Source organism: Nonomuraea sp. GTA35, from assembly GCF_041950525.1.
Classification (GTDB): Bacteria; Actinomycetota; Actinomycetes; order Streptosporangiales; family Streptosporangiaceae; genus Nonomuraea.
In genome coordinates this window covers 1-222680 of record NZ_JBGNUV010000009.1, presented here as the reverse complement: position 1 = coordinate 222680, position 222680 = coordinate 1, and the positions used below count along the sequence as shown (strand labels likewise).

The window sequence follows — 222680 nt, the reverse complement described above, 5'->3', positions numbered from 1 at the left end:
CCGGTCCAGTTCCGGTCGTGGATCTTGTGGTGCGCCATGCCCGCGAACGGCTTGCCGTCCGGCACCTGCATGCTCAGCAGGAACTCCTGCTCCCAGCGGGCCTCGTCCAGGATGTCCGGCCGGCCGTTGCCGCTCTCCGGGATGTCGAGCTGCCCGTCCTCGAACGCGGCCTTGTCCCGCTCGTAGGTGGCCATGAGCTGGTGGACGGAGATGCCGCCGTTGACGACGTACTTGCCGTGGTCGCCGGCGTCGTACCAGCCGCCCTTGACGTTCAGGGTGTAGTCGCAGACACCCGGCTGGCAGGGCACCTCCACGTCGCCCTGGTTCGGCTCGACGCCGACGTGGCCCGCGGGGCGGCCGTAACCCGGCCTGAGGTCGTCGCGGATCTCGATGCCGCTGCGCTGGGTGTAGTAGAACTTCAGCGCGTCCGCCGGGAGCTGGTCGTAGAGGTCGGCCGCGATGTCGAACGGCCTGCTCGTCTCACCGTCGGCCGTCAGCGTGTAGCCCTCGCCCGGCTTGCGGTAGGAGCCGAAGTCGAGCGTGTGGACGTTCTGCCCGGAGCTGGCGTCCACACCCCTGGGGACGGTCTCGCCGTCGGCCACCGTCTCCTTGTCGGCGTTCTTCAGCTCCCAGGCCAGCGGCTCGGTGGCCTCGGTGACCAGCGTGGCCTTCTTGGGGCCCTCGGGGAGGTATCCGACCATGTTCACGCGGACGCGGGGGCCGGTGTCCGGCTCGTACTCCTCTGGCTCGGCGCCGCCCTTGAGCGACACGTCGTCCATGCAGAACCTCCAAGGCTCGGCGCTGCCGCCCAACTGGAAGACGACCTGCGCGTTCGGCAGCGACACCGGGGCGGTGAACGTGAAGGAGTAGCTGTTGCCCGAGACGCTCATCTCCGGCGCGGCCGACAGGTACTGGGTCCAGGGGTCGACGGGGAGCTGGATCAGCGCCCTGCCGACCTTGGCCGGGGTCGCGGAGGCGAAGAAGCGGTAGGCGTACGACTCGCCCTCCACCAGCGGGAGGTTGTCCTGGCCGATGATGACGTCCCACGGGTTGGCGGTGCCGCCGGGGATGTCGGCGCAGGCCCGGCCGTCCTGCACGGTGAGGGTGGTGTTGCCGGTGCTCCACCAGGGGGCGGTGCCGGCGTCGAAGGTACCGTTCACGATCTGCTCGGGCCCCTCGTCCTCGGCCTGCGCGGCCGTGGCGGGGGACAGGGCGACCATGGTGAGGAGGGCCAGTAAGGCGGCCCGGCATCGGGTCATGGAGGTCCTTGATGGGGCGGGGGGATTGGGAGCGCTCCCAAAAACAGCGCGGAATCCGATCCTCCTTTGCGGGTGCCGCCACGTCAACGGGTGCGCACGGACCGGGGTCGAAGAGCGTGAAACTTTCAAACGGCGAAGCAGTTGCCTGACCGCTGTTGGCGCCGGCGAGCCGTCATCGGCGCCAGAAAGCGTCGTGGGCGCGCTGGTCGGCCACGTATTCCCAGCGTTCCACGACCAGCCCTCGCGCGAAGCCGTAGACGTTGAAGTTGTCCATCTCGACGTGCTCCCCACGGCGCTGCGCCGTCCAGCGGTGCAGGGTGACCGAGTAGGAGTCGTTGGCCTGTACGGAGAGCAGCCCGGTCTGGAAGGTGCCGCCCGTCTCTTCGGAGACGAGCATGCCGAGCCTGATGATGGCGTCCTTGCCGCGATGCTCGCCTGCCACGATGCTGTCGCCGCCGATGTGGAAGACGGCGTCGTCGGCGATCAGGTCGAGATAGCCGGTGAGATCGCCATGGCCGATCAGCTCGTACAGGCGCCGGGTGAGCACGGCGTTCGGGTGAGTGTCAGGTCCCATGGGGTCACCATGCCGCAGAGACGTGGCGAGATGGCATGAAGCCTTGGTCACTCGGGTGGGGTCAGCGGGTGAGCCGCTGGATGATCTCCTCGGCTCTGCGCTGGTCGTAGGGTGCGGCCAGGCGGGTCGCGGTGGCCAGCGCCTGCTCGGCCGCCTTGCGTGCCGCGCCGTGCCTGCCCGCGGCGGCCAGGACGAGGGCGCGGGCCCAGCCGAGCCTGGCCGCGGCGCCCGGGTTCCTGGTGGTGTACCTCGCCAGGTGGGTGTGGAGGAGGCGGGTGGTTGCCCGGTCCGGCCAGGGGTCGAGGGACCAGAGCACCTCGGCGAGCCCCGACCAGCACTCCAGCATGCCGCGGTGCGCGGACGGCAGGCGCCCGGCCAGGGCGAGCACCTCGGCGAGCACCTGCCACGCGTCGCCGCCGGTCGCGGCGTGTGCCGGCTCCGTGGGCAGGTGCCGGGCTTCGTCGCCGGTTGTCCGGCGGTGCGGCTCGGTGGGTGCGGTCCGCCCGGCTCCGCGTTGCAGGGTCCGGAGCCGGGCGGTGGCGGTGAGCAGGCGCATGTCCTGGATGGCGCGCATGACCGGGCCGTCCCGAAGGCCGAGCTGCTTCTCCTGGGAGCGGCGGTGCTCGATCGAGGCGCCGGCCGCGGCCAGCACCTGCCCGACGCGTTCCGGGAGTGCCGTGTCCAGCCGCAGCATGGCTTCGACCTGGCCGAGCAGGCACCAGTGGCGGGCGATGTCGTTCCCGCCGAGGCGGCCGGCCGCCTGCTCCGCCGTGGCGGCGAACAGCCCCGCCGCCGTCTCGAACCGGCCCTGCCACAGTGCCGTCTCGGCGAGCAGGCCCGAGCAGTTCTCGGCCACGCGCGGGGCCAGCGTCCTGGCGCGGCACTCGGCGAACGAGCGGCGGGCCGCCTCGAACGCGCCCGTGTAGAGCTGGTCGAGGCCGCGGGCCAGGCGGGCGCGGTGCGCGGCCTCCGCGGCGTGCTCGACGTCCGCGAGAGCGCGGTCGGCCAGCCTGCCGTAGCGGGTGGCCAGGCGGTGGCGGCCGGCGACGCGGGTGATCGTGGCGGCGTTCGCGTACGCCTCCGCCCGCAGCGCGGCGTCATCGCTGCGCTCGGCGGCGTTGAGCTGGCGGAGCGAGGCGGCCAGCATCGTCGGCATGTCCTGCTGGTGGTAGGCGAGCCGGGCCAGCATGGTCAGGGCCTGCGCGGCCTCCCGCCCCTCGGGTGTCGGGCGGGGCGGGAGTAATCGGTGCGCGAGCTGACGGGTGGCGGCGGCCAGGGTCGCGGCGGCGAGGCCGTGGCGCGACTCCGGGAGCGGCTCGCCCAGCGCCTCCAGCGCGGCCCTGGCCAGGCGGGTGGCCTCGTGCTCCCTGGCGAGCTGGTGTTCGCTGGTCCCGGCCATCCACAGGTGGCGGGCCCGCAGCCGAGGTTCCTCCGCGGTACGGGCGAGGTGGCGGCGCAGGACGGCCGCCGACTCCTCGTACAGGCGCAGCCGCAGGCACAACGTCCAGTAGAGCTCCAGGAAGCGGGGCCGGCCCGACGCCGCCCAGGCGGGTCTGATGTTGTCCAGCTCGGTGCCGAGCACGCGGGTGACCTCGGCGTCCGACGCGTCCTGGAGGGCGGCGGCGTGGCGTTCGAGCAGGCGGCCGAAGTGGTCGGCGTGCCGCTCGCGCACGGTCCGGCGTTCCTCGGGGGTCAGGTGGGTGGCGGCGTACTGCTGGATGAGGGGGTGGATGGCGTACCGGCCTGAGGGGGTGAGCTGGATCATGCTGTGGTCCACCAGGCGGACGAGCACGTCCGGGCTGGTACGGGCGACCTCGAGGGCGGCGTCCAGCGTGCAGCCGCCGCCGAACACCGACAGCGCCGCCAGAGTGCGCCGCCCCGGCTCGTCCAGCAGGCGCCAGGAGGTCTCGAAGACGGTGCGCATGCAGGCGTGCCGCGGGCGGGCGGCGGGGCCGGGCACCGCCAGCAGGCCGAGGTCCGCGTTCAGGTGCCTGGCCAGCGCGGCGCACGGGACGGCGCGCAGCAGGCCGGCCGCCAGCTCGATGGCCAGGGGCAGGCCGCCGGTGACGGCGCAGATCGCGGCGACCAGGGAGGACTCGCGGTCCGGGTCGAATCCCGGGCACGCCGTGGCCGCCCTGGCCGTGAACAGCGCCTCGGCGGCGGGTGCGGGCAGCCCTTCGACGGTGATCGCCACCTGGCCGGGCAGGTCAGGGCGCCGCCTGCTCGTCGCCAGGACGCGCAGAGCCGGAGCGGCGCGGAGCAGCTCGCCGATGACCGGGTCGAAGGCGGGGAGGTGTTCGAGGTTGTCCAGGACGAGCAGGAGCGGGCGCGGGCGTGCGGACAGGGCCGACAGGAGGAGGTCGAGGGCGGGGCGCGGCGGTGAGAGGTCCACGTCCAGGCGGCGGGCCAGCGTGGTGACGGCCGCCTCGGGCCGCACCCCGGCGAACGACACGAACGCCGTCTCGAGGCCGGGACCGGGGTGGGGGCCGGGGACGGCTGTGGCTGCCGGGTTCGGGGTGGCCGCGGCGGTCGGCGTCCCGGCGTCGGGGATCGGGGACGGGGAGGCGGCGGCGATGGCGAGGCGGGTCTTGCCGATGCCGCCCGGCCCCACCAGGATGACCAGGCGCTCGCGGGCCAGCAGCGCGCGCAACCGTCCGACGTCGGCGTCCCTGCCGATCAGATCCGTGCCGGGGACGGGCACGGGGGCGCGGCGGGCCGGGGCGGCGCAGGGGGCGAGCCGCTGCCTGACCGCGCGGGTCTCGGGCGCGGGCTCGACGCCCAGCTCGGCGGTCAGCCGCCGCCGCAGCTCGTCGTAGCAGGCCAGCGCCCCGGCCCGGTTGCCCGCCTGGGCGAGCGCCGTCATGAGCAGCCGGTGTGCCTCCTCGTCGTACGGGTCGAGCCCGGCCACGATGTGGGCCAGCCGCACCACCTGCTCGGCCGGCTCGTTCCTGGCCCGCAGCAGCACCTCGCGCAGCAGCAGCCGCACCCCCCGGCGCTCGCACTCCAGCCACTCGGCGAACGCGGGAGCGTCGCAGAAGGAGACCCCGGCCATGAAGTCCCCGCGCCACAGCCGCAATGCCTCGGCCACGGTGGGCGCCTGGGCGAGGCGGCGGCGGTCCACGAAGCACCCGTCGGCCGCGCGCAGGCGTACGTGCTCCCGGGTGACGTCCAGCCAGCCGCCGACCTCCTTGCGCAGCTCGGAGAGCGCCAGGCGCAGGCTGCCCCTGGCGTTGGCGTCCGGCCGCTCGCCCCACAGCAGCGTGGCCAGCTCGGCGCGCGGGCGGGGCGCGGCCGTGGTGGCGAGGTAGCAGAGCAGGGCGCGGGCCTTGGCGGAGCGCACGCCCATGGGCATGCCTGCGACGGAGAGCTCCGGAGAGCCGAGCAGGAGCACGGTCAGCGACTCACTCATGCGCGAAGGGTAGGCGCGCACCCGCCGCCCGTACTGTGTGAAAAGTTACATCCGGCCTGTGCTCTACGTGACTCACCTGGGCGTTAACGGTGCGCTCACGGTGTCGTGCCCATCCTGACGCTGCGTTTCGCGACAGCCGCGGGGCGTTCGACACCAAGGAGAAACCGAGCATGCGCACTCCTCAACTGATCGCCGCACTCGCCCTCGCGGCGGGCGCGGTCGTGCCGGTGGTGGCCGCCGCCCCGGCGCACGCCATGGCGGGCTCGTGCGTCGTGACCCTCTACGACATCGAGCTCAGCAACCCCAGGGAGAACGACGGCAGGGACGAGCTCCGCTTCAAGGTCGACGGGAACTGGTATCCCAACAACGGTCACGTCGAGATGAGCAGCACGACCTGGGACCGCAATCCGGAGCACTTCGGCCACCCGTCCATGATCATCCTGCGTACCGAGAACAAGTCCTTCGACCTGCGTGAGGTGGACCCGCCGATCATCACGGGCGGCGACAGCCTCGGCGAGGCGTGGGCCCACGGCTACGTCTGCGACGACCTCAGCGTGGGCGAGACCACCGAGGAGATGAGCGTGCTGTCGTCCAGCAAGCACGATTACACGGTCTGGCTCAGGCTGACCGGCCAGTAGAGCTGACCGGCCAGTAAGGTGATCGGCCAGTGGAGCTGAAGGCCCTGCCGGGTTCCCGGCGGGGCCTTCACCGATTCGCGGGGATCTGACAGGGTTCGAGCGTGGTTCTCACCCTGGCCGGGTGCCCGATGCACGAGCTGCTCGACCGCCAGACCGCCAAGCTGGCCAGGCGGCTCGTACGGGGCTTCGCCGAGCAGCTCCCCGTCTACCGGCGGCTGCCGAAGGAGGAGCTCGACGGCGACATCACGGCCATCACCGAGCACAACCTCCGCCTGATCTCCCGCGCCTTCCGCGAGCGCCGACCGCCCACCAGGGCCGACCTGGTGCCGCTGCGGGAGTCGGCGGCCCGCCGCGCCCAGGAGGGGGTGCCGCTCGAAGCGCTGCTCGCGGCCTATCACCTGGGGGCGCGCATGGTGTGCGAGCGGCTGTTCGCGGGCGCCGAGCCGGACGACCTGGCCGACGTGCTGGAGGCCGGCCGGATCGTCCTGCTCTACATGGAGGCCGCCACGGCCGCCGTCTGCTCGGCGTACCTGGAGGAGCGCGAGAGCCTGCTCAGCCAGGAGCAGCACGCCATGCACGCCACCGTCGCCGCGCTGCTCGGCGGCGACCGGGCGGCCCTGGCGGGCGTGCGGCTGCCGCCGCGTTACCTGGTGCTGGCCGTCGCGGCGGGGCGGCATCCCGACGAGGACGGGCCTGGCGCGCCGGTCGCCGGGCGGCGCAAGCTGCACCGGCTCAGGACGGCGCTCCAGCGGTACGCGGCCGAGCCGGTGCTGCCCGCGCTCGACACGGCGGGCGGGCTCGTGCTGGTGCCGCTCCAGGGGGAGGAGCCCGAGCTCGGCGAGCTGGCGGGGGCGGCGGGGAAGGCGGCGGGCGTGCCCGTGTGGCTGGCCGCCGAGTGCGCGCCGCCGCAGGGCGTGCCGGCGGCGGCGCGGCTGGTGGAGGAGGTGCTGGAGGTGGTACGGGTCTTCGAGCAGCCGCCGGGCGGCTACCGGCTGGCCGACGTGCTGCTCGAATACCAGCTCACCCGGTCGAGCCAGGCCACGGCGCTGCTGGCGGGGCTGCTCGACCCGCTGCTCGACAACCCCGACCTGCTCAGGACGCTGACGGCGTACCTGGACACGGGCCTGGACCGGCGGCGCACCGCCGAGCTGCTGCACGTGCACCCGAACACGGTCGACTACCGCCTGCGCAGGGTCGTCGTCCTGACCGGGCTGGACCCGATGGACCCGGCCCACCTCCAGCGGATCGGGGCGGCCCTGGCGGCCCGCCGCCTCACTCCACCCCGGTGACCACCCCGGTGACCGCACCGGTGACGGCGGCCGTCACGGCGGCCGCGAAGCCGCGCATGCCCGCCGCGTTCGGGTGGAACGGCGCGGCCGGAGAGGCGGGCACGTACGGCTCGATCCACCGGGTGCCGGCCGAGGCGCAGGGGTCGTGGCCGACGCTCGGCGCCTGCAGGTCGATGAAGCCCACCCCGGCCGCGGCGGCCTGCTCGGCCAGCATCTGGTTGAAGTACAGCAGCGTGGCCCTGATGTAGTTCGCGTCCGCCCTGATGATCGGGACGCGCGGGTAGCAGCCGTCGGGCCGCGCGTACGTGCCGTACCCGACCACGAAGATCCTGGCCTGCGGGGCGCGGGCGCGGATGTCGGAGACCAGGGTGGCCAGGCGGGGGCGCAGCGCGTCGGTGTCGACCCGCCACTTGTCCTGGCCGCCCACGTTGTAGTCGTCGTTGCAGGCGTCGCCGATCGGCGGGGGCAGCAGGTTCAGGCAGTCCTCGATGAAGTCGGTCAGCCCGACGTCGTTGGCGCCGATCTGCACCGTGACCAGCGTGGTGTCCTGGCTGAGCGCGTCGAGCTGGGGTGGCACGTCGCCGAGCTCCGTGCTCTGCGGTTGGTACATGTCCTCGGTCTCGGCGCCCGAGCAGGTCACGTCGCGGAACCTGGCCGCGCCGATCGCCTGGGCCGTCAGGCGCGGGTAGTTGCGGTCGGAGCGCAGGCAGCCGAGGTGGATCTGGTTGGGCACCAGCGGTCCGGCGGCGGCCGAGTCGCCCAGGGCCACGTACACCTCGGCCTGCGCCGCGTGCGCGGGCGGGGCGAGGGAGAGCGCGAGCCAGACGGCGGTGAGGAGGAGGATCGTGCGTCGGACCATGATGGACTCCTTCCGGCAGGGGGTGGGGGGTGCGGAATCCGTGGTCGGCCGGCGCGGGGAGAACCGGGCCGGCGCGGCGAGTGCCGGGTCGGCGCCGCAGGGGCCAGGGCCAGCGCCGCGGGGGCCGGGTCAGCGCCGCGAGGGCCGGGTCAGCGCCGGAGCCGGTCAGCGGCGGAAGGGGCCGGTCACCTCGTAGGTGATGCCTCCGGTGCCCGCGGTCTCGCCGCTGGTGCCGCGCTGCGAGGAGAAGTAGAGCCGGGTCCCGTCGGGCGAGAACGCGGGCCCGGTGATCTCCGACCGCGCATGCCCGTCGAGGCGCATGATCGGGGCCACGACGCCGTCGGGCGTGATGATGTTGATCTCCATGTTGCCGCCGTCCTCGGCCACGTAGAGATCGCCTCTCAGCCCGGTGACGTTGTCCACGCCGTCGAGCGTGCCGGTGCCGTCGTAGACGGCGGTGACGGTCTGGCGGGCGGTGTCGTACGCCCACACCTTGCGGTCGCCCTTGGCGGTGAAGTAGCAGACCCCGGCGGCGTAGTGGCAGCCCTCGCCGCCGTCGAAGTGCCTGGCCTCCGGCACCTGGTGCCTGGTCTGGCGCTCCAGCACGCCGGGCGAGGGGTCGGGGACCTCGCGCCACACCGTGCCGTCGCCGCACAGCACCTCCAGCCGCCCGCTGGACAGGTCACCCCAGGTGGTGGGGGTGAACCGGTAGAAGCAGCCGTCGCTCTCGTCCTCGGTGAGGTAGACGACCCTCCGGTCGGGGTCGCAGGCGGCGGCCTCGTGCTTGAAGCGGCCCATGGCCGGGCGGGGCTGGGCCGCGCGCACGCCGTACGGGTCGGTCTCGTAGACCCGGCCGCGGAAGATCTCCTCGCACGACAGCCAGGTGTTCCAGGGGGTGGCGCCGCCCGCGCAGTTGAGGTTCGTGCCGCTCAGGATCCGGTACGCGCGCTCGATCGAGCCGTCCGCCCTGAACTTGATCGCCGAGGCGCCCCCGATCAGCGGCACCTCGGAGTTGGACACGTAGATCCAGCCGGCGCCGTCGGCGAAGCAGGCGCCGCCGTCAGGTGCGGGGTGCCAGAGCGTGCCGCCGACGCTCCGGCCGGTCCTGGCCACGACGCGGCCGGTGAAGCCCGCGGGTAACGCCATGCCGTTGGCGTCGGGCGCGCCGAGCGGCCCGTACGGGCTCTCCCCGGCTGACACCGACGCCACGGCCTCGTGCCACACCGCGCCGGAGAACGCCACCGATACGGGCACGGCTGTCAGGAAGGTACGGCGGCGCATGAGGGCTCTCCCGTGGTCGCGGTTGGATTCGCAGACACACGATGAGCCATGCTCGTCATTCTGTGAACTGGACAGGGGAGTAAATGTCGGCGGTCAAATCTGTGACGCCTCACAAAGCGAGCACGTCAGCGAGCACGTCAGCGAGCACATCAGCGAGCGGATCAGCGAGCGGATCAGGGTGAGCCCGGCCGCCACATCGGCCAGAACAGCGCGCCGTCCGGCAGCGCGAACGGTTCCCGCGCCTGGTAGCCGTGCCGCGCGTAGAGGTCGCGGTTGCGCGGGTCGCTGGCCTCCAGGTACGCGGGCAGCCCGGCCAGCCGGGCGTGCTGGTGGCGCAGCAGGGCCGTCCCGAGCCCCTCGTTCTGCCGGTCGGGGTGCACCGCCAGGAACGCCAGGTGGTGGTGCGGCGCCGCCGGATGGTTCTGCTCGAACAGCTCGTCCAGCGTGCGGAACCGCTCCTCCCACGCGCCCGTGGCCGCGGCGAGCCTGCGGTCGTAGTCGTGCGGGGCGGGCAGCGGCGAGGTGTACGGGAACCACACCGCCACCGCGGGGCCGTCGTCGATGAGGTGGACCTCGCCGTGCTCGACGGCGTGCTCGACGAAGATGCGGAAGTTGGCGGCGATGATCCGGTGCCGCTCCCTGCGATCGGGCACCAGGTAGGCCATGGGCCGCAGCCCGGCGAACGCGGTGGCGATCAGCTCGGCGACCTGCTGCGCGTCGTCGGCCGTGGCCAGGCGGACGGCGGGCCGTAACGCGAACGCCGCCCCGTTCTCGCGGTGGATCACCGGCCAGGGCCCGAACGCCTCTGCCTGTCCTGTTCGGAACGTCTCTGCCATCGGCCCAGGTCTCCTCTCGTGGATCATGCGCCGTCGGGGACGGTGGCCGCCTTGGCGCCCGTCCCCACCGCAGCGTAAACGGCGGGTCGCCCGGCACGCAGCACGAACGCCCACACCACCCCGAGCGCCGCGGCGAGCCCGTAGACGGCCGGCAGCACCCAGGCCAGGGCGTCGCCCTCCGGCACGCCCAGCAGCGCCCAGAAGTTGTCGAGCGCGAACCACACCATCACGGCCAGCGCGATTGCGGCGGGCACGGGCGCGATCACCCGCCGGCCGAGCGTCTCGCCGCTCGGCTGCCGGGCGAAGAAGACGATGACCGCGATGGACGTCACGAAGATCAGCAGCAGCACGCCGAGCCCGCCGAAGGCGCCGCCGTAGAAGAAGAGCTGCACGAGCGGGTCGAGGCCGAGGAGCGCGTACAGCAGGATCGTGGCCAGGCCGAGCACGCTCTGCGCGATCGAGCCCGCCTGGGGCGCCCCGCTGCGGGCCCGCGTCCGGCCGAAGACGGCAGGCAGCACCCGCTCGCGGCCGAGCGCGAAGAAGTAGCGGGAGGTGGTGTTGTGGAAGGAGATCATCGCGGCCAGGACGCTGGTGGCGAAGAGCACCCTGGCGATGGACACCACGACGGGGCCCAGGTGCGCCTCGGCCAGCACGAAGATCGTGTCCGCCTGGTCCCGTCGCGCGGTGGCCACGATCTCGCCGGCCCCGATGGCGACCGTCATGGCCCACGACGACAGCGCGTACACCAGGGCGATGATCGACACGGACGCGTACGTGGCGATCGGCACCGTACGCCGCGGCTCCCGGCTCTCCTCGGAGAACACCACGGACGACTCGAACCCGACGAACCCGAGCGTGGCCAGCACCAGCAGCGCCCCCACCCCCGGCACGAACAGCGCGGCCGGCGACAGCGTCTCGGCGGAGTATCCGGCGGCGGCCGGATTCATCAGGTCGGCCAGGTCGAACAGCAGGATGACCGCCACCTCGGCGGTCAGCAGCACGGCCAGCAGCCGGCCGTTGACGTCCACGCGCAGCACGCCGAGCACCGCGACCAGCGCCCAGGCGGCCAGCGAGACCACCCACCAGGCGGGCGTGACGCCCAGCCACGCTTCGAGCAGCGGCGCGCTCGCCACGCCGAAGGCGCCGTAGAGCGCCACCTGCAGCGTGTTGTACGCGATGAGCGCCACCCAGGCCGCCGCGATGCCCGCGGGCCGGCCGAGCCCCCGGGTGACGTAGGTGTAGAAGGCGCCGGCGTTGGCCAGGTGCCGGGCCATCGCCACGTACCCGACGGCGAAGACGGCCAGCACGGCGCCCACGACCAGGAAGGCGATCGGCAGCCCGGTGATCCCGGTGACGGCGTAGCCGGTGGTCACCACGCCGGCGACGACGGTGAGCGGCGCGGCGGCCGACAGGACGAAGTAGACGACCGTGGGCGCGCCGAGCCGGTCGGCGGCGAGTGTTCCGGCCGGGTCGTGCCCGGCGTCGATCGGGGTGGTACGCGACATGCTTCCTTCCAAGGGGGTGCGGAGGGCCAGGTGCGTGAGCACGTACGCACGTCCGTATGGTGCGGCGAATCGTCGATCTCGGCCAGCGTCTTGCGGGCCACGCGGGGTTTACGGGCGTCCGAATCACGGCGACGTCATGTCCGGTCGAGGGTCGCGTCCGCGGCTCCCGGCCCGCTGGCCAGCGGGCGAGGACAACCTCTGCTGACGTGTCCCTTACGCGGTTGGGAGATCCACTTGTTCCTCGCTGGGGTATCGGTGCCCGTGATTCCGATCAGGAGGCACTGCAGATGGCGGACTTTCCCATCGTTGTCGGTATAAATCGCACCCAGGACGGCTCCATCGCCGTCGCGGTGGGCGAGTCGGGCATGTACAGCCTGCAAAAGGAGCGCGTCAGCCGCCGCAAGCACCACTGGGGCCGCCTCGGTGACCTGCCCGACCGCTACCTGCCGGCCATGCCGCTGCTGAAGGAGCCGGTGGACCTGGTCGTGGAGGGCTACGCGTCGGACACCGAGATCGAGCACGCGCCCGCGTACCACGAGGAGGTGCGCAAGACGCTCGGCCTCAAGGACGGGGCGTCGATCGTGCTGGTCTCGCACCACCTCTCCCACCTCTACAGCGCGTTCTACCCCTCGCCGTTCGAGGAGGCGGCCGGGCTGGTGATCGACGTGCAGGGGAGCCACGTCCGGGACTTCACCGAGGAGGTCCCGCTGCCGCCGGGCACCGGCGGCGACCTGCTGGAGGTGGCCTCGTTCTACCGGTGCAGGCGCGGGCGCCTGGAGTGCCTGGCCAAGCAGCTCTGGGACGGCGACTGGGCCAGGCCCGCCGGGCTCGGCTGCTTCTCCGCGCTGCTGACGAAGGCGATCTGGCCCGAGGGAGAGGGCAACGAGGGCAAGGTGGCGGGGCTGGCCCCGTACGGCGACCCGGACGCGCTCGGCCTGCCCGGCCTCGACGTGCGCGGCCACGAGGTGCACATCCCGCCCGCCTGGCTGGAGGCGTTCGGCCGCCGCGACGCCTTCGTCTACGAGCCGGGCGGCGAGGACTTCCGCCGCGCCGCGAACCTGGCCGCCGCCGGCCAGCGCGCCTTCGAGCGGGCGCTGGGCCAGGTGGTCGCCTGGCTGCACGCCGAGACCGGCCTGGACGCGCTGGCCTTCGCCGGCGGCACCGCGCTCAACTGCTCGGCCAACGGCCGGCTCATCCGCGAGTCGCCGTTCCGAGAGGTGTTCGTCCCGCCCAGCCCGCACGCCGGCGGCACGGCCGTGGGCTGCGCCCTGTACGGGCTCGTCGCCTGCCTCGGCGTGGACAGCCGCTTCCGCTGGACGGACGACTTCCTCGGCCCCGACCCCGACGGGAGCGCGATCGAGGCGGCCGTGCGCGCCCTGCCCGCCGGCCTGTACGCCGAGCAGCCGGCGGACCTGGCGGGCACGCTGGTCACGCTGCTGGAGAGCGGCCGCGTGGTCGGGCTGCACCAGGGCCGCAGCGAGTCGGGCCCGCGCGCGCTGGGCAACCGCAGCATCCTCGGCGACCCGCGCGGCCCCGACATGCAGGACTACGTCAACTTCGAGGTGAAGGGCCGCGAGTGGTTCCGCCCGCCGGCGGCGCTGGTGGCGGCCGAGCACGCCGCGCGGCTCTTCGAGCTGGACCGGCCGGCCCCGTTCAGGCAGTACGCCGCCGCCGTCCGCCCCGAGCACCGCGACGGGCTGCCCGCGATCACGCACGTGGACGGCACGGCCAGGCCGCAGACGGTCACCCGGGAGAGCGCCCCGTTCCTGCACGCCCTGCTCACCAGGTGGCACGAGCGCACGGGCACGCCCGTCCTGGCCCACACCTCGCTGAACGGCCCGGGCGAGCCGCTGGCGGAGACGCCGGAGCACTCGATCGACACCCTGCTCGGGACCGGCATGCACGCGCTGGCGATGCCGCCGTACCTGATCCGCAAGCGGGTGGAGCCGCCCCTGCCGGGAGAGCTCGCCTGACCTCGGCGACAAACCCTGCCCGCGACACGAAATCGCAGGTCAGTGCGGGTCTTGGGTTTCCGGGCCGGTGCCCGGTACGGTCGGTGGCATGCGCGCCTACCGAGCCGGACCCGTGGCACTGGCCATGTTCGCGGCGCTGTCCGCCGGGTGCGGCGGCGGCTCCGTGCCCGCGGCCCGGGAGGCGGCGCTGCCCGCCTCCCCACCGGCGAGCCCGACCGTGAGCGCGCGCCCGCTGGCGGGCAAGATCGTCGTGCTCGACCCGGGGCACAACGGCGGCAACGCCGCGCACCCCGAGGAGATCAACCGCCAGGTCGACATCATCACCGGCCGCAAGGCGTGCAACACCACCGGCACCGAGACCGACGACGGCTTCCCGGAGCACGCCTTCACCTGGGACGTCGCCGGACAGCTGAAGCCGATCCTGGAGGGCATGGGCGCCAAGGTCGTGCTCACCCGGCCGGACGACAAGGGCGTGGGCCCGTGCGTCACCGAGCGGGCCGCGATCGGCAACGAGGCCAGGGCGGACGCGGTGCTGTCCATCCACGGCGACGGGGCCGCGCCGAGCGGGCACGGGTTCCACGTGATCATGCCCGGGCTGCTCCCCGGTCACAACGACGACGTGGTCAAGCCGTCGGCCAGGCTCGGCCGGGCCGTCCGCGACGCCTACCGCGAGGGCACCGGCATGCCGTACGCGAACTACACCGCGAAGAACGGCCTGCAGACCCGCACCGACCTGGGCGGGCTCAACCTGTCGAAGCGGCCGGCGGTGTTCATCGAGTGCGGCAACATGCGCAACGAGGGCGACGCCGCCAAGATGTCCGACGCCGCCTTCCGCAAGCGCATGGCCGCCGCGCTGGCCGACGGGATCAGGCGGTTCCTGGGCTAGCGTAGGCCCGCAGGAACGCGGCCACCCCGGCCTCCGCCAGGCGTTCGAGCTCGGCGTCGGTGTAGTGGGCGCCGCTGCCGGAGAACATCACCTTGTTCACCGGGATCCACAGCAGCAGGCCGACGAAGTGCTCGGCGGCCAGGGCCGGGTCGTCCGCACGCAGCAGGCCGCGCTCGGTGAGCCGCTCGAAGGCCGTGGTCATGGTCTTGAGCGAGCGCTCGAAGCCCTGGGCGTACCAGGTGCGGCCGAGGTCGGGGAAGCGGTCGGCCTCGGCGATCACCAGCCGGCGCAGCCGCAGGACGTCGGGGCGCATGATGCGGGCGAGGAACTGGCGGGCCAGCTCGCCGAGGTCCTTCTCCAGGTCGTCGCTTTCCTCCAGCGCCGTGGTGATCATCCTGGCTAGCCCCTCCACCTGGCCGGTGGTGTCCATGATGATGCTGGTGAAGAGCTGTTCCTTGTCGGTGAAGTGCTTGTAGACGGTCTGCTTCGACACGGAGGCCAGTGAGGCCACCTCGTCCATGCTGGTGCCCACGTAGCCGTTGCGCAGGAACACCGGGAGCGCCGCCTCCAGGATCTGCTTGCGCTTGCGTGCCGTCCGGCCGTCTTCTTCCGCTGCCATGACCGCCCTCTCGTTCGCTTGCCAGAACAGTACTAGACAGTTCCGTACTGATGTGAGTACTGTACCGTCTAGTTCCAGCGACGGACAAGGACGGACACGCCATGAGTGATCTTCAGAAGCAGGTGCAGGAAGCCGCCGACAGGCTTGTCGAGTCGGGCGAGGAGCGCGGGCTCCAGGTGGCCGTCTACCAGGACGGCGTCCAGATCGTGGACGTGGTGGCGGGCGTCGCCGACCCGGAGACCGGGCGGCCCGTCACGTCCGGCACGCCCTTCTACAACTTCTCCATCGGCAAGGGCGCCACCGCGGCCGTGGCCCACGTGCTCGCCGAGCGGGGGCTGTTCGGCTACGACACCCCGGTCGCCGAGCTGTGGCCGGAGTTCGCCCGGCACGGCAAGGAGCGCGTCACCGTGCGGCACGTGCTCTCGCACACGGCGGGCGTGCCCGGCGTGCCGCTCGACACCACGCCCGAGGACGTCTGCGACTGGGGCAAGATGGTCGCCGCGCTGGAGGACGCGGAGCTGTGGTGGGAGCCGGGCACCAAGATGGGCTACCACGCCTACACGTTCGGGTTCCTCGTCGGCGAGATCGTCCGGCGGGCGACCGGCAAGCCCATCTCGCAGGTGCTGCGGGAGGACGTGGCGGGGCCGCTGGGGGTGGCCGGCGAGCTGTACTTCGGGATGCCGGAGCAGGAGCACGCGCGGCTGGCCCGGCTGGAGGACGCGCCCATGGACATGTCCGCGTGGGGCGAGATGCCGGCGGACCTGCCGATGCTCAAGGCCGGGCCGATGACGCTGATGCCCAACGCCGAGCTGGGCAACCGGCCCGACTACCTGTCGGCCGACATCCCCGCCGGCGGCAAGACCTCGGCCAGGGCCATCGCGCGGGTGTACGCGGCACTGCTCGGCGAGGTGGACGGCGTGCGGCTGATCACGCCCGAACGGCTGCGCGAGGTGACGGCCGTGGCGGCGAGCGGCGCCGACGAGGTCTTCGGCATGCCGTCCGCGTGGGGGCTCGGCTTCAACATCGGCCGTCCCGGCTCGACGCCGGAGCAGACCCCGACGGTGTTCGGCGTGGGGGGTGCGGGCGGCAGCACGGCCTGGGCCGACACGGCGACCGGCACCACGTTCGCGCTGACCAAGAACCGGCTCACCAACGACTTCGCGGCGGCCGAGCTGATCGGCGGGATCGTCACCTCCCACTGAGCGTGAACAGGCCGGTGCGGGCCGGCCGCCGCGGTGGGCAGGCCGGGGTCAGCCGTCGCGGCAGAGCGGCTCGCCGCCGACGACGCAGGCGATGTCGTCGAGCTCGCAGCTCAGCAGGGTGCCGTCCATGCCGAGCACGAGCACCAGGTCGCGCCGGTACGGATGGGCCAGCATGATCCGGCCGACGACGCCGTTATCCAAAATCACGGTAGGGCGGCCTGACGCATTGTCCATGCCCTCGTGACTCCTCTCAAGGTCCACGACGAGCCACGCGCCGGACCCGTCCCCACCAGGATGCACACGCCTTCCCCTCGTGCGCATCGGTCATGCGGCGGTATTTCCGTACGCCATGGGGAGGAGCCACCGGCTCATCGGCCGGTGAAGGGCTCACGCGCGCCGGTGTGACTGACGAGTAATATGACGCACCAGGTGCACGATCACCCCGGCGGCAGGCGAAGGAGACGGCCTCGTGACCGAGCTAGAACGTGTTCCGCCCGGAGTGGACCCGACGGTCCCCAGCTCGGCCCGGGTGTACGACTACCTGCTCGGCGGCAAGGACAACCTGGCCGTGGACCGGGCGGTGGCCGACAGGCTGCTCGTCGTCGCCCCCGACACCCGCCTCGTGGCGCGGGCCAACCGTCACTTCCAGGTCGAGGCGGTCCGCCACCTGGCCGAGCAGGGAATCAGGCAGTTCATCGACCTGGGCACCGGCATCCCCACCACACCCAGCATCCACGAGACCGCCCGCAGGGTGCACCCCGCCTGCCGGGTGGTCTACGTGGACTACGACCCGGTGGTGCGGCTGCACGCCCAGGTGCTGCTGGCCGACGCCCCCGGCGTCGCCGGCATCCAGGCCGACCTGCGCCGCCCCGCCGACATCCTGGCCGACCCGCACATCACCGGGCTGATCGACTTCGACCAGCCGGTGTGCGTGCTGATGGTCGGCGTCCTGCACTTCGTGATGGACGAGGAGGACCCCGCCGGCATCGTGGCCGCCTTCAGGAAGCGCATGACCGCCGGCAGCCATCTGGTCATCTCCCATGCCATGGCCGAGAGCGACCCCGAGGCCCTCGCCCAGCTCAGGATGGCCACGGCCGGCTCGCCGGCGCAGGCCACGTTCCGCACGCGGGAGCAGGTGCTGCGGCTGTTCGACGGGTTCGAGCTGATCGGGCCCGGCCTCGCTCCGGTCCAGGACTGGCACCTCGGCCCGGAGGAGGCTCACATCCCCCTGCTGGACGGCGTGCCGCGACTGCGCGTGGACGGCGGGGTCGGCAGGCTCACAGCTTGATGCCCCTGACGATGTCGGCGAGCTCCGGCACCAGGGGCCGGCCGGCCATCACGGTCACGACGACGCCCTTCCGCTCCACCCAGCCGACGTAACGGCCGTGGCCCAGCGCGCCGTCACCCTCCTGCCTGAGCACCTGGCGGCCGCCCAGCTTCACGGTTCGCGGGTCGCCCGTGAACCTGCCCAGCTCGACGGGCAGCTTCCTGAGCTGCGCGAGCCTGCTCGCCTGGGGCCAGCACACCACCCGCACCCACAGGGACCGGTGCGCGAGGTCGGTGGTGTCGCGGTTGTCGGACCAGACATACCCGTACTCGGTGACGCCCCCGCGCTTCGACGCCGTCAGCGTGCCGTAGGTGAAGCCCTCGGGGACGTGACGGACGCGCACGCCCCTGAGCGCCTTCGCGCCCTTGGCCGGCTCGTCGGCGTCCGTCCCCTCCAGCTCGGCCCTGGTCGGCGCCGGGCAGGCGGCGGAGGCGGTGGCGGCCTGGGCGGGGACGGCGATCAGGGCCACGGCGACGGGCGCCGCGGTGAGGGCCGCGAGGGCGGCGATTGCTCTCATGCCGGGGTTGGATGCGGCCCGCGAGGCAGAAGTTCAGTACGACTTGAGCGCGAGGTCCGTGGCGAACTTGTCGCCCAGCTTCGTCATCAGACCCATCAGGAAGCTCGACTTGAGCATCCGGTTGCGCATGCGCAGGCGTGACGGGGTGGCGGGCGCGAGGAAGGGGCCGGCGTTGCCGTTCTTGGCGATCTTGGCGTACGACTTGAACTGCCGCTCGTACTCGGCGAAGGCCGCGCGATGATCGCCGCCGGCCGCGGCCAGCTCGCCCGCCAGCACGTACGCGCCCACCACCGCCAGGCCCGAGCCGAACCCGCCCAGCGTGTTGCCGTACCCCGCGTCGCCCAGCAGCGCCACCCGCCCCTGGGCGTAGCGGTCGATCCTGACCTGGCTGATCGAGTCGAGATAGACGTTCTCCGACCGGCGCACCGCCTCCATGATCCGCGAAGTCTGCCAGCCCATGCCCTGGTACGCCCGCGCCAGGATCTCCTTCTGCTGCCCGCTGTCGTAGCGGTCGTAGGTCAGCGGGCCCGAGGCGAAGACGAAGAACGCCGGCGCCTTCGGCCCGCCCGTCGCCACCAGCCTGCCCGGCTCGTTGTACATCTGCGGCGTCCTCCCGAAGTCCTCCTCGATGTCCACCAGGGCGTAGTGGTAGCCGAGGTGCCGGACATGATCGGACTCGGGGCCGAAGGCGAGGCGGCGCACGTTCGAGTGGATCCCGTCCGCGCCGACGACCAGGTCGTACGTGCGGGGCTCGGTGCGTTCGAAGGTGACCTGGACGCCGCCGGGGGTCTCGGTGAGCGAGGTGATCGAGTCGCCGAAGACGTACTCGCAGTCCGGGGCGGTGCGCTCGTACAGGATCCTGGACAGGTCGCCGCGCTTGATCTCCAGGGCGCCGCCGGTGAACTCGCCGGACAGGACCGCCAGCCTGCGGCCGTTCGCGTCCACGACCTCCTGGTCGGTGCCGCCGGTCTGCAGGCGGCGCACGTCGTCCAGGATGCCCATGCGGCGCAGCACGGTGAGGTGGGTCTCGCCCTTGAAGTCCACCGCCTGGCCGCCGGGGCGAAGGGCCGGGGCCTTCTCGACGACCGTGACCTGGCAGCCGTAGCGGGTGAGCCAGTGGGCGAGGGCCGGGCCGCCGATGCCGGCACCGGAGATGAGAACGTTTCGCATGCTTGGCAGCTTCGCGAGCGCCGCTGACAGCCGGGCGACCGTCCGCTGACAGTGCGGGGCGCGAGTGTCAGCGGCGCTCCGGGCTCCCGGTCGCGACGCGACGCGCACGGCGGCTACCGGCCGGCGGCCTCGCGCAGGGCTGTCAGCGCCTCCTCGCGGCTCATCGCCGCGCCCTTCGCGTACGCCGCCGCGAACGCCTCGGGCCCCAGCACGCGGGTGGCGCCGGCGGCGGTCGCGGCCACGTCATGATCCCCGGCCACGGCCGTGCCCCGGGCCGCCGCCCCGATCCCGAGCAACGACGCCGCCCGCCAGGCCGCCGCGTGCCGATGCTCCCCGGCCCGGCCCTCGTCCTGCTGCCCGTGCGTCGCCTCGAAGAGGGACTGGCCCGCCAGCCCCTCCGCGACCTCGGCCACGTCGTTGGCCAGCGGCGAGCCCAGCGCGGCGGCCAGCGCCTCGGCGTGCATGCGTGCGGCCCGCTCCCCGTCACCCTGGGCCGCCGCCAGCCGGCCCAGCGCCGTGTGGACGCGTGACCTCGTCCCTCCGGCCGTGAACGCGCCGGTCTCCGAGCCGGACATCGCCGCGTCGAGCCGCCTGGCCGCCTCGGGGAGATCACCCTGGAGCCGGGCGATGTCCCCGAGCTGGAGCTGCACCCAGGCCATCAGCTCCGGCCGGCCCAGCCGCCGCTCCAGCTCGCCCGCCCGCTCGTTGTCGGCGCGCGCGGCCTCGGCGTCGCCCGCCCGCCAGTGCGCGTGGGCCCGCCTGCTCAGGACGTCCGCCAGCTCGTCGAGCGCGCCGAGCTCCGCGAACAGGGCGAGCGCCCGCTCCCACAGGCCCATCGCCCGCCGCCGGTCGCCGCGCCAGCTCGCGAGGAGGGCCAGCCAGTCGAGCGCCTGCCCCATGCCCCAGCGCTCGCCCAACTCCCCGAATCCCGCCAGCACCCGCTCCAGCCCGGACTCGGCCTCGGCGAGCAGCCCGCCGTGCAGCGTCATCAGCGTGGTGCCGAGGAGGTTGAGCGCCCGGCTCCACGAGTCGGTGCCGAGCACCAGCCGCTCCCGCTCCGCCGTCATCCCGCCTTCGGGCGGTCCCGCGATCATGCCCCACAGCGCCACGCCGAACCGGTAGCGCATCGGCCGGTCGAGCGACGCGACGATCTCCTTCGCCCGCGCCCAGTGCGGCGAACCGGCGTCGGGCACGGCGTGCAGCACGGCCAGCACGTACTCCTCCGCCAGCCCGGCGGGCGGTTCGCCGCCGGTGGTGTCGAGGAGGCGTTCGGCGTGCCGGACGGCCTGGCCGCGCCGCCCGGTCAGCCACCAGTACATGCCGAGCGTGCCCACCAGCCGCCACGCGGTCGGCCTGTCGTGCTCCACGCTCCAGCGCAGGGCCGCCTGAAGGTTGGCGTTGTCGGCCGACAACGAGGCCAGCCATTCGAGCTGCTCGGCCCGGTAGAGGCGCTCGTGCGCGCGCTCCGCGAACTCCAGGAACCAGGCGGCATGGGCCCGCCGCAGCCGCTCCTCCTCACCCGCCTCCGCCAGCCGCTCCAGGCAGAACAGGCGGATGGTGTCGAGCATCTGGTAACGCTCGCCGTCGGTTTCCACCAGCGACTTGTCCACCAGATCGGCCAGCGCGTCCGCCAGGTCCGTCCGGGCGCGGGTCGCGCCGCAGACGCGTTCGACCGCCTCCAGCGTGGCGCCGCCGGTGAACACCGACAGGCGCCTGGCCAGCGCCTGCTCCTCGGGCCCGAGCAGGCTCCAGCTCCACTCCACCACCGCGTGCAGGGTCTGGTGGCGGGCGGCGGCCGTGCGGTCGCCGCGCGAGAGCAGCCGGAAGCGGCCGTGCTCGGCCAGCCGGTCGGCGATCTCCGCCACCCCGAAGGTGCGCACCCGTGCCGCCGCCAGCTCGATGGCCAGCGGCAGCCCGTCGAGCGCGGCGCAGATCCGCAGCACCGCGTCCAGGTCGCGGGGCCCGGGCGAGAACCCCTGCCGTACGGCCGCCGCCCGGTCGGCGAACAGCCGGACCGCCGGGTAGCCGAGCGGGTCCGGCGCGCCCGGGGGCGGGGTGGGCAGGGGCGCGAGCGGGACGAGGTGCTCGCCGGTGATGCCCAGCGGCTCCCTGCTGGTGGCCCAGATGGTCAGGCCGGGGCACGCGGCGAGCAGGCGGCGCGCGAGCGTGGCGGCCTCGGTGACGACGTGCTCGCAGTTGTCCAGCACGAGCAGCGACTCCTGCCCGGCCAGCGCGGCGACGATCCGCTCGACGGGATCGGGCCCGCCGGCGGCGGCCGGCCTGAGCGCGGGCTCCCGCAACCCGAGCGCCCCGAGCACGACCTGCGCCACCTGCCCACCGGCCGCACCACCGGCCGCCCCGCCGGGTGGCCCGCCGGCCGCACCGGTGTCTGCCCCGCCGCGCGCACCGGCGGCCGGCCCGCCCGCCGGCCGACCCGCGGGGCCGCCCGACGGGGCGTCCACGAGCGACAGGTCTGCGAACGCGACCGCATCGGCGGCCCGCGGCCCGCCGGGTGGGCGGCGGGTGGCCGCCTCGATGGCCAGGCGGGTCTTGCCCGTTCCGCCGGGCCCGACGATCGTGACCAGGCGGGCCCCGCCCAGGGCGGCCAGCCGCGCGAGCTCGTCCTCGCGGCCCACGAAGCTGGTGAGCTGCGCGGGCGGCGCCGTACGCGTCGTGCGTGCCCGCGAGCCGCGCAGGATCTCCAGGTGCAGGGCCGCCAGCTCGGGTGACGGGTCCGCGCCGAGCCCGTCGGCGAGCAGCCGCCGCCCTTCCTCGTACGCGGCCAGCGCCTCCGCCTGCCGCCCCGCCGCGTGCAGGGCCCGCATCAGCAGCCCGCGTGCCCGTTCGCGCAGCGGATGGGCGGCCACCAGCTCGCGCAGCCCGGCGGCGGGCCCGGCGTCGGGCAACGACAGCTCGGCCTCGTACAGGTCCTCGGTGGCGGCCAGCCGCAGCTCCTCCAGCCGCACCGCCTGCGGCCCCGCGAACGGCGCGTCGGCCACGTCCGCGAACGCCGGGCCGCGCCACAGCCCCAGCCCTTCCCGCAACACCGCGGCGGCCCTGGCGTGCGACCCCGCCGCGAGCAGGCCGCGCCCCTCCCGCGCCAGCCGCTCGAAGCGGTGCGCGTCCACGCGGCCACGCTCGACCGCCAGCCGGTAGCCCGTCCCGTGGAACTCGATCAGCTCGGCGGGCAGCTGCCGCCTGAGCCGGGAGACCTGTGCCTGCACGGCGTTGGCCGCGCCGGACGGGGGCCGGTCGCCGTACTGGCCGTCGATGAGCCGCTCGACGCTGACCAGCCGCCCCGCGTCGAGCAGCAGCATCGCCAGCAGCGCGCGCGGCCGGGGCCCGCCGACGGCGACCGGGTCCCCGTCGGCGCGCCACACCGCGAGCGGACCCAGGACACCGAACTGCACGCCCCCGATTGTCCCCCACCTCACCTGGCGAAACGGAATTATCGGTATGCCTACCGATGCACCTACGTATTTTCCCGCCGTCACGGAGGGCTTAGCGTCGGGCGGCAACAAGGCGAAACGGTCCGCTCGCTTTCCCATCACCCCCCATCACCCCCCATTTCCCTGACACCACCGCGAACCCAGGCGATCCCGGGTTACGCGCGGGCCGCCGCGCGCCCACCAGCGCCGGCGGCTCAGGGAACCGCCGAAAGGAGCACGACAGCCGTGAAACGCAAAGCCTTACTCGCCGCGGTCGCGGGCGTCGCCACGGCCGCGACCGTGGTGTCACCCGCGAACGCCGCCCCTCCAGGGGCCGCCAGGTCGCAGGAGAGCACGCTCGCGGCGGCGGCCGATCCCGCCTCGCTCGCGGCGGCGGTCGCCGACAAGGCCGTCTCCAGCCAGCTCGACGAGCTCACCAGGGGTCCGGACGAGGCGTACAGCAGGGTCTCGGTGACGCCGGGCGCGAGTGACATGTTCTACGTGGCGTACGAGCGCACGTACAAGGGGCTGCCCATGGTGGGCGGCGACGCCGTCGTGGTCACCGACGCGGCGGGGCACGTCAGGGACACGGTGGCGGCCTCGGGGCCGAGCCCGCGGGGCGTGCCGACCCGGGCCACGATCAGCGCCGAACGGGCCACGGAGGTCGCGAGGACCCGGCTGGAGCGGGTGGACGACACGGCCGAGCCGCGCCTGGTCGTGCTGGCCTGGGGCGAGCGGCCCAAGCTGACGTGGGAGTCCGTGGTCAGCGGCATCGCGGGAGGGCAGCCGAGCATCCAGCACGTGTTCGTGGACGCCCGCACCGGGAAGATCGCCGACTCCTACGACCTCGTCCGCGCCGGCACAGGCAACGGCTACTACAACGGCCAGGTGACGATCGGCACGAGCGGCTCCGGCAGCTCGTACTCGATGACCGACACCACCAGGCCCGGCATCCAGTGCGGCGGGCAGAACGGCAGCGCCTACACCGGCACGGACGACGCGTGGGGCAACGGCTCGGGCACCAACCTGGAGACCGCGTGCGTGGACGCGCTCTACGGCGTCCAGCGCGAGTGGGAGATGCTGCGTGACTGGCTGGGCCGCAACGGCATCAACGGCAGCGGCCGTGGCTTCCCCGCGCGGGTCGGGCTGAACCAGGTCAACGCCTACTGGAACGGCAGCTACACCAACTTCGGCCACAACCAGGCCAACACCGCGCAGGCCACCCCCATCGACGTCGTGGCCCACGAGTACGGGCACGCCATCTTCCAGACCACCCCGGGCGGCGCCGGCTCCGGCAACGAGAACGGCGGCATCAACGAGGGCACCGGCGACATCTTCGGCGCGCTCACCGAGCACTACGCGAACAACCCCAACGACCCGCCGGACTACCTGGTCGGCGAGGAGGTCAACCTGGTCGGGCAGGGCCCGATCCGCAACATGTACAACCCGGGCGCGCTCGGCGACCCGAACTGCTGGTCCTCCTCGATCCCGAGCACCGAGGTGCACGCGGCGGCCGGCCCGCTGAACCACTGGTTCTACCTGCTGGCCGAGGGCAGCAACCCGGGCGGTGGCAAGCCGTCCAGCCCGATCTGCTCGGGCGGCCCCGCGTCGGTCACCGGCATCGGCATCCAGAAGGCCGGCAAGATCTTCATGGGTGCGCTCTCCCGCAAGACCTCGACCTGGCGTTACTCGAACGTCCGCGCCGCCTCCGTCGCGGCCGTCATCGAGCTGTACGGCGCGAGCAGCGTGGAGTGCAACACCACCAAGGCCGCCTGGAGCGCGGTCAGCGTGGCGGCGGCGTCGGGTGAGCCCGCGTGCGGCACGCCGGGCAACGACTTCTCGCTCACGCTCAACCCGTCCTCCGGCAGCGCGTCGCCGGGCCAGCAGCTCACGGTCACGGTCAACACGCAGACCACCTCGGGCGGCGCCCAGACCGTGAACCTGTCGGCGTCCGGCCTGCCGTCCGGCACCACCGCGAGCTTCAGCCCCGCGTCGGTGACCTCGGGCAACACCTCGACGCTGACGGTGCGGGTGGGCTCGGCCACGCCGCAGGGCACGTACCCGATCACGGTGACGGGCGCCGGCTCGACCTCGCACACCGCCACGTACACGCTCACGGTCGGCCAGGGGCCGAACCCCGGTGACCCGCCGGACATCAGCCTGGCCAACGTCAAGGCGCACCTGGCGCAGTTCCAGTCGATCGCGAGCGGCAACGGCGGGAACCGCAGGTCCACGGGCGGCGGATACCTGCAGTCGGTGTCGTACATCGAGGACAGGCTGCGCGCGGCCGGCTACACCGTGGTCAGGCAGAGCTGCACCACCTCCTACTGCAGCAGCGGCGCGGGCCCGAACCTGATCGCCGACTGGCCGGGCGGTGACGCCAACCAGGTCATCATGTCCGGCGCGCACCTCGACAGCGTGGCGGCGGGGCCCGGCATCAACGACAACGCCTCGGGCTCGGCGAACCTCCTGGAGGTCGCGCTGACCTTCGCGCAGCGCAACCCGACGCCGGCCAAGCACGTCAGGTTCGGCTGGTGGACCGACGAGGAGCAGGGGCTCAACGGGTCGGAGTACTACGTGGCCTCGCTCAGCGCCGCCGAGCGGCAGCGGATCCAGGTCTACTACAACTACGACATGACGGGCTCCACCAACGGCGGCTACTTCATCAACAACATCAACACCGCCGGGGCGGCGTACCTCAAGGAGTTCTACGACCGGCTGAACCTGCAGCCCGAGGAGAACGTCGAGGGCGCCAACCGCTCCGACGACGCCTCCTTCCGCAACGCGGGCATCGCCAGCTCGGGCGTCGCGGCCGGCGCCAGCGCCACCAAGACCTCGGCGCAGGCGGCCAAGTGGGGCGGCACGGCCGGGCGCGCGTACGACCCGTGCTACCACGCCTCCTGCGACACCACCAGCAACATCAACGACACCGTGCTCGACCGGGCGGCGGACGCGGCCATGTACGCGGTCTGGAAGCAGGCGGTCGGCGGCACCCCGCCCACCCGGGACTTCTCGATCTCGGCGAACCCGGCGAGCGGCACCGTGCAGGCGGGCTCGGCGGCCACGTCCACCATCGGCACCAGCACCACGGCCGGCACCGCCCAGACCGTGAACCTGGCGGCCTCCGGCCTCCCGACCGGCGCCACGGCCACGTTCGACCCGGCCTCGGTGACCTCCGGCGGGTCGGCCACGCTGACGATCTCGACCGCGCCCACCACCCCCGCCGGCAGCTACACCGTCACGGTGACCGGCACGGGCGAGACGGCCACGCGGACGGCGACGTACGCGCTGACCGTCCAGGGCACGTCGGGCGGCAGGACGTTCACCAACGACACCGATTACCCGATCGCCGACTTCGGCAACACCCAGAGCTCGATCTCCTCCACCGCGACGGGCGCCGCGACCTCGCCGGTCCGGGTGTCCATCACGATCAGCCACACGTGCGCGGAGGACCTCGACATCTGGCTGCGCGGGCCCAACGGCACCTGGTACGCGGTCGACCGGTACGGCGGCACGACCTGCACCCCGTACGGGACCAGGACGTTCTCCGTACCGGTGAGCCAGCAGGCGGCCGGCACGTGGGTGCTCGACATCGAGGACGTCTACTCGGGTGACACCGGGTACCTCGACTCGTGGAGCGTCACCGTCTAGCCGCCCTCACGACTCGGGGGTGACGGGCCCCGGCCGGTCCTCCGGCCGGGGCTCTCTCACCTCCGCCCGCGTGCGCACGCCCAGCTTCTGCAGCACGCGGGCGACGTGCGTGTCCACCGTGCGCTGGGACAGGAACAGCACCTCGGCGATCTCCCTGTTCGTCCGGCCCAGCGCCACCAGCCTGGCCACCTCGCTCTCGCGCGGCGACAACACCCCGGCGCGGGCCTTCCTGCCGCGGCGGGCCGGCGGGCGGTCGGGCCCGAGCTCGCGCAGGAGGCGGCGGCAGCGGGCGGCGTCGTGCGTGGCGCCGAGCGACGCGTACCGGTCGGCGGCCTCAGCGACCAGCGCGGCGGCCCGCTCCCGGTGCGAGGTCCGCTCCGGATCGTCGGCCTGCTCTCGTCCCGCGAGTGCGCGGCGCGCGGCGGCGTCCGGTCCGGTCGCGCCGCCCTGGCTCGCCGCGGCCAGCCAGGCGTCCGCCTCCAGCTCGGCCGCGCGGGCCGCCGCGTACGGGCGCGGCATCGCCAGGTACGCCGCCCGCGCCCGCGCGTAACACCGCGCCGCCTCGTCGGGTCTGCCCGCGTCGGCGGCCAGCACGCCTCTGGCCAGGTCGTGCCCGGCGTGCGCGGAGGGCGCGTCCCGGCCCTCGATGCCCGCCGCGAACTCGCCGACCAGCCTGGCCGCCTCCGCCGACCGGCCCGCCTTCACCAGGGCGGCGACGGCCGCGGGGACGAGCTGGTCGCCCCACACCCACACGCCCTTGCGCCGCAGCCGGGTGACCGCCAGGTCGGCCGCCGCCAGCGCCGGCTCCAGCGCGCCCCTGGTCAGGTGGAGCTCGACCAGCCCGCTCGACCCCGCCACGGCGACCGGCAGGAACCCCGAGTCCAGGTCCCGCACGCCGGCCGCCTCCAGGTGCTCGCCTGCCTCGTCCCACTCGCCCCTGGCCAGGGCCAGCACGCCGAGCGCGAGCCGGGCCTCCACCGCGAGCAGCGGCGCCTCGTACGTCATCTCGACGGCGGCCAGCGCCCGCTCGCGCAGGCCGTCCCAGCGGCCGGTCAGCAGGTCGAGCCGGATCGACGACATCTCCACCAGGAACGCCGGGTACAGCGCGCCGGTCTCCTCGGCGACGCGCCTGCTCCGCTCGGCGAACCGCCCGGCGGCGGCGTAGTGGCCGAGTGCGAGCGCGGCGTCGTACAGGTTGGAGTAGCCGCGCGCCACCTGCCTGCGCACGGCGGTGGACGGGTCGTTGACCGGCAGCGTGCCGGCCAGCTCGAACGCGTCGGGCAAGCCGACGAGCATGGCCATGCTCACCTTGTTGGCCTGGACGGCGGCCGCCAGCTCGGGATCCTGGCCCTCCACCAGCAGCTTCTCCGCCTGCGCCATCCACTCCTCGTGCATGGCCAGCGGCTCGCCGCCCCACACGGGCATGGCCAGCAGAGCCAGGCCGCGGGCGGCCAGGCAGGGGCTGTCGGCCAGGTCGGGGAGCGCGGCGAGGATCTCCTGCCGGCCCGCGGTGATCGCGCCGGCCTGGTTGGACAGCAGCACGCCGAGGTTGAGCCGGGCCTCGCCGCGTACCCGGCGTGACAGGAAGTCGTCGGACAGGAGGTGGCGCAGGATGCGGACGACGCGGCGGTGCGACAGGCCGATGGCGGCGACGCGGCTGAGCCTGAGCGCCAGCGGCCCGCGCGCCTGCCTGGGCAGTTTCGGGTCGGCGAGCAGCCCTTCCAGCAGCTCCACGGCCAGCGGGATGTCGCCGATCGCGGCGGAGTGATCGGCGGCGGCGCTGCCGTGCCGCTGCCACGCGGCGAAGTCGCCGGCGTGGCGGGCGTGGTGGGCGAGCTGGACGAGGGGCGGCGGGTCGAGCGCGGCCAGCGCGGCCATGGCGCGGCGGTGCGTGAGCCTGCGGTCGGGGCCGGGGATGGCGTCGTAGACGGCCTGCTGGGCGAGGGCGTGGCGGAAGCCGTACAGGCCGTCGGGCTGCTCGCGCAGCACCCCGGCCCGCAACGCCTCGCTCAGCCCTGACTCGCCGTGCGGTGCCTGCCCCGGCTCCTCGGGGCGGGGCCGGTGCGGTCCCGGGGCGCCGGAGACGGCGTTGATCAGCGGTTCTTCCGCGGGGAGCCGGAGGACGGCGGCGGCGCGGACGGCGCGGAGTGCGGCGGGTGACAGCCCGGTGAGGCGTTCCGCCATGGCCTCGCGCAGCAGCACCGGCACGCCCATCCGGTCGAGCGCCTCGGGCTCGGGCAGGCGGTTTTCGCCGTCCAGCAGCGTCCGGACCACCTCCTCGATCACGAACGGCACCCCGGCCGTGCGCTCGTGCAGCTTGGCGGCGAACGCCATGCCGGGGTTCGACGCGAGCAGCGCCCCCGCCAGCCTGCGCACGCCCTCGACGTCGAGCGGCGTCAGCGAGATCACCTCGCTGCGCACCCCGGGCGCCCGCCGGTACGCGTGCCCGAACGGCAGCCCAGGCACCGGCAGCTCCTCCCGGCGGAACGTCACCACCAGCGCCAGCCCCTCGGGCGGCTGGTCGGTGAGGAAGCGCAGCAGGTCCCGGGTGCCGTCGTCGGCCCAGTGCAGGTCCTCGACGACCAGCACCACCATCCCGGCAGCGCCCAGCAGCGCGTGCACGGCACGGAAGAGGTGGTGCCGCTCGGCGCGCGGGTCGCCCATGGGCGGCGGGGACGGTGCGGGCGGCAGGTGTCCCGCCAGCTCGGGCAGGTAGCCGCGGAGCGCTCCGGTGACCGGGCTGAGCCGGTCGCGGCCGGGCAGGGCCGCCGCGACGTGGCGCAGCGCGTCGAACACCGGCCCGTACGGGAACGGCTCGCGGATCTGGTGACAGTGGCCGATCAGCACGGTCCTGCCGGGCGAGGTGAGCGGCTCGATCGCGGCTCGGACGAGGCTGGTCTTGCCGATCCCCGCCTCGCCCTGCACCTGGATGACGGCGGGCGGGCAGGTGATGGCGCCGATGAGTAATCGCAGCGGGGTGTCCCGCCCGACCAGCGCAGGAGAAGCCAGGCTTGCCATCGGGGTCTCCGTAACAGTGGCAGGTTCTCTCCATTCACCTCGCGAGTGTGCTGGCTTGTCACTGTTTCGTCCATCCACCCCGTGCGAGGTCCCACAAGTGATCTTGATGCGCGATAATGATCTTGTGCGAGCCCTGACCGCAGCCGGGGCTCGCACGCCCGCCACGGGTAGGCTGACGTCCATCATGGAGACCACGGTGGGGCTGCGGGAACGCAAGAAGGCCGAGACCCGTCAGGCCGTGCACGAGGCGGCCCTGCGGCTCGTGGTCGAGCACGGTCTCGACGCCGTCACCGTCGAGGCGATCGCCGACGCCGCCAACATCTCGCGGCGGACGTTTTCCAACTACTTCTCCGGCAAGGAGGACGCGCTCCTCTACGGGGAGGAGCAGCGCATCCTCGCCCTGGTCGAGCAGGTGCGCGCCCAGCCCGCCGGGCTCACCGCCTGGCAGGCGCTGCGGGCCTCCGTCGAGGATCTGTACCGGGAGCTGGGGGAGCCGGAGCGCGAGTGGGCCCTGCGCGCCCGCCTCGCCAAGCGCCACCCCTCGCTGCTGGCCCGCCAGCTCGCCAACCACGCGGCCCTGGAACGCGACCTCGTGGAGGCGGTCGGGGACCGGCCCGCCACGGTGCCGCCCAGGGTGCTGGCCGCGGCCTTCCTGGTGGGGCTGCGGGTGGCCACGCACCTGTGGACCGAGGAGCGCGAGGCGCGCACGTTGCGCGAGGTCATGAACGAGACGCTCGACCAGATGGCCCAGCCGTTCGCCTGACCGGGCAAGGGCGGAGGGCGCGGTGACCTGCTCGCCACAGGGGCGTGGCGACCTGCTCGCCACGCCCCCGGGGTTTCCCCGTCAGGCGGGGATGGTCCACTGCTGCGGGAACAGGCCGTTGCAGTCGTAGATCTGCAGCTTCGTGCCGTTGGCGGTGGCGCCCTGCGGGGCGTCCAGGCAGCGGCCCGACTGCGGGTTGAACAGGGAGCCGTCCGAGCGGTGCGTCCACTTCTGGGCGCCGCTGCCGTTGCACTCCCAGAGCTGCACCTTGGTGTGGTTGGCGGTGCCCTGCGCGTCGACGTCCAGGCACTTGCCGAAGGCGCGCAGGCTGCCCTCGGGGTGCTTGGACCAGCGCTGGCCGGTGGCGGCGCCGCAGTCCCAGAGCTGGGCGGCGTTGCCGTTGGCGTTGGTGTTGGTGTCGACGTCCAGGCACTTGCCGCCGGGGCCGGTGACCCGGACGGCCTTGCCGGGCAGCGTGCCGAGGCCGTACCTGACCTGGCACTGGTTGCCCGTCAGGTGGGTCGCGGTCAGGTAGAGGAAGCCGGTGCCGTTCGCGGACGGCACGATGGGCGAGCTGTAGCCGGGGCAGGACGGCTCGCCGGGGTTGTAGCCCCCGGTGGGCGAGGTGATCGCCGGCGCCTCGATCTCGGTCCACTCGCCGGCGCCCAGGTTGGTGTTGGCGAACAGCACCTGGCCGGACTCGCCCAGCACCGTCTTGTTGCCGGTCGGCCCCGCCACGACGCGCTGGCCCGACATCAGCAGCGTGCCGTTGGCGCCGCCGCCCGGCAGCCAGGCGACGTACGGGGTGTGCAGCAGCTCCCGCTGGTCCGCGGTGCGCACGAGGGTCCCGGCTCCCGAGCCCCAGTTGAGGCCGTCGGAGCTGGTCTTGACGTACACCTCGCACGCGTGGTCGGCGTCCGTGGCGTCCCTGCACAGCTCGTACGCCATCAGGAACGTGCCGTTCGGCAGCCCCGTCACGATCGACATGCCGGGCCTGGCCAGGTTGTCGGCGGGGAAGGCCACGTCCAGGGTCATCGTGGCGCTCCACGTCTGGCCGCCGTTGGTGGAGGTGTAGTGGCCGATGACCTGGTTGTTCGTGGCGCTGCCCGCGGGCCGCTCGTCGGAGATGAAGCAGGCCAGGGTGTTGTTCGGGGCGAGCAGGAACCACGGCTCCCAGATGCCGTGCCCGATCGTGTCGGGCAGGCCGCTGGTCTGCGTGCAGTTGGACAGGTACGTCCACGTCACGCCGTGGTCGGTGCTCTTGAACACCTCGACCTTCTGCGCCGTGTAGTCGCCGTCCACCCAGGCGGTCCCGGCGGCCAGGACGTCGCCCTGGTTGAGGCCGTTGGCCGTGCGCGGCACCTCGTACAGGACCGGCGCCCCGATTCCCCAGCCCGGGGTGTGGGAGGTGATGGTGGAGATCGGGTTCGCCGACCAGGTCCGGCCGCCGTCGGTGCTGCGGTGGACGGGGAACGAGGCGGGCGCGTTGTGGCCGCGCTTGGCGAACGTGGCGAGCATCGTCTCGTTCGCCGAGCCGTCGTGGTCGAGCCTGATCGCCCTCGGGTAGCTGGCGTCACCCTGGGGGAACGTGGTCAGGTTCGGGGAGTAGAGCACCTGGCCGGCGGGGGCCGCCGAGGCGGGGCCGGCCAGCGCTCCGAGGCAGGTGGCGATGAGGGCTAACGCGGTCACGAGCCGCGCGGGGGGTGTAAGCCGCACTACTGGTCTCCTTTAGCGGTTGTCTCCGATGACGAAGCCGGTGTAGGTGTCGACGTCCACGGCGGAGCGGGCCACGACCGCGCCGTCGCTGATCAGGGCGATGTGCAGGCGCCCGCTGGTCCAGCCGTCCGGCAGCTCGGCGCGCACCTCGGCGGCGGCGCTGAGCAGGAACGGCTTGGCCTCGATCCACGGGCCTTCCGCCCCGGGGGCAGAAGGCGCGGGGCCGAAGACGGGGGTCCAGGCGGTGTGCAGGTGGCCGTTGACCGGCTCGCCTCCGTGGTGCGAGACGCGTACGGGCACGCTCACCTCGCGCGACTCGCTGAGCAGGTCGCGGCCGGGCGCGACGGGCACCACGTCGAGCACGAGCGTGGTCGTGGCGTTCACGTCGGCCGGGTCCACCCCGGCCAGGTCCTTGGCGCGGCGCTCGAAGTCGAGCAGGCCGGCCGACTCGTGCTCGATGTCGTACAGCTCGGTGTAGACGTAGCCGGCCACGCGGTCGTGGCGGCGCAGCTCCTGGGTCTGCCAGCGCAGCTGCCAGCCGCGCTCGACGGAGGTGAAGCCGGTGCCGTACTCGCTGTTGAGGTTGGGCAGGCCGCGCAGCGGCTGGCCGGGGGCGCCGGCGAGCTTCTTGCGCACCACGAAGTCGGGGCCGAGCTTGACGGGGAAGTCGTCCTGCTCGCCGTTCAGCAGGGCGGCGACCGTCTTCCCCCAGGAGGCGGCGGACTCGTCGTAGTAGTGCCAGTCGAGCAGGTCCGTCTTGACGTGCGTCCAGCCGGAGTTGTCGACGGCGGGCCTGCTCGCGTCGAGCGCCTTGAGCAGGTCGTACGCCTGCGCGGTCGCCGCCTGCTTGGCCGGGTCGCCGGGGATGTCCCAGTCGAGGCCCCACTCCTCGTTGTACAGGCCCCAGATGATGACCGCGGGGGAGTTGCCGTCGCGCTCGACCATGGGCGCGATCTGCTCCTCGAACGCCGCCACCGAGTCGGCGGAGAAGCGACCGGTCGCGGCCGGCTCGGCCCACACCAGCATGCCGAGCACGTCGGCGTGGTGGACGAAGCGCGGGTCCTCCAGCTTGAGATGCTTGCGCACCAGGTTGTAGCCGGCCGCCGCGGCCAGTTCGAGGTCGCGGCGCAGCGCGGCGTCGTCGGGCGGGGTGATGCCGGTCAGCGGCCAGTACCCCTGGTCGAGCACGCCGCGCACGAACAGGCGGCCGCCGTTGAGGTACAGGTCCTCGCCGATCACCTCGATGCGGCGCAGCCCGGTGTAGGCGGCGACGGTGTCGGTGCCGTCGGCCGAGGTCAGCGTGGCGTCCACGTGGTACAGGTGCGGGTCCTCGGGCGACCACAGGCGCGGCTCGGCGACCGGGATCACGGTCTCCGCCAGGCCGTTCACGACCGGGACCTCGACGCTCACGTCGGTGCCGCGCAGGCTCAGCACCAGCGTGGCCTCGGCGGCGCCGGACACGCGGGCCTCGACCTCGATGGCGTCCAGCCCGTCAGCCGGGCGCAGCTTCAGCCCCGCCAGGTACGTCGCCGGCCTGGCCTCCAGCCAGACGCTCTGCCAGATGCCCGAGGAGGGCGTGAAGCAGACGCCGTCGAAGTCGTCGCGCGGGATGCTGCGCTGCTTGCCGTGCGCGATCTCGCGCTTGTCCAGCGGCGCCGAGACCCGTACGACCACCGTCTGGTCGCCGTCCCGCAGGGCGTCGGTGATGTCGGCCTCGAACGGCGTGTACCCGCCGCGGTGGCGGGCCACCTCGACGTCGTTCACCCACACGGTGGCCTCGTGGTGCACGGCGCCGAACTGGATCACGACCCGCTGCCCCGCCCAACCGGCGGGAACGGTGAACGTGCGGCGGTACCAGGCCACGGGCAGCCAGTGGGCCTCGATGCCCGACGCGGGGGTCTCCCAGGCGAAGGGCACGGTGATGGTCCGGTCGTAGTCCTGCTCGGTGTCGGCCCGGAAGTCCCAGTCGCCGTTCAGGCTCGACCAGGAGTGTGACCGGTCGAAGTGGGGGCGGGGGTACTCCATGATGCTCTCTTTCATGATCCGGGTCAGCCCTTGACGCTGCCCGCGAGGATGCCGTTGATGAAGTGGCGCTGAAGCAGTACGAAGATCACCAGCAGGGGCAGCATGGCGATGCTCCCGGCGGCCAGCAGCTCGCCCCACACGGTGGCGAAGTCGGCGCCGATGCGGTTGCCGGTGACGTTCTGGGCCAGCGTGGACAGCACCACCTGGAGGGTCTGGTGCGCGGTGTCGTTGACGGCGACGACCGGCCAGACGAAGTCGTTGTAGATGTTCATGGTGGTCAGCACGGCCAGCGCGGCCAGGCCCGGCCGGATGACCGGCAGCACGACCTTGTAGAAGATGCCGAACTCGCCGGCCCCGTCCACCCGCCCGGCGTCGATCAGCTCGTTCGGGATGGCGGCGATCGTCTGCCGCATCCAGAAGATGCTGAACGCGTCGACGCTGCCCGGCAGGATCAGCGCCTGGTACGTGTTCACCCAGCCCAGCGCGCTCATCTCCAGCAGCAGGGGGATGATCAGCACCAGTGTCGGCAGCATCAGCGTCAGCAGCACGACGCCGAAGAGCAGGTTCTTGAACGGGAAGTCGTACTTGGCGAAGGCGTAGCCGGCCAGCGGGCAGAAGACCATCGTCATCCCGCCCTTGACCAGCAGCACGATCGCCGTGTTCAGGAACCCGGTGCCGATCGGCACGTCGGCGAACATCGCCCGGTAGTTGTCCAGCGTCAGCTCGCCGATCGACAGCGGGCTGGCGATGATCTCGGCCGCCGGTTTGAGCGAGGAGCTGACCGCCCACCAGATCGGGTACAGGAACACGATCGCGAGCAGCGTCAGCAGCACGTACTGCCCGGCTCCGGGCCTGTTCTGGCTCATGACACCTCGTCCTTCGGGCGCAGCATCCTGACCGAGACCAGCGACAGGCCGAAGACCAGCAGGACCAGCAGGAACGAGTTCGCGGCGCCGGTGCCCAGGTCGGAGGCGGTGATGTGGTCGTACAGGTAGAGCCCCGCGGTGGTGGTGGAGCCGTACGGGCCGCCCTCGGTGACCACGAACGGCTCGGCGAACATCTGGAAGACGGCCAGCGTCTGGATGACCACGAGGAACGCCATGCTCCTGCGCACCAGCGGCACGGTGATCGACCAGAACTGGCGCCAGCGGGAGGCGCCGTCGAGCGAGGCGGCCTCGTACACGCCGCCGGGGACGGCCTGCAGGCCCGCGAGCAGGATGATGATCGCGAACCCGGTGGTCTTCCACAGGAACAGCAGCGCCAGCGTGGGCTTGGACCACGCCGTGGAGGTCAGCCAGCCCACGTCGGGCAGGCCCACCAGGTTGAGCAGGTAGTTGATCAGGCCGTAGTCCTGGTCGAACACCACGATCCACACCTGCGCCATGGCCACCAGCGGGGTCACGAACGGCGCGATGAACGCCACCCGGAAGAACCCGCGCAGCCGCAGCTTGGCGTTGGCCAGCAGCACCGCGCCGCCCAGCCCCGCCACGATCTGGATCGGCACGATGAGCAGCCACATGACGGCGCTGTTGCCCAGCGAGGCCCAGAACTCCGTGCTGGTCAGCAGGTAGAGGTAGTTGTCGAGGCCGACCCAGCGGGCCCCGCTCCCGCCCCGCCAGCGCATGAAGCTGAGCTGCAGCGCGTAGATCAGCGGGTAGAGCCCGAACGCGCCGAAGACCGCGAAGAACGGGGCGATGAACAGGTACGGCGTCAGCCGTACGGAGCGCAACCTCATGAGCGGTCGATCAGGTTCTTCTGGATCTTCTCGGCCGACTCGCTGATCACTTGGTCCGGAGACATCTTGCCTTCCATCAGGCGTTGCATGTTGTTGCCGAGGTAGTCCACCGACTGCGCCCACCACCACGGGATCGGCGCGGCGGCCGGGATGCTCGCGCCCGCCTCGACGGCGACCTTCCACAGGTCCTGGCCGCCGAGCGCCTCGATCGGCTTGAACAACGGCTTGGCCGGGTCAGCGGCGGGGGTGTAGCTGGGGATGGAGGTGGACAGGCCGCCGGGGTAGACGTCGTTGGGGCCGTACACGGCGGTGTAGCCGGGCTCCTTGAAGCACAGGAACTCGTACAGCAGCCAGGCCAGCTCCGGGTTCCTGGCCTTGGCGGGGATGATGAAGCTGCTGCCGCCCATCGCGCCGCTGCGCGCGCCGCCCGGCGTCCAGGCGGGCAGCGGCGCGGCCCGCCACTTGCCCTTGGTGTTCTTGAGGAGCTGCTGCGGCGCGAACGACCACCAGATCGCCCACGGCACGAACACCTGCTGGCCGTTGTCGAGCGTGTTGACGTCGGCCTGCTCCAGGTAGGGGGCGTGGGTGACGAGGCCGTCCTTGACCGCGGTCTGGATCCAGGTGAAGATCCGCCGGTACTCCTCGGAGTCGAGCCGCAGCTTGCCCTGCGCGTCGGTGAGGCCCGTGCCCTGCTGGTTGGCCAGCATCTCCAGCCAGAGCTGGCTGAGGAACGGGGTCTTCTCCAGGTGGATGGGCCTGGTCCTGGGGTCCTTCTCCTTGATCGTCCTGGAGGCGGCGAGCAGGTCGTCGTACGTGGCCAGGCTCGCCGGGTCGACGCCGGCGCTCTCCAGGACGTCCTCGCGGTACCAGAGCAGGCCGGGGTCCAGGTCCCACGGGACGCCGTAGATCTTGCCGTCCACGGTGTTCACCGACAGCTTGTACGCCGAGGTCTGGTCCTTGTACGGCGCGATCAGGTCCGTCAGGTCGAACAGGTGCTCCGCCTGCCCGCCGATCTTGGCGTCGTCCCAGAAGCTGCCGTCGGGCACGTCGGTGCCGCTGATCAGCGTGTTGGCCAGCTTGGCGTCGATGTCCACGGCCTGGTGGTTCACCTTGACGTTCGGGTACGCCTGGCGGAACTTGGCGATCGCGGCGTCGAACACCTTGAACAGGTCCCCCGACCGGTTCCAGATCGTGATCTCGCCCTTGGCGGCGGAGCCGGACGCGGCCGGCGCGGCCAGCTTGCTCGGCTGCGCGCTCGTGCCGCCCGGGGCCGCGCACGCGGCGGCCAGCGAGCCGGTGGCGGCGAGCGCGCCGATGCCGACGGCTCCCTTGAGAAAGCCGCGGCGGCCAATGGGGGATGTAGTCATCTTCGACTCCTCGCCGGACGGGGAAGGGCGTGGTGAGCGCTCTGCAACGATGCAGACATAATGCATACTCGTCTGCAACGATGCAAGGCCAGGTTTAGGATCTTCCCAAGAACGGCACCCGGAGGTATAGGAGACGCATGGCCGGTCCAACCCTGCGCGACGTCGCGAAACTGGCGAACGTGTCCATCCGTACGGTGTCCAACGTCGTCAACGGTTACGCGCCGGTCTCCGACGAGCTGCGGGCCCGGGTGCAGGTGGCGCTCGACGAGCTCGACTACCGCCCCAACCTCATCGCCCGCAACCTCAAACAGGGCCGCACGGGCATGATCGCCCTCGTGGTGCCCGAGCTGGACGTGCCGTACTTCGCCGAGCTGGCCCGCGAGGTGATCAAGGCCGCCCGCGCGCACGGCTACGTGGTGATGATCGACCAGACCGACGGCGACGGCGACAGGGAGCGCGAGCTGCTCGGGCGCGACTCGCGGGCCACGATGTTCGACGGCCTGCTGCTCAGCCCGCTGTCGGTCTCCGCCGAGGAGCTGCGCGCCCGGGGCAACCGCGTGCCGATCGTGCTGCTCGGCGAGCACATCTTCAACGGCAGCTTCCCCCACGTCGCCATCGACAACGTGGCCGCCGCCCGCGACGCCACCGCGCACCTGCTGGAGCTGGGCCGCCGCCGGGTGGCCGCCATCGGCGACCAGCCGTACGCGACGGGGGAGACGGCCCAGCTCCGCACCGCCGGCTACCGGCAGGCGCACGCCCGCGCCGGGCTGGACGTGGACGACGAGCTGATCGTGCCCACCGCGCACTTCCACCGGCGGCTGGGCGCCGCGGCCATGGAGCGGCTGCTGGCCCTGCCCGAGCCGCCCGACGCGGTGTTCTGCTACAACGACCTGCTCGCCCTGGGCGCGATCAGGGCGCTGACCAGGGCGGGCCGCCGCGTCCCCGACGACGTGGCCGTGGTCGGGCTGGACGACATCGAGGAGGGCCAGTACAGCACGCCCAGCCTGACGACGGTCGCCCCCGACAAGGGGGAGATCGCGCGGCGGGCGGTGGACACGCTGCTGGAGTCCATCCGGGGAGAGCTCGGCACGCCCCCCGAGATCGTGGTGCCCCACCGGCTCATCGTCCGGGAGAGCACCGCCGGGGAGGTCAGTCCACGGTGACGGACATCAGGTCCCGGCCCACGCTGACCCGGCCGCCGTAGCCGCCGGAGCGCACGTCGGCGACGAACTCCGCCTCTCCCGCCTCGTCGTCCGGCGCCGGGATCAGGTGGGTGAGCACGAGATGCCCGACCCCGGCGCGCCCGGCCAGGCCGCCGAGCGCCACCGTGTCGGCGTGGTAGGAGAAGATCTTCTCGAACGGCGTGCCCGCGATCGCCCCGCTCAGCGCCGTCGTCCTGCACGCCTCGTGCACCAGCACGTCCGCGCCCCGGCTCAGCTCCTCGACCTCCTCGCACACCCGCGTGTCACCCGAGATCACGACCGTGGCGTCCGGGGTCCTGACCCGGTACGCCACCGCGTCCGGCACCGGCTCGTGGTGCACCGCCACGGCCTCCACCGTGACGTCGCCGCCCCGCCACACCTCCTGCGGCGTGGCCTTCGCGGCGAACGTCCGCAGCCGCGCCTCGGGCGGCACCGCCTGCACGTGCTCCATGCGCAGCGCGATGTCGGCCGCGTACGGGTCCAGCATGCGATCCACGAAGCCGGCCGCCTCGCCCTCCGGCACGTGCACCTCCAGCGGGCCCGTCCGCCACACGTGGTCCTGGATCCACCGGCCCATCACCACGTCCGGCAGGCCGATCACGTGGTCGCTGTGCACGTGCGTGACGAACAGCGCGCTCAGCTCGTGCAGGCCCGTGCCCGCCTCGGTCAGGCGCAGCACCGTCGCACGGCCCGCGTCGAACTGCAGGGCCGTCTCGCCGTACCTGACCAGCACGCCCGCCCCGGCGCGGCCGGGCGAAGGGATCGGCACGCCGGTGCCGGTCAGGGTCACGGTGGTCGTCATGAACGTACTCCTCGGGTCAGTCGGCGGTAGCCGGCCCACATCAGGGCCACCATCAACACGTGCAGGGGGATCTCGACCAGCAGCTTGAACGCGCCCATGGCCACGGCCCTGTCGGCCAGGTACAGGCGCGCCTGGTTGGCCACGAGCGCGCCCTCGCCGAGCATCCAGCCGAGGTTCACGATCGTGTACGCCCGCAGCCGCACCGGGTCGCGGCGCCAGCCGTGGCCGCGCCCGGTCAGCACCCCGGCCGCCACGGCGACCGGCGGCAGGCGGAGCAGCAGCAGGATCGGGGTCACGGCCACGACCGTGCCCCGGATGACCAAGACGGGCAGGAAGAAGTCGGTCGCCTCGCCGGACAGCGCGGCGATCGCCGCCGCGCCCGCCGCCAGCCCGAAACCGCCGATCGCGGGCAGGAGGCTGTGGGCGTGCGTGAACCGGTAGACCGCCACCCCCGCCGCCAGGCACAGGGCCACGGTCAGGGCCAGGGGGAGGCGCTGGGTGGTGGCGTAGACGAGGGTGAAGCCGAGCACGGGGGCCGCCGTCTCGACGACGTGCAGGCCCGCGCGGCGAAGCAGGGCGAGGTCACTCATGGGTCTCCAGGAGGTCGAGGGGAACGGCGCCCGGGGTGCCGGCGCGGTCGGCGGCGCGGAGGGTATTCGGGGTGTCGGTGGCGCGGGCGGTGCGCGTCGGCGGCAGGAGGGGCAACCACGCGGCGGCGTCGCGGGCGATCGCCGCTCCGACCGGCCCCGGCCGGCTCGGGAAGGGCGCGGCGGCCAGGACGACGCGGTCCGGCCGCACCAGCACGGCCGCCGCCCGCGCGTCCCGCAACCACCGTTCGAGCGTCCCGTCGGCGACCACGACCGCCGTGTCACCCGCGCACACGCCACCAGCACCGCCGGCGCCACCCGCGCCCCCAGCCTGGCGCGTGCCACCCGCGCCATCAGCGCGGCCGGCGCCACCCGCGAGGGGCGGCCGGCGCACGTGGACGACGACCGCTCGCAGGCGGCGTGCCAGGGCGGCCAGGTCCTCGTGGAGCGGGCCGAGGGTGAGGACGGCGAAGGAGTCGCCGAGCAGGTCGTCGAGCCGGACCAGCCGCTCGCCCGCATCCCCGCGCGCCTCCACCCACGGCTGCGGCGCCAGCGTCCCGGGAAGCCCGGCCACGCCCCGGACGAGCGGCCCGGCGCGCAGGCGGGGCGACGTGCCGCGGACCGCCAGGGCGTGGGCGGCGGGTAGGCGCCCGGCCCGGGTGAGCAGCAGCCGCCGCACGGACGCGCCCCGCTCCCGCCCGCCCGTCATCGCCCGCCCGATCGTGACGGCTAGCCGGACGGTCCGGGTGACGTGCGGCGCCCGCTCGGCCTCGTACGTGTCCAGCAGCCGCTCGGAGCCACCCTCCGACAGCACGAGCGCCAGCTTCCAGGCGAGGTTGGCCGCGTCCCGCAGCCCGGCGCCCATGCCCTGCCCGATGAACGGCGGCGTCAGATGCGCGGCGTCACCGAGCAGGAACACCCGCCCGCGCCGCCACCGATCCGCCACCTGCGCCCGGAAGGTGTAGGCGGCCTGCCGCAACACCGTCAGCCTCTCCAGGGGCACGCCCGCCACCCACGGCCCGAGCAGCCCAGCCAGCCGCTCGGGCCGGGTCAGCTCGGCCTCCGTCTCCCCCTCCCGCATCCGGAACTCCCACCGGTACCGCTCCGGCCCGATCCGCATGAACGTGGCCGCCCGCTCCGGATCGCACACCTGGTACGTGCCGTCCCAGACGTCCAGCGGCTCCGCGCACCGCACGTCCACCACCAGCCACCGGTCGGCGAACCCCAGGTCACGCATGCGTGCCCCGATGCCCCGCCGGATCAGGCTGTTGGCCCCGTCGCAGCCGAGCACGGCGTGCGCCCACACCTCCCGCGCCCGCCCGCCGCCGGCGTCACGCAGCAGGACACGCACCGGAGCGGGCCCCCGCACCTCCTGCTCGACCCGTACGACCTCGGTCGACGGCAGCAGCTCCACCTCCGGGCGGCGGGAGAGGTTCGCCCGCAGCAGGGACTCCAGGTCCGGCTGGTCGAACATGTTCGCCTGCGGCCACCCGTGCCGCCCGGCCCCGCGATCCCGCCGGAACTCGGCGATCGTGCGCAGCCCGGCGTCCACCAGCCGCATGCCCGCCCCGGGCGTGCTGACCGCCGTGAACTCCTCGGCCACGTCCATCCGCTGCAGGATGCGGTGCACCTCGTCGTCGAGATGCACCGCCCGCGGCAGCGGGTACACGCCGGGATGCGGATCGACGACGAGGCTGCGCACCCCGTACCCGGCCAGCAGCGTGGCGGCCGCCACCCCGGTCGGCCCGGCCCCGGCGACGAGAACAGGAACGGTCTCGACGCCCGCCTCCCCCACGGTCTCGCCGCGCGCCTCCGGCACGGTTCCGATGCGCGCCTCCGGCACGGTTCCGATGCGCGCCTCCGGCACGACGTTCACGCGTACTCCACGAGTGTGCGCTGGCAGCCGAGGTCGATGGCGCCGTCGCCGGTGGAGATGCGCGCGCTGACCACGTCGCCCGCCCGGAGGTAGGCGGGCACCCGGGCCTGCCGGTCGAAGAAGATCTTCCACTTCAGCTCGGGCGGCAGCAGCGCCCCGATGCGCTCGACCACCGCGGGCGGAGCCTTGAGCGCCGTGCCGCCGGGCGTGCCGGTCAGCAGCACGTCGCCGGGGCTGAGCGCCTGGAACCTGGCCAGCTCGGTCAGCGCCGCCGCCGGCCGGGCGATCATGTCCGCCACGGTACGGTCCTGCCGCGGCACCTGGTTGACCGACAGCCGCAGCCGCAGGTCCACCAGCCGGCCGAACTCCTCCCGGTCCAGCAGCACCAGCCGCGGCCCCAGCGGCGTGAACGTCGGGTACGACTTGCTCTCGTAGAACTGCCCCTTGGCGAGCTGCACGTCCCTGGCCGACACGTCGTTGGCGACCACCAGCCCGGCCACGTAGCCGGGCAGCGAGGCCTCCGTCACGCTCGTCCCCACCGGCAGCTCGGCCCCCATGACCAGGCCCAGCTCGATCTCGTAGTCGAGCAGCCGCACGTGCCGCGGCTTGACGATCGGGTCGTACGGGCCCGCCACCGACCCGGACGCCTTGCGGAAGAACGTGATCGGCACCCGCCCCGGATCGAACCCGGAGTCCTGGGCGTGCGAGCGGTAGTTCACCATCTGGGCCACCACCCGGCAGGGCGTCGTGACCGGGGAGCGCAGCTCCAGCTCCTCGACCGGCACGCCCTCCTCGGCGGGGGCCAGGACGGCGGCCCGGTCGGCGAGCAGCTCGGCCGTGGTCCGCGCGGCCGTGTCCACCGCGTGGGCCAGCCCGTCGCGCTCGACCCACCAGCCCTGCTCGGTACGCAGTACGTTGACGCTCACGCTCTCATCGCTTTCATCAGGCCCAGCAGGCGGGCGGCGTCGATCTCGTTGTCCTCGCGCAGCGCCGTGAAGACCGTGCGCAGCAGCTCGGGAGAGGGGTTCGTGCCGAGGAAGTCGCGGGTGACCGGCGGCCCCCACTGGGCCAGGCCGCCGGCGGACATCGGCGCCCACCCCGGCTCCACCGTGCAGTCGAACAGGTCCCCGTCGGCGAAGTGCTCCACCATCAGCCGGTCGGGGTCGCGCCAGTAGTCGAAGATCTGGCTCCCCTGGATGTGCCGCCCGATGCCCCACACCCGCCGGTAGCCGCGCCCGGCCAGGTACTCGCCGCCCGCGGCCACCGCGTCCAGGTCCGCCACCTGGTACGCCGAGTGCACGTACCCGACGCCGGGCCCGAGGTGCATGGCGAGGGTGTGGTGGTCGGCCGGCACGCCGCCCCGGTCGCAGCGCACGAACGCCATGGTGGGGCCCCGGTCGCGCTGCCCGTCCAGGAAGAGGAAGTCGCTGACGATCATGCCGAGCGTGTCCAGGTACCAGCCGAGCGCCCGCTCGAACCACCTGGTCTCCAGCACGACGTGACCCAGCCGCTGCACCCGCGCCGGCTCGCGTGCCGGGCGCTGCGTGGCGTTGATCCGGGGCCGGGCGTCGCCGACGTTCATCGGCACCGGCCGCTGGCCGGACATCGGCGGCAGCTCGGCCACGCCGTGCACGACGCGTACCGGGAAGCCGCTGGGATCGCGCAGCTCCACCACCCGCCCGCCGCCGGGATCGCCCAGCTCCCGCACGTCGGAGCCGGTGGCGCGGGCGAGCCTGGACAGGTCACCGGGCGTCGCGGCCAGGAACGCGGGGCCCACGAAGCGCGATCCCGGCCCCTTCCTGATCACCAGGCAGTGGGTGCCCGGCAGGGTGCCGCGCAGGTACAGCGCGTCCCGCGTCCGGCGGGCCACCGCGAAGCCGAAGTCGAGGGCGAACGTCTCGGCCCGGTCGAGGTCGGTCTTCTCGAACTCCAGCCAGGCCAGGTCCACCACCTTGATCACCGGATCCCGTGACCGGCCGGGATGCTCGCCCCGCAGCGGCCCGCGCTCGCTGTGCAGGTTCTCGTGTGCGCTTCCCATCACCACCCCCATGTTGATTGGACGCTCATTAGTGATGAAATCATCAGAAATGAGGGAAGCCTCTGTCAAGTCGGTATGCTGAAGAACGTGAAACCGGATCAGCGGCCCGCGTCACGGCTGGAGCGGCGCAAGACGCGCACCAGGCAGGCGCTCATCGACGCGGCCAGGGAGTTCCTCGCGCGGCAGGGTGTGGCGGAGGTGAGCATCCAGGAGCTCACCGAGGCGGCCGACGTCGGGTTCGGCTCCTTCTACAACCATTTCGGCAGCAAGGACGAGCTGTTCCAGGCCGCCATCACCGACGTGCTGGAGGAGCACGGGCAGTTCCTCGACCGGCTCACCGCCGGCCTCGACGACCCGGCCGAGGTCTTCGCCGCCTCCGTACGGCTGACCGGCCGCATGGTCGACACCCACCCGCAGATGGCCCGCATCCTGAGCCGTACCGGGCTGCAGTACCTCGACTCCGACGTGGGCCTGGCCCCGCGCGCGCTGCGCGACATCCGCAAGGGCATCGAGGCGGGCCGCTTCCACGTCGCCAACCCGATCGTCGCCCTGGCCGGCGCCGGCGGCTCGCTGCTCGGCTTCCTGCAGCTCCGGCTGTCGCAGCCCGGCCTGGTGGACGAGGACGCCTGCGACGAGCTGGCCGAGCAGGTGCTGCGCATGTTCGGCATGGACCGCGAGGCCGCACGCGACGTGGCGCACCGGCCGCTGCCCGGGGGTGGTGCGGGCACTACCTGAGGCTCTCGCCGTAGCGCCCGTGTGCGGGCGTCCGGCCGTCGCTTGGATGATCGGTATGAACCAGGAGATGCCAGGACGCTGGGTCGAGGGCGCCGGTGCGGTGCTGGGCCCCCTGCTGCTCGCCGCCGGGGTGCTCGCCCGCGTGGGCGACGACGACTTCTTCCCCGGCCAGCTCGCCGCGTTCGCCGCCGACCCGGGACGGCTGGCCTGGTCCTACGGCCTGTACGCGGCCGGGATCGTGCTGCTGTGGCCCGCCGTGACCGCGCTGGGCCGGCGCATCGGGCCGTCCGCGTGGGCGCGGTGGGGCGTCACGCTGGTCGTGATCGGGCTGTTCGGGCGGGTGTTCCACGCCGGGGTCAGCCACCTGGCGTTCCAGCTCGTGGACGTGCTCGGGCTGGAGGCCGCGCAGCGGGCGGTCGAGGGGACGTACGGCGCCTTCCACGTGTTCAAGGCGACCAACGTCTGCATCATGGGCGGCTGGATCGTGCTGGCCGTCGGCGCCTACCGGGCCAAGGCGCTGGGCCTGGTCAGGAGCGTGGCACTGGCGCTGGCGGCGGCGCTGCCGCTGGGCGTGCTCAAGGGCAGCACGGACCCGGTCGCGCTGGTGGCGCTGGCCGGGCTGGTCGTCGCGCTGGTGCCGCTCGGCGTCACGGTGCTCGGGGACGGGCCCGCGCCGCGGTGGTGGGCGGCGGGGCTGGCGGTCGCGTTCGTGCCGGTCGCGTTCCTCCTGGGTCTGGCGGGTTAGGCGAACGTGGGAGAGCAGCGCCGGCACTTCCGCGACGAGGTACGGCCAGTCGAACAGCTCCAGGGCGCCGGAGCAGCCGCAGAGGAATCACGGCGCAATCCCTCAGTCGGTGAGGAGCTTCACCATCGCCACCACGCCGATGCACACGATCACGCCGCGCAGGATCGGGGCAGGCAGCCTGCGGCCCAGCCGCGCGCCGAGGAACCCGCCCGCCATCGAGCCCGTCGCCACCAGCAGCACCGCCGTCCAGTCCACGTCGGCGACGAGCGCGTACAGGATGGCGGCCGTGCCGTTGACCAGCACGACGAGCACGTTCTTGGCAGCGTTGACGCGCTGCAGCTCCTCGTCGATGAGGATGCCCATCAGGCCGATGAGCAGGATGCCCTGCCCGGCGCCGAAGTAGCCGCCGTACGCGCCGGCCGCCAGCGCGCCCAGCCAGAGCCAGGGGCCGCCGTGCGCGCGCCGGGGCCGGTCGGCCAGCGCGCGGCTGAGCCGGGGCTGGATCACGACCAGCGCGCTGGAGATCGCGATGAGCACGACCACGACCGCGGTGAACGTGCTCTCCGGCAGGTTGAGCAGCAGCAACCCGCCCGTCAGCGCGCCGGCCACGGACGCGGGCGCCAGCCGGAGCAGCCGGTCGCGCTGGCCCTTCAGCTCCTCGCGGTAACCCGCGACACCGGTCAGCCCGCCGGGGACCAGCCCGATGTTGTTGGAGACGTTGGCCGTGATCGGCGGCAGGCCCACCGCGAGCAGCGTGGGGAACGTGATCAGCGATCCGGACCCGACGACGGTGTTGATGGCCCCGCCCGCGACGCCGGCCGCGAGCACCGCGACCATCTCCCAAGGTGTCATGCTGTGCGACTCTAGGGCATGTCTTACCTCGTAAGACGAATCGTACCGCTATGTGAGAACAGGGCCGCCGCTCTCCCCGGCCGCGAGCCGGGCCGTCGCGTCCTGGCACGAGGCGGAGGACGGCTTCCTTTCTTAACCGTTACATAAGGGCAGGAGGGGATGTTGACCTCCTGTGTGGCCCAGCCTTACAGTCTGGCTGGCTTACCCGGTTTAGTTGGGAGTATCACGTGTACTGTGCGTTGCACGACGGCTGGACCCTGCGAGCAGACGGTGAGACCCCGCACGGGCCCGCCGCGATCCCGGCCGCCGTGCCGGGCAGCGTGCACACCGACCTGCTCGCCGCGGGGCTGATCGAGGACCCCTACCGCGACGACAACGAGACCCGGCTCGGCTGGATCGGCCGCACGGACTGGATCTACGAGACCGCCTTCGACTGGCACGACGACGGCCACGAGCGCACCGACCTCGTCTGCGAGGGCCTCGACACCGTCGCGACCGTCCGGCTGAACGGGCACGAGCTGGGCGGCACCGCCAACATGCACCGCACCTACCGGTTCCCGGTGCGCGAGCTGCTGCGCGCGGGCGGCAACCGGCTGGAGGTGCGCTTCCGCGCGCCCTACGGCTACGCCGAGGAGCAGCAGGCCCTGCACGGGGAGCGGCCGGGGCCGTACGACGAGCCGTACGCGTTCATCCGCAAGATGGCCTGCAACTTCGGCTGGGACTGGGGGCCGACGCTGGTGACCAGCGGCATCTGGCGGCCCATCGGCCTGAGCTCCTGGTCCGGCGCCCGCCTGGCCGAGGTGCGCCCGCTGGTACGCGGCGACGGCGTGGACGTGCACGTACGCGTCGAGCGCACCGGGGACGCGCCGGTCACCGTCACCGCCGACGTGGCGGGCGTCAGCGTCGAGACCAAGCTGGAGCAGGGCCGGAGCGAGGCCGTGCTGCGCCTGGACGTGCCGCACGCCGAGCGGTGGTGGCCGCGCGGGCACGGCGCGCAGCCGCTCTACGCCCTCACCGTGCGCGCCGGCTCGGACGAGTGGCGGCGCGAGATCGGCTTCCGCACGGTCGAGCTGGACATCGACGCCTTCCGCCTGGTCGTCAACGGCAAGCCGGTGTTCGTGCGCGGCTTCAACTGGATCCCCGACGACTGCTTTCCCGCCAGGGTCACCCCCGCCCGCCTGGCCGAGCGCTTCGAGCAGGCCGTCGGCACCGGCGCCAACGCGCTGCGCGTGTGGGGCGGCGGCGTGTACGAGTCGGAGGAGTTCTACGGCCTGGCCGACCGCCTTGGCCTGATGGTCTGGCAGGACTTCCCGTTCGCCTGCTCGGCCTACCCCGAGGAGGAGCCGTTCCGCTCGGAGGTGGCGGCCGAGGCACGCGACAACGTGGCCCGCCTGTCCGCCCACCCCAGCCTGGTGCTGTGGTGCGGCAACAACGAGAGCATCGAGGGGCACCAGCACTGGGACTGGCGCGAGCCGCTGGGCGGCAGGAGCTGGGGCGCCGGGTTCTACTACGACCTGCTGCCGTCGGTCGTCGCCGAGCTGGACCCCACGCGGCCGTACTGGCCCGGCAGCCCGTACTCCGGCGCGCCCGACCGCGACGTGCGCGACCCCTCGACCGGGACCGTGCACATCTGGACCGTGTGGGGCGGCGACCTCGGCTACCAGCACTACGCCGACTACACGCCGCGCTTCGTGGCCGAGTTCGGCTACCAGGGGCCGCCGGCGTACGCCACGCTGCGCGCCGCCTCCTCCGACGAGCCGCTCACGCCGGACTCCTCGCACCAGAAGGCCCCCGGGGGGCAGGCCAAGCTGCTGAAGGGGCTGCGCGGGCACCTGCCGGAGCCGGGGACGTTCGACGACTGGCACTACTGGACGCAGCTCAACCAGGCCCGCGCGATGGCGTTCGGGGTGCAGCGGTTCAGGGCGCTGATGCCGTACTGCATGGGCACGGTCGTCTGGCAGCTCAACGACTGCTGGCCGGTCACGTCCTGGGCCGCCGTGGACGGCGCGGGCCGCAGGAAGCCCCTCTGGTACGCGCTGCGCCGCTCGTTCGCCGACCGGCTGATCACCCGGCTCGGCACCGAGGTCGTGCTGGTCAACGACACGGACGAGGAGTGGGCCGGCACGCTGGAGCTGGCCGCGCTCGACCTGTCGGGCCAGGCCCTGGCCGGGCGCGAGGAGCCGGTCACCGTGCCCGCCCGCGCGACCGTGCGCGTCAGCCCGCCCGAGGACCCGGGCGCCCGGCTGCTGACGGCCGGGCTGGGAGGCGAGCGGGTGGTGTTCGCGCTGGCCGAGGACCCGGACATGGGGTATCCGCGGGCCCGGGCCGCCGCCTTCACGGAACGGGAGCCGGGCGGGTACGCCGTCACCGTCACCGCCGGGACCGTCCTGCGCGACCTGGCGATCTTCCCCGACCGGCTCGACCCGGACGCCGGCGTGGACGACCAGCTCGTCACGCTGCTGCCGGGGGAGAGCGTGACCTTCCACGTCACGACGGACAAGGAGCTGGACCCGGCGGCGCTCACCTCGTACCCGGTGCTGCGCTGCGTCAACGACCGCCTGTTCCTGTAGCGGTCTCGGCGGCCTCGGCCAGGGCGTCCCTGGCCGAGGCCTGGCCGACCAGCACCGCCTGCACCACCGGCGTGGTCCTGCCTGTGGACGGCGGGCTGCCGATCGCCTCCCCGGCCGCCTGGCTCCGCCCCGACCTGCGCGCCCGCTTCCTGACCTGAGGAAAACCGCAGCCCGATCCGGGCACGCTCATCATTCCGGCGGCCGGGCCGGGAAACCTAGCGTTCCCTGTCATGAAGGGAAAGTTGTTCGACGTCCCCCGCCGCACGCTGGCAGGGGTTTCGGCCTTGCTGGCGCTGGCCGCCGTGATCGTGCTGACCGCCATGTCCAACAGCACCATGCAGCCGCTGCCCGCCTCGGCTCCGGCCACGCAGTTCAGCGCCGAGCGGGCCTTGAGACACCTGGAGGCGTTCGCCACCCGGCCCCGCCCCATCGGCAGCCAGGCCGGCGCGCAGGCCAGGGACTACCTGGCCGGGCAGTTGCGCGCGGCGGGGCTGGACGTGCGGGTGCAGCGGGCCGTGGGGGCGAACTCCTCGACGGGGCTGGCGGCGTTCGGGCAGGTGCACAACGTCGTGGCCACCCGCCGCGGCACCGATCCGACCGGGACGGTGGTGATCGCCGCGCACTACGACTCCGCCGCGATGGGCCCCGGCGCGTCGGACGACGCCGCGGCCGTGGCGGCGATGCTGGAGAGCGTACGGGCGCTGGGTGACACGAAGCTCCGCAACGATCTGGTGTTCCTGATGACGGACGGCGAGGAGGACGGCGTGCTCGGCGCCGAGGCGTTCGTCAGGGAGCATCCGCTCGGCGGCAAGGGCGGCGTGCTGCTGAACTGGGAGGCGCGCGGGGTCAGCGGGCCGTCGCTGATGTTCGAGACGTCGCGGGACAACGCCGGGCTGGTCGGGACGTTCGCAAGCGCCGTGCCGTACCCGCGGGGCGACTCCATGATGGTCGAGCTCTACCGGCTGCTGCCGAACAACACCGACTTCACGCCGATGACCGCGGCCGGGTTCACCGGCATGAACTTCGCCTACATCCAGGAGTCCTCGCGCTACCACACGGCCGACGACTCGCTCGCCCACCTGAACAGGGGCAGCCTCCAGCACCACGGGACGAACATGCTGGCCCTGGCCCGCACGCTCGGCGGCGCCGACCTGCCCGCGCTGGCCGCCGACCACGACGTCACCTACTTCCGGCTCTTCGGAATCATGATCACCTATCCGAACGCTCTGGTGTGGCCGCTGGCCGGGCTCGCCGTGGCCGCGGTGGCCGGGCTGGGGCTGGTGGCGTGGCGGCGGCGGGTGGCCGGGCCGGTGCGGATGGTGGCCGGCGCGCTCTCGGCGGCCGTGCCGGTCGCGCTGGCGGTGGTGCTGGCGCAGGGGTTGTGGGAGGTGCTGGTGGCCATGCGGCCCGACTACTACGGGATGGGCGGGCTGCTGCACCGGCCCGACGCCTTCCGCGCGGCCGTCGCGGTGCTGGCCGGGCTGGCGGTGCTGGGCTGGTACTTGGTGCTGCGGCGCTGGGCCGGGCCTGCCGCGGCGGCCGTCGGGGCGCTGGCCTGGCCGGCGCTGCTGGGCGTGGTGTGCGCGCAGGTCGCGCCGGGCGCCTCGTTCATGTTCGCGCTGCCCGCGCTGTGCGCCGCGCTCGGCGGCCTGGCCGCGCTGCTGCTTCGTCGTACGGTCTGGCGCGTGGTGGCGCTGACGGCCGGGCTCTTGGCGGGGGCGGCGTTGCTGCCCGGGCTGGCGCTGGCGGCGTTCGACGGGATGGGGCTGGCGCTCGGCGGGGTGAGCGCGGCGGTGCTGGCGCTGTTCGCGCTGACCGCGCTGCCGGCCGTCGAGCTGTGGCTGCCGGAGCCGCAGCGGCCGGTCGGGCGGCCGGTGGCGTTCGGCGTGCCGCTGGCCGCCGCCGCCCTCGCGGTGGCGCTGGTGCCCGCCGGGCTGGCGCTGGACGGCTTCGACGCGGCCAACCCGAGGCGCACGCACCTGGCGTACGTGATGGACGCCGACACCGGGACGGCCGGTTGGGTCAGCGCCGACCTCGACCCGTCCGACTGGACGAAGAGGTACGTCTCGGGCCGCGACACCGCGTTCCTGCCGCCCGGCTACGCCCGCGGCGACCTGTGGACCGGCCGCGCGCCGGCGGTGGACGTGGACGGGCCGCGGGTCCGCGTGCTGCGCAAGGACGGCGACACCTACCGGCTGCGGGTCACCGCGGGCCGGGGCGCGCGCTCGCTCACGCTCCGCGTCGAGCGGCCGATCGTCGAGGCGACCGCGAAGGCCGAGGGCATGCGGGCCGTGACCGTGCCCGTCACCGGTACCCGCGCGAACACCTGGCCGGGCGAAGTGCGCTTCCGCGGGATCCCGGCGGGCGGCGCGGAGATCACCATACGGGTGGCGGGCGAGGCAAGGACGGCGGGCGAAGCAAGGACGGCGGGCGAGGCCGGTGCCACGGGTACGGGCGAGGCCGGCGCGACGGGCGCGGGCGAGCTCAGGGTGACGGCGATCGGCGAGCGGGACGGGTTCGCGGCCGTGCCGGGGTTCACGCCGATGCCGCCGGGGCTGGTGGCCGCCACCCGCGAGGACGGCGGCCTGGTCGCGATCACCCGTACGTACCGGCTCTGAGCCGGGGCAGGGCCCGCTTGAGGATCTTGCCGGTGGGGCTCATCGGCAGCTCGTCCACGAACGACAGGTGACGGGGATACTTGTACGCCGCCACCCGCTCCCGTACGAAGTCGCGCAGCTCCTCGCCGGTCACCGGCGCGCGCAGGGCCACCACGGCCTCGATCTCCTCGCCCAGCCCGGGGTGCGGCACGCCGAACACGGCCGCCTGCCGCACCGCCGGGTGCTCGTAGAGCACCTCCTCGACCTCGCGCGGGTAGACGGTGTAGCCGCCGCGGATGATCACGTCGCGGCGGCGGTCCACCAGGAAGAAGTAGCCGTCGCCGTCCACCCGCCCGAGGTCGCCGGTGTGGAACCAGCCGTCGCGGATCACCTCGGCCGTGGCCGCAGGGTCGTTCCAGTACCCTTTCATCACGTTGGGGCCGCGCACCACGATCTCGCCGATCTCGCCGGCGGGCAGCTCGCGCCCGTCGTCGTCGACGACCTTCATCTCGACGCCCCTGATGGGCCAGCCGATCGAGCCCGGCCTGCGGTGCGAGCCGCCCCGGTTGGTCGCGGCGACGGGGGAGGTCTCGCTGAGCCCGTACCCCTCGACGATCTCGCAGCCGAACCTGGCCTCGTACGCCCGCAGCACGTCCAGCGGCAGCGCGGCCCCGCCGGAGGCGCAGACCCGCAGCATCGACATGTCGGAGGCGCCGGGATGGTCGAGCAGCGCGATGAACATGGTCGGCACGCCCTGGAAGACCGTCACCCCGTCCCGCCGGATGACCTCCAGGGCCCGTCCCGCGTCGAAGCGGCCCAGCAGGGTCAGCCGGGCGCCCGCGTGCACGGTCGCGTTGAGCGAGCAGGTCTGGCCGAAGGTGTGGTAGAGCGGCAGCGCGCCGAGCACCACGTCGTCCACGCCGAGCGCGTGCATGCGGGCCACGGTGGCGGCGTTGCCGCCCAGGTTGGCGTGGGTGAGCTCGATGCCCTTGGGACGGCCGGTGGTGCCGGAGGTGTAGTGGACGACCGCGGTGTCGTCGGCCTCCATGTCGGCGATCTCGCGCTCGGCCGCGACACCCCTCAGCAGCCGCCTGAACTCCCCCGGCACGACGAAGAAGCAGTCGGTGCCCGCCGAACCCGCCTCCGCCGTCTCGGCGAAGGCGTGCCAGGCGATCAGCAGCCGCGCCCCGCAGTCCCCCAGGTAGGCGGCGATCTCGCGCCGCTTCAGCAGCGGGTCCAGCGGGACCACCACGGCCCCGACCCGCAGCACCCCGTAGTAGACGACGCCGAACTCCGGCACGTTCGGCAACATGATCGCGACCCGGTCGCCCGGGCCGATCCCGCGGCACCGCAGCAGGCCCGCCAGGCGGGCGCTCAGCTCGTCGAGGGTGCCGTAGGTGAGCTGCGCCTCGTCCAGCGTGAGAACCGCTCTGCCGCCGAGCCGGGCAGCGGCGGTGTGGAGCCGGTCAGCGAGGTTCATGGAATGACCGTACGTCCGAGATCCCACGGCTCTCATTGGTCGCGGCGGCCAGTCTTTCCCGCCCGGCATTGGTGGGCAGGGCATCATGCAGCGCGATGGCGACGAGCAACTCCACCAGATCGTTGATGGAGCGCAGGCTGCGTCCGGTGCGCTCCTGGATCCGGCGCATGCGGTACTGCGCGGTGTTCGGGTGGATCTGGAGGCGCTCCGCGGCGGTCCGCAGGTTCAGGTCCGCCGCGGCGAACGCCCTGATCGTGGCCGTCAGCACGCCGCCGCGTGCACGGTCCTCCGACAGCAGGGACGTGATGCGCGGATCGACCAGGTTGCGGGCGGTCTCGTCGGCCTTGAGCGCCAGGTACTGGAAGGGCGTGATCCTGGGCAGCGCCGCCACGCCGCCCTCCTCGGGCACGAAGTCCAGCACGGCCCTGGCCTCCTGGTAGGCCTGCGGGATCTGCGCGGCTCCCGCCGCGACGGTGCTGACGCCCATGGCCAGCCTGACCCCCTCGACGGCCAGGCTCTCCACCACGCCCTGCAGCCGGTCGCACAGCTCCTCGGGCCCCGTGCCGGGGCCGAGCACGGGGATGGCGACGATCTCCGACCGGCGCACGACCGACAGCGTACGGGTGCCGTTCCCGGCGATCCTGGCGATGGCCGCGCACGCCGAATGCCTGGCGTCCTCGGGATCGGCCGCCGGCCCGGCCAGCACCGCGGTCACCACGAGCACCGGCGTGCGCACGTCCGGGCCCAGGCCGTGCGCCTGCGCCGCGGCCACCTCCCTGCCCCGCGTCGGCGCGCACCCGGCCAGCAGCGTCTCCAGCAGGTCGCGGGTCTCGCGCACCGCCTCCGCCGCCGCGTACTGCTGGAACTCCATGTACGCGTTCGCCGCGTGCGTGCTGGCGAAGTCGCAGTACCGCATCAGCGGGGTCGCCAGCGACAGCGCCGCCTCGCGCCCGGCGTAGGTGTGCCCGGCCCGCTCGACCACGGCCTCCCAGAACACCTGCTGCCCGACCCGGAAGGCGTTGATGTAGTCGGCCAGCGCCACGCCCGCCCTGGCCCGGCGCATGGCGGCGCGCCGGGTGAACGAGATGTCCTCGAACGTCACGGTCCGGTCCTCCAGGAGCACGCCCAGCTTGGCCCGGTAGTGCTTGACCACCTGGTCCCGCACGTCGGCGTGGAAGGCCGGGCCCTGGGCGTCGTAGGCGGGGATCTCCTCCCGCATCGTCGTGACCGCGACGTCGGCCAGCTCCTGGAGGTCGCCGAGCAACCCGGACAGGATGCGTGTGCGTTCCGCGCGTACGGCGGCTTCCACGGTGCTCGAACCAGTGGACATGCCGGGATGATCCATGGCCATTGCCGCACGGTCAACGGGTTGTAACCGGTATGAGACCCAGCCTGTGCTCAGAGGACAACTCGCCAGAAACATCTTGGGTCACCGTGCCCAATGCGGCCCTTGACGAGCGGCTCCTACGCTGAGCCCAACTTCAGAACATTGTTCTCCAGGAGGCCGGATGCTGGAGGTACACGATCTTACCGTTCGCTTCGGCGGCATCACCGCGCTGGACGGCGTGGGGTTCGGGGTGGCGGGCGGCGAGATGGTGGGGCTCATCGGGCCGAACGGCGCCGGCAAGACCACCCTGTTCAACTGCCTGACCCGCCGCTACACCCCGCAGTCCGGGACGATCACGTACGAGGGCGAGGACCTGATCGCCGTGGCGCCGCACGCCATCGTCGGGCTCGGCATCGCCAGGACCTTCCAGAACCTGGGCCTGTTCCCCCGCCTGTCCGTACGTGACAACGTGCTGGTCGGCGCGCACCACAGGGGCCGCGCCGGCTTCTTCTCCGCCGGGCTGCGGCTGCCGGGGGTCAGCCGCGAGGAACGCGCGCTGCGCGCCGAGGCCGACGCCGTCCTGGAACGGCTGGGGCTGACCCAGGTGGCCGCGCACCCGGCGACCGGGCTGCCGTTCGGCACCCTCAAACGGGTCGAGCTCGCCCGCGCCCTCATCGCCCGCCCCCGGCTGCTGCTCCTCGACGAGCCGGTGAACGGGCTGAACGCGGCGGAGGTGGAGGAGTTCGCGGGCACGCTGGAGTCGATCCGCGCCGAGTACGGCCTGACGATCATCGTGGTCGAGCACCACATGGGGTTCGTCATGGGCATCTGCGAGCGCATCGTCTGCCTCGACTTCGGCCGCAAGATCGCCGAAGGCCCGCCCGAAGAGGTCCAGCGCGACCCGGCCGTGATCGAGGCCTACCTGGGGACGGCGGCATGAGCGCTGACCTGGTGGTGGAGAACCTGGTGGCCGGCTACGGCGACGCGCAGGTGCTGCACGGGGTGGGCTTCACCGTCCGCGAGGGCGAGGTCTGCGCGATCCTCGGCCCCAACGGCGCCGGCAAGACCACGCTGCTGCGCGCCCTGTCCGGCATGGTCAGGACGCGCGGCACGGTCACGCTCGGCGGCGTCGCCCTGACCGGCCGCTCGCCCGACGCCGTCACCCGGCTCGGCGTCGCCCACGTGCCCGAGGGGCGCGGCACGTTCATGCCGCTGACCGTCGAGGAGAACCTCCGGCTCGGCGCGTACGTGCGGCGCGGCCCGGCCGTGAACGAGGACCTCGAACGCGTCTACCAGTACTTCCCGGTCCTGAAGAAGCGGCTCAAGCAGGCCGCGGGCAGCCTCAGCGGCGGCGAGCAGCAGATGCTGGCCCTCGGCCGGGCCCTCATGCTGCGCCCCCGGGTGCTGCTGCTCGACGAGCCGTCGCTGGGCCTGGCCCCGCTCGTCACCCGGGAGCTGTTCCGCATCGTCCAGACCATCAACGAAGAGGAGCAGACCACCGTGGTCGTCGTCGAGCAGAACGCCCATCTCGCCCTGGGCGTCGCCCAGCAGGCGCACGTCCTGGAGACCGGGCGGATCGTGCTGTCGGGCACGGCCGAGGAGATCCGGGCCGACGAGCAGGTCGCCCAGTCCTACCTCGGGTACCGGGTGTAGCGCGATGGCCGGATTCCTGCAGCAGGTCGTCGAGGGGCTCGGCGCGGGCGCCATCTACGCCAGCCTGGCGCTGGCCCTGGTGCTGATCTACCAGTTCACCGGGATCGTCAACTTCGCCCAGGGCGAGCTGGCCATGTTCTCCACCTACATCGCCTGGCAGTGCGTGGCCGCCGGCATGCCGTTCTGGCTGGCGCTGGTGGTGACGCTGGTGGTGTCGTTCGCCGGCGGGATGCTCATCGAACGGGTCATCATCAGGCCGGTCGAGGGCGCGCCCGAGCTGACCATCGTGATCGTCACCGTCGGGCTGTTCATCTTCGTCAACGCCGCCGCCGGATGGATCTGGACGTTCCTCATCAAGGACTTCCCGAACCCGGTCCCCGGCGGCGCGCTGGAGGCGGTGGGGATCAGCGTGAGCTTCTCCACGCTGGGCGTGCTCGGCGTGGTGGCGCTGGTCATGGGGCTGCTGTACCTGCTCTTCCAGTACACCAAGATCGGCCTCGGCATGCGCGCCGTGGCCACGAACCCCGCCTCCGCCCGGCTGGTCGGCATCCGCGTGGGCCGCACGCTCGCGCTCGGCTGGGGCCTGGCCGCCACCGTGGGCGCCGTGTCCGGGGTGCTCGTGGCGCCGCTGCTGTTCCTGGAGCCCAACATGATGGGCGGCGTCCTCATCTACGCCTTCGCCGCCGCCACGCTCGGCGGCTTCGACAGCCCGCTCGGCGCGGTCACGGGCGGGCTGATCGTGGGCGTCGCCGAGACGCTCGCCGGGGCCTACGTCGGCTTCATCGGGTCCGACCTCAAGGTGGGGGTGCCGCTGGTGATCATCCTCGGCGTGCTGCTGCTGCGGCCCCAGGGGCTCTTCGGACGGGCGGCGGTGGAGCGGGCATGAGCACGACGAAAGTGCAGGCCAAGCCGGTGCCCGTACGGGAGCGGCGCAAGCTCGACCGGCGGTGGGCGGGGCTCGGCCTGCTCCTGGCCGCCGCGATCTACGCGCCCTTCCAGCTCGTCCCCTTCCACGTCTTCCAGCTCACGATGGTGCTGGTGTACGCGGTGGCGCTGCTCGGGCTCAACCTCCTCGTCGGCCACGCGGGGCAGATCTCCCTCGGTCACGGCGCCTTCTTCGCCGTGGGCGCGTACGCCGCCGCCATCCTCATGGACCGGTGGGCGCTGCCGTACCCGCTGACCCTGCCCCTCGCGGCGGCGGTGGCGTTCGTGCTCGGCCTCGCGCTCGGCGTGCCGGCCATGCGGCTGCGCGGCCTGTACCTGGCGCTCGTGACGCTCGCCATCGCGATCTTCCTCGTCCCGCTGCTGAAGCGGTTCGAGGAGCTGACCGGCGGCTCCATGGGCCTGACGCTGGTCAAGCCCGCGCCGCCCGCGTGGAGCGGGCTGGCCGAGGACCAGTGGCTGTACTTCCTCACGCTGGCCGTCACCGTCGTGGCGTTCCTGCTGGCCGCCTCGCTGCTGCGCTCGCGGGTGGGCCGGGCGCTGCACGCCGTCAGGGACAACGAGACCGCGGCCGAGGTCATGGGGGTGCGGCTGTCGTTCTACAAGACGCTCGCGTTCGCCTGGAGCGCCATGTTCGCCGGCGCGGCGGGGTGTGTCTACACGTGGGTGATCGGGTTCGTCTCACCGGACTCCTTCACCGTGAACCTGTCGATCACCCTGCTGGCCGGCCTGGTCGTCGGCGGGCTCGGCTCGCTGTCCGGACCCGTGCTCGGCGGGTTGTTCGTCATGTTCGTGCCGAGCATCTCTCAGGACGTCAACGACGCGGCGCCCGGCGTCATCTTCGGCCTGCTGATCATCGCGGTGATGTACGTGGCCCCCACGGGGCTGGCCGGCCTGGCCGGGCGCTTGATCAAGAAGATTCCCCGGAAGGAGTAAGAGGGATGCGAGTTTCTGCGATCGGCTGCACGGCGCTGTTACTGCTCGCCGTCGCCGCCTGCGGAGGGCGCGACGCGGCCACCGGCGGCAACACGGGAGGCACGGCGGCAGCGGGCGGCCAGTGCGCGGGGCAACAGACCACCGGCATCACCGACACCAGCATCAAGCTGGGCGGCATCTACCCGCTGTCCGGCCCCGCCTCCGCCTACGGGGACATCCCCAAGGGCATCAAGGCCTACTTCGACTACGTCAACGCCGAGAAGGGCGGCATCGGCGGGCGCAAGGTCGAGTTCGTCGTCCGCGACGACGGCTACCAGCCGCCCAAGGCCGTCGAGGAGGCCCGCAGGCTGGTGGAGCAGGAGCAGGTCTTCGCCCTGTTCCAGACGCTCGGCACCCCCTCCACCGCCGCCACCTGGGACTACACCAACCAGCGCAAGGTCCCGCAGGTCTTCGTGGCCACCGGCGCCTCCATCTGGGGCACCGACACCGCCCACCCGTGGACGATCGGCTGGCAGCCCAACTACATCTCCGAGGCCCGTGTCTACGCGGCCTACCTGAAGAGGGAGAAGCCCGAGGCCAAGGTCGCCGTCCTCTACCAGAACGACGACTTCGGCAAGGACCTGCTCGGCGGGTTCAAGCGGGCCCTGGAAGGCACCCAGGTGCAGGTGGTGGCCGAGCAGAGCTACGAGGTCTCCGACCCCAGCGTGGACCCGCAGATGCGCAACCTCGCCGAGTCGAAGGCCGACGTCTTCCTCAACATCACCACTCCGAAGTTCGGCTCGCAGGCGCTGGCCGCCGACGCCAAGAACACGAAGTGGAACCCGCTGCACATCGTCAACAACGTCGCCGCCTCGATCACGGTGCTCAAGCCGGTCGGGTTCGAGAACGTGCAGGGCGTCGTGTCGGCCACGTACTACAAGGACCCGAACGACCCGACGTGGGCGAACGACGCCGAGATGCAGCTCTACAAGCAGAAGATGCAGCAGTACGCGCCGGGGGCCGACGTCAACGTGCCGTACCACACCTTCGGGTGGGCGGCGGCCAGCAGCTTCCACAAGGCCATGGAGGCGGCCACGTGCCCGACCCGCGAGGGCCTGCGGGACTCCGTGCGCAACCTCAAGGGCGTGAAGGTGGACATGCTGCTGCCCGGGGTGACGCTGGACACCGGGCAGGGTGACGGGTTCCCGATCGAGTCGATGCAGCTCATGACGTTCAAGGGGGAGCGGTGGGAGCTGTTCGGCGACGTGATCGACACCCGCAAGGAGTTCGGCCCGCTGGGCGGCTGAGGTGCGGGAACGGGGACCTCGGGCTCAGGGCTTGATGGTCCCCGCCCGCACCAGCCAGTCGACCGCCTCGGAGACGGCCTCCAGCGAGGTGTACCGGGGCCGGTGCCCCAGCAGCCGCCCGGCCTTCTCCATGCTGCAGTGCGGGCTGTGCAGGATGTGGTCGTAGGTGACCTGCGCGTCGAACTCCGGCACCGTGCCCTTCCACTCCTCCCACGGCAGGAACGCCAGCCGGGCCTGCCTGCCGAACCATCCCGCCACCGCCTCGGCGAACCCGCGCAACGTCAGGGCGGTGGTGGCGACGGAGTGGAAGCTCTCCCCGACGGCCGCGGACGGGCTGGCCATGGCGTCCATGAACAGCCGCGCGACGTCGTCGGCATGCACGTGCTGCACGGTCTCCATGCCCAGGTTGGGCAGCGCGACCTCGCTGCCCTCGGCGAGCTTCTGGAACACCTCGGGGTTGACGTTCCCCGCCGGGTTCACCGGCACCCACCCCGGCCCGGTGATGTGCCCCGGATGGATGATCGTGGCGGGGAACCCTTCGCGGTGGGCCCGATCGAGCAGGTGGGCCTCGATGGCCGCCTTCTGGATGCCGTACTCGCCGAACGGCGCCCGCTCGGCCGCCTCGGTCGTCGGCACCTGCGCGCTCGGCCCGTGCACCCAGATCGTCCCGCAGTGCAGGAAGTGCCGCACCCGCCCGGCCAGCGCGTCGGCGATCGCCCGGGCGCTGGTCTCGGTGAAGCAGATGAGGTCGATGACCACGTCGCCGCCGAGCTCGGCGATCCGCCGCCCGAAGGTGCCGTCCGCCTCCTCCGCCTCCCGGTCGGCGACCACGGTGGTGACGCGCTGCCAGGCACCGTGAGGTGTGTACGGCTCCCGCTTGCCCCGGCTCACGTTGACGACCTCATGCCCGGCCGCGACGAGGCGGGGGATGAGGTACGTCCCGATGTGCCCGCTACCGCCAATCACCACAATCCGCATGCGCCCAGCGTAGCTTCATCACCCGCGCCCGCCCTCGGACCTCACGGGGGGTAACCCCTGACCCCGGCTCTCAGGCCGGCCCGCACCGCCCGCGCAGGATCGGGACACCGTCCCCTTCCAGCTCGTCGCAGTGAGCCTCGCGTCCGGTCATCGCCATGACCAGCGCGATGGTGCGCCCGGAGACGACCGCTCCCGAGCCGGCCTCGAACGGCCCGTCGGTGGCGACGAGCCGCAGCCCGCCGATCCGCCCCTTGGCCTGGACGACCAGGTCCGACCCCCGGTAGTACTCGGCCAGCCGCGTGACGGTCCCGATCGGGTAGTCCCGGTGGATGCCCAGGGGGCGGCGGATGTCCTCCCCGTGCACGATCGTCTCCCCGAGCATCGCCACCGCGGGGAGAGGCGGTGAGGTCGTACTGGTGACGACGCGCTCGAAGCGTTCCAGGGTCTCGGCGCCGTCGGCGCCCAGGTGCTCGGCCAGCCGCATGGCCACCTGCTTGTCGAAGTCGAACCGGCAGCGGATCACGCCCGCCAGCCACCGCAGCGGGGTGAGGCTGGCGCCGGCGGTCAGGTGGGCGAGCACCTCGCGGACCGTCAGTCCGGCGCACAACGACGGCGCCGCCCACCGCTCCTCCGCCAGGCCCGCCAGGTCGGCGGCGAGGGCGGCGCGCTCGGCGTGGATCGGTGCCCAGTCCTTCTTGGTGCGGCCTGCTCGGGGTGCTGCTTCTGTCATGACCGGATGTCTCCCCCTGATGTGGTGGAACGAGAAGGGTACAGCGCTCATCAGGGAAGACTTCCGGCGCGGCGGAAACTCATCGCGCGGGCAGGCGGTCGAGCGCACCACGGTGGCGGACGCCGTGATGCACGTGTTCGGACGGCAAGCCGGCCCCTACCGGCCGTGGGCGAGCGCCGTCCGCAGCGCACCGGAAGGGTCGCCGCCGCGCCAGGCGACATGCTGGTCGGGCCGGACCAGCGAGAGCGGCTCACCGGGCAGGTCGACGACCCGCAGCGGCACCCCCAGCTCCGCCGCCTCCGCGACCAGCACGGCGGCCCCGGGCGAGCGCTGGTCCCCGACGAGGCTGAACGCGGGCCCCAGCCGGTCGTACAGGGACTCCCCGGGAGCCAGCCACCGGTGCGGCAGCCGCTCCCCGGCCCCGGAGGAGACGATGGCGGAACCGGCATAGGTGTAGCCGAGCACCAGGTCCAGGCTGTGGAACTCGCTGTCCTTGGTCCGCAGCACCGCCTCCGCGACAGCCGGGCGCACCTTCTCGAACTCGGCCTCGTCCCCCAGCAGCGCCGGATCCGCGAGCTCGGGGGCGAGGGTGGCCATGTTCCTGGCGGCGGCCTCGATGGTGTCGGCGGCGATGGGACGGCGCTCGCTCTCGTACGTGGCCAGCAGGCCCGGGGGCGCCCACCCCAGCAGCACGGCTGCCAGCTTCCAGCCGATGTTGACCGCGTCGCCGATGCCGGTGTTGAACCCGTGACCCCCGTAGGGCGGGTTCTGGTGCGCCGCGTCGCCCGCCAGGAAGACCCGGTCGCTGGCGTACCGGTCCGCCAGCAGCATCCGCGCCGTCCACGGGTCGGTGGACAGGATCTCCACCTCGATGTCGTCACCGGCGAGGTTGCGCACCAGTTGTACGGGGTCGGCGTCCTCCGCCCGCACCCCCTGGGCGATGCACCACCAGGTGTCCTTCAGGTCGAGGCGGCCGAGCATGCCGGGCTGGGCCGGGTTCAGCACCCAGTAGTGCACGGCGGGTCCGTGCGGCATGCGCTCGGCCAGCCCCGGGGCGCGGAAGACGATGTTGAAGTTGGGGCGGGCGTCCTGGCGGCCCTCGTACCGGGAGCCGATGGCGGCCCTGGTCACGCTGCGCGGGCCGTCGCAGCCGACGACGTACTGGGCGCGCACCTCGCGCTCCTGGTCGCCTGACGTGATCCGTACGGTGACGCCGTCGGCGTCCTCCCGCAGGCCGGCCACCTGCCAGCCGGTCAGCAGCGCGTCGCCGACCGCCTCCCGCAGGACCTCCTCCACCAGCGGCTGCGGCACCTGCTGGCCCGGCTCGGCCGCCAGGTCGGAGCCGACCAGGTCGAGGCCGAAGCAGCCGCTGATGCGGGTGATCTCGCGCCCGAGCAGGCCGGTGACGAACACCGCCTCGTCCGACCAGGACACCGCCAGCGGAGCCCGCGACCGTAACGTCTCCGCCAGCCCCCACCTGCGCAGCAGCTCCATCGAGCGGGCCGAGGTGGTCTTCGCGCGCGGGCGCAGCCACGACACGGTCTCCCGCGGCTCGACCACCAGGCAGCGCACGCCGTGATGGGCCAGCTCCACGGCGGTCGCCAGGCCGACGGGCCCGCCTCCGGCGATCAGCACGGGCACGGAGTCGGGAACTTGCCTTACCAGATCCATGGAAGTCCTCTTCGTCAGGTAAACGCAGGTATAGTCCTGGCGCCGTTCAGCCAGCGTCAAGAAGGACCTGTGGCCGCCGTGGTCGAGGTCATGGTACGAGCTCGCAACAATTGATGATCGCAACTAGTGGACGGCCGCCCGGCTCAGTACGGTGCTACCAAAAAGTGACGATCACCCAGGGGTTGCATATGAGCGAGACCTCGACGATGCCGTTGCACATGCGGCGGGTGGAGTTCCATCCGGCACCGGAACTGGCGGCCGCGCGGGACGAGGATCGGGTCAAGCGGATCACGACGGCGTTCGGCACCGAAGCCTGGCTCGTGACGCGCTACGCCGACGTGCGGGAGGTGCTGGGCGACGCCGAGCGCTTCAGGATCGCCCCCACGAACATCGCGCGGCTGCCCGGCGCGCCGCCCATGACGGAGGAGCAGCTCGCCAAGGTACGCGCGGGCAACCTGCTGGGCGTGGACCCGCCCGAGCACACGCGGCTGCGCAAGATGCTCACGCCGGAGTTCACCATCCGCCGGATCGACAGGCTGGAGCCCAGGATCCGGCGCATCGTCGAGGAGCACCTGGACGCGCTCGAGGCCGCGGGCGCGCCCGCCGACCTGGTGCCGTCGTTCGCGCTGCCGATCCCGTCGCTGGTGATCTGCGAGCTGCTCGGGGTGCCGTACGAGGACCGCGAGGGTTTCCAGCAGCGCACCGCCAGGATGCTCGACATGAGCCTGCCGGGCGAGCAGCGCATGATGCTCCAGTTCGAGCAGCGCGCGTACATGGAGGGCCTGATCGCCCGCATCCAGGCCGATCCCGGAGAGGAGCTGCTCGGCATGCTCGTGCGCGAGCACGGCGACGACCTGTCCACCGACGAGCTGGTCGGGATCGGCGGGCTGCTGCTGTTCGCCGGGCACGAGACCACCTCCAACATGCTCTCCCTCGGCACGCTCGCCCTGCTGCGCCACCCCGAGCAGCTCGACCTGCTCAGGAAGGAGCCGGAGCGGATCGACGCCACGGTGGAGGAGCTGCTGCGCTGGCTCAGCATCGTCAACTCGGGCACCACCAAGGTCGCGACCCGCGACACCGAGATCGGCGGCCAGTGGATCCAGGAGGGCGAACAGGTGCTCGTCACCCTGCCCGCCGCGAACCGCGACCCGTCGTTCCTCCCGGACGCGGACAGCTTCGACCTCAGCCGCGGCGCGCCCGGCCACCTCGCCTTCGGCCACGGCGTGCACCACTGCCTGGGCGCCCCGCTGGCCCGCATGGAGCTGCGGATCGCCTTCCCCGCCCTGCTCGAGCGCTTCCCGAACCTGCGCGTGGCGGACGCGGAGCCGCGGTTCCGCGCGTCCTCCGTGGTGTACGGGCTCAGCTCCCTGGAGGTGACCTGGTAGGGCCGGTCCGCGAAGTACCCGGCCGTCTCCCGCCGGTCGGGGGCACACTGGAGCAAGGAGCGGTCAGCAGTGGGGACGGCGATGGCGGGCGAGGACGTTCAGCGGAACGAGCAGCCGGACAAGCGGGAGAGCGACCAGCCGGAACCGCAGGAGGCCACCGCACGCGAGCGCGCCGCGGAGCGGAGAGACGCCGCGGGCAGGGCGCGGGACCGGGCCGCCGAGGAGCGTGACCGGAACGCGCAGCGTCGCGACGACCTGGCCGACGCTCGCGACCAGGCGGCGCTCCTGCGCCGGCGGCACCTGGAGCAGGTGCGGGAGGCCGAGGACGCCCGCGATCGCCGCCTGCACGACCTGCTGTGGGCGGCGGAGTGCAGGGACAGGGCCGCCGAGGATCGCGACGAGGCCGCCGCCCGCCGCCAGGCCGCGCTGGGAGACCGATCGCCCGCCGTACGCGCGGAATGGCGGCTGCTGGCCGAGGCCAGGGCGCTGGCGGCCGCCGACAGGGAGCGCAACCGCATGGACCGTGCCGCCCTCCGCGCGGAGCTGGCCGCGCTGCGCTCCGACCGGTTGACGGCGGAGCACGAACAGGGGCAGGACCGGCGCGTCGCCGCCGCCGATCGGCAGGCCAGCGGGCAGGACCGGGAGGCCGCCGCCCGCGACAGGGAGGCCAGCGCGGGCGACCGGCGGAACGCCGCCCAGGGCCGGCTGGAGGCCAGGGTGGACCGGCAGTACGCCGCCGAGCAGGTCACGAAGTGGAGGCTGCGCCGCAGGCAGCGCTGATCGCGCTGGGAAAATGTCGGGCAGGGCGGATAACGTGCAAGCGTCATGCCTATCGACGTCGCGGCGCACGAGCTGATCGGCAGGGAGCACCCCGCCGCGCTGCTGCGCGCCGAGATCGCCAGGCTCATCGGCAGCCACGGCGGCCTGGTGCTGGTCACCGGCGAGGCGGGCATCGGCAAGACCACGCTCGTCACCGATGCGGCCGGCGAGGCCAGGCGGCGCGGCGCGCTGGTGGTGGGCGGCGCGTGCTGGGATGCCGGCGGCGCCCCGGGCTACTGGCCATGGGTGCAGGTCATCAGGGCGCTGCGGCGCGCCGCCGCGCCGGAGGAGTGGGCGGCGGCCGAGGAGGCGGCAGGCGGCAGCCTGACGACCCTGCTGGGCGAGCCGCGGGCGGCCGGCGAGCACCCCGCGGACGGCTTCCAGCGCTCCGACACGGCGGGTGAGCGGCCTGCTGACGCCCTCCACCGCTTCAACGCGGCAGGTGAGCGGCCTTCCGACGCCTTCCAGCTCCACGATGCGGTCACCTCCGCCCTGGTCGCGATCTCCCAGCGGCGCCCGCTCCTCGTCGTCATCGACGACCTGCACGCAGCCGACCCGGCCTCGCTGCGGCTGCTGGAGTTCGCGGCGCGGCAGACGTGGTTCGAGCGGCTGCTGCTGATCGGCACCTACCGCGACGCCGAGGTGGAGCCGGTCGACCACCCGCTGCGCGACCTGCTGTCGCCGCTCGTGGCCAAGGCGACCACGATCACGCTCACCGGGCTCGACCGGGCGGGCGTCGCCGCGCTCATGGCCCGCACCGCCGGCCACGACCCGCCGCCCGAGCTGGTGGCGGAGGTCCACCTGCGCACGGGCGGCAACCCGTTCTTCGTCGAGCAGACCTCCCGGCTGTGGCGCAGCGGCGGCTCGGCCAGCGCCGTCGCGCCCGGCGTGCGCGACGCGCTGCTGCGGCGGCTGTCCCTGCTGCCGCGCCAGGTGGCCGAGCTGCTGCCCGCCGCTGCGGTGCTGGGGCGGGAGTTCCACCGCCAGGTGCTCGCCGCCGCCATCGCGGCCCCGGTCGCGCACGTCGATCGGCTGCTGGAGCTGGCCGTGGTGGCCAAGCTGGTGGTGACCAGGGGCGGCGGCGTGTTCGCGTTCGCCCACGACCTGGTGCGCGAGACGCTGTACGACTCGCTCGACGACCCGCGCGACCGCCACGCCGCCGTGGTCTCCGCCGTGGAGAGCTCGCCCGCCCTGGCCGGCCGGCTGCCGCCCAGCGACCTGGCCAGGCACGCCTACCTCGCGGGAGACAGGCTCGACCCCGAGCACGCCATCGGCCTGCTGCTCGACGGCGCCCGCGAGGCCAGGGGGCGGTTCGCCGGGGAGGAGCAGATCGCGCACCTGCGCAGGGCGTACGAGCTGAGCGCCGCCGCGAGCCCGCACCGGCGCGGCGTGATCGCGCTCGACCTGGGCAGGGAGCTGCACCACGACGGCGCCCGCGAGGAGGCCAGGCGACTGTTCGAGGAGGCCGCGGCCATCGCCCGCGACACCGACGACCCCGAGCTGCCCGCCCGCGTCGCGCTGGTCCACCACAGCCACTACGGCCGCGACGCCTCGCTCGACCTGCTCACAGACGCGTACCGCAGGCTGGTCGGCGGCCCTCCGGTGCCCGCCGACGGGCTCGCCGTCGCCCTGGTGCTGCACCTGGCCTCGCGGGCCAGGCAGGGCGGCGACGACGACGCGCTCGCGTTCAGCCTGTGGGCGCACCACGACATCATCTGGGGGCCGGGCACGGCGGCGGAGCGGGTGGCGCTGACGGGCGAGCTGGTCGACGTGGCCCGCCGCACCTCCGACCGCGACCTCGAACACTTCGCCAGCGCCCTGCGCTGGGTGGCCATGATCGAGCAGGGCGACCCCCGCTACCTCGACGAGTTCCACGCCTACGCCGCCAGGGGCCGGCGCAGCGAGCGCCCCCACCTCCAGATGTCCGTCGACGTCGACGCGAGCATCATCGCCGGCCTCGAAGGCCGCTTCGCCGAGGCCGAGTCGCTGCTGGAGTCCGTCCACCCGGACGCCAGGCATGATCACTTCGCCTTCATGCTCAAGCACCACCAGTGGGCGCTGATGGCGTTGCGGGGCAGGATCGACGGGCAGGAGCGGCTGCTGCGCGAGCTCAGAGGCTCCGGCCACCCCTGCGTGCCGCTGCTGGAGGCCCTGACCGCGCTGCAGACGGGCGACCTCGACACCGCGCTGCGCCGGCTCGACGACGAGGAGCCCGGCGACCGCATGATCCAGCCGATCTGGCTGCGCGTCCAGGCCGAGCTGGCCGTGGTCACGCAGGACCCGGAGCTGTGTGCCCGGGCGCGGGCCCGGCTGGAGCCGCACCGCGGGCAGTGGGCGGTGTCGCTGTTCGGGTGGGAGATCAGCGGGCCGTACGATCTGTGGCTCGGCCGCGTGGACGCCGCGCTGGAGCGCTGGGCGGAGGCCGTCGAGGAGCTCACCGCCGCCTACCGCGCGGCCGACGCGATGCGGGCGCGGCCGTGGTCCGTGCTCGCCCGCGCCCACCTGGCCGAGACGCTGCTCGCCCGCGCCGCGCCCGGCGACGCCGAGGCGGCGCGTGCCCTGGTCGAGGGGGTGCGCCGGGAGGCGGAGGAGCTGGGGATGCGGCAGGTGCCGGAGTACGTACGCCCGGCGCCGCCGTCCGGGCCCGCCGTACGACCCGGCGGGCGGGAGGCGACCCGCGGCGGCACCTCCGCCCGGGAGGTCCCGGGCAAGGGCCCGTCGGGCGGCCCCGACGGCGAGTTCAGGCGGGACGGCGAGTTCAGGCGGGACGGGGAGTTCAGGCGGGACGGCGCGGTCTGGTCGCTGGCCTTCGCCGGCCGCCTCGTGCACATGCCCGATACCAAAGGTCTACGTGACCTCCACATCCTGCTGAGCCGCCCTGGCGCCGACGTCCCGTCCGTGGTCCTGCTTGACCCCGAGGGCGGCGAGGCCGTGGTCGCGGCCCGGAGCATGGGCGGCGACGAGGTGCTCGACGACGAGGCCAGGGCCCGGTACCGCCGCCGCCTGGGGCAGCTCGACGAGGAGATCGACCGCGCCGCCGAGCTGGGCGACGACCACCGGGCGGCGGAGCTCGACGGGGAGCGGGCCGCGCTGCTGGCCGAGCTGCGCGCCGCCGCGGGCCTGGGCGGGCGCACGCGGCGGCTGGGCGACGAGGCGGAGCGCGCCCGCAAGACCGTCACGGCCCGCATCCGCGACACGCTCCGCAAGCTCGACCACGCCCACCCCGAGCTGGCCGCCCACCTGCGCGCGTCCGTCTCGACCGGCTCCACCTGCCGCTACCAGCCCCAAGAGGAGCTCACCTGGCGCCTCTGAGCACCCTTGACATGGGGTGCGATCCCGCCCCGCGATGAACCTTTCACCGCCTTCCCCGCGTCCGCGCTGGTCGCCAGGGCCTCGACAAGGTCGATCTTGCTGTGGGGTTGACCCCCGTCGTCCAATGCACGGTGATCGCGTCCCAACGCCGTCCGGCCCTTCATGAGGGGAGAACTGGTGCGTCACAGAATCACCGCTCTAGCCCTGCTCGCGGTCACCGCCCTGGCACCCGTCCTGGCCACGAGCACCCCGGCGCACGCCGCGCCCACGCTCCAGATGGTCTACAGCAACCTGCCCTATGACGTCTGCATCTCCTTCGGCCAGTCGGGCGTGCAGAACGGACGCTGGCAGACCTGGTGGTGCAGCACCCACTACCCGCAGACCTACCCGGGGTACTACACCTACGACCTGTGGGCGTACGTGAACTGACGCCCGCCGTCGGGGCGGGTGCCGCGGTGGGCGGCACCCGCGCCGCCGCTGCTGGGGGCGGGGGGATGGTGGGGGGTGTCCGGCGGTAGCAGCCATGCGGGGGTGCGCCACTGCTGGACGTTCGAGCGGACGCAGGAGCCCATGGACAACGTGCGCAGGTCGGGCTCCAGTTGCAGGCACAGGTCGCTGGCGACGTGCCTGACCTCCCAGTGGAGCCAGTCGTTGTGCGGCGAGCGGAAGGCGAAGCGCCAGAGCTGGCCGGGGCCGCCGGAGCAGGCCTGGCGTACGGGCCGGCGCCGCTCCCGCGAGGCGGACACGCCCAGGCACGTGCCCGAGATCCTCATCTCGTAGTCGCCCCGGGCGTTGCGCCGGTAGGTGAAGGCCTGGTTGTCCCGGCCGTGGCACTCCCAGGTGACCAGGTCCGACATGCCGGCCGCCGCGTCCAGGCAGATGCCGTTCTGCGAGCTGGCCACCGAGCTGCCGAGACCCGAGGGCATGCGGCCGGTGACCAGCCAGCGCTGCGCGAGCTTGCCGGCGACGCAGGTGCGCAGGACCAGCGGGGCGCCCGCGTCGGTCGAGCCCTGGTTGGGCTCGACGCACATCCCGCCCTGCGAGATGCCGCCGTCGCCGGTCAGCCGCCAGAGCTGCTCCGCGGACCCGTCGCAGGCGGCCTCGGTGATGTAGCCGCCCTCGGTGAGCTCGCGCGCCTCGGGGGTCAGGCAGAGCCGGGTCTTGCGGTTGCGGATCCGGTAGTGGTACGAGCCGTCGTGCTTGTCCGGCGAGAAGTCCCACCGGTAGAGCGCCGCGGGGCTCCTGCTGATGATGGAGGGGCCGAGCCTGGCACGCGGGGGAGCGGTTTCTGAGCCGGTCACGGCCAGGTACCGGCCGGGCGAGTACCGGGAGAGCACGGCCACGTCCGGACGGTACAGCCGATCCCGGGTGCGGCTCTCGGCGTACGCCACGTAGCCCAGGGACGCCACGGTCGCGCACACGACCGGCACCGCCACCAGGACGGCCGGCTTGACGCGGCGCGTGCGCTCCGGCTGCGGCGGGGGAGCGACCAGCTTGCGGTAGGCGTTCAGCCAGGTTCCGGCGGCGGTGTCCGGCACGTGGTGCACGGCGAGGAAGGCGCGGATGATCGGCTCGGCGCGCTCGGCGTCGTCGAGCCAGCGCAACGCCTGCTTGGTCACCTTCTCCAGGTCGGCCCGCCCGACGTCGAGCCCGCGCTCGGCGGCGCGCCTGTCCAGCTCGGCGAACGGCGGCGTGCCCTTCTCCTGGCGCAGTCTTTTCAGCAGCCGCTTGTAGCCGGCCAGGTCCCTGGCCGTGTACGGGTCGGTCGTGGTCTCCGAGCGGGCGGCCCAGCGCGCCCGCACCATGGGCACCGCGCAGGCCAGGCAGGAGAAGAGCACGGCGGGCGGGACGTGAGCCGGGTTGAGCTCGGGCTCGCCGTCGGTGGAGAAGTTGACGAAGACGCCGGCCGCCACGGAGAAGAGGGCACTGAGCCCGCCGGTGACGCCGATCTCCGCGGCGAGCCGGCGTACGTGACCGCGCATTCACCCTCCGCCCGCCACTGTTGGTCAATGGATGGTAACGGAGGGTGTGCGGTCAGTGCCAGGCTCCGGGCGACGGGGTGCCGCTCACTTCCGGTTGTAGAGCCGCATCGTCAGCGTCCCGAAGACCACCACGAGCACCGCCGACGACACCAGCACCCAGGTGATCTCCCCCATGTCCGGCGTGCCGCCCATCAGCGAGCGCACCGAGGTGACCAGGTGGGAGATCGGGCTGGCGTTGACGAAGACCTGGAGCCAGCCCGGCATGGTGGCGGGGTCCACGTAGACGTTGCTGAGGAAGGTCAGCGGCATCATCACCAGCATGCTGACCCCCATCACCGACTTCTCGTTCCGCATCAGCAGCCCGAACATCGTCCACAGCCACGAGAACGCGAACGAGAACACCAGCAGCAGCGCGATCCCGCCCAGCACCCCGGTGATCCCGCCCGAGGGGCGGAAGCCCAGCAGCAGCCCGATCAGCAGGATGACGGTCGAGGCCATGAAGTAGCGCAGGACGTCGCCGAGCAGGTAGCCGACCATGGTGGACGGCCGCCAGATGGGCAGGGTGCGGAACCGGTCGAAGACGCCCTTCTCGATGTCCTTGTTGACCTCCACGCCGGTGTACATGGTGATCATCACGACGCTCGTCACCATGATGCCCGGCAGCAGGAACTGCAGGTATTCGGTGGGGGAGCCGGCCAGCGCGCCGCCGAACAGGTACGTGAACATCAGCGTCATCATGATCGGGAACGCCGTCACGTCGAAGAGCTGCTCGGGCACGTGCTTGATCTTCAACATGGACCGCCACCCGAACGTCATCGACGCCGACCAGGCGCTGGGACGCGGGGGCCTGGCCGTGGGGGCGAGGACCGAGGCCAGGGTCTCGGCGGCGGGCGCGTACGGGGTCGCGGTCTCGGTGGTCGTGGTGCTCATGCTGCTACCTCCTCGGTGGTGGCGGGCTCGGCGGTGGTGGCGCTCATGCCGCTGCCTCATCCGCGGCGGTGGTGGCGGGGTGGTCGGTGAGGGCGAGGAAGACCTCGTCCAGGCTGGGCTGGCCGAGGGAGAAGTCGTCGACGACGATGCCGGCCGAGGCCAGGCGGCCCAGCGCGCGGGCGGCCTGGGCGGCCTCGTCGCCGGGGCCGTTGATGCGGGCGGTGAGCGCCACCGGGTCCGCCTCCAGGTAGACGGGCGTGTCGAGGGCTTCGGTGAGCAGCCGCTCGGCCTCGGGGCGCTCGGCGGCGTCGCGCAACCGGACGTGGATCGAGCCGGAGCCGACCGACGACTTCAGCTCGCCCGGGGTGCCCTCGGCGATGACCCTGCCGTGGTCGATGACCGCGATGCGTTGCGCCAGCCGGTCGGCCTCCTCCAGGTACTGCGTGGTCAGCAGCACCGTGGTGCCGTGGGCGACGACGATGCGCACGATGTCCCAGACCTGGTTGCGGCTGCGCGGGTCGAGGCCGGTCGTGGGCTCGTCGAGGAAGAGCAGGTCGGGCGTGTTGAGGATGCTGGCCGCGATGTCGATGCGCCGCCGCATGCCCCCGGAGTACGTCTTGACCTGCCGCCCCGCCGCCTCCGTCAGGCCGAACGCCTCCAGCAGCTCCGCCGCCCGCTCCCGCGCGGCAGGCTTGCGGTGGCCGAGGAGGCGGGCCAGCAGGATCAGGTTCTCCGAGCCGGTCATCTCCTCGTCCACGGAGGCGTACTGGCCGGTCAGGCTGACCCGGGAGCGGACGGCGTCGGCCTCGCGCACCACGTCGTGCCCGAACACGGTCGCCTCGCCGCCGTCGGGCCGCAGCAGCGTGGCCAGCATCCGCACGGCGGTCGTCTTGCCGGCGCCGTTGGGCCCGAGCACGCCGTACACGGCGCCGGCCGGCACGGACAGGTCGAGGCCGTCCACGGCGCGCGTGTCGCCGAAGACCTTGACCAGGCCGGAGGTCTGGATGGCCGGTTCTGGCATGAGTGATCCCTTCACGAGACGTAAGGCTGGTCGCGACGTCCCGCGCGCAGCGCGCGGCCCCACCAGGTGAGCTGGTCGAGCATGGCCGCGATGGCGCGCAGGCGGTCGTCGGTGTCGAGGGGGCGGCAGCTCTCGTCGATGCTCGCGGCGAGCAGGTCGAGCCCCACCCAGTCGCGCATGGTGACGGCGTGCAGGGCGGTGAAGACCGTACGGAGCTGCTCGACGGCGTAGTGGCCGCGGGAGCCCGAGCCGTAGGCGACGATGCCGACCGGCTTGGCCTGCCACTCGTCATAGGCGTAGTCGATCGCCTGCTTGAGCGAGGCGGGGAAGCTGCGGTTGTACTCGGGGGTCACCACGACGAAGGCGTCCGCGCCGGAGACGGTGCCGGTGAAGCGCCGCATGGACGGCGTGGCCTCCTCCGGGTAGCAGGCCGGGAAGGCGTACGCGGCCAGGTCGAGCACCTCGACGGCGAGGTCGTCGCGCAGGCGTGCCCGCTCGGCGAACCACGCGCCGACCGTGTCGCAGACGCGGCCCGCCCGGGTGCTGCCGATGATCACTGTGACGTTCAACGGCTGGTCCGTCATGGTGCCCACCCCCTTCATCCAGGAGGCGCTAGACGGGCCGCTAGATCCGATCTAGCGAAAGCCCGCCAGGGCCTGGCGGCAGGCGCGGGAGGTGAGGGCGAGCGTCTCCTCGTCGGGCCTGCCCTCGTTCATCGAGACGGCCGCCGTTCCGCTGACGGCGCCGATCGCGGCCCCCACCATCGCGTACGCGGTCATCCGCGGGATCCCGCAGGCGCTGACGAGTGCGGCGGCCAGCCGCTCCATCCGGGTGTTCGAGCGGTCGATCGAGGCCCGGGGCGAGAAGACGGGCAGCTCGACCGTCTGCCCGACCAGCCCCGCCGTGAGCCCCATCGTCCAGCTCTCGGCCAGCATCTCGTCGAAGGCCCTGGCCAGCAGCTCGGCCGGGCTCTCGCCTGGCCGGGCGGAGTGGATCACCGCGACCCCGGCGTCCAGGCGCTCGTCGCTGTTGGTGTGGAGCACGTCCGCCTTGTGCCGGAAGTAGGTGAAGAACGTGCGCGTGGACACTCCCGCCGCCGCCGCGATCTGGTCGACGGTGGTCGCCTCGTAGCCCTGCTCGTCGAACAGCCGCCCGGCGGCGTCCAGGAGCGCCTGCCGGGTCTGCTGCTTCTTCCGCTCGCGCAACGACATGAGGCCGATAATATTGCATCAACTGCATATTTACAGGGCTGCAAGTTTTCCGTAGCGTGCGAGCCATGGATGCTGTCATCTCGGTGTCCGGCCTCGTGAAGTCGTACGGCCGGACCCGGGCACTGGACGGGCTCGACCTGCGGGTGAAAGCCGGGGAGATCCACGGTTTCCTCGGCCCCAACGGCGCGGGGAAGACGACCACGCTGCGCGTCCTGCTGGGCCTGCTGCGGGCCGACGCCGGCGAGGTGCGGCTGCTGGGCGGCCATCCCTGGCACGACGCCGTACGCCTGCACCGCCGCCTGGCCTACGTCCCCGGCGACGTCACGCTGTGGGACGAGCTGACCGGCGGCGAGACCATCGACCTGCTCGGGCGGCTGCACGGCCGGGTGGACGCGCGGCGCCGCGAGGAACTGGTCGAACGCTTCGCGCTGGACCCGGGCAAGAAGGCGCGCACCTACTCCAAGGGGAACCGGCAGAAGGTGGCGCTGATCGCCGCGCTCGCGGCGCAGGCCGAGCTGCTCCTGCTGGACGAGCCCACCTCCGGCCTCGACCCGCTGATGGAGGACGAGTTCCGCCGCTGCGTGGCCGAGCGGCGCGCCGAGGGGGCCGCGATCCTGCTGTCCAGCCACGTGCTGGCCGAGGTGGAGGCCCTGTGCGACCGGGTGAGCATCGTACGGCAGGGGCGCGTCGTCGAGTCGGGCACCCTGGCCGAGCTGCGGCATCTCTCCTGGACCTCGATCACCGCCCGCCTGGAACGGCCCCTGGACCACCTGGACGGCGTGCACGGGCTGGAGGCGCACGGCACCGAGGTGAGCTTCCGCGTGGACAGCGGGCGGGCCGGCGAGGCGCTCACCCGGCTGACCGCGTACGGGCTGCTGGACATCACGGCGCGGCCGGCCACGCTGGAGGAGCTGTTCCTGCGGCACTACCGCGAAGCGGTGACCCCGTGAACACCGGCACGATCGCGCGGCTCGTCCTGCGCCGCGACCGGCTGCTGATCGCGGCCTGGGTCGCGGTGGCCGTCGGGGTGCCGGCGTTCAACGCCTTCTCCCTCGCCGCCCTGCTGCCCACCGAAGCTCAGCGGCTGGCCTTCATCGAGGCCGCGAACGCCAACCCCATCACGATCGCGCTGCTCGGCGACGTCCACGGCACCTCCATCGAGGCCGTGGTCGCCTGGCGGTCGAGCGTGCAGAGCCTGCTCATCGGCGGGCTCGCCGGGCTGCTGTTCGCGATCAGGCACACCCGCGCCGAGGAGGACGCGGGCCGCAGGGAGCTCGTCGCCGCGGGCGCGGTCGGCAGGCACGCCGCCGTCACCGCCGTCGCCATCGTGATCGCCGCCGTGAACCTGACCGTCGCCGCGCTGCAGGCTGTCGTGCTGGGTGCCGGGTTCGGGTACCCGGCGGGCGGGTCCCTGCTGTTCGGGCTGGTGACAGGGGCGGGCGCGACCGCCTTCGCCGCCTGCGGGCTGCTCGCCGCGCAGCTCTGCCAGAGCGCGCCGCTCGCCCGGGCCGGCGGGGTGGGGGTGCTGGTGGCGGGGCTGGTTCCGGGCGTGATGCTGCCCGAGGACGTGGTGGCCTACCTGCCCGCGGGGTGGCCGCGGGTCGCGCGGTCCTACGGGGACGAGCGGTGGTGGGTGCTCCTGATCCCCCTCGCGGCCGCGGCCGTGCTCACCCTCGTCGCGTTCGCCGTCTCCGCCCGCCGCGACCTGGGCGCGGGCCTGCTGCCCGAGCGGCCGGCGCCCGTGCGGCCCGCGCCGCGCGGCACGATCGGGCTGGCGTGGCGGCTGTACGGGAGCCAGACGGTCTCCTGGACGGCGGCGCTGGCCGTGGTCTCGGTGGGGGTGGGGTGGGTGTCGGCCTCGTTCGAGGTCGGCACGCTGACGGGCGAGACCCTGCTGGAGATCTTCACGTACGTGTTCTGCCTGGTCATCGCGTGCCTGGCCGTGGCCGGGGCGCTGCGCCCGCTCGGCGAGGAGACCCGCGGCCGGGCGTCGGCCCTGCTGGCGACCGCCACCGGCAGGACGCGCTGGTTGTCCGGCCACCTGCTGCTCGGCCTGGCCACGCCCGCCGCCATGCTGCTGGTCGTCGGCACCGGCACGGGCGCGGCCCATGCACTCGGCGGCGGCACGGGTTCGGGCCATGCGCTCGGCGGCGGCGCGGGCGTGGGTGACGCGCTCGGTACCGGCCTGCCCGGCGTGGTGCTCGCCCAGATCGGCACCGCCCTGCTCTTCGCGCCGGCGGCCTGGGCCGTCGCGGGCGTCGCGATCGCCGCGTACGGCCTGCGCCCCCGCGCCGCCGCCCCCGTGGCCTGGGCCGTGGTGGTGGCCTCGGCGCTCTGCGTCGCCCTGTGGGAGGCCGGGACGATCGGCTCGGCGGCGTTCCTGCTCACCCCCTTCGGGTACGGCCACCCCTCGCTCTCACCCGGTCTCGTGGCCCCCGCCGCGTTCGCCCTGGTGGCCGCCGGGCTCGTGGTCGCCGGCGGCGCCGGATTCGCCAGGCGCGACCTGCTCGCGTGAGGCGGGCGGGTGCGGCGTGAACACCGTGGTCCCCGGCACGCCGGTCACCTCGACCCGCCCGCCGCCGCCGACACGATGGCCGGCGTTGAGGAACAGCGTCGTCACGGTGGCGATGACGGCCGAGACGACGGCCAGCGGCGCTATCGAGGAGACCACCGGCTTGGTCTCGAGCGACCTCGTCATCCGGCCGGCCGGACCGTGAATCCCACCCCGCGCACGGTGTGGATCATCGGCTTGCGCTGGGTGTCGATCTTGCGCCGCAGGTAGGAGATGTACAGCTCGACCACGTTGCTCTGGCCGCCGAAGTCGTAGGCCCACACCCGGTCGAGGATCCGCGCCTTGCTGAGCACCCGTCCCGGATGGTGCATGAGGAAGCGCAGCAGCTCGAACTCGGTCGGCGTGAGCCGGATCTCCTTGCCCGCCCGCCGTACCTCGTGGGTCTCCTGATCCAGCGTGAGGTCGCCGACCACCAGCCCGGCGTCGGGCCGCGTCCCCGCCGCGCCCGTGCGGCGCAGCAGGCCGCGCAGCCTGATGACGACCTCCTCCAGGCTGAACGGCTTGGTGACGTAGTCGTCGGCGCCCGCGCGCAGGCCGATCAGCCGGTCCCGCACCGAGTCCTTCGCGGTCAGGAAGAGGACCGGCACGCCCGGCAGCACGGCACGCAGCCGGGGCAGGAGCGCGATCCCGTCCATGTCGGGCAGCATGACGTCCAGGACGATCGCGTCGGGCCGGAACCCGCGGGCCGCTCTGATGGCCTGGCCGCCGTTGTGCGCGCAGCGGACGTCCCAGGACTCCTGGCGCATGACCATGGACAGCAGCTCGGTCAGCGACGGCTCGTCATCCACGACGAGGATGTTGATCGAGCTGCCGTCGGGTCGGCGCGCGGGCTCGGACCTGAAGTTCGCGCTGGTCGTGTGCATGGTCGTGACGATGGCCTGCCTGCATGAGTGTTTGATGAAGGGCGGCCTGTGAAATGTCTGTGAGCTGCCGGTGGAGGTGGGCTTGTCGCCCCCAGGACGTCCGAGAAGAGGAGCGCGACGACCGCCGCCACGACGGCCGCGAGTAGCCTGCGGGGAGGGTGGGCCGGCGGCGCCGCCCCGGCCCACCTCCTACGCTTGCTCCTCGTGGACATCCGCACCAGAACCCCGGACGACCTGGCCGCCTGCGTCGAAGCCCTGGCCGAGGTCCAGGCCGCCGACCGCTACCCCGTGCACTGGCCGGACGACCCGGGCGCCTGGCTGACCCCCGGCGGCATGACCACGGCCTGGATCGCGGTGGAGGCGGGCGCGGTGCTCGGCCACGTGGCACTCACCCGTGACCTGGAGCTCAGCCGCCTGTTCGTCACCCCCGCCGCCCGGGGACGCGGCGTGGCCCCCCGGCTGCTCGACACGGCCCGCGCCGCCACCCCGCTGCCGCTCAAGCTGGAGGTCTCGTCGGAGGGGCGGGCCGCCATCAGGTTCTACGAGCGCTCGGGCTGGCGCAGGGTCGGCAGCACCCGCGCCACCTGGCTGAACGCGGACGGCGAGCCGGCCCTGCTGTACCACTACGTGAGCCCGCCCGGGCGCTGAGGGCACACGGCGAACGGGACCGGTTCAGGGCTTGCGGCCGACGCCCGCGTAGTAGACGGCCTCCCTGTCGGTGTAGAGGGTCTCGGGCACGGGCCGCCAGCGCGGCAGCGGCACCACGCCCGGCTCCAGCAGCTCCAGCCCGTCGAAGAAGGAGGTGACCTCCTCCAGCGTGCGCAGCGTCATCGGGCTGCCGCCGCTCTCGTTCCAGTGCCGCACCCCCTCTTCGAGCTGCTTGCCCGCGAGCCCGTGGGAGAGGACGAGATGGCTGCCGGGGGCCATGGGGGACATCAGGTCCCGGATGATCGTGCGGGCGGCGCCGGTGCCGGGGACGAAGTCGACGACGCCGAGGAGGGTCAGGCCGATCGGGCGGTCGAAGTCGAGCAGCTCGGCGGCGGAGGCGAGGATCTTGCCAGGGTCGCGGAGGTCGCCCTCCACGAAGACGGTCGTGCCCGCCGGCGCCGCGCGCAGCAGCTCGCGGGCGTGGGCCAGGACCGTCGGGTCGTTGTCGACGTACACCACGCGGCTGTCCGGGGCCACCGACTGGGCCACCTGGTGGGTGTTGTCCGCGGTCGGGATGCCGGTGCCGACATCGAGGAACTGGCGGACACCCGCCTCTCCGGCCAGGTGGCGCACGGCGCGGCCGAGGAACTCCCTGTTGGCCCGCGCCAGCACCGGCAGGTCGGGGACGGCGGCGAGGATCTGCTCGCTGACGACGCGGTCGATCTCGTAGTGGTCGTGGCCGCCGAGCCACAGGTCGTAGATGCGGGCGGGGCTGGGGACGCTGGTGTCGAGGTCGAGCGGGCGGTCGGTCATCGGTTCGCGCCTTCCCGGGGAGCGGAGGGGGATGCGAGCAGCGTACGCCGGAAGATCGTCCCGGGCGGGGTGTCCGGGCGGCGCACCCGGTGCCCAGTGCTCAGTGCCCAGTGCCCGGTGCTCAGTGCCCGATGTTCATTCGCAGACGCGGAGAACCCGTGGTGCGGCGCGAAACTCTCATCGCGGCGCGGTGCTGGAGCGCACCACGAGCGTGGTGGGCAGCTCGACCCGCTGCGGCGCCGCGCCGGACAGCAGCGCGTCCAGGGCGGCGGAGCCCAGGTCGGGCCAGGGCTGGCGGACCGTCGTGAGCGCCGGCGTGACGTGCGCGGCGGCCCACGAGTCGTCGAAGCCCACCACGCTCACGTCGTCGGGCACCCGCAGGCCGTGCTCGCCCAGCGCCTGGTAGACCCCGACCGCCATCGCGTCCGAGCAGGTGAAGATGGCCGTGGGAAGCTCGGCGGAGAGCAGCTCGCGGGTGGCGGCCAGGCCGCCCTCGCGCTGGAAGCAGCCGCACACCTCCCAGCGCGGGTCGATCCTCAGCCCGGCCGCGGCCATGGCCTCCCGGTAGCCGGCCAGCCGATCGATCGCGCACGGCACGCCGGGGCGGCCCGTCACGATCGCGATGCGCTCGTGGCCGAGGCCGATCAGGTGCTCGGTGGCCTCGCGGGCGCCGTCGCGGTTGGCCGCGGCCACGACCGAGAGCCCGGCCGGCGGCTTGCGCCGCGGGTCGACGATCACCGCGGGGATGCCGTGGTCGGCCAGCCAGGCCCGCTGCGTGGCGGTCGGCGACGTGCGCACCAGCAGCACGCCCGCGCTGTCCCGCGCGCCGATCCGGTCCAGCCAGGCCGGTGGCGGCTGGCCGTTCTTGGTCCGGCCGACCACGGCGGAGACGATCAGGTCCACGCCGAGCCGCCAGGCCGCGTCCTCCACGCCGCCGAGGATGGCCAGCGCGTACGGCGAGTCGAGCCCCTGCAGCATGACGTCCACCATGCTGCCCCGCGTGGGCCGGACCCGCTGGCGCGGGTAGCCGCGCCGCTCCAGCACCTCCGCGACCAGGCGTCTGGTGTGCTGCGAGACGCCGGATCGGCCGTTCAACGCCTTGGAAACGGTTGCAACCGAAACCCCGGCCTCGCGCGCGATCACCGCCAGTTTCGGCAGCGGGGCGGGAGTGTCCGGAGCTGTCATGCCTCCCACTCTGCTCCGAAGGGCGGGCATAAGGCCAGGCCAAGCCACCGAAAATTTCGAAATTTCGACGTTTGCCCTGATAGTGGCTCCTGTGGGGTTCACGCGCCATTGACGTCGCGTTCGTGCTCACGCAACGTTTCCTGCAACCGATTGCAGGCCCGCGCTGGCCACGGTCGGCTCGTTCGCCTTCATCCCGAGCTGGAACAACTGCCTTTTCGCCCTCATGTTCATCAACGACCAGGAGAGATTCACCGTGCCCGTGGGCCTGTCCTACAACATCGGCGCCCTCGCCGCCGCACTGCGCGTCGTCGTCTTCGCCTTCATCCAGCGTTACCTCGTCCAGGGGATGTCCGCCGGGGCGGTGAAGGGATGACCTCTCAGACCTACCGCAACCCGGTGCTCGACGCCGACTGGTCCGACCCCGACGTCATCCGCGTCGGCGACGACTTCTACCTGACCGTCTCCACCTTCACCAAGGTGCCGGGGCTGCCGATCCTGCACTCGCGCGACCTGGTCAACTGGACGATCATCGGCCACGCCTACACCCGCGGCTACGACGACGTGCGGCCCGGCTGCGGCGTGTGGGCGCCCTCGCTGCGCCACCACGACGGCCGGTTCTGGATCTTCTTCGGCGACCCCGACATGGGCATCTGCTGGGTGAGCGCGGAGGACCCGCGCGGCCCGTGGACCGCGCCGCACGTGGCCAAGCCGGGGCTCGGGCTGATCGACCCGTGCCCGCTGTGGGACGAGGACGGGCAGGCGTACCTGGTGCACGCCTGGGCCAGGAGCCGCGCGGGCGTCAACAACCGGCTCACCCTGCACCGCATGGCGCCCGACGGCAGCGCGGTGCTGGACGAGGGCACGCTGGTCATCGACGGTGACCTGCTGCCCGGATACCGGACGCTGGAAGGGCCCAAGCTCTACCGGCACGACGGCGCGTACTGGATCTTCGCTCCCGCCGGGGGCGTCGAGCAGGGCTGGCAGTCGGTGTTCCGCGCGGAGTCGATCTTCGGTCCGTACGAGGACCGCATCGTGCTGGAGCAGGGCCGCACCGACGTCAACGGCCCGCACCAGGGCGGCTGGGTGGACACCCCGTCCGGCGAGCACTGGTTCATGCACTTCCAGGACCGCGGTCCCTACGGCCGGGTCGTGCACCTGCAGCCCATGACGTGGGGCGAGGACGGCTGGCCGGCCATGGGCGACGGCGGCGAGCCCGTGGCCGGGTTCCGGGTGCCGGTGCCCGGCGGCGAGCCGGCCGCGCCCGCGACGTCCGACGACTTCGCCGGACCGGAGCTGGGGCTGCAGTGGAGCTGGCAGGCCAACCCCGACCCCTCCTGGTGGGAGCTGCGGGACGGCACGCTCCGGCTGGCCTGCGTGCCGGGGCCCGACGACCTGCGCGAGCGGCCGTCGGTGCTGGGGCAGCGGCTGCCCGGCGTGCCCTGCACGGTCACCGTCACGCTCACGCTGGCGGGCCAGGGCCGGGCGGGGCTGGCCGTGGTGGGGGACACCGCCGCGTCCGTCGGCCTGGAGCGCACCGCGGACGGCAAGCTGGTCCTGGTCTGCGGCGACGCGGAGCCGGTCCCGGTCGAGGAGGACGGCGCCGTCACGATCGGCGCCCGGATCGGCGCGGGCGCGCTGGTCACGTTCCTGGCCGACGGCAGGGAGATCGGCGCGCCCTTCCAGGCCACGCAGGGCCGATGGGTGGGGGCCGTGCTCGGCCTCTTCGCCGCGGGGGACGGCACCGGCGAAGCGATCTTCGAGGCGTTCACCGTGGACATCGAAAGGTAGCGGGCACAGCGGCCGCGAGGCTCCTCCTGGTCCCGGTCCATGAGGTGGCGGCCCGGGCTGGGGGAGCCCGGGCCGAGGGTGGTCTTTACCCGGAGCAATACAGCCGTAGAGTAGTCGTATCAGTACGCCTGGTTACGATGGCGAAGTTCGCGCATCCATCACGCCAGGGGGCTGAAAATGACCGATGAGACGCAGGCCGCGAGGATAAGGGTCAACGGGGCGGAAGAGAACGTACTCGATACCGAGGCCGCGCTGCTGCACGCCCAGGACGACCCGGTGGCCTCGGCCGCCGTTGACGTGGCCGTCGAGACCGAGCTGCTGGAGGACTCCGGGGCGCTGGACGCCCGCAGGGAGAGCGAGCGCCAGATCGCCGAGCTTTCCTCCAAGGAGCAGGAACGCGTCCGCGGCATCCAGCGGGAGCTGCGCACCATGGGTGCCGACGTCTGGCCGGTCGCCAGGTGGTGGGGTTACGAGATCCACCTCAACGAGTCGGCCGCGCTGCTGGCGGCCGAGATCCCGCAGCTCGTCGGGGAGATCGCGGGCGCGGTGCTGGGCTCCTGGCTGGTCCCGGTCATCGAGCGCTCGGTGCGCGCCAAGGCCGAGTGGATCGCCTCGATCGCCCGGCCGTACGGGGTCAGGCTGGCCTCGCCGTGGACCGCCCCCGGCATGCTCGTCCCGGCCCGCCAGAGCGGCGGCGACACGAGCCTGTACTGGGCGGTCCACGAGCCGGGCGACGGCTGGAGCCCGGACCAGCGGTTCGTCGACCACTTCAGCGTGTCGGGCCCGGCCCTGGCCGAGTTCCAGGACCGGCTCTTCCTCGCCCACCGCGGCGCCGGCGGCGACTCCAGCCTGTGGTGGACGTGCTACGACGCCGAGGAGGGCTGGAGCGACGACCAGATGCTCCCCCGGCACTTCAGCGAGTCGGCCCCGGCGCTGGCCGCCTACGACGGCCGGCTCTACTGCGTACACCGGGGCAGCCGCGGCGACACGGCGCTGTGGTGGGCGCGCTGGGACGGCTCGTACTGGAGCTCCGACCAGCGCTTCCCGCAGCACTTCAGCGAGACGGCCCCGGCGCTGGCCGCCTACGACGGGCAGCTCTTCTGCGTGCACCGCGGCGCGGGCAGCGACCAGGCGCTGTGGTGGACCCGCTGGGACGGCTCCACCTGGAGCCCCGACGAGCGGCTGCCGCAGCACTTCAGCGCTGCCGACCCGGCGCTGGCCGTCTACCGCGGCCACCTCTACTGCGTGCACCGCGGCGCGGGCGGCGACTCGGCGCTGTGGTGGACCCGCTGGGACGGCTCCACCTGGAGCCCGGACCAGAAGCTGCCCGCCCACCACACCACCGAAGGCCCGGCCCTGACCGTCTACAAGGACCGGCTGTACTGCGTGCACCGCGGCTCCGCCGACCAGAGCCTGTGGTGGAGCAGCTTCAACGGCTCCGGCTGGACCGCCGACCAGCGGCTGCCCCACCACTACAGCGCCGAGGCCCCGGCGATCATCGCCTACCGCGACAAGAACGCCACCCACGACCAGCTCCTGTGCGTGCACCGGGGCATCCGCTAGAAGCGGCGAATGCCGGCTCGCGATCCGCGAGCCGGCATTCTCATGCGTGGATCACCAACCGGCGAGCTGCTCCAGGAACCACTCGATCAGCGGGCGCGACACCGAGGCGTGCTCGGTGTTGGTCGCGTCGCAGCAGAACGCGTCCAGGAACGTCTCGTCCTTCGGCAGGTCACCGAGGTCCAGGTACAGATCCGACTGCCACTGGAACGGGTCCCTGGCCAGCGCGATCGCGCTGACCGCCGGAACGAACGCGCTGGCCCTGAAGCGGTCCTGGATCGGCAGCCCGGCCGCGTCGGCGAGCCGGCCCCACGAGTCCAGCGTGCCGCCGGGCGCCCCGTCGAACGCGCGCACGTGCGAGGTGGCGCTCGTCCACACCGGGGCGCCGAAGCGTACGGTGCCGATGTTCTGCAGCTCCCCGCCGTCCGGCTGGATCCGGGCCGTGAGCTGCAGCGCCTCGTGCTGCAGGTCGAAGACCGGCGTGCCGGGCGGCAGGTCGGGCCCCGTGCCGTTGCCGGTGCCGTTGGCCAGGCCCAGCTTGTACGGGCGCATCGGGAACCAGCCCACCCTGCGCAGGTCCTCCAGGAACTCCTGGCGCAGCGCGCTGGAGGTGGTCACCGGGCCGGAGTAGTCGGCGCTGTCCACCCAGCCCCACAGGAGCTGCTGCGCGGCCGGGCTGCGGATCAGCTCGGCCTGCCCCGGCCCGCCCGAGCGCGGCGCCAGCGACTCGTGCAGGTACGCGAGCTGCTGGAGCACCAGCGGGATCCAGGCGCCGAGGTGCGGCGAGTCGAAGGAGAAGTACTTGTCGGTCTGGTGGTCGACGCGATCGCTCTCCATGCGCGCCAGCGCGTACCGGGTGACGATGCCGCCCATGCTGGCCCCGCCCACGACCAGCGGGTCGTCGCCCCGCCGCTCCTCGATGGCGCGCAGCACGGCGGTGACCGCCACGGCGGCGTTGGCCTGGATCGCGATGTGCCGCTGGTCGAAGCCCAGCAGCACGACGTCGATGCCCATCGACCTGAGCTGGTCGAGGAAGCCGGGCGTCCCCTTCTGGTACGGCTTGTTGAAGTGGCGCCACAGCGCGTCCAGGTCGCTCGGCCCGTAGTTGAAGCCGTCGGCCAGGATCAGCGGCCTGGTCAGGTCGTCGTGCCCCTCGGCCAGGTGCACGGCCGCCCGGCCGGTGGCCGTCTGGCCCTGGTGCGGGCGGTCGCCGACCAGGTCCCAGATCTGGTCGGCGGGGCGGGTCTCGCCCTCGCGCTCCGGCGGGGCGGCGAACCAGACCCCTTGCTGCCCGAGCGCGTCGGCGATCCGCTCGATCTGCTCGGAGGTCAGGCTGCTCTCGACGCCCGAGGCCCTGGTCTCGACGTCGATTCTCGGTTCCTGCGCCATGCTCGATCCTCTCGCTTGCTGAGGGGCCACTGGGGCCACTGAGCACACCATACGATTACTCTCCGTAATAATCCGCGAACTGGACGTGGTGGCGTGGGCCGGTGTTTTCGCAGGTCAGAGCGGAAGACGTGACACCCTGCGGCCACGGGGCAGAAGGGCAGCGGACGACGGCATTCGAGCGAGGTTCGGGGGAAGGCCATGCCCGGCACCGGGACGCAGGCGTTCTGGATCGACGCCACGCGCGTCGGCACGCAGGAGCACTACGGCGAGCACTTGCGCACCTGGCGGCACGCGTTCGCCGCCGGGGCGGGCGAGCCGGCCGCGGAGGGTGTCACGCTGGATCCCCTGCACTTCGCGCTGGGCGCCTGGGAGGTGGCCAACCGGCCGGTGGCCGACCCTCCGTACGTGCGCCGCCACCCCCGCGTGCTGGACGCCACCTGCCACCGGCCGGAGGAGGCGCCGGGCATGCTGGCCGTGGTGGAGCTGGCCGCTCCCGCGCCGGTCCGGCTGCCTGACGGGTGGGCTCAGTGGCAGCGGCAGGGCGGGGACGAGGGCACGTACGCGGCGCCGCCGTACGAGCGGCCGACCGCGCTGACCACGCTGGAGCTGCGCGTGCCGCTGCCGGTCGACCGGCTGCCCACCCCCACCAGGGCGCGCACGTCCGGGCTGCCCAACCTCGACGACGCCCAGGCCGCGCTCGAAGCGCTGGTGGACGAGCTGAACGCCGTGGTCACCCCGTTCCTGAGAGAGCTGGAGGCGAGCAGATGAAACACCGTGACGACGACGAGTTCTTCGCCCCCGTGCTGCGGGAGCCGCCTCCCGCCGACGGCGAGGTGAGCGACACCGGCGTGCCGGGCGTGCACGGCGCCGGCCACGGGCAGTGGGCGCAGGAGCCGCCGCCACCGAACCGGCTGGGCCTGCGCCTGCTGGGGGCCGGTCTGGCGCTGCTCGCCGGGGTGGTGCTGGCCGTGCTGGCGCTGCTCTCCGGCCGGCCGGCGCTGGCCGTCCCGGCTGCCGTGGTGGCGCTGGCCGCCGCCGTCTACCTGGTCGCGTTCGGCGTGCGGCGGTCCCGCTCGAACGGCGGCCCGCCGACCTTCGGCTGAGGTTTCACCCCTTCCACGAGGGTAAACGGCCTGCTGGGGAAGCATGAGAGCGAGGAGCTCCGATGTCCGCGATGTCGTTGATAGACAGGGAATGTGTCCGCCAGTTGCTGGGCTCCCAGCACCCGGACGCCACGCTGGTCTTCGTCCGGGGAGACTGCGTCGTCCTGCCCGCCGCCGAGGTGGACGACGCACACAAGGGCCTGGTGATCGCCCGGCGTGACGAGGTGATGGCCCAGCTCCCGGACGACGCGCCGACGGACCAGATGCTCGACGACCTGGCCGTCCGGCTGGACAACATCGTCCGCGACCTGGGCGCGTGACGGGTCAGGCGCGTTCGAGGTAGCGCAGCACGGCCGCGACCCGCCGGTCGGTACCGTCGGCGGGTTGCAGGTCGAGCTTGGCGAAGATGCTCCTGATGTGCTTGTGCACGGCCCCGCCGGTGACGAAGAGCCGCTCGGCGATGGCCGAGTTGCCCAGGCCCTCGGCCATCAGGGCCAGCACGTCGCGCTCGCGCGGGCTGAGCCGGTCGAGGCGGTCGTCGGGGCGGCTCCTGGTCAGGAGCTGCGCGACCACCTCCGGGTCGATGGCCGTGCCGCCGCCGGCCACGCGGTGCAGCGCGGCCAGGAACTCCTGGACCCGCCCGACCCGCTCCTTGAGCAGGTAACCCAGGCGGGCGCTGCCGTGGGCGAGCAGGTCGGTGGCGAACGCCTGCTCGACGTACGCCGACAGCACCAGCACGGCCAGCTCCGGCAGCCGCCGCCTGGCCTCGACGGCCGCCCGGATGCCCTCGTCGGTGTGGCCGGGCGGCATGCGGACGTCCACGATGGCGACGTCCGGCCCGTACGCGTCCACGGCGTCGAGGAAACCGGCGGCGTCGGAGGCGGTGGCCACCACGTCCAGCCCCTCCGCGCGCAGCAGCAGCGCGAGGCCCTCGCGCAGCAGCGGGTCGTCCTCGGCGATCACAATCCGCATGGCAGGCTCACCATCAGGGTCGTCGGCCCGCCCGGCGGGCTGACCAGCTCGAACGTGCCGTCGTGCGCTTCGGCCCTGCGCCGGATGCCGCCCAGCCCGGTGCCGCCGTCCTCGGCCGCGCCGCCGCGGCCGTCGTCGGTGACCTGGATGCGCAGCCGGTCGCCGGCCCCCCGGACGGTCACGACGGCCCGGCTCGCCCGGCTGTGCCTGGCGACGTTGGTGAGCGCCTCGGCCACCACGTGGTAGGCGGTGGCCTCGACGGACGCCGGGAACCTGCCCGGCACCTCGGCGTCGATCCGGCAGGGTACCGGGCAGGCGGCGGCCAGCCCGCTCAGCGCGCCCGCCAGGCTGCGCTCGGCCAGCACCGGGGGCAGGATGCCGCGCACCACCGCGCGCAGCTCGGCCAGCGCCTGCTCGGCGGCGTTCTGGGCGCGTTCGAGCAGCTCGTCGGCGGTGGCCGGGTCGCGGGTGACCGCGCGGCGGGCCGCGCCCAGCAGGACGCTGACGGCCACGAGCCGGTTCTGGGCGCCGTCGTGCAGCGAGCGCTCGATCCTGCGCAGCTCGATGGCGTGCGCGTCCAGGGCCGCCGCCCGGGTGGCGGTGAGCTGGGCGACACGCAGGGCCAGATCGGTGCCGGGGCCGGCGGACAGGAACCGGCGCCCCGGCCAGGCCTGCATCTGGGCCAGGCCCGGGATGAAGAGCAGGGCGAGGGCGAGCCAGGCCAGGCTCAGCGGGCTGACGGCGATCGCGCCCGGCCAGGTGTCGGTGCGCCACCCCAGGCCCATGTCGGCCGTTTCGACGGCAGGCAGCAGCCACCAGTACAGCGGGTAGAGCAGGTCGCGCACGGCGGCGAACGGCAGCGTCAGGCCGAGCAGCCCGTACAGCAGGCCGAGCGTGGCGTGCAGCGACATCCAGGCCAGCTCGCGTCGGGCGGCGGGTTGCCCGATGGCGGCCCGCCACTCGCCGGGCACCGGATCGGGCTCGACGAGCTGCGGGCCCCAGCGGGACAGCCGCGCCCGCTCCCTGCCGGCGACCACCCGCAGGCAGCGCAGGGCGAAGGGCAGCAGGCGCAGGCCCACTCCGGACAGGCAGGCGACCGCGACGCCGAGCATCCCGGCCAGGACGATCAGTGCCAGCGCGGCGGTGCCCATGCCGCCGACGAGGTGTTCGAGGCCGTCGAGGGTGGCGCGGGCACGGGCGGCCAGCCGCCGCGTGCGCGCGGCCGTCGCGTCGTGCGTGGGCATCCGCGCCACCTCCTCGGTCTCAGACCCTAGGACAGGAGCGGATTTGTCGTGTGATCGGCGGCGAAAGAGTACAGCCTGCTGTACCCCGGCAGGCGCGTCACGGTCGGTGCGGCGCCTCCGAGGTCACCCACCACAGGGTGCCGAACGGGTCGACCCAGCCGCCCATCTCCGTCCCCTCCTCCTGCTCGGACACCTCCATGACCGGGGTGGCGCCCTTGGCGATGGCGGCGGCGAACGCCCTGGCCGGGTCGGGCAGCGTGACGTACATCTGCGTGCGGGAGGGATCTTCCCCCTCGCGGTACGGCGGCAGGCACTGCGCGCCGTCGGTCCTTGCGTCGGCGAAGTAGATCGTGCTGCTGCCGATGCGCATCTCGCCGTGCACGACCCGCTCCGGGTCGCCGTCGAGCGGGATGAGGGTCTTCGCCTGCGCGCCGAAGACGTGCGCGGCGTAGTCGGTGAACTGCTTGGCGCTGTGCACCATGAGGTACGGCGTCACGGTCGTCATCGTTCTCCCTGCTCTTCAAATTTGACTAGTCCACGGTCACGGTAGCCCTGCCCGCCCGCTCTAGTCAAACTTGATCAGACTGGCAGCGAAGGGGCTTGCGCATTTGTCGATCTTGGTGTCGGATGCCGAGCATGCGGGAGAGCGTCGAGGTCGTCATCATCGGATCGGGGCCTGCCGGCCTGACCCTGGCCAACCTGCTCCAGCGGGCCGGGGTCGGCTGCGTGGTGCTGGAGCGGCAGAGCCGCTCGTACGTGGAGCAGCGCCAGCGCGCCGGCGTGCTGGAGCACCATGGCGCCCGCGTCTTCGAGCAGTGGGGGCTGGCCGACAGCGTGCTGGCCGGCACGTCGAGCGACAGCACGCTGGAGATCCGCCTCGACGGCCGGCCCCGCCTCCTCGACGTCGCCGCCCTGGCCGGCGGCAGGGCCGGGCGGATCGTGCCGCAGCAGGTCCTGGTCGCCCGCCTGATCAGCGCCTTCCTGGAGGGCGGGGGAGACCTGCGCTTCGACGCCGCCGAGGTGACCCCGCACGGCATCGACGGCGCCACGCCGTCCGTCACGTACCGGGACGCGGACGGCGCCGTGCACGAGATCGCGTGCGCGTACGTCGCGGGCTGCGACGGCTTCCACGGCGTCAGCCGCGCCGGCGTGCCGGAGGGCGCGCTGACCACCTACACCTACGACCACGGCGTCGGCTGGCTCACCGTGCTGGCCGACGCGCTCCCGCCGCGCCACCCGCTCTTCGGCATCCATCCGGCGGGCTTCGCGGCCCAGTTCGCGAGGGGGCCCAAGGCCAGCCGCTTCTACCTGGAGTGCGCGCCGGGCGACACCCTCGACGCGTGGGGCGACGAGCGGATCTGGGAGCAGTTACGGCTGCGCCTCGGCGACGCCGCCCTGCCCACGGGGCCGATCACGGAGAAGCTGTTCGTCGAGATGCGCTGCTTCGTCGCCGACCCCATGCGCTACGGCAGGCTCTTCCTCGTCGGCGACGCCGCGCACATCATCACCCCGATGGGCGGCAAGGGCATGAACCTGGCGATCGCCGATGCGGACGTGCTGGCCCGCGGCCTGCGCGCGGCGCTGCGCGAGGGCGACGAGGGGCCGCTCGCCGCCTACTCCGAGACGTGCCTGAAGCGGGTGTGGGACCACCAGGAGTTCTCCCGGTGGATGCACGAGATGATGCACGAGGCCGGGAACGCCGCACAGGCCGGGCCGTTCCGGCGGCAGCTCGCCAGGGCGCGGCTGGAGCGGCTGTTCGCCTCCGACGCCGCCGCCCGCGCGTTCGCCGATCTCATGGCGTGAAACCAGCAGGCGCCGAATGTCCATTTTCTGCTAATATTTCCCCTTCTAGGGCGATGTTGAGCCGAAGGGGCGTATTTTTTTATGGAAAAAACCTCTGAAGATCAGCCTGATGTGGAAATGTTTGTCCGTAACGAGCTGCAGCGGCTCCGGGACAGCATCGACAATCTTGACGCCGCCCTCGTCCACCTGCTCGCCGAGCGTTTCAAATGCACCCAGGAAGTCGGCCGGTTGAAGGCCGAATACCGGCTCCCGCCGGCGGATCCCGCGCGCGAGGCGGCCCAAATTCGCCGCCTGCGCGCGCTGGCCGAGGAGTCGAAACTCGACCCCGTCTTCGCCGAACGATTCCTGAATTTCATCATCGCCGAGGTCGTCCGGCACCACGAGCTGATCGCCAGCAGCCATGCGGCCGCCCGGCGCGGCTGAGGGCCGTTCCCGGACCTAGACGAGCGCGACCCGCACGCCTGCCGGGTCGTCCCCGGCGAGCGGGACGGCGAAGACCGCCGTGCGACCCCGCGCCCCGTACACCACGAAGCGGGTGCCGTCCTCGTCCCACGACTCCAGCACGTCCGAGGTGAGCTGGGCCGAGGCCGAGCAGTACGCGAGGCTGCGGCGGAGCAGGTGCAGGGAGGCCTCCAGCGGGACGTCCGCCGGCGGCGGGATCGCCAGCGGGCGGCGCACGCGCACCAGCAGGCGGCGCAGCGGGGCGAGCCAGTAGCGGTCCAGCTCGGCCGAGAGCGCCAGCAGGACCGCGGCCTCCAGCACGATCACGGCGGGGAGGGCAGGGCCTCCCGGCGCCGTCGCCGCGAGGGAGGAGGCGGCCAGCAGCAGGCCCGCGCGGGCGAAGGCACGCGGGTCCACGGGGCGGGAATGCGTGCCCAGGCAGCCGCACGACGAGGTGGGCGCGGCCACGCGGGCATAGGTCAGGTAGGCCAGGAAACCGGCGGACAGCGACGCGGCGGCCACCCCGTCCGCGGGGTGGAGCGGGGGCACCAGCAGCGCGGCGGCCACGGCCAGCTCGGCCAGGCCGACGAGCCGCAGCGCGGGGACCGCGCGCGCCGGGCCGGTCAGGCGGGCCAGGGCGGTCCGCCCGGCCTGTGCCCTCATCCGCCTGCCGAACAGCTTCGCCAGGCCGGCCCAGAGCAGGAAGGCGGCTATCACGTACGGCTGCGACGCGGCGATCCCCTGCATGGCACTGCCTCCTTCTAGTGCGGGGAGAAGACCGTGGCGATGTCGATTTCGTTGGTGTCCGGCCGCCAGGCGCCCAGGATCTGCACGTGCTGGCTGACCTTCAGCATCGACAGGTCCGCCGTGGGCGGCGACTCGGAGTGGATGGCCACCGACTTGCCGGCGACGACGTGACACAGCACGTCGTGGCCGTTGTGGTCGAGGCGGATGGTCTGGCCGGTGATGTTCTTGATGTGGCCCTTGATGTTGACGATGTTCAGCCACACCGCCTCGGCGGCCAGCATGCCGTCGGGCATGCGCACGCCTCTGGCGTACAGGCCGTCACCGGGCTTGGCCTGGTCGAACGGGACCGGCCCGAGCTTCCACAGGCTCGTGCCGTCCACGACCCTGATGGTGTGGAAGACCAGGTTCGAGCCCAGGACGAGCAGGGTGTTGTCCTTGATCGAGCGGATCCGGCCCTCGGCGAAGTCCGGGTCGGGGGCGCCCGGCTCCACCTTCTGGGCGGCGAAGGCCGCCTCGGGGCCGAGCGAGCCCAGCGCGGTCGCGGCGACGACGCCGGCGCCCCCGCCGAGCACGGCGGACTTGAGCACGTCCCTTCTGCTGCGCATCGTTCGCCCTCCTAGGCCGTCGAGATCTCCACCGGCCGCAGGCCGGACGAGAGGCTGGCGAGCCGGCTGTAAGCGGCGGGGGTCAGGTCGATCAGGCGGTTGCTCGCGCAGGTCGCGCCGCAGCAGCTCCGCTCGCCGCAGAACAGGTCGGTCTGCGGGCCGCAGTCGGCGATGGCGGTGACGACGCTGGTGCCGGTGCACAGCGCCGTGATGCGGTGGCGGTACCCGCAGGTCCTGCGGGACAGGCTGACGCCGCAGCTGTCGGGGCGGGTGATCGCCCAGCAGGCGTCGGAGGTGTTGGGCCAGGCGTGCTGGAGGTTGCCGGAGTTGCAGGTGCCGCAGGCTCCCTTTCCGGTGCTGCTGCAGGGGCCCCATGCGGTGCCGCAGCAGAACCAGGAGACCTCTCCCTGGACGGGGCCGAGTAAGTCGGCGGGCGGGTCGGTGGCCGTGCTTCGCGCCATGCGCGTCCTCCTTGGGTGGACTCTGGACGATCTCGGCGAGGGGGTTGAAGCTTTCCGACTTGATCTATGAGTACCATGTAAGGATTTTTCGTCAATGGGCGATTTTTCGGGACCTGTACCTCGCTACGGCGCGAGCTGGAAGTGCCAGACGACGATCGCGGGCACGCCTTCGACGGCCGCCCTGGCAGCCTCGGGCGCCAGCTCCACCAGGACCCACGGCCACAGCTCCCACGGCCCCAAGGCGGCCGGCCCGGCCGGCGCGGCGGGCGGGGCCGGCGCCTGCATCGCGGGCTCCTCGCAGCGGCGCACCCGCAGGCCCGCCCTCAGCGCGGCCCGGACGTAGTCGCCGATCGGGTGGTGGTACGTGGCCACGCGCCCGGGCCGGCCGTCCGGCAGGCGCAGGTTCGGGACGATGCCCCGGGCCACCCCCTCCGGATGGATGTCCGCGATCACCACGTGGCCGCCGGGCCGGAGCACCCGGGCGAACTGCGCGAACACCGGGTCCAGCGCGGGCGCGTGGGTCAGCGCCAGCGAGCAGACGACCAGGTCGGCGGTGTCGTCGGGTACCGGGAGGCGGCACAGGTCGCCGAGGCGGAAGTCGCCCTGCGGCACCCGCTCGCGGGCCCGGGCCAGCATCTCGGGCGAGCTGTCCACGCCGAGCACGTGGTGACCGCGCTCGGCCAGCGCCGCGGCGAAGCGGCCCGTGCCGCAGGCCGCGTCCAGGGCGACGCCCTCCGGCAGCCCGTCGATGATCGCGTGCACGAGGGGCTCGTCGTAGTCGAACGCCGAGTTCGGCCCGTCGTACGTCTGCGACCAGATGCGATAGCCCTCCACCGGGTCCACGCGGGCGACCTCGACGCCCGCCTCCGCCAGCGACTCGTCGGCGAGCAGCCGGCGGATCTCGGCGATGCGCTCCTCGACGAACTCGCGGTCGTGCTCTCCGGTGAACGCCCTCATCAGGGCCATGCCTTCGAGGCCCAGCACGTAGGCCAGCGGGTGCTCGTACGTCACCGGCGCACGCTAGCCAAGCACGCCCCGCCGAGGCGAGCGAATTAGCCGCAGAACGCGGCCACCGTGGCGGCCAGCACGTCGGTCACCTTGTGCACCGAGGCGATGTCGGCCCACTCGGTGTCGGCGTGGGCGCCGCCGCCGTCGGCGCCGAAGAGCAGGCACGGGATGCCGGCGCGGGCCAGCAGGGCGCAGTCCGTCCAGAAGGGCTCGGCGCGGATGACCGGCGGACGGCCGAGCGCCCGCTCCGCCTCGCGCAGCAGGACGCGCGTGATCGCCGCGTCGGGGTCGGCCTCGAAGGGCTCGCGGTGCAGGCCGGGGCGCAGGCGGTAGCCGAAGCCGGGGACGGTGGCGGCGAGGTGATCGAGGACCCCGATCAGCTCGTCCCTGACGCTCTGCTCGGTCTCGCCGGGGACCGTGCGCCGCTCGATCGTGATCCGGCAGCGGGCCGGATAGGTGGAAGGGCCCTCGCCGCCCTCGATGAGCGAGGCGTGCACGGTGCCGGGCCCCAGCAGCCGGTGCCCGCCGGAGCCGGCCAGCCGCCGGCCGAGCGCCTCCAGCGCCACCAGGAAGTGACCGGCCTTGGCGATCGCGTCCACGCCCAGGTCGGGACGGGAGCCGTGGGCGGCGCGGCCCAGCACCTCCACCTCGAACCAGGCGAAACCCTTGTGCGCGAGCGTCACCTCCAGCAGGCTCGGCTCGGTCACGACGGCGCCGTCGGCGGTGAAGCGCTCCAGCACCTCCTCGGTGCCGAAGCTGGCGTGCTCCTCGTCGGCCACGCAGGCCACGATGACGTCGCCGCGCAGCGGGCCGCCCGCGGTGGCGCGGGCGGCGGCGGCCATCATCGCGGCCACGCCGCTCTTCATGTCGAAGGCGCCCCGGCCGTAGATCTTCCCGTCCTCGACGCGCGGGACGAGCGGGTCGCCGTCGTACGTGCCGCAGGCGACGGTGTCGAGGTGACCGTTGAGCATGATCGAGCGCCCGCCGCCGGTGCCGCGGGCCACGGCCACCACGGAGGGGCGGCCGGGCCGCCGCTCCAGCCGGTGGACCTCGAACCCCCGCTCGCCCAGCCACTGCGCGCAGAACGCGGCGGCGGCCGACTCGCCCGCGCCGCCGGGGGAGAGGCCGGGGTTGACGGAGTCGACGGCGATGAGGCGTTCGAGCAGCGGCAGCGGGTCCGGCATGGCGAGCCTCCCGGGGTGAGGGGTCATCCGCCATCATGCCCCCGCAGCCCGCCTCAGAGTGCGTCCGTGTTCTGCGCCGCCTGGTAGACGGCCATGGCCTCGTCGCCGAAGAAGGGGCCGAACATGAAGTTCGGGGCGAAGTTGTAGGTGAAGCTGTTGACGGAGTTCAGCCAGCCGAGGCCGGTGGACTCGTCGAAGCCCTGGAACCAGGGCCCGCCGCTCGACCCGCCGGTCATGTTGCAGCGCAGCCCCTGATCGCGGGTCATGACCGTGTCGTTGAACGCGCGCCCGCTGCAGTAGATCAGTTCGGACCCGTCGAACGGGTCGGCCGCCGGATACCCGAAGGCGAACATCTGCCGCTGCCTGGCCTGGTTGAACGCGACCCCCTGCCCGCCCACGACGTCGGTCAGCGTCCGCCCGTTCAGCGGCGCCACCACGACGGCGGCCACGTCGAAGTTGATGTCCTCCCTGGCGTTCCACTGCTGGGTGGTGAGCATCGCGCTGGCCACCCAGGTGCCGAACGGGCGCCGCCCGTCGTCGAAGGCCGGGACGAACACCCAGTTCCTGTGCGCGGCCCCGTTCAGCTTCACGCAGTGCCCAGCGGTGATCACGACGCTCTCGTTCGCGCTGGTCACGGCCGAGCCGGAGCACGAGGAGTTGCGGCCGTCGGCGGTGGTGAAGAAGACCCGGCCGGTGGTGCGCACGACCGCGCCGGCGTCCGTCCACTGCAATCCAGGGCTGTTGGGCACCAGGGACCGCCGCGCGGCGGTGACGGGCGTGGTGCCGCCGACCGACCAGGCGGCGCCGCGGGTGGTCCACGGGCTGCGGCGGGTGGTGGTGGCGCCGCGGGTTGCCCACGGGTCGCCCTGGGACGGCCCGCGCGACTGGGTACGCCGCGGCGCGGGCGCGTCGAGGGGTTGTGCCGCGAGCATGCGCCGCGTGGTCCAGTACTGCGAGACGGTCCTGCGCTCCGCCTGCGAATCCGTCGCGGTCCAGCCCGCGGGCCTGGGGTCGAGCCCGTTCGCGGCCCCGGCCTGCGCGGCGCCCGCCGGCACCAGGGCGCCTGCCAGGGCGAGGGCGACGGCGGAGAGCAGGCTGACTCTGCGGTGCATTGCATACCTCCCGAAACCCGGAATCTGCCGTAGGGAGGTACGTAGGGACGGCGCCATCTTCCTCAACGCCTACGCAAACGGATATATCGCCATCACGGGGAGAAGTCGCCGCATTGCGCAGCGTCACATGGGGTGGAATGGCATTGCTTTACGCAATTGCGGTCCGATATTGACGCTCTTTCACCGGCTCTTTCCCAGTACGGGAAATTCGGATTCGGCGTGGCGTTGTCATCTCGCTCGCGGCAACTGTAAGCATCGTACCGGTCTGGCGACTATGGGTCGCATTCCGAAAGGAACGGTAAATGTTCACCCCAATGAGAAAAATGGCGAAGCCCGCCGCACGCGGCATTCTCGCGGCCGTGCTGGCCGTCACCATGGCGCCGGCGGCGAGCGCGGGCGACAAGGACGACGGCCCCGACCACCACAAGTTCGACCGCGGCTTCGTCGACCACCATCACGATGACGACGGCGGCAGGAACTGCAGGCCGCGTACCTTCTTCCGGATCCACCAGATGTCGCCGCGGAATTTCTTCGTGCCCCGCACCCGCTACATCGACGGCCCCGGCGGTTCGATGACGGTGTCGGTCACGCGCGAGCACGAGGTCACCGCCTTCCTGGAAACGGAGAACGAGGCCGAAAAGGTCATCGACAAGGGCGAAGTGATCTTCAACCTGCGCCGGCTCGGCCTGCCGCACCTCGAGGAGCGGCACATGGTCTACAGCGGTCACGAATACACGCAGGAGATCAGCGACGGCATGTACGGCAACATGTGGTACCGAGTCTTCGGTTACCGCGTGGGCTGGTCGGCCTGGAACGTCCTCGGCACCTGCGAGCGTTTCAAGGTCAGCACGGGCATCGCCAACGTGCCCTCCCGGGTTGAGGGCTGGCGCTACTGGGAGACCAAGCACCCGATGTTCAAGCGCCGCAAGCTGTCACACAAGTAGGAAGAAACCCCAGGTCAGAGGGTTTCGTGGCCGCCTCGCGGGTAGGGTTGCGGGTCAGTCCGGCTACGCCGGGCGCGCGGCCGTCCGGCGCGCGACCCGAGTCCGTTAAAAGGGGGACATCATGGCCGCGATGCAGCGATATCTGGGTTTCTTCTCGTTCTTCCGGATTCCGGGACCGGAGCCGACTCCGGGCAACGGCGGAGCCGGCGGTGGTCGCGCCCGCAGGCGTCGGCGTCGGCGCCGCTGAGCGAGCGCCGTCCGAGATGTGAGGGTGTTCGCCGACCCTCACATCTCCCGGTCGGCGGTCAGGAGAAGGAGGCCACCACGATGCCGAGCGTGCGCCCGTTCTGGCCGGAGGCCTTGGCGTCGGTGGAGTTGACCGAGTAGACCAGGGTCCTCGACAGGTCCCGGGTCGCACCGACCCCGGTGGCGTAGCCGTAGCGGGACCCCGTCTTGCCGTACCCCACGATCCCGCCGGGCAGCACCATCCTGCTCATGCCGGAGGTGTAGGTCGCGGGCTGGTTGCCGCACTCGTCGAACATCGTCACGTCCGGGACGGTGAACATGGGCTCGAGCTGGGCCGGCGGCACGACCTCGCCGGCGAACAGCGCCTTGACGAACTTCTCCAGGTCCGCGGCCGTCGAGATCAGGTCGCCCGACGCCCAGGTCGAGGTGACGCTCGTCCTGGTCATGTCGACCACGTGCCCGTCGCCGTAGCGGATGGCGTTCTCGAAGCCCGCGGGCACGCTCTGGTAACCCTGGTGGTGCGGGCCCCTGATGGTGGTCGAGGTGCCGGGCAGGTAGCTGTTCCGCATGCCGACCGGGCGCAGGATCCGGTTCGTCACCTCGTGCTCGTACGTCCGCCCCGTGACCTTCTCGATCAGCAGGCCCGCCACGAACGTGTTGATGTTCAGGTAGTGCTGCCTGGTGCCCGGGGTGAACTCGATCGGGTTGCGCACGGCCTGGGAGACGTACTCCCGCGGGGTCCACTTCTGGAACCTGGTCTCGTAGACGTACTGGAAGCCGCCGGGCAGCTCGGGGGCGGGCAGGCCGCTGGTGTGGTTCAGCAGCTGGCCCACCTGGATCCGCGGGTAGGAGGCGGGCAGCAGGTCAGGCAGGTGGTCCTGGACGGCGTCGCCGAGCGTGATCCTGCCCTCGGCGACGAGTTGCAGCACGACCGCGGTGGTGAACATCTTGGTCACGCTGCCGGCGCGGAAGCGTACGTGCTCCGCGGCCTCGCGCCGCGTCCTCAGGTCGGCCACGCCGCTCGCGCCCCTCCACGAGCCCTTCGTGCCGCCCACCCGGACCACGGCCGCGGTGGCGTCGGCCGCGGGCAGGTCACCGATGGCCTTGCCCAGGGCCGCCTGGTCGATCGGCGGGATCACGGCATCGGGGTCCGGCTCGACGACGGTGGGCGCCGGGCAGGGCCGAGGGGTGGGCGTGGCCGCCTGGGCGGGCGCCGCCACGAGGACGGTGGCCAGGGCGAGGCAGGCGGCTGCGGTCTTCAACAAGGTGATCTCCTCGGTGCTGTGGGAACGACGGCAATCCTGCTGGGCGGCACCCCCGCCGCGGATCGCCGACGCGACCCATCTCTCCTCCCTCCCGCGAGGGAGCGCCCGAATCCCTCGCACCGGCGATGTCCGGCACCCCTCCACGGGACGAGGATTTCCGCCATGAACTCCCGCTTCGCCTTCATCGCCGCTCCCCTGCTCACCTTCGCCTACGGGGTGATCCGCATCATCGACGGGTTCGACGGCAGCCGCGGCCCCGGCCTCGCCTGGACCGCCGGCCACCTCGCGTTCATGGCGGCCCTCGTCCTGTTCGCCCAGATCTTCTGGCGCCTGCGCGCCATGGCGGGACGCGACACCCTGTCCACCGTGAGCGCGGTGGCCGGGACCGCCGGCATCGTGACGCTGCTCGCGCAGTTCGGGATCGACATCGTGGTCGGGTTCATGGCCGCCGACCGCGACGGGATGGGCGTGCTCTTCGACCAGGTGCAGAGCGTGCCGGGGGTGTCGCCGGTGGTCTACGACGGCGGCCCGTTCCTGTTCTACCTGGCCCAGCTCGCCCTGGTCCTGCAGCTCGCGGTCATGCGCCGGGTCAAGGCGTGGATGCCCGCGCTGGTGCTGCTCGACCTGGCCCTGCCGTTCATGGACAAGGACCTCATCCCGCTCGGCGCCCTGTGCCTGCTGATCTCGTTCGTGCCGCTCGCGCGCCGGGAACCCGCCCGCCACGCGGTCGCCGTCGCGTGAGACGGAGGGCACAATTGGGGCTTATGTCCGAGTCACGGTTGGTCGCGCGGTTCCGCCGCTGGTACGGCGGTCTGCCCACGACCCTGGTGGACGGCGCGCTCGCGGCGCTGGTGCTGGCCGTGCAGCTGTGGCCGTTCCTGTCCCGTGAGAACCCGCACGGCGGGCCCTGGCACTGGTGGGGTTACACCGTGGTGGTGGTCTCCGCCGTGCCGCTGATCTGGCGGCGCCGCGCGCCGGTGATCGTGCTGCTGGCCGTCTGCATCCCCACAGGCTTCTACGACCTGGAGGAGGAGGTGGCCTCCCAGCCCATCTGGTACACGGGCCTGGTGGCCCTCTACACCCTGGCCGCCTACTCCAGCAGGTGGAAGCGGTGGATCGCGTTCGGCGTCACGCTCGGCGGCGGCCTGCTCATCGTCGGCTCGGCCGAGTCCGGGGTGCGCGGGACCGTGCAGTTCGTCGCCGCGTACGCCATCGGCCGCGCGGCCGCCGCCTCCCGCGCCCACGCCGCCGCGCTGGAGGAGCGCGCCGTGCGGCTCGCCCGCGAGCGCGAGATCGAGGCCGAGCGCGCCGCCGAGCGGGAGCGGGCCAGGATCGCCCGCGACATGCACGACATCCTCGCCCACGCGGTCAGCGTCATGGTCGTCCAGGCCGAGGCCGGCCCGGTGGCGGTCACCTCGAACCCGGCCAGGGCCGTGGCCGCCTTCGACGCCATCGCCGGCGCCGGGCGCGACGCCATGGACCAGCTCCGCCGCCTGCTGAAGGTGCTCAAGGAGGAGGAGGGCCCGCGCGGCCCGCAGCCCACCATCGACGGGCTGCCCGCCCTCGCCGACCAGGTCCGGGCCACCGGGCTGCACGTGACATACTCCACCACGGGCTCGCCCCGGCCGCTGTCGCCCGACACCGAGGTGGCCGCGTACCGCATCACCCAGGAAGCCCTCACCAACATCGTCAAGCACGCGGGCGCCACCCGTGCCGGCATCGCTCTCACCTGGCAGGACCACGCACTCATGATCGACATCACCGACGACGGCCGTGGCCGGGACCCCGGGCTCCCGTCGGGCGGCAACGGCCTGATCGGCATCCGGGAGCGCGCCGCCGCGTGCGGCGGCACCGCCGAGCTCGGCCCGCGCGCCGGCGGGCCCGGCTTCCAGGTGCTCGTCCGGCTTCCGCTGGCGGCGTCGTGAGCATCCGCGTCGTGGTGGCGGACGACCAGGAGCTCGTCCGCGCCGGGTTCAGCATGATCCTCGACGCCCAGCCGGACATCGAGGTCGTCGCCGAGGCGGGAGACGGGCTCCAGGCGATCGCCGCCGTCCGCGAGCACCGGCCCGACCTGCTCCTGCTCGACATCCGCATGCCCGTCATGGACGGCATCGAGGCCGCCCGCGCCGTCTGCGCGGACGGGGACTGCCGGGTCCTCATGCTCACCACGTTCGACCTGGACGACTACGTCTACGACGCGCTGCGGGCGGGGGCCAGCGGGTTCCTGCTCAAGGACGTCAGGCGCGACGACCTGGTGCACGCCGTACGGGTGGTCGCGGCCGGCGAGTCGCTGCTCGCCCCCTCGGTCACCACCCGGCTCATCGCCGACTTCACCGCCCGCGCCGCCCCGCGCTCCGTCGCGCCGCCGTCGGAGCGGCTGGCGGTGCTGACCGGGCGGGAGCAGGAGACGCTGCGCATGATGGCCAGGGGGCTGTCCAACGCGGAGATCGCGCGCGAGATGGTGGTCAGCGAGCACACGGTGAAGACGCACGTCAGCAACGTGCTGACCAAGCTGGGGCTGCGCGATCGGGTGCAGGCGGTGATCGCGGCGTACGAGACGGGGCTGATCGTCCCCGGCGACGCCCACTGATTTCTCGGAATTTTCCCGGCGCGCTGATCACCGCTGCCAGCACCGATAAGGCGGAGATCAGCGGGTGCGGATAACCGGGCAATCCGGCTTAGTCGGTGTTTACGCACCATGGCTCACTCTTGTGTCATCGGGACTCTAGGAGATGACATGGACGCGAACGAGCCTCACACCGGCGGTTGGAGCCAGTTCGGTGACACCCCGCCTGCCGCCGGAGGGTTCACCCGGCCGAACCCGGTGATGCCGCCGCCTCCGCCGCCGAGGCGCGCCGGGTTCATGCTGACCCGCAAGGCGATCGCCGGCCTGGCGCTGGCCGCCGTGGCCGGTCTGTCGGCGGCTGCGCTGGGTGGCGGGGCCGTGGGCGCGTACCTGGCGGGGGCGAACCCGCAGCCCGTGGCGACCACCACCGCGAGCAACCCGAGCCCGGTGTTCCGCACCGCAGCCGACCAGTACACGGTGGCGCAGGTGGCGGAGAAGGTGCAGCCGTCCGTGGTGATGATCCAGGGCCAGACGAGCGAGGGCTCGGGCGTGGTGCTGTCGCAGGACGGATACATCCTGACCAACAACCACGTCGTCTCGGGGCAGAACGGCGGGCTGACGGTCAAGTTCAACGACGGCAAGACGGCCAAGGCGACCGTGGTCGGCACCGACCCGGCCACCGACCTGGCCGTGATCAAGGCCGAGGGCGTGTCGGGGCTGGCCAAGGTGGCGCTCGGCGACAGCGACCAGCTCAAGGTGGGCGACGACGTGCTGGCCATCGGCAGCCCGCTGGGCCTGGACGGCACGGTGACCTCGGGCATCATCAGCGCGCTGGACCGTACCGTGACCTCCGGGAGCGGTCAGCCGGAGCAGCAGCTCCCGCCGGGCTGGGGCGGGCAGGGGCAGCGGCAGGAGGAGACGACCACGCTCGGCGGCATGATCCAGACCGACGCGGCGATCAACCCTGGTAACTCCGGCGGCGCCCTGGTGAACGCGGCGGGAGAGCTGGTCGGCATCAACAGCGCGGTCGCCGCCGACGGCGTCAACCTCGGCTTCGCGATCCCCGTGAACACCGCCAAGCACGTCTCCGAGCAGCTCATCAGCAAGGGCACGGTGAGCCACGCGTTCCTGGGCGTGAGCGTCACCGACGCCAGCGGGGACGTGTCCGGCGCGCTCATCCGGCAGGTGACCAAGGGCAGCCCCGCCGAGAAGGCCGGGCTGCGGCAGGGGGACCTGATCACCAGGATCGGCGAGACGCCGGTCCAGGGCGGGGACACGGTCGTCGGCCAGGTGCGCGGCTACAAGGTCGGCCAGCAGGTCGCCATCACCTACCAGCGTGACGGCGAGGAGAACACCGTCACCGTCACCATGGAGCAGCAGAAGCAGCAGTAGCCCGCGCGCTGCCCATCACCCGAGATCGCCTCCGCCCGTACGGGTGGGGGCGATCTTTGTCTGTGCACTTAGTCCGATCCGAAGCGGAAGATGTGCGGATCGGTGGCGAAGAGACCCTCCTCGATCGGCGTAACTCGGGTTACATTCACGTTAATTTGCCCTCTCTTATCCCCCCGAGTAGACGGAAGGAGAGAGGCATGAGCGCGAGAACCGTGATGACAGCCTTGACCGCTGCGGCGATCCTCATGCCGGCAGCCGCCGCGCAGGCGGGCGTGGCGGCGCCGCCGCCCGACTCCCAGTTCCAGAAGGTCACGCTCAACGACAACCCGGGCGAGCCCATGGACTTGGCGGTGTTACCCGATTCCAGGGTGCTGCACACGACCAGGAAGGGCGAGGTCTGGCTGCACGACCCGAAGACCGGGCTCAACACGCTGGCCGCCGACCTCGACGTCTACGAGCACGACGAGGAGGGGCTGCAGAGCGTCGCACTCAGCCCCGGCTTCGGCAAGGGCTCCAAGAAGGACGACTGGGTCTACCTCTACTACTCGCCCCCGCTGAACACCCCGGTCGACGACCCCGCGACCCCGGACGTCAACGAGGGCGACGCCCCGTTCGCCGGCACGCCGGCGGACTTCGCGCCCTTCAAGGGCCTGATCAGGCTGTCCCGCTTCCGCTGGAGCGGCACGACCATCGACCTGCGCAGCGAGCAGCGCATCCTCGACGTCCCGGTGGACCGGGGCATCTGCTGCCACGTCGGCGGCGACATCGTCTTCGACGCCGCCGGCAACCTCTACCTGTCCACCGGCGACGACACGAACCCGTTCCAGTCCGACGGCTTCACCCCGATCGACGAGCGGGCCGACAGGAACCCGGCCTTCGACGCCCAGCGCAGCGCCGGCAACACCGACGACCTGCGCGGCAAGGTCCTGCGCATCAGCGTGCGCGAGAACGGCTCGTACACGATCCCCAGGGGCAACCTCTTCAGGCCGGGCACGGCGGGCACCCGGCCGGAGATCTACGCGATGGGCCTGCGCAACCCGTTCAGGATCGAGCTGAACCGGCGCACCGGCGAGCTGTACGTCGCCGACTACTCGCCCGACCAGCAGGAGGCCGACCCGGCGCGCGGCCCGGCGGGGCACGGCAAGTGGACGGTGGTCCGCAGGGCGGGCAACTACGGCTGGCCGTACTGCGCGACGGCGCGGCTGCCGTACGTGGACTACGACTTCGCCACCGGCGCCTCGGGCGCCCCCTTCGACTGCGCGGCGCCGGTCAACGAGTCGCCGCGCAACACCGGCCTGCGCCGGCTGCCGCCGGTCGTGCAGCCGGACGTGTGGTACTCGTACGGGCCGTCGCAGGAGTTCCCCGAGCTGGGCACCGGCGGCATCGGCCCGATGGCGGGACCGGCCTACGACTTCGACCCGTCCGACACGCGCGGCCGCACGGCCGTGGGCTGGCCGCGGTACTACGACGGCGTCCCGCTCTTCTACGAGTGGACCCGCGACTACGTCAAGGCGTTCCACGGCAACGGGAGGCGGATCGAGCCCGTGCTGCCCTCGTTCGTCTTCGACAACCCGATGGACCTGGAGTTCGGTCCCGACGGCGCGCTCTACGTCCTCGAGTACGGCGACGGCTTCTTCAGCGAGAACCCGGACGCCCAGCTCGCCCGCATCGACCACATCGGCAACACCGGCAACCACACGCCGATCCCGGTCGCGCAGGCCTCGGCGACGAGCGGTCTGGCCCCGCTCACCGTCAGCTTCACCAGCACCGGCACCAGCGACGCCGACGGCGACCGGATCCGCTACGCGTGGGACTTCGACGCCGACGGCCGGGTGGACTCCCGCAGCCCGAGCGGCACGCACACCTACACGGAGAACGGCATCTACCAGGCCACCCTGCGGGTCACCGACCCCAGCGGCAGGTCGGCGGCCACGTCGGTGCGGATCGTGGTCGGCAACGCCGCGCCGGTCGTCGAGCTGGTGCGGCCGGTGGCCGGCCAGCCGTTCGCCTTCGGCGACCTCGTCGAGTTCGAGGTACGCGTCACCGACGACCAGGCGGTGGACTGCGCGAACGTGACCGTGGACTACATCCTCGGGCACGACGACCACGGCCACCCGCAGACCACGGCCCGCGGCTGCACGGGCTCCATCCAGACCACCGTGCCGAGCGGCCACGACCCGGAGACCGACGAGCTCACCGGAGTCTTCGTGGCCACCTACACCGACCCCGGCACCGGGGGCCTGCCCCCGCTGACGTCCAGCACGCAGGTCGTGCTCGAGCCCACCAGTTAGGAGACACCCTCATGTGTTACGGCTACGGCCCCAGCAGGCGCTCCCTGCTCGCCGCGGGCCTCGGGCTGGGCGCCGCCGCCCTGGCCGCCGCGTCCCCCGCCGCCGCGGCGACACCGCCGCACCACCACGGCGGCAGGGAGCGCGTCCCTCCCGGCCAGATCAGCATCCAGCTCTGGACGGTACGCGACGACCTGGCCCAGAACTACGACACCACCCTCACCTACCTGGCCGAGCTCGGATATCCGAAGGTCGAGCTGGCGCTGGGCTACTTCGGCCGCACGGCGCGGCAGTTACGCGACTTCCTCGACGGGCTCGGCATCGAGGCCAGCTCCAGCCATGACGGCATCAGCCCCGACGACGCCGCCCTGGAGACGAAGATCGAGAACGCGCTGACGCTCGGCCAGACCTACATGGTCGTGCCGTACCTGGCCTCGGACAGCCTGGACGAGTGGAAGGGCTGGGCCGAGCGGATGAACGTCGAGGCGCAGGCCGCCCGCAAGGCCGGGTTGCGCTACGGCTACCACAACCACGCCCACGAGTTCACCACCGACCTCGGCGGCGGGGTGACCCCCTGGGACGTGCTCACCTCCGAGCTCGATCCGCGCCTGGTCCACCTGGAGATCGACATCTACTGGGCGGTCACCGGCGGCGTCGGGCGCGGGTCCAGGGACCCGGTGAAGTTCGCGATCGACGTCATCAGGCGGGCGCCGCAGCGGGTGCTGCAGTACCACGTCAAGGACCGGCACCTGGACGGTGACATGGCCGACCTGGGCACCGGCACGATCGACTTCCGCCGGGTGTTCGACGCCCACCGGGTCAGGGAGTACATCGTGGAGAACGACACCCCCGACGTGACGCCGAGGCAGACGTCGGAGGTCGGCTACCGCTACCTGCGCAAGATCCGGTTCTAGGGGGTCGCCGAACCGTTAAAGAGTTCGTGCTGACGTCACCGACACGCGGTAGAAAGCGGTCGTCTGGGAACTTTCCTCCACACTGAGACATATGGGGCCTGGGGGGAAGTATGTACCACTCGCTCGGTGTCGTCGTCACCGCGTTCATCACCGCCGTGCCGCCGCAGGTGGACAACATCGCCCACCGCGGCGGCTCGGCCAACGCGCCGGAGAACACCATCGCGGCGTGCGCCGTGGCCAGGTCCCACCGGGCCGACGTGTGCGAGTTCGACGTCCAGCAGACCAAGGACCACCGGCTCGTGCTGATGCACGACGAGACCCTGAGCCGGACCACGAACGTGGAGAAGATCTTCCCCAGGCGGAAGCCGTGGCGGGTCTCCGACTTCACGCTCGCGGAGATCCAGCGGCTGGACGCGGGATCGTGGTTCTCCCCGCGTTTCCGCGGCGAGGGCGTGCCCACGCTCAGGCGGGCCCTGGAGGCCACGCGCGGCACCGGCACCGGGCTGCTGCTGGAGATCAAGCACTCCCCGCGCAGCCCGGACATCGACCGCCGCGTGGCCGCCGAACTGCAGGAGGAGCGCGAGTCGTGGAGCCCGGAGCGGCTGACCGTGCAGGCGTTCGGCTGGCCGTCGATGCGGGTCCTGCGCGACATGGTGCCCGGCCTGCCCATCGCGCTGCTCGGCAAGCCCGCCGCCGGCAGGCTCGCCGAGGTGGCCAGGTACGCCGACGGCCTCACCGTTCCGCACGCCGGGCTCACCGCCCGGTACGTCAAGAAGGTGCACGAGCGGGGCATGCGCGTCTACACCTGGTCGGCCGACCGGCCCGCCCTCATCCGGCGGCTCGTCTCGTACGGCGTGGACGGCATCATGACCAACCGGCCCGACCGCCTCCAGGCCGTCGTCCGGCGCGGGTGACGCCCGCGGCCTAGGCTGGGAGGTCCACCCGTGAAAGGCGTTCTTGCATGTTGTGGCCTTGTATCGCCGGCGGTCACGGTAACGTGCCTCAACGTGCGCGACAGCCGTGCGGAACAAATGCCGTCCCATGGGTGAAGCGTGGAACGTGCCAGGCCAGATCTCCAAGCGTGACCGGTGCGATCCAGCCAAGACGCAGACGCTCCCGCCGTCCGGCGGTGGCGCGTCCTTCCATGCACGCCAGCCGCGCAGTGTCCTGCGCGTCGCCTTGGGAACAGGGATAGAGGTGGCCGAAAGCACCGAAAGCGCGCAACCGGGCCATGTTCCCGGCCTGGCGGAGAGGCGGGACCTCCGGCTCCTGTGGACCGGCTCCACCGCCTCGCAACTGGGGAACATGGCCTCCACGGTGACCGCACCACTGCTCGCGCTCACGCTGACCAGCTCACCCGTCTTCGCCGGATGGGTGGCCGCCGCCGGCACGCTGCCGCGCATCCTGCTGCACCTGCCCGCCGGGGTGCTGGCCGACTACTCCAACCGGCGCCGGGTGATGGTCGGCAGCATGCTCGTCCGCGCGGCGCTGGCCGTGCTGATGGTCGGCTGCCTGCTCGTCGGCCAGGGCGGCGACGAGGGCATCGTGTACCTCCTGCCGCTCGTCAGCGTCGCGCAGGGCATCTGCGTGGTGCTCTACAGCACGGCGGAGACGACGGCCGTGCCCTGGCTGGTGCGGCGCGAGCGGCTGGCCAAGGCCATGGCGGGCAACGAGGCCCGCACCCACGTGGCCGGGCTGCTGGGCAGGCCGCTCGGCGGGTGGCTGTTCGAGCTGGGCCGCTGCTGGCCGTTCCTGCTGGACGTCGCGACCTCCGTCGTGTCGGCGCTCACCCTGCTGAGGATGCGGAACAAGCGGTTCGCGCGGGCCGCGGCCGGGCGGCCGCTGCGGGCGGCGTGGCAGATCCGCGCGTTCCGGCGCGGCCTGACCTTCCTGCGGCACGAGGAGTTCCTTGCCCGCGTCATGATCGTCTGCGCGCTGGCGAACTTCGCCTTCCAGACCCTGGGCCTGACCCTGGTCCTGCTCGCCCACGAGCGGCACCTGTCGCCGCTGGTGATCGGCCTGCTGATCGCGGCCTCGGGGCTGGGCGGGGTGCTGGGCTCGCTGATGGCCCCGCGCATGCTGCGCAGGATGAAGCCGGCCCGGCTGATCGTCGCGGGTGTCTGGGCGTGGTTGCTGCTGAGCGCGTGCCTCACCGTGGCCGACCACGGCTCGCTCCTGTACGTCGCCGCCGTGCTGCCCGCCGCGTGGGGCGGGATCGGGTTCATCGGGGCGCACATCAACGTCGCGCTGGTCCTCTACCAGGCCTCGGGCGTGCCGAAGAGGCTGTTCGGCCGGGTCACCAGCGTGATCCGGTTCTTCTCCGGCAGCACCGTGCCGCTCGGAGCCCTGGCGGGCGGCTACCTCCTCGCCCTGCTCGGCACGGAGGGCGCCGTCGTCCTCGTGGCCGCCGTGGTCGGCGTGCTGGCCCTGGCGATCTCCGCCCCGCGGCGCCCGTCATCCGTCCGGCGCCGGCTCCGCCGGGAGCGGCCGGGCGACGGGGCCGGGCACGGGAGCGGGGAGCTCCCTGGCCACCTCGTGGAAGAGGTCGTCGCTCAACGCATGGAGGCTGCCCTGCAGGCTGGTCTGTATCGCCGCAGGAGCCTCCGCGGGCACCGAGGTGGACCACGCCTGAAGGTAGGCCTCGTCGACTGCCCGGCTCAGCGACTCGATCCTGTGGTGGACCCGCGGCGGGCACAGCGGCCGCAGCCACGCGACCGCGACGCTGGCCGCCAGGTACTCCACGCGTACCTGGCGGAGCTGCTCGGGCCGGTCCTCGCCGCCGAGGCGGGCAAGGCTGTTGCCGCGCATGTCCAGGGAGATGCGTACGGCGAGGCCGAGCTTCAGCACCGCCGCCTGCGCGTCCGCGAACGCCGCGAGCAGCTCCTTGACCTGTGCGTCCTGCCGGAGCGCTTCCCGCTCCTCCGCCGCCGCCGCACGGTCCTGCCTGATCTTGTTCCGCTCACTGATCATGTAGAAGCCGGCGCCGGACAGCGCGGCCAGCACGGCGCTGCCGCCGGTGATCAGGGTGAGCAGTGCGGTTTCACTGATCAGCGATGCCTCCTGTGAGCGCCTGGCCGAGGCCGGTCCGTACGACCGGGTCGTTCGGGATCCTGCTGACGGCCGCCATCAGGTGCTCGATGGCCGTGCTCCGCCTGCCCTGGGCGAGCGAGATACGGCCGACCGCGGCGAGCATCCAGCCCACGGAGGCGCCGTCGTTGAGCGCCTCGTACAGGGTCGCGGCGGCGAGGTAGCGGGCGACGGCCTCGTCCGGCGAGCGCTGCTCGTAGCAGAGGTTGCCGAGCAGCGACTCGATGTCGGCGCGCACCCGCATCTCCTTCGGCGGGCAGACGCGGGCGGCCTCGCGGGCCAGCCGCCCGGCCCGGTCCGGCTCGCCCGCGGCGCGGGCGCGCACGGCGGCGCACAGCAGCGCGGCCGGGTCCGGCGGGGGCGAGGGCCACTGCCCGGGGTCGAGCCCGCGCAGCGGGGCGAGCAGGCGCCGGCGGCGCAGGTCGGGGCCCGCGCTGTGCCGGGCGTCCGTGATGAGGTGGCGGTCCTCCAGCGAGTGCAGGAACGCGTCGGTGATCTCGGCGGCCGGGGCCGTGCCGGTCCCGCCCCGGTGCAGGACGGTGCGCCGCAGCCAGGACTCCAGCTCGCGCGGCGACAGCTCGTGCTCGGCCGCGGCGGCGGCGAGCGTCCTGCCGCACCAGTCGGCCAGGGCACGCTCGACCTCCGCCCGCAGGCTCGCCGGGACGAGATGGTCGTGGCCGGGGGGATCGCGCCACAGGTGCGCCCCCGCCACCTGCAGGAGCAGGGGGTCGATCGCCCGGGTCAGCCGGCTCACGCGGCCGCTCTCGTCCCTGACCGCGCGCAGCTCCTCCAGCAGCTCCTCGACCTCGGCGGGCGGCAGGTGCAGCCGCATGGCCTGGGCGGAGCGGCTCACGACGTCGGTGGCGGCCTCGGGAGTCAGGGGCCTGAGGTGGTACTCGGCGCATTCCGGCCGGCCGGCGTCCTTCACCTCGTGGCGCAGGTCGTCGAGGTAGTCGGAGCGTACGGCCAGGAGCAGGCGCAGGTTCGGCCGGCGGGCCAGCGCCTCGAAGAGCTCGTCCAGCAGCCGGCGGCGGTGCCCCTGGTGCGGCTCCTGCCGGCGCAGGAACGCCTCCGCCTGGTCGACGGCGGCGAAGATCGGGGCCGGCTCCCCGTCGCTGTCGAGGGTCTGCCTGCCGCGGACGAACTCGCCGACCGACAGCTCCGCCAGCCGCCCCGGCGACTCCTCCGGGTCCCAGGACGACAGCAGGGTGAGCACGTACGGGTTGTGGCCCGGCAGGGCGGCGGCCGGCCAGACCTGGCACGAGGTGGCCCGGCCGAGCGGCAGCACGTTGGCGTTGTCGGCGCGCAGCTTGGGGATGAGACCCGCGCGCAGCAGCGAGGTCTTGCCCGCGGCGGCGTCGGAGTGGAGGATCGTCAGCCGGTTGCGCCGCCACAGCCCCCGCAGCAGCCGGATCTCGTCGGACCGTCCGAAGAAGAGGCTCTCGTCATGAGCGGTGAACGGCCGCGGGCCGATGAAGGGGCTGCGTTGCCGCCGCAGTGCCGCGGGTATTCCTGCCATGGGGAGACCTCGCTAACCGAGGAGCCGACATATCGCGTCGCCGGGCCGGGGAACGACCCGGTACGCCACGGTGCGAAATCAAATATCGCCCGGGCCGAAACGCAATGATGTCTCATTCCGCACCACATTCCCAAGGTACCGCACGTTGATGCGGAGCACTTGTCGGGCGCGGCCGTTTCGGGCCCCCGAAATGAAAGTCGGAGGTCAGTTCCCCGCGCGCGCGGGAGGCGTGCTGTTGTCGAATGCCGCGTACACGTCCTCCTGCTCCCGGCCGTGCTCGAACAACTCGCGCAAGGCCGTGCCCAGGGCGGAGTCGCCGAGTTCGCGCAGGTGGACGGGGGAGAGTGCGGAGACGTCGACCAGGTCGCCCTGTCGTACGGAAAGCTGCGGTCGCATGAGCGCTCCCTCGTGGCCATGAGTCGCCGGCGGCGGCCCCGCCCCGTTGAAATTGATCAGGACTTTCGTGGAGCCATTAATCCGGTGCTCTCAGTCTTCGTCTGACTCTACCGCTGCGGGGCCGGTCCGGACGGTTAGGATGGTGCTCGTCATCATTACTTCCCCATGCCTTTGCGGTCGCAATCCATCGAACGAAAACGTCATCGGGTCGAGTGGACGGGAGGCGGAACGCGTGATGGTTTCAGAGCCGTCCACCACGGAGCGGTCACCACGTGATTTTCCGACGGTGTGGAAAGTGCCCCCGCGGAACAAGAACTTCACCGGGCGGGAGACCCTGCTCAACAGGCTGCACACGGGCATCGGCGACAACGTCACAGCGGTGGTGCCGCACACCCTGCACGGCCTGGGCGGCGTCGGCAAGACGCAGATGGCCATCGAGTACGCCTACCGCTTCCGCGACAGCTATGACGTCGTCTGGTGGATCCCCGCCGACCAGCCCGGCCTGGTCCGTGCGACCCTGGCGCAGCTCGCGCCGAAGCTGGGCGTGCCCGACGCCACGACGGCGGGCATCGAGGACGCCGCCAACGCCGTGCTCGACGCCCTGCGCAGGGGCGAGCCGTACGCCCGCTGGCTGCTCATCTTCGACAACGCCGACCAGCCCGAGGACTTCGGCGAGCTCATCCCGCCGGGCCCCGGCGACGTCCTGGTCACCTCGCGAAACCACCGCTGGGCCGGCGTCTACGAGACGATCGCCGTGGACGTCTTCCCGCGCAAGGAGAGCATGGAGTTCCTCGCCAAGCGCGTGCCGTCGGTCACGGTCGAGGAGGCCGACAGGCTGGCGGAGGCGCTCGGCGACCTGCCGCTGGCGCTGGAGCAGGCGGCCGCCCTCCAGGTCGAGACCGGCATGTCCGCGCAGGAGTACCTGCGCCTGTTCGAGCAGCACGCCTCCAGCCTCCTGGAGGAGGGCAAGCCCCGGGAGTACCCCTGGTCGATGACGACGGCCTGGCGGCTGTCGGTCACCAAGCTGCGCGAGCACCTGCCGGAAGCCATGGAGCTGCTGCGCACCTGCGCGTTCTTCGGCCCCGAGCCCATCCCGCGCGACGCCTTCCGCCCGGTCAAGGGCCCGGTGCGGCCCGAGCTGGCCCAGCTGCTCGCCACGCCCATCCGGCTGAGCAAGGCCATCGCGACGCTGGCGCGCTACGCGCTGGTGCGCATCGACCCCGACGAGCGCACGCTCCAGGTCCACCGGCTGATCCAGGCGCTGCTGAGGGAGGAGCTGCCGGCGCCGCTGCAGGACGAGATCCGCTCCGAGGTGCACTCCCTCATCGTCGAGGCGGCCCCCGCGGGCGCCGACATCCCCGCGAACTGGCCGCGCTACCAGGCGCTGCTCGCCCACGTGGACCCGGCGGAGATGGCGCAGAGCACCCGGGCGGACGTCCGGTCGTTCGCGCACGACATGCTGGGCGCCCTGGCCTCGTCGGGCGACTACCGCACCGCCAGCAGGTACGCCGACGCGTTCGTGCGGCAGTGGTCCCGCGACTCCGGGGCCACGGACCCCGACGTGCTGCGGGCGCAACGCGTCAAGGGCGACATGCTGCGCGAGTTCGGCCGCTACGCCGACGCGTACGAGCTCAACACGGCGACGCTGGCCACGATGCGCGAGGTGCTGGGGCCCGACCACCGCGAGGTCCTGATCCTGCTCAACGGCATCGGCGCCGACCTGCGCGGGCGCGGCCGGTTCATCGACGCCAGAGAGCACGACAAGGAGTCGGTGGAGCGGCACCGGGCCGTGCTCGGCTCCGACGACGTGCAGACGCTGCGGGCGATCAACAACCTGGCGCTCGACTACGGCCTCACCAGCGACTACCGGACCTCGCAGGCGCTGCTGGAGGAGGCGTACCGCGCGGCCCAGGCCAACGAGAGCAGGGTGAGCAGGGGCACCTTCCTCAACCTGTGGGCCAGCCTGGCCCGGTCGGTCAGGCAGTGCGGCGACTACAACGAGGCGTGCGACGTGGGCAGGGACGCGCTCGGCTACGGGCGGCAGCATCTCGACGCCGACCACCCGCGCGTGCTCCTCGTGCAGAAGGACCTGGCCATCGCCCTGCAGCGGGCGGGCGAGCGGGAGGAGGGCCTGGAGCTGGCGCGGGACGTGCACGGGCGATACGTGCGCATCTACGACCTCAACCACCCGGGCACGCTGGCCGCGGCCACCTGCCTGGCCAACTCCCTGCGCAGCAACGACCTGGTGGAGGACGCCTACAGGCTCGCCAAGGACACCATGGACCGCTACGCCAGGGTCTACAGCTCCGAGCACCCGTACCACCACGGCTGCATCAGCAACGTGGCGCTGCTGGAGCGGCTGCGGGGCGAGCCCGCGCTGGCGTACGAGCTGAACGAGCAGGCGCTGGCCGGGCTGGAGGCCAGGTTCGGGCGCGACCACCACTACGTGCTCACCGTCGCGGTCAACCTGGCCGGCGATCTGGCCGAGCTGGGCGAGTTCGACCGGGCCTGCCGCCTTGGTGAGGAGTCGCTGCGGCGGCTGCGCGGTCTGCTGGGCGAGCACCATCCGGCCTCGCTGGCCGCCGCCGCCAACCTGGCCACCGACCTGTCCGCCGCCGGCCGGGGCGACGAGGCCAAGCGATTGTTCGACGAGACGATGCGGCGCTACGAGGAGACGCTCGGGCGCGAGCATCCCGACGCGCTGGCGGCGGCCGAAGGGCGCCATCTCGACCTCGACTTCGACCCGCCGCCGATCTAGTCGCTCAGCCGGGAGCGCCGGTCAGGAGCGCCACGTCATCGGCCACGAGCCGCCGGATGTGCGTGATCAGCCGGTACAGGTCGCGGCAGTAGACGGAGGGGTTGCGGAAGCCCGCGCCGGAGCGGTACCGGTGCGGGTAGAGGCCGCCGCCGCAGACGCGGGCGATCGCGCACGAGGAGCAGCGGGCCGACAGCGCCTGCTCGCCGATCTGCCGCGCCGCCACCGAAGGCAGGAAGAGCGCCGTGTCGAACGAGTCGCGCAGCACGTGCAGCATGGTCACCGTGGCCCCGTCGTAGGCCGACTTCAGCGTGTCCACCTGCTCGATGCTGCCGTCCGTCTCCACCACCACGACCGCCACCGGTGACAGGCCGATCGCCTCGCTGCGCGACGGCCGGCCGAGGAGCAGGCGGATGATCTCGCTGAACAGCCGGACCTGCGTCTCCTGCTCCGGGGCCTGGTACCAGCGGTCGAAGACGGCTACGAGCCAGTCGCCGTACGGCGTGCCGTCCCGCGACCAGCCGGGCGGCGGGGTGTCCCAGTTGCCGTGCGGCAGCAGGAAGTCCACCACCGGCGGGCCGAACCGCAGCAGCGCCTCGTACGTGACGACCGGGTCGCTCGCCAGGTCCAGCGTGCACAGCAGGCCGCTGAACAGGTGCCGGTACGCGGGCGCGGTCAGGCGTTCCAGCCCGGCCCGCACCTCGGCGTAGGTGCCGGTGCCCTGCGCGCGGCGGCGATGGCGGTCGTGCCCCTCCTCGTCGCCGTCCAGGCTGACACCCACCCGCACGTCGAGCTCGGCGAACAGCCGCAGGAACGCCTCGTTGAGCAGCACCCCGTTGGTCTGCACCCGGACGGTCGCCGTGACGCCGTCGCCGAGCTCGGCACGCAGCCGGTTCACCGCGTAGCGGGTGTGCTCGACGCCCGCGAGCAGCGGCTCGCCGCCGTGCAGGACGATCTCGACGTTCCGCATGCCGTGCGCCTCGGCGTGCTCGGCGACGCGCGCGGCCACCCGGTCGATCGTCGCCTTGGACATGCGGCGCGGCTGGCCGCGCCAGCCCTGGTCGGCCATCTCGTAGACGTAGCAGTAGTCGCAGGCCAGGTTGCAGCGGCTGTGCAGCTTCAGGATGAACTGCCGGAACGGCGTCGGCCGCCACCCCGACTCCAGCAGGTTGCCGACGTCGAGGCCGGCCGGCCATTCGAGCTCGCGCCGGGCGTTGTTTCCCACGCTGATCAGCTCCTGATGGCGAGATGCGAGCGCAGCGGCGGCTGAGGGCTCGGCGGCAACGGGGATGCCCCGGATCCGAGATCGGCAAACGCCGGGCTGGTAGCCGCCACATGGACAACGACCGGGCAGGAAACGGTCATGACTCTGGCCAGCCCGCCGTGCCACGCTCCGATGCACGTGGGGAGCGCGGGCCCGCCTCGGCAGCGCCGCGCCCGCCCGGGCCGAGACAAGGAACGGATGTGCGTTTGGACTACCGCTGGCACCTGCGGAAGGTGATGGCCGTCCGCGGCATGTACGCCACCACGGACCTGCGGCCCCTGCTCGCGGAGCGGGGGTTCCGGCTGTCGCAGAGCCAGGTCTACCGGCTGGTCGCCGAGCGGCCGGTGCGGCTCAACCTGCACGTGCTGATGGCCCTGCTGGACATCCTCGACTGCACGATGGAGGAGCTCATCGAGCCGGTCACGGCCGGCCGGCGCCCGGCAGCCGAGCCGGGGCCGGCTGCCGGGCACGCGTCCGAGAGGGAGGCCGGGCCCGCCGAACCGCCGCCCGGGCACGCGTCCGAGGACGCCGGGCCCGCCCCGCAGCGGCCCGGGCGGGCGCAGGTCCTTCCCGGATGAGGAGCCGGGGGCGGCCGGCCGCGGCGAGGCGGCTCGGGCGCGGCACGCCGGCCCCTCAGGGGATCAGCAGCGTCTTGCCGAGCGTGGCCCGCCTGCCGATGGCCGCGTGCGCGTCGGCGGCCCGCTCCAGCGGGAACGTCTGGCCGATCACCGGCCGCAGCCGCCCGGCGGCGCCCTCGGCCAGCGCCCGCACCGACAGCTCGTACGTGGCCGCCGGCGACGGGAAGGCCGCGCCCATCGGCACCAGGGTGACGCCCCGCCCGGCCGCCTCCTCCTCGGGGATCGACGTCATCGTCCCGCTGCCCGCCCCGAACGCCACGAACCGCCCGCCCCGCCGGACCAGCTCGAACGCCGCCCGCCCGATGGCGCCGCCCGCGGGGTCGGCGGCCACGTCCACGCCCGCGCCGCCGGTCGCCTCGCGTACCCGCTCGGCCCAGTGCGGCTCGGTGTAGTCCACGCCCACCTCGGCGCCCCGGCTCAGGGCCAGGTCCAGCTTGGTCTTCGAGCTGGCGGCGGCGATCACCCGCGCGCCCGCCTGCCTGGCGAGCTGGATCAGCAGGCTGCTGACGCCGCTGGCGGCGGCCCCGATCAGCACCCACTCCCCGGCCACGGGCGCGAGGGCCCGCGCGACGCCCAGGGCGGTGCGCCCGTCGTTCAGCAGGCCGACCGCGTCGCGCAGCCCGAGCCCGTCCGGGATCGGGATGAGCAGGCCGGCGTCGACCGCCACCTTCTCCGCATAGCCGCCCGAGCCGCCGGTGGTGCTGGCCACCCGCTGCCCGACCAGCGCGGCGTCCACGCCGGGCCCCGCCGCCACGACGGTGCCCGCCACACCGTTGCCGGGGATGACCGGCAGCGCGGGCAGCGGCATGGGCGCCGAGCCCGACCGCACCTGCGTCTCCACGTACGTGATCCCGATCGCCGCGGTCTCGATCAGCACCTGTCCCGGACCCGGCACGGGATCCGGCGTCTGCTCGACCCGCAGCACCTCGGGCCCGCCGAACTCCCTCAACCAGACAGCGCGCATTCTTGGACTCCTTAGACTCTCGGGCAGAAAATGGGCAGTGAATGGCCTGGGAAGCGATCAGCCGGACAACCCAGAATCACCGGGTTGGTTCCCGGTGAGGAAGGCTGATCGACCATGAGTGAACGCCTGCGCGTCGCCGTGCTGGCGGGAGGGCCGTCTCCCGAGCACGAGGTCTCGCTGCAGTCGGCGCAGGCGGTGCTCGACACGTTACCGAAGGACCGGTACGACGCGATCCCCGTCATCATCGACCGGCACGGCAGATGGCCGCTGGACCTGCGCCGCGACGTCGCGGACGTGGTCTTCCCCGTGCTGCACGGCCCGTACGGCGAGGACGGAGTCATCCAGGGCCACCTGGAGACGCTGGGCCTGCCGTACGTGGGCTGCGGTGTCCTGGCCTCGGCCGTGGCGATGGACAAGAGCGCGATGCGGCGGGCGTTCCTCGCGGAGGACATCCCCGTCACGCCGCACGTCTGGTTCACCGAGCACGACTGGCGCACCACGATCGACCCGTGGAGCCTGGTGAAGCCGCTCGACTGGCCGATGTACGTCAAACCGGCGAACATGGGCTCATCCATCGGCATCTCCCGCGTCACCTCCGTCGAGGAGCTGCGGGCGGGGGTGGAGCTGGCCCTCACCTACGACCGGGTGGTCGTCGTGGAGCAGGGGGTCGAGGCACGCGAGCTGATCTGCGGCGTGCTCGGCGACCATGACACCCCCGAGGCCTCGGTGACCGGTGAGCTCCACGTCCACGGCGACTGGCTCGACTACGAGGCCAAATATCTCAGCCACTCGGAGATCGCCACTATTCCCGCCGCGCTGCCCGGCCACGTGGCCGAGGAGGTGCGCGAGCTGTCCCTGCGCGCCTTCCGCGCGGTCGGCGGGTACGGGCTGTCCAGGGTGGACTTCCTCTACGAGGAGGAGACCTGCCGCCTGTACGTGCTGGAGATCAACACCATGCCCGGCTTCACCCCTCGATCCGTCTTCGCCAGGGCGTGGGAGGCCAGCGGGGTCCCGTACCCGGACCTGCTGGGCCGCCTCATCGACCTGGCGCTCGCCAGGAGCGGCTCATGATCCCGATGACGCTGGCCGAGATCGCCCAGGTGCTGGGCGCCGGCCTGCACGACGTGCCGGACCCGCACGCGCCGGTGACGGAGCCGTCGGCGGTCGACTCGCGCGAGGTGCGGCCCGGCGGCCTGTTCGCCGCCACCGCCGGCGCCCGCGTGGACGGCCACGACTACGCGGCCAGGGCCGTGGCCGCCGGCGCGGTGGCCGTGCTGGCCGCCCGCCCCGTCGGGGTGCCCGCGATCGTGGTGGAGGACGTGCAGTCGGCGCTCGGCGTGCTCGCCCGGCACGTGCTCGGCCGGCTCGGCCCGACCGTGATCGCGCTGACCGGCTCCGTGGGCAAGACCACGACCAAGGACCTGCTCGCCCAGGTGCTCGAACCGCACGCGCCGACGATCTCCACCGACCGCTCGTTCAACAACGAGCTCGGGCTGCCGCTCACCGTGCTGCGTGCCGACGCCGGCACCCGGTACCTGGTGCTGGAGATGGGCGCGGGCAGGAAGGGTGACCTGACGTACCTGACCGGGATCGCGCCGCCGCGCCTGGCCCTGGTGCTCAACGTCGGCGCCGCGCACGTGTCACGCATGGGCGGCGGGCTGGCGGACGTGGCCGCCGCCAAGGGGGAGCTGGTCGAGGCCCTCCCGCCGGACGGGTACGCGCTGCTCAACGCCGACGATCCGTACGTCGTCGGCATGGTGTCGCGCACCAGAGCCCGGATCGTGCTGTACGGGCAGTCGCCTGGCGCCGCCGTGCGGGCCGAGAAGGTGACGCTGGACGAGGCGGGCAGGGCCGCGTTCGACCTGGTCACCCCCGCGGGCCGGGCCAGGGTCGAGCTCGGCCTGGTCGGCGAGCACCAGGTGGCCAACGCGCTGGGCGCCGCCGCGGCGGCCGTCACGCTCGGGCTGCCCGCCGACGGGATCGCCGCCGCGCTGAGCGCTGCCACGCGCCGCTCGCCGGGCCGGTTCGAGATCACCGAGCGGCCCGACGGCGTCACGGTCATCGACGACGCCTACAACGCCAACCCGGAGTCGATGCGGGCCGGGCTGCACGCGTTCAAGGCGCTGGCCGGACGCCGCCGCACGGTCGCGATCCTCGGCGGGATGGGGCAGCAGGCCGACGCCTCGCCCGCCCGGCACGCCCAGGTGGGGCGGCTGGTGGCCGAGCTGGGCATCGACGTGCTGATCGCCGTGGGCGACGGGGACGTGCCGGCCATGGCGCGCGAGGCGCGGCTCTCCGGCCCGGGCGTCACCGTCCACCCGAGCGAGGACGTGACGGGAGCGATCGCGCTGGCCAAGGAGCTGATCGAGCCGGGGGACGTGGTGTTCGTCAAGGCGTCCAGCGAGTACGGGCTGGGCGCCTGCGCCCGCGCGCTGCGCTGACTCAGCGCTCTCCCAGGGCGAACCCGGCTGCCGCCTCCGCGTGCAGCCGGGCGCTCGGCAGCACCGGGATCGCGGTGTCCTTGTCGCTGATCAGCAGCTCGATCTCGGTGCAGCCGAGTATCACGCCCTCGGCCCCCGCGTCCGCCAGCTCGGCGACGATCTCCACGTAGGCCTCCTTCGAGGACGGCCGGAGCACCCCGCGCACCAGCTCCTCGAAGATCACCCGATGTACCAGCTCACGCCGCTCGCGCCCGGGCACGACCACCTCGAAGCCGTACGCGGCCAGCCGGTCGCGCAGGAACGGCTCCTCCATGGTGAACCGGGTGCCCAGCAGCCCGACCTTGCGCCACCCCCTGGAGACGACCTCCGCGCCCACGGCGTCGGCGATGTGCAGCACGGGCACGCCGGTGCCGCGTGTCACCTCCTCGCACACCCGGTTGAAGGTGTTGCTGCAGATGAGCAGCAGCTCGGCGCCCATGCGCTCCAGCTTGCCGCCCGCGTCGGCCAGCATCGTGCCCACCTCGTCCCAGCGGCCGGCGAAGATGAGGTCCTCGACGGTCGTGTAGTCGACGGACCAGATCAGGCTGTTGGCGGAGTGGCTGCCGCCGAGCCGTTCGCGTACCCGCTGGTTGATGATCTGGTAGTAGATGATCGTCGATTCCCAGCTCAGCCCGCCGATGAGCCCAATTGTGCGCATGGCGGCAGGTTAGAGGCGGCGCCTGCCCATTTCGCAGGCCGAAAAGTGTCCAGTTTCCGCAGATCAGCGTGGGCGGCGGGTGGCGGCCAGGTAGAGCAGGCATGCGACGGCCAGCGCCGCGCTCACGCCGAGCGCGACCGGCGCCCCCACGGGCAGCAGCAGCCCGCCGAGCGCCGTCCCCAGGGCGATGCCGAGGTAGAGCACGGAGCCGTTCAGCCCCACGACCACGGCCGTCTCCTGGGGCGCGGCGGAGATCAGCCGCAGTTGCTGCGCCGGTGTCTGGAACCAGGTGCTCGCGCCCCAGGCCGCCATGAGCAGCGCGGCCACCGGGAGCACGTGCGGCCCCGTGCCGGTGGCCCAGGCGAAGGCGCCCAGAGTGAGGGCGAGCGCCGCGTACCCCACGGCCAGCACCCGGACGGGGCCGTACCGGTCGGCGGCGCTGCCCGCGACCAGGTTGCTGGCGAAGGCGCCCGCCCCGTACAGGAACAGCAGCCACATCTCCGACTCCGGCGTGGCGCCCAGCGTGTGCAGGAGCGGGACGGCGTAGGCGTACAGGCCGTAACTGGCCATCATGCCGAGCATGGTCAGCGGCAGCACCGCGACGACCCCCGGACGGCGCAGCGCGTCGAGCCGGGCGCGCAGGGGGACGCTCGGGCTGCCGGGCAGGGCGGGCAGGACGGCGATCACGCCGGCGGCGCAGAGCGCGCAGAGCGCGGCGACCAGCCCGAGCGCGACCCGCCAGTTCAGCGCCCTGTCGGCCAGGTTGCCCAGCGGGACGCCGAGCGCGGTGGCCACGGTCAGCCCGCCGACCACCACGGCCAGCGCGCGGGCCCGCTGCCCGGGCGCGGCCATGGAGGCGGCGACGGCACCGGCGTTCGGGGTGAACGCGGCGGCCCCGGCGGCGGCCAGCACCCGGGTGACCATCAGCACCGGGTAGCTGGGGGCCAGCGCGGACCCGAGGTTGGCCAGCGCCAGCACGACGAGCGCGGTGGCCAGCAGGGCCCGGCGCGGCACCCGCGCCGTGAACGTGGCCAGCACGGGGGAGAGCACCGCGTACGCGACGGCGAACACGGTGGCCGACTGCCCGGCGGTGCTCTCGGAGACCTGTAACGACCGGGCCATCGCCGGCAGGAACCCGGCCACCACGTACGCGTCGGTGCCGACGGCGAACGTGCCGAGCCCCAGCACCAGGGTCCTAACCGGGATACGAGACATCCTCATTCCTGTCCTGAGAAGACCGCCAGGCGGCGGGGGAGGGGTGATCAGCCGCGCATGCGCGCGTAGTTGCGCCGGGTGCGCTCACCCGAGGGGGCCGCGTCGGCCATGAGGTCGGCGATCGTCTGCCGGGCCAGCTCCCGGCGCCAGGCCAGCTCGGCCCGCCGCATCGCCATGGAGATCCCGCAGGGGCGGCGGAACTGCCCGCCCTCCGCGCCTGCGCCGCGCTGCCGGATCTCGACGCAGCGGAACGCCTCCGTGGCCCCCTCCAGCGCGGTCACCACGTCCATCATGGTGATCTGCTCGGGCGGCCTGGCCAGCGAGAAGCCACCCCTGGCGCCGGGGGCGGAGGCGAGGATCCCGGCCTTGGTCAGGGCCTGGAGCCGCTTCTTCAGATACTCCTGCGGGAGGTCGAACCAGGCGGCGAGCTTGCGGATCGACACCGGCCCCTCGTCCCTGAGCCAGCCCAGGGTCACGCAGCAGTGCAACCCCCACTCGACTCCTTCACCCATCTGCACAACCGGGATAATACACATCCCGAATAGCCAGCGCGCGTCGTTCCCGATGCTCGCCCACTCTCGGGTTATGGTGCATAACGGTAAGTAGTCGAGAGGTGGGGGCAAAGATGGCTCAGAACGATGGCGTCCAGAATGTCGTGAGCTCGATCAACGACTTTCTCCAGCAGGCCGTCGACCGTCAGGACGTGCCGCAGGACATCCGCGACCGGGCCGAGCGCCTGAGGGCGAACCTGTCGCAGCTGTCGGGCGGCTCGTCGGCCATGTCGATCTAGCCGATCGCAGTCCGGAAGGCGGCGGTCCTCGCCCACGTGCGGGCGGGCCGCCGTCTCGCATGTCAGCCGGCCCCCAGCGTGGACACCGCGGCGGCCACCGGGGTGACCGTGCCGCCCGGGCCGAGCTCGAAGGTCTGCCCGTCCTCGGGGAAGACGATGTTCGGCCGATCGGAGCCCGTGACCTCCTCGCCCAGGTGTGTGGGGAAGAGCGTGAGGCCGGGGTGGTCGTCGGCGATCCGCTCCACATCGTCCAGGCCCATGTGGCCGGCCTTGGAGGTGCGGAAGGACGTGTCCAGCGCGAGGGCGGAGCTCGTGCCGGCGAGCTGCTCGACCGAGGGGCACAGGACGGTGTCGCCGGTGTAGCCGAAGACGGTGCCCGCGGTGTCGGTGATGGAGTAGCCGAGCGCGATCGGGGTGGTGTGCTCGACGGGCAGGGCCCGGATGCGGTAACCCTCGCCGGACCACTCCCCGCCCTCCTGGCCGAACTCGACGAAGCGCGGGTGGAGGTTGGGCCGCACCTTCTCCCAGGTGCCCGGATAGCTGATCTGGAACAGGTGTGCCACGCGCTCGGCGAACCCGGACGGCCCGATGAGGACCAGCTCGCGCTCCCGCTTGCGCAGCAGGCCCTGCTCCATGAGCAGGAAGATGATGTCGAAGAAGTGGTCGGCGTGGAAATGGGTGATGAGGCAGAGGTCGACCACGGCCGGGTCGATCCGCGAGCGGCGCATCGCCTTGACGGAGCCGTTCGGCGTGTCGATGAGGATCTTGTTGTCCAGCAGCGCGGAGGCGCTCAGGCGGTCGTGGAAGATGGATCCGGTGCCGACGAAGTGAAGCTGCATTCCAGCCCCTATAGCTGAATGTGACAGATATATTACTCACAGTAGTCGCTGCAGGGGTGGGAAAATCATGACCATCGCGGTGAGATCCGCATCACTGGTGGTGGCCATGGTGCTGCTCGGCCAGGCCGCCGCCCACGCCGACCGTACCGGCGGCGGCGATGAGGTCGCGGCCACGGGTGTCACCGTGCCGGTTCCCGGCGATCGGGCCGGGCTGGTGGTGCTGGTGGAGCTGACCGTGCGGCGGTTGCTGCTGGCCGATGAGGTGGCGGCGGCCAAGCTCGCCGGCGGCCGCCCGATCACCGATCCCGTACGCGAGCGGCGCCTGCTCGACGCGGTCGCCGTCCTGGCGGCCCGGGCCGGGCCGGCGCCGGAGGCCGCGGTGCGGTTCTTCCGGGCGCAGATCGAGGCGGGCAAGATGGTGCAGCGCGGGCTGCACGCACGCTGGCGGGCGCACCCGGAGCTGCGTCCCCGGCGGCACCCCGACCTGGCCGCCGAGGTGCGCCCACGGCTCGACCGGCTCACGCCCCCGCTGCTGCGCCTGCTCAGGCAGACCTCACAGGTACGCGCACCCGCCGGCCGCTGCTGGGCCGGGCTGGCCGCGGCGCGGCTCGCCGTCGAAGCGCGTACCGGCCTGGACCGGCTGCATCGCGACGCCCTCGACGCCGCCCTCGCCCCGCTCTGCGATCCCGCTCAGGCCGAGCGCGTCACCTGATGGCGGGTCCGTGGCGCGGAACACCACGTGCTCGTCCCACCCGGGGGAACGCGCGTACAGCTCGGCGGCCTGCGGGTGGCCGGGCGCCCGCGACCGGAAGCGTAGGGGCGCGTGGGCACGGGCAGGCGGAGGACCACGGCCGCGGATGCCGCGACGGGCGCCGGCCCCTCGGCGGGCGCGGGCTCAGCGGACGCCGGTTCTGTGGGTGCCTGTTCAACGGGTGCCGGTTCGGTGGCTTCGGGTTTTCGGGCGCCGGAGGGAGGAGGCAGTAGCACGTCCTCCAGCAGTTGCATGAGCATCAGACCGATCAGAGCCGCCACCGGGATGGCCAATGCCGCGAGGATGATCGTCACCTCCTGCTGTGGCGCCGGGCGGCCGTTCGGATGTGACCGCCTCGTTCACGTTCCGCCAACGAGCGGCCCCTACCGCACCAGAACCGGACTAAACGGGCCTGGTGGACTCGGCGTGCGGTCAGGACAGGTTGCAGGTGGCCGTCATCATCCACGGGTTCTCCGGCGGCACGCCCACGGCCTGGTCGTAGGCGGGGTACTTCCACGCGCACAGGTCCGACACCGTGACCTCCGCGCCGCCGTCCGAGCACTTCATGCCGGACCAGCCGGCGCCGAACGTCATCGTCTGCCCCCGCGCCTTGCAGTACGCGCCGAAGTCGTTCCACGTGACCGTGCCCGTGGTGGGCTGGAGTGACGGCTTGGGTGAGGGCTGCCGGCTGCTGGTGGCCTTGCCGGCGGGCGACCTGCTGGCCGTGGGCTTGGGGGTGGTCGTCCTGGGTTTCCTGGTGGAGGTGGTGGGGCTGCTGCCCGGCGTCGCGTTCTGGTCGCGGGCCGGGGTCGCCGACCTGCGGGGCGTCTTCACCGGGGACGCCGGAGCGGGGCCGGTCGTCGCCTTGCCGGGCGTCGTCGTGGCGAGCAGCTCGTACGCGGTGGGCGCGGGCGAGGGGGTGGACACCGGAGCCGAAGGCGCGACGGAGGTCGGCGGCACCAGCGCCTCCTGCCGCTGGGCCGTGGCGGGCGCCAGGGCGTACACGCCGATGCCGACGCCGGCGGTGACGATCAGTGCCGCGCTGACCGAGGCGACGGCTAGCATGCGGCGGCGAGCGGTGTCGCCCGCGAGGGTCTGCCGGGCGGGGAAGGGCCCGCTCGTGGCGCTCAGGGCGGGGAAGGACCCGCTCGTGGGGTTTCCGGCAGGGAAGGGCCCGCTCGTGGCGCTCACGGCGGGGAAGGGCCCGCTCGTGGCGTTCTCGGCGGGAACGTGTCCCGCGGGGCCATCCGTCGTGACGCCCTGCCAGGTCGGGACGGGCAGGGCGCGCAGGCGCTCGACCACCTGGGCGGCGGTGGGCCGCCGTACCTGGTCCTTGGCCAGGCACTCCTCCAGCAGCCGCCGCAGCCGCCCTTCCACCCCGCCCAGATCCGGCTCGCTGTGCAGCACCGAATGCAGGGCCGCGGGGATGGAGTCGCCGGGGAAGGCCCGCCGCCCCGTGGCCGCGTAGTACATGGTCGCGGCCCAGGCGAACAGGTCGGCGGCCGGCCCCACGTCCTCGTCCGCGATCTGCTCGGGCGCCATGTACGCGGGGCTCCCGATGGGCTGGCTGCTGGCGACCGACTGGCTCAGGTCCAGGGCCTTGGCGATGCCGAAGTCGATCACCACCGGCCCGTCGGGACCCAGCAGCACGTTGCCCGGCTTGAAGTCCCTGTGCACCACCCCGGCCGAGTGGATCGCGGCCAGCGCCGTCGCGGTGTTGATCGCCAGCCGCTGCAGCGCCGCGGCGCCGCGTGGCCCGCTCTCCCTGACCGAGTCCTGCAGCGAGGGCCCGTCCACGTACTCGCTGACGATGTACGGCCTGGCCCCCACGAACCCGGAGTCGAGCAGCTGCGCCGTGCAGAACGGCGCCACCCGCTTGGCCGTCCGCACCTCCCGCAGGAACCGGGTCCTGGCGGCGTCGTCGGTGATGAGATGCGAGTGCAGCAGCTTGACCGCGACGAGCGCGCCACCCGGGCCGCGACCCGTGTACACCACGCCCTGCCCGCCCGCCCCGAGCCGGCCCTCCAGGCGGTACGGCCCGACCTCGGCGGGGTCTTCCGGGAGCAGGCTCATCGGCTCGGGCACCGGTTCTCCTCGACGTCGTGCTCGGCGGGGTTCAGGACGGTGTCCCGGCGACCAGGAGCGGCCGGCCGGGCGGGAGCTGGGCGACCAGCCCCTCGGCGGCCGCGGAGATGGTGAACACGAAGAAGTCCTCCGGGGTGTGCGCGGGGATGCCGGCGGTGGCCTGCCGCATGAGCTCGGAGCCGGCCATCACCGTCAGCGCCTCGTCGATGGCCGGGGTGCCGAGCAGGCTCGCCCGCCACTGCTCGGCCACGGTGGCGCCGATGGCCACGGTGGCCATCGCGGAGGAGAGCGCGACGGCGGCGGCCGGCTCGTAGCCGCGCCGGCCCAGGGCGGTGACCTGGTGCTCCAGGAGCCGCAGGCCGGACGGCCCGCGCGGGAACAGCCGCTGCATGTACTCGGCAGTCCCCGGATGGCTGAGCGTGAAGCGCCGCAACTGCATGGCGAAGCCGGCCAGGTGCGCGGCGGCCGGCTCGGTGGGGTCGTCGACCAGCGTCAGCTTGTCGAGGATCGCCTCGCCGACCAGCCGCTCCAGCGCCGACCGGCCGGCCACGTGGCGGTAGAGCGCCGCGGTCGTGACGCCGAGCGCGTCGGCGACGCTCTGCATGCTGAGCCGGTCGAGGCCGATGCGGGTGCCGGCCTCGATCACGTCACGAAGCGTGAAGCTGGCCGTGCGCCCGCCGGTCTTCATGGGTGAGCCCCCTAAGTTACGGTGCCTAACTTAGAAGAATGATCAGCCCGGGCGCAAGAAGCCGGCCGGCTTCCCGGAGGCCCCGGGCACCCCGCGCTCGCCGCCCAGCTCAACGTGAGCACCCAGCACCTGCGCAGGCTGCTGCGCGCGGAGCACACGTCGATCGGGCAGATCAAGGAGGACCTGCTGCGGGACGCCGCCATCGCGAGCCTGCGCCGGGGCGACGAATCCGTCGAGGAGCTGGCCGGACGCCTCGGCTTCTCCGAGGCGAGCGCGTTCAGGCGGGCCTTCCGCTCGTGAGCGATCGGCCGCGCCACCCACCACGACGGGCATGATGCCCTCGCCCCGCTCGATGAAAGTTTCACGTGAAGCTGTGGCATGAGAGACATGCCCGTTATGCTCGCGGCACGCATCGATGCCGATCACTGGCCACGGCGGAAGGTGACCATGAGCGAGGCGTCCCCCGAGCGGATCTGGACCCATCAGGACCCGGACTACCTGCCTCCGGAGATCGACACCAGCAAACCCAGCATCGCCCGCGTCTACGACGCGTTCCTGGGCGGCAAGGACAACCTCGCGGTCGACAGGGCCATCGCGATCGAGGGCATGAAGCGCTTCCCCGACGGCGGCGGTGGCGCGCGGAACAACCGCGCGATGTTGTTCAGGGGCGTGAAGTTCATGACGGAGCACGGCATCGACCAGTTCCTCGATGTCGGCTCCGGCCTGCCCACGATGGACAACACCCACTCCGTCGCCCAGCGCATCAACCCGGACGCCCGCGTCGTCTACGTCGACAACGATCCCATCGTGCTCGCCCACGCCCGGGCGCTGCTGCAGACCAACGACAACACCCGGGTCATCACCGCGGACATGCGCGAGCCCGACGCGATCTTCGATCACCCGAAGGTGCGGGGTTTCCTGGACTTCTCCCGCCCGATCGGCCTGCTGCTGGTGGCCGTGGTGCACCACCTCGGCGACGACGAGGGCCCGGCGGAGCTGGTGGACACCTACAAGTCCCGCCTGGCCCCGGGCAGCTACCTGCAGCTCACGCACTTCTGCTCGTGCGCGCCCGAGGTGCGGGCGCTGGAAGGGGTCCTGCTGTCGATGCTGGGCACCGGCAGGGCCCGCGACCTGAAGGAGATCACCCGCTTCTTCGACGGGCTGGAGCTGGTCGAGCCGGGCGTGGTGCACCTGCCGGAGTGGCGGCCGGACGGGCCGGTCAAGCAGCCTCTCGACCTGGCCGGCAACTGCATCGCGGGCGGCGTGGGTCGCAAGCCCTGATCCGCGGGGTTCACCATTCGAGCCGGAGCGCGAGCAGGCCCCGGTGGTCGAGCGTGCCGCGGTACTCGATCCGCTGATCCGGTACGAGCCTGAGGCCGGGCAGGCGCTCGGCGAGCAGGCGCAGCGAGATCTCGACCTGGCGGCGCGCCAGGCCCGCCCCGGGGCAGTAGTGGGGGCCCTGGCCGAAGACCACGTTGGCGTGCGGGGTCCGGGTGATGTCGAACGTCTCGGCCCGTTCGAAGGCGTCCTCGTCCCGGTTGGCGGAGGCCAGGCAGAGGGCGAACTCGGTGCCGGCGGGGAAGTCCCGCCCCCCGACCTCGGCGTCGGTGGTCGACGCCCGCAGGAAGATGTGCGTCGGGGTGTCGTAGCGGGCGATCTCCTCGGCGGCGTTCGGCGCGAGGTCGGGCCGCTCGCACAGCAGCCGCCACTGGTCCGGCTGCGAGAGCAGGTGGAGCATGCCGTTGCCGAGCAGCGCCGAGGTGGTGATGTGGCCGGGCAGGGCGACGCTCAGGACCAGGCCCACGAGCTCGGCCTTCTCCTCGAAGGACAGCGGCCCGTCATCCGGGGCGAACGCGGCGACGTAGGAGCTGATCACATCGTCGCGGGGCGCGGCGCGGCGCTCGGTCACGTACCGCTCGATGAGCCGCTGGAAGCGCACCCACGCCTGGGCGCAGGCGATCTGCTCCTCCTCGGACCTGAACCGGTGCCCCATCGAGACGGCCGCCGCGGCCCGGCTGTCGTCCCCGAACGCCGTGCTGTCCTCCTCCGCGAACCCGACCAGCCTGGCGATCACGTCCACGGGCAGCCGGTTGGCGTACCCGGCCATGAACTCGACGCCGCCGTCCTTGGCGAAGCCGTCGATGAGCCGGGAGGCGCGTTCGGTGATGTAGGGCTCGATCGCGGCGACCCGTTCCGGGGTGAGCGCCGCCGCCGCGGGCGCCCGCCGCCGCCGGTGCTCCTCGCCGTCCATCGTGATGTACGAGCCCCGGTTCGGAAGGCCCTTCTCCAGCTCCGCGAGGAGCGCCGGAGGGAGCGGCGTGTACGGCCGCAGGGTGTTGGCCGAGGAGAAGCGGCTCCCGTCACGCAGGATCCGGCGCACGTCGGCCATCTTCGTCACCACCCAGGCTCCGATCGCCGGGGAGTAGAACAGCGGCTCCTCGCGGCGGGCCCGCGCGTAGAAGGGGTAGGGATCGGCGTGGTGCTCGTGGAGCGGTTCGTACAGGTCACCCAGCGACATGCCCGTCACCTTCACCTGGAAGCCCGGAGCCCGGAATCCGGAAGCCGGAAAGCCTGAAAGTCCGGAAGATGGCAATTGCCCTGACTATAACCCGGCGCCGGTTACCGTGGCGTATGACCAGCGAGACCCCTGAGGCGCGCCGGCACCGCCGCGAGCAGCTCCGCGACTTCCTGCGTGCCTGCCGGGCGCGGCTCACCCCCGGCGACGTCGGCATGGTGGCCGCGGGCCGGCGCAGGACGCCGGGGCTGCGGCGCGAGGAGGTCGCCGTGCTGGCCGGGGTCGGCGTGTCCTGGTACACCTGGCTGGAGCAGGGCCGCGACATCAACGTCTCGGCCGAGGTGCTCGACGCGATCGGCCGGGCCCTGCGCCTGACCGAGCCCGAGCGCGCCCACCTGTACCTGCTGGCCGGCCTCAACCCGCCGCGCCCCGGCGGCGGGCCCGGCGCCGAGGTCACCCCGGAGCTGCGGCGCCTGCTCGACGCGTGGACGCCGCGACCGGCGATCCTGCGCGACAGCCGCTGGAACCTGCTGGCGATCAACGAGGCGACGCGGGCGGTGTTCGGCTACGACGACCTCGATCACAACTGCCTGGTCTCGTTCTTCACCAACGCCCGCTACCGCGGCATGCACGTGCAGTGGGACTCGGTCGCGCCGGCCGTGGTCGCCGCCTTCCGCGCCGACGCGGGGCACGCCCCCGGCGACCCCGAGTTCGGCCGGCTGGTGGCCGACCTCAGCTCGGTGAGCCCCGACTTCGCCGCGCTCTGGGCCCGCCACGAGGTGGGCGCCCCCGTACAGGCGGTGAAGGCGGTGCGCCACCCCGCGGCCGGTGACCTGTTCTTCGAGATGACGACCCTGACCGTGGCCGACCGGCCGGACTGGCACCTGGAGCTGTACAACCCGCTGCCCGGCACCGAGGAGCGCCTGTCCAGGGTGGTGGTGGCAGACCCAGGCTGAGCACGCACTGTCTCGCCCGCGAGCCGTTCGGCAGGCTGGGCCCCATGACGAAGACACGTTTCGACGGCAAGGTCGCGCTCATCACCGGCGGCACGAGCGGCATGGGCCTGGCCGCCGCCCGCAGGCTGCTCGCCGAGGGTGCGCGGGTGGTCATCACCGGCAGGGACAAGGCCCGCCTGGACGCCGCGCTGGACGGCCTGGGCGGCGGTGACCGCGTCCTGGCCGTACGCGGCGACGTGGCGGACCTGGCCGACCTGGACACGCTGACCGCCGCGATCCGCGACCGGTACGGACGGCTGGACGTGGTGTTCGCCAACGCGGGCGTCGCCTCGTTCGGGGAGGTCACCGAGGCCGAGTTCGACCGCATCGTGACCATCAACTTCAAGGGGGTGTTCTTCACCATCCACAAGACGCTGCCGCTGCTCGCCGACGGCGCCGCGATCGTGATCAACGCGTCGTGGACGCTGCACCGCGGCCTGCCCGGCGCCTCGATCTACGCGGCGACCAAGGCGGCGGTGCACAACCTGGCGCACACGCTCGCGGCCGACCTGGCGCCGAGGGGCATCCGGGTGAACTCGGTCAGCCCCGGCTACATCGAGACCCCGATGTTCCACGACAACATCTCCGCCGAGGCCGAGGCCGCCGTGCTCGCCGCGGTGCCCGCCGGTCGCCTGGGCACGGCCGAGGACGTGGCGGGCGCGGTGGCCTTCCTCGCCTCGGACGAGGCCTCCTACGTCAACGGGCAGGACCTGGTCATCGACGGCGGCCTGGTCGCCACCGCCTCCGGGCTCACGGGCTGACCCTCGTCCGTGCGCGGATCAGGCGGCGGCCGAGCTCCTGAGCCGGCAGCTCGACGAACCGGTAGGTCAGGGTGGCGACGGCGACGACGACGGTCGCCAGCCCCAGCGACCAGGCGATCCGCCCGGGCAGCCAGACCTCGCCCGGGTACGGCACCAGCCGCCGCAGCACCTGCACGACCAGGGGATGCAGCAGGTAGACGGAGTAGCTGATCAGCCCGAGGCGCACGAGCAGAGCCGACGGCCGCCGCAGCAGGCGGAAGGCCACGAAGGTCAGCCAGGCCGCCGCCACGGCCGCCGACCAGCTCCACCTGAACGCCACCGCCTGCTCGTCGGACATCCCCCAGCCGGGGCCGAACCAGAGCGCGGCGCCGACGCACACGACGGGGACCAGCCCGACCACCCACCTCGCGCCGCGGTGGAGCTGCCCGTGGTCCAGCCGGTGCAGCGCGGTTCCGGCGAACATGGTGGCCACGATGGCCAGGCTCTGCCAGGCTCCGATCCGGCTGTTGGCGCTGAGCAGCACGACGGCCGGCACGGCCAGGGCGGCCGCGCCGCACAGCCGTACGCGATGGCCGCCGCCGAGGACCGCGGCGAGCCCGGCCACCAGCACGGCGGTCACGATCAGCACGACGGCGTCACCGCCGAGGGCGCGGGACAGGGCGCCGGCCGGGAGCAGCCCGCCCACGAGCACGGCCGCCATCACCACGACGAGGGTGCCGGTGGTGCGCGGCCGGTGCGGCGCGACGACGAAGATCGCTGTCACCAGGAGGTAGAACACCATCTCGTAGGAGAGCGTCCAGAACACGTTGACGACGCTGACCACCTGCATGAAGTCCTGCAGCATCGTCAGGTGGGCCAGGGTGGCCGCGGCCGGTCGCTCGCCGAGCTGGGCGGGCAGCTCCGAGTACACCCGCAGGAGGCCGAACCCGGTCCCGGCGACCGCCGCGACGAGCCACAGGGGGTAGAGGCGGAACAACCGGCCGATCCAGAACCCGGTGACGCTGCCGCGCCGCTCCAGCGAGGCCGGTACCACATAGCCGCTGACCAGGAAGAACACCATGACCCCGTACTGGCCGAAGTCGAACCACGGGCTGACGGCCGTGCGGACCTCGGGAAAGAGGGGATCGAGCAGGTGCTCGAAGAGCACGGCGAGCACGGCCAGGCCGCGCAGGGCATCCAGCCAGGTCTGCCTGCGCGGCGGCGGGGGCGGCCGCGTCCGGACGCCGGCCCGCGGCCCGCCGTCGCCCTTCAGTGCGGCCAGGTTGATGGACACCCGGTCACGTTAGGGGGCCAACCTGAGCGAATGCTTAGAGTAAGACCAGGTCAGATGGCATCTTGTCTTGCACGAAACCTATGGTGAATATTCCTTTCCGCGGGATGTCCATGGCCTGTCGCGCTGCCTAACCTCCTAGTGACGAGGGAGGTGCCGTCATGAAGATCGTGGTAATCGGTGGGACCGGACTGATCGGCTCGAAGCTGGTGGCCTGGCTGAAGGAGCAGGGGCACGAGGCGGTGGCGGCCTCGCCGAAGACGGGGGTGAACACCCTCACGGGGGAAGGGCTGGCCGAGGCGCTGGCGGGCGCCCACGTGGTGATCGACGTGTCGAACTCGCCGTCCTTCGAGGCCGCCGAGGTGAGGAGGTTCTTCGAGACCTCCACCGGCAACCTGCTCACGGCCGAGGCCACGGAAGGCGTCGGCCATCACGTCGCGCTGTCGGTGGTGGGCACCGGGCGCACGCCCACCAACGACTACTTCACCGCGAAGCGCGTCCAGGAGCAGCTCATCGAGAATTCGGGCATCCCGTTCTCGATCGTGCACGCCACGCAGTTCTTCGAGTTCGTCCGCGGCATCGCCGACGAGTCCACCCAGGACGGCCAGGTACGCATCGCGCCCGTCCTCTTCCAGCCCATCGCGGGTGACGACGTGGCCGAGGCGGTCGGCCGGGTCGCGGTGGGGACGCCGTTGAACGGCGGCGTCGAGGTGGCCGGGCCCGAGCAGTACCGGATGGACGAGTTCTTCCGCGAGGCGCTGGCCTCCTACGGCGACCCGCGCGAGGTGGTCACCGACCCGCACGCGCGCTACTTCGGGACCGAGGTGACCGAGCGGGCGCTGGTGCCGGGCGAGGGCGCGGCCCTCGGCCGGATCCGCTACCAGGACTGGCCCGGCAACAAGCCCTGACGGCCCCGGATCGCCGGGCGGCCCGGGGCCGGCGGCATGGGCGCGGTGCACGCCGCGGAGGTCGTGCACCGGGACGTGATGATGTCCGGGCGAGCGAGAAGATCACCAAGCCCGCCGATCAGGCCTCGGCGGCGGCCTTCAGGTCGCGCAGCCACGCTTCGAGGCCGGCGCCGAGCGCCGCGGCCGCGGTGGGAATGTCCGCTTCGACCTGCGCGCCCGTCCAGGTCTCCTCGGTGTGCACGCGGACCCCGCCCTTCACCTTGGTGAACGTCCACAGGTGGACCCCCTTGTCGATGCGCAGCCCCTGGCCGATCGCGGGCCCGGTCCACAGGATGCAGGAGCCGCGCTGGAGCTGCCGGACGGTGGAGGTGATCTCCAGGGTGGTGGCGGGGGTGGTGGGCGTGGCGGGCGCGGGGGTGGTCCAGCGGAACCGCGAGCCCCTGCGCAGAGCACCGTGGTCGAGCCGCTTCGCGGTCAGGACGGGGGACTGCCAGGCCGGCCAGCGTTCGACGTCGGTCTGCAGCTTGAAGACCCTGCTCAGCGGCGCCTTGATCACGATGTCGGACTGGTAGCGGATGCGGGCGCCGGGGTCGACGCCCTGCCCGCGGCACTGCTGGGGAGCGGCGGCGGCCTGTGCGGGCGTGACCGTGCTCGCGAGCAGGCCGGTGGCGGCGACGGCGAGGGAGACCGTGACCGCGGCGGTGCGCACACGGGAACCGAACATGATGTTCTCCTTGATTCGTTAGATGGCCTTGCGTTGGTTAGAAGCTATAACGCAAGGCGCCGGACGGTCAAGGGCGATCGTGATAGGTTCTAACCAACGCTTGAAGCCATAGCGGTGTGGAGAGGTGAGGTCGTGGCGAAGACGGACGCGAAGGCCCCGCGCGAGCGTTACCGCACCCAGGTGCGCGGCGAGATCAAGCAGCACGCCTGGGAGCAGATCGCCTCGGCCGGCGCGTCGGCGCTCTCGCTCAACGCGATCGCCAAGCGGATGGGCATGAGCGGGCCCGCGCTCTACCGGTACTTCGCGGGCCGCGACGACCTGCTCACCGAGCTCATCACGGACGCCTACCGCAGCCTCGCCGACACCTTCCGCGCGGCCGCCGCCTCCGGCCCGGACCTGGCCGCGCTGGCGCACGCCCTGCGCGGCTGGGCACTGGAGGACCCGCAGCGCTACTTCCTGATCTTCGGCACGCCGGTGCCCGGCTACCGCGCGCCCGACGACGTCACCCTCATCTCCGACGAGATCATGGCGACCCTGCTCGACGCCTGCGCTCCGCTGCCCGCGGACGGCCCGGCGACGCCGTTCGACGGGCACCTGGAAGAGCACCGGCGGTGGGCGGGGGAGCACCCCGCCCCTTCCGCGGCCCTGCGCCGCGCCCTGACCTTCTGGACCCGCATGCACGGCGTGCTGTCGCTGGAGCTCGCCGGCCACTTCGCCGGGATGGGCTTCGACGCCGCCCTGTTCTTCGAGTCCGAACTCCAGGAGCTGCTGGCTTCCGGAACATGATTCCGGAAGATCCTAACGCTGGCGCAGCCCGTCGATGAGCAGCCCGACCAGGCGCCGGGCGTCGTAGCGGGGATCGTTGTCCGCGCCGATGCACAGGTTCCCGACGCCGCGCATGAGCTCGTACGCCTCCAGGTCCGGGCGGATCTCGCCGGCGTCGGCCGCGGCCGCCACGAGCCGGGCGCACACGGGCAGCAGCCGGTCGAGGAAGTAGGCGTGCAACTGCTGGAAGCCGGCCTCGTCCGACTGCAGCACGGCGGCGAGCCCGTGCTTGGTGACCAGGAAGTCGACGAACAGGTTGATCCACCGCCCCAGCGCCGCGTGCGGGGTCGGGCTGCTCTCCAGCAGGACGGGCCCGGCCTCGGCGCAGGCCTCGATCTGGTGCCGGTAGACGGCGATGATGAGGTCGGCCCGCGTCGGGAAGTGGCGGTAGATCGTGGCCACGCCGACTCCCGCCCTGGCCGCGATGTCGCGGATCGGCGCCTCGACGCCCGAGGTCACGAAGACGGCCGCGGCGGCGTCGAGCAGCGTCCGCTCGTTGCGCCGGGCGTCCGCCCGCTTGCGCGGTGCCGCCTGCCCCGTGCCTGCTGTGCCTGCTTCGTTGTCGTGCACGCGCCGCATCCTCCACTCCGCACTTGCTAAACGGAACACGGTTCCCTATCGTGGCAGTTAACGGAATCGCGTTCCGCTTATCCATGATGCCAGATCAGGGAGAACACAGCCATGCAGTACCGCACGCTGGGCCGTACCGGTGTCCAGGTCAGCTCCCTCGCGCTCGGCGCGATGAACTTCGGCGCCATCGGGCGCACCACCCAGGACGAGGCCACCGCCATCGTCGACGCCGCCCTCGAGGCCGGCGTCAACCTCATCGACACCGCCGACATGTACGGCGCCGGCGAGTCGGAGGAGATGGTCGGCAAGGCCATCGCCGGCCGCCGCGACGACATCGTCCTGGCCACCAAGGCCGGCATGCCGATGGGACAGGAGCGCAACCACCAGGGCGGCTCGCGCCGCTGGCTGGTCACCGAGCTGGACCACAGCCTGCGCCGCCTCGGCGTCGACCACGTCGACCTCTACCAGCTCCACCGCTGGGACCCGGCGACCGGCGACGAGGAGACGCTGTCGGCCCTGACCGACCTGCAGCGCGCGGGCAAGATCCGCTACTTCGGCTCCTCGACCTTCCCCGCCTACCGCATCGTGCAGGCCCAGTGGGCCGCCAAGGAGCACCACCTCGGGCGATACGTCACCGAGCAGCCCAGCTACTCGATCCTGCAGCGCGGCATCGAGGCGCACGTCCTGCCCGTCACCGAGCAGTACGGCCTCGGGGTGCTGGCGTGGAGCCCGCTGGCCTCGGGCTGGCTGACGGGCGCGGTCCGCGAGGGCCGGGAGATCGCCACCCACCGCTCGGCGTTCATGCCCGAGCGCTTCGACCTGTCCATCCCGCTCAACCGCGTCAGGCTCGACGCGGTCGAGCGGCTGGCGAAGGTCGCCGACGCGGCCGGTCTGACGATGATCCAGCTCGCGCTCGGCTTCGTCACCGCCCACCCCGCCGTGACCAGCGCGCTCATCGGCCCCCGCACCCTGGACCACCTGCGCTCCCAGCTCGCCGCCGCGGACACGGTGCTGCCCGCCGACGTCCTCGACGCCATCGACGAGATCGTCGCACCCGGCGTCGACCTGGCGCCGCACGAGAACTTCGACACCCCGCCCGCCCTGCTCGACCCCGCGCTGCGACGCCGCTGAGCGTCCCGCGGCAGCGAAAGGACCAGCGCCATGCCGCACGACCCCCGCCCCAGCTTCGGCATCATGACCGCCCCCTCGCAGGTCGACTACCAGGACGTCCTGCGGGTCTGGCGCGAGGCCGACACGATCCCCGACATCGAGCACACGTGGCTGTTCGATCACCTCATGCCGATCCACGGCGACCCGGACGGGCCCACCCACGAAGGCTGGACGCTGCTCTCGGCCCTGGCCGCGCAGACCCGGCGGCTGCGCGTCGGCGTGCTCGTGACAAGCAACCGGTTCCGGCCGCCCGCGATGCTCGCCAAGATCGCCGCGACCGTCGACATCGTCTCCGGCGGACGGCTCGACTTCGGCATCGGCGCCGGCTCCCGGCCCGGCCACCCGCTGGCCCGCCGCGAGTACGACGCGCACGGCCTGCCGTACCACGACGCCGCGCACGCCGTGGGCAGCCTCGCCGAGGCCTGCACGGTGATCAGGCGGCTGTGGACCGAGACCGAGCCGTTCGACTTCCAGGGCGGCTACGTGCGCGTCACCCAGGCGTACTGCAACCCCAAGCCCGTCCAGCGCCCGCATCCGCCGATCGTCATCGGCGGGCGCGCCGCCTCGACCCTGCGCGTGGCCGCCGAGCACGCCGACGTCTGGAACGTGCCCGGCGGCGACCTCGACGACGTCGTGCGCCGCAGCGCGATGCTGGACCGCTACTGCGCCGAGATCGGCCGGGACCCCGCCTCGATCGTCCGCTCGATCCACGTGCCGGTCTCCTACGAGCAGCCCGCCCGCACCCGGGAGGCCATCGGGCAGTCGCTCGACGCCGGCTTCCGCCACATCGTCCTCGGGCTGCCGTCGCCGTTCCCCGAGGGCGTCGCACGGTGGGTCGCCGACGAGCTCATCGCCACGTCATGACGCCCCGGCCGGCGCGGCGCCGTCGGCAGCGCCGCCCGCCTCGGTCCAGGTGGCGGCCTGCGGCGGGTGGGCCGGGTGCCGCCCAGGAGCAGCACCCGCATGCCGCCCGCCCGCCTACTCGTCGTGGCAGCAGGAGACGCGAGCCCTGCCCAGCTCGCCAGGGTCGTTCCACCAGTAGGCCGCGGTGCTCGCGTGCGCGGGGACAGGGTCCTTGACCTTTCCGGACGGCGCCGAGGCGGCGGGGGCGGCCTGGTCGGTGGTGGTGGCGGACGGGTACGGCGCGAGGAGCTGCTCGACGGTGTGGTGCCTGCCGCCGACGAGGACGGCGGTGACGTTGGCGGCGTCCTCGATGCGGGTGAGCGGGTCGCCGTCGACGATGGCCAGGTCGGCGTACATGCCCTTGCCGATCCTGCCCAGCGGCTGGCCGAGGTGCTCGCCGGGCACGCTGGTCGCGGCGGTGAGCGTCTCCAGCGGGGTGAGGCCGTACTTGACCATGGCGCGCAGGTTCATGTGCAGGCTCACCGCGACGTGGTCGATGGGGGCGTCGGTGCCGACGGTGACCACGCCGCCCCCGCGGATCATCGCCACGAGCTGGGCGACCTGGTTGGCCAGGTTCCGCAGGGTGACCTGGATCGCCGCCGGGTCGGCGTTCTGGGCCGTGGCGACCGTGGCCCTCAGCTGTGCCATCCGCCAGTTCGGGTAGAGGCGGCGGACGCGTTCGTCGGCGGCCAGCGAGCTGTCCTCCCGGTAGAGGGCGGTGGAGTTGAACAGGGTGGGGGTTCTGGCCATCTTCGAGGCGTTGAACATGGCGATGACGTCCGAGTAGGCGGAGCCGACGTTCGTGACCGTGCGCGAGTAGCCGAACCGGCTGGTGGCGCCGATGTGCTCGGTCTGGTCGCCGCCCATGGCGATCGCCGGGTAGTGGTAGTGCGAGGTGACCGGCCTGCCATGGCGGTGCGCCCAGTCGATGACCTCCCTGTGCCAGGCGACCGGCAGCCGCACGTAGCACTTCATCAGGTCGTAGTCGAGGTCGGCCGCCCGCTCCAGCTCCAGCCGCAACTGGTCGTGGGTGAACGTCGGGCGCATGAAGTTGTAGTAGACGCGCGGCCCGTCGACGGCCTCGCCGGTGCCCAGGTAACGCGGCGCGAGCCGGGCGCCGGACTGCACCGACTCCCGCTCCTCCACCATGTGGTACGCGGGCGAGCCCGGTGAGCGGGTCGTGGTGATGCCGAAGGCCAGCCAGAGCGGGCCTTGCCGCGAGCCGTACGCGTAGCCCTGCATCTCGCGGTGGTGGTGGATGTCGATCAGGCCCGGCATGACGAACCTGTCGCTCGCGTCGACCAGGGTGCCGGGGCGCCCGTCCCGGTGCGGCTCCACGGCGGTGATGCGCTGGCCCCGCACGATGATGTCCACGTCGCGGGCGACGGTCGCGGAGACACCGTCCCACATGCGGCCGGCGTGCACCACGACCTGCTCGGGGCCGGGGTCGTTGCGCCAGTTCAGGCGGTGCGGGACGGTGCGGGCGGAGCCGCCGTCGACGCGCACGCTCCTCAGCCGCCCGCCGTTCAGGTAGAGGAGGGTGGCGGAGTCGCCGGCCCAGACGGGGGCGTCGGACACCTCGCGGGTGACCTGGCGGGCGCGGCCGGTCGGGCGGCCGGTGCCGTCCACCGGCAGCACCCAGATCAGCGACTCCATGGCGAAGGCGAGCATGGTGCCGTCCGGCGACCAGACGGGGCCGTCGTCGCCGCGGGTCTGCAAGGAGCGGTGCGGCGCGGGATCGACGTACGTGCCGGCGCCCGTGGCCCGGTCGACGAGCAGGATCTTGGACAGTCCCTCGCGGTAGCGCCGCGAGTACGGCACGACGGCGGCCAGCGCGATCGTCCTGCCGTCGGGGGACCAGGTCGGCCGGCCCGGCTCGAAGGTGGCGTTGAAGATCTTCTGGATGTCGCCGGTGGCGACGTCCAGGATCCACAGGGCGCCGTCCTGGTCCAGGTAGGCGATCTCCCTGCCGTCAGGCGACCATCTGACGGACAGGGCGGCGGAGTCGGTCAGCCGGGTCAGCTGCCGGTCGTCGCCCGTGGCCAGGTCGCGGACCCAGATGTTCAGCGTTCCCGTACGGTCGGTGACGAACGCCAGGCTTCGCCCGTCCGGGGAGAAGTCCGGGTCGGCCTTCCACCAGCGGTCGCGGAAGAGCGGGCGAGGCACGCCACCGATCCGCATCAGGTAGATGTCGTTGAGCGCGCGGAACGCCACCGTGGACCCGTCCGGTGACACGGCCGGGCTGCCGATCCCGACGACGGGGAACGAGCCGGGCGCGTCGAACACGCGGGCCTTCTTCTGGTACTTCGGGGTCGTGGTGGTCAGCGCGGCGGTGAAGCCGACCGTGCCGGCGGCGGCGGAGCCGAGGCGGCGGGTCCTGATGGCGCCGGCCGAGGTGTAGAAGTAGCGCCCGTCCGGGGCGAACCGGGCCCGGAACGGGAAGACCTCCTCGCCCGTGACCAGGGTGCCGGCGGTGCTCGCCAGCTCGTTCACGCCCGCGCGGAACAGGTGGTAGGCGAGGTCGGTCCCGTTCGGCAGCCAGGACGGCTGGTGGATGACCTGGCCCGCGGGGACGGTCACCGCGGTGCTGCGCGCGCCGGTGGCGACCTCGACGACGTCGATCCTGGTGTCGGCGACGACGAAGGCGAGCCTGGTGCCGTCGGGTGACCAGGCCGGCTCGTACTCCTCGCTCGGGGTGTCGGTCAGGGCACGCGACTTGCCGGTGGCGAGGTCGAGCAGGTGGATCCCGTAGCTGCCGCCGGCGTCGGAGGAGTAGGCGACGGTGCGGCCGTCCGGGCTGTAGCGGGGCTCGCGGTGGTCGAACGGGCCCCTGGTCAGCTGCCTGATCGCGGAGCCGTCGGGCCGGATCGTCCACAGGTTGAAGACACCGTCGCGGTAGGACTGGAAGACGATGCCGGAGCCGTCCGGGGACCAGTCGGGCTGGGCGATGTCGTACAGGTCGCTGGTGAGACGGCGGGCGGTGCCACCCGAGGCGGAGCAGACCCACAGGACGCCGAGCAGGTCGAAGGCCAGCCGTCGGCCGTCGGGCGAGGGCGCGACGGCGAAGTCGGTGCCGGTCGCGACGGAGGTCCTGCCTGCCACGCCGGCCCTGGCCGGAGCGGTCGCGACGGGGGTGATCGCGGCGGTGAGGGCCGCGGCGGCACCGCCCGCCAGGACGGCGCGGCGGCTCGGGCGGGACATCGAGCCGGCCGAGCCAGGAGCGTCAGGTGACATCGGGACTTCCCTCCACGCGCTTGACCCGGATCTTCGTCTACGGCGTGCATACGTTGGTCAGGAGGATCGGTCAAGGGGGCGCTCCCGGCACCGTGATGGGCTACGCGCGCGGCGGCCCCGCCAACCTCCCGCACGAGCATGCCGTTCGCCTCGCCTCGCGGCGCTGGAGCGACCGCTCGCCCCGATGACCGGCTCTTGCAGCCTTACACTCGTAAGGAGTAGCTTCCTTACGATCGTAAGGCCGGCCGGAACGCATGAGGATTCGCCATGAAGACAGACAGGCTCGCGGGCGCGCTGGTGATCGTCGGCATGGTCGCCGGCGTGCTGAGTGTCGTCCCCGTTCTCGAGGAGCCGGACTATCTGGCTCTCGTTCCCGCCCACGAGAGCCAGATCATCGTCGGCGCGATATCGCAGTTCATCATGATCCCCGCCTATGTCGGATTCGCGCTGTGCCTGTATCCGGCCTTGCGGTCGGAAAGCGCAGCGCTCGCTCCAGGCTTTCTCGGACTCAGGCTGGTCGCGGCGACGTTCCAGTTGTCAGGCGTGATCGTCCTGCCCTTGTTCCTCGTGCTGGGCCAGGAACACGCGTCGGCCGCACCCGGCGCCGAGGCGCTGGGCCAGTTGCTGCGGACGGCCCGCGACCTGGTGAATCACGTCGCGCTGATCCTCGCGCTCGGCCTCGGGGACCTCCTGCTGTTCCGCATCCTGCATCGGTCGCGACTCGTCCCGCGCTGGTTGTCCGTGTGGGGTTTTCTCGGCACCGGAGCGGCCATTCTGGCGAGCCTTCTGGTGCTTTCTCAGGTGACCGGCGTCGTCACGCCGCTTTATCTGACCATGAACGCACCACTGGCCCTGCAGAGCGTCGTCCTGGCCATCTGGTTGATGACCCGAGGCCTGACCGCCGCGGCTCGCGATGACTACGCTGATCGCCATGGGAGACGGTGAGGCGAATCTGCGCCTGGACGACGTGACCTCGGCGCTGGAGACCACTCTCACCGCCCTGAGCGCTTCGGGGAGAACCCCGAAATACCGCGTGGGCGGCACGGGCGCGGCTCTCCTGCAGGGCGTCCCCCTTCCTGTCGGCGACGTCGACCTCCTGGCGGCCCGGCGCGAGGACGTGCACCTGATCGCCGCCGCCCTCTCCTCCTTCCCCTGCCTGCACGCGGCCTCCTGGCTCCCCGGGAGCGCGCAGTACTTCGCCAGGTACGACGTGAACGGCGTACACCTGGAGATCAGCACCGTCGAGCGGGAGACGGACTCCGACGGGATGGAGTGCGTCGGCAGCGGCCCGTGGCGGCACTACGTGCTGATCACGTGCGGCTCGTACCGGGTTCCCGTGGTCCGGCTGGAACTGCGGCTGGCCACGGAACTCCTGCGCGACCGCCCCGACCGGTACGAGCCTCTCCTCGACCACATGGCGGCGCAGGGCTTCGACCCCGACCTCCTGGCCAGGGCCATGGCCGCGCACGATCTACCGGCGGAACGGCGCCGCATGGTGGCAGACCGGCTCGCCTCCGGCCCCCGGTAGGGCCCGATGGCTCAGTCCTGGAGGGCGGGACGGTAGCCCAGCCGGCCGCGGGTCGCGACGAGCACCAGGAAGGCCGCCGTGGTGCCCGCCAGCAGGGTGACCTGGCTCGCATGATCAGGGCCGGCGATCGACGGGAACATGTCCGAGTAGGCGATCGACATGAAGTTGTTGACGCTGACGTGCAGCAACATGATCAGCGGCAGGCTCTGCCCGGTCCGGTTGAACACCCAGGTGACGACCACGCTGAACATGCAGGTGAAGGCGAGGAACATGCCGACCCTCTCCCAGGTGACGTCCGGCCACCCGCCCCACTCGCTCAGGAACAGCGGCAGGTGCCACAGGCCCCACAGCGGACCGAGGACGGCGGTGGCGCCCAGCGGGCCGAGCCTGCGCTGCATGCGCGCCAGGGCGAAGTCCCGCCAGCCGGGCTCCTCGGCCAGTCCGGTGGTGACCATCTGGAGCAGCAGGCCGGGCACGTACGCCGCCAGCACGGCGACGGGCGGCATGCGGACGTCCCCCTCGCTGACCGCCATGCCGGTGACGACGATGGCGGCGGGGACACCGAGGGCGGTCACGAGGTACCAGATCCAGCCGACCCGCCACTTGGTCATCCGCCCGATCCACCGGCGGATGCCTTCCTTGCCCTCGGTGACCCTGGTCACGACGTAGGCGGCGAAGATCGGGCCGAGGTAGGCGCCGGGGAGGACGCCGAGCAACTGCGTGGTGCCGAGCAGGGCGGGAAAGCCGAAGCCCAGGATCCCGAGGCCGTTGGCCGACAGGATGTAGGGCAGCCAGGCGACCCAGCTCAGCAGGTTGGCCATGAGGAAGAAGCTGACCAGGGGGCGACGGCGGATGAGACCACGCAGCCCGGTCCGCCCTGGAGGGTGCTCGGTGACCGGCCGGCTGTGCACTGCCATATCAGTTCCTTGGGGGAGCGCTTGTCTGACAGCGCTCAGCACATCAGCGGCGGGCCGTCACCGTCGCTCCCGCCTGCGCCCCAAGGGTGGTAGAGCCAGGGGTACCAGCGCGCGGCCGGAGACCACGGCCGGGCGCGTCAGAAGCGGGTGGCGCGTACCTCCGTCACGGTGAAGTCGTCGACGGCGCCCCGGCTCTGGAGGAGGAAACCGACCAGGCCCGCCACCGCCTCCACGCCCTGAGCCGCGTGTGCCTGCCCGGTGAGGAGGAAGACCAGGGGCGTCGAGGGCTGGTCGAGGGAGAAGTGGCGGCCGTGGCGGTGCACATCGTGCAGGACTTTGATGGGGATGGGCCGGGGGGAGGTGAACCACACCACGGCCGCCCACAGCGGCAGGGCCGCGTCGGGGGCCATCGCGGCGCGGTAGCACGGCACGCAGCCCTGTCCGACATGTTGCCCGTGGGGACACGTCCATCGGGCTGTCTCAGGGTGGTGGGACTGGTCGCCCAAGCCGAAGATCGCGGTTTCGACCACGCGACGGTGCGTGCTGCGTACGCTGGGCTCGCTGATGATGATGAATCCTCCCGAACTGTCGCAGGGCCGACCGGCGACGAGAGCACCGGGGAGGCGCGGTGCTCGTCACAGCTTCACGAGTTTGGCGTACGGTGAGGCGATTCGATACGTGGCCGCGCCGAAATCGATGAGAACAGCGTCATCCTGATCGACCGCGAGAACCCGGCCGAGGCCGTATTTGTCATGGCTCACCCGGTCACCGGCCGCAAACTGCTCGATAGGCGCGGGAGGTATTTCCGGAGTGTTGAAAGGGCTGCCCGGAGGGCGTCGCCGGGCAGCCGGCGAAGTACGTCTCATTGGGCAAGTATGCGCCTCGCCGGCGAATAAATCGACCCCGAGGCGAAATGTGGCGCATCCCGTCCGGGCTCGATCCGGGCGTCCGGGGCACGGGCGCCGAGGTCCGCGCGACGCGGACGGTCGCGGCCGGGCCGCGGGCGCCGGGGCCCGCGCGAGGGGCGGGGCATGGTGGCGACCGGAAACCGGGCCCGCGCCTGAGCGCGGACCCGGCCTCGTGATGTGCCAGGTCAGGCGGCGACGATGTTCTCCGCCTGCGGGCCCTTCTGGCCCTGGACGACATCGAAGGACACCTTCTGCCCCTCGGTCAGCTCACGGTAGCCACCGTTGGCGACGATGTTGGAGTAGTGGGCGAAGACGTCGGCGCCGCCGCCGTCCTGCGCGATGAAGCCGAAGCCCTTTTCCGAGTTGAACCACTTGACGGTGCCGGTGGCCATGTCGATCTCCTTCAGACAGTGCCGGGAAAACTAGAGAATTCACACCTCGTGAATCTCGTGCCGCCGCGATGAGCCCATCCGGAAAAGCCGGAAAACAGAAACGCGCCCATAGATCCAATCTATCAGGCGCGCATAAAGTCTTTATGGGTACCATAACTGCAACGCACCTCAGGCTAGCACACTTTCCGATGATCCTCGCTCAGGAGAGCCCGTGTCGCCGCCATCGCGTGAGCCGGGGGTGCGCAGGAGACCGCCGGGGGCGGCCCCTACCTTAAGGATCATGACCGCCGAACACGCGGGCCTCATGCTCGCCGACCCCGTCGCCTACACCGACGAGACCCGGCTGCACCAGGCGCTCGCCCTGCTCCGCCGCGAGGACCCGGTCCACCTCGTACGAAGCCCCGGCTACCGGCCGTTCTACGCCGTCACCCGGCACGCCGACATCATGCGGATCGAACGTGACAACGCCCTGTGGCTCAGCGCGCCGCGCCCGCATCTCCTCAGGAGCGACCACGAGGACCTCGCCAGGGAACACGCGGCGGACGGCGTCGCGCTGAAAACCCTCGTGCACCTGGACGACCCGCAACACCGGGTGGTCCGGGCCATCGCCGCGGACTGGTTCCGGCCCAAGGCCATGCGCGCCATGGAGACGCGGATCCAGGAGCTCGCGCGCCGCTACGTGGACCGGATGGCCGCCTACGGCGGGGAGTGCGACTTCGCCACCCAGGTCGCGGTGCACTACCCGCTGTACGTGATCCTCTCGCTGCTCGGCCTGCCCGAGTCCGACTTTCCCCGGATGCTCAAGCTCACCCAGGAGCTGTTCGGCGGCGACGACCAGGAGAACAGGCGGGGCGGCAGCTCCGAGGAGCAGTTCTCGGTCCTGCTGGACTTCTTCGCCTACTTCCAGGAGCTCACCGCGGCCCGCCGCGCCCACCCCACCGACGACCTGGCCTCCGCCATCGCCAACGCCACGGTGGACGGCAAGCCGCTCGACGACCTGGAGACGGCCTCCTACTACGTCATCATCGCCACCGCCGGCCACGACACCACCAGCTCCACCGTCGCCGGCGGGCTGCACGCCCTCATCGAACACCCCGGCCAGCGGGCCCGGCTGCTCGAGAACCCCGGCCTGCTGCCGCTGGTGGTGGACGAGATGATCCGCTGGGTCACCCCCGTCAAGCAGTTCATGCGCACGGCGTCGGCCGACACCAGCCTGCGCGGCGTGCCGATCCGGGCGGGAGAGTCCGTCCTGCTGTCGTACCCGTCGGCCAACCGCGACGAGGAGGTGTTCGCCGACCCGTTCACCTTCGACGTCGGCCGTGACCCCAACCGGCACCTCGCCTTCGGGTTCGGCGTGCACTACTGCCTGGGCGCGGCGCTGGCCCGGATGGAGCTGCGGGCCCTGTTCGCCGAGCTGCTGCCCCGCCTGGACGACATCGAGCTCGCGGGCCGCCCGGAATGGACGGCCACCACCTTCGTCGGCGGCATCAAGCGCCTGCCCATCCGCTACAAGCTGCGCACCTGACACGCCCTCCCGCGACCCCCAGCGCCCGCTCGCCGGCCGGCCCCACCCTGGCCCCGCCCTGGCCCCACCCTGGGCCAGCCCTGGGCCAGCCCGACCAGCCTGACCAGCCGCAGGACGCGGACGCATAGCACGGCTGACCTCCATCGAGAGGTAGACTGTAAGTACCGAGGACTTTTGAGCGTTGGCAATCAGGTCTGCGTCGCCCCCGGCGAACCACCACCGGTCCCACGGAGGGACCCGGACAGGCCAGGCGATCATGATGCCGACACTTCTCTCCCGGCCCGCACCGCTCAGCTCTGCCTCGTCCGCGATCCCCCGGGTGGATTCCACGCTGAGGCTCCGCCTCTACCCGGCCCTGGATCGCCGCGCCGTGGTCGACGGAGCCTGGTGGCCCTACTCCCGTGACGCGGCCGCCGAGCTGCCCGGTCTCATCACCGCCGTCGACCGGCTGCTCGGCCGTGTCACGCTCCGCATCAGCCTGCACGGCGACGCGTGGCGCAGCGTCCCACGCCGCATCCCGGCACGCGGGCGCCAGGTCCACATCAACGGGCTCCGTCCCATCGACAACGGGCTCCGTCCCATCGACCCGCGCCTGATCACTCTGTTCTTCGCGGCCGGCGAGCCCGTCGTCCTGCTGGTCATCCCGCCGGGCGCCGCCATCGGCGCCGCGACGGCCGAGCTCCGGGCGACCGTTCGCGACACGGCCGGCCTGACCGTTGACGAGAGCCGCCTCCTCGCCCGCCAGCCGCCCGACCTCGATGCGCGGGCGTCGGCCGCCGGCTCTGCCCGGCAGCCGAACGGGGGCGGATCGATCACCGACAGCAGACATGACCCCTGACCAGCCGAAGGAGACATTCCATAAAAAGGAGACATCCCATGACCGTCATCGACACCGCCCCGCTCGGCGTGGCCGGCCCGTCCAAGCCGACCATCGTCCATCTTTCCGGCGAGATCGACCTCTTCACCAGCGCAGCGCTTCGCAGGCAACTGATGAGCACGCTGCACTACAGCACGAGCGTGCTCATCCTTGACCTGTCGCAGGTGTCGTTCTGCGACGCCGGCGGCCTGGCCGTCGTGGTCGGCATCCAGCGCCGCGCCCGGTCGATGGGCATCACCGTCGTCCTGAGGGCGCCCCGCCCGTTCATGTCCCGGCTGCTGCACATCACCGGCCTGGACCGCGGCCTGCCGATGGTGGTGTGAGGTGCCTCGGCGGCCCGGCAGGGCGAACACGTACAGGTGCCGCAGCACCACGAAACAGGCGCGTCACGCCTCGACCGGCGGCTGATCCCGCCCGGACCCGGTTCGGGCGGGATCAGCCCGGCAGACGGAAGGACACCCGCAACACGGTGCCTTCCGCCCCGCTGGTGATGGCGATCTCGTCGGACAGCCGGCGGATCAGCCACAGACCGCGCCACTCGGTGCCGTCCAGCGAGGGCAGATGGGCGCCGTTCGGCATGCCCGCCTCGGCGCCAGGCCCGTCGTCGCTGATCTGGCAGCACAACATCGTCCCGTTGCGCCAAAGCCGCAGCTCGCCCCTGCCACCGCCATGGCCGACCGCGTTCACCGCCGCCTCGTGCACCGCCAGGACGAAATCGTCCCAGCGCACACCGCTCAGCCCGGCCCGGGCCGCCTGGATGGACACCGCGTGCCGCAGCAGGGGCAGCCAGGCGTGGCCGAACCGGCACGCCAGCAGCAGGCGCCGATCACCGTCCGGCAAGCGCGCCATCCGCCCGGCCTCCGCTCACGCCAGGCCGGTCGCCGGCGACCAGCAGCGGGCGCCGCTGCCCGCTGACCGCCGTGACGCGATCACCGCCGCCACGGGAGTGCCTCTTCAGGATTGTCTCGGCCGCCAAGCCAAGGGACGGTCCGCCGGCCACCGCCATCACGGTCCTTTGCCATGGAACGGGACCGCCAGGGTCTGGGGCAGCCAGTGCTTTCCTCCATCATGCCCCTCGCCCGCCCGCCCGCCCGCCCGGCCAGCCACCGTCAGCGCCCGATCCCCCGAGCCGGCGGTTCTGATCGTCCCGCGCTCGGTCGTCGCCGCGACCGTCCCAACGCGGTCTGCCCTCGGCCCGGTACGGCGCGACGCCGAATGGCTGCTGACCCGCATTGAACGATCTGGAACGGCTTGGCCTGGATCTTTAATCCGTAGGTTCCGGGTTCGAGCCCCGGGCGCCCTACCATCAACGACCTGGGCGGACCACGCCTTGCTCTCTGAGGAGAGTCGCAGCGGCGTGTCGGGCGTCGTGGACGCGGGCGTCCTTCTCGGCTCAGGCCAGGCAGCCCTCTGGACGGGGAGGGGTTCGCGGTCCGTCACGGACGGCTCTGAACGGCTTGGTATTGCAACACGAACTGCAACCCTCGCGGCTCGCTGATCGCTTCCTTATCAGGACCATCCATGCCGCGATGAGACGCTTGCCACTCCATCCCGAGCAGTGCCGAAAGCGTGGATCTGTGAGCGGTTGTGCGCCTCCGTTGCAGTACGGATATCCCCCATCATCCAGGACGGCCCGTAAAGCAGATGAGCAACAGCATACGAACTGGCATGATCCGGAATCATGGCTAAAGGGAGGGCTCTCAAGGACCTGAAGAGAGCAAGAAGTTCTGGTGAACCCGTGAGAGTCAGCCGTGAGATCGACGATGCGGATCGACTCGACGCTTACGCGGTCGGCATCGGTCGCAAGTGGGTGCTGCTTCACACCATCTCCGACGCACTCCGTCTCGACGGCTACTCGGCCATACGCCTCCGCGACATCGAGCACGCGACGCGCTCGGGATGGAAGGGCGCGATGACGGCCCATCGTGCCATCGCCTTGCGCGGGGAGCACTTCCAACCTCTGCCAGACATCGACCTTGACTCCACCAAATGCTTGATTGAGACGCTGACCACAGCGTTTCCCCTTATGGGGGTCTACATGGAGAAGATCGACCCCCATGTCTGCTACATCGGCCGCGCCCGCGGGATCACCCGAAAGAAGCGATTGCGCCTGCAGGAGATCGGCCCTGCGGCGGACTGGGCGCTCACGTGCTTCACGAACAGGACAACGGACATCACGCGGTTCGACGTCGGCGGCGGGTACATCGATGCGCTCCACGCAGTCGGCGGAGATCCACCAGATTGTTGATCATCGGTAGAACGGCGTCTACACCTTGGGAATGCGCACCACCAGATTGGAAGATTTCGGCTCATGATCCCCTGACGTGCTCCGGCTCTGGTCAGATGCCGGGCGGCCCTGCCCGCGACTCCCCGTGATTCCCCCTTGATCACCACCCCACCGGGGCACGCAACGGGCACGCCCGCCAACTGGCGACGGTTTTACAGCGGGCTGACGTCTCCGGCTACATCAGTTTTCTGACCTCGGGGTGCGGCTCAAGTCCTTCCCCTGCCAGTGAAGATCATCCCGGATATATCCCGCAAGGCAACGCCAGCCACGATCGCCCCGGGAGCCGCGGATCTCTTGGGAGAGAGGGCCTTCCCTCGTGATCAAGAGCCGATGACGCCGACAAGCAGGGGTCTGTCAAGGATTCTCGGAGTGAACACCACGCCGGTGATCTTGGCCGCCAGTAAAAATGCCCGCGAGATCCTGTTGGTGTACATGTCATCCCACGTCGCCTCCCATGCCTCTTCATCCAACTCCTCCGGAGGCAAGCCGGTTTCACGCATAAGCTCGTTGATCCGGTCCGGGTCGCTGCCCCACCGAGTGCCTGGCAGGTGCGGCGTGAAGCTAGTGACGACCTTGCCATCTACCACGTACCTGAAGCCGTCCTCCGCATAATCGTGCCGTCCGACGGCCACCACCTCACATCCCCGAGACAGCCCGGTCAACGGCTCGGCCAGCTGCGCCTGGAAACCCCGCAGTTCAACGGCCACGCTCCACTCGCCGACCTGGACGACTCCGACATAGTCGTCGTCGGTCATCCCTGCCGACTCCCAGACCTTGACACAGAGTTCATGGAAGGTCATCTCCCGCCCTGGGCGTCCGCCCCCGAAGCGGTGCAGCACCTCGGCAGGCTCGAGCCCGCGAAAAAGGACACACAGAAGATCTCACCAAGCAGATCGTCGCGGTCTCCTGGCGAGGCTTCCAACCAACGGAACGGGACGAGAGGATCGGCCACCGCAACCTCCTTTGAGGGTTTTGCAGCTCATGACCGTTCTCGGCGGTTCACGGCCGTTGACCTGGGAGCATAGAGTGCTCCATGCCGAGAAAGACCTTGATCATTGCACGCATATTGCACGCCTCCTGAGGTGCCCACTCCGTAGCCAGGTCACGACGAACGCCTCTGGCCGGGAGCACTCCGTCCTTGGTCGATCGCCTCCGCGGCAGAGAGCCACCCGGTGACCAGGGCGCCACTGTGGACCTCGTGCCGCCCACTATCGAAACGTGTCCTCTTGTGTCGCGATGTCATGCGTTGCCCGTGCTCAAAATGTCCGAGGATGCCGCCCGGTGGTATGCCGTATCAGGTGCCGATGAGCATCCACCGAGCAACCGTGCAACGGTTGGCATCCCTTGACCATGCGCACTTCTCGGCTGGCCGGGCGGTGTGGCCACGCGAATCCCGCTGGTGGGGATCGCTGGCCGCCAGGCATGGAAGGGCTGGTTTACTCGGCTGTAAGGCCGGCGTCGTTGGGCCGCTTGATGAGGCCGGGCTTGCCCTGGTGTCGTTCCTGGAGGTGGGTGAGGCGCTGGGTGAAGGCGCCGGCGGCTGAGGAGAAGTGCAAGAAGGAGTTGGCTGCCGCCAGCCCGGGGAGGTCCTTGATGGGCATGGCCACCCTTGACGGTAAGGCGGAGCCGGAGGCCATGCCTGGCCGGCGGCGCCGTGCCGTGGCAGGGACAGGATGGTGGCCGGGCTCCTGGTCACGGTGACGGTGGCGGGCGGCGGGTTCGTGGCGCTCAATAGCGCGGGCGTGCGCGAAGGTGCCGGTCCCACGCGGTGGCCAGCGCCTTGCCCCCGGCCACCGCCACGGTGGCCAGGCAGACGCTGAATGACACCAGGGACGCGGACGGTGAGCTCGGCTACGGCCCGGTGACCAGATACTCAACCGGCCCACTCGACCCCTAGCCAGCATCAGAGCCATGACTGGGCCTCCGGACCTCCCGCCAACCGTAACCCGGGGCGGCCAGACCGCCCCCCCATGCCCGGCCTCGACCGGGCCATGCCACCGACCCCGCCGTGGTTACCGGCTGAGGATCAGGCGCCAACTTCTCCGGTACCCGAGCCACCGGCAGCCACGTCAGTCTCGCCCAAGTGGCGTTCCTCGTCACCCGCCGCAGGCAACGCTCGAGTCTCAGCGCGGATGATGCCGACGTTGGCGGGGGGCATGCGCAGCACAGCCACACGTGTGCTAGATTGGGCCTAGTTGCAGTTGTGGTACCCATAAAGACTTGTGTGCACCTGACGGTATGTGGCCTCAGGTGCATTTTTGTTTTTCCGGTCATCTCCGGGTGTGGTCCTATCGCGGCGACGCGGGATCCGTTGGATGCGGATTTCGGCTTTGCACCCATCAAAGGAGATCAACATGGCTTCTGGCACCGTGAAGTGGTTCAACGCGGAAAAGGGCTTCGGCTTCATCGAGCAGGACGGCGGCGGCGCCGACGTCTTCGCGCACTACTCCAACATCGTCGCCAACGGCGGCTACCGTGAGCTGCGCGAGGGCCAGAAGGTGGCCTTCGACGTCACGCAGGGCCAGAAGGGCCCGCAGGCCGAGAACATCGTTCCCGCCTGACACTGACGCACCACGTAGCCGGGGCCTGCGCCGCAGGGCGCGGCCCCGGCACGTTGCTTTTTTGTGGCATCCATCGTGCCGTGATGGCTCACAACCCGAGAAGCACAGCGTGGCTGTTCTTCCGCCGCGCACCGGATGCACCACCGATGGCTCCGGTTCGGGCACAGGCCCGCTCCAGTCCTACGGCGCGGCAGCACAGCCGCGTTCTTTCGGCGAAAGCCGACCATTTCGACGTACGAGTCCAGGCCGTTCCCGCCGGTTCGACTCGTCTTTTCTTCGGCTCGTGCTCGCTGTTCTTGTGCCGCTCATCGCACCGAGAACCACCTGACACGTGCCGCATCGAGGAAGGTTCTGCATGAACCACGCAACTCGCGCGCACGATCGCAACTCTTCGCCCCGGACGGGCGGCTCCGCCCGAAGCAGGGGCGGCCGATTCGGCTCTCGGGCTCAGGGCCGTTCAGGCGCCTCCAGTTGGGGCGGCAACGGGCGGCGTCCCGCCGCGGTCCAGGGAGAGTTCGCGCTGCCGGTCACCGTCACCCCGGCCCTGCCCGCAGCCGCGACGTTCGCTGAGCTGAGCATGCCGCCCGCGCTGCTTAAGGTGCTCACCGGCCTGGGCATGAACGAACCGTTCCCGATCCAGGCGGCCACGCTGCCGAATTCCCTGGCCGGCCGGGACGTCCTGGGGCGGGGGCGCACCGGGTCGGGCAAGACGCTCGCCTTCGGCCTGGCCCTGCTCGTCCGCACCTCCGGACAGCGGGCACAATCGCGGCGACCGCTTGCCCTGATCCTCGTCCCCACCAGGGAACTGGCCCAGCAGGTCACCGATGCGCTCACGCCGTACGCCCAAGCACTGAAGCTGCGGCTGGCCACGGTCGTCGGCGGCATGTCGATCGGCCGCCAGGCCCAGGCGCTGCGCAACGGCGCGGAGGTCGTCGTCGCGACCCCGGGACGGCTCAGGGATCTCATCGAGCGTGGCGAGTGCCGCCTGGACCAGGTCGGCATCACCGTGCTGGATGAGGCCGACCAGATGGCCGACATGGGCTTCATGCCGCAGATCACCCACCTGCTCGACCAGGTGCGCCCAGGTGGCCAGCGGATGTTGTTCTCCGCCACTTTGGACCGCAACGTCGATCTGCTGGTCCGCCGCTATCTGAACGACCCGGTGGTCCATTCGGTCGACCCCTCGGCGGGCGCGGTCACCACGATGGAGCACCACGTGCTGCACGTCCAGGGCGCCGACAAGCAGGCCACCACTGTGGAGATCGCTGCTCGCGACGGCCGGGTGATCATGTTCCTGGACACCAAGCACGCTGTGGACCGGCTCACCGAACAGCTGCTGAACAGCGGAGTGCGCGCCGCCGCGCTGCACGGAGGCAAGTCCCAGCCCCAGCGCACCCGCACCCTCGCCCAGTTCAAGAGCGGCCACGTCACGGCGCTGGTGGCGACCAACGTCGCGGCCCGCGGCATCCACGTCGACAACCTGGACCTCGTCGTCAACGTCGACCCGCCGAACGACCACAAGGACTACCTGCACCGCGGCGGCCGCACCGCCCGCGCCGGCGAGTCCGGCAGCGTCGTCACCCTGGTGCTGCCCAACCAGCGCCGTGACATGACCCGCTTGATGGCCGACGCCGGTATCGTCCCGCAGACCAGCGAGGTCCGTTCGGGCGAGGCCGAGCTGAGGCGCATCACGGGCGCCCAAGCTCCCTCAGGCATCCCCGTGACCATCACCGCACCGGTTGCCGGTCGTCGGTCGGGACGGAACGGCAGACGATTCCGGTAGCAGCTGATGGCCGCTCGCTCAAGGCTAGGTAGTTAAGGCTTTTGAGCTGTTGGCAAGAGCGCTGAAGAGATTGGCCGGGCGGTGTAGAAACCCGGCCCGACCTTGCGGATGGAGTTGGCTGCTGGCCCAGCGAGACAGTTGCCGGTACATGAGTGTTGAGGGTGACCTCGCGGAGGTGGCGGGCGATGTCCCGGGCTGGTCAGAACCTGTTGTTGTCTGCGGCGCTCGGCCGGGGCGATGGACGACCGGCTCAAGGTCGAGAAAGATCGAGGATAGGAGATCTACCTGATCTTCGCTGGACGTAGATGCTGTTGTTGCCGTCGTCTCACGTGACCCAAGCGTGAGGTGAGGGCGATGGCATGCGCTCAAGATCCCGTGGTGTATCGGCGTTGTGGCTGCGCCGACGCGGTGACAGGCAAGCGGCTGGGAAACCGCTGCGCCCGGCTGACGGATCCCGTCCATGGCAGCTGGTACTTCGCCGTTCAGGTGACGGATGTGTCCGGTCGGCGGCAGCGGCTGCGCCGTGGCGGCTTCCCCACGGCCGAGGCGGCGCGGCAGGCCGTCCGCGATCTCGCCCAGTCGCTGGAGGCGGCGCCTGTGACCGGGTACTGCACCGTCGCCCAGTGGCTGCGCTACTGGTTGTCGGTGGTTGAGCAGCGGATCCGGCCCACCACCTACAAGGCTTACTGTGACCACGTCCGGCTGTTCCCTTATCCCGTGCCTCGGCCTGATCCCGCTCCGCAGCTTGTCGAGGCGGCACGTCGTGAGAATGTTCTCCGCTGTGGCCCAGCGCCGCACCCGCTACGGCAAGCCGATCAGCGCGGCCACCCTGGAAAGGATTCGCGCGACGCTGCGGGCCGCCTTGAACGAAGCCGTCCGGGAAGACGTGATTCATGACAACCCGGCTCGGGGGCTACGGCTACCGTCGCCACGCCGCGTCCACCCCCTGGTGTGGACCCCACGGCGGGTGGCCGCGTGGAGGCGCACCGGTGAGCGCCCCGCCGTGGCGGTGTGGACGGTCGAGCAACTCACCGAGTTCCTCGCCTTCGTCCGTGACGACCGACTATTGGCGCTGTGGTGGCTGATCGCTCTGCGCGGTCTGCGGCGCGCCGAGGTAGCCGGCCTGCGCTGGATCGACCTCGACACCGACCGGCGCGAACTCACCATCACCTGCCAGCTCGTACACACCGACCACGGCCTGTTCCCATGCCCGCCGAAGAGCGCCTCCAGCCAGCGTGGGATCGCTCTGGACATCGACACTCTCCGGCTGCTGTACCGCTACGAACAAGCCCAGCGCGGTGAAATGGGCACCGCTTGGTCGCCGTCAACTCCGATGTTCACGCGTGAGAACGGCAGGGCAATCGATCCCGACTACCTCAGCTACCGCTTCCACAAACTCGTCCTGGCCAGCGGACTTCCCCCGGTGCGGCTGCACGACCTGAGACATGGAGCCGCGACGCTGGCCCTGGCAGCAGGAGCGGATCTGCGCGTGGTGCAGGGCATGCTCGAACATGCCAGCATCGTGCTCACCGCCGACACGTACACGTCGGTGCTGCCGCAGCTGTATCACGACAGCGCCCGGGCCACCGCCCGGCTGGTCCTCAAAGCGGCTCGCGACCGCGCGCAAGGTGAACAACGCCCGCCCTGGCACGTGACTCACATGTGTCTCACCGTGACTCACGATCGGACGACTCGACTACACAATCGCGGGAAACCCCAGGTCGGAGTGGTAGGGCGCCCGGGGCTCGAACCCGGAACCTACGGATTAAAAGTCCGCAGCTCTGCCAATTGAGCTAACGCCCCTCGCACCAGCAAGGGTACAGAGATTACCGCCCTGTCCGCGACGCCTCCATCACCGGTAAGCCGCCATCCCCGTGAGCGCCTCCCCCAGCACCAGCGTGTGGATCTCCTGCGTCCCCTCGTACGTCAGGACGCTCTCCAGGTTGTTCATGTGCCTGATCACAGGGTACTCCAGCGTGATCCCGTTCCCGCCCAAGATGGTGCGAGCCTGGCGGGCGATGTCCAGGGCGGCCCGCACGTTGGCCAGCTTGCCGAAGCTGATCTGCCGGGGCTCCAGCCGCCCCGCGTCCTTCAGCTCACCGAGGTGCAGGGCCGTGAGGCCGGCCTGGGCCGTGCCGACGTACATCCAGGCGAGCTTCTCCTGGGTGAGCTGGTACGCGCCGATCGGCTTGTCGAACTGGACGCGGGTCTTGGCGTACTCGACGGCCGCCTCCAGGCAGGCGCGGGCGGCGCCGACGACGCCCCAGACGATGCCGAAGCGGGCCTCGGAGAGGCAGGAGAGGGGGCCGCGCAGGCCGGTGACGCCGGGGAGGGCGGCGGAGGCGGGCAGGCGGACGTCGTCGAAGTACAGGGAGGAGGTGACCGAGGCCCTCAGGGAGAGCTTCTTGTGGATCTCAGGGGCGGAGAAGCCGGGGGTGGAGGTGGGGACGACGAAGCCGCGGATGCCGTCGTCGGTCTGCGCCCAGACGACGGCGACGTCGGCGATCGAGCCGTTGGTGATCCACATCTTGGAGCCGTTCAGGATCCAGTCGGAGCCGTCCTTCTTGGCGTACGTCCGCATGCCCGCGGGGTCCGAGCCGTGGTCGGGCTCGGTGAGGCCGAAGCAGCCGATGGCCTCGCCGGCGGCCATCCGGGGCAGCCATTCCGCCTTCTGCTCGTCGGAGCCGTACTTCCAGATGGGGAACATGGCCAGCGAGCCCTGCACGGACACGAAGGAGCGCAGGCCCGAGTCGCCGGCCTCCAGCTCGCGGCAGGCCACCCCGTACGACACCGCGTCCGTGCCGGCGCAGCCGTACCCCTGGAGGTGCATCCCCAGCAGGCCGAGGGAGCCGAGCTCGGGCGCGAGCTCGCGGGCGGGGAAGACGGCCTGTTCGAACCAGTCCCCTACGTGGGGGAGGACGCGGTCGGCGACGAAGGACCTGACCGTGTCGCGGATGAGCCGCTGGTCAGGGTTGAGCTTGTCGTCCAGGCGCAGCAGGTCGTCCATGGCGGGTCCTCTCGTGCAAGGGGGACTACCAGGGTTCTACCAGGGGCAATCCTGATGTGCGAACACCGGGCCGCCGGGCAGTCTTGAGGCATGAGCGAATACAACGTCAAGAAGCTGCGTCGGACGCACAAGGGCCGGATCATCGCGGGTGTCTGCTCGGGCGTCGGCGCGTACGTGGGGATCGACGCCAACCTGGTCCGGATCGCGCTGGCGATCGCGACGCTGTTCGGCGGGGCCGGTGTCGCGCTGTACGCGATCGGCTGGCTCCTCATGCCGGACGAGGAGCACGAGACCTCGATCGTCCAGGACCTCATCAACAAGCAGCAGAACAAGGCCACCTCGACCGACTGGAGCGGCGAGCACAAGCCGCAGCAGTGATCAGGCGGTGGCCTCGGCACGCACCCGGGCGGTCTTGTCGCGGGACTCGGTCCAGACCAGGGCCAGCACGGCCGCGCTGATCACCCCGGCGATCCCCGCCAGCGCGACCACCGGCTCGGGGCCGAGTCTCTCCGCCGCGAACCCGCCCACCAGGATGCCGATGCCCTGCACGGCCATCAGCCCCGACTGCACGAGGCCGAACGCCTGCGCGCGACGTTCGGCCGGTACGTACTGGACGAAGGCGGCGTTGGCCGCGAGCTGGTACGCCCCGCCGATCCCCGACAGCACCCACGCCGCCAGCACCACGGCCAGCGGCGGGCGCACCGCGGTGACGATCAGGGGCGCGCAGCTCAGCATGGCCATCCACCCCATGAGCCGCAGCCGCCGCGGCGGCGAGACGAACCTGCTGAACAGGAACGCCCCCACGACCGTCCCGGCGGGCATGGCCGCCATCAGCAGCCCGGTGATCACGGGTACGGGCAGCGTGCCGTCGGCGAGCCTGGCCGCGTACGGGGCCGCGATGCCCTCGGGCAGGATGTAGAACCCGCACAGCCAGGCGAACAGCACGAGCGTGCGCAGCTTCGGCGAGCCGAACACGAGCCGGGCGCCGCTCGCCGTCATCGACCACATGGACGGCTTCGACGCGCCCGCGCCGGCGGGCCGGCGGCGTACGCCCGAGGCCAGGATCAGCGCCGACCCCAGGAACGTGGCGGCGTCGAGGGCGAGCGCGCGGTACGGGCCCATGGTCGCGATGAGCGCTCCGCCGGTGGCGAACCCGAGCATCTGCACGGCCTGGTTGGTCATGTTCTGCAGCGCCGAGCCGATGACGTACGCGTCGCCTTCGAGCACCTCGGGCAGCAGCGCCGCCCGAGCGGCCGAGAACGGCGCGCTGAGCAGCACGACGAAGAAGACGAGCGCGCACAGCGCCCAGAACGGCACGCCCGGCACCGCCATCACGCCCACCAGCGCGGCCCGGAGCAGGTCGCAGGCCAGCATGACGCCCCTGCGCGCGAACCGGTCGGCCAGCCCGGCCAGCAGCGGCCCGCCGACGATGGAGGGCAGGTACGTCAGCGCGTACACCGCGGCCGTGGCCAGCGGCGAGCCCGTGCGGTCGTAGACGAGCACGGCGAGCGCCACCTGGGCGAGCTGGTCGCCGAGGAGCGACAGGCCCTGGCCGTACCAGAGTGCCCGGAACTCCTTGACGGCGATGACTTCCCGATATGTGACTTGTCGTGCTTCTCCGGCACGGCGATGCCGTCCCGGCGGCCGTCGCGCCCGCATGGCCCCCACTGGACTCCGCTGTGCCTGACTCAGGGTGCTCGCTATGTGACCTAAGGTGCCCGACCGGTGGGGTTGACCGCAACCGAAAGCAGCCAACCAAAAGCAAAGGGTTACCAGCCCAATTCGTGAAGTCGGGCGTCGTCGATGCCGAAGTGATGCCCGACCTCATGCACGACCGTGATGCGGACCTCGTCGATCACGTCTTCCTCGGTATCGCAAATTTCGCATATGGGATTGCGGTAGATCTCGATCCGGTCGGGCAGAACTGCTGAGTACCAGTCGCCACGTTCGGTGAGGGGGACACCGGTGTACAGGCCGAGCAGGTGGGGCTCCGGCGGGTCATCGACGACTGTGACGACGACATTACTCATGGCACGCGTGAGGTCCGGCGGAATCGTGTCCAAAGCCTCGGCCACGAGCTCCTCGAACTTCTCCCGCGAAACCTCGATCACACCTGCCATTCTGCCTCGCCCGACAGGTAAGCAAGAAACCGTATGAAGTTCGCGCACAGGTCAAAGGCAGTTCTCCGATCACGCGGCGCGAGGATCGCGGCTGTGCTCCTCGTGGCCGCCGTGGGTGCCTGGCTCGGCATCTTCCTCAGCGGCACCGTACGCGCCCAGGTGGGCCCGGTGGAGACAGGAATGTCACTCCGCCCGGCCTGGGACGGCGAGACGGTCGTGGACGCCAGCCCGCTCGGCACCCTCACCTTCCAGACCCACAGCGCCCCGCTCAGGCTGCGCATCACGCTCGAGAACATCGACCAGGAACGCGCCAAGTCCCTCCTGGAGGACCCGCGCATCGCCGACCGCCTGCCGGGCGTGATCGAGCAGGATCTCCTGGACGGCGTGCGCGCCCTCGTCATCCGCTCACTGCTCTGTGCGGGCGCCGGAGCCCTCATCGCGGTCCTCATGGTCTTCCGCCGCCCGAGAACGGCTCTCGTGGGCCTTCTGGCGGCCTCCGTGGCCCTCGCCGCCACCGGGGCCCTGGCGGCCCTCACGTTCCGTCCCAGCTCGCTCGTGGAGCCGCGCTACTCGGGCCTGGTCGCCGCCGCGCCGTCGCTCGTGGGCAGCGCGGAGTCGATCGTGACGCGGTTCGAGTCGTACCGCTCCCAGCTCACCAAGCTCGTGACGAACGTCTCGAAGCTGTACGACACGGTCTCGACCCTGCCGCTCTACGAGGCCAACCCCAAGACCATCCGCGTCCTGCACATCTCCGACATCCACCTCAACCCCATCGCCTGGAACGTCATCCGCTCTCTCAAGGACCAGTTCGCCGTGGACCTGATCGTCGACACGGGTGACATCTCCGACCACGGCACGAAGGCGGAGAACAAGTTCGTCGACGAGATCCGCACCCTCCAGGTCCCGTACGTGTTCGTGCGCGGCAACCACGACTCGATGACCACCCAGAAGGCCGTCGAGAAGCAGAAGAACGCCGTAGTCCTGGACGACACCTCGCAGCAGGTGGCGGGCCTGACCATCTACGGCCTCGGCGACCCCCGCTTCACCCCGGACAAGTCCGTGACCGTCGACTCCGACCCGGCGGCGCTGGCCGAGTTCGGCCGCGCCCACCGGGCCAAGGTCGGCAAGGCGGACCTGATCGCGGTGCACGACGGGGAGGTCGGGAACGGCTTCTCCGGCGCGGCCCCCATGATCCTGGCCGGCCACACCCACGAGCGCCGCACGACCGTGTTCCCGACGGGCACCCGCATGCTCATCCAGGGCTCGACGGGCGGCGCGGGGCTGCGCGCCCTCGAACACGCCCAGCCCACGCCGGTGCAGGCCTCGGTCCTGTACTTCGACAGGGAGACCAGGCGCCTGCAGGCGTGGGACGACATCACGCTGGGCGGCCTGGGGGAGCAGTCGGTCTACATCCAGCGTCACGTGGAGCCCGACCCACAACGTATGATTTCCCCGGAGCCAACGACCGCCCCGTCGCCAACGGGAACGGCCACTGGCACCCCCGCCTCGCCGGCCGCCGGTCCGCCACTTTGGCATCAAGGGCAATCGTCCCCTATGCTTCAGAGGTCCCCGACGGAAGGCGACAGGGAAACCTAAGCCCCCATCGTCTAGCGGCCTAGGACACCGCCCTTTCAAGGCGGCGGCACGGGTTCGAATCCCGTTGGGGGCACCGCGAGCGCCTAGCGCACCCGCAAAACGGATGGTCGAAGGCCACCGAAGAGCTGGTAAGCTAAGCGAGCGCAAACAGAACGAAACGCAAGACACAAGGTCCTGTAGAGCAGTTTGGAGTGCTCGCCACCCTGTCAAGGTGGAGGTCGCGGGTTCAAGTCCCGTCAGGACCGCTCTGGGTCAGGTAGCTCAGTTGGTACGAGCGTCCGCCTGAAAAGCGGAAGGTCGGCAGTTCGACCCTGCCCCTGACCACCAGCATTGACTTGCAAGAACGCCCCGGACGGATCATCGTTCGGGGCTTTTTGATTTCCACTGACAGCAACGTCGTGATGAGGGGTTCCGGAAGGTGACGCTCCGGCGCGCTTCGACATCATCCGGACGATTCTCGAAGAACATCATGTGACTGTCGTGTTGAGGTGAGTGCCGGCCTGGTGCTCCAACGGATCGGCCCTTCCTCCTGCCCGCGAGGTGACGGACGCTGAGAGGCTGCAACGCCCCAGCTGCTGATGATCGCTCCTGGTCACATATTCGCTGTGTCCGGGCGACGTACGTCCGTAGGATCCGTGCATGACGGACGAGAACGAGCGTGCCGTGCAAGCAGCCATCGATGGTGAGTTGCGGCTGCTCGATCCTGAGGTGCGTGCTTCCCCGGCCGTTCGGTGAAGGCGGGGTCTCGGCGGCGACATGACGATGTGGCCGGCCGCGTCGCCGTACGGGGGCGAGGGATCCTGAAAGAGGTGGAGCGGCGCCGGAGCGGGTAGGGGTGGCGGGCGTAGGGGATGCCTGCCTCGAGGAGGCCCGCATGGCCGGTACGGTCGCCGTCGTCACCGGAGCGGCGCGCGGGATCGGGCGTGGGATCGCCCTCGTGCTCGGCGAGGCCGGGGCGACCGTCTACGTCACCGACCGCGAGAGCCGCGAGCAGCGCCACTCCGAGCTGCCCGGCACGGTGGAGGACACCGCCGAGCAGGTGGGCGAGCGCGGCGGCACGGGCGTGCCCGTCCGGGTCGACCACGCCGACGACCGGGCGGTGGAGGCGCTGTTCGCCCGGGTGCGCGCCGAGCACGGCGGGCTGGACCTGCTGGTCGCGAACGCCTGCGCCGGCAACGCCCTGCCCTTTCGCGGCGGCCCGTTCTGGACGCTCCCGCTCGACCACTGGCACAACATGATCGACATCGGGGTGCGCAGCCATCTCGTGTCAGCGTGGTACGCCGCGCCGCTGCTGATCGAGCGGGGCGGCCTGATCGTGCTCACCGGTTACGCCGACCCGGACGCCGAGGTGATCGCCGGGCACCTCTTCTACGACCTCGCCATGACGGGCGTCAGCCGCCTGGCCCGCTTGCTGGCCCACGACCTGCGCCCGCACGGGGTCACGGCGCTGGCCGTCTCGCCGGGGTTCACGCGTACGGAGGCGATCCTGGCGGAGCTCGGCGGGGACGTCACGGAGGGCGACAGCGTGGAGTTCCCCGGGCGGGCGGTGCGTGCCCTGCTGGAGGATCCCGAGGTGGGGCGGCACGCGGGGCGTACGCTGCCTGTCGCCGCGCTGGCCGAGGAGTACGGCTTCCCGAGGTGAGTGTCCATCCACCGTTCGGTGGATTCGCGGGTCAGCATCATCCCCCGCCGGTTGTGGCTGACAGGTCGATTCGGCGAGAGGGGCCTGAACAGCATGCTTGAGCCATGGCAATCATCGAGGTCACGGACCTGCGCAAGGCGTACGCGGGCCAGACGGTTCTGGACGGGGTGTCGTTCTCCGTGGAGGAGGGCGAGATCTTCGGCATCCTCGGCCCGAACGGCACCGGCAAGACCACCACCGTGGAGTGCGTGGAGGGCCTGCGCCGCCCCGACAGCGGGACGATCGGGGTGCTCGGTCTCGACCCGATCAGGGACGCGCGCGAGGTGCACGAGCTGATCGGGGTGCAGCTCCAGCAGACCCAGTTGCCGGAGAACCTGAAGGTGTGGGAGGCGCTCGACCTGTACGCCTCCTTCTACGCCCGGCCCCGTGACTGGCGGGAGCTGCTGGAGGAGTGGGGGCTGGCGGACAAGCGGAACGCCAGGTTCGGCAAGCTGTCCGGCGGTCAGAAGCAGCGGCTGTTCATCGCGCTGGCGCTCGTGGGCAACCCGAGGGTGGCGTTCCTGGACGAGCTGACCACGGGGCTGGATCCGCAGGCCCGCCGGACGACCTGGGAGCTGATCAAGCGGATCAGGGCCAACGGGGTGACGGTGGTGCTGGTCAGCCACTTCATGGACGAGGTGGAGGAGCTGTGCGACCGCGTCGCGGTGCTCGACCGCGGCAGGGTCGTGGCGATGGACACGCCGTCGGGGCTGGTCGGCGGCGAGCACCAGATGCGGTTCACGGCGCAGGCGCAGGACCTGGGCGACCTGGCGGGGCTGCCAGGGGTGACGGGGGTGTCCAGGACGGGCAACCGCGTGGTCGTCACGGGCAGGGGGGACTTCGCCACGGCAGTCACGGCGCACCTGGCCCGCCACCACGTGCTGGTCAGCGACCTGCGCATCGACAAACGCACGCTGGAAGACGCGTTCACCGCCCTGACCGGCCAGTCCTTCTGAGGAGATCGATCATGCTGAAGCTCGCCCTGGTGGAGACCAAGCTGCTCACCCGCGAACCGGGGGCGCTGTTCTCGCTGCTCATCCCGCTGTTCATCCTGGTGGTGTTCGGCAGCTCGATCCAGCCGGGAGACACCGTGCTGCTGCCGATGGCGCTGGCCATCGCCGTGGGGCTGGTGGGCCTGTACCTGCTTCCCACCACCCTGGCCACCTACCGCGAACGGGGCATCCTGCGCAGGCTGTCCATCACGCCGGTGCATCCGGGAAGCCTGCTGGTGGTGCAGTTGCTGCTCCAGCTCGTGCTGGTGGTGGCCGCATGCGGGCTGCTGATGGCCGTCGCGGGCACGGTTCTGGGCGCGCACCTGCCCGGCCTGGTGTTCTCCGGCGTGCTGGCCTTCCTGCTCGGTACGGCGAGCATGTTCGCGATCGGCTCGCTGGTGGCGGCCCTGGCGCCGAACGGCAGGGCCGCCAACGGGTTCGGCGTCCTGCTGTACTTCCCGATGGCCTACCTCGCCGGGCTCATGCAGCCCGTGGATCAGATGCCGGATATGGTGGCGCTCGTAGGGACATTCACCCCTCTGGGTGCTTTCGTGGAGAGCCTCCGGGACGTCTGGGCGGGTAGTGCTCCCAGCCCCGTGACGCTGGGCGTGATGGCCGCCTACACCCTGGTCATCGGCCTCGCGGCAACCAAGTTCTTCCGCTGGGAGTGAAGGATGGTCGGTCGCCTCGACCGATGGGAGCGGCTGCTGGAGCGGCAGCTCGCGGCTGCGCCGTACGTGCTGCTGGCGATCTCCACGATCCTCTGCCTGCTCACCGGCGGCCGGCCGTGGCTCACGGCCGGCCTGGCCGTGCTCGCCGCCGCGTGGCTGTGGCTGGTGCCGCGGGGCGCGGTCTACGTGGCGGGGCTGGTCGTACTGATTGGCGCGCTCTGTACGCAGAGCGTGTGGTTCGCCAGCTTCTTCGGCTTCACCGGATACCTCCACTCCTGGCAGTACCTGAAGGGCAAGTGGCGGTTCGCCGGAGTGACCGGAACGGCGGCGATCAGCAGCGCGGCCTACAGCGGCGGCCTGCCGGAGCCCACGCCGTTCTCGATCCTCACCTTCCTGTTCTTCACCGGCGCCATCGTGGCGGGGGTCGGGCTGTTCAGCTTCGTCGGCGAGATCACGGCCGAGCGCAGCGCCGAGCGCAAGCGCATGGTGACCCAGCTGGAGCAGACCATGCGGGAGAACGCGGGCCTGCACGCCCAGCTCCTGGTCCAGGCCCGCGAGGCAGGCGTGCTCGACGAACGGCAGCGCATGGCGGCCGAGATCCACGACACCCTCGCCCAGGGACTGACGGGCATCATCACCCAGCTGCAGGCGGCGAAGCAGGGCCAGGACTGGCGTCACGTGGACCTCGCCGTACGGCTGGCACGCGAGAGCCTGGCCGAGGCCCGGCGCTCCGTGAACGCGGTGGGCCCCGGCCAGCTGGAGGCGGCACCACTGCCCGAGGCTCTCAAGGAGGTCGTCGACCGGTGGCACGAGCTCCACGGGACACCGGCCGAGTTCACCGTCACTGGTACGGTCCGACCCATGCATCCGGAGGTCGAGGAGACGCTGCTGCGCACCGCGCAGGAGGCGCTGGTCAACGTCGCCAAGCACGCGAACGCCTCCAGGGTCGGGCTGACCCTGTCGTACATGGAGGACCTGGTCACTCTCGACGTACGCGACGACGGCATCGGCTTCGACCCCAAGCTGACGGCGTTCGGCCTGACCGCGATGTGCAAGCGAGTGGACCGGCTGGCGGGCACGCTGGAGATCGAGTCCGAGGCCGGCGCGGGCACCGCGATCTCGGCGAGCCTCCCGGCGGTGGCCCGTGGCTGAGCCCCGGATCCGGCTGCTCATCGCCGACGACCATCCCATCGTCCGCGACGGCCTGCGCGGCATGTTCGCCGGTGACCCGGGCTTCGAGGTGCTCGGCGAGGCCGCCGACGGCACGCAGGCCGTCGCGCTCGCGCAGGCGCTGCACCCCGACGTGATTCTCATGGACCTGCGCATGCCGGGCATGGACGGCGTCGCGGCCATCAAGGAGCTCGCCAGGCTGGGCAGCGCGGCCCGCGTGCTCGTCCTGACCACCTACGACACCGACCGCGACGTCATGCCCGCCATCGAGGCCGGCGCCACCGGCTACCTCCTCAAGGACACCGGCAGGGACGAGCTCGTCCGCGCCGTCCGCACGGCCGCGCGCGGCGAGGCGGTGCTCTCCCCGTCCGTCGCCACCCGCCTGCTCGGCCAGGTCCGTACCCCCGCCGACCCGCTGAGCGCCCGGGAGCTGGAGATCCTCCGGCTCATCGCCGACGGCGCGACCAACCGCGAGGCCGCCGCGCGGCTGTTCATCAGCGAGGCCACGGTCAAGAGCCACGTGCTGCACATCTACACCAAGCTAGGGGTCAACGACCGCGCGGCCGCCGTCGCCACGGCCTTCCGGCGCGGGCTGCTCACCGTGGAGAACGACTGACGGTGCGCCGTCATGGCGGGTGGAGCGAGGCGGCGGCCGGTCCGGAGCACGCGGCGAAGCTTGTCCGCGTGCTCCGGAAGGTGCAAGGTCACCGAGTGGTGCAAACCGTGCCGTTCAGGGTGAAGACCGACGGCAGCACGTTGGGGCCGCTGTAGTTCCCCACGAACCCGACAGTGGTCGTGGCCCCCGTGGCGAGCGACGGGTTGGCGGCCTCGTTGACGGCCTTGACGTCCGAGCCGGACTGCGTCCAGACGGCGCTCCACCCGCTCCCGAAGCTCTGCCACGACCGCGGCCAGCTGAACGACAGGGTCCAGCCGTTGAGCGGCGCCCCGTGGTTGGTGATGTCGATGGAGCCGACGTAGCCGCTGGCCCAGTCCGTCTGGACGGTCAGCTTGACGGAGCAGGAGCTGGCGGCGGGGGTGCCGGTGGTGAAGGTGAGCGGGGGAGAGGGGTCGGAGGCGGCGCCGCCGGTGTCCCTGGCGATCACGTTGATGGTGTGGCGGGTGCCGGGCTTGAGGTTGCGGACCGTGAACGTGGTGCCGGTGGTCTCGCCGAGCTGCTCGGTGATGGCGCCGTTCTGGCGGTGGAGCTCGTACTTGGCGATCGGGCGGGCGCCGGGCTCGGCGGCGGGCCAGGTGATCGTGGCGGTCCGGTCCGTGACGCCGGTGACGGCCGGCTGGCCGGGGGCGCCGGGGCGGCCCGAATGCACGGCGGACGGCTTGAGCACGACGGTGGTCAGGGAGAGGGGCGGCAACGTCTGGGTGGTGGCGGTGCCGGACGACGACGTGGTGATGCCGGTGGCGCCGTTCGTGTGGGACAGGACGGTGGGCGCGCCGGCGGCGGGGGTGAAGCCGGAGTAGCCGAGCTCGACCGGGTACGCCGTGTCGGACGAGGTGTTGATCATCAGGACGGCCAGGTCGCCGTTCGGGCGGCGGGCTGCGTGCGCGGTGACCTTCGGCTGGTCCGTCGCGGCGCGGATGAAGCGGTCACCGGGGCGGGCGAACCTGCTCATCATCTGCAGCGCGTAGTACGGCGCGAAGGGGGCGTTCAGCGCCGGTTCGCAGACGCTGCCGTCGGAGGTGCACGCGCCGCTCGACAGCAGGCCGAAGTCGCCGTAGTCGGTGTGCCCCTCGACCTCGGTGACGGTGCCGATGCCGTTGTGCACGTTCCACCAGTCCACCGTGAACACGCCGTTGGCCAGCAGCGTCGCGTACGCGTCGGCGGCGGCCAGCGCGCCCGGCTGGGTGTTGGTGCCGTTGCTGCTGGAGCCGGTGTTGAACTCGGTCATCGCGATGCCGATCCGCTCCGAGCCCGGCCCGGCGTACCTGGCGATCTGCTCGCGGGTGAGCTGGATCATGTCGGGGATGTGGCCGGTCCTGTCGAGGGCGCCGGGGTACCAGTGCAGGATGACGAAGTCGATCTTCGATCCGGTGGCGGAGAGCACGACCTGGTTCCAGGAGCCGCTGTCGCCCTCGGCCACGATGGCGTCGGGCCAGTTCGCGGGCGTGGTCAGCACGGCACCGATCTTGATGGTGGGATCGACGGCCTTCATCGCGTCGGCGTAGGCGACCACGTGGCGGGCGTACTCGTTCGGGCTCTTGTCGGCGTGGTCGTCCGCCTCCCAGGCCGTGCCGTAGTGGCCGTTGCCGTAGTTCTCGTTGCCGATCTCCCAGTACTTGACGCCGTACCCCTTGGTGATGTTGGCGTGGCGCACCCAGGCGGCGGCCTCCTCGGCGGTGCCGGTGCCGTAGTTGGCGGTGACCATCGGCTGCGCCCCGGTACGGCGTACGCCGCGCATGAACGTGTCGAAGTCGGTGTTCGGGGCCACGTAACCGCCGGGGGCGGTGTGGTCGGCCCAGTGGTAGATGTCGGAGTAGGAGCCGCCGGGGTAGCGCAGCAGCTTCATGCCCGCGTCCTTGAGCAGGTCGGCGGTCTCGTTCGTGCCCAGGTTGGTGTCCCAGATCGCGTGGTTGGTGCCGAGGCCCGTCTCGGGGACGGTGGCGAGCGCGGCGCGGGCGTTCACCGTCACCTCGACGGTGTCGGGTTCGTCCGCGTACGCGGCGGGAGCGTTCAGGGCGGTCAGCGTCAGCAGGGCCGCCAACGCGGCTCGCAGGGGGACTTTCGGCATCGGCGCACCTCGTGCTGGATTGCGGGTATTCAGCTCGACGCCTCCTCCTGACCAGGAAGCACCATGATCATGGGCGGTGGCCGCACGGGCGTCAATCGACGCTGAAACTTTCACGCCGGGCGGCGGGAGGACGTCGCGCCCCCGGCACTCTTGATCGCTATTGTCCGTGGGGGAGGTCATGAATGACGTTCGACCACAACGACCACTACCACCCCCGGCTCCTGCGCCTGGTGCCGGACGGCGCCAGATCGGCGCTGGACGTGGGCTGCGGCACCGGCAGGTTCGCGCGGCGGCTGGCTGGGCTGGGCCTCCAGGTGGACGCCGTGGACCCGGCCGCCGAGGCGATCGAGGCCGCGCCGCCCGCGCCCGGCGTGCGCTACCACCACGCCGACATCACCGGGATGGACCTGCCCGAGGGCCGCTACGACTACATCTCCTGCCTGGCGAGCATCCACCACGTGCCGTTCGGCACCGTCGCCAGGCTGCGGGACGCGCTGGCCCCCGGCGGCGTCCTGGCCATCCTCGGCTGCTACCCCGAGGTGAGCCGCACCGACTACGCCTGGAGCCTGGCCGCCGTCCCGGTCAACGCCGTCGCCAGGCTCGCGATGGCCGGCCGCGGCACGCCGAGCCCCGCCCCGGTCAAGCGTCCGGAGATGTCGCTGGCGGAGATCCGGCGGGAGGCGGCCGCCCTGCTGCCCGGGGCCACGATCCGCCGCCTGCTCTTCTGGCGCTACCTGCTCGCCTACCGGCGGAGGTGACGATGGAGCTGCTGCTGGCGCGGCTGCGCGCGGCGGGGTTCGAGGCGGAGTCCGTACGGGTGGTGCCCGGCGGCGTGGTGGCCTCGGCGGGCCTGGCGCGGCTGCGCGACGGGTCCCAGGTGTTCGCCAAGACGCTGCGTACCGCCGCCTCCGACCTGTTCGAGATCGAGGCGGCGGGGCTGCGCGCGCTGCGCGAGCTGGGCGGCGTCACGACCCCCGAGGTGCTGGCCGTGACGCCCGACCTGCTCGTGCTGGAGCCGCTGCCGCCGCGCCGCGACGACGACGAGCGGTTCTGGGAGGAGCTGGCGCTCGCGGTCGCCGGCCTGCACGCCGCCACGGCGGGCGAGCGGTTCGGCTGGCACCGGGACGGCTGGCTGGGCCGCCTGCGCCAGGACAACACCTGGGACGGCGACGGGCACGCCTGGTTCGCCCAGCGCCGGATCCTGCGCTGGCTGCCGGAGCCGCTGGTGGACTCGGCGCTGGACCGCGAGGAGCGCCTGGCGCTCGAACGCCTCTGCGCGGCCCTGCCCGACCTGCTGCCGCCCGCGCCACCGGTGCTCACGCACGGCGACCTGTGGCGCGAGAACGTCCTCTCCGGCCCCGCCGGCGGCCCGGCGCTGATCGACCCGGCCGTCTCCTACAGCTGGGCGGAGGCGGACCTCAGCATGTTGTGGTGCTCGCCGCGCCCGCCGGCCGCCCGGCGTTTCTTCGAGGTGTACGCGGCCACCGCCTCCCTGCCGGCCGGCTGGCAGGAGCGCATGCGCTTCTACCACCTGCGGGAGCTGCTGAGCAGCATCGCCCACGACGACAACGCCAGGGAGTGCGCCGAGGAGGTGCGGGAGATCGTCGCTCCCTTCTAGTTGTACCGATACAGCCTCGTGGCCTTGCGCCGGCCGTGGTCGAACACCGAGGCCCGGTACATGCTGATGGACAGGTCGCCGTGCTCGGCCTTGCCGCAGGTGCCGACGCCGGCGAGCTGGTGGATCTCGTAGCGGGTGGTCGGGTCCCCGGCCACGAAGTACTCGGCGCGGGCCTGGTACTCGTCGGCGGCGGTGTCGCAGGCGTAGACGAACGTGCTTCGTTCGGCGAAGCAGATGGTCGCGGCGGCCTTCGTCGAGGTGCACGTCCTGGACTTGGCGCGGGCGCCGGCGGGGGTGGTGCGGGTGTCCCGCTTGACCGGATATTTCGCGATATTTTGGACGGTCTTCCAGCGGCCGTACTTGACCCGCCGGCCGCCCGCGTACACGGCGGCGCGGAACGTCACGACCTTGCCGATCTCGCGGCTGCCGCGCACCTCGCCCTTGCGGCCCAGGTTGTGGATGACGTACTTGGTGCCGAGGTAGCCGTTCAGGTAGTACTCGACCGCGGGATGGCGGTGGTCGTCGGCCGTGTCCTCGATCGTGATGCCGGGGCGGTCGCTCCCGTCGGGGCCGACGCACGCCTCCGCGCCCTTGAGCCGTACGCACACCGGCTCGGCGGCGGCCGTGGACGTGGCGGCCGGTCCGGACGCCGTCCGGGCCGGCTCCGCGGTGGCCACCGCCTGGGGTTTCTGGATCGCCGGGCGGGGCGGCGAGACCGTGGCCGCCGCCCCGTCGGTGCTGAACGCGGTGGCCACCATCACGGCCGCCGCGATGACTGTGCGACGTAATGCCACAACCTCACCAGCCTCACCTGTCACAGTGCTTTTGCCTGGGTGAGACGCGAGGAAGGCGATGAAGGTTCCGGATCGTTCAGCGGACGTTCAGAAAGGGCCCGGTGCCGGCGCGCCCCCGAGCGAGGACACCGGCACCGGGAAGCGCAGGGGTCAGGCCTGCCGCCTCTTCGGCGTGAGGCTGGCCAGCAGCAGGAGCAGCGCGCTCTGGGCGAGCATGCCGGGGGCGAGCGGCGGCGCCATCCCGACCGACTTCGTCAGGGCGTTCCACCACTGGGTGAGCGGCGAGTACGAGTCCCACTGCGGATCCATCGCCCCCATGCCGTGGTTGACCGACACGTGCATGAAGACGCCGTACACCGAGGCGAGCAGGACGATCGCCGCGAGCACGCGCACGACGGTGACCACCGGCCCCGCGTCGCGCAGGAGGAGCAGCACCAGCGCGACCACCTGCAAGGCCAGGGCCACCCAGGGGATGAGCTGCGCGGGGCTTCCCCAGTGGCGTTCGAAGGCGAGCTCCAGCGCGGCGCCCACGATGCCGATCGCGACCAGCGCCAGCAGGCCGAGCCTGAGCAGCGGGGTGCCCGGGGCGGCGAGCCGGCGCGAATGCCGCGCGCTCGTCTGAGGGGGAGTTGAGGTCATGTGCGGGACCACCGTCCGATGCGAGGGTCTCTTCCGAAGTCGCCTCAAACGTCTCCAGGCATCCTCAGAGGAATCTGGGCGAATTCTGAAGATCTGGTGAGAAGTCATCAGGCGCAGCGGTGTCGCGAGGGGACGGCTGCACGACATCTGCACGACATCCGCACACGGGCCTGGTGGAGTGCGGGGGCCGCGCGCGGTGTGCTCGGAGGCAGACGTGCCACGAGGAGGGTGCCGGTGGAGAACTGGATCGACCAGCCGATCACCGACCCGGCCGTTCCCCAGCGGGACGCGCGGCGTCTGACCGTCGCGCTGGCGCTCCTGCTCGGGCGGACCGATCCCGAGCCGCCGCGCTGGGTGCGGCGCATGTTCGGCTTCGGCGGCCTCTGCGCCGCCGTGTCGGGGGCCGTGCTCGGCCTGGCGGCGGTCGAGGCCGGGCGCGGGAGCACGGGCCTGATCGCCATGATGGCCTTCCTCACCGGGGTCCTGTTCGTCGGCGTCTCCCTGCCGAACCCGGCAGAGCGCCTGGCCCGCCAGTACGCCGGCCGCTACGTCGTCCCCGCCGAGCTGGACGAACCCGCCCTCGACCTGCTGGCCAGGGCCAGGAGAGCGGTCCTGGACGTGACCGGCTCCCGCGTGCACCGCCGGGGCCTGCTCGACGCCATCGCCAACGACGTCGTGCTGCCCGAGCGCCTGTGGGAGATCGCCCGCCTGGTCCGCATCCACGCCGACCTGCGCGCCGAGCAGGCCCTGGCGCTGACCGAGGTGATCACCCCCGAGCTGACCGCCGTGCTCGGGCCCCAGCAGGAGGCGCTGCGCCGCTCGGTCGCGGCGGTCACGGAGCGGGTGTGGGAGCTGGAGGCGTACGCCTCCCGCGTCCGCTCGGCCGACTCCGCGTTACGGGCGAGCGAGCTGCAGCAGAGCAACGGCACGTACCTGGACCTGCTGGCGCAGACGGGCGACACGGAGGGCATGCGCGCCCTGAACGCCCAGGCGGACGCCCTGACCGGCATCCTGCGCGAGGCCATCGCCGCCGGCCGGACCCTGTGATCGGTACGACCAGGCGTACGGCCACGGGGCCGTACCGATCAACGTCGAAACCCTTTCACATGTTGATCATGTGACCCGCGAGCCCGTGGACGGCCTCCTTGACGGCCTCCCCGAGCGTCGGGTGCGCGTGCACGTTGCGGGCCACCTCGTGCACCGTCAGGTCCCACTGCTGGGCCAGCGTCAGCTCGGGCAGCAGTTCGGTCACCTCGGGACCGATCAGGTGCGCGCCGAGCAGCTCGCCGTGCGTGTTGTCGCTGATGATCTTCACGAACCCGGCGGAGTCGCCGAGGCCGTGGGCCTTGCCGTTGGCCGTGAACGGGAACTTCGCCACCTTCACGTCGTAGCCCAGGTCACGGGCCTGCGCCTCGGTGTAGCCGAAGCTGGCGACCTGCGGCTGGCAGTACGTGGCCCGCGGGATCATCACGAAGTCGAGCTCCATGGTCTCCGCGCCCGCGATCGTCTCGGCGGCGATGATGCCCATGGACTCGGCGGCGTGCGCCAGCATGAGCTTGGCTGTGACGTCGCCGATGGCGTAGATGTGCGGCACGTTCGTGCGCCCGCGCCCGTCGACCGCGATCGCGCCCCGCTCGGTCAGCGCCACGCCGGTCTTCTCCAGCCCGTAGCCGTCCACGCGCGGCTGGAACCCGATGGCCTGCAGCACCTTGTCGGCCTCCAGCACCTGCGTCTGGTCGCCGCGCGTGACGGTGACCTTGACGGCGGAGCCGGTGTCCTCGATGGAGTCGACGCGGGTGGAGGTCAGCACCTCGATGCCGAGCCGCTTGTACCGCTTGGCCAGCTCGGCCGACACCTCCTCGTCCTCCAGCGGCACGACCCGGTCGAGGAACTCGACGATGGTCACCTTGACGCCGTAGTTGTGCAGCACGTACGCGAACTCCACGCCGATCGCGCCGGCGCCCGCGATGATGATGCTGCCCGGCAGCTCCTCGGTGAGGATCTGCTCCTCGTACGTCACCACGCGCTCCGACAGCTGCGTGCCGGGGATCAGCCTGGTGGTCGCGCCGGCCGCGATGATGCAGTGGGAGAACGTGATCGTCTCGCCGTTCACCTGGAGCGTGTTGGCGTCGAGGAACGTGCCGCGCCCGTCGTACTCCGTGATGGCGTTCTTCTTCATCAGGTAATGAACGCCCTTGACCCGCCCGTCGGCCACCTTGCGGCTGCGCTGGAAGGCCGCGCCGTAGTCGAAGGTGACCTCGCCGCTGATGCCGAAGGTCTTGGCCTCGTTGTGGAAGATGTGGGCCAGCTCCGCGTTGCGCAGCAGCGCCTTGGACGGGATGCAGCCCACGTTCAGGCAGACGCCACCCCAGTACTTCTCCTCGACGACCGCGGTGCGCAGTCCGAGCTGGGCGGCGCGGACCGCGGCCGTGTAACCTCCAGGACCCGCGCCGAGAACGACGACGTCATAGTGAGTGCTCATGAGTCGGACCATACCGCTCGCCTGACTCTGCCCCTGACCTCAGACCTCCACCTTGTACGACAGAGTGAGCTCATCTGCGGGAACACCGCGGATTCCCCAGTTCGTCCTGGGCATCTCGATGATCGTGATCTCCACGTCTTCGGGGTCGAATCCCGACTTCTCGTAGATCTCCCGGATCAGTGCCCGCTTGGCGTCGTCGGTACGGCCCGTGAAGCACACCACCTCGATGATGAGATAACGCTCACTCCGCTGCGGGCAGATGAAGTCGTCCGCGTCGAGCAGCAGGAACCGGTGGAACCGCTTCTCCTCGGGCAATCCCCACGCGCTCACGAGGCACGACTGGAGGAGGTCGGAGACCTCCCGCTGCCGCCCCGCCCACGCGTCCCTGCGCCCGTAGACCTTCACCTGTGCCATGCAGGCCACTATAGAGGGCGTGATCCGCATACTCCTGGCCGACGACGAGGCCATGATCAGGGCAGGGGTCCGGGCGATCCTGCAGTCCGATCCCGAGCTGGAGGTCGTGGCCGAGGCCGGCGACGGCAGGCAGGCAGTCGACCTGGCCATCAGCCACCACCCCGACGTCGCGCTCCTCGACATCCGCATGCCACGGCTCGACGGGCTCGCCGCCGCGGCGGAGATGCGCAGGGCCGCGCCCGGCACGGCCGTGGTGATGCTGACCACGTTCGGCGAGGACGACTACATCGCCAAGGCCCTCGACGTCGGAGCCAGCGGCTTCCTGCTCAAGTCCGGCGACCCGCGCGAGCTCATCGCCGGGATCCACGCCGTCGCCGGCGGGGCCGCCTACCTGTCTCCCAAGGTCGCCCAGCGCGTCATCGCGCAGCTCGCCGGCGGCAGGATGGCCAGGGGCGCGCTGGCCCGCGACCGCATCGGGGCGCTCACCGACCGCGAGCGCGAGGTGCTCGCCCTGCTGGGGGCGGGCCTGTCCAACGCCGAGATCGCCCGCGAGCTGCACATCGTGGAGGGCACGGTGAAGGCGTACGTGAGCGCCATCCTCACCCGGCTCGACGTGCGCAACCGCGTACAGGCCGCGATCATCGCCCACGAGGCCGGCTTGGTAGCCTGACCCGTGATGTATCGCCTCGTGTTCTCGCAGGTCTTGCGGCGTCTCGACGCCGAGGCCGTGCACCGTTTCACCGTGAGCGCCCTCGCGCTCCTCGCCCGGCTGCCGCTGGTCAAGCGGCTGCTGCACCGGGTGCTCGCGCCGCACGACCCGGCCCTGCGCGTGACCGCCTTCGGCGTGCACTTCCCCGGGCCGCTCGGGCTGGCCGCCGGCTTCGACAAGGACGCCGCCTGCGCCGAGGCCGTCGCCGCGCTCGGCTTCGGCCACGTCGAGGTCGGCACCATCACCGCCCACGGCCAGCCCGGCAACCCGCGCCCCCGCCTGTTCCGGCTGGTGCGGCAGCACGCGGTGATCAACCGGATGGGCTTCAACAACGCCGGCGCCGTGGCCGCCGCCCGGAGGCTGCGCCGCACGCGCGGCGTGCCGGTCGTGATCGGGGTGAACATCGGCAAGACCAAGGTCGTCCCGGAGGCCGAGGCCACGGCCGACTACGTGGCCAGCGCCAGGCAGCTCGCCCCGCTGGCCGACTACCTGGTGGTCAACGTCAGCTCGCCCAACACGCCGGGGCTGCGCAACCTCCAGGCCGTCTCGCTCCTGCGGCCCCTGCTCACCGCCGTCAAGCAGGTGGCCGACGCCACGCCGCGCCGTACGCCGCTGCTCGTCAAGATCGCCCCCGACCTGGCGGACGAGGACGTCGACGCGGTCGCCGAGCTGGCCCTGGAGCTGGGGCTCGACGGCATCATCGCGACCAACACCACGATCAGGCACGGCGGCGAGACCGGCGGCCTGTCGGGCCGCCCGCTCAAGGCCCGCTCCCTGGAGGTGCTGCGCCGCCTGCGCGCCAAGGTCGGCGACCGCATCACCCTGGTGTCGGCGGGCGGCGTGGAGGACGTGGACGACGTCTGGGAGCGCATCCTGGCCGGCGCCACCCTGGTCCAGGGCTACACGGGCTGGATCTACGGCGGCCCCCTGTGGGCCGCGCACATCCACCGGCAGCTCCTGCGCCGCGTACGCCGCCACGGCCTCAAGTCGGTCACGGAGGCCATCGGCCGCACCGCATGAAGCCCCTATCGTAGGGACGGTGATCGAACCAGTTTCCCTCGCCGACGACGTCGTGCTCCGCCTCGCGACCGAGCGGGACGCCGAGGCTCTGAAGTCCGCCTACGTCCGCAACCGCGACCATCTGGCGCCCTGGGAGCCGCGCAGGCCGGACGAGTTCTTCACCGTGGAGGGCCAGGCCACGCGCCTGAAGGCCCTGCTGGAGCAGCAGGCCAGAGGCCAGGCGGTGGCGTGGGTGCTGGCCGACGGCGATCGCGTCGTGGGCCGCATGACGCTGAACGACATCGTCCGCGGCCCGTTCCTCAACGCCCACCTCGGCTACTGGATCGACTCCGAGTACCTGGGCCGCGGGCTGACCACGAAGGCCGTGCGCGAGGTGTGCCGGATGGCCGACCAGGAGGTCGGCCTGCACAGGGTCGCGGCGGCCACGCTGCTGCACAACGAGGCGTCGCAGAGCGTGCTGCGCAAGTGCGGGTTCGAGCTGGTCGGCACCGCCCCGCGCTACCTGGAGATCGACGGCCGGTGGCAGGACCACCGGCTGTTCCAGCTCATACTCAACGACCGCCCGGCCTTCTAGATGCTCGGCCGCGTCGACTCCGCGTGGTGGGTCATGGCGTCGATGCGGGCCATCACCTCGGTGACGCGTACGCCGCTGGGCCGGTGCGGGCGGCGCCGCTGCCACGGGTGCGGCCCGTCCAGCGGGCGGTACTCGACCCCGAGCGCGTCCAGCCGCCCCAGGTGCTCGGCCAGGCGCCCGTCGAAGTCCGCCGAGGCCTCGCCCGACCAGGCCACCTCCGCCAGCGCGCAGGCGCGCGGCCACAGCCGGTAGTCCACCGTGCGGGCATCGGGCACCCGCTCGGTCCACAGCTGTGCCTGCACCCCCAGGACGCGGTCCCGCTCCTGCTGCGACCACGCGGCGGGCGCCGGCGAGAACGCCGCCACGTCCGCCACCGTGATCGCGTCGCCGATGGCCATCGGCTCGTCGGGGGAGGAGGCCTCGGCGTAGTCGAAGTACAGCGGGAACACCGGCGTCGCCACCACGTCGTGCCCGGCGGCGGCCGCCCGGCGGCCCACGTTCATGCCGCGCCACGGCATGACGATCGTGTCCTGCCGCAGGCCGCCGCTGACGAACGCCTCGTCCCACACCACGGCTCGCGCGCCCCGCTCGGCCAGCGCGTCGGCCAGCCGCCGCAGGAACCACGCCTGCAGGTCGTTGGCGGTCCCCAGCCCCAGCGACTCGCGGTAGGCGACGATCTCCGCCGACTGCGTCCAGTGGTCGAGCACGACCTCGTCGCCGCCGATGTGCACGTACGGGGTCTCGCCCAGCGCCCCCAGCAGCTCGTCGAAGATCGTGGTCAGGAACTCCACGGTCGGCGGCAGCGGCGACAGGATCGCGGGGGAGATGCCCCAGCGGTCGAGCACGTCGTACCGCTCCCCGGTGGCCCCGAACTCCGGGTAGGCCGCCAGGATCGCCGACGCGTGCCCGGGCACGTCGATCTCGGGCACGATCGTGACGCAGCGCGAGCGGGCGTAGGCGGCCATCTCGGCCAGGTCGTCGAGCGTGTAGTAGCCGCCGTGCGGCAGGCCGTCGTAGGTCTCCGGCTCCCGGTAGTAGTTGGTCGCCGTGCGCGGCCGGTGCGAGGCGACCTCGTGCAGCAGCGGGTAGGCCCGGCTCTCCACCCGCCAGCCCTGGTCGTCCACCAGGTGCAGGTGCAGCCGGTTCAGCTTGTGCGCCGCCATCAGGTCGATCAGGCGCAGGACCTCCCGCTTGGGGAAGAAGTGCCGCGCCACGTCGAGGTGCAGCCCCCGCCAGGCGAAATGCGGCGCGTCCTCGATCCGCACGCCCGGGACGGGCCACGAGCCGCCGCCGGAGAACCGGTAGGAGGCGTCGGGCAGCAGCTGGTGCAGCGACTGCGCCGCGTAGAACGCGCCCGCCCGGCCGCCCGCCGCGATCTCCACGCCCCGGGAGCCGACCGTCAGCCGGTAGGCCTCCTCGCCCAGCTCCGGATCCCGCCGCACGTCGATCTCACCGGAGTCGCCGGGCAGCGGGTCGAGCCGGGCCAGCGCCGTGCGTACGGCGTCCACCAGGTCGCCGGACACCGTGGCGCCCGAGGTCAGCGTATAGGAGGCGGAAAGATCACGAAGCAGCCGAGGACGAGGAATCATGCTTCCAGATAGTGCTGCAACCCGTTCGCGAGCGCCAGGGCGATCTTCTGCCGGAACTTCGGATCCTCGAACTTCGCCGCCTCGCCCGGATTGCGCATGTTGCCGCTCTCGAACAGGACCTTCGGCACCGTGGAGAGGTTGAGCCCGCCGATGTCGTTGCGGTAGTCGAGCGCGTTCTTGCCGATGTAGTTGGAGTAGGGGATGCCCGTGCCCTTCCTGTACGCGTCGCGCACGGCGATCCCCAGCTTGCTGGAGGCGCCCACGACCTTGTCCACCGGCCCGTTGATCTTCTCGGGCATGATGACGTGGAAGCCACGGTGACGCTTGTCGTCGGAGCCGTCGGCGTGCACGGAGATCGCGGCGTCCGCCCTGGCCCTGTTGCCGATGGCGGCCCGCTCGGTGATGCAGGGCCCGACGCCGTTGTTGCTGGTCCTGGTCAGCTTCACGGTGGCGCCGCGGCGTTCGAGGATCTTCGTCATCCGCTGCGAGACGTCCCAGGTGAAGGCCGCCTCGCTGTAACCGCTGTTCGTGGCGGTGCCGGTGGTGTCGCATTCCTTCCACTTGGTCAGCACGTTGACCTTGCGGTTGATCTCGGCGGGATGGCGGTAGTTGGCGCCGTTGTGGCCGGGGTCGATGACGATGACCTTGCCTTCGAGCGGCTTGGCGTCCGGCGGCGCCTGCTTCGCGGGAGCGGAGGAGGGAGAGGACTGCGCCGCCGTGGTCGCGGGGGCGGCCTGACCTGCCGCGGCGCCACCGGATCCGGTGCCGCCACACGCGGAGGCGATCAGGCCGCAAACGGCGAGGACGGTGGCTGGTAGAGCACGCATGCCGTCCAACTTACGGCAGAGCGGGAGCTGCAGCCCGCCTTATGCCAAGCGTGGCGAGTCCCTACGAAGTCACCAGAGGCGCTGTCACCAGAGGCGCTGTCACCAGAAGCGCTGTCACCAGACGCGCTCGCCGACCTCCTGCCGTTCGAGCAGGGCGGCCAGCTCCCGCGCGTCCTCGGCGTCGAGCCCGAGGACGACGCGGGGGCGGCCCCACGGATGGTCCAGTGAGTGGGCGACGTAGCTGGCGACGGACTCCGCGCCGCCGTCGGCGCCCCGCCCCCTGCCCGCCCGCCACTGTCCCCAGGCGCGCTCGAGCTCGGCCGCCGCGCGCTGGGCACAGGACACCAGTTCCGGATCACGCATGACTGTTCCCCCGGATCAGACCGTGGCCGGACCGAATCCGGCCACACTTAGCATGACCCTGACGAGTAAACCGCCGTGTGGCCGCGCCGCCACACGGCTTGACCCAGCCTTGGGTCATCCTTAGGCAGGTCCCGTGCTCCGTCGCACGATCAGCTCGGGGCGGACCTCGCGCAGGCGCGCGACCTTGGCGGGATCCCCGATCCGGTCGCTCAGCAGCGCCGCCGCCGACCTGCCCATGCTGCGGCGGGCCTGGTCGATCGAGGTCAGCGAGATGTGGTGGGAGGCCGACAGGTGCGTGTTGTCGTAGCCGACCACCGAGAGGTCCTGGGGCACGCGCAGGCCCAGCTCGCTCGCGGCGGAGAGCACGCCGAGCGCGACCACGTCGTTGGCGGCGAAGATCGCCGTGGGCCTGGGGTCGCGGGTCAGCAGCGCCGTCGCCGCCTGCCTGCCGCCCTCTTCGGTCGAGTCGGCGGCCTCGACCATGATGTACGGCGCCAGCGAGTGCCTGCGCATCGCCACGAGGTAGCCCTCGCAGCGCGACGATCGCCGGCCCTCGATGTGCGCGATTCTCTTGTGGCCGAGCTCGACCAGATGGTCGATGGCCAGGCGGGCGCCGAGCTGATCGTCGTCGACCACGATGTCGACGCCGTCGAGCTCGATGTCACGTTCCCCCACGACGACCGTGGGCGTGTACGCGGTGGCCTCGATCAGCGTCTCGCTGGTCGGCGGGATGCCGAGCAGGACCAGCCCGTCGACCCGCAGCTCGAGGAAGGCCTCCACGGCCTCGTCCTCGAACGCCGGGTCCCACTGGCTGTTCCCGATCAGCATGCGCAGCCCGTCGCCGTGCAGGCTCTCCTGCAGGCCGTCGAGGAACTCCGCGTAGAACGGGTTGTGCAGGTCGGCGACGAGCGCGCCCACCAGATGGGTGCGGCCTTCGACCAGGCTCCGCGCCACCGCGTTCGGCCGGTAGCCGAGCTCGCGGGCGGCCTGCAGCACGGCCTGGCGCCGGTGCTCGCTCACGTGCGGGGATCCGCGCAGCACGAGTGAGACCAGCGATTTCGACACGCCGGCTCGTTCGGCGACGTTACGGATGGTAGGTCTGGGCCGAGGCAGTGCGTCTACCTCTCTTAGCTCAGGGATGGTTGAAGTGTTGACGGGCGGTCCTGACATGTGTCTCCCCCGCGATGCGGATATGGGCACCTGTCTGACCAAACGATCGAGTTAGCCGCAGGGTACGGCCTTCGTTACGGATTGGCTCAACCTCAGTGGCGAAAGCCGGATATTGACCGAAAGCTTCCACGTCAGCTATTGGGTACGGCGTCGGATACCGTACAGATGTGACACCCGGGAAGTCAGCCGAGACGGCACGGCCGGCGCGGCGCAGGCTCAGCGTGGACCGGCGTCGGGAAGAGCTCATGGCGGCGGCGCTGGAGTTGTTCAGCACCCGCGACGCGGAGGACGTCTCGATCGACGACGTGGCATCGGCGGCGGGGGCTTCGCGGGCCCTGGTCTACCACTACTTCGGCGGCAAGCAGGAGCTCTACGTGGCCGCGCTGAGGAGCGCGGCGGAGCAGCTGGAGTCCCGGCTGCGGCCCCAGGGGGGCGGCAGGCCGCTCGACGAGCTGGCCTCCGGCCTGGAACGGTACTTCGACTTCGTCGAGGAGCACGCTGCGGGCTTCGCCGCGCTGCTGCGGGGCGGCCCCGCGAACAGGACCGGCGAGGTCGGCGAGATCGTCGACGGGGTGCGCAGGCGGCTCTTCCGCCTGATCCAGAAGCAGATGGGCGTCGAGGAGCCGAGCCCGGTGCTGCGCACGACGCTGCGGTCGTGGATCGCCTCCGTCGAGACGGCCGGCCTCGACTGGCTGGAGCATCGCGACCTCGAACGGCCGATGCTGGAGAAAATGCTGGTGGAGCACATGGTCGCGCTGCTCGGGGTCGCCGCCGTCCATGACGGCGACGTCGCCAGGCTGCTGGAGCGGCTGGCGTAAGGAGAAGCGAGGGCAGGGCGGCCGGGAAGAGTGGCGCCGGCGCGGGCGGCGCCAACCTCCCATCGTCACAGCGGTGGACCGGGCCAAGTGGTGACCTGGTCCACCCCCTTCAAACCCCCCTGAGGTCGTTACCGACCTCCCGCTACTCGGAGCGCTGCTGCGGAATCCCCGCGAGCAGCGCGCGAACCTCGGTCTCCCGGTAACGCCGATGACCGCCGAGGGTACGAATCGACGTCAACTTGCCCGCCTTGGCCCACCGCGTAACGGTCTTGGGGTCGACCCTGAACATGGTCGCGACCTCAGCGGGCGTGAGCAGTGGCTCGGCCTCGGGTGTACGAGCTGACATTTGTGCGGCCTCTCCTCCGTGTGGACCGGCGTAGCGATCCTGTGACTGCCTTTGCGCGTGTCACGGATGTCCCCCTATGGCGCAGAGCGTGCGGCTTTTCTGAGCCATATGCGGCATCACCCGATGTGACCATACCGCCACGCAGAGCGATTGGCGAGCCCTTCTTTGACCCAACTGCCCGCCCCCGTGGCCATGTCACGCTCGGTGATTCTAGCGACACGGTTCGTGGTATCGCAGTGAAAACGGCAAACTACTCAGTTCGCAGAAGAGAGCAGCCGCGAGACGTGACCTACTCATGCAGGTCAGACGGCCGTATTGGGGCTCAGTTGGCAGATTCCAGCAGTTGCATTGACTTCCACCGCAGGATGACCCTCTGGTACATGGCGTAGGCAAGTTCTTCTTGACCCGTGTCCAGGCCCGTCAGTGCCGCGGAAAGCTCCGCGACGGACTGGTCCGCCTGCAGCGCGTCGTCGTCCATGAGGTGGACGAGCCCGCCGTAGTCGAGCTCCACCAGCGAATGGGGGTGGAACTCCTCCAGCCACCGCGCGACGTCCTCCACGTCGAAGTTGGCCGCGACGTCGCCCAGGTGCCTGCGCAGCACGCTGAGCGCCCGTGCCGTGCGCCTCCTGGCCTGGGCCATGGAGGTGACGTAGATCAGGTTACGCCCGGTAGTGGTGGTCACGTCCTGTCCCGGGTTGGCGGAGCCGAGCACCAGCCAGCGCTCGTTCCCATCAAACGGCACGAACCACGATGGCGGCACGTGCCACGCCGTGGTGCGGATGTGCGTGCGCAACGCGTCGGAGCCGGCCTGCCGCTTGTAGCGGTCGAAGTCGTCGGCCGTCTGCTCGGCGATCGCCTTGGGCACGAGATGGTCCATCAGTTTCACGGGAGTGGTGCCACGAAGCCGTGAGAACGCCAGCCACGAGCGCAAACGGGTTTGCCAGGGACAGACATAGAGCCGGTCCTCAACGCGCCGGAGATAGGCGTTGGGGCTCTCCTGGGCGGGAACGGGTTGAGGGGGCATGCCGAGCAGGCGCATGACGGACTCGCCGTGCTCCGCATTGAGCGCGTTCGCGCGTCGCGGGCGGTCACGTGAGTCGGCATAGTCGGCCCACACCTTGCGCTCGGACTCGGCGAACGCGGTCAGTGGCTCATAGACACGGAGGTAGGCGGCATAGGGCAGCACGGAGGCATCGTGTCACGAAGCGAACCTGCGTGCACCGTCGAGGCTTACTACTCTGTGAAGCGATCTCCGCCGCGACGGTGCGGCGGACCGGACAGGGAGTCACTACCGTGACCGACGTCTTCGGAGCGTCTCACAAAGACGTTCACGAGCAGGTCGTCTTCTGCGCCGACGAGCAGAGCGGCCTGCGTGCCATCATCGCCATCCACAACACGGCGCTGGGCCCGGCCCTGGGTGGCACGAGGTTCTATCCCTACGAGAGCGAGTCCGCGGCCCTGGCCGACGTACTCAACCTGGCCAAGGGCATGGCGTACAAGAACGCGCTGGCCGGCCTCGACCTGGGCGGGGGCAAGGCCGTGATCATCGGCGACCCGGCCCGCGACAAGAGCGAGGCGCTGCTTCGCGCGTACGGCAGGTTCGTCCAGTCGCTCGGCGGCCGCTACATCACCGCCTGCGACGTGGGCACCTACAGCGAGGACATGGACATCGTGGCCCGCGAGTCGCGCTTCGTGACCGGCCGCACGCCGGCCCACGGCGGGGCGGGCGACTCCTCGATCCTCACGGCGTTCGGCGTGTTCCAGGGCATGCGGGCCTCGGCCGAGCGGGTCTACGGCACGCCGTCCCTGCACGGCAGGCGGGTGGGCGTCGAGGGGGTCGGCAAGGTGGGCCACCGCCTGGTCGAGCTCCTGCGCGAGGACGGCGCCGAGGTCGTGGTCTGCGACGTCGACCCCAAGGCGGTCGAGCGGGTGCGGGTGCGTCACCCGGAGGTGGACGTGGTGGCCGACGCGCGCACGCTGATGACCGCCGACATCGACGTCTTCGCCCCGTGCGCGCTGGGCGGGGCGCTCGACGACGACACGGTGGCTACGCTGCGCGCGAAAATCGTCTGCGGCGCGGCCAACAACCAGCTCGCCCACCCCGGCGTGGAGAAGCAACTCGCCGAGCGCGGCATCCTGTACGCGCCCGACTACGTGGTCAATTCCGGCGGGGTGATCCAGGTCGCCGACGAGATCGAGGGCTTCGACATGGAACGGGCCAGGTCGAAGGCTGCCCAGATCTACGACACGACTCTGAAGATCTTCGGAATCGCGGCCGATGAGGGCGTTCCACCCGCGGTCGCAGCAGATAGGCTGGCCGAGCGCAGAATGTCGGAAGTCGGGCGTATTCGGGCCATTTGGCTAGGCCACTGACGCCCCGCGCCCATACGGCGTACCGAGCTGGGCACAAAACAGGTACGGTAATAGGCGAACGATAGGCTGACGCCCGTAGTCAGGCGGCGTCAGTGTGTGGTGCGTTAGCGACGAGGGGTCGGGGACGACCCCACACGAGGGGGTCGAGCCAATGGGGCGCGGCCGAGCAAAGGCCAAGCAGGTCAAGGTTGCTCGCCAGCTGAAGTACAACAGCGGTGGCACGGATCTTGACCGTCTTCGCGACGAACTCGGGGTCGGAGACCCCAGCCGCAATGACGACGCCGACGACCTCAACGATGAGCTGGCGGATCGCTATGCCGATTACGCCGATGACTATGGCGCCGGAGACGACGACGATGGCCGTACGTCCGGCCGTCGGTAGCCGTTCTCCTGAGTGATGTGGCCGAGGCCCGGCGGCGCAGGTGCCGGGATCCTCGCTCACGTTCGTCGGGCCCCACGGGCAACCGTGGGGCTTCGTCACGTGTGTCGGAAAAAGCAGCAACAGGACGCATCACGATCGCCTCTGTGATGCGTCCTGTTCCGCGTGTGCCGGGCCAGGCGTTTCCTGAGCCCTCCGCGGGCTCGGGCGTCCTCGGGTTGCCCGCGTGCGCCGGGCCGGCGCTCGTGCGCCCGGCCCGGCGTCCGCCGTCGCGTCAGCGGTAGCGGGCCTGCCCGCTACCCGGCACGACCTCGCCCATCACCCAGGCGTCCAGGCCGCGACCGGCCAGCAGGCGGATGGCCGCGTCCGCCGCGTCCGCGGGCAGCACGGCCGCCATGCCGACGCCGAGGTTGAACGTGCGGTCCATGGCGCGCTGCTCGATCTTCCCGTAGGACGCGAGCACGCCGAAGATCGCCGGCGGCGTCCACGACGAGCGGTCCAGCAGCGCGTCGAGCTGCGCCGGCAGCGAACGCGAGAGGTTGCTCTCGATCCCCCCGCCGGTGATGTGCGCGTAGGCGTGCACCTCGACCGTCCTGGCCAGCTCCAGGCAGTGCAGCGAGTAGATGCGGGTGGGCTCCAGCAGCTCCTCGCCCAGCGGCCGGCCCAGCTCGGGCAGCACGGTGTCGAGCGACAGGGAGTTCTCCCGCAGCACGTGGCGGACCAGCGAGTAGCCGTTGGAGTGCACCCCCGAGGAGGCGATCCCCAGCACCACGTCACCGGCCACCACCCGCTCGGGCCCGAGCATGGCGGACGCCTCCACCACGCCGGTGCCCGCCCCGGCCAGGTCGTACTCGTCGGGGCCCATCGCGCCGGGGTGCTCGGCCGTCTCGCCGCCCACCAGCGCGGCCCCGGCCAGGCGGCAACCCTCGGCCACGCCGCCGACGATCTCGGCGATGCGCTCCGGCACCACCTTCCCGCAGGCGACGTAGTCGGTCATGAACAGCGGCTCGGCCCCGCAGACCACCAGGTCGTCGAGGACCATGCCGACCAGGTCGATGCCGATCGTGTCGTGCTTGCCGTACTGCTGGGCGATCATGACCTTGGTGCCCACGCCGTCGGTGGAGGTCGCCAGCAGCGGGCGCCGGTACTTCAGCAGGGCCGAGGCGTCGAACAGGCCGGCGAAGCCGCTGGCGTCGTCGACGACCTCGGGCCGGCGCGAGCGCGCCACCTTGTCCTTCATCAGCTCGACGGCACGCTCGCCCGCCTCGATGTCCACACCGGCGGCCTCATACGTACTCACACGGCCTCCTTCGTCGGCAGTGCGAGCACCGTACTGCTGCGTCTGATGGTTCGTTCGCCGCGCTCTGTCACGCCTTGCTCTCCAACACGAACTTGCCCACGTTGTCCTGGTCGATCGGGATCGGGTACTCGCCCGTGAAGCACGCCCGGCAGAGCCGGTCGGCCGGGATGGTGGTGGCCTCGGTCAGGCCCTCCAGGGAGATGTAACCGAGCGTGTCGGCGCCGAGTGAGGCGCGGATCTCCTCGACCGACAGCGAGCCCGCGATCAGCTCCGCCCTCGTGGCGAAGTCGATGCCGTAGAAGCACGGCCACTTCACGGGCGGGGACGAGATGCGGACGTGCACCTCGCGCGCCCCCGCCTCGCGCAACATCTTGACGATGGCCCGCTGGGTGTTGCCGCGCACGATCGAGTCGTCCACGACCACCAGGCGCTTGCCCTCCACGACCTCGCGCAGCGGGTTGAGCTTGAGCCGGATGCCGAGCTGGCGGATGGTCTGCGAGGGCTGGATGAACGTGCGGCCCACGTAGGAGTTCTTCACCAGCCCCTGGCCGTACGGGATCCCGCTCTCCTGGGCGTAACCCACGGCGGCGGGCGTGCCCGACTCCGGCGTGGGGATGACCAGGTCGGCCTCCACCGGGTGCTCGCGGGCCAGCACGCGGCCGACCTCGACCCGGGTGACCTGGACGCCGCGCCCGGCGATGGTGGTGTCGGGGCGGGCGAGGTAGACGTACTCGAACAGGCAGCCCTTCGGCTCCGGCAGCGCGAAGCGGCGGGACCTGACGCCCTGCTCGTCGATGGTGAGCAGCTCGCCCGGCTCGACCTCGCGGACGAACGTGGCGCCCACGATGTCGAGCGCCGCCGTCTCCGAGGCCACCACCCAGCCGCGCTCCAGCCGGCCCAGGACCAGCGGGCGGATGCCCTGCGGGTCGCGGGCCGCATACAGCGTCTTCTCGTCCATGAAGACCAGCGTGTAGGCGCCCTTGACCTGCGGCAGCAGCTCGGCGGCCGCGTCCTCGACCGAGCGGCTGCGGTCCTGCGCGAGCAGCGTGGTCAGGACCTCGGTGTCGGTGGTCGCGCGGATGGAGCCGGGCGCCAGCCGCTGGGCCAGCTCCGGGGTGTTGATGAGGTTGCCGTTGTGGGCCAGCGCCAGGCCGCCCACCTCGGTGGAGCTCAGCGTGGGCTGCGCGTTCTCCCACACGCTGGACCCGGTCGTGGAGTAGCGGCAGTGGCCGATGGCCAGGTGGCCGCGCAGGGTGCTGAGCACCGACTCGTCGAAGACCTGGGCGACCAGCCCCATGTCCTTGTAGACGAGAATGCGGCTGCCTTCGCTGACCGCGATGCCCGCGGACTCCTGGCCGCGGTGCTGCAACGCGTACAGCCCGTAGTAGGTGAGTTTGGAAACTTCCTCGCCCGGAGCCCAGACGCCGAAGACACCGCAGGCGTCTTTAGGTGCGCGGTCGTGGGGGTCCAGGTCATGGCCGAGCCGGCCGTCGCCCTTCAGCACATGCCTCAGTTTAGGTTGGCCGCTTCCGTGCTCGCACACCCGGGTGCGAGATCAGATGGCGTGGGCTGACCTGCCCGCATTCGAACCGTCTCGGATGATCTCTCCCGTGAGGTTGTGGTTGGCCGCCGAGCCGAGGAAGACGATCAGCGCCGCCATGTCGTCGGCGGTGGAGAGCCTGCGGCTGGGCGTGCGGGCCGCGAGCCGGTCGAGGACGTCCTGCGGGAACGGGCGCACGCCGGTGACCGTGAGGCCCGCGACGGCCACGTTCACCAGGATGCCGTCCCTGCCCGCCTCCCAGGCCAGGGCCCTGGCCATGCCGTGCAGGGCCATCTTCGCGGTGCCGTACGGGCCGGGGCCCGGCACGCCCTCCTCGCCGATGCCGGACGAGACGAGCACGATCCGCCCCCACCGCCTGCGCCGCATCCCGGGCAGCACCTCCTGGACGAGCAGGGCGTTGCCGACCACGTTGGCGTGCATGGCGGCCGACCACTCGGCGGCGGGCACGTCCTCGAACGCCATGCTGCCCGGCTGGATGTTCCCCCAGCGGACGGCGTTCGCGACGAGCGCGTCCACGGTGTCGATCGCGCCGGCCCGCGCGACGGCGGGCGCGATGGTGGCGTGGTCCTCCAGGTCGAGGTGGACGGCCGCGCCCCGGACGCCGGCCTCCTCGATGCGCTTGACGACCTCGGCCGCCCGCTCCTCGCCCTGGTTGTAGGTGATCGTGACGTCCGCGCCCGTTCTGGCGTACGCGAGCGCGGTGGCGGCGCCGATGCCGGACGAGCCGCCGGTGATGAGTACGTGCATGGATAGCTCCTTGATTAGCCGACTAATTAGCCAGCTAAGTGCACGCGGCCCCGACGTACAAGGGCGTTTCGCTAGCAGTGAAAGTCGGGCGTGGCGCGCAGGAACCTGGCGAGCAACTCGCGCTCCTCGGCCGTGAAGCCGCGCTGGAGGTCCTCGTCCAGCTGCTTCCAGATGCCCTCCACCGGCTCGCGCAGGGCCTTCCCCGTGTCGGTGAGGTACACGCGGCCGATCCGGGGGCGGTCGGGGTCGGGGGCGCGGTAGACGATGCCCGCGCGCTCCAGGCGCTGGAGGGTCTTGGTGACGGTCGGCGGCTCGACGCCCAGCCTGGCGATCAGCTCGCCCTGCGTCAGGCCGTCCTCCCGCCACAGCTGGTTGAGCAGCAGCTCCTGGCCCACGTGCAGGCCGAGCGGGACCAGCGCGGCGGCGAGCTGGTTGCGGTGGGCCTTCATGAGCTTGATGAGCGCGTACGTCAGGGTCTCGTCCAGCATGCACTCATCTTGCCTCCCGCCTGCTGCTTTGGCGCATGGTGACCCAAGGATGAGCCGCCTCTTACCGTGTCGCATGGTTTAGCCGACGGCTTCCGCGAAAGGGTGAAGTATCCGGCATGCAGACCCTCGGGAGACGCAGACGTGACCACACCTGAGGACCCGAACGAGCCCCGCGAGGGGCAGCGCCCGCGCGAGGACCGCCCGCGGGAGGGCCAGCCAGAGAGCGCGCCTGCCCAGCACGAGCCCGAGTGGTGGAGCGAGGGCGCGCTGCCGGAGGACGAGCGGCCGCCCGAGCAGGCCCCGGCTCCAGGCGCCACGCCCGAGCGGGAGCCGGAGGGTGTGCCCGGGCAAGAGCCGGAAGAGGAGGAGCCGATCTCGCCGGTTCCGCCCGTGGTGCCCCGTCCCGACGTGCCGCCGACGCACGAGCCCAGGCCGGCCGGCGAGCCGTCCCATCCCGACCTGCCCACCGCGCCCGAGACTCCGGAGCCCGCGGGCGGCGATGCCGAGGCGACCCAGGTGTACCCGATCCCCGGCGCCACCCCGTCCTATCCGGGCTGGGGCGGAGCGCCGCAGGAGGAGCGGCCCGCCAGGCAGGAGCCCTCGCGCTACGAGCAGGACGACCAGCCGCAGCAGCCGCACTTCGCGCCACCCGAGGCAGGCGCCCCGTCAGGGGAGAGCGCCTCCCCCTGGCAGGGCACCCCGTCAGGGGAAGGCGCATCCCGCTGGGAGAGCACCCCGTCAGGGGAGGGGCCGGAGCCTTGGAAGAGCACGCCGCCCGGAGGGACCCCGGTGCCCGGAGGCGGGGCGCAGGCCCAGGGCGGTCAGGCGGGGACGCCGCCCGAGGGCGGCGCGCCGGACCAGGGTCACGCCGTCCCGCCCGCGCACGACCAGGACCCGACGGTGCCGGGCACGTCGCCCTCCAGCCCGTACGGCGGCCCGCCCGGCTACCCTCCGCCCCCGCCTCCGGGAGCCCCCTACGGCTCCCCGGCCGGCCAGTACGGCCAGCCCGGTCAGTACGGTCAGTACGGCCAGCCTGGCCAATACGGTCCGTACGGGCAGTACGAGCAGTCCAGGCCGGGCAGCGGCCTGGCCACGGCCTCGCTCGTCCTCGGCGTGGCCAGCCCCTTCCTGGTGTTCGTCTGCTTCACCGGCCTGATCACCGCGATCCTGTCGATCGTCTTCGGCTGGGTGGCGCTGGTGAAGCGCGCGGGCAAGGGCCGGGCCATCGCCGGCATCGTGATCAGCGTCCTGTCGCTGATCCTGTTCGCGATCGTGGCCCTCTGGTTCTGGAACGTGGTCCAGGAGTGCGCCCATCTGCCGGGCCAGCTCGCCGACCGGTGCTTCGAGGACAAGTTCCCCTGGATGAGCGGCACCCGCTAAAGCGGCAAATATCCGGACAAGTCGGCTCGGGAGCCGCTGGCCCTCACCGCGCCTTCTGTCATGGCCTCGTCCCAGGTCAGCCGCCCGAGCGCGAGCTCGATCCAGGTCCGCCCGTCCATCTCCACCACGTTCGGCGGCGTGCCCCGGGTGTGCCGGGGCCCCTCGATGGCCTGGACGGCGGCGTACGGCGGCACGCGCACCTCGACGGTCCGGCCGGGCGCCGCGCTCGCCAGCCTGTCGAGCAGGTGGCGCACCGCCATCCTGGCCGCGTCGCGCTCCGGCTGGAGCCCGCGGTCGTAGGCGGCCAGCACGGCGGCCACGAGCGCGTCGGGCAGCGCGGACGCGGGCCCGTCGTACGCGGGCTCGTCGAGCGCGACGAGCTGGCCGTCGAGGGCCGCTCTCAGCTTTTCCTGGTCCATCTTGCGTGGTGGCACCCTGCCATTGTCTCCCGGGAAGCGTTCATCGAGACGGAGGTCATCGTTCACCTCCGGTTTCGACGGTGAACGTAGCCTCCCGGCGGTACAACCGCGCACATATATGGAGGACCTGTGGCGAACCCCAACGCGGGGCCGCGGCTACTGCCGCTGCTTTCCACCCCGCACAAAGGTGGCCGTTCCGCGTTGACCTGTCAGTTCCGCTGCGGCAACGCGTGCGCGCATGACGTGGCCAACACCGCCGACAACGCCTACTTCGGCGACGTGGTGAAGGACGCGCTGTCCCGGCGCGGCGTGCTGCGCGCGGGCGCGCTCGGCGCGATCGTGGTGGGCACGGGCGTGGCGGGCGCGGTGCCGGCCCTGGCCGACGAGCCCGAGGCGGCCGCCGCCGGGCACGGCTGGAACGGTGGTGGCGGCAGCGACATCCGCTTCACCGCCGTGCAGCCGAACACGGATGACGCGCTGACCATCCCGGACGGCTACCAGTCCTCCGTGGTCGTGCGCTGGGGCGACCCGGTGCTGCCCGACGCGCCGGAGTTCGACTTCGAGAACCAGACCGCCGACGCCCAGAACAAGCAGTTCGGCTACAACTGCGACTTCGTGACGGTCTTCCCGATGGGCCGCGACCGCGCGCTGATGTGGGTCAACCACGAGTACTCCGACGAGAGCCTGATGTTCCGCGGTTACACCGGCGGCGCGGCGGCGACCGAGGAGCAGATCAGGATCGGGCTGGCCGCGCACGGCGGCTCGGTCGTGGAGATCGAGCGGGCCGGCAACACCGGCGAGTGGAAGCTGGTCACCAGGGGCCGCCGCCGCTACAACCGCCGCATCACCGCGCAGACGAAGATGCGGTTCAGCGGCCCCGCCGCCGGCAGCGACCTGCTGAAGACGGCCGCCGACCCGAAGGGCACCACGCCCATCGGCATGCTGAACAACTGCGCGGGCGGCACCACCCCGTGGGGCACGGTGCTGACCGCCGAGGAGAACTTCAACCAGTACTTCGTCAACGGCGACAAGGTGCCCGAGGCGCAGAAGCCGTACATCACCCGCTACTCGATCACCACCGGCACCCCCTCCTCCAGCCGCCGGTTCGACCGCGTCGAGGAGCGCTTCGACCTGGCCAAGCACCCGAACGAGGTCAACAGGTTCGGGTGGATCGTGGAGATCGACCCGTTCGACCCCGACTCGACGCCGATCAAGCGCACCGCGCTCGGCCGCTTCGCCCACGAGGCCGCCACCACGACGCTGGCCCGCGACGGCCGCCTGGTCGTCTACATGGGTGACGACTCGCGCTTCGAGTACATCTACAAGTTCGTCTCCAAGGACCGCTACATCCCCGGCTTCGACCGCCACAACCGGGCGCTGCTGGACGAGGGCACCCTGTACGTGGCCAAGTTCACCGGCGACAGCCCGGCCGCCGAGCTCGACGGCTCCGGCAAGCTGCCCTCCGACGGCCAGTTCGACGGCTACGGCGAGTGGCTCCCGCTGGTCTCGGGCGACAGGTCGTTCGTGAAGGGCATGACCGCCCAGGAAGTCCTGGTCTACACCCGTTCGGCCGCCGACAAGGTGGACGGCGGCGCGACGAAGATGGACCGCCCCGAGGACGTGGAGCGCAACCCGGTCACCGGCGGCGTCTACGTGGCCCTGACCAACAACAGCAACCGCACCGCGGCCCAGGTGGACGAGGCCAACCCGCGCCCGTCGAACAAGCACGGCCACGTCCTGGAGATCGTGGAGCGGCGCAACGACGCGGGCGAGAAGACGTTCGCCTGGTCGCTGCCGCTGGTCTGCGGTGACCCGAACGACCCCGCCACCTACTTCGCCGGCTTCGACAAGTCCAAGGTCTCGCCGATCTCCTGCCCGGACAACGTGACGTTCGACAAGGACGGCAACCTGTGGATCTCCACGGACGGCAACGCCCTGGAGAAGAACGACGGCCTGTTCGTGATGCCGGTCAGGGGCAAGGAGCGCGGCTACGTGCGCCAGTTCCTCACCGTGCCGGTCGGCGCCGAGACCTGCGGCCCGCTCGTCTCCGACGACCAGCGCAGCGTCTTCGTGGCGGTGCAGCACCCGGGTGAGACGGACGACGCCAGCCCGGAGACCCCGAGCAGCCACTGGCCCGACGGCGGCAGCAGCCAGCCCCGCCCGTCGGTGGCCGTGGTCTGGCACGCCAGGGGCAAGAAGATCGGGGCTTGACCTCAACTTAACTTGAGGCCGTAGCGTCCATGCCATGAGCATGGAAGTGACCGCCTGGCATCAGCTTTACTCGATGAACAACCGGCCCGAGCGTCGCTCTGTATCCAGGGCGACGCTCAGGCGTATCGGCGCCTTCGCACGCCCGCACCGTCGCAGGCTGGCGCTGTTCCTGCTGCTCAGCGTGGTGATGGCGGGCCTGGCGGTGGGGGCGCCGCTGCTGGCGGGGCGGGTGGTGGACGCCATCTTCACCGGCGAGCCGGTCGGCGTGGTCGTCACGGTGGCGCTGGCGATCGCGGGCCTGGCGATCGCGGAGGCGGGGCTGGGCCTGGTGAACCGGTGGCTGTCGGCGGGCCTGGGCGAGGACCTGATCCTCGACCTGCGTACGGCCGTCTTCGACCACGTCCAGCGCATGCCGATCGCGTTCTTCATGCGGACCCGCACCGGCGCGCTGGTCAGCCGGCTGAACAACGACGTGATCGGCGCCCAGCGCGCCTTCACCGACACGCTGTCCGGCGTGGTCGGCAACATCGTGACGCTCATGCTGACGCTCGTCGCGATGATCGGCATCTCCTGGCAGATCACGCTGCTGGCGCTGCTGCTCCTGCCCGTGTTCGTGCTGCCGGCCCGGCGGATGGGCACCAGGATCGCCCGGCTGCGGCGGGAGGCGGCCGACCACAACGCGGCCATGGGCACCCAGATGACCGAGCGGTTCTCCGCGCCGGGCGCGACGCTGGTCAAGCTGTTCGGCCGGCCCGCCCACGAGTCGGCCGAGTTCGCCCGCAGGGCCCGCCGCGTGCGCGACATCGGGGTGCGCTCGGCCATGACCCAGTCGGCCTTCGTCACCGCGCTGACGCTGGTCTCGGCGCTGGCGCTGGCCCTGGTGTACGGCCTCGGCGGCTTCTACGCCCTGGCCGGGCAGCTCGCCCCCGGCGCGCTGGTGTCGATGGCCATGCTGCTGACGCGCCTGTACGCGCCCCTGACGGCCCTGGCCAGCGCCCGCGTGGACGTGATGAGCGCGGTCGTCAGCTTCGAGCGCGTCTTCGAGGTGCTCGACCTGGAGCCGCTCATCCAGGACAAGCCGGACGCCCGGGAGGTGCCGGAAGGCCCGGTCTCGGTGGAGTTCGACGACGTGCGCTTCGCCTACCCCGCGGCCGACAAGGTCTCGCTGGCCTCGCTGGAGGAGGTCGCCACGCTCGACACGCGCGGCGGCGTCGAGGTGCTGCACGGCGTCTCGTTCCGGGCCGAGCCCGGGCAGATGGTGGCGCTGGTCGGCTCGTCCGGCGCGGGCAAGTCCACGATCGCGCAGCTCCTGCCCCGGCTGTACGACGTCGACTCCGGCGCCGTCCGGCTCGGCGGCGTGGACGTGCGTGACCTGAGCGCCGACTCGATCCGCGACACGCTCGGCATGGTCACCCAGGACGGTCACCTCTTCCACGACACGATCCGCGCCAACCTGCTGCTGGCCAGGCCGGAGGCGGGCGAGGAGGAGATCTGGGACGCGCTCACCCGCGCCCGCCTGGCCACGCTCATCCGGTCGCTGCCGGACGGGCTCGACACGGTCGTGGGCGAGCGCGGCTACCGGCTGTCGGGCGGGGAGCGCCAGCGGCTGACGATCGCCCGCCTCCTGCTGGCCAGGCCCCGGGTGGTGATCCTGGACGAGGCCACCGCGGCGCTCGACTCCACCTCCGAGGCGGCGGTGCAGGCGGCGCTGGGCGAGGCACTGGAAGGCAGGACCGCCGTGGTGATCGCGCACCGGCTCTCCACCGTCCGCGCGGCCGACCTGATCCTGGTGATCGAGGACGGCCAGGTGGCCGAGCGCGGCACGCACGCCGAACTGCTGGCCGCCGGGGGCCGCTACGAGGAGCTGTACCGCACTCAGTTCGAGGACCCGACGGTCTCCGGGGTCGCGGCGGCCTGAGGCTCGTCGGGCGGAGCCGGCTGGGGGCGCAGCGAGTAGAGCGCGACCGGGATGGACGCCAGCACCACGACCGCGGCGACGACCAGCGTGAACCGGTAGCCGTCGAGGAAGGCGGGCAGCGGCGGCAGGCCGCTCGCGTTCTGCCTGGCGGTCAGCAGCGCCCCCAGCACGGTGATGCCGAGCAGGCCGAAGACCTCGCGGGAGACGTTGAGCACGCCCGAGGCGACGCCTGAGCGCTCCCTGGGCATGCCGTTCAGGACGGCCGAGGTCAGGGGGACGAGCAGGCCGCCGCCGAGGCCGTACAGGATGAACCAGGGCGCCACGTCGGAGAAGTCGCCGTCGGCGCCGACGCGGGAGATGAGGTAGATCGCGGTCCCCATGAGCGCCATCCCGAGCGCGACCGTGCGCCCCATGCCGAGCCGCGCGCTGACCTGCTGCGAAAGGATCGCCGTCACGCCCATGACCAGCGCCATCGGCACGAAGGAGGCGCCTGCCTGGGTGGGGGTGAAGCCGAGCACGTTCTGCAGCCACAGGGCGCTGAAGAAGTAGATGCCGAACACGCCGAACGACCAGATGCCGCTGGTCAGCACGCCGCCGGTGAAGACGCGCGACCTGAACAGCGAGATCGCGATCATCGGCTCCGGCGCCCGCGCCTCCACCGCGACGAACCCCGCCACCGCCGCCGCGAACACGCCGAACGCGGCCAGGATCGGCGCCGAGGCCCAGCCGAGGCTCTCGCCCTCGATGAGCGCGAACGTCAGCGCGAACAGGGCCAGCGCCGACAGGGCCAGGCCCGGTAGGTCGAGGCTGTGGCGCACCCGCGTGAAGGCGGGCCGCACGGCCCAGAGCGCGAGCCCGCCCGTGACCACGCCGATCGGCACGTTGATCAGGTAGATCCAGCCCCAGTGCAGGTTCTCGCTGATGAGGCCGCCCAGGGTGGGCCCGAGGGCCATGGACAGCGCGCCCGAGGCGCTCCAGATGCCCACCGCCCGGCCGCGCTCCGCGGGGTCGGGGAAGATCTGGCTGATCAGCGCCAGCGTGGTCGGTGTCAGCAGCGCGGCACCGACACCCTGCACGGCCCGCGCGGCGATCAGCATCCCGCCGGAGGTGGCCAGCCCGGCCACGAGCGAGGCCAGCGTGAAGACGGCCAGCCCACCGAGGAAGACCCTGCGGGCGCCCAGCACGTCCGCGAGCCGGCCGCCGGCCAGCATGAGGCCGGCGAAGACCAGGATGTAGGAGCTCACGATCCACTCCAGCCCGGAGATCGTCAGCCCCAGCTCCCGCTGGATCGTCGGCAACGCGACATTTCCCACGTTGTTATCCAGATACGTCATGAACGTGCCCAGGGTCACGGCGACCAATGCCCACCATCGCATGGCGGCTCCTCTTCCTATACAGCGTACTTGTACGTCGTATAGTGGAACTTGTACGACGTATAGTTGTCAACCGTGATGGGAAAACTGACCGCGCAGGCGATCGCGGAGCGGGCCCTGGAGATCGGCGACACCGAAGGCATCGACGCCGTGACCATCCGCCGCCTGGCCACGGACCTCGGCGTGACCCCGATGGCGCTCTACTGGCACTACAAGAACAAGGAACAGCTGCTCGTCGGCATGGCCGACCACCTGATCGGTGGCTTCGCGCCCGGGCCCGCCGACGAGCGCCCCTGGCAGGCCCAGCTCCGCGAGCTGACCGAGGGCCTGATCAGGACGCTGCGCGCCCACCCCTGCGCCAGGAACGTGCTGGAGCAGATCGACCCGGTCGCGGTGCCGAACTTCCTGGCCGTCTGGGACCAGGCGCTCGGGCTGGCCCGCACCGCCGGGTTCGGCGTGGACGAGAGCTGCCTGATCACCAAGTACCTGCTGCAGAGCGCCATCGCCATCGCCGACGCGCCCGTCCACGGGCAGGCCGAGCCCGATCGCGAGGAGCGGGCCAGGGCCAAGCTCTTCGGGCTGCAGTCGCTGCCCGTGGAGAGGTATCCGCACCTGGTGGAGATGGCCCGCCCGCTGGTGGCAGGCACGGACCCGATCCTGTACGACACCTTCGGCGTCGACCTCGTGCTGGGCGGCATCGAGGCGCTGGCGGCCAGACGTTAGAGTCCAGATCATGCCCTTCGAGCTGATCTGCGAGATCGAACCGCCCACCAAGCCCGATCTGAAGCACGTACGGCACCAGATCGGCACCCTGAGCAAGATCGCTCACGCGTTCCTCATCCCCGACAACCACATCGGCCGCGCGACCGTCTCCAGCGTGGCCGTGGCGCACGAGGTCGAGGCGATGGGCGGGCGCGGCATCGCCTGCCTCAACTCGCGCGACCGCAACCTGCTCGGCTTCCGCCGCGACCTGCTGACGGCGGCGGCGTACGGGGTGGACCAGTTCCTGTTCGTCCACGGCGACAAGCCGACGAGCGGCAACCGGACGAGCGACCTGAACGTGCGCTCGATGATCGAGGAGGCGCGCAGGTTCTCGCCGGACCTCCGCGTGGGGGCCGCCGCCGGGCTGCGCCCGCTGCCCGCGTGGAAGCGTACGGCCGACTTCCTGTTCTCGCAGGTCAGCTTCTCGGTGGAGGACCAGCTCCGGTGGCGTGAGCAGCACCCGGTCGACGTGCCCGTCTACGCCGGCGTCATGGTCCTGGCCAGCGAGCGGCACGCGCGCACCCTGGCCGCCGCGATCCCGGACATCGCCCTGCCGGAGGAGCTGATCGCGAAGGTGGCCGCCGACCGCACGGCCGGCGTGGAGGCCGCCTGCGAGCAGGTCCTCGCCCTGCGCGACACGGGCGCCTTCGCCGGCGTGCACCTCGTCCCGGTGAGCCGCTACCGCGACGTCGAGGCGTGCCTGGCCGCCGAGCTCTGAGGCGCCTTCGGGGAGCGGGCCAGGGCCGCCAGCAGCGCGCCCAGCAGCGCGACCCCGAACAGCACCGCGTACGCCCGCTGGAACCCGTCCATGAGCTGCCCCACCGCCACCGGCGACAGGGTGGACAGGGTTCCGGCGTACACCTGGGCCCGCACGCCGGGCCCCACGGAGGCGGTCAGCACGCTGAGCGACAGGCCGACGCTGATCACGATGCCGACGTTCATCACCATCACGCGGAACCCGTTGACCACCCCCAGGCTGCCGGTCGGCAGTGCCCGCATGACCTGCGTGGTGTTGCCCGTGAGGAACGTTCCGCTGCCGCAGCCCGCCACGAACAGGCCGATCCCGATCACCCAGTACGGCGTCGCCGGATCGGCCGTCAGCATCAGCGTGCCGAGCCCGGCCGCGCTCAGCACCGCGCCGCCGATCGACAGCGCGTACGGCGACACCCGCCGCCCGAGCATGCCCACGATCGGCGAGGCCAGCCCGATCCCGACCGGCACGGGCAGCACGCTCAGCCCCGCCGTGAACGCGTCCACGCCCCGGGCGGCCTGGAAGTACAGCGCCACCACCAGGATCAGCGCCGAGCGGGCCAGCGCGTTGCAGAACGAGGCCAGGTTCGCGTAGGTCAGCAGCCGCCCGCCGAACAGCCGCAGATCCAGCACCGGGTTCGGGGCACGCCGCTCGGCCAGCACGATCAGCGGCAGCAGCACCACGAACGTGCCCGCCCCCGCCAGCACCACGGGGCTGGACAGCCCGCTCGACCCCGCCGTGGACAGCGCCAGCAGCAGCGCCGACAGCGCCGCGAACACCAGCACGTTGCCCAGCGCGTCCACCGGCTCCTTCGGCTGCCTGGGCATCTTGCGTAAGATCGCCGCGCCCACGCCCAGCGCCAGGAGCCCGGCGGGCACGTTCACCCAGAAGATCCACTGCCAGCCGGCCGCCTCGGCGATCAGGCCGCCGAGCGTGGGACCGGCGAGCTGGGCCACCGACAGCGTGCCGATGTAGACGCCCATGCCCTGGCTGAGCCGGTCGGGCGGGAAGGCGTCGGTGATGATCACGGTGCCGTTCGCGAGGATCATCGCGGCGCCGATCGCCTGAAGGACGCGCATCGCGATCAGGAACCACACGTCCGGCGACAGCCCGGCCAGCAGCGAGGCCACCGTGAACAGCGCGAACCCCGCGAGATACACCTCACGCCTGCCGAGCAGGTCGGCCACCCGGCCGAACAGCACCAGGCTCGCCGTGTTGACCAGCAGGAACGACAGCAGGATCCAGCCCGACTCCAGCGCGTCGGCGCGGAAGTGCCGCACGACCGTCGGCAACGCCACGTTCAGCGTGCTGCCGGCGATGCCGATGAGCACGAGGCCCAGGCTGGTGACCGCGCACACCCGCCAGGCGTAGCGCAGGCGGGCGTCGTCTTGGGGGGTGACCGCGACCATGCCTCCACTATGACGTACGACGTACGTCCCTTTTGTCCGGGGGGCGCTGTGTCCCAGGGGTCACCTGGCGCGCTTGCGCAACCCCTCCAGGTCGTGGATCACCACGCGCCGCCTGCCCGTCTCGATCAGGCCCCGGTCGCGCAGCGTGCGCAGCGCCTTGCTGACGGCCTCGCGGGAGGCGCCGGTCCATCCGGCCAGCTCGTCCTGCGACAGGGGCAGCGCCACGCGTACGCCGCCGTTGGTCTTCTCGCCGTACCGCTCGGCCAGCTCCAGCAGCCGCGTCGCCACCCTCCCCGTGGTGTCGAACGCGCCGTACTCGATGCGCTTGCGGTCGGAGTCGCGCAGCTTCCCGCTGACGAGCCGCATGAGCTGCACGGCGATGCGCCCGTGGCTCTCCAGGAAGCCGGTGAAGTCACGCACCACGAGGCCGGCGATCGGCTCCAGCGCGGTCACGGTGGTCGAGCGGGGTGAGCCGTCGATGGCCGACAGCTCGCCGAGCAGCGCACCGGGCCCGCGTACGGCCAGCACCACCTCGGTGCCGCCGCTCGTGTGGGAGGAGCACTTGACCCTGCCCTCCATCAGCACGAGCACCCAGTCGGACGTGTCGCCCTCGGTCATGATGGTCGTGCCCCGGTCCCAGCGCCGCACCCGGCCGGCCGAGCGCAGGGCCTCGACCTCCTCGGCGGTCAGCATGGTGAGGAACTCTCCGGGCTCTGAATCCATGCGCCTGATTATGTCGGTACCTGCACCGCCCTACTATGTCATTTCCGTCAGAACGTAGGCCGTGACGAGTTCCTCCTTGCCCTTGAGGTTGAGCGGCCCCAGCGGGCTCACCTTCGCGCCGTCGCCCAGTTGCCTGTACGTCGTCTCGCCGATCACCACCGTGCCCGGCTCGGCCAGGGTCTGGAGCCTGGCGGCCACGTTCACGGCGTCGCCCATGGCGTTGAAGCCGCGCAGCTCCGGGCTGCCGATGTTGCCGACCAGGGCCGGCCCGGTGTTGACGCCCACCCGGAACGTCGGCCACTCGACCGTGTCGACCTTCCAGGCCATCTCCTCGGCGATCTCGGCGGCGGCCTGCTGCATCTGCAGCGCCGCCTTGCAGGCCTGCCGCGCGTGCCCGTCCTGCGTCGCGGGCGCGTTGAACAGGGCCAGCAGCGCGTCGCCGACGAACTGCACGATCGTGCCGCCGTTGTTCAGGATGCAGGGGACAGCGGCCGTGTGGTAGCGGTTCAGCATCTCGACGATCTCGCCGGGCGTGACCTTCTCCGAGAACGTGGTGAAGCCCTTGAGGTCGGCGAAGAGCGCGGTCAGCTCCTTGAGCTGGCCGCCCAGCTCCGCCTGCGCGGGGTCGGCGAGCAGCGCGTGCGCCACGTCCGGCGACATGTACTGGTGGAAGAGCGTGTGCAGCTCCTGGTAGAGGCGGGCGTTCTCCAGCGAGATCGACAGCTGCCCGGCCAGCGTCGCGGCCAGCGCCTCGTCCTGGCTGGTGCGCCCGACCGGCACCTCCAGCACGCCCGCCAGGTTGCCCTTGACGGTCAGCGGGAAGGCCAGGAGCTGGTCGCGCCTGATCGGGTTGCCGTCGGTGAAGGCGTAGTCGCGCGAGCCGATCTGCGTCCTGCCCTCCGAGACCAGGGCGATCTTGACGTCCCCGTACGCCTGCCGCACCCGCTCCAGCGACACCGTCAGCAGCTCGTTCTCCGGCAGCCCGACCTTGGTCTGCGCGCTCACCGCCACCAGCGCGGCCAGCCGCTCCGACAGCTCCCGCTCGTTGGCCAGCGCCTCGCCCGCCCGGTCGAGCACCGCGGCCTGGCCCTCGTTGAGCCGGAACTTGCCCGACAGCCGGGTCGCGGCCAGCGGCTCGCCCCGGCGTACGTGCTCGACCAGCTCCTCCAGCGCCTCGTCGTAGTCGCGCTGGATGCGCCGCACGGTGGCCGCCAGCGCCACCGAGTCGAACAGGCCCGCGCTCGACCCCTCGCGCCTGAACTGCAGGTAGGCGCTGTAGGCGACGAAGACGAAGGCCAGGGTGAGCAGGATGTGCCACTCCCACCAGGACAGGTGCCAGTTGAGCTGCGACATGCCCGCGATCATCGACTCGGCCAGCAGCGCGTACGCGGTGATCAGGCTGATCAGCATGGCCGCCGGCCGCCGCCGGTGCAGCAGGAACATCATCACGCTCGCCGCCACGTACAGCAGCAGCCCGGGCACCGACGCCCACGCCAGCCAGCCCATCGGCGAGACCATGGGCGGCTCGCTGAGCGGCGTCAGGCCCGGGACCAGCGACATGACACCCCAGAGCACCATGAACCCGACCAGCGCCCCGCGGATGAAGTGCTGCGACCCGAGCACGGCCTTGGCGGCCTTCTCCCGCAGCGGCAGCGCGGAGGCGAACGCGAACGCCGAGGCGAGCGTGAGCCCCACCTGCTGGCCGAGGTCGAACCCGATGGAGCCGGTGGGCAGGATGACCTTCGGCGTGGCCAGCCCGTGCAGGAAGAAGAACCCTGCGCTGCTCAGGAAGACCATGGAGACCAGGAACAGCCGCGCGTCCTGCCGGCGCCTGGAGGCCTCGCTGATGAGCGCGCCGAGCGCGACGTTGACGCCGGCGACCAGGATGATCAGCCAGAAGTGGCTGGCGTTGTGCTGCCAGAAGATGTTGATGTGCGGCTGGGCCAGCAGGAGCCAGAGGCCGAGCAGGGGCAGGATCAGGTGGATGGACCAGACCACGCCGCGTACGGGCTGGGTGGCCGGGGGAAGGTAGGGCGTGGGACCGCGCGTTGGCACAGACCCGATTATCCACGGGCGATCGGTGTCGCCAATGCGTCCTTTTACTCACCCGAGTCGGAGACAATCCGTCAATCCGGTCAGTAACACTCTGTTTCGTAATAGATACGTTATGTAGTTGGCGTCATCCCTTGGAACGTTCGAAGCGTGAATCTCATGCACAACATGAGCATCACTCGTTCCGTTGGGAAGGAAAGCCGTGGCCATCAAGGTTCGAGGCGGGCGCACGATCACGCTCGCCGCTGTCGGGGCGCTGGCAGCCTCGCTCCTCACCGTGGGTGGCGTCGCCACCGCCTCGTCCGCCGCAGCCGCGGAGGTGCACGCCTGCGTGCACAAGAAGACGCGCTACGCCCGCATCGTCAACCCGGCGACGAAGTGCAGGAAGACGGAGGAGCGGATCCTGATCGGCGGATCCTCCACCTCGACGACCACCGTCCAGCAGGGCGAGCAGGGCCGCCGGGGCGAGCCCGGCCCGGCCGGCCCGCAGGGCAAGCAGGGCGTCCAGGGGCCCAAGGGCGAGACCGGGCCTGTCGGGCCGCAGGGCAAGCAGGGCGTCGCGGGCCCGCAGGGCCCCAAGGGCGAGCAGGGCTCGAAGGGTGAGCAGGGCGAGCCCGGCAAGACGGGCGCCACCGGTCCTCAGGGTCCGCAGGGGCCGAAGGGCGACGACGGCAAGAACGGCCTGCCGGGCAAGGACGGCGCGACCGGCCCCCGCGGCCCCCAGGGCCCGAAGGGCGACACCGGCCCGCGTGGCCCGCAGGGCCCGAAGGGCGACCCCGGCACCGGCGCCACCTACACGACCTACGTCAACAAGGAGTTCGTCAACGGGACCGGCACCGAGACCGTGAGCTGCGGCAGCGGCGTGGTGACGGGCGGCGGCTTCTCGTTCAGCACGTTCAAGAACGCGATCGTCACCAGCAGCGCGCCCTCGGGCGCCTCCAGCTGGACGGTCACCGTCGTCAAGGACGACAACGGCGGCGGCAACGACTACGACAGGCAGGCCGCAGCGGCCCCGACGGCCACGCCCACGAACGCCCCGGCCGAGAAGGACGCGCAGACCTACGGCCACGGTGGCGGTAACAACGGCGTCAGCGTCAGCGGCAGCATCTACGTCGTCTGCCTGAAGAAGGCGTGACGCCAGGAGGGCCGGCACGGAACCCCGTGCCGGCCCTCCCGGAAGACCTCAGCCGAACAGCGCGGGAAGCGCGGCCGAGTGCGTTTCCCGCAGCTCCTCCACGGAGACCTCGAGCACGTCCTTGACGACCAGCGACGCCCCGCCGGTCATCCCGAGCCCGTAGCAGGGCACGTCGTGCCGCCCGCACAGCGAGGCGAACTCGTCGTAGGCCTCGGGCCGCACCACGACCAGCGCCCGCGCCGCCGACTCGCTGAACAGGTCGGTGAACGGGTCGCCCGTCAGCTCGACCTGCGCCCCGACGCCCCGCGCCAGGCAGGACTCGGCCAGCGCGACGGCCAGCCCGCCGTCCGACAGGTCGTGCGAGCCTTCCAGCAGCCCCCGCCGGGCCGCCTCCACCAGCACGGTGCCCAGCGCCCGCTCGGCCTCCAGGTCCGCGTGCGGCGGCAGCCCGCCCAGGTGGCGGTGCTCGACGTGGGCCCACTCCGAGCCGCCGAACTCCGCGCCGGTGTCGCCGAGCAGCACGACCCGCAGCCCCTCGGCGGTGAACCCGGACGGCACCCGCTTGGCGACGTCCTCGATGACGCCGAGCACGCCCACGACGGGCGTCGGGTGGATGGCCGTCGAGCCGGTCTGGTTGTAGAAGGAGACGTTGCCGCCGGTGACCGGCACGCCGAGCGCCCTGCAGGCGTCGGCCAGCCCGCGGGTGGCCTCGGCGAACTGCCACATCACCTCGGGGTCCTCGGGGGAGCCGAAGTTGAGGCAGTTGGTGACGGCCAGCGGCTGGGCGCCGGTCACGGCCACGTTCCGGTACGCCTCGGCGAGCGCGAGCTGCGCCCCCGCGTACGGGTCGAGCTTGGCGTAGCGCCCGTTGCCGTCGGTGGACAGCGCGATCCCGCGGGTGGTCGGCTCCGCGCCCTCGATCGCCTCCGAGATGCGCAGCATGCCCGCGTCGGCCGGCTGGGCCAGCACGGTGTTGGAGCGCACGTACCGGTCGTACTGGTCGGTCACCCACGCCTTGGAGGCCAGGTTGGGCGAGCCGAGCAGCTTGAGCAGGGTCGCCCGCAGGTCGGCGGGCCGCTCCAGCCGGTCGGGCGTGTCGCCGTTGAGCGCGGCCTGCCCGGCCGGCTCGTGGAAGGGCCGCTCGTAGACGGGGCCCTCGTCGGCGGCGGTGCCCGGCGGGATGTCCACGATGACCTCGCCGTCCCAGGTCATGACGAGGCGGCCGGTGTCGGTGACCTCGCCGATGACGGTGGCGGGCACGTCCCACTTCTCGCAGATCGCCATGAACGCGGGGATGTCGTCGGGCCGGACGACGGCCATCATGCGCTCCTGCGACTCGCTCATGAGGATCTCCTCGGGCCTGAGCGAGGGGTCGCGCAGCGGGACCAGGTTGAGGTCCACCTTCATGCCGCCGGTGCCCTTGGCGGCCAGCTCGGTGGTGGCGCAGGAGACGCCGGCCGCGCCGAGGTCCTGGATGCCGACGACCACGTCGGCCGCGTACAGCTCCAGGCAGCACTCGATGAGCAGCTTCTCCATGAACGGGTCGCCCACCTGCACGGCGGGCCGCTTGGCCTGCGACTCGTCCTCGAACGTGGCGCTGGCCAGCACGGAGGCGCCGCCGATGCCGTCAGGGCCGGTGGACGCGCCGAACAGGACCACCTTGTTGCCCGGGCCTGGCGCGGTGGCCAGCTTGATCTGGTCCTTGCGCAGCAGGCCCACGCACAGCGCGTTGACCAGCGGGTTGCCGATGTAGCAGGGGTCGAAGACGACCTCGCCGCCGATGTTCGGCAGGCCCAGGCAGTTGCCGTAGCTGCTGATGCCCTCCACCACGCCGGGCAGCACGCGGCGGGTGTCCACGGCGTCGGCGGCGCCGAAGCGCAGCGCGTCCATGACCGCGATCGGGCGCGCGCCCATCGACATGATGTCGCGCACGATCCCGCCGACGCCGGTGGCGGCGCCTTGGTGCGGCTCGACGTACGACGGATGGTTGTGGGATTCGATCTTGAACGTGGCGGCCCAGCCGTCGCCGATGTCGACCACGCCGGCGTTCTCGCCCATGCCCACGAGCAGCGCCTCGGACTTGGGCGCCTTGGTGGCGAACTGCTTCAGGTGCACCTTGGACGACTTGTACGAGCAGTGCTCGGACCACATGACGCTGTAGATGGCCAGCTCGGAGCCGGTGGGACGGCGGCCCAGGATCTCCTTGACCCGGTCGTACTCGTCCTGCTTCATCCCCAGCTCGGCGAAGGGCATCGGCTCGTCGGGAGTCTCCGCCGCCCGCTTCACACTGTCTGTCATGCGTTCACCAGGTTCTTCAGGATGGAGGTGAAGACGCCGAGGCCGTCGGTGCTCGGGGCGCCGACCAGGTCCTCGACGGCGTGCTCGGGGTGCGGCATGAGGCCGACCACGTTGCCCGCCTCGTTGCGGATGCCCGCGATGTCGTTGAGCGAGCCGTTGGGGTTGCCGACGTAGCGGAACACCACGTGGCCGCCCGCCTCCAGCGCGGCCAGCGTGTCGTCGGAGGCCACGTAGCGGCCCTCGCCGTGCTTGATCGGCAGCACGATCTCCTGGCCGGGAGTGAACGAGTTCGTCCACGCGGTCGCCGTCTGCTCGACCTTGAGCCGCTGGTCGCGGCAGACGTAGTGCAGCGAGGCGTTACGGGTCAGCGCGCCGGGCAGCAGGTGCGCCTCGCACAGGATCTGGAACCCGTTGCAGGTGCCGATCACGGGCAGCCCCGCCCTGGCGGCGGGGACCAGCTCCTCCATGAGCGGCGCGAACCGCGAGATGGCGCCGCAGCGCAGGTAGTCGCCGTAGGAGAAGCCGCCGGGCAGGAAGACGGCGTCGACCCCCTTCAGGTCGTGGTCGGCGTGCCACAACGGGACCGCCTCCGCGCCCACGAGGCGCACGGCTCTGGCGGCGTCCTGGTCGTCGAGAGTTCCTGGAAACGTGACTACGCCCACACGGGCAGCGCTCATGACTGTCGTCCCCTCCGGAGGAATGCGCGCGCGCACCACCGTCCCTTCGGGGCGGACGGCGGTGTAATCAGGTTATCGGGTGCTCCCAGGTGGTCCGCATCGACTCGGGCGTGGAGCGAAGGCGCAGGTCAGACCGCGGCGAGCTCGCGGGGACGGGCGTCGGCGCCGTCGTCCCAGGCGAGGTGCTTGCGCAGGTGGACCGTGGTGCCCCGGCCGGGGGTGACGCCGAAGGAGATCTCGTCGACGACCGAGCGCATGATCAGCAGGCCGCGGCCGTTCTCGGTGTCGGGAGGCGGAAAGGAGTGAGGCATCGTCGGGACGCCGTCACCGTTGTCGGCCACGCGAACGTCGCACTGGCCGGCGCCGATGGCCGCCGTCACCTCGTAGCGGTTGGCCGGCCCTCCGTGCCGGACCGCGTTGGAGCACGCCTCGGACACGGCGAGCAGCATGTCGGCGATGCACGTCTCGCTCACGTTGAGTGAACGCATGGCGTCGCCAAGCACTCGCCTGACCATCGGTATGCCGATCGCATCCCGAGGCAGTGCCAACGAGAACTCAATATCCACCGGACTCCTCCGGGCGCCGGAATCTCACCTGGAGTAGGTTTCCCTGAGAAAACGGGGCTAACCGCAAAATCACGTTGTTGTTATTCAGTGTTGGCACGCCCGTGGCATTGTGGCACGTCGCAACCGGGCTTTAACCGCCCCAGGGGAAATCGGGGCGGCAAATGTGCCTTAGCCCTCGACGCGGACGCTGTAGTCCTCGATGACCGTGTTGGCGAGCAACGTTTCCGCCATCTTGCGCACCTCGTCGAGCGCCGCCTCGTCGGCCGGGCCGTCGAGTTCGACCTCGAAGCGCTTGCCCTGGCGCACGGCTGAGACGCCGGAGAAGCCGAGCCTGGGCAGCGCCCTGGCGATGGCCTGGCCCTGCGGATCGAGGATCTCGGGCTTCAACATGACGTCCACGATGACGCGGGCCACTGCGTTCCTCCTGGGAGCGGTGGGTGGATGGGAAGCACAGCCTACCGGCGCGTGTGGCTGCCACTACAACGGGAACGGGGAGGACATGGGGCTTGCGCACAGGGCTGTGACGTCTGCCACGATGGCCCCGAACGCGTACGAACCACCACCTACCGGTTCGTCGTTAGGTAAGGCTGGCCTAAGGTGGCAACCCCATCCATAGTCCGGCCCCTGACCAGCAGGAGTGGCGCATGACCATAGACGCCTCGGGAGCATCTCCTGAGCTCGTCCAGCTGCTCACCCCCGAGGGCGAGCGGGTCGAGCATCCCGACTACGACATCGATCTGACCCCGGAGGAGGTCCGGTCGCTCTACCGCGACCTCGTGCTCGTCCGGCGCATCGACCTGGAGGCGGTGGCGCTGCAACGCCAGGGCGAGCTGGGCATCTGGGCCTCGCTGCTGGGCCAGGAGGCGGCCCAGATCGGCTCCGGCCGCGCGCTGACCGACACCGACATGGCCTTCCCCACCTACCGCGAGCACGGCGTGGCGTGGTGCCGCGACGTCGACCCGGTCAAGCTGCTGGGCCTGTTCAGGGGCGTCAACCACGGGGGATGGGACCCCAAGGAGCACAACTTCCACCTGTACACGATCGTGATCGGCAGCCAGACCCTGCACGCGGTCGGCTACGCGATGGGCATCCAGCGCGACGACGCGAGCGCCGCCACCATCGTCTACTTCGGCGACGGCGCCACCTCCCAGGGCGACGTGAACGAATCGTTCATCTGGGCCAGCGTGTTCAACGCGCCGATCGTGTTCTTCTGCCAGAACAACCAGTGGGCCATCTCCGAACCGCTGGAGAAGCAGACCCGCATCCCCCTCTACCGGCGGGCGTCCGGGTTCGGCTTCCCCGGCATCAGGGTCGACGGCAACGACGTGTTCGCCTGCCTCGCGGTGACCCGCAAGGCGCTCGAAGCCGCCCGTACCGGGCAGGGGCCGACGCTCATCGAGGCGTTCACGTACCGGATGGGCGCCCACACCACCACCGACGACCCCACGCGCTACCGCGTGGCCAGCGAGCTGGAGGCGTGGAAGCTCAAGGACCCGATCGAGCGGGTCAAGGCGTACCTGTTCAGGAACGAGCACGCCGACCAGGCCTTCTTCGACTCCATCGACGCCGAGGCGGACCAGCTCGGCGCGGACCTGCGCAGGCGCTGCCTGGCCATGCCGGACCCCGAGCCGCTCGACATCTTCGACCACGTCTACCGCGAGCCCCACGCCCTGATCGACCGGGAGCGCGCCCAGTTCGCCGCGTACTTGGAGGGGTTCGAGAAGTGACTGTGCTGAGCTTGTCCAAGGCCCTGAACGAGGGCATGCGCAAGGCCATGGAGGACGACCCCAAGGTCCTCATCATGGGTGAGGACGTCGGCAAGCTGGGCGGCGTGTTCCGCGTCACCGACGGGCTGCAGAAGGACTTCGGCGAGGACCGCGTGATCGACACGCCGCTGGCCGAGTCGGGCATCATCGGCACCGCGATCGGGCTGGCGCTGCGCGGGTACCGGCCGGTGTGCGAGATCCAGTTCGACGGGTTCGTCTTCCCGGCCGCCGACCAGATCATCACGCAGCTAGCCAAGATGCCGATGCGCTCGCTGGGCGCGATCAAGCTGCCGGTCGTCGTACGCATCCCCTGCGGCGGCGGCATCGGCGCGGTCGAGCACCACAGCGAGTCGCCGGAGGCGTACTTCACCCACACGGCCGGCCTGCGCGTCGTCGCCTGCTCCAACCCGGCCGACGCGTACACCATGATCCAGCAGGCCATCCGCAGCGACGACCCGGTGCTCTTCTTCGAGCCCAAGCGCCGCTACTGGGAGAAGTCCGACATCGACACCTCCTCCACCGACTGGTGGCCCCCGCTGCACGCCGCCAAGGTCGTCCGCCCCGGGTCCGACGTCACGCTGCTGGCCTACGGTCCCATGGTCAAGACGTGCCTGGAGGCCGCCACGGCGGCCGAGGACGATGGCCGCTCGCTGGAGGTCATCGACCTGCGCTCGCTCAACCCGCTGGACGAGCCCGTCGTGATGGACTCCGCACGCCGCACCGGGCGGGTCGTGGTCGTCCACGAGGCCCCCGTCAACAGCGGCTTCGGCGCCGAGCTCGCCGCCCGGATCACCGAGCAGTGCTTCTACCACCTGGAGTCGCCCGTCCTGCGGGCCGGCGGCTTCTCCACCCCCTACCCCCCGTCCAAGCTGGAGGAGCACTACCTGCCGGACCTGGACCGGGTGCTCGACGCCGTCGACCGGACCTTCGGGTACTGAGGGGGTTGCGCGATGCGACGCGAGTTCAAGCTTCCTGACGTCGGTGAGGGGCTGACGGAGGCCGAGATCGTCCGCTGGCACGTCAAGGCGGGTGACGCGGTCAAGGTCAACCAGATCGTGGTGGAGATCGAGACGGCCAAGTCGATCGTCGAGCTGCCCATCCCGTGGGACGGGGTGGTGGCCGGCCTGATGGCCGAGGAGGGCGACACGATCGACGTCGGCGTCCCCATCATCGCCGTCGACACCGCCGAGGAGGGCGGCGCGCCTGCCGGCGCCACCGGCGCGGGGGTGCCTTCCGGAGCCGCGACACCGGCCCAGGCCTCGGGCGACCTCGCCGCCCTGGCCGACGACATGGTCCCGAAGCCGCCGGCGGAGGGCGCGGTGGAACCCGGCGCCCACGGCAGCCCGGCCCCCAAGGAGGAACGCCAGGCGGTCCTGGTCGGCTACGGCGTCAAGACCGGCGCCACCAAGCGCCGCCCCCGCAAGCAGCAGTCCCCGGGCATCGCCGCCAACCCGGTGGCCAACCCGTCCCGCGTGGAGGTGGACGGCCCGCCCTCCACGGCCCCGTCCCCGGCGGCCCCTGGTACGCCGGAGCCCGGCGCCACGCCTGCGACGCCCAGCCGGGTGGCCGTCCTGGCCAAGCCCCCGGTCCGCAAGCTGGCCAAGGACCTGGGCGTGGACCTGGCGTCCCTGACGGGCACGGGCCCGCAGGGCTCGATCACCCGCGACGACGTGCACGCGGCGGCCCAGGCCCCGGCCGAGGAACCGGCGCCCGCGGCGGCCCCGGCCCTCCGCGAGGAGCGCATCCCCGTCAAGGGCGTACGCAAGGCGACCGCCCAGGCCATGGTCACCAGCGCCTTCACCGCCCCGCACGTCACCGAGTTCCTCCAGGTGGACATGACGGGCACCATGGAGGCGGTGCGGCGCCTGCGCACCATGGCCGACTTCGCGCAGGTCAAGGTCTCTCCGCTGCTCCTGGTGACCAAGGCGGTCCTGACGGCGGTCAAACGCCACCCCCTGATCAACTCGGCGTGGGACGAGCAGGCCGGGGAGATCGTGATCAAGCACTACGTGAACCTCGGGATCGCCGCCGCCACCCCGCGCGGCCTCATGGTCCCCAACATCAAGGACGCCCAGGACCTGTCACTCCCCGCCCTGGCCACCGCCCTGGCCCAGCTCACGGAGACGGCCAGAGCGGGACGCACCCAACCGGCGGAGATGTCCGGCGGCACCATCACCATCTCCAACGTCGGCGTCTTCGGGGTGGACACCGGCACGCCGATACTCAACCCCGGTGAGGCCGCCATCCTCGCCGTGGGCCAGATCAGGGACATGCCGTGGGTCGTGGACGGCGAGCTGGCGGTGCGCAAGGTGACGACCCTGTCGCTCTCCTTCGACCACCGCATCATCGACGGCGAGCTGGGCTCGCTCTTCCTCGCGGACGTCGGCGCGATGCTGGAGGACCCCCTCCGCATGCTCGCCTGGGGCTAGGCCCGATGGAGTACGGCGACCGCCGGGAGGACCCCTCTCCCGGCGATCGCCGTACGGCGGGGGACGCCCGCACCCACTGGGGTCAGAGCGACCAGGGCCTCATCAGATACCTCGATAAGGTGGCGAATATGATTCGCCACATCGTGCTGTTCACCTGGACCGAGACCGCGACCGCCGAGCAGAAGGCCGCCGTCACGGCCGAGCTGCGCAAACTCCCCGGCCTCATCCCGCAGCTGCGCTCCTACACGGTCGGCGCGGACGCGGGCCTCAACCAGGGCAACCACGAGTACGCCGTGGTGGCGGACTTCGACGACGTGGACGACTACCTGACCTACCGCGACCACCCTGACCACCAGAAGGTGATCGCCGACTACATCAAGCCGATCCTCGCGACCCGCGCCGCCGTACAGCTCAGCCTCTAGCCCGTCGCTGATCGGCCTTCCGTGGCCTGATCGGCCTGGAGCTCGGATCTGACCAGCTCCAGGAGGCGGCCCATCCAGTTGCGGCCCCGGCTCCCCGCGGTCGTCCAGTAGTCCGGGGCCGCCCCGCTGTAGTGGAGGCGCGCGGTGCCCGTACCGAGCAGGATCTCCGCGAGCCGCGGATGCTGGGCGAACTTGGCGCGCAGCAGCCGCGCCATGACGGCGGCCCGCACGTTCGCCCACTTCTCGACGCGGGCCGTCTCCCTGGCGAGCCTCTCCGCGTCGTACGGCCGCGCGGCCGCGGCGATCCGCTCCCGTGCCGCCGGATCGGCGGTGGACAGCGCCCAGTAGGCGTGGACGACCGTCGGGTACCGCACGCCCCCCACCTCGATCTCCGCCGGGTACTCGTTGCGCAGCGCCGCCACGCCGGGATCCTCCGGCCGCCCCTGGGCACGGACGACCTCGTAGAGGGTGATCGCGCCCGCTTCGACCGGCTCAGGGTCATCGGCCCGCCCGGGTGGTCGTGGCTCGCTCCGATGGCTCAGCACCTCCTCGAAGTAGGCGATCGCCTCCTCCCGGTCCTCCTCGGTCACGGCCGAGGGATCGCCGGGCCCCTGCGGCACCGCTTCGCGCGGCTCCGCCATCAGGTCCACGAGCGGAAGGTCCTTGCTGCCCATGTCGCCCAGGACGTACTGCCGTTCGAGCTCCGGGACGGCCAGGTAGGCCTCCCGCAGCGCGCGCAGGTCGTCCTCGGACCTGGTCTCCATGTAGCGTTCGATCGCCATCCAGCACCGTTCGGAGGAGTCGGGGCGGCCGTTGAGCTCATCGATGGCGTCGGCCACCTCCCCCAGGAGGCCCTCGGCCGTCATGTGCATCGTCGTCCTGGCCATCCGCCACGACGCCAGGTGGTCGGCCGAGGCCTGCGCCCCGCGCGGTATCGACGTGGCGACCCACCCCGTCTCCAGGTGCCGGCGCAGCCCCTCCAGGTCGGTCAGGCCCCAGACGTCGATCGCGCCGTCGGCGTACACGACCAGTTCGGTCAGGAAGTAGTGGCCGCCGTTGCAGATGAACACGGGCCGCGACAGGCCCTCGATCCGCTCACCGTCGACCTCTCTGAACGTTCGGTTCAGCACGGCTGAAGCCTGGACGCCCGGCCGCTCAGAGATCAGGCGGGTTGTTCTCGCGGTGCATCAGCCTGTTGTCGGAGGTCTGGCCCCGGCGAGGGGCCAGCACGATGCTCAGCACCACGCCCACGCCGCCGACGATCATGAAGATGAGGCCGATGACGTCCATGCGGACGCTCTGCCCGAACACGTCAGGGTCGATCGCGAACCTCAGGATGGCGCCAAGCGTGAGGAAGAAGATGCTTACCCCGACACCCATGACGACCTCCAGGCAAACGGCGAGTACAGCCTCGGTCATACCCGGCTATCGCGGATCACACCCGTCGCATCTCACGCCAAGCACGACAGGGGCCGGCCGCCGTTGTAGGTGATCATGTCGAGTACGGGCGCGACCAGGTCGATCGGCGCGCCCAGGGGCTGCCCGTCGAGCTCGGCGTAGGCGCGGTGCAGGTTGCCCACGATGCGCTCCGCGTCGAGCAGCCCCGCCCACTCGCCGAGGTCGGTCTCCCTGGCGGCCTCCAGCGGCGTCAGGCCCGCCTCCTTGCCCCGCCTGGCGGTCTCCTGGACGAAGCGCAGGTAACCCTCGACCGGCTCGTACGCCTCGGGCCCGCACACCTCGCCGTGCCCGGGCACGACGGTCCGCGCGCCGAGCTCCCGCAACTGCCCGATGGCCTGCAGCGCCCCGGCCACCGAGCCCATCAGCACGAACGGGGTGCCGCCGTTGAAGACCAGGTCGCCGGCGAACAGCAGCCGCCGCTCCGGGATCCACACGTAGGAGTCGTTGGTGGTGTGGGCGGCGTGCCCGACGTGCCGTACCTCGCAGCGCAGCTCGTCGGAGTGCAGGGTGATCCGGTCGGTGAAGGTGAGGAACGGCGGGGTCGGCTCCATCTTGCCCCACTCCACCTCGGGCGACCAGGCGGCGCGGTAGGCGGGCACGCCGTCGGCGATGATCTGCTCGCGCACGCCCTCGTGCCCGACGATCGTGGCCTCGGGGAACAGCCAGTTGCCGAAGGTGTGGTCACCGTGGTGGTGGGTGTTGACCAGCGTGGTGATCGGCCGGCCGGTGACCTTGCCGATGGCCTCGCGGAAGGCGCGCGTGCGGCGCTCGGTCGAGCAGGCGTCGATGACGACGACGCCGCGCCGCCCTGCCAGGAACCCGGTGTTGTTGATCCACCAGCTCCCGTCCGGCTGCAGGTAGGCGTAGACGCCGTCGGACACCTCTTCGACGCGCGGCGGCGGCAGGGGATGATCATGCGCGGAGGAGCTCATGCCAAGGAACGTACACAAGACGGCCGAGCGGCTCAGGACAGGGCGCCGCACAAGACGGCCGAGCGGCTGACGCCGAGGGACGCGCACAGAACGGCAGGGCGCCCGCACGCGGTCGGGCGCCCTGCCGGTGTGACTGCCGCGGGTGGCGGCGAGGTGTGGCTCAGAAGGCCTCTTCGGGCAGCTCCATCAGCTCCAGGTCGGTGGCGGCGAGCACGCGCCGCTCGGCGGCCAGCCGGGGCAGCACGGTCTTGGCGAAGAACGAGGCGGCCCCCACCTTGCCCTGGTAGAACGGGTCCTCACCCTCGGCCAGCCTGGCCAGCGCCACCTCGGCCTGGCGCAGCAGCAGCCAGCCGATGATCAGGTCGCCGAGCGCGAGCAGGAGCCTGGTGGTGTTCAGCCCGACCTTGTAGACCTCCTCGGGCGCCTCCAGCGAGCCGAGCGCCCAGCCCGCCATGGTGTCGCCCATGGCCTTGACCTCGGCCGCGGCCTCGGCGAGCAGCTTGCGCTCCTCCTTGAGCCGCCCGTTGCCGGCCTCGGACCCGGCGAACTCGTTGATCTCGGCCAGCAGCGCGCCGATCGCGGCGCCCTGGTTGCGCAGGATCTTCCTGAAGAACAGGTCCTGGCCCTGGATGGCGGTGGTGCCCTCGTACAGGGAGTCGATCTTCGCGTCGCGGATGTACTGCTCGATCGGGTACTCCTGCAGGTAGCCGGAGCCGCCGAGGGTCTGCAGGGAGCGGGAGAGCAGCTCGTACGACCGCTCGGAGCCGACGCCCTTGACGATGGGCAGCAGCAGGTCGTTCATGGCGGCGGCGTGCCGGTCGTCCGGGTCGATGAGCAGGGTGTCCTGGAACGTGGCCGTGTAGAGCACCAGCGCCCGCATGCCCTCGGCGTACGCCTTCTGCAGCATGAGCTCGCGCCGCACGTCGGGGTGGTGGGTGATGGTCACCCGGGGCGAGGCCTTGTCGGCCATCTTCGCCAGGTCGGCGCCCTGGACGCGGGCCTTGGCGTACTCGAGGGCGTTCAGGTAGCCGGTGGAGAGCGTGGCGATGGCCTTGGTGCCGACCATCATGCGGGCGTGCTCGATCACCATGAACATCTGCTTGATGCCCTCGTGCACCTCGCCGACCAGCCAGCCGATCGCGGGGTGCTTGTCGCCGAAGGTCAGCTCGCAGGTCGTGGAGACCTTCAGGCCCATCTTCTTCTCGACGTTGGTGACGTAGACGCCGTTGCGCTCGCCGAGCTCGCCGGTCTCCAGGTCCACGTGGAACTTCGGCACCAGGAACATCGACAGGCCCTTGGTGCCGGGGCCGTGGCCCTCGGGGCGGGCCAGCACGAGGTGGAAGATGTTGTCGGACATGTCGTGCTCGGCGCTGGTGATGAAGCGCTTGACGCCCTCGATGTGCCAGGTCCCGTCGGGCTGGCGGACCGCCTTCGTGCGCCCGGCGCCCACGTCGGAGCCCGCGTCGGGCTCGGTGAGCACCATGGTGGCGCCCCAGTTGTGCTCGATGGCCAGCTCGGCGAAGCGCTTCTGCTCCGGCGTGCCCAGCTTCCACAGGGTGTAGGCGAAGTTGGGGCCGGCCGCGTACATGTAGAGGGCGGGGTTCGCGCCCAGCACCATCTCGGCGGTGGCCCAGGCGAGGGTGCGCGGGATGCCGGGGCCGCCCAGGTCGGCGGGCAGGTCGAGGTGCGCCCAGCCGCCGTCGACCAGCGCCTTGTACGACTTCTTGAAGCCTTCGGGCACCTTGACGGTCGAGGTGGCCGCGTCGAACACGGGCGGGTTCCTGTCGCCCTCCTCGAAGGAGTCGGCGAGCACTCCGGTGGCGAGCCGGTTCATCTCGTCGAGCACGCTGCGCGCGACGTCCTCGTCCACTTCCGAGAAGGGCCCGGTGCCGAGGATCTCGCCTCTCCCGAAGACCTCGAAGAGGTTGAATTCCAGGTCACGCACGTTGCTCTGGTAGTGGCCCATGGGCGTCGATCTCCTTGAACCGAGGCATTTCTACTGGTGAGTAACCTTACTCTGAAATGCTACCCGCGGGTAACCCGTCATATGCGTGGCATGCTCGTCTCCATGGACGCCGCAGAACTCGCCGCCCGGTGGCGGGAGCGCCTGGAGTCGTGGGCGATTCCGGACGAGATCCTGGCCAAGGCCCCCGCGGATCCGTGGAGTCATTCGCCCGAGAGGTTCGGCACCCGTACCGACAGGGCGCTGGCCGAGCCCGACGACGGCCCGACCATGACCCGCCTGTCCGAGGCGCTGCCGGAGAAGGGCACGCTGCTCGACGTCGGCTCGGGTCCCGGCGCGGCCTCCCTGCCGCTGCACGCCCGCATCGGCCACCTCTACGCGGTCGACACCTCCGCCTCCATGCTGGAAGGGCTGACGGCCAGGGCGGAGAAGCTGGGCGTGCCGGTCACGACGGTCGAGGGCCGCTGGCCCGACGTCTGCGACCAGGTGCCGGTGGCCGACGCGGCCGTGGCGGCGCACGTCGTCTACAACGTGCCCGACCTGGCCGACTTCCTGCTCGCGCTGGACGCCCGCACGCAGGGGCGGGTGGTCCTGGAGCTGCCGCACCGCCACCCGATGAGCTGGATGGCGCCCCTGTGGCAGCACTTCCACGGCGTCGACCGGCCGGTGCGGCCCATCGCGGAGGACTGCGTGGCGCTGGCGGCGGCGCTCGGCTTCAACGTGCGGGTGGAGGAGAGGGAAGCCCCGCTGGAACGATTCACGTCGCTGGAGGAGCTGGCCGCCAGCGCGGTGCGCAGGGTGTGTCTCGACCCCTCGCGGGCGGAGGAGGTGGCGCGGACGGCGGCCGAGTTCGGCATGTGGCCGGTGCCGCGCGACCGCTGGGTCACGATCTGGTGGGAATGACCGGCCTGTCCTGCGCGTTCACCCTCATGAGCGGTTGAGCTCCCGGACGAGACGCGCCGTACCCGGTACGCCAAGACGACGCACTCCAAGTCAGTCTCGTCTCTCAGGGAGTGCTTCTCGTGGCGTGGATCGTCCTTGTTCTGGCCGGCCTCTTCGAGGTCACCATGGCCCTGTCGCTCAAGCTCAGCAACGGCTTCTCGCACCTGGGATGGACGCTGTCGTTCCTGGTCACCGCCGTGCTCAGCTTCGGCCTGCTCTCGTACGCGCTCAAGACGCTGGAGGTCGGCACCGCGTACGCCGTCTGGACCGGCGTCGGCGCGGCCGGCACCGCGCTGCTCGGCATGATCGCCATGGGTGACGAGGTGTCGCCGGCGCGGCTCGTCTCCATCGCCCTGATCCTGGCCGGGGTCATCGGGCTCAAGACACTGGCTTAACGGCTTTGGCGGTGTCTATTGTGTGATTCATGATCGAGATTCATGCCGTCACCATCGACGCCGCCGACCCGTACGCCATCGCGAGCTGGTGGAGCGAGGCCACCGGATTGCCCCTGGGCGAAGGAGACAAACCAGGCGACGACGAGGTCATGCTCCGCACCCACCAGGACCCGTTCCTGCTGTTCATCCGGGTCCCCGAGGGCAAGACCGTCAAGAACCGGGTGCACCTCGACGTCAACGGCACCGAGGGCAGGACCCGTGACGAGGAGGTCGAGCGGCTCGTCGGGCTCGGCGCGACCATCTACGACGATCTGCGCAAGCCCGACGGCTCCGGCTGGGTCACCATGCGCGACCCCGAGGGCAACGAGTTCTGCGTGTGCAGGAGTACTGCGGAGCGGGAGGCCCAGTAGGGTCACCGGCCGGACCGCGCTCGTCCCTGCATCGTGAGCGTCAGCACGCCGGCGATCAGGTAGACGAGCGCGCCGCGCCACAGCGCGTCGAAGGCCGAGCCGAACACCCCTTCGCCGTCGAGGACGAGCTGCACCGGGTAGTTCAGCACGGCCACGATGCCGGCCGGCAGCAGCGCGAACTTGAACGGGTGCTTGAGCGACCAGATCCGCGCCTGGCGGGTCACCCGGTCGCCCTCCTCCGGCTTGGACACCGCGCCGATCGCGGCGACCAGCGCGAACAGGCTGATGCCCAGGCCCAGCGACCAGACCAGGCCGGCGCCGCCGGTGAGCCAGCCCACGCCGTAGGTGACGGCGGCCGCGACGGCGCCGCTGATGGCAGCGGTCTTCCAAGGGGCGCCGCGCAGCGCGGCGCCGGACAGCGATACCTCATCGCGTCGACTGATTTCGTTGCTCATGTCTTCATGCTGCCTTTTGTCCTCCCCTGGGGGCATCGGGGTCTGACCCTGAGCTGTCCCTGGGAAACTGACATGATTCGGGCATGCGGGATATAGAGATGGTGCACCTCGGTCCGGGCGAAGGCGAGCGGCTGCGGGAGGTGCGGCTGCGCGCGTTGCAGGACGCGCCGGACGCGTTCGGCTCCTCCTACGCCCGTGAGATCGAGTTCCCGCCGCAGAAGTGGGCGGAGCGGCTGGCGGACCAGGACGCGCGCTGGTGGGTCGCCACGCGCGACGGCGCGGACCTGGGGCTGGTGTGCGTGCGCCTGGAGGAAGGCGCGGCCCACCTGCTGTCCATGTGGGTGGCGCCCGAGGCCAGGAAGGACGGCGTCGGCTCCAGGCTGGTGGACGCGGCCGTCGAGTGGGCCAGGACCACGGGAGCCGAGGAGATCGGCCTGTGGGCGGTGGACCGGAACCACGCCGCCCGCGCGCTCTACGCCCGTAAGGGCTTCACGCCCAGCGGCAAGGTGATGGCGCTGCCGTCCAACCCGGCCCTGATGGAGTCCCACTACGTGCTCTCCCTGCTCTTCAGGCAGGCGCGCAGGCAGGACGTGCCGGCCATCGTGGCGATGCTGGCCGACGACCCGCTCGGCGCCGAGAGGGAAGGGGATCCGAACGACGAGCGTTACCTGGCGGCGTTCGACCGGATCGACGCCGACCCCTACGACGAGCTGATCGTGGCCGAGCGCGACGGCAAGGTCGTGGGCACGATGCAGCTCACGTACCTGGCGGGGCTGTCACGGCTGGGCGCCGAGCGGTGTCAGATCGAGGCCGTCAGGGTCGCCGCCTCCACCCGCGGCCAGGGCCTGGGCCGCAAGATGATCGCCTGGGCGATCGACAGGGCGCGGGCGCGCGGGTGCGCGATGGTGCAGCTCACCTCCGACAGGTCGCGTACGGACGCGCACCGCTTCTACGACGGCCTCGGCTTCACCGCCTCCCACGTCGGCTACAAGCTCAAACTGAACTGATCTCCACGAAGTTGTCGTGGAAGCCGGGCCCCCTGCCCATGTCGGCGTCCCGCTCGGCCACGACGGCGTTCGGGTTGGCGCCGCCGGGGCTGAGCTTGGGCCAGCGGCCCTTCGGCGTGGCCACCACCCCGGCCGCCACCCGGTCGCTGATCTCCACGTTCGCCAGGAACTCGCCGCCGTCGTTGTGCACGCGTACCCGGCGGCCGTCCTCCAGCCCGCGCGCCGCCGCGTCGGCCGGGTTGACCAGGACCGTCGGCTCCTTGGCGCGCCGCAGCAGCTCGGGGTTGTTGCCGAACGTCGTGTTGAGGAACGTGTGCGAGGCGGGCGTGACGAGCGTCAGCGGGTACGGCGAACTCCCGGCGGAGGAAGCCGTGTACGACGGCACGTACGCCTGGCCCGCCGGCGGGAAGCGCAGCCGCCCGGAAGGCGTCGGGAAGCCCTCGGCGAACGGCGTGAAGGGGCGCGGGTAGTTCATCCGCACCCAGCCCTCCTTGCGCAGCCTGTCCAGCGTGACGCCCTCCAGCGACGGATGCCCGCTCGTCAGCAGCTGCTCGGCCAGCTCCAGGTCCGAGTCGTACAGCGACGGCTCGGTCATCCCCATGTGCGCGGCCAGCCGCCGGAACGTCTCCGTCGTGGACAGGCACTCGCCGGGCGGCTCCACGGCCTGCTCGTTCCACAGCAGGTACAGGTGCCCGTAGCCGGCGTGCAGGTCGTGGTGCTCGGTCTGCATGGTCGCGGGCAGCACGATGTCGGCGTAGTCCACGGTGTCGGTCGGGAAGTGCTCCATGACCACCGTGAACAGGTCCTCGCGCAGGAGCTGCCGCCTGATGGCGTTGGAGTCGGGGGAGGAGCCGACGGGGTTGGCCGCGTACACCCAGAAGCACTTGACCGATTCGAGCTGCGAGGCCGCCTTGGTCATGGTCAGCGTGCGCACCGGCGCCGCGAGCAGGTCGTCGCGGCGGTCCACGTTCAGGTGGACGTGGTCGCTGGTGGAGAAGGCGAGGCCGCCGCCGGGGTGGCGCCAGTCGCCGGTGACGCCGGGGATGGCGGCGATCACGCGCAGGGCGGCGCCGCCGCCCGCGTGCCGCTGCAGGCCGTGCGTGGCGCGCAGCGCGGTCGGGCGGGTGTGCGCCAGCCGCATCCCCAGCCTGTGGACGGCCTCGGCCGGGATCCCGGTGATCTCGGCCACTCGTTCCACCGGGTGGCGCAGGATCTCCTCGCGGAAGTCGTCCCAGCCCTCGGTGTGCTCGGCCAGGAACTCCTGGTCCTGGGCGTTCTCGGCCAGCACGACGTTGAGCAGCCCCAGCGCGAGCGCCCCGTCCGTGCCCGGCCTGATCGCCAGGTGCTCGTCGGCCTGGTCGGCCGTCCTGGTGCGGACGGGGTCGATGGCGACGACGTACGCGCCGTCCGCGCGGGCGTCCTGGATGAACTTCCACAGGTGGTGGCCGCTGGTCAGGGTGTTGGTGCCCCAGAGCAGGATCAGCTTGGACAGCGCGAAGTTCTCCGGGTCCATGCCGGCCGCGGTGCCGAGCGTGCGCCGCAGCCCGGCGTTGCCCGCCGCGGAGCAGATGTTGAGCCAGTGCCTGGAGGCGCCCAGCAGGTTCCAGAAGCGCCGGCCCGCCACGCCCTCGCAGCCTTGCAGGTAGCCGAGGGTGCCGGTGCCCAGGTACGGCCAGATGGCCTCGCCGCCGTGCTCCTCGACGATGCCGCGCAGCCGTACGGAGATCTCGTCGAGCGCCTCGTCCCAGGTGATCCGCTCGAACTGGCCGGAGCCCTTCGGCCCGGTGCGGCGCAGCGGGTACAGGATGCGGTCCCGGGCCTGGGTGTGCTCCAGGTAACGGTTGACCTTCACGCAGAGCGCGCCCCGGGTGTAGGGCTGGTCGGGGTTGCCGCGCATCTTGACGGCCCTGCCGTTCTCGACGGTCACCACCCAGGAGCAGGTATCCGGGCAGTCCAGCGGACATGCCCCCAAAACCCTCAATTCACCCGACATGGGACACAGCCTACGTCCACCCGCTACCAGGAATTCAGAGGTGAACAGTGGGAAGTGCAGCGTGTAGCCTGCCCCGTGCGACACTGCGGGGACGATTGAGCACACTGGAAGTCAGAGATCGTATGGTCCGGCACGGGAAGGTGCGGAATCGCTGTCGGTGGCCGATATCAGGGAACGAGATGACACGGAGGGCCTCGCGGAAGGGGAGCCGGCCGTGGCCGAGTCGCGCGCGGAGAACGACGTCTACGTCGTGGAGCCGCTGCTGCCCCAGCGCCTGCGCCGCCCCTCCGACCTGCTGCGCTTCTTCGCCACGCTCATCGTGCTCGGCGCGGTCATCCTGCTCGCCCTGGTAGCCAAGCAGACCCTCATCGGGCTCGAGGCCGACGTCAAGGAGGGCGCCGAGCTCGTGCCGCTGCTGAGCAGGATCGCCACCTTCCTCGGTGGCGCGGCCGTGCTCATCGTGCCCACGGCCTTCGCGGTCGAGCGCGTCTTCCACCGCGACGGGCTGCGCGTCGCGGAAGGGCTCATCGCCGCCATCGTCGGCATGGCCGGGTCGTTCCTGCTCGGCCAGTGGCTCGTCGGCGGCAACATCGACGACCTGCGCGTGCTGCTCACCGGCGACCGCACCATCGAGCCGCTCAACACGCTGCTCACCTCGGTCATCGCCTACTCCACCGCCGTCCGCATCTCCCGCCGCCCCACCTGGCGGATGCTGATGTGGACCACCATCGCGCTCTACATCCTGGCCCTCTTCTCCGGCCGCCAGATCACCATCCCCAGCGCCATCGTCACCGTCCTGGTCGGCATGGCCATCGGCTACGCCACCCTGTACGGCGTCGGCAGCCCCAACACCCGCCCCCCGGGCAACGCCGTGGTCGCCGCCCTGCGCAAGCTGTCGTTCGTGCCCGTCTCCGCCCGCCGCGTCGAGGACGACCACCAGGGCAGCCGCCGCTACGCCATCGGCCTCAAGGACGGCTCCAGCCTCGACGTCACCGTGCTCGACCGCGACCGGCAGGTGGCCGGCCTGCCGTACCGGCTGTGGCGGCGCATCAGGCTCAACTCCGAGACCAGGCGGCGCGCCATCAGGTCGCTGCGCGCCGAGCTCGAACGCGAGGCCCTCATGGCGTACGCGGCCCAGGCGGCGGGCGCCAGCACCCCGCGCCTGCTCGGCACCAGCGAGATCGGCACCGAGGCCGCGCTGCTGGCCTACGAGCACATCGAGACCCGGCCCCTCGACGAGGTGCCCGACGCCGAGATCGACGACGAGCTGCTCGCCCAGATCTGGGAGCAGGTCGAGCTGCTGCAGATCCAGCGCCTGGCGCACCGGCGGCTCACCGGCGACAGCATCCACCTCGACCGCGACGGCCGCGTCGTGCTCACCGACGCGCGCAGCGGCGAGGTCGCCGCCGGAGACCTGCTCCTGCGGCTCGACGTCGCCCAGCTCCTCACCTACCTGTCGCTGCGCGTCGGCCCCGAGCGCTCGGTCCGCGCCGCCGCCAACGTCATGGGCCCCGACGCGCTGGCCGCCGCCATGCCGCTGCTCCAGCAGATCGCCCTCACCAGGGAGACCCGCGCCGCGCTGGCCAAGGCCAAGAACGTGCTGCCCGGCATCCGCGAGCACATCGTCGCGCTCAAGCCGCAGAACAAGGTCGAAGAGGTACGCCTCGAACGCTTCCGCCCCCGCACCCTGATCACCATCATCGCCAGCACGCTCGCCGCGTACATCGTGCTCTACCAGCTCAGCCAGGTGGACGTCTACCACGTCATCACCACGGCCAACTGGGCCTGGTCGGGGCTGGCGCTGGTGGCCTCGTTCGCCAGCTACGTGGCCGCCGCGTTCATGCTGCGCGGCTTCGTGCCCGAGCACCTGCCGCTCTGGCGGACGGTGCTGGCGCAGTTCGCGGGCTCGTTCGTCAAGCTCGTCGCGCCCGCCGCCGTGGGCGGCGTCGCGATCAACACCCGCTACCTGCAAAAACGCGGGATCCACCCGGCCAGCGCGGTCGCCAGCGTCGGCGCCTCCCAGCTCATCATGCTGGTCTTCCACATCCTGCTGCTGGCGCTGTTCGCCTACATCACCGGCTCGACCACCCCCACCTCGTTCACCCCGTCACGCACCCTCGTCCTCGTGCTGCTCGGGGTGGCGGTGCTGGTCGTCGCCGTGCTCGGCGTGCCGCCGCTGCGCCGGCTGGTCACCTCACGGCTGCGCAAGCTCTTCTCGAACGTGCTGCCGCGCCTGCTCGACGTGCTCCAGTCGCCGCGCAAGATGATCGAGGCCTGCTTCGGCACCCTCTCGATCACCCTCGCGTTCATCGTCTGCCTCGACGCGTGCGTGGCCGCGTTCGGCGGCACGCTCAGCTTCACCGCCGTCGCGGTCGTCTTCCTCACGGCCAACGCGATCGGCTCCGCCGCACCCACACCCGGTGGTCTGGGCGCGGTCGAAGTCGCGCTCGTGGGCGGCCTGACGGTCGCGGGCGTGCGACCCGAGCTGGCCACCTCGGCGGTGCTGCTGTACCGGCTGCTCACGTTCTGGCTGCCGGTACTGCCCGGCTGGGCGGCCTTCACCTACCTCCAGCGGAACGACGCTCTGTGATCTTGTCGATGGCCTGCAGCTCGTCCTCCGTGAAGGCCGGGCCGTCCACGCACGCCACGTTGTCCTCCAGCTGCTTGACGCTGCTGGCGCCGATCAGCACGCTCGTCACCCTCGGGTCCCGCATCGCCCACGACAGCGCCATCTGAGCCAGCGTCTGCCCGCGCGTCCTTGCGATCTCGTCGAGGTCGCGCGCCAGGTCCCGATCGATCCGGTCGCTGCTCAGGAACCGGCTGGTGGCGGCCCGCGAGTCGTCCGGCACGCCCTCCAGGTAGCGGTCCGTCAGCAGCCCCTGCGCCAGCGGCGAGAACACGATGCAGCCCATCCCCGCCTCCTCCAGCGTGTCCAGCAGCCCGTCCTCGATCCAGCGGTTGATCATCGAGTAGGAGGGCTGGTGGATGAGCAGCGGCGTGCCCAGCTCGCGCATGATCCGCGCGGCCTGGGCGGTCTGCTCCGGCGAGTAGTTGGAGATGCCCGCGTACAGCGCCTTGCCCGAGCGCACCGCCCGGTCCAGCGCGCCCATCGTCTCCTCCAGCGGCGTCTCCGGGTCGGGGCGGTGGCTGTAGAAGATGTCCACGTACTCCAGCCCCATGCGCCGCAGCGACTGGTCGAGGCTGGCCAGCACGTACTTGCGCGACCCCCACTCGCCGTACGGGCCCGGCCACATGTCGTACCCGGCCTTGGTGGAGATGACCAGCTCGTCGCGGTAGGCGGCGAAGTCCTCGCGCAGGATCCGGCCGAAGTTCAGCTCCGCCGAGCCGTACGGCACGCCGTAGTTGTTGGCCAGGTCGAAGTGGGTCACCCCGAGGTCGAAGGCGCGGCGCAGGATCGCCCGGGAGTTCTCGATCGGCCGGTTGTCGCCGAAGTTGTGCCACAGGCCCAGCGAGACCGCCGGCAGCTTCAGCCCGCTGCGCCCGCTGCGGTTGTACGGCTGACGCTCGTAGCGCCGCTCGTCGGCCTGGTAGGTCATGACGTGCCCCTCTCGATGATCCACGACAGCGCGAAGGCCTCCTCGCGCCACGCGTCGTAACGCCCGCTGCGGCCGCCGTGCCCCGCGCCCATCTCCGTCTTCAGCAGGAACGGCCCGCCCTTCGCGGTCGCGCGCAGCTTCGCGATCCACTTCGCCGGCTCGTGGTAGAGCACGCGCGTGTCGTTGAGGCTGGTGATCGCCAGGATCGGCGGGTACGGCCTGCCGTCCACGTTCTCGTACGGCGAGTACCCCTTCATGTACGCGTACACATCGGCGTTGTGCAGCGGGTCGCCCCACTCGTCCCACTCGATCACGGTCAGCGGCAGCGACGGGTCGAGGATGGTGTTCAACGCGTCCACGAACGGCACCTCGGCCACCACGCCCGCGAACACCTCCGGCGCCAGGTTCGCCACCGCGCCCATCAGCAGGCCACCCGCGGAGCCGCCCCTGGCGATGACCCGGTCGCTCCAGCCCGACTCCTTCAGGTGCCTGGCCACGGCCACGAAGTCGGTGAACGTGTTGCGCTTCCTGGTCAGCTTGCCGTCCTCGTACCAGCGGCGGCCCATCTCACCGCCGCCGCGCACGTGCGCGACCGCGAAGACGAACCCCCGGTCGAGCAGCGACAGCCGCGGGACCGAGAAGCCGGGGTCGATGGAGGTCTCGTAGCTGCCGTACCCGTACAGCACGGTCGGGGCGGGCCTGGCCGCGTCCTTGCGCTTGACGATGGACACGGGGATCTTCGTGCCGTCCTCGGCCGTGGCCCAGTCGCGGAACTGCTCGTAGTCGGCCCGGTCGTAGCCGCCGAGCACCGGGCGCTGCTTGAGCAGGATCAGCTCGTGGGAGTCGAGCTCGTAGTCGTACACGCTGGGCGGGGTGACCATGCTCGTGTACGCCAGCCGCAGCCGCGTGGTCGTGAACTCGGGGTTGCCGGCGGGGCCGACGTCGTACAGGGGCTCGGGGAAGTCGATCTCGTACGCGTTCCGCTCGGACGCCTCCACCCGCTCGTGCCAGGTGTCACCCGCGCCGCTGTACGGGAGCACGCGCAGGCCGGTCAGGCCCTCGCGGCGGAAGTGCACCACGGCATGGTCGGAGAACGCGTCGATCTCCAGGAGCCGGGTGTCCTCGCGGTGGGCGATCAGCGGGGTCCACGTGCCGGGGTCGTCGAGGGGAGCGGTGGCCAGCTCGAAGTTCTCGGCGTTCTCGTTGTGGAGGACGTAGAAGAAGTCGCCCGCGTGCTCGATGCCGTACTCGACGCCGGTCTTCCTGGGCCGCACGACCTGGAACTCGCCGGCGGGGTCGGCGGCGTCGAGGATGCGCACCTCACTGGTGATCTTGCTGCCGGCGGCGAGTACGAGGTACTTCTCGCTGCGGGTCAGCCCGATGCCCACCCAGTACCGCTCGTCGCTCTCCTCGTAGACCAGCACGTCCTCCTGGGTGCCCAGGGTGTGCCGGTAGACCTGGTACGGGCGCCAGGCGTCGTCCACGCGCGTGTAGAAGAACGCCGAGCCGTCGGCCGACCAGGCGCCGCCGTAGAAGATGTCGGTGATCTCGTCGGGGAGCAGCTCGCCGGTCTCGAGGTTCTTGAACCTCAGCGTGAAGCGCTCGTCACCCTTGTAGTCGGTCGAGAACGCCAGCATCGTGCCGTCAGGAGTGACGGAGCTGGCGCCGACCGAGAAGAAGGGGCTGTCGCCGGCGAGCTCGTTGCCGTCGAGGATCACCTGCTCGCGGTCCAGCCTGATGCCCGGGGTGATCACCGGGGGAGCGTCGCTGTCGGCGGGGACCCGGCAGGAGACGGCGTACTGCTTGCCCTCCTCGGTACGGGCGAAGTACCACCACCGGCCCTTACGGCTGGGCACGGACAGGTCGGTCTCCTGCGTGCGGCCCTTGATCTCCTGGAACACCTGCTCCTGGAGGTCGGACAGATGGGCGGTCTGCTGCTTGAGAAAGTCGTTCTCCGCCTCCAGATAAGCGGTCGTGTCTGGATCTTCCTTGTTGCTCAGCCATGCGTACTCGTCGATGACGGTGTCGCCGTGATGGGTGCGCTTCGTGGGGACCTTCTTCGCCACTGGCGGCGTGTTGCTGCTCACGTGGGGAGTCTATGTTCGGTCGTGATCGTTCTGTTGCCGGAGAAGCGAGCGAACCGTCCCGAGCTGTCGAGAGGCGCTGCTAATCTTTAGGAGCCGACGCGGTGCGGCGCAACCCTCCTCCTTCACTCCGGTGACTTTGGTGTGTTGTGCCTCTTTTGTCGGCAATCCCCTGTGGCGCGCCGCTTCGGAGATCGATTCGCAGATCGGTCGAAGGGCTGGTAAGTTAGAGGGGTTGTCTCCGAAAGGGGGCAGGGATTAATTCCCGCAGGTCGAGCAAGTCGGGTCAATTTGACAGAGACTTGAACGGCTGGAAGAATTAAGACCACAACGACGAAATGAACGCCTCCGAGCGGGGGCCGCGAGAGCGGGCCTGGTGAGGAAGTACGCGT

At 71.8% G+C, this 222680-nt stretch carries 201 protein-coding genes, 4 tRNA genes, 3 pseudogenes and 1 riboswitch (1 of these 209 running past the window's edge); of the genes and pseudogenes, 100 read left to right on the top strand and 108 right to left on the bottom strand.

What is annotated here, in order from left to right; all coding sequences use genetic code 11:
- The 3 genes from ACBJ32_RS35350 to ACBJ32_RS35340 form a co-directional block, all read right to left on the bottom strand.
- A protein-coding gene (locus tag ACBJ32_RS35350; RefSeq protein WP_375130451.1) for a glycoside hydrolase family 9 protein crosses the window boundary here: on the bottom strand, positions 1-1259 show its beginning. Its footprint begins 1270 nt before the window's first position; the window shows 1259 of its 2529 coding nt (coding positions 1-1259); its start codon is at positions 1257-1259; its stop codon lies beyond the left edge, outside the window.
- Between the two features lie 172 nt (positions 1260-1431).
- A complete protein-coding gene (locus ACBJ32_RS35345; RefSeq protein ID WP_375130450.1) occupies positions 1432-1833 on the bottom strand; it encodes a nuclear transport factor 2 family protein in 402 nt (133 codons plus the stop codon).
- Between the two features lie 61 nt (positions 1834-1894).
- Positions 1895-5242 (bottom strand): BTAD domain-containing putative transcriptional regulator, encoded by a 3348-nt coding sequence (locus ACBJ32_RS35340; RefSeq protein WP_375130449.1) that lies wholly within the window; start codon positions 5240-5242, stop codon positions 1895-1897.
- Between the two features lie 170 nt (positions 5243-5412).
- Between ACBJ32_RS35340 and ACBJ32_RS35335 the strand changes: the two genes are divergently transcribed.
- On the top strand, positions 5413-5880 hold the full coding sequence (locus ACBJ32_RS35335; protein WP_357882322.1) for a hypothetical protein: 468 nt from the start codon (positions 5413-5415) through the stop codon (positions 5878-5880).
- A gap of 101 nt (positions 5881-5981) precedes the next feature.
- Positions 5982-7169, top strand: coding sequence for a PucR family transcriptional regulator (locus tag ACBJ32_RS35330; protein WP_375130448.1), 1188 nt, complete (start codon positions 5982-5984; stop codon positions 7167-7169).
- On the opposite strand, the gene ACBJ32_RS35325 is transcribed toward ACBJ32_RS35330, so the two are convergent.
- From ACBJ32_RS35325 to ACBJ32_RS35310, 4 genes are all read right to left on the bottom strand, one after another.
- Positions 7153-8028: an SGNH/GDSL hydrolase family protein gene (locus ACBJ32_RS35325; protein ID WP_375130447.1), complete on the bottom strand. Its 876-nt coding sequence runs from the start codon at positions 8026-8028 to the stop codon at positions 7153-7155. The genes ACBJ32_RS35330 and ACBJ32_RS35325 overlap by 17 nt on opposite strands.
- 165 nt (positions 8029-8193) lie before the next feature.
- Complete coding sequence (locus tag ACBJ32_RS35320) at positions 8194-9309, bottom strand: alkaline phosphatase PhoX (protein ID WP_375130446.1); 1116 nt, start codon at positions 9307-9309, stop codon at positions 8194-8196.
- Positions 9310-9482: 173 nt separating this feature from the next.
- Positions 9483-10145, bottom strand: coding sequence for a GNAT family N-acetyltransferase (locus ACBJ32_RS35315; protein ID WP_375130445.1), 663 nt, complete (start codon positions 10143-10145; stop codon positions 9483-9485).
- Positions 10146-10168: 23 nt separating this feature from the next.
- On the bottom strand, positions 10169-11650 hold the full coding sequence (locus tag ACBJ32_RS35310) for an APC family permease (RefSeq protein WP_375130444.1): 1482 nt from the start codon (positions 11648-11650) through the stop codon (positions 10169-10171).
- A gap of 287 nt (positions 11651-11937) precedes the next feature.
- Between ACBJ32_RS35310 and ACBJ32_RS35305 the strand changes: the two genes are divergently transcribed.
- Both ACBJ32_RS35305 and ACBJ32_RS35300 read left to right on the top strand, forming a co-directional pair.
- A complete protein-coding gene (locus ACBJ32_RS35305) occupies positions 11938-13623 on the top strand; it encodes a carbamoyltransferase C-terminal domain-containing protein (RefSeq protein WP_375130443.1) in 1686 nt (561 codons plus the stop codon).
- A gap of 88 nt (positions 13624-13711) precedes the next feature.
- Entirely contained in the window at positions 13712-14509 is a 798-nt protein-coding gene (locus tag ACBJ32_RS35300) for an N-acetylmuramoyl-L-alanine amidase (RefSeq protein ID WP_375130442.1), read from the top strand.
- On the opposite strand, the gene ACBJ32_RS35295 is transcribed toward ACBJ32_RS35300, so the two are convergent.
- Positions 14490-15128 carry a TetR/AcrR family transcriptional regulator gene (locus ACBJ32_RS35295; RefSeq protein ID WP_375130441.1) on the bottom strand — a complete coding sequence of 213 codons (639 nt, stop codon included), beginning with the start codon at positions 15126-15128 and terminating at the stop codon, positions 14490-14492. The genes ACBJ32_RS35300 and ACBJ32_RS35295 overlap by 20 nt on opposite strands.
- Positions 15129-15229: 101 nt before the next feature.
- Between ACBJ32_RS35295 and ACBJ32_RS35290 the strand changes: the two genes are divergently transcribed.
- A complete protein-coding gene (locus ACBJ32_RS35290) occupies positions 15230-16330 on the top strand; it encodes a serine hydrolase domain-containing protein (protein ID WP_357882295.1) in 1101 nt (366 codons plus the stop codon).
- Between the two features lie 48 nt (positions 16331-16378).
- On the opposite strand, the gene ACBJ32_RS35285 is transcribed toward ACBJ32_RS35290, so the two are convergent.
- Positions 16379-16537: a hypothetical protein gene (locus tag ACBJ32_RS35285; RefSeq protein ID WP_357882292.1), complete on the bottom strand. Its 159-nt coding sequence runs from the start codon at positions 16535-16537 to the stop codon at positions 16379-16381.
- A gap of 262 nt (positions 16538-16799) precedes the next feature.
- Between ACBJ32_RS35285 and ACBJ32_RS35280 the strand changes: the two genes are divergently transcribed.
- Positions 16800-17618 (top strand): SAM-dependent methyltransferase, encoded by an 819-nt coding sequence (locus ACBJ32_RS35280; RefSeq protein WP_375130440.1) that lies wholly within the window; start codon positions 16800-16802, stop codon positions 17616-17618.
- On the opposite strand, the gene ACBJ32_RS35275 is transcribed toward ACBJ32_RS35280, so the two are convergent.
- The 3 genes from ACBJ32_RS35275 to ACBJ32_RS35265 form a co-directional block, all read right to left on the bottom strand.
- A complete protein-coding gene (locus ACBJ32_RS35275) occupies positions 17608-18174 on the bottom strand; it encodes a hypothetical protein (RefSeq protein ID WP_375130439.1) in 567 nt (188 codons plus the stop codon). The genes ACBJ32_RS35280 and ACBJ32_RS35275 overlap by 11 nt on opposite strands.
- A 33-nt stretch (positions 18175-18207) precedes the next feature.
- Positions 18208-19344, bottom strand: a complete 1137-nt coding sequence (locus ACBJ32_RS35270; protein WP_375130438.1) for an FAD-dependent monooxygenase — start codon at positions 19342-19344, stop codon at positions 18208-18210.
- A gap of 113 nt (positions 19345-19457) precedes the next feature.
- On the bottom strand, positions 19458-22754 hold the full coding sequence (locus ACBJ32_RS35265; RefSeq protein ID WP_375130437.1) for a BTAD domain-containing putative transcriptional regulator: 3297 nt from the start codon (positions 22752-22754) through the stop codon (positions 19458-19460).
- 264 nt (positions 22755-23018) lie between these two features.
- On the opposite strand from ACBJ32_RS35265, the gene ACBJ32_RS35260 reads away from it, so the two are divergent.
- Positions 23019-26423 (top strand): M28 family peptidase, encoded by a 3405-nt coding sequence (locus ACBJ32_RS35260; RefSeq protein ID WP_375130436.1) that lies wholly within the window; start codon positions 23019-23021, stop codon positions 26421-26423.
- A gap of 6 nt (positions 26424-26429) precedes the next feature.
- Here the strand turns inward: ACBJ32_RS35260 and ACBJ32_RS35255 are convergent, their stop codons facing one another.
- Positions 26430-29441, bottom strand: coding sequence for an AAA family ATPase (locus ACBJ32_RS35255; RefSeq protein ID WP_375130435.1), 3012 nt, complete (start codon positions 29439-29441; stop codon positions 26430-26432).
- A 184-nt stretch (positions 29442-29625) separates the two neighbouring features.
- Between ACBJ32_RS35255 and ACBJ32_RS35250 the strand changes: the two genes are divergently transcribed.
- On the top strand, positions 29626-30204 hold the full coding sequence (locus tag ACBJ32_RS35250; RefSeq protein WP_357882269.1) for a TetR family transcriptional regulator: 579 nt from the start codon (positions 29626-29628) through the stop codon (positions 30202-30204).
- A gap of 81 nt (positions 30205-30285) precedes the next feature.
- Here the strand turns inward: ACBJ32_RS35250 and ACBJ32_RS35245 are convergent, their stop codons facing one another.
- Genes ACBJ32_RS35245 through ACBJ32_RS35225 form a run of 5 tightly spaced genes read right to left on the bottom strand, consistent with a single transcriptional unit; the run spans position 30286 to position 37047 of the window.
- Positions 30286-31920: a ricin-type beta-trefoil lectin domain protein gene (locus ACBJ32_RS35245; protein ID WP_375130434.1), complete on the bottom strand. Its 1635-nt coding sequence runs from the start codon at positions 31918-31920 to the stop codon at positions 30286-30288.
- Between the two features lie 12 nt (positions 31921-31932).
- Positions 31933-33945 carry a glycoside hydrolase family 2 protein gene (locus ACBJ32_RS35240; protein ID WP_375130433.1) on the bottom strand — a complete coding sequence of 671 codons (2013 nt, stop codon included), beginning with the start codon at positions 33943-33945 and terminating at the stop codon, positions 31933-31935.
- A 23-nt stretch (positions 33946-33968) separates the two neighbouring features.
- Entirely contained in the window at positions 33969-34811 is an 843-nt protein-coding gene (locus ACBJ32_RS35235; protein WP_375130432.1) for a carbohydrate ABC transporter permease, read from the bottom strand.
- Positions 34808-35680 carry a sugar ABC transporter permease gene (locus tag ACBJ32_RS35230; protein WP_357882257.1) on the bottom strand — a complete coding sequence of 291 codons (873 nt, stop codon included), beginning with the start codon at positions 35678-35680 and terminating at the stop codon, positions 34808-34810. The genes ACBJ32_RS35235 and ACBJ32_RS35230 overlap by 4 nt, the downstream gene beginning before the upstream one ends.
- A complete protein-coding gene (locus ACBJ32_RS35225) occupies positions 35677-37047 on the bottom strand; it encodes an ABC transporter substrate-binding protein (RefSeq protein WP_375130431.1) in 1371 nt (456 codons plus the stop codon). Before ACBJ32_RS35225 ends, ACBJ32_RS35230 begins: the two co-directional genes overlap by 4 nt.
- A gap of 137 nt (positions 37048-37184) precedes the next feature.
- On the opposite strand from ACBJ32_RS35225, the gene ACBJ32_RS35220 reads away from it, so the two are divergent.
- The gene (locus ACBJ32_RS35220) at positions 37185-38210 is read left to right on the top strand and encodes a LacI family DNA-binding transcriptional regulator (RefSeq protein ID WP_375130430.1); all 1026 of its coding nucleotides are present in this window, start codon (positions 37185-37187) and stop codon (positions 38208-38210) included.
- Here ACBJ32_RS35220 and ACBJ32_RS35215 read toward each other — a convergent pair.
- From ACBJ32_RS35215 to ACBJ32_RS35195, 5 genes are read right to left on the bottom strand one after another with little or no spacing between them, the layout of a single operon-like run.
- Positions 38197-39051 (bottom strand): MBL fold metallo-hydrolase, encoded by an 855-nt coding sequence (locus ACBJ32_RS35215; protein WP_375130429.1) that lies wholly within the window; start codon positions 39049-39051, stop codon positions 38197-38199. The genes ACBJ32_RS35220 and ACBJ32_RS35215 overlap by 14 nt on opposite strands.
- Positions 39048-39641 carry a DUF3159 domain-containing protein gene (locus tag ACBJ32_RS35210; protein WP_375130428.1) on the bottom strand — a complete coding sequence of 198 codons (594 nt, stop codon included), beginning with the start codon at positions 39639-39641 and terminating at the stop codon, positions 39048-39050. Before ACBJ32_RS35210 ends, ACBJ32_RS35215 begins: the two co-directional genes overlap by 4 nt.
- Positions 39634-41514, bottom strand: a complete 1881-nt coding sequence (locus ACBJ32_RS35205; protein ID WP_375130427.1) for a bifunctional 3-(3-hydroxy-phenyl)propionate/3-hydroxycinnamic acid hydroxylase — start codon at positions 41512-41514, stop codon at positions 39634-39636. Before ACBJ32_RS35205 ends, ACBJ32_RS35210 begins: the two co-directional genes overlap by 8 nt.
- On the bottom strand, positions 41511-42440 hold the full coding sequence (locus ACBJ32_RS35200) for a fumarylacetoacetate hydrolase family protein (protein ID WP_375130426.1): 930 nt from the start codon (positions 42438-42440) through the stop codon (positions 41511-41513). The genes ACBJ32_RS35205 and ACBJ32_RS35200 overlap by 4 nt, the downstream gene beginning before the upstream one ends.
- Positions 42437-43552, bottom strand: a complete 1116-nt coding sequence (locus tag ACBJ32_RS35195; protein ID WP_375130425.1) for a VOC family protein — start codon at positions 43550-43552, stop codon at positions 42437-42439. The genes ACBJ32_RS35200 and ACBJ32_RS35195 overlap by 4 nt, the downstream gene beginning before the upstream one ends.
- A gap of 87 nt (positions 43553-43639) precedes the next feature.
- On the opposite strand from ACBJ32_RS35195, the gene ACBJ32_RS35190 reads away from it, so the two are divergent.
- Entirely contained in the window at positions 43640-44287 is a 648-nt protein-coding gene (locus ACBJ32_RS35190; protein ID WP_375130424.1) for a TetR/AcrR family transcriptional regulator, read from the top strand.
- A 67-nt stretch (positions 44288-44354) separates the two neighbouring features.
- Positions 44355-45032 carry a hypothetical protein gene (locus tag ACBJ32_RS35185; RefSeq protein WP_375130423.1) on the top strand — a complete coding sequence of 226 codons (678 nt, stop codon included), beginning with the start codon at positions 44355-44357 and terminating at the stop codon, positions 45030-45032.
- A 102-nt stretch (positions 45033-45134) separates the two neighbouring features.
- On the opposite strand, the gene ACBJ32_RS35180 is transcribed toward ACBJ32_RS35185, so the two are convergent.
- Positions 45135-45884, bottom strand: coding sequence for a sulfite exporter TauE/SafE family protein (locus tag ACBJ32_RS35180; protein WP_375130422.1), 750 nt, complete (start codon positions 45882-45884; stop codon positions 45135-45137).
- A 227-nt stretch (positions 45885-46111) separates the two neighbouring features.
- Here ACBJ32_RS35180 and ACBJ32_RS35175 point away from each other — a divergent pair, with 227 nt between their 5' ends.
- The gene (locus ACBJ32_RS35175; RefSeq protein ID WP_375130421.1) at positions 46112-48454 is read left to right on the top strand and encodes a glycoside hydrolase family 2 TIM barrel-domain containing protein; all 2343 of its coding nucleotides are present in this window, start codon (positions 46112-46114) and stop codon (positions 48452-48454) included.
- Here ACBJ32_RS35175 and ACBJ32_RS35170 read toward each other — a convergent pair.
- Positions 48432-48686: a hypothetical protein gene (locus ACBJ32_RS35170; protein WP_375130420.1), complete on the bottom strand. Its 255-nt coding sequence runs from the start codon at positions 48684-48686 to the stop codon at positions 48432-48434. The genes ACBJ32_RS35175 and ACBJ32_RS35170 overlap by 23 nt on opposite strands.
- Between ACBJ32_RS35170 and ACBJ32_RS35165 the strand changes: the two genes are divergently transcribed.
- Entirely contained in the window at positions 48685-51072 is a 2388-nt protein-coding gene (locus ACBJ32_RS35165) for a M20/M25/M40 family metallo-hydrolase (RefSeq protein WP_375130419.1), read from the top strand. The two genes, ACBJ32_RS35170 and ACBJ32_RS35165, sit on opposite strands and share 2 nt — an antisense overlap.
- Here the strand turns inward: ACBJ32_RS35165 and ACBJ32_RS35160 are convergent.
- Together ACBJ32_RS35160 and ACBJ32_RS35155 are read right to left on the bottom strand one after the other, a co-directional pair.
- Positions 51050-52531, bottom strand: a complete 1482-nt coding sequence (locus ACBJ32_RS35160) for a long-chain fatty acid--CoA ligase (RefSeq protein WP_375130418.1) — start codon at positions 52529-52531, stop codon at positions 51050-51052. The two genes, ACBJ32_RS35165 and ACBJ32_RS35160, sit on opposite strands and share 23 nt — an antisense overlap.
- Positions 52518-53861 carry a helix-turn-helix domain-containing protein gene (locus tag ACBJ32_RS35155; protein ID WP_357882208.1) on the bottom strand — a complete coding sequence of 448 codons (1344 nt, stop codon included), beginning with the start codon at positions 53859-53861 and terminating at the stop codon, positions 52518-52520. Before ACBJ32_RS35155 ends, ACBJ32_RS35160 begins: the two co-directional genes overlap by 14 nt.
- 178 nt (positions 53862-54039) lie before the next feature.
- Here ACBJ32_RS35155 and ACBJ32_RS35150 point away from each other — a divergent pair, with 178 nt between their 5' ends.
- From ACBJ32_RS35150 to ACBJ32_RS35130, 5 genes are read left to right on the top strand one after another with little or no spacing between them, the layout of a single operon-like run.
- Positions 54040-54798 (top strand): ABC transporter ATP-binding protein, encoded by a 759-nt coding sequence (locus ACBJ32_RS35150; RefSeq protein ID WP_375130417.1) that lies wholly within the window; start codon positions 54040-54042, stop codon positions 54796-54798.
- On the top strand, positions 54795-55511 hold the full coding sequence (locus tag ACBJ32_RS35145) for an ABC transporter ATP-binding protein (protein WP_375130416.1): 717 nt from the start codon (positions 54795-54797) through the stop codon (positions 55509-55511). The genes ACBJ32_RS35150 and ACBJ32_RS35145 overlap by 4 nt, the downstream gene beginning before the upstream one ends.
- A gap of 4 nt (positions 55512-55515) precedes the next feature.
- On the top strand, positions 55516-56397 hold the full coding sequence (locus ACBJ32_RS35140; RefSeq protein ID WP_375130415.1) for a branched-chain amino acid ABC transporter permease: 882 nt from the start codon (positions 55516-55518) through the stop codon (positions 56395-56397).
- Positions 56394-57389: a branched-chain amino acid ABC transporter permease gene (locus ACBJ32_RS35135; protein WP_375130414.1), complete on the top strand. Its 996-nt coding sequence runs from the start codon at positions 56394-56396 to the stop codon at positions 57387-57389. The genes ACBJ32_RS35140 and ACBJ32_RS35135 overlap by 4 nt, the downstream gene beginning before the upstream one ends.
- A gap of 5 nt (positions 57390-57394) precedes the next feature.
- Positions 57395-58675: an ABC transporter substrate-binding protein gene (locus tag ACBJ32_RS35130; protein ID WP_375130413.1), complete on the top strand. Its 1281-nt coding sequence runs from the start codon at positions 57395-57397 to the stop codon at positions 58673-58675.
- Positions 58676-58699: 24 nt separating this feature from the next.
- Here the strand turns inward: ACBJ32_RS35130 and ACBJ32_RS35125 are convergent, their stop codons facing one another.
- The 3 genes from ACBJ32_RS35125 to ACBJ32_RS35115 form a co-directional block, all read right to left on the bottom strand.
- Positions 58700-59653 carry an NAD-dependent epimerase/dehydratase family protein gene (locus ACBJ32_RS35125; RefSeq protein WP_375130412.1) on the bottom strand — a complete coding sequence of 318 codons (954 nt, stop codon included), beginning with the start codon at positions 59651-59653 and terminating at the stop codon, positions 58700-58702.
- Between the two features lie 70 nt (positions 59654-59723).
- On the bottom strand, positions 59724-60383 hold the full coding sequence (locus tag ACBJ32_RS35120; RefSeq protein ID WP_375130411.1) for a maleylpyruvate isomerase family mycothiol-dependent enzyme: 660 nt from the start codon (positions 60381-60383) through the stop codon (positions 59724-59726).
- Positions 60384-60539: 156 nt separating this feature from the next.
- Positions 60540-62054: an FAD-dependent monooxygenase gene (locus tag ACBJ32_RS35115; RefSeq protein WP_357882184.1), complete on the bottom strand. Its 1515-nt coding sequence runs from the start codon at positions 62052-62054 to the stop codon at positions 60540-60542.
- 188 nt (positions 62055-62242) lie between these two features.
- Between ACBJ32_RS35115 and ACBJ32_RS35110 the strand changes: the two genes are divergently transcribed.
- From ACBJ32_RS35110 to ACBJ32_RS35095, 4 genes are all read left to right on the top strand, one after another.
- A complete protein-coding gene (locus ACBJ32_RS35110) occupies positions 62243-63439 on the top strand; it encodes a cytochrome P450 (RefSeq protein ID WP_375130410.1) in 1197 nt (398 codons plus the stop codon).
- A gap of 69 nt (positions 63440-63508) precedes the next feature.
- On the top strand, positions 63509-64219 hold the full coding sequence (locus tag ACBJ32_RS35105; RefSeq protein ID WP_375130409.1) for a hypothetical protein: 711 nt from the start codon (positions 63509-63511) through the stop codon (positions 64217-64219).
- A 45-nt stretch (positions 64220-64264) separates the two neighbouring features.
- Entirely contained in the window at positions 64265-67570 is a 3306-nt protein-coding gene (locus ACBJ32_RS35100) for an AAA family ATPase (protein ID WP_375130408.1), read from the top strand.
- Between the two features lie 177 nt (positions 67571-67747).
- Positions 67748-67999, top strand: coding sequence for a hypothetical protein (locus ACBJ32_RS35095; protein WP_375130407.1), 252 nt, complete (start codon positions 67748-67750; stop codon positions 67997-67999).
- Here the strand turns inward: ACBJ32_RS35095 and ACBJ32_RS35090 are convergent.
- The 5 genes from ACBJ32_RS35090 to ACBJ32_RS35070 all read right to left on the bottom strand — a co-directional run bounded on the left by ACBJ32_RS35090 (position 67972) and on the right by ACBJ32_RS35070 (position 72714).
- Positions 67972-69552: a ricin-type beta-trefoil lectin domain protein gene (locus ACBJ32_RS35090; protein WP_375130406.1), complete on the bottom strand. Its 1581-nt coding sequence runs from the start codon at positions 69550-69552 to the stop codon at positions 67972-67974. The two genes, ACBJ32_RS35095 and ACBJ32_RS35090, sit on opposite strands and share 28 nt — an antisense overlap.
- An 84-nt stretch (positions 69553-69636) precedes the next feature.
- The gene (locus tag ACBJ32_RS35085; protein ID WP_357882163.1) at positions 69637-70482 is read right to left on the bottom strand and encodes an ABC transporter permease; all 846 of its coding nucleotides are present in this window, start codon (positions 70480-70482) and stop codon (positions 69637-69639) included.
- A 43-nt stretch (positions 70483-70525) separates the two neighbouring features.
- Positions 70526-71503, bottom strand: coding sequence for an ATP-binding cassette domain-containing protein (locus tag ACBJ32_RS35080; protein WP_357882160.1), 978 nt, complete (start codon positions 71501-71503; stop codon positions 70526-70528).
- Between the two features lie 11 nt (positions 71504-71514).
- Positions 71515-72087 (bottom strand): NADPH-dependent FMN reductase, encoded by a 573-nt coding sequence (locus ACBJ32_RS35075; RefSeq protein ID WP_375130405.1) that lies wholly within the window; start codon positions 72085-72087, stop codon positions 71515-71517.
- Positions 72088-72138: 51 nt separating this feature from the next.
- Positions 72139-72714 carry a TetR/AcrR family transcriptional regulator gene (locus tag ACBJ32_RS35070; protein WP_375130404.1) on the bottom strand — a complete coding sequence of 192 codons (576 nt, stop codon included), beginning with the start codon at positions 72712-72714 and terminating at the stop codon, positions 72139-72141.
- Positions 72715-72779: 65 nt separating this feature from the next.
- Here ACBJ32_RS35070 and ACBJ32_RS35065 point away from each other — a divergent pair, with 65 nt between their 5' ends.
- A complete protein-coding gene (locus ACBJ32_RS35065) occupies positions 72780-73664 on the top strand; it encodes an ABC transporter ATP-binding protein (RefSeq protein WP_375130403.1) in 885 nt (294 codons plus the stop codon).
- Positions 73661-75229 carry a hypothetical protein gene (locus tag ACBJ32_RS35060; protein ID WP_375130402.1) on the top strand — a complete coding sequence of 523 codons (1569 nt, stop codon included), beginning with the start codon at positions 73661-73663 and terminating at the stop codon, positions 75227-75229. The genes ACBJ32_RS35065 and ACBJ32_RS35060 overlap by 4 nt, the downstream gene beginning before the upstream one ends.
- Here ACBJ32_RS35060 and ACBJ32_RS35055 read toward each other — a convergent pair.
- On the bottom strand, positions 75131-75412 hold the full coding sequence (locus ACBJ32_RS35055) for a hypothetical protein (RefSeq protein ID WP_375130401.1): 282 nt from the start codon (positions 75410-75412) through the stop codon (positions 75131-75133). The genes ACBJ32_RS35060 and ACBJ32_RS35055 overlap by 99 nt on opposite strands.
- Entirely contained in the window at positions 75409-76149 is a 741-nt protein-coding gene (locus tag ACBJ32_RS35050) for a response regulator transcription factor (protein ID WP_375130400.1), read from the bottom strand. The genes ACBJ32_RS35055 and ACBJ32_RS35050 overlap by 4 nt, the downstream gene beginning before the upstream one ends.
- Before the next feature lie 204 nt (positions 76150-76353).
- Between ACBJ32_RS35050 and ACBJ32_RS35045 the strand changes: the two genes are divergently transcribed.
- Entirely contained in the window at positions 76354-76797 is a 444-nt protein-coding gene (locus ACBJ32_RS35045; RefSeq protein WP_375130399.1) for a GNAT family N-acetyltransferase, read from the top strand.
- Between the two features lie 24 nt (positions 76798-76821).
- Here ACBJ32_RS35045 and ACBJ32_RS35040 read toward each other — a convergent pair whose 3' ends face one another.
- Positions 76822-77610 carry an SAM-dependent methyltransferase gene (locus ACBJ32_RS35040; protein ID WP_375130398.1) on the bottom strand — a complete coding sequence of 263 codons (789 nt, stop codon included), beginning with the start codon at positions 77608-77610 and terminating at the stop codon, positions 76822-76824.
- 177 nt (positions 77611-77787) lie between these two features.
- Positions 77788-78795, bottom strand: coding sequence for a LacI family DNA-binding transcriptional regulator (locus tag ACBJ32_RS35035; protein ID WP_357882130.1), 1008 nt, complete (start codon positions 78793-78795; stop codon positions 77788-77790).
- Positions 78796-79018: 223 nt separating this feature from the next.
- Here ACBJ32_RS35035 and ACBJ32_RS35030 point away from each other — a divergent pair, with 223 nt between their 5' ends.
- From ACBJ32_RS35030 to ACBJ32_RS35020, 3 genes are all read left to right on the top strand, one after another.
- Positions 79019-79168, top strand: coding sequence for a hypothetical protein (locus ACBJ32_RS35030; RefSeq protein WP_375130397.1), 150 nt, complete (start codon positions 79019-79021; stop codon positions 79166-79168).
- A complete protein-coding gene (locus tag ACBJ32_RS35025; RefSeq protein WP_375130396.1) occupies positions 79165-80583 on the top strand; it encodes a glycoside hydrolase 43 family protein in 1419 nt (472 codons plus the stop codon). Before ACBJ32_RS35030 ends, ACBJ32_RS35025 begins: the two co-directional genes overlap by 4 nt.
- Positions 80584-80760: 177 nt before the next feature.
- Positions 80761-82146, top strand: coding sequence for a hypothetical protein (locus ACBJ32_RS35020; RefSeq protein ID WP_357882121.1), 1386 nt, complete (start codon positions 80761-80763; stop codon positions 82144-82146).
- Positions 82147-82197: 51 nt separating this feature from the next.
- Here the strand turns inward: ACBJ32_RS35020 and ACBJ32_RS35015 are convergent, their stop codons facing one another.
- The gene (locus tag ACBJ32_RS35015; RefSeq protein ID WP_375130395.1) at positions 82198-83532 is read right to left on the bottom strand and encodes a hypothetical protein; all 1335 of its coding nucleotides are present in this window, start codon (positions 83530-83532) and stop codon (positions 82198-82200) included.
- 198 nt (positions 83533-83730) lie between these two features.
- Between ACBJ32_RS35015 and ACBJ32_RS35010 the strand changes: the two genes are divergently transcribed.
- The 3 genes from ACBJ32_RS35010 to ACBJ32_RS35000 all read left to right on the top strand — a co-directional run bounded on the left by ACBJ32_RS35010 (position 83731) and on the right by ACBJ32_RS35000 (position 84955).
- Positions 83731-84300, top strand: coding sequence for a hypothetical protein (locus ACBJ32_RS35010; RefSeq protein WP_375130394.1), 570 nt, complete (start codon positions 83731-83733; stop codon positions 84298-84300).
- The gene (locus ACBJ32_RS35005) at positions 84297-84635 is read left to right on the top strand and encodes a hypothetical protein (protein WP_375130393.1); all 339 of its coding nucleotides are present in this window, start codon (positions 84297-84299) and stop codon (positions 84633-84635) included. Before ACBJ32_RS35010 ends, ACBJ32_RS35005 begins: the two co-directional genes overlap by 4 nt.
- Before the next feature lie 71 nt (positions 84636-84706).
- Entirely contained in the window at positions 84707-84955 is a 249-nt protein-coding gene (locus ACBJ32_RS35000) for a hypothetical protein (RefSeq protein ID WP_357882106.1), read from the top strand.
- Between the two features lie 4 nt (positions 84956-84959).
- Here ACBJ32_RS35000 and ACBJ32_RS34995 read toward each other — a convergent pair whose 3' ends face one another.
- The 3 genes from ACBJ32_RS34995 to ACBJ32_RS34985 form a co-directional block, all read right to left on the bottom strand.
- Positions 84960-85607 carry a response regulator gene (locus ACBJ32_RS34995; protein ID WP_375130392.1) on the bottom strand — a complete coding sequence of 216 codons (648 nt, stop codon included), beginning with the start codon at positions 85605-85607 and terminating at the stop codon, positions 84960-84962.
- The gene (locus ACBJ32_RS34990; RefSeq protein ID WP_375130391.1) at positions 85595-86851 is read right to left on the bottom strand and encodes a sensor domain-containing protein; all 1257 of its coding nucleotides are present in this window, start codon (positions 86849-86851) and stop codon (positions 85595-85597) included. Before ACBJ32_RS34990 ends, ACBJ32_RS34995 begins: the two co-directional genes overlap by 13 nt.
- 97 nt (positions 86852-86948) lie before the next feature.
- Positions 86949-87356 carry a hypothetical protein gene (locus ACBJ32_RS34985; RefSeq protein WP_357882097.1) on the bottom strand — a complete coding sequence of 136 codons (408 nt, stop codon included), beginning with the start codon at positions 87354-87356 and terminating at the stop codon, positions 86949-86951.
- A gap of 122 nt (positions 87357-87478) precedes the next feature.
- Here ACBJ32_RS34985 and ACBJ32_RS34980 point away from each other — a divergent pair, with 122 nt between their 5' ends.
- The gene (locus ACBJ32_RS34980; RefSeq protein WP_375130390.1) at positions 87479-88654 is read left to right on the top strand and encodes a 4-hydroxybenzoate 3-monooxygenase; all 1176 of its coding nucleotides are present in this window, start codon (positions 87479-87481) and stop codon (positions 88652-88654) included.
- A gap of 81 nt (positions 88655-88735) precedes the next feature.
- On the top strand, positions 88736-89077 hold the full coding sequence (locus ACBJ32_RS34975) for a chorismate mutase (RefSeq protein ID WP_375130389.1): 342 nt from the start codon (positions 88736-88738) through the stop codon (positions 89075-89077).
- Positions 89078-89092: 15 nt separating this feature from the next.
- Here ACBJ32_RS34975 and ACBJ32_RS34970 read toward each other — a convergent pair whose 3' ends face one another.
- The 6 genes from ACBJ32_RS34970 to ACBJ32_RS34945 form a co-directional block, all read right to left on the bottom strand.
- Positions 89093-89842, bottom strand: a complete 750-nt coding sequence (locus tag ACBJ32_RS34970) for a MauE/DoxX family redox-associated membrane protein (protein WP_375130388.1) — start codon at positions 89840-89842, stop codon at positions 89093-89095.
- A gap of 14 nt (positions 89843-89856) precedes the next feature.
- Positions 89857-90447: a cell wall protein gene (locus ACBJ32_RS34965; protein ID WP_375130387.1), complete on the bottom strand. Its 591-nt coding sequence runs from the start codon at positions 90445-90447 to the stop codon at positions 89857-89859.
- Positions 90448-90458: 11 nt separating this feature from the next.
- A complete protein-coding gene (locus ACBJ32_RS34960; RefSeq protein ID WP_357882082.1) occupies positions 90459-90908 on the bottom strand; it encodes a hypothetical protein in 450 nt (149 codons plus the stop codon).
- Between the two features lie 123 nt (positions 90909-91031).
- Positions 91032-91919, bottom strand: a complete 888-nt coding sequence (locus ACBJ32_RS34955; RefSeq protein WP_375130386.1) for a class I SAM-dependent methyltransferase — start codon at positions 91917-91919, stop codon at positions 91032-91034.
- Between the two features lie 41 nt (positions 91920-91960).
- Positions 91961-93100, bottom strand: a complete 1140-nt coding sequence (locus tag ACBJ32_RS34950; RefSeq protein WP_375130385.1) for an ArgE/DapE family deacylase — start codon at positions 93098-93100, stop codon at positions 91961-91963.
- A gap of 53 nt (positions 93101-93153) precedes the next feature.
- On the bottom strand, positions 93154-94212 hold the full coding sequence (locus tag ACBJ32_RS34945) for a trypsin-like serine peptidase (protein ID WP_375130384.1): 1059 nt from the start codon (positions 94210-94212) through the stop codon (positions 93154-93156).
- 323 nt (positions 94213-94535) lie between these two features.
- Between ACBJ32_RS34945 and ACBJ32_RS34940 the strand changes: the two genes are divergently transcribed.
- Positions 94536-95156, top strand: coding sequence for a hypothetical protein (locus ACBJ32_RS34940; protein ID WP_357882069.1), 621 nt, complete (start codon positions 94536-94538; stop codon positions 95154-95156).
- A 305-nt stretch (positions 95157-95461) separates the two neighbouring features.
- Here the strand turns inward: ACBJ32_RS34940 and ACBJ32_RS34935 are convergent, their stop codons facing one another.
- Positions 95462-96667 (bottom strand): serine hydrolase domain-containing protein, encoded by a 1206-nt coding sequence (locus ACBJ32_RS34935; RefSeq protein WP_375130383.1) that lies wholly within the window; start codon positions 96665-96667, stop codon positions 95462-95464.
- Positions 96668-96829: 162 nt separating this feature from the next.
- Between ACBJ32_RS34935 and ACBJ32_RS34930 the strand changes: the two genes are divergently transcribed.
- From ACBJ32_RS34930 to ACBJ32_RS34895, 8 genes are all read left to right on the top strand, one after another.
- Positions 96830-97408, top strand: a complete 579-nt coding sequence (locus tag ACBJ32_RS34930) for a hypothetical protein (RefSeq protein ID WP_375130382.1) — start codon at positions 96830-96832, stop codon at positions 97406-97408.
- 23 nt (positions 97409-97431) lie between these two features.
- Positions 97432-98592 carry a sensor histidine kinase gene (locus ACBJ32_RS34925; RefSeq protein WP_375130381.1) on the top strand — a complete coding sequence of 387 codons (1161 nt, stop codon included), beginning with the start codon at positions 97432-97434 and terminating at the stop codon, positions 98590-98592.
- Positions 98589-99257 carry a response regulator gene (locus tag ACBJ32_RS34920; protein ID WP_375130380.1) on the top strand — a complete coding sequence of 223 codons (669 nt, stop codon included), beginning with the start codon at positions 98589-98591 and terminating at the stop codon, positions 99255-99257. The genes ACBJ32_RS34925 and ACBJ32_RS34920 overlap by 4 nt, the downstream gene beginning before the upstream one ends.
- A 147-nt stretch (positions 99258-99404) precedes the next feature.
- Entirely contained in the window at positions 99405-100625 is a 1221-nt protein-coding gene (locus ACBJ32_RS34915; protein WP_375130379.1) for a S1C family serine protease, read from the top strand.
- Between the two features lie 197 nt (positions 100626-100822).
- The gene (locus ACBJ32_RS34910) at positions 100823-102916 is read left to right on the top strand and encodes a PQQ-dependent sugar dehydrogenase (RefSeq protein WP_375130378.1); all 2094 of its coding nucleotides are present in this window, start codon (positions 100823-100825) and stop codon (positions 102914-102916) included.
- A gap of 11 nt (positions 102917-102927) precedes the next feature.
- A complete protein-coding gene (locus ACBJ32_RS34905; RefSeq protein WP_375130377.1) occupies positions 102928-103827 on the top strand; it encodes a sugar phosphate isomerase/epimerase family protein in 900 nt (299 codons plus the stop codon).
- A gap of 110 nt (positions 103828-103937) precedes the next feature.
- Positions 103938-104741: a glycerophosphodiester phosphodiesterase gene (locus ACBJ32_RS34900; protein WP_375130376.1), complete on the top strand. Its 804-nt coding sequence runs from the start codon at positions 103938-103940 to the stop codon at positions 104739-104741.
- Positions 104742-104868: 127 nt separating this feature from the next.
- Positions 104869-106893 carry an MFS transporter gene (locus tag ACBJ32_RS34895; RefSeq protein WP_375130375.1) on the top strand — a complete coding sequence of 675 codons (2025 nt, stop codon included), beginning with the start codon at positions 104869-104871 and terminating at the stop codon, positions 106891-106893.
- Here ACBJ32_RS34895 and ACBJ32_RS34890 read toward each other — a convergent pair.
- Positions 106868-108433, bottom strand: coding sequence for an ATP-binding protein (locus tag ACBJ32_RS34890; protein WP_375130374.1), 1566 nt, complete (start codon positions 108431-108433; stop codon positions 106868-106870). The two genes, ACBJ32_RS34895 and ACBJ32_RS34890, sit on opposite strands and share 26 nt — an antisense overlap.
- 204 nt (positions 108434-108637) lie before the next feature.
- The gene (gene fxsA / locus ACBJ32_RS34885) at positions 108638-108829 is read right to left on the bottom strand and encodes an FxSxx-COOH cyclophane-containing RiPP peptide (RefSeq protein ID WP_375130373.1); all 192 of its coding nucleotides are present in this window, start codon (positions 108827-108829) and stop codon (positions 108638-108640) included.
- Positions 108830-109124: 295 nt separating this feature from the next.
- Between fxsA and fxsT the strand changes: the two genes are divergently transcribed.
- Positions 109125-111587: an FxSxx-COOH system tetratricopeptide repeat protein gene (fxsT, locus tag ACBJ32_RS34880; protein WP_375130372.1), complete on the top strand. Its 2463-nt coding sequence runs from the start codon at positions 109125-109127 to the stop codon at positions 111585-111587.
- A gap of 4 nt (positions 111588-111591) precedes the next feature.
- Here the strand turns inward: fxsT and ACBJ32_RS34875 are convergent, their stop codons facing one another.
- Positions 111592-112809, bottom strand: coding sequence for an FxsB family cyclophane-forming radical SAM/SPASM peptide maturase (locus tag ACBJ32_RS34875; RefSeq protein ID WP_375130371.1), 1218 nt, complete (start codon positions 112807-112809; stop codon positions 111592-111594).
- Between the two features lie 239 nt (positions 112810-113048).
- Between ACBJ32_RS34875 and ACBJ32_RS34870 the strand changes: the two genes are divergently transcribed.
- Positions 113049-113426, top strand: a complete 378-nt coding sequence (locus ACBJ32_RS34870; RefSeq protein WP_375130370.1) for a helix-turn-helix domain-containing protein — start codon at positions 113049-113051, stop codon at positions 113424-113426.
- A gap of 55 nt (positions 113427-113481) precedes the next feature.
- On the opposite strand, the gene ACBJ32_RS34865 is transcribed toward ACBJ32_RS34870, so the two are convergent.
- Positions 113482-114450, bottom strand: coding sequence for a zinc-binding dehydrogenase (locus ACBJ32_RS34865; protein ID WP_375130369.1), 969 nt, complete (start codon positions 114448-114450; stop codon positions 113482-113484).
- 114 nt (positions 114451-114564) lie between these two features.
- On the opposite strand from ACBJ32_RS34865, the gene ACBJ32_RS34860 reads away from it, so the two are divergent.
- Both ACBJ32_RS34860 and murF read left to right on the top strand, forming a co-directional pair.
- Positions 114565-115521, top strand: a complete 957-nt coding sequence (locus tag ACBJ32_RS34860) for a D-alanine--D-alanine ligase family protein (protein WP_357882022.1) — start codon at positions 114565-114567, stop codon at positions 115519-115521.
- Positions 115518-116891, top strand: coding sequence for a UDP-N-acetylmuramoyl-tripeptide--D-alanyl-D-alanine ligase (murF, locus tag ACBJ32_RS34855; RefSeq protein WP_375130368.1), 1374 nt, complete (start codon positions 115518-115520; stop codon positions 116889-116891). Before ACBJ32_RS34860 ends, murF begins: the two co-directional genes overlap by 4 nt.
- A 1-nt stretch (position 116892) precedes the next feature.
- On the opposite strand, the gene ACBJ32_RS34850 is transcribed toward murF, so the two are convergent.
- The 3 genes from ACBJ32_RS34850 to ACBJ32_RS34840 form a co-directional block, all read right to left on the bottom strand.
- Entirely contained in the window at positions 116893-117588 is a 696-nt protein-coding gene (locus ACBJ32_RS34850; RefSeq protein ID WP_357882019.1) for an aspartate/glutamate racemase family protein, read from the bottom strand.
- 63 nt (positions 117589-117651) lie between these two features.
- Positions 117652-118803: an MFS transporter gene (locus ACBJ32_RS34845; RefSeq protein ID WP_375130367.1), complete on the bottom strand. Its 1152-nt coding sequence runs from the start codon at positions 118801-118803 to the stop codon at positions 117652-117654.
- Positions 118804-118850: 47 nt separating this feature from the next.
- Positions 118851-119315: an RrF2 family transcriptional regulator gene (locus ACBJ32_RS34840; RefSeq protein WP_375130366.1), complete on the bottom strand. Its 465-nt coding sequence runs from the start codon at positions 119313-119315 to the stop codon at positions 118851-118853.
- A 113-nt stretch (positions 119316-119428) separates the two neighbouring features.
- On the opposite strand from ACBJ32_RS34840, the gene ACBJ32_RS34835 reads away from it, so the two are divergent.
- A complete protein-coding gene (locus ACBJ32_RS34835) occupies positions 119429-119593 on the top strand; it encodes a hypothetical protein (protein WP_357882013.1) in 165 nt (54 codons plus the stop codon).
- Between the two features lie 62 nt (positions 119594-119655).
- On the opposite strand, the gene ACBJ32_RS34830 is transcribed toward ACBJ32_RS34835, so the two are convergent.
- Complete coding sequence (locus ACBJ32_RS34830; protein WP_375130365.1) at positions 119656-120432, bottom strand: MBL fold metallo-hydrolase; 777 nt, start codon at positions 120430-120432, stop codon at positions 119656-119658.
- 67 nt (positions 120433-120499) lie between these two features.
- Here ACBJ32_RS34830 and aroQ point away from each other — a divergent pair, with 67 nt between their 5' ends.
- Positions 120500-121144 (top strand): gamma subclass chorismate mutase AroQ, encoded by a 645-nt coding sequence (gene aroQ / locus ACBJ32_RS34825; RefSeq protein ID WP_375130364.1) that lies wholly within the window; start codon positions 120500-120502, stop codon positions 121142-121144.
- Positions 121145-121615: 471 nt separating this feature from the next.
- Here the strand turns inward: aroQ and ACBJ32_RS34820 are convergent, their stop codons facing one another.
- Positions 121616-123268, bottom strand: a complete 1653-nt coding sequence (locus tag ACBJ32_RS34820; protein ID WP_375130363.1) for a serine/threonine protein kinase — start codon at positions 123266-123268, stop codon at positions 121616-121618.
- Between the two features lie 31 nt (positions 123269-123299).
- Positions 123300-123956 (bottom strand): TetR/AcrR family transcriptional regulator, encoded by a 657-nt coding sequence (locus tag ACBJ32_RS34815; protein WP_375130362.1) that lies wholly within the window; start codon positions 123954-123956, stop codon positions 123300-123302.
- Between the two features lie 108 nt (positions 123957-124064).
- Between ACBJ32_RS34815 and ACBJ32_RS34810 the strand changes: the two are divergent.
- A pseudogene (locus tag ACBJ32_RS34810) lies at positions 124065-124256 on the top strand (helix-turn-helix domain-containing protein); the annotation flags it as partial.
- 147 nt (positions 124257-124403) lie between these two features.
- The gene (locus tag ACBJ32_RS34805) at positions 124404-125237 is read left to right on the top strand and encodes an SAM-dependent methyltransferase (RefSeq protein ID WP_375130361.1); all 834 of its coding nucleotides are present in this window, start codon (positions 124404-124406) and stop codon (positions 125235-125237) included.
- A gap of 10 nt (positions 125238-125247) precedes the next feature.
- On the opposite strand, the gene ACBJ32_RS34800 is transcribed toward ACBJ32_RS34805, so the two are convergent.
- The gene (locus ACBJ32_RS34800; RefSeq protein ID WP_375130360.1) at positions 125248-126474 is read right to left on the bottom strand and encodes a cytochrome P450; all 1227 of its coding nucleotides are present in this window, start codon (positions 126472-126474) and stop codon (positions 125248-125250) included.
- Between the two features lie 113 nt (positions 126475-126587).
- On the opposite strand from ACBJ32_RS34800, the gene ACBJ32_RS34795 reads away from it, so the two are divergent.
- Positions 126588-127427 carry a helix-turn-helix transcriptional regulator gene (locus ACBJ32_RS34795; protein ID WP_357881992.1) on the top strand — a complete coding sequence of 280 codons (840 nt, stop codon included), beginning with the start codon at positions 126588-126590 and terminating at the stop codon, positions 127425-127427.
- Between the two features lie 44 nt (positions 127428-127471).
- A complete protein-coding gene (locus tag ACBJ32_RS34790; protein WP_375130359.1) occupies positions 127472-128227 on the top strand; it encodes a glucose 1-dehydrogenase in 756 nt (251 codons plus the stop codon).
- Here ACBJ32_RS34790 and ACBJ32_RS34785 read toward each other — a convergent pair.
- Positions 128217-129500, bottom strand: coding sequence for an acyltransferase family protein (locus tag ACBJ32_RS34785; protein WP_375130358.1), 1284 nt, complete (start codon positions 129498-129500; stop codon positions 128217-128219). The genes ACBJ32_RS34790 and ACBJ32_RS34785 overlap by 11 nt on opposite strands.
- 158 nt (positions 129501-129658) lie before the next feature.
- Between ACBJ32_RS34785 and ACBJ32_RS34780 the strand changes: the two genes are divergently transcribed.
- Complete coding sequence (locus ACBJ32_RS34780) at positions 129659-130405, top strand: SDR family oxidoreductase (protein ID WP_375130357.1); 747 nt, start codon at positions 129659-129661, stop codon at positions 130403-130405.
- 118 nt (positions 130406-130523) lie between these two features.
- On the opposite strand, the gene ACBJ32_RS34775 is transcribed toward ACBJ32_RS34780, so the two are convergent.
- Positions 130524-131129: an SRPBCC family protein gene (locus tag ACBJ32_RS34775; protein ID WP_375130356.1), complete on the bottom strand. Its 606-nt coding sequence runs from the start codon at positions 131127-131129 to the stop codon at positions 130524-130526.
- 132 nt (positions 131130-131261) lie between these two features.
- Between ACBJ32_RS34775 and ACBJ32_RS34770 the strand changes: the two genes are divergently transcribed.
- Positions 131262-131915: a TetR/AcrR family transcriptional regulator gene (locus ACBJ32_RS34770; RefSeq protein ID WP_375130355.1), complete on the top strand. Its 654-nt coding sequence runs from the start codon at positions 131262-131264 to the stop codon at positions 131913-131915.
- Positions 131916-131927: 12 nt separating this feature from the next.
- Here ACBJ32_RS34770 and ACBJ32_RS34765 read toward each other — a convergent pair whose 3' ends face one another.
- Positions 131928-132524, bottom strand: a complete 597-nt coding sequence (locus tag ACBJ32_RS34765; protein ID WP_375130354.1) for a TetR/AcrR family transcriptional regulator — start codon at positions 132522-132524, stop codon at positions 131928-131930.
- Between the two features lie 111 nt (positions 132525-132635).
- Between ACBJ32_RS34765 and ACBJ32_RS34760 the strand changes: the two genes are divergently transcribed.
- Together ACBJ32_RS34760 and ACBJ32_RS34755 are read left to right on the top strand one after the other, a co-directional pair.
- Positions 132636-133655, top strand: a complete 1020-nt coding sequence (locus tag ACBJ32_RS34760; protein WP_375130353.1) for an aldo/keto reductase — start codon at positions 132636-132638, stop codon at positions 133653-133655.
- Between the two features lie 30 nt (positions 133656-133685).
- Entirely contained in the window at positions 133686-134558 is an 873-nt protein-coding gene (locus ACBJ32_RS34755) for an LLM class flavin-dependent oxidoreductase (RefSeq protein WP_375130352.1), read from the top strand.
- A gap of 114 nt (positions 134559-134672) precedes the next feature.
- On the opposite strand, the gene ACBJ32_RS34750 is transcribed toward ACBJ32_RS34755, so the two are convergent.
- Positions 134673-137831 (bottom strand): amidohydrolase family protein, encoded by a 3159-nt coding sequence (locus ACBJ32_RS34750; protein WP_375130351.1) that lies wholly within the window; start codon positions 137829-137831, stop codon positions 134673-134675.
- Positions 137832-138098: 267 nt separating this feature from the next.
- Between ACBJ32_RS34750 and ACBJ32_RS34745 the strand changes: the two genes are divergently transcribed.
- Both ACBJ32_RS34745 and ACBJ32_RS34740 read left to right on the top strand, forming a co-directional pair.
- Positions 138099-138776, top strand: a complete 678-nt coding sequence (locus tag ACBJ32_RS34745; RefSeq protein ID WP_375130350.1) for a DUF4386 domain-containing protein — start codon at positions 138099-138101, stop codon at positions 138774-138776.
- Entirely contained in the window at positions 138763-139359 is a 597-nt protein-coding gene (locus ACBJ32_RS34740) for a hypothetical protein (RefSeq protein ID WP_375130349.1), read from the top strand. The genes ACBJ32_RS34745 and ACBJ32_RS34740 overlap by 14 nt, the downstream gene beginning before the upstream one ends.
- 11 nt (positions 139360-139370) lie before the next feature.
- Here ACBJ32_RS34740 and ACBJ32_RS34735 read toward each other — a convergent pair whose 3' ends face one another.
- The 4 genes from ACBJ32_RS34735 to ACBJ32_RS34720 all read right to left on the bottom strand — a co-directional run bounded on the left by ACBJ32_RS34735 (position 139371) and on the right by ACBJ32_RS34720 (position 141576).
- Positions 139371-140276, bottom strand: coding sequence for a type II CAAX prenyl endopeptidase Rce1 family protein (locus ACBJ32_RS34735; protein WP_375130348.1), 906 nt, complete (start codon positions 140274-140276; stop codon positions 139371-139373).
- 137 nt (positions 140277-140413) lie between these two features.
- Positions 140414-140686 carry a hypothetical protein gene (locus ACBJ32_RS34730; protein ID WP_357881962.1) on the bottom strand — a complete coding sequence of 91 codons (273 nt, stop codon included), beginning with the start codon at positions 140684-140686 and terminating at the stop codon, positions 140414-140416.
- A gap of 225 nt (positions 140687-140911) precedes the next feature.
- Positions 140912-141142: a hypothetical protein gene (locus ACBJ32_RS34725; RefSeq protein ID WP_375130347.1), complete on the bottom strand. Its 231-nt coding sequence runs from the start codon at positions 141140-141142 to the stop codon at positions 140912-140914.
- A 227-nt stretch (positions 141143-141369) separates the two neighbouring features.
- Positions 141370-141576: a cold-shock protein gene (locus tag ACBJ32_RS34720; RefSeq protein WP_139637865.1), complete on the bottom strand. Its 207-nt coding sequence runs from the start codon at positions 141574-141576 to the stop codon at positions 141370-141372.
- Positions 141577-141856: 280 nt separating this feature from the next.
- Here ACBJ32_RS34720 and ACBJ32_RS34715 point away from each other — a divergent pair, with 280 nt between their 5' ends.
- The 3 genes from ACBJ32_RS34715 to ACBJ32_RS34705 all read left to right on the top strand — a co-directional run bounded on the left by ACBJ32_RS34715 (position 141857) and on the right by ACBJ32_RS34705 (position 144301).
- Positions 141857-143101 carry a cytochrome P450 gene (locus tag ACBJ32_RS34715; RefSeq protein ID WP_375130346.1) on the top strand — a complete coding sequence of 415 codons (1245 nt, stop codon included), beginning with the start codon at positions 141857-141859 and terminating at the stop codon, positions 143099-143101.
- Positions 143102-143420: 319 nt separating this feature from the next.
- The gene (locus ACBJ32_RS34710; RefSeq protein WP_375130345.1) at positions 143421-143939 is read left to right on the top strand and encodes a DUF5994 family protein; all 519 of its coding nucleotides are present in this window, start codon (positions 143421-143423) and stop codon (positions 143937-143939) included.
- A gap of 38 nt (positions 143940-143977) precedes the next feature.
- Entirely contained in the window at positions 143978-144301 is a 324-nt protein-coding gene (locus ACBJ32_RS34705; protein ID WP_375130344.1) for an STAS domain-containing protein, read from the top strand.
- A gap of 112 nt (positions 144302-144413) precedes the next feature.
- Here the strand turns inward: ACBJ32_RS34705 and ACBJ32_RS34700 are convergent, their stop codons facing one another.
- Positions 144414-144827, bottom strand: a complete 414-nt coding sequence (locus ACBJ32_RS34700; protein WP_375130343.1) for an ATP-binding protein — start codon at positions 144825-144827, stop codon at positions 144414-144416.
- A gap of 889 nt (positions 144828-145716) precedes the next feature.
- On the opposite strand from ACBJ32_RS34700, the gene ACBJ32_RS34695 reads away from it, so the two are divergent.
- On the top strand, positions 145717-146226 hold the full coding sequence (locus ACBJ32_RS34695; protein WP_375130342.1) for a hypothetical protein: 510 nt from the start codon (positions 145717-145719) through the stop codon (positions 146224-146226).
- Between the two features lie 359 nt (positions 146227-146585).
- On the opposite strand, the gene ACBJ32_RS34690 is transcribed toward ACBJ32_RS34695, so the two are convergent.
- Positions 146586-147140 carry a DUF6461 domain-containing protein gene (locus tag ACBJ32_RS34690; RefSeq protein WP_375130630.1) on the bottom strand — a complete coding sequence of 185 codons (555 nt, stop codon included), beginning with the start codon at positions 147138-147140 and terminating at the stop codon, positions 146586-146588.
- 561 nt (positions 147141-147701) lie between these two features.
- Positions 147702-147866, bottom strand: a complete 165-nt coding sequence (locus tag ACBJ32_RS34685) for a hypothetical protein (protein WP_375130341.1) — start codon at positions 147864-147866, stop codon at positions 147702-147704.
- A gap of 753 nt (positions 147867-148619) precedes the next feature.
- Between ACBJ32_RS34685 and ACBJ32_RS34680 the strand changes: the two genes are divergently transcribed.
- From ACBJ32_RS34680 to xerC, 3 genes and pseudogenes are all read left to right on the top strand, one after another.
- Positions 148620-148826: a cold-shock protein gene (locus ACBJ32_RS34680; protein ID WP_020545593.1), complete on the top strand. Its 207-nt coding sequence runs from the start codon at positions 148620-148622 to the stop codon at positions 148824-148826.
- A 355-nt stretch (positions 148827-149181) separates the two neighbouring features.
- Positions 149182-150609 (top strand): DEAD/DEAH box helicase, encoded by a 1428-nt coding sequence (locus ACBJ32_RS34675; RefSeq protein ID WP_375130340.1) that lies wholly within the window; start codon positions 149182-149184, stop codon positions 150607-150609.
- Between the two features lie 769 nt (positions 150610-151378).
- Positions 151379-152104, top strand: a pseudogene (xerC, locus tag ACBJ32_RS34670) (tyrosine recombinase XerC); the annotation flags it as partial.
- A 232-nt stretch (positions 152105-152336) separates the two neighbouring features.
- On the opposite strand, the gene ACBJ32_RS34665 reads toward xerC, so the two are convergent.
- Both ACBJ32_RS34665 and ACBJ32_RS34660 read right to left on the bottom strand, forming a co-directional pair.
- Positions 152337-152412 (bottom strand) — tRNA-Lys (locus ACBJ32_RS34665).
- Between the two features lie 49 nt (positions 152413-152461).
- Positions 152462-153616, bottom strand: coding sequence for an acyl-CoA dehydrogenase family protein (locus ACBJ32_RS34660; protein WP_357892849.1), 1155 nt, complete (start codon positions 153614-153616; stop codon positions 152462-152464).
- 90 nt (positions 153617-153706) lie between these two features.
- Here ACBJ32_RS34660 and ACBJ32_RS34655 point away from each other — a divergent pair, with 90 nt between their 5' ends.
- Positions 153707-153994, top strand: a complete 288-nt coding sequence (locus tag ACBJ32_RS34655) for a PspC domain-containing protein (protein ID WP_357892847.1) — start codon at positions 153707-153709, stop codon at positions 153992-153994.
- On the opposite strand, the gene ACBJ32_RS34650 is transcribed toward ACBJ32_RS34655, so the two are convergent.
- The gene (locus tag ACBJ32_RS34650) at positions 153995-155275 is read right to left on the bottom strand and encodes an MFS transporter (RefSeq protein ID WP_357892845.1); all 1281 of its coding nucleotides are present in this window, start codon (positions 155273-155275) and stop codon (positions 153995-153997) included.
- Between the two features lie 110 nt (positions 155276-155385).
- Positions 155386-155736, bottom strand: coding sequence for a metallopeptidase family protein (locus ACBJ32_RS34645; RefSeq protein WP_185100311.1), 351 nt, complete (start codon positions 155734-155736; stop codon positions 155386-155388).
- 93 nt (positions 155737-155829) lie between these two features.
- Here ACBJ32_RS34645 and ACBJ32_RS34640 point away from each other — a divergent pair, with 93 nt between their 5' ends.
- From ACBJ32_RS34640 to ACBJ32_RS34600, 9 genes are all read left to right on the top strand, one after another.
- A complete protein-coding gene (locus ACBJ32_RS34640; protein ID WP_357892843.1) occupies positions 155830-157332 on the top strand; it encodes a metallophosphoesterase in 1503 nt (500 codons plus the stop codon).
- Positions 157333-157405, top strand: a tRNA-Glu gene (locus tag ACBJ32_RS34635).
- 97 nt (positions 157406-157502) lie between these two features.
- Positions 157503-157577 (top strand) — tRNA-Asp (locus tag ACBJ32_RS34630).
- 5 nt (positions 157578-157582) lie between these two features.
- Positions 157583-157659 (top strand) — tRNA-Phe (locus tag ACBJ32_RS34625).
- Between the two features lie 547 nt (positions 157660-158206).
- Entirely contained in the window at positions 158207-158974 is a 768-nt protein-coding gene (locus tag ACBJ32_RS34620; RefSeq protein WP_375130339.1) for an SDR family oxidoreductase, read from the top strand.
- A gap of 104 nt (positions 158975-159078) precedes the next feature.
- Entirely contained in the window at positions 159079-159969 is an 891-nt protein-coding gene (locus ACBJ32_RS34615; RefSeq protein WP_375130338.1) for an ABC transporter ATP-binding protein, read from the top strand.
- 11 nt (positions 159970-159980) lie between these two features.
- Positions 159981-160676, top strand: a complete 696-nt coding sequence (locus tag ACBJ32_RS34610) for an ABC transporter permease (protein WP_375130337.1) — start codon at positions 159981-159983, stop codon at positions 160674-160676.
- A 3-nt stretch (positions 160677-160679) separates the two neighbouring features.
- Complete coding sequence (locus ACBJ32_RS34605) at positions 160680-161828, top strand: sensor histidine kinase (protein WP_375130336.1); 1149 nt, start codon at positions 160680-160682, stop codon at positions 161826-161828.
- Positions 161821-162462 (top strand): response regulator, encoded by a 642-nt coding sequence (locus ACBJ32_RS34600; RefSeq protein WP_375130335.1) that lies wholly within the window; start codon positions 161821-161823, stop codon positions 162460-162462. Before ACBJ32_RS34605 ends, ACBJ32_RS34600 begins: the two co-directional genes overlap by 8 nt.
- 88 nt (positions 162463-162550) lie before the next feature.
- Here the strand turns inward: ACBJ32_RS34600 and ACBJ32_RS34595 are convergent, their stop codons facing one another.
- Positions 162551-164590 (bottom strand): cellulose binding domain-containing protein, encoded by a 2040-nt coding sequence (locus ACBJ32_RS34595; protein ID WP_375130334.1) that lies wholly within the window; start codon positions 164588-164590, stop codon positions 162551-162553.
- Between the two features lie 182 nt (positions 164591-164772).
- Here ACBJ32_RS34595 and ACBJ32_RS34590 point away from each other — a divergent pair, with 182 nt between their 5' ends.
- Positions 164773-165348, top strand: a complete 576-nt coding sequence (locus tag ACBJ32_RS34590; RefSeq protein ID WP_375130333.1) for a class I SAM-dependent methyltransferase — start codon at positions 164773-164775, stop codon at positions 165346-165348.
- Between the two features lie 2 nt (positions 165349-165350).
- On the top strand, positions 165351-166208 hold the full coding sequence (locus ACBJ32_RS34585) for a fructosamine kinase family protein (RefSeq protein ID WP_375130332.1): 858 nt from the start codon (positions 165351-165353) through the stop codon (positions 166206-166208).
- On the opposite strand, the gene ACBJ32_RS34580 is transcribed toward ACBJ32_RS34585, so the two are convergent.
- Positions 166205-167002 carry a hypothetical protein gene (locus ACBJ32_RS34580; protein ID WP_375130331.1) on the bottom strand — a complete coding sequence of 266 codons (798 nt, stop codon included), beginning with the start codon at positions 167000-167002 and terminating at the stop codon, positions 166205-166207. The two genes, ACBJ32_RS34585 and ACBJ32_RS34580, sit on opposite strands and share 4 nt — an antisense overlap.
- A gap of 150 nt (positions 167003-167152) precedes the next feature.
- On the bottom strand, positions 167153-167641 hold the full coding sequence (locus ACBJ32_RS34575) for a hypothetical protein (RefSeq protein WP_375130330.1): 489 nt from the start codon (positions 167639-167641) through the stop codon (positions 167153-167155).
- A gap of 234 nt (positions 167642-167875) precedes the next feature.
- Here ACBJ32_RS34575 and ACBJ32_RS34570 point away from each other — a divergent pair, with 234 nt between their 5' ends.
- A complete protein-coding gene (locus tag ACBJ32_RS34570) occupies positions 167876-168688 on the top strand; it encodes a hypothetical protein (RefSeq protein ID WP_375130329.1) in 813 nt (270 codons plus the stop codon).
- Between the two features lie 55 nt (positions 168689-168743).
- Here ACBJ32_RS34570 and lpdA read toward each other — a convergent pair whose 3' ends face one another.
- Positions 168744-170123, bottom strand: coding sequence for a dihydrolipoyl dehydrogenase (lpdA, locus tag ACBJ32_RS34565; protein WP_357892813.1), 1380 nt, complete (start codon positions 170121-170123; stop codon positions 168744-168746).
- Between the two features lie 39 nt (positions 170124-170162).
- Positions 170163-170537 carry a tautomerase family protein gene (locus ACBJ32_RS34560; protein WP_375130328.1) on the bottom strand — a complete coding sequence of 125 codons (375 nt, stop codon included), beginning with the start codon at positions 170535-170537 and terminating at the stop codon, positions 170163-170165.
- 19 nt (positions 170538-170556) lie between these two features.
- On the opposite strand from ACBJ32_RS34560, the gene ACBJ32_RS34555 reads away from it, so the two are divergent.
- From ACBJ32_RS34555 to ACBJ32_RS34545, 3 genes are read left to right on the top strand one after another with little or no spacing between them, the layout of a single operon-like run.
- Positions 170557-171207 (top strand): response regulator transcription factor, encoded by a 651-nt coding sequence (locus ACBJ32_RS34555; protein WP_357892809.1) that lies wholly within the window; start codon positions 170557-170559, stop codon positions 171205-171207.
- 6 nt (positions 171208-171213) lie between these two features.
- Positions 171214-172266 carry a quinone-dependent dihydroorotate dehydrogenase gene (locus tag ACBJ32_RS34550; RefSeq protein ID WP_375130327.1) on the top strand — a complete coding sequence of 351 codons (1053 nt, stop codon included), beginning with the start codon at positions 171214-171216 and terminating at the stop codon, positions 172264-172266.
- A 19-nt stretch (positions 172267-172285) separates the two neighbouring features.
- The gene (locus ACBJ32_RS34545) at positions 172286-172840 is read left to right on the top strand and encodes a GNAT family N-acetyltransferase (RefSeq protein ID WP_375130326.1); all 555 of its coding nucleotides are present in this window, start codon (positions 172286-172288) and stop codon (positions 172838-172840) included.
- On the opposite strand, the gene ACBJ32_RS34540 is transcribed toward ACBJ32_RS34545, so the two are convergent.
- The 4 genes from ACBJ32_RS34540 to ACBJ32_RS34525 all read right to left on the bottom strand — a co-directional run bounded on the left by ACBJ32_RS34540 (position 172837) and on the right by ACBJ32_RS34525 (position 176789).
- Entirely contained in the window at positions 172837-174429 is a 1593-nt protein-coding gene (locus ACBJ32_RS34540; RefSeq protein ID WP_375130325.1) for a beta-N-acetylhexosaminidase, read from the bottom strand. The two genes, ACBJ32_RS34545 and ACBJ32_RS34540, sit on opposite strands and share 4 nt — an antisense overlap.
- Positions 174426-175256 (bottom strand): N-acetylmuramoyl-L-alanine amidase, encoded by an 831-nt coding sequence (locus tag ACBJ32_RS34535; protein WP_375130324.1) that lies wholly within the window; start codon positions 175254-175256, stop codon positions 174426-174428. Before ACBJ32_RS34535 ends, ACBJ32_RS34540 begins: the two co-directional genes overlap by 4 nt.
- 114 nt (positions 175257-175370) lie before the next feature.
- Positions 175371-175619, bottom strand: a complete 249-nt coding sequence (locus tag ACBJ32_RS34530; protein ID WP_253755782.1) for a hypothetical protein — start codon at positions 175617-175619, stop codon at positions 175371-175373.
- Positions 175620-175739: 120 nt separating this feature from the next.
- The gene (locus tag ACBJ32_RS34525; protein WP_375130323.1) at positions 175740-176789 is read right to left on the bottom strand and encodes a LacI family DNA-binding transcriptional regulator; all 1050 of its coding nucleotides are present in this window, start codon (positions 176787-176789) and stop codon (positions 175740-175742) included.
- Between the two features lie 167 nt (positions 176790-176956).
- Between ACBJ32_RS34525 and ACBJ32_RS34520 the strand changes: the two genes are divergently transcribed.
- On the top strand, positions 176957-177607 hold the full coding sequence (locus ACBJ32_RS34520; protein ID WP_357892799.1) for a TetR/AcrR family transcriptional regulator: 651 nt from the start codon (positions 176957-176959) through the stop codon (positions 177605-177607).
- Positions 177608-177749: 142 nt separating this feature from the next.
- Here ACBJ32_RS34520 and bldC read toward each other — a convergent pair whose 3' ends face one another.
- The gene (gene bldC, locus ACBJ32_RS34515) at positions 177750-177953 is read right to left on the bottom strand and encodes a developmental transcriptional regulator BldC (RefSeq protein WP_013133571.1); all 204 of its coding nucleotides are present in this window, start codon (positions 177951-177953) and stop codon (positions 177750-177752) included.
- A gap of 322 nt (positions 177954-178275) precedes the next feature.
- A complete protein-coding gene (locus tag ACBJ32_RS34510) occupies positions 178276-179139 on the bottom strand; it encodes a hypothetical protein (protein ID WP_253755787.1) in 864 nt (287 codons plus the stop codon).
- Positions 179140-179246: 107 nt separating this feature from the next.
- On the opposite strand from ACBJ32_RS34510, the gene ACBJ32_RS34505 reads away from it, so the two are divergent.
- Both ACBJ32_RS34505 and ACBJ32_RS34500 read left to right on the top strand, forming a co-directional pair.
- Entirely contained in the window at positions 179247-180326 is a 1080-nt protein-coding gene (locus ACBJ32_RS34505; protein ID WP_375130322.1) for a Glu/Leu/Phe/Val dehydrogenase, read from the top strand.
- 151 nt (positions 180327-180477) lie between these two features.
- Complete coding sequence (locus tag ACBJ32_RS34500) at positions 180478-180708, top strand: DUF3073 domain-containing protein (protein ID WP_357892794.1); 231 nt, start codon at positions 180478-180480, stop codon at positions 180706-180708.
- Positions 180709-180979: 271 nt separating this feature from the next.
- On the opposite strand, the gene purM is transcribed toward ACBJ32_RS34500, so the two are convergent.
- The 4 genes from purM to ACBJ32_RS34480 all read right to left on the bottom strand — a co-directional run bounded on the left by purM (position 180980) and on the right by ACBJ32_RS34480 (position 184801).
- The gene (gene purM, locus ACBJ32_RS34495; RefSeq protein WP_375130321.1) at positions 180980-182005 is read right to left on the bottom strand and encodes a phosphoribosylformylglycinamidine cyclo-ligase; all 1026 of its coding nucleotides are present in this window, start codon (positions 182003-182005) and stop codon (positions 180980-180982) included.
- A 67-nt stretch (positions 182006-182072) separates the two neighbouring features.
- On the bottom strand, positions 182073-183509 hold the full coding sequence (gene purF / locus ACBJ32_RS34490) for an amidophosphoribosyltransferase (RefSeq protein ID WP_375130320.1): 1437 nt from the start codon (positions 183507-183509) through the stop codon (positions 182073-182075).
- Between the two features lie 51 nt (positions 183510-183560).
- Complete coding sequence (locus ACBJ32_RS34485; RefSeq protein WP_375130319.1) at positions 183561-184313, bottom strand: SDR family NAD(P)-dependent oxidoreductase; 753 nt, start codon at positions 184311-184313, stop codon at positions 183561-183563.
- A 71-nt stretch (positions 184314-184384) separates the two neighbouring features.
- A complete protein-coding gene (locus ACBJ32_RS34480) occupies positions 184385-184801 on the bottom strand; it encodes a MarR family transcriptional regulator (RefSeq protein ID WP_357892786.1) in 417 nt (138 codons plus the stop codon).
- Between the two features lie 141 nt (positions 184802-184942).
- Between ACBJ32_RS34480 and ACBJ32_RS34475 the strand changes: the two genes are divergently transcribed.
- Positions 184943-186181 (top strand): hypothetical protein, encoded by a 1239-nt coding sequence (locus tag ACBJ32_RS34475; protein WP_375130318.1) that lies wholly within the window; start codon positions 184943-184945, stop codon positions 186179-186181.
- On the opposite strand, the gene ACBJ32_RS34470 is transcribed toward ACBJ32_RS34475, so the two are convergent.
- Complete coding sequence (locus ACBJ32_RS34470) at positions 186178-186615, bottom strand: sterol carrier family protein (protein ID WP_375130317.1); 438 nt, start codon at positions 186613-186615, stop codon at positions 186178-186180. The genes ACBJ32_RS34475 and ACBJ32_RS34470 overlap by 4 nt on opposite strands.
- Before the next feature lie 114 nt (positions 186616-186729).
- On the opposite strand from ACBJ32_RS34470, the gene ACBJ32_RS34465 reads away from it, so the two are divergent.
- Together ACBJ32_RS34465 and ACBJ32_RS34460 are read left to right on the top strand one after the other, a co-directional pair.
- Positions 186730-188811 (top strand): PhoX family phosphatase, encoded by a 2082-nt coding sequence (locus ACBJ32_RS34465; protein ID WP_357892782.1) that lies wholly within the window; start codon positions 186730-186732, stop codon positions 188809-188811.
- Positions 188812-188845: 34 nt separating this feature from the next.
- Entirely contained in the window at positions 188846-190729 is a 1884-nt protein-coding gene (locus tag ACBJ32_RS34460) for an ABC transporter ATP-binding protein (RefSeq protein ID WP_375130316.1), read from the top strand.
- Here the strand turns inward: ACBJ32_RS34460 and ACBJ32_RS34455 are convergent.
- Positions 190687-192105, bottom strand: a complete 1419-nt coding sequence (locus ACBJ32_RS34455; protein WP_375130315.1) for an MFS transporter — start codon at positions 192103-192105, stop codon at positions 190687-190689. The two genes, ACBJ32_RS34460 and ACBJ32_RS34455, sit on opposite strands and share 43 nt — an antisense overlap.
- 75 nt (positions 192106-192180) lie before the next feature.
- Here ACBJ32_RS34455 and ACBJ32_RS34450 point away from each other — a divergent pair, with 75 nt between their 5' ends.
- Positions 192181-192825, top strand: coding sequence for a TetR/AcrR family transcriptional regulator (locus ACBJ32_RS34450; RefSeq protein ID WP_375130629.1), 645 nt, complete (start codon positions 192181-192183; stop codon positions 192823-192825).
- Between the two features lie 10 nt (positions 192826-192835).
- The gene (locus ACBJ32_RS34445) at positions 192836-193582 is read left to right on the top strand and encodes a methylenetetrahydrofolate reductase (protein WP_375130314.1); all 747 of its coding nucleotides are present in this window, start codon (positions 192836-192838) and stop codon (positions 193580-193582) included.
- Here ACBJ32_RS34445 and ACBJ32_RS34440 read toward each other — a convergent pair.
- The 3 genes from ACBJ32_RS34440 to ACBJ32_RS34430 are packed head-to-tail and all read right to left on the bottom strand — an operon-like array spanning position 193543 to position 197802.
- Positions 193543-195024, bottom strand: a complete 1482-nt coding sequence (locus ACBJ32_RS34440) for an MFS transporter (RefSeq protein ID WP_375130313.1) — start codon at positions 195022-195024, stop codon at positions 193543-193545. The genes ACBJ32_RS34445 and ACBJ32_RS34440 overlap by 40 nt on opposite strands.
- A 60-nt stretch (positions 195025-195084) precedes the next feature.
- A complete protein-coding gene (locus tag ACBJ32_RS34435; protein ID WP_357892773.1) occupies positions 195085-195747 on the bottom strand; it encodes a Crp/Fnr family transcriptional regulator in 663 nt (220 codons plus the stop codon).
- Between the two features lie 33 nt (positions 195748-195780).
- Complete coding sequence (locus ACBJ32_RS34430; RefSeq protein ID WP_375130312.1) at positions 195781-197802, bottom strand: adenylate/guanylate cyclase domain-containing protein; 2022 nt, start codon at positions 197800-197802, stop codon at positions 195781-195783.
- A 199-nt stretch (positions 197803-198001) separates the two neighbouring features.
- On the opposite strand from ACBJ32_RS34430, the gene ACBJ32_RS34425 reads away from it, so the two are divergent.
- Entirely contained in the window at positions 198002-198934 is a 933-nt protein-coding gene (locus ACBJ32_RS34425) for a hypothetical protein (protein ID WP_375130311.1), read from the top strand.
- A gap of 48 nt (positions 198935-198982) precedes the next feature.
- Here ACBJ32_RS34425 and purL read toward each other — a convergent pair whose 3' ends face one another.
- The 4 genes from purL to purS all read right to left on the bottom strand — a co-directional run bounded on the left by purL (position 198983) and on the right by purS (position 202889).
- Positions 198983-201232 (bottom strand): phosphoribosylformylglycinamidine synthase subunit PurL, encoded by a 2250-nt coding sequence (gene purL / locus ACBJ32_RS34420; RefSeq protein ID WP_375130310.1) that lies wholly within the window; start codon positions 201230-201232, stop codon positions 198983-198985.
- A complete protein-coding gene (gene purQ / locus ACBJ32_RS34415) occupies positions 201229-201909 on the bottom strand; it encodes a phosphoribosylformylglycinamidine synthase subunit PurQ (RefSeq protein WP_357892765.1) in 681 nt (226 codons plus the stop codon). The genes purL and purQ overlap by 4 nt, the downstream gene beginning before the upstream one ends.
- A 128-nt stretch (positions 201910-202037) precedes the next feature.
- Positions 202038-202424, bottom strand: coding sequence for an ATP-binding protein (locus ACBJ32_RS34410; RefSeq protein WP_185100353.1), 387 nt, complete (start codon positions 202422-202424; stop codon positions 202038-202040).
- Positions 202425-202643: 219 nt separating this feature from the next.
- On the bottom strand, positions 202644-202889 hold the full coding sequence (gene purS, locus ACBJ32_RS34405) for a phosphoribosylformylglycinamidine synthase subunit PurS (RefSeq protein ID WP_185100354.1): 246 nt from the start codon (positions 202887-202889) through the stop codon (positions 202644-202646).
- A 230-nt stretch (positions 202890-203119) separates the two neighbouring features.
- On the opposite strand from purS, the gene pdhA reads away from it, so the two are divergent.
- The 4 genes from pdhA to ACBJ32_RS34385 all read left to right on the top strand — a co-directional run bounded on the left by pdhA (position 203120) and on the right by ACBJ32_RS34385 (position 207092).
- Entirely contained in the window at positions 203120-204202 is a 1083-nt protein-coding gene (pdhA, locus tag ACBJ32_RS34400; RefSeq protein ID WP_357892763.1) for a pyruvate dehydrogenase (acetyl-transferring) E1 component subunit alpha, read from the top strand.
- The gene (locus ACBJ32_RS34395) at positions 204199-205179 is read left to right on the top strand and encodes an alpha-ketoacid dehydrogenase subunit beta (RefSeq protein WP_375130309.1); all 981 of its coding nucleotides are present in this window, start codon (positions 204199-204201) and stop codon (positions 205177-205179) included. Before pdhA ends, ACBJ32_RS34395 begins: the two co-directional genes overlap by 4 nt.
- 12 nt (positions 205180-205191) lie before the next feature.
- A complete protein-coding gene (locus ACBJ32_RS34390) occupies positions 205192-206670 on the top strand; it encodes a 2-oxo acid dehydrogenase subunit E2 (protein WP_375130308.1) in 1479 nt (492 codons plus the stop codon).
- A 128-nt stretch (positions 206671-206798) separates the two neighbouring features.
- On the top strand, positions 206799-207092 hold the full coding sequence (locus tag ACBJ32_RS34385) for a Dabb family protein (protein WP_375130307.1): 294 nt from the start codon (positions 206799-206801) through the stop codon (positions 207090-207092).
- Here the strand turns inward: ACBJ32_RS34385 and ACBJ32_RS34380 are convergent.
- The 4 genes from ACBJ32_RS34380 to ACBJ32_RS34365 all read right to left on the bottom strand — a co-directional run bounded on the left by ACBJ32_RS34380 (position 207089) and on the right by ACBJ32_RS34365 (position 211448).
- Positions 207089-208222 (bottom strand): NADAR family protein, encoded by a 1134-nt coding sequence (locus ACBJ32_RS34380; RefSeq protein ID WP_375130306.1) that lies wholly within the window; start codon positions 208220-208222, stop codon positions 207089-207091. The genes ACBJ32_RS34385 and ACBJ32_RS34380 overlap by 4 nt on opposite strands.
- Positions 208223-208247: 25 nt before the next feature.
- Positions 208248-208472 (bottom strand): hypothetical protein, encoded by a 225-nt coding sequence (locus ACBJ32_RS34375; protein WP_357892754.1) that lies wholly within the window; start codon positions 208470-208472, stop codon positions 208248-208250.
- A gap of 71 nt (positions 208473-208543) precedes the next feature.
- The gene (locus ACBJ32_RS34370) at positions 208544-209482 is read right to left on the bottom strand and encodes an MBL fold metallo-hydrolase (protein WP_375130305.1); all 939 of its coding nucleotides are present in this window, start codon (positions 209480-209482) and stop codon (positions 208544-208546) included.
- Positions 209483-209642: 160 nt separating this feature from the next.
- Entirely contained in the window at positions 209643-211448 is a 1806-nt protein-coding gene (locus ACBJ32_RS34365) for an acyl-CoA dehydrogenase (protein WP_375130304.1), read from the bottom strand.
- 102 nt (positions 211449-211550) lie between these two features.
- Between ACBJ32_RS34365 and ACBJ32_RS34360 the strand changes: the two genes are divergently transcribed.
- The 3 genes from ACBJ32_RS34360 to ACBJ32_RS34350 all read left to right on the top strand — a co-directional run bounded on the left by ACBJ32_RS34360 (position 211551) and on the right by ACBJ32_RS34350 (position 213192).
- The gene (locus ACBJ32_RS34360) at positions 211551-212348 is read left to right on the top strand and encodes a class I SAM-dependent methyltransferase (RefSeq protein ID WP_375130303.1); all 798 of its coding nucleotides are present in this window, start codon (positions 211551-211553) and stop codon (positions 212346-212348) included.
- 18 nt (positions 212349-212366) lie between these two features.
- Positions 212367-212433: riboswitch (guanidine-III (ykkC-III) riboswitch) on the top strand.
- 34 nt (positions 212434-212467) lie between these two features.
- Positions 212468-212782 carry a DMT family transporter gene (locus tag ACBJ32_RS34355; protein WP_375130302.1) on the top strand — a complete coding sequence of 105 codons (315 nt, stop codon included), beginning with the start codon at positions 212468-212470 and terminating at the stop codon, positions 212780-212782.
- Between the two features lie 29 nt (positions 212783-212811).
- On the top strand, positions 212812-213192 hold the full coding sequence (locus ACBJ32_RS34350; protein ID WP_375130301.1) for a VOC family protein: 381 nt from the start codon (positions 212812-212814) through the stop codon (positions 213190-213192).
- Positions 213193-213194: 2 nt separating this feature from the next.
- Here ACBJ32_RS34350 and ACBJ32_RS34345 read toward each other — a convergent pair whose 3' ends face one another.
- On the bottom strand, positions 213195-213647 hold the full coding sequence (locus ACBJ32_RS34345; RefSeq protein WP_357892742.1) for a hypothetical protein: 453 nt from the start codon (positions 213645-213647) through the stop codon (positions 213195-213197).
- 83 nt (positions 213648-213730) lie between these two features.
- Between ACBJ32_RS34345 and ACBJ32_RS34340 the strand changes: the two are divergent.
- Together ACBJ32_RS34340 and ACBJ32_RS34335 are read left to right on the top strand one after the other, a co-directional pair.
- A pseudogene (locus ACBJ32_RS34340) lies at positions 213731-214141 on the top strand (GNAT family N-acetyltransferase); the annotation flags it as partial.
- A 42-nt stretch (positions 214142-214183) separates the two neighbouring features.
- Positions 214184-214654: a GNAT family N-acetyltransferase gene (locus ACBJ32_RS34335; RefSeq protein ID WP_375130628.1), complete on the top strand. Its 471-nt coding sequence runs from the start codon at positions 214184-214186 to the stop codon at positions 214652-214654.
- Here the strand turns inward: ACBJ32_RS34335 and ACBJ32_RS34330 are convergent.
- Entirely contained in the window at positions 214641-216647 is a 2007-nt protein-coding gene (locus ACBJ32_RS34330) for a molybdopterin-dependent oxidoreductase (protein ID WP_375130300.1), read from the bottom strand. The genes ACBJ32_RS34335 and ACBJ32_RS34330 overlap by 14 nt on opposite strands.
- Before the next feature lie 214 nt (positions 216648-216861).
- Between ACBJ32_RS34330 and ACBJ32_RS34325 the strand changes: the two genes are divergently transcribed.
- Positions 216862-219237: a YbhN family protein gene (locus ACBJ32_RS34325; RefSeq protein ID WP_375130299.1), complete on the top strand. Its 2376-nt coding sequence runs from the start codon at positions 216862-216864 to the stop codon at positions 219235-219237.
- Here ACBJ32_RS34325 and mgrA read toward each other — a convergent pair.
- Positions 219206-220204: an L-glyceraldehyde 3-phosphate reductase gene (mgrA, locus tag ACBJ32_RS34320; protein ID WP_357892857.1), complete on the bottom strand. Its 999-nt coding sequence runs from the start codon at positions 220202-220204 to the stop codon at positions 219206-219208. The genes ACBJ32_RS34325 and mgrA overlap by 32 nt on opposite strands.
- Positions 220201-222291, bottom strand: coding sequence for a S9 family peptidase (locus tag ACBJ32_RS34315; RefSeq protein WP_375130298.1), 2091 nt, complete (start codon positions 222289-222291; stop codon positions 220201-220203). Before ACBJ32_RS34315 ends, mgrA begins: the two co-directional genes overlap by 4 nt.
- Positions 222292-222680 lie beyond the last annotated feature (389 nt).

What these genes read in the sequence shown, in the direction of transcription:
- ACBJ32_RS35345 (WP_375130450.1), bottom strand. Translation starts at nt 1,833, where the DNA reads ATGGGACCTGACACTCACCCGAACGCCGTGCTCACCCGGCGCCTGTAC.
- ACBJ32_RS35340 (WP_375130449.1), bottom strand. Translation starts at nt 5,242, where the DNA reads ATGAGTGAGTCGCTGACCGTGCTCCTGCTCGGCTCTCCGGAGCTCTCC.
- ACBJ32_RS35335 (WP_357882322.1), top strand. Translation starts at nt 5,413, where the DNA reads ATGCGCACTCCTCAACTGATCGCCGCACTCGCCCTCGCGGCGGGCGCG.
- ACBJ32_RS35325 (WP_375130447.1), bottom strand. Translation starts at nt 8,028, where the DNA reads ATGGTCCGACGCACGATCCTCCTCCTCACCGCCGTCTGGCTCGCGCTC.
- ACBJ32_RS35320 (WP_375130446.1), bottom strand. Translation starts at nt 9,309, where the DNA reads ATGCGCCGCCGTACCTTCCTGACAGCCGTGCCCGTATCGGTGGCGTTC.
- ACBJ32_RS35315 (WP_375130445.1), bottom strand. Translation starts at nt 10,145, where the DNA reads ATGGCAGAGACGTTCCGAACAGGACAGGCAGAGGCGTTCGGGCCCTGG.
- ACBJ32_RS35310 (WP_375130444.1), bottom strand. Translation starts at nt 11,650, where the DNA reads ATGTCGCGTACCACCCCGATCGACGCCGGGCACGACCCGGCCGGAACA.
- ACBJ32_RS35305 (WP_375130443.1), top strand. Translation starts at nt 11,938, where the DNA reads ATGGCGGACTTTCCCATCGTTGTCGGTATAAATCGCACCCAGGACGGC.
- ACBJ32_RS35300 (WP_375130442.1), top strand. Translation starts at nt 13,712, where the DNA reads ATGCGCGCCTACCGAGCCGGACCCGTGGCACTGGCCATGTTCGCGGCG.
- ACBJ32_RS35295 (WP_375130441.1), bottom strand. Translation starts at nt 15,128, where the DNA reads ATGGCAGCGGAAGAAGACGGCCGGACGGCACGCAAGCGCAAGCAGATC.
- ACBJ32_RS35290 (WP_357882295.1), top strand. Translation starts at nt 15,230, where the DNA reads ATGAGTGATCTTCAGAAGCAGGTGCAGGAAGCCGCCGACAGGCTTGTC.
- ACBJ32_RS35275 (WP_375130439.1), bottom strand. Translation starts at nt 18,174, where the DNA reads ATGAGAGCAATCGCCGCCCTCGCGGCCCTCACCGCGGCGCCCGTCGCC.
- ACBJ32_RS35270 (WP_375130438.1), bottom strand. Translation starts at nt 19,344, where the DNA reads ATGCGAAACGTTCTCATCTCCGGTGCCGGCATCGGCGGCCCGGCCCTC.
- ACBJ32_RS35255 (WP_375130435.1), bottom strand. Translation starts at nt 29,441, where the DNA reads ATGGCAAGCCTGGCTTCTCCTGCGCTGGTCGGGCGGGACACCCCGCTG.
- ACBJ32_RS35250 (WP_357882269.1), top strand. Translation starts at nt 29,626, where the DNA reads ATGGAGACCACGGTGGGGCTGCGGGAACGCAAGAAGGCCGAGACCCGT.
- ACBJ32_RS35240 (WP_375130433.1), bottom strand. Translation starts at nt 33,945, where the DNA reads ATGGAGTACCCCCGCCCCCACTTCGACCGGTCACACTCCTGGTCGAGC.
- ACBJ32_RS35235 (WP_375130432.1), bottom strand. Translation starts at nt 34,811, where the DNA reads ATGAGCCAGAACAGGCCCGGAGCCGGGCAGTACGTGCTGCTGACGCTG.
- ACBJ32_RS35230 (WP_357882257.1), bottom strand. Translation starts at nt 35,680, where the DNA reads ATGAGGTTGCGCTCCGTACGGCTGACGCCGTACCTGTTCATCGCCCCG.
- ACBJ32_RS35225 (WP_375130431.1), bottom strand. Translation starts at nt 37,047, where the DNA reads ATGACTACATCCCCCATTGGCCGCCGCGGCTTTCTCAAGGGAGCCGTC.
- ACBJ32_RS35220 (WP_375130430.1), top strand. Translation starts at nt 37,185, where the DNA reads ATGGCCGGTCCAACCCTGCGCGACGTCGCGAAACTGGCGAACGTGTCC.
- ACBJ32_RS35215 (WP_375130429.1), bottom strand. Translation starts at nt 39,051, where the DNA reads ATGACGACCACCGTGACCCTGACCGGCACCGGCGTGCCGATCCCTTCG.
- ACBJ32_RS35210 (WP_375130428.1), bottom strand. Translation starts at nt 39,641, where the DNA reads ATGAGTGACCTCGCCCTGCTTCGCCGCGCGGGCCTGCACGTCGTCGAG.
- ACBJ32_RS35195 (WP_375130425.1), bottom strand. Translation starts at nt 43,552, where the DNA reads ATGGGAAGCGCACACGAGAACCTGCACAGCGAGCGCGGGCCGCTGCGG.
- ACBJ32_RS35185 (WP_375130423.1), top strand. Translation starts at nt 44,355, where the DNA reads ATGCCAGGACGCTGGGTCGAGGGCGCCGGTGCGGTGCTGGGCCCCCTG.
- ACBJ32_RS35180 (WP_375130422.1), bottom strand. Translation starts at nt 45,884, where the DNA reads ATGACACCTTGGGAGATGGTCGCGGTGCTCGCGGCCGGCGTCGCGGGC.
- ACBJ32_RS35165 (WP_375130419.1), top strand. Translation starts at nt 48,685, where the DNA reads ATGAAGGGAAAGTTGTTCGACGTCCCCCGCCGCACGCTGGCAGGGGTT.
- ACBJ32_RS35170 (WP_375130420.1), bottom strand. Translation starts at nt 48,686, where the DNA reads ATGACAGGGAACGCTAGGTTTCCCGGCCCGGCCGCCGGAATGATGAGC.
- ACBJ32_RS35160 (WP_375130418.1), bottom strand. Translation starts at nt 52,531, where the DNA reads ATGAACCTCGCTGACCGGCTCCACACCGCCGCTGCCCGGCTCGGCGGC.
- ACBJ32_RS35155 (WP_357882208.1), bottom strand. Translation starts at nt 53,861, where the DNA reads ATGTCCACTGGTTCGAGCACCGTGGAAGCCGCCGTACGCGCGGAACGC.
- ACBJ32_RS35150 (WP_375130417.1), top strand. Translation starts at nt 54,040, where the DNA reads ATGCTGGAGGTACACGATCTTACCGTTCGCTTCGGCGGCATCACCGCG.
- ACBJ32_RS35145 (WP_375130416.1), top strand. Translation starts at nt 54,795, where the DNA reads ATGAGCGCTGACCTGGTGGTGGAGAACCTGGTGGCCGGCTACGGCGAC.
- ACBJ32_RS35140 (WP_375130415.1), top strand. Translation starts at nt 55,516, where the DNA reads ATGGCCGGATTCCTGCAGCAGGTCGTCGAGGGGCTCGGCGCGGGCGCC.
- ACBJ32_RS35135 (WP_375130414.1), top strand. Translation starts at nt 56,394, where the DNA reads ATGAGCACGACGAAAGTGCAGGCCAAGCCGGTGCCCGTACGGGAGCGG.
- ACBJ32_RS35130 (WP_375130413.1), top strand. Translation starts at nt 57,395, where the DNA reads ATGCGAGTTTCTGCGATCGGCTGCACGGCGCTGTTACTGCTCGCCGTC.
- ACBJ32_RS35125 (WP_375130412.1), bottom strand. Translation starts at nt 59,653, where the DNA reads ATGCGGATTGTGGTGATTGGCGGTAGCGGGCACATCGGGACGTACCTC.
- ACBJ32_RS35120 (WP_375130411.1), bottom strand. Translation starts at nt 60,383, where the DNA reads ATGACAGAAGCAGCACCCCGAGCAGGCCGCACCAAGAAGGACTGGGCA.
- ACBJ32_RS35115 (WP_357882184.1), bottom strand. Translation starts at nt 62,054, where the DNA reads ATGGATCTGGTAAGGCAAGTTCCCGACTCCGTGCCCGTGCTGATCGCC.
- ACBJ32_RS35110 (WP_375130410.1), top strand. Translation starts at nt 62,243, where the DNA reads ATGAGCGAGACCTCGACGATGCCGTTGCACATGCGGCGGGTGGAGTTC.
- ACBJ32_RS35100 (WP_375130408.1), top strand. Translation starts at nt 64,265, where the DNA reads ATGCCTATCGACGTCGCGGCGCACGAGCTGATCGGCAGGGAGCACCCC.
- ACBJ32_RS35090 (WP_375130406.1), bottom strand. Translation starts at nt 69,552, where the DNA reads ATGCGCGGTCACGTACGCCGGCTCGCCGCGGAGATCGGCGTCACCGGC.
- ACBJ32_RS35085 (WP_357882163.1), bottom strand. Translation starts at nt 70,482, where the DNA reads ATGAGCACCACGACCACCGAGACCGCGACCCCGTACGCGCCCGCCGCC.
- ACBJ32_RS35080 (WP_357882160.1), bottom strand. Translation starts at nt 71,503, where the DNA reads ATGCCAGAACCGGCCATCCAGACCTCCGGCCTGGTCAAGGTCTTCGGC.
- ACBJ32_RS35075 (WP_375130405.1), bottom strand. Translation starts at nt 72,087, where the DNA reads ATGACGGACCAGCCGTTGAACGTCACAGTGATCATCGGCAGCACCCGG.
- ACBJ32_RS35070 (WP_375130404.1), bottom strand. Translation starts at nt 72,714, where the DNA reads ATGTCGTTGCGCGAGCGGAAGAAGCAGCAGACCCGGCAGGCGCTCCTG.
- ACBJ32_RS35065 (WP_375130403.1), top strand. Translation starts at nt 72,780, where the DNA reads ATGGATGCTGTCATCTCGGTGTCCGGCCTCGTGAAGTCGTACGGCCGG.
- ACBJ32_RS35055 (WP_375130401.1), bottom strand. Translation starts at nt 75,412, where the DNA reads ATGACGAGGTCGCTCGAGACCAAGCCGGTGGTCTCCTCGATAGCGCCG.
- ACBJ32_RS35050 (WP_375130400.1), bottom strand. Translation starts at nt 76,149, where the DNA reads ATGCACACGACCAGCGCGAACTTCAGGTCCGAGCCCGCGCGCCGACCC.
- ACBJ32_RS35040 (WP_375130398.1), bottom strand. Translation starts at nt 77,610, where the DNA reads ATGACCGACCGCCCGCTCGACCTCGACACCAGCGTCCCCAGCCCCGCC.
- ACBJ32_RS35035 (WP_357882130.1), bottom strand. Translation starts at nt 78,795, where the DNA reads ATGACAGCTCCGGACACTCCCGCCCCGCTGCCGAAACTGGCGGTGATC.
- ACBJ32_RS35030 (WP_375130397.1), top strand. Translation starts at nt 79,019, where the DNA reads ATGTTCATCAACGACCAGGAGAGATTCACCGTGCCCGTGGGCCTGTCC.
- ACBJ32_RS35025 (WP_375130396.1), top strand. Translation starts at nt 79,165, where the DNA reads ATGACCTCTCAGACCTACCGCAACCCGGTGCTCGACGCCGACTGGTCC.
- ACBJ32_RS35020 (WP_357882121.1), top strand. Translation starts at nt 80,761, where the DNA reads ATGACCGATGAGACGCAGGCCGCGAGGATAAGGGTCAACGGGGCGGAA.
- ACBJ32_RS35015 (WP_375130395.1), bottom strand. Translation starts at nt 83,532, where the DNA reads ATGGCGCAGGAACCGAGAATCGACGTCGAGACCAGGGCCTCGGGCGTC.
- ACBJ32_RS35010 (WP_375130394.1), top strand. Translation starts at nt 83,731, where the DNA reads ATGCCCGGCACCGGGACGCAGGCGTTCTGGATCGACGCCACGCGCGTC.
- ACBJ32_RS35005 (WP_375130393.1), top strand. Translation starts at nt 84,297, where the DNA reads ATGAAACACCGTGACGACGACGAGTTCTTCGCCCCCGTGCTGCGGGAG.
- ACBJ32_RS35000 (WP_357882106.1), top strand. Translation starts at nt 84,707, where the DNA reads ATGTCGTTGATAGACAGGGAATGTGTCCGCCAGTTGCTGGGCTCCCAG.
- ACBJ32_RS34995 (WP_375130392.1), bottom strand. Translation starts at nt 85,607, where the DNA reads ATGCGGATTGTGATCGCCGAGGACGACCCGCTGCTGCGCGAGGGCCTC.
- ACBJ32_RS34990 (WP_375130391.1), bottom strand. Translation starts at nt 86,851, where the DNA reads ATGCCCACGCACGACGCGACGGCCGCGCGCACGCGGCGGCTGGCCGCC.
- ACBJ32_RS34985 (WP_357882097.1), bottom strand. Translation starts at nt 87,356, where the DNA reads ATGACGACCGTGACGCCGTACCTCATGGTGCACAGCGCCAAGCAGTTC.
- ACBJ32_RS34980 (WP_375130390.1), top strand. Translation starts at nt 87,479, where the DNA reads ATGCCGAGCATGCGGGAGAGCGTCGAGGTCGTCATCATCGGATCGGGG.
- ACBJ32_RS34975 (WP_375130389.1), top strand. Translation starts at nt 88,736, where the DNA reads ATGGAAAAAACCTCTGAAGATCAGCCTGATGTGGAAATGTTTGTCCGT.
- ACBJ32_RS34970 (WP_375130388.1), bottom strand. Translation starts at nt 89,842, where the DNA reads ATGCAGGGGATCGCCGCGTCGCAGCCGTACGTGATAGCCGCCTTCCTG.
- ACBJ32_RS34965 (WP_375130387.1), bottom strand. Translation starts at nt 90,447, where the DNA reads ATGCGCAGCAGAAGGGACGTGCTCAAGTCCGCCGTGCTCGGCGGGGGC.
- ACBJ32_RS34960 (WP_357882082.1), bottom strand. Translation starts at nt 90,908, where the DNA reads ATGGCGCGAAGCACGGCCACCGACCCGCCCGCCGACTTACTCGGCCCC.
- ACBJ32_RS34950 (WP_375130385.1), bottom strand. Translation starts at nt 93,100, where the DNA reads ATGCCGGACCCGCTGCCGCTGCTCGAACGCCTCATCGCCGTCGACTCC.
- ACBJ32_RS34945 (WP_375130384.1), bottom strand. Translation starts at nt 94,212, where the DNA reads ATGCACCGCAGAGTCAGCCTGCTCTCCGCCGTCGCCCTCGCCCTGGCA.
- ACBJ32_RS34940 (WP_357882069.1), top strand. Translation starts at nt 94,536, where the DNA reads ATGGCGAAGCCCGCCGCACGCGGCATTCTCGCGGCCGTGCTGGCCGTC.
- ACBJ32_RS34930 (WP_375130382.1), top strand. Translation starts at nt 96,830, where the DNA reads ATGAACTCCCGCTTCGCCTTCATCGCCGCTCCCCTGCTCACCTTCGCC.
- ACBJ32_RS34925 (WP_375130381.1), top strand. Translation starts at nt 97,432, where the DNA reads ATGTCCGAGTCACGGTTGGTCGCGCGGTTCCGCCGCTGGTACGGCGGT.
- ACBJ32_RS34915 (WP_375130379.1), top strand. Translation starts at nt 99,405, where the DNA reads ATGGACGCGAACGAGCCTCACACCGGCGGTTGGAGCCAGTTCGGTGAC.
- ACBJ32_RS34910 (WP_375130378.1), top strand. Translation starts at nt 100,823, where the DNA reads ATGAGCGCGAGAACCGTGATGACAGCCTTGACCGCTGCGGCGATCCTC.
- ACBJ32_RS34905 (WP_375130377.1), top strand. Translation starts at nt 102,928, where the DNA reads ATGTGTTACGGCTACGGCCCCAGCAGGCGCTCCCTGCTCGCCGCGGGC.
- ACBJ32_RS34900 (WP_375130376.1), top strand. Translation starts at nt 103,938, where the DNA reads ATGTACCACTCGCTCGGTGTCGTCGTCACCGCGTTCATCACCGCCGTG.
- ACBJ32_RS34895 (WP_375130375.1), top strand. Translation starts at nt 104,869, where the DNA reads ATGGGTGAAGCGTGGAACGTGCCAGGCCAGATCTCCAAGCGTGACCGG.
- ACBJ32_RS34890 (WP_375130374.1), bottom strand. Translation starts at nt 108,433, where the DNA reads ATGGCAGGAATACCCGCGGCACTGCGGCGGCAACGCAGCCCCTTCATC.
- fxsA (WP_375130373.1), bottom strand. Translation starts at nt 108,829, where the DNA reads ATGCGACCGCAGCTTTCCGTACGACAGGGCGACCTGGTCGACGTCTCC.
- ACBJ32_RS34865 (WP_375130369.1), bottom strand. Translation starts at nt 114,450, where the DNA reads ATGCGCGCTGTCTGGTTGAGGGAGTTCGGCGGGCCCGAGGTGCTGCGG.
- ACBJ32_RS34860 (WP_357882022.1), top strand. Translation starts at nt 114,565, where the DNA reads ATGAGTGAACGCCTGCGCGTCGCCGTGCTGGCGGGAGGGCCGTCTCCC.
- murF (WP_375130368.1), top strand. Translation starts at nt 115,518, where the DNA reads ATGATCCCGATGACGCTGGCCGAGATCGCCCAGGTGCTGGGCGCCGGC.
- ACBJ32_RS34850 (WP_357882019.1), bottom strand. Translation starts at nt 117,588, where the DNA reads ATGCGCACAATTGGGCTCATCGGCGGGCTGAGCTGGGAATCGACGATC.
- ACBJ32_RS34845 (WP_375130367.1), bottom strand. Translation starts at nt 118,803, where the DNA reads ATGTCTCGTATCCCGGTTAGGACCCTGGTGCTGGGGCTCGGCACGTTC.
- ACBJ32_RS34840 (WP_375130366.1), bottom strand. Translation starts at nt 119,315, where the DNA reads ATGGGTGAAGGAGTCGAGTGGGGGTTGCACTGCTGCGTGACCCTGGGC.
- ACBJ32_RS34835 (WP_357882013.1), top strand. Translation starts at nt 119,429, where the DNA reads ATGGCTCAGAACGATGGCGTCCAGAATGTCGTGAGCTCGATCAACGAC.
- ACBJ32_RS34830 (WP_375130365.1), bottom strand. Translation starts at nt 120,432, where the DNA reads ATGCAGCTTCACTTCGTCGGCACCGGATCCATCTTCCACGACCGCCTG.
- aroQ (WP_375130364.1), top strand. Translation starts at nt 120,500, where the DNA reads ATGACCATCGCGGTGAGATCCGCATCACTGGTGGTGGCCATGGTGCTG.
- ACBJ32_RS34815 (WP_375130362.1), bottom strand. Translation starts at nt 123,956, where the DNA reads ATGAAGACCGGCGGGCGCACGGCCAGCTTCACGCTTCGTGACGTGATC.
- ACBJ32_RS34805 (WP_375130361.1), top strand. Translation starts at nt 124,404, where the DNA reads ATGAGCGAGGCGTCCCCCGAGCGGATCTGGACCCATCAGGACCCGGAC.
- ACBJ32_RS34800 (WP_375130360.1), bottom strand. Translation starts at nt 126,474, where the DNA reads ATGTCGCTGGGTGACCTGTACGAACCGCTCCACGAGCACCACGCCGAT.
- ACBJ32_RS34795 (WP_357881992.1), top strand. Translation starts at nt 126,588, where the DNA reads ATGACCAGCGAGACCCCTGAGGCGCGCCGGCACCGCCGCGAGCAGCTC.
- ACBJ32_RS34790 (WP_375130359.1), top strand. Translation starts at nt 127,472, where the DNA reads ATGACGAAGACACGTTTCGACGGCAAGGTCGCGCTCATCACCGGCGGC.
- ACBJ32_RS34780 (WP_375130357.1), top strand. Translation starts at nt 129,659, where the DNA reads ATGAAGATCGTGGTAATCGGTGGGACCGGACTGATCGGCTCGAAGCTG.
- ACBJ32_RS34775 (WP_375130356.1), bottom strand. Translation starts at nt 131,129, where the DNA reads ATGTTCGGTTCCCGTGTGCGCACCGCCGCGGTCACGGTCTCCCTCGCC.
- ACBJ32_RS34760 (WP_375130353.1), top strand. Translation starts at nt 132,636, where the DNA reads ATGCAGTACCGCACGCTGGGCCGTACCGGTGTCCAGGTCAGCTCCCTC.
- ACBJ32_RS34755 (WP_375130352.1), top strand. Translation starts at nt 133,686, where the DNA reads ATGCCGCACGACCCCCGCCCCAGCTTCGGCATCATGACCGCCCCCTCG.
- ACBJ32_RS34750 (WP_375130351.1), bottom strand. Translation starts at nt 137,831, where the DNA reads ATGTCACCTGACGCTCCTGGCTCGGCCGGCTCGATGTCCCGCCCGAGC.
- ACBJ32_RS34745 (WP_375130350.1), top strand. Translation starts at nt 138,099, where the DNA reads ATGAAGACAGACAGGCTCGCGGGCGCGCTGGTGATCGTCGGCATGGTC.
- ACBJ32_RS34740 (WP_375130349.1), top strand. Translation starts at nt 138,763, where the DNA reads ATGGGAGACGGTGAGGCGAATCTGCGCCTGGACGACGTGACCTCGGCG.
- ACBJ32_RS34735 (WP_375130348.1), bottom strand. Translation starts at nt 140,276, where the DNA reads ATGGCAGTGCACAGCCGGCCGGTCACCGAGCACCCTCCAGGGCGGACC.
- ACBJ32_RS34730 (WP_357881962.1), bottom strand. Translation starts at nt 140,686, where the DNA reads ATGGCCCCCGACGCGGCCCTGCCGCTGTGGGCGGCCGTGGTGTGGTTC.
- ACBJ32_RS34725 (WP_375130347.1), bottom strand. Translation starts at nt 141,142, where the DNA reads ATGAGACGTACTTCGCCGGCTGCCCGGCGACGCCCTCCGGGCAGCCCT.
- ACBJ32_RS34720 (WP_139637865.1), bottom strand. Translation starts at nt 141,576, where the DNA reads ATGGCCACCGGCACCGTCAAGTGGTTCAACTCGGAAAAGGGCTTCGGC.
- ACBJ32_RS34715 (WP_375130346.1), top strand. Translation starts at nt 141,857, where the DNA reads ATGACCGCCGAACACGCGGGCCTCATGCTCGCCGACCCCGTCGCCTAC.
- ACBJ32_RS34705 (WP_375130344.1), top strand. Translation starts at nt 143,978, where the DNA reads ATGACCGTCATCGACACCGCCCCGCTCGGCGTGGCCGGCCCGTCCAAG.
- ACBJ32_RS34700 (WP_375130343.1), bottom strand. Translation starts at nt 144,827, where the DNA reads ATGGCGCGCTTGCCGGACGGTGATCGGCGCCTGCTGCTGGCGTGCCGG.
- ACBJ32_RS34685 (WP_375130341.1), bottom strand. Translation starts at nt 147,866, where the DNA reads ATGCCCATCAAGGACCTCCCCGGGCTGGCGGCAGCCAACTCCTTCTTG.
- ACBJ32_RS34680 (WP_020545593.1), top strand. Translation starts at nt 148,620, where the DNA reads ATGGCTTCTGGCACCGTGAAGTGGTTCAACGCGGAAAAGGGCTTCGGC.
- ACBJ32_RS34675 (WP_375130340.1), top strand. Translation starts at nt 149,182, where the DNA reads ATGAACCACGCAACTCGCGCGCACGATCGCAACTCTTCGCCCCGGACG.
- ACBJ32_RS34660 (WP_357892849.1), bottom strand. Translation starts at nt 153,616, where the DNA reads ATGGACGACCTGCTGCGCCTGGACGACAAGCTCAACCCTGACCAGCGG.
- ACBJ32_RS34655 (WP_357892847.1), top strand. Translation starts at nt 153,707, where the DNA reads ATGAGCGAATACAACGTCAAGAAGCTGCGTCGGACGCACAAGGGCCGG.
- ACBJ32_RS34650 (WP_357892845.1), bottom strand. Translation starts at nt 155,275, where the DNA reads ATGCGGGCGCGACGGCCGCCGGGACGGCATCGCCGTGCCGGAGAAGCA.
- ACBJ32_RS34645 (WP_185100311.1), bottom strand. Translation starts at nt 155,736, where the DNA reads ATGGCAGGTGTGATCGAGGTTTCGCGGGAGAAGTTCGAGGAGCTCGTG.
- ACBJ32_RS34620 (WP_375130339.1), top strand. Translation starts at nt 158,207, where the DNA reads ATGGCCGGTACGGTCGCCGTCGTCACCGGAGCGGCGCGCGGGATCGGG.
- ACBJ32_RS34615 (WP_375130338.1), top strand. Translation starts at nt 159,079, where the DNA reads ATGGCAATCATCGAGGTCACGGACCTGCGCAAGGCGTACGCGGGCCAG.
- ACBJ32_RS34610 (WP_375130337.1), top strand. Translation starts at nt 159,981, where the DNA reads ATGCTGAAGCTCGCCCTGGTGGAGACCAAGCTGCTCACCCGCGAACCG.
- ACBJ32_RS34605 (WP_375130336.1), top strand. Translation starts at nt 160,680, where the DNA reads ATGGTCGGTCGCCTCGACCGATGGGAGCGGCTGCTGGAGCGGCAGCTC.
- ACBJ32_RS34595 (WP_375130334.1), bottom strand. Translation starts at nt 164,590, where the DNA reads ATGCCGAAAGTCCCCCTGCGAGCCGCGTTGGCGGCCCTGCTGACGCTG.
- ACBJ32_RS34590 (WP_375130333.1), top strand. Translation starts at nt 164,773, where the DNA reads ATGACGTTCGACCACAACGACCACTACCACCCCCGGCTCCTGCGCCTG.
- ACBJ32_RS34585 (WP_375130332.1), top strand. Translation starts at nt 165,351, where the DNA reads ATGGAGCTGCTGCTGGCGCGGCTGCGCGCGGCGGGGTTCGAGGCGGAG.
- ACBJ32_RS34575 (WP_375130330.1), bottom strand. Translation starts at nt 167,641, where the DNA reads ATGACCTCAACTCCCCCTCAGACGAGCGCGCGGCATTCGCGCCGGCTC.
- lpdA (WP_357892813.1), bottom strand. Translation starts at nt 170,123, where the DNA reads ATGAGCACTCACTATGACGTCGTCGTTCTCGGCGCGGGTCCTGGAGGT.
- ACBJ32_RS34560 (WP_375130328.1), bottom strand. Translation starts at nt 170,537, where the DNA reads ATGGCACAGGTGAAGGTCTACGGGCGCAGGGACGCGTGGGCGGGGCGG.
- ACBJ32_RS34550 (WP_375130327.1), top strand. Translation starts at nt 171,214, where the DNA reads ATGTATCGCCTCGTGTTCTCGCAGGTCTTGCGGCGTCTCGACGCCGAG.
- ACBJ32_RS34540 (WP_375130325.1), bottom strand. Translation starts at nt 174,429, where the DNA reads ATGATTCCTCGTCCTCGGCTGCTTCGTGATCTTTCCGCCTCCTATACG.
- ACBJ32_RS34535 (WP_375130324.1), bottom strand. Translation starts at nt 175,256, where the DNA reads ATGCGTGCTCTACCAGCCACCGTCCTCGCCGTTTGCGGCCTGATCGCC.
- ACBJ32_RS34530 (WP_253755782.1), bottom strand. Translation starts at nt 175,619, where the DNA reads ATGCGTGATCCGGAACTGGTGTCCTGTGCCCAGCGCGCGGCGGCCGAG.
- ACBJ32_RS34525 (WP_375130323.1), bottom strand. Translation starts at nt 176,789, where the DNA reads ATGTCAGGACCGCCCGTCAACACTTCAACCATCCCTGAGCTAAGAGAG.
- bldC (WP_013133571.1), bottom strand. Translation starts at nt 177,953, where the DNA reads ATGTCAGCTCGTACACCCGAGGCCGAGCCACTGCTCACGCCCGCTGAG.
- ACBJ32_RS34500 (WP_357892794.1), top strand. Translation starts at nt 180,478, where the DNA reads ATGGGGCGCGGCCGAGCAAAGGCCAAGCAGGTCAAGGTTGCTCGCCAG.
- ACBJ32_RS34485 (WP_375130319.1), bottom strand. Translation starts at nt 184,313, where the DNA reads ATGCACGTACTCATCACCGGCGGCTCGTCCGGCATCGGCGCCGCCACC.
- ACBJ32_RS34480 (WP_357892786.1), bottom strand. Translation starts at nt 184,801, where the DNA reads ATGCTGGACGAGACCCTGACGTACGCGCTCATCAAGCTCATGAAGGCC.
- ACBJ32_RS34460 (WP_375130316.1), top strand. Translation starts at nt 188,846, where the DNA reads ATGAGCATGGAAGTGACCGCCTGGCATCAGCTTTACTCGATGAACAAC.
- ACBJ32_RS34455 (WP_375130315.1), bottom strand. Translation starts at nt 192,105, where the DNA reads ATGCGATGGTGGGCATTGGTCGCCGTGACCCTGGGCACGTTCATGACG.
- ACBJ32_RS34450 (WP_375130629.1), top strand. Translation starts at nt 192,181, where the DNA reads ATGGGAAAACTGACCGCGCAGGCGATCGCGGAGCGGGCCCTGGAGATC.
- ACBJ32_RS34445 (WP_375130314.1), top strand. Translation starts at nt 192,836, where the DNA reads ATGCCCTTCGAGCTGATCTGCGAGATCGAACCGCCCACCAAGCCCGAT.
- ACBJ32_RS34440 (WP_375130313.1), bottom strand. Translation starts at nt 195,024, where the DNA reads ATGGTCGCGGTCACCCCCCAAGACGACGCCCGCCTGCGCTACGCCTGG.
- ACBJ32_RS34435 (WP_357892773.1), bottom strand. Translation starts at nt 195,747, where the DNA reads ATGGATTCAGAGCCCGGAGAGTTCCTCACCATGCTGACCGCCGAGGAG.
- purL (WP_375130310.1), bottom strand. Translation starts at nt 201,232, where the DNA reads ATGACAGACAGTGTGAAGCGGGCGGCGGAGACTCCCGACGAGCCGATG.
- purQ (WP_357892765.1), bottom strand. Translation starts at nt 201,909, where the DNA reads ATGAGCGCTGCCCGTGTGGGCGTAGTCACGTTTCCAGGAACTCTCGAC.
- ACBJ32_RS34410 (WP_185100353.1), bottom strand. Translation starts at nt 202,424, where the DNA reads ATGGTCAGGCGAGTGCTTGGCGACGCCATGCGTTCACTCAACGTGAGC.
- pdhA (WP_357892763.1), top strand. Translation starts at nt 203,120, where the DNA reads ATGACCATAGACGCCTCGGGAGCATCTCCTGAGCTCGTCCAGCTGCTC.
- ACBJ32_RS34390 (WP_375130308.1), top strand. Translation starts at nt 205,192, where the DNA reads ATGCGACGCGAGTTCAAGCTTCCTGACGTCGGTGAGGGGCTGACGGAG.
- ACBJ32_RS34385 (WP_375130307.1), top strand. Translation starts at nt 206,799, where the DNA reads ATGATTCGCCACATCGTGCTGTTCACCTGGACCGAGACCGCGACCGCC.
- ACBJ32_RS34375 (WP_357892754.1), bottom strand. Translation starts at nt 208,472, where the DNA reads ATGGGTGTCGGGGTAAGCATCTTCTTCCTCACGCTTGGCGCCATCCTG.
- ACBJ32_RS34370 (WP_375130305.1), bottom strand. Translation starts at nt 209,482, where the DNA reads ATGAGCTCCTCCGCGCATGATCATCCCCTGCCGCCGCCGCGCGTCGAA.
- ACBJ32_RS34365 (WP_375130304.1), bottom strand. Translation starts at nt 211,448, where the DNA reads ATGGGCCACTACCAGAGCAACGTGCGTGACCTGGAATTCAACCTCTTC.
- ACBJ32_RS34360 (WP_375130303.1), top strand. Translation starts at nt 211,551, where the DNA reads ATGGACGCCGCAGAACTCGCCGCCCGGTGGCGGGAGCGCCTGGAGTCG.
- ACBJ32_RS34350 (WP_375130301.1), top strand. Translation starts at nt 212,812, where the DNA reads ATGATCGAGATTCATGCCGTCACCATCGACGCCGCCGACCCGTACGCC.
- ACBJ32_RS34345 (WP_357892742.1), bottom strand. Translation starts at nt 213,647, where the DNA reads ATGAGCAACGAAATCAGTCGACGCGATGAGGTATCGCTGTCCGGCGCC.
- ACBJ32_RS34335 (WP_375130628.1), top strand. Translation starts at nt 214,184, where the DNA reads ATGGAGTCCCACTACGTGCTCTCCCTGCTCTTCAGGCAGGCGCGCAGG.
- ACBJ32_RS34330 (WP_375130300.1), bottom strand. Translation starts at nt 216,647, where the DNA reads ATGTCGGGTGAATTGAGGGTTTTGGGGGCATGTCCGCTGGACTGCCCG.
- mgrA (WP_357892857.1), bottom strand. Translation starts at nt 220,204, where the DNA reads ATGACCTACCAGGCCGACGAGCGGCGCTACGAGCGTCAGCCGTACAAC.